This window comes from Bradyrhizobium sp. HKCCYLRH1030 (genome assembly GCF_051168395.1).
In the GTDB taxonomy this organism is placed as follows: Bacteria; Pseudomonadota; Alphaproteobacteria; order Rhizobiales; family Xanthobacteraceae; genus Bradyrhizobium.
Window position 1 is genome coordinate 1 of record NZ_JBNPUY010000012.1, and the last position, 228411, is coordinate 228411.

Sequence of the window (228411 nt, forward strand, 5' to 3'; positions counted from 1 at the left end):
CGCTCCGATGCTGGCGGACCGACTATAACGACGCTCGGCCGCACTCCCAGCTCGGATGGAAGACGCCATCCGAGTTCGCCGCCACCTGCAATCCGCGTCGGGATCTGGCGCTGCGCTATGCCGAGAGCTCCGCGCCAGCTCCCGCCGCTACGACCGCCCAGATGGGCACATCAAACCGCCCGAACGAACTCAGATCTGGATAAAACTTGGGGGCAAGGTCACCGGGGTCGAAGCTCGAGCCCCGCCGAGATCTCGAGGCCAGCGTCCGCCGGCGATGACTCGCGGCGCGACCGAGGGCAGGCTGCGATGCTAGGATGACCACGCCGCATCGGTTCGCCTGTGCGGCCAACGTGATTGAATTGATCGAACGCGGTTGAATCGATCGAGAGGCGCGGATGGAAACGACCTCGGCAGCGCAGCCGCATCGCCTGAGCGCAATTGCGAGCTTTCATGCCCACATCTATTTCGATGATGCCACTCGAGCCGAAGCGGCACAGCTGCGGCAGTGGATGGCCGACCGCTTCCTCGTGACGCTCGGGCGTTGGCATGACGCGCTGGTCGGGCCTCACGAGCGGCCGATGTATCAAGTTGCCTTCGCGGTCGACGTGTTTCCAGCGCTGGTGCCATGGCTGATGCTCAATCATGGCCGCCTCAGCGTGCTCGTGCATCCGAATACGACGGAGCCGTTGGCCGATCACACCGCGCACGCGTTGTGGATCGGACCGCCGCTCGGCATCCGCGGTGAGAATCTTCCTTCGCACGGCGAGGCAGAGCTGCCGCGCGAACCGAACACCACGCCGACGATCGCCGCCTGAGCTCGCGTGCCCACTGGTGACCGCTCCGTCTCGGCACGCTCGGAGCCTTCAGACTTGCCGGACTACAGCGTGCGCGCGAGATCGAACGCGCGGAGAATGACCTCGGCGGCATCGATGTCGAAATTGCTCGGGCCGAGCAGGCGCGGCGCCAGCGGGCGGCGGCCGGGCAGGGCATGTCCGCCACCTTCGACGCGATACAGCGACACGCCGCCGATCACCTGACAATCGCGCCAGCTGAGTTGCGTGACGGAGGTGTCGCCGGCGAGATCCCGATGCGGCAGCGCCACGGCCTGGCGTGCGCTGCAACCGTCGCGCCGCGCAAAGAACTCCGCCGTCTTTTCAGCGCTCCACACCCGGCCGCGCCCGCCGCGCAGCCCGACCTCGCCGCCGCGATAGGGCACCATGGGATCAGCCGTGCCGTTGATCATCACCACCGGCACCGGCCGCGCGGTGCAGGGCTCGATGCCTTCAGGCATGTTGGCGATCACCGTGCCGATGCCGGCAAACAGCTCCGGCGCCTTGCAGGCCAGGGTGAAGCTCATCATGCCGCCATTCGAGATGCCGGCGAGATAGATGCGCCGGGAATCGGCCGTGCCGTCGGCGACGAGCTGCCGGACCAAGTTGCGGATGAAGCCGACATCATCGGGACCGCCGGAGCGGCCGTCGCGGCCGTCATTCCATTGCCGGTCGACGCCGTCGGGAAAGACCGCGGCGAAGCCATGGGCTCTCGCGGCTTCGGCAAAGCCTGTCGTGCGGGCGGTGCCGGCGCCGCTGCCGAGCGCGCCATGGAGCACGATCACGGTCGGCTGTGGCGTCCTGCCCGTGGTCATCACCAGCGCATGACGCGGACCGTCGCTTGTATCGAGGATGATGCCGCGCTCGGCGGCGAGCGCCGTGGTCGACACGAGCAGAGCGGCCGCCATGGCGGCCATGAACGATCGGCGATGTGACATCATGAGCATCCTTCTCGGCTGGCGGGTGACTCCCCGCGGTGGAGCTTCTCTCCGGGCGCAGCGATCAGCACGCGCAGCCGCATCGCCCAGCTCCGGGCTGCCGCGAGATCGCGGGCGATCGCAAGCCATTCGCCAAATGCGATCCGCAACGGATTGACGCTCGGTTCAACGCCGATGAGGCCATAGCGCAAGGTCTCGCCAGCGGGGGCCTCGGCGAAACTACCGAACAGCCGGTCGAAAATGATGAGCATGCCGCCATAATTGCGATCGAGACAGGACGCGTTGGCCGCGTGGTGGACGCGGTGATGTCGCGGCGTGTTCAGCACATATTCGAGCGGACCGAGACGCGGTGCGAGCTCGGTATGGATGAAGAATTGGTAGAGCAGATTGACGCCGAGCACGGCGATGATCGCGAGCGGATGGAAGCCGAGCAGCGCCAGCGGCAGATAGAACAGAAAATGTCCGGAGATCTCGCTTGTCCAGCCGAGACGAATGGCCGCCGTCAGGTTCAGATGCGTCGAAGAGTGATGCACGGCATGCGTGGCCCACAGCCAGCGAACCCGATGCGAGGCGCGATGGTGCCAATAATAGACGAACTCACTGGCGAGAAACAATGCGAGCAGGGCCAGCGGCCGGCTCGGATCGAAATCGAACATCCTGTGGCGATAGGCGATGATGAGGGGAACGGCTGCGACGAGCGCGACCATTGCGCGGATGAGGTGCTGTCCGACCGCGATGGCGAACGAGGCTGCGGTCTCGCGCAGGTCGTGAGTCTCGCGGCCGGCGAGCCGGCCGAGCCCATATTCCAGCGTCATGAAGCCGACCGCCGTCAGCAGCACGATCATGCGCGTCGACGGGGGCAAGGAAGGGAGGATGGGCATGGTGCGTGTCCGGCGTCATCGGATGGAGACGGCGTGCCGGCCCGCTCCGGAACAGCAAGCGGACCGGCGATGTCAAATGCTTCGGGAGGACCACGGCCAGCGGCGCCGCGGCGTCCGTTCAGCGCGTGACGGTGCGGCTGTAGCTGTAGGAATTGCCGCGCGGTCCCGTGCCCTGGCCCTGCCGGGTGCAGCTGCCGTCGCTGCAGCTCGCGGAGCCGGAGCGCGACCAGCTGCGGCCGGCGGGACCCGTGCCGCCACCCTGCCAGGCGCAGGCACCCCCGGAGCAACTGCCGGAGCCGCCAAATGAGGTGGTGCCGCGCGGTCCGGTGACCGAGCCGCTGCGGGTCCAGGCATTCGCGTCGACCGCCGCTGCCGCCGAAAGGACTGCCACGAGCAGAAATGTCGCGATGGATGTCTTCACGTCAGTCTCCCAATTCGTTCGCGCGGGCGATCGTGTCGCCTGCAGAGGGATACTGCGCGTTCGATGTCGCGGCCGGATGCACCGCCGGTGTCGTTTGGTCGCGGCGATTGGCTGGATTGTCACGGCTTGTCACACGACGGCCGTCCGATGCCGCAACCTTGAGCGGGGCGGACTCCGGCCCGCCGCTCCCGTTCAGGCCGCTACCGGCCCGCCGTTGCGCTTCACCACCGGGTCTTCGTCGCCGTGTTGACGTTGATCACCGCGGTGGCCGTGTTGGACGTCGTCGTTGCCGTGTTGTTGATCAGGGTCAGAAGCTTGTAGTAGTCGACCACCTTGGCATTGGCGACGTACATCACGTCCTTGCTGCGCATCTGGAAGCCCGAAGCCAGCAGCATGCCGGAGGGATCGCGCAGGTTGACGTGGTAGATGGTCGGAATGCGGTCGTAGATGAAGCGGCTGGTATCGATGCCGAGCTTCTGCAGTAGCGGGCGCTCCTCGTAGCGATAGAGGAAGACCTCGGCGGGATCCGATTGCTGGTCGTTCAGGCCGCCCGCCTTGCCGATCGCCTGGGCCAGCGTCAGCGTCTCCGTATCGAACGCAATCTCGGAATTGAAGCCGAAGACGTTCTGGTTGAGGGCGCCGAGGGCCGTAAACGTCGGGGATTCCCGCGTGATGTAGATGACGTCGTTCGGGCGGATGAAGATGTTCTCGCGCGGATCCTGCACCACGCGGCTGAGCAGCACGCGCACGCGCTTGCCGTCCCGCTGCAGGGTCACGTAGCTTTCGATCGCCTCGTGCCTCGGGCCGCCCGCACGCGCGATCACCGCCAGCAGGCGTTCACCCACGCTGTTGAGGGCCAGCACGCCCGGCGTGTTGACGTCGCCGAGCACGCTGACCACGCTGGAATGCTGCTGGTTCAGGCTGACCACGACCTGCGGCTCGAGGGCGCGCTTCTGCAGCCGGAGGACGATCTCCTGCTCGATCTGCGGCAGCGTCCGGCCGGCGGCGGCGATCTCGCCCGCATAGGGAACGCGGATATTGCCTTGCTGGTCCACCGCCTGCGCCGGCAGATCCACGAAGTTGCCAGGTCGGGCGCCGGCGGCCGTGGCCGGCGTGAACAGCCCGCCTGGGGCGGCTTCGAAAATGGACACGTTCAGCACGTCACCGATGCCGGCGAGCTGCACCGGCTTCGGCCGCTTGTCGGGAAACACGCCCTGGAACGTGACCATGTTGGGCTGCGACAGGAAGCCGATCGTCTCGGGGCTGACGTCGACCAGCGCATAGGGGAGCGCCGTATTCGACCGCACGCTGGCCGTGGCATTGTCGCTCACTGCGTCGCTGGTCGGCCCCGTCCCGGGAAGCAGGGAGCAGGCTGGCAGAAGCGCCAGGATCGCCAGAGTCAAGAGCGCGCGCGAGCCACGGCGAAGGCCACGAAAGCCCTTCGGGCCCGCTGCGCTCTTGCGCACAGCAGCCCCGCCACCGGTCGACCCGGGCGGCTTGATCAAGGCTTTCAAACGCTTCCCCAAATACAGCAAAAATACGTTCCCCACGCTGCTCCCTCACCAAGAAGGGAGAACGTCCCACTTGTTTCAACCTACCCGGCAGCCATACCGGACGAAAGCGCACCGCCATTCCGGTTGGTCCGCTTTTGCCCGGCCGTGCCAATTAGGCCACAGTCTGACATTACCATATTACCACTCAAGGCTGTCAACGCCGCCAGGAGGGTCCCACGGTGAAGGGATGATCCATTCGACCTAACAGAACCCGAGCAATTTTAAGCACAAAGCCGTTGCGCAACGGTTAGCCTGAGTCGCTTCGCTCGAGCAGGCGCGACGACATCGCAGTCCGCGCAGCGCGTCGGTGAGCCGAGGCAGCCGGACAGCCGAGGGAGGCAAACCCGCGCCGCCCAGGCGCCTCTGTAATCGGCGAGATTCGAAGGCCGTGCGGGCGGCGGGACCGCATGCGGGCGGCCGGTTGTCCTAGGCCGCCGATCAAGTCTATGCTGCTGCGCCAGCCTTTGAGGCTGTTTGCAACGGAGCACGCAATTGTCGAACGTGATCAGGATCGCCGCAGGCGCTTTCGCGATCGCCCTCACGGGCCTATCCGATCCCGCGTCGGCGCGCGGCCTCTATCCGCTGACGGAGTGCGGGCCGGATCTCAGCCGACTCTGCCGGCTGCACGGGGCATTCGAGGCCACTCCGTTTCATTACAATCTCGCGATTCATCCCGGATGCATTCGGCGCGTCGCCGTCGAGACGCCCCGGGGCGTGCTGTACCGCCGCGCGCTGGTGTGCGGGGCGCCGGCGCGGCCCATGTTGTGGTAACCTGGGCCCCTTCCTCGACGTCTCCGAACGGCGCTGGACGCTCCGCTCGGCCGAGTCATGGTCAAGCTCGGCGCAAGATGGCGGCCGCGATGGCCGATAAGGGCGGTGCTCGGCCGGTCCAGCCGCGTTCGGGGAGCGTCGATCATCGCGCAGACGATTAAATGGGCAGCTCCGCACCGTATTCTTACGTAATCTAGAATTAAATTAATTGTGTAGAGACGATTCTGCACGGTCGGAGACATAAAAGGGTAGACTGAACAAACTAAAGCTTCAATTGTACCGGACGAAAGGTACTTAAAAATACCTTTCTGGCAATGCGGTAGCATTTTACTGCAAACCGCAGCGAGAGCTAGAAGTATTTAATGTCTTGATGTCAAATGGTAAATTAACTTGTCGCGAGTGGTTAATTTAATGCCGAAAATCGAATTCGTGCATCGTTGCGATGACGGTTCGGCGGCATTCGGCGAAGAAGCCCTCGAAACTCGCCAACGAGTGGGGTCCGTCCTTGTGTGACGAGCTTGGTGCCGCGTTGATTGAGGATATTGAGATGGGTGGCGGCGGTAGCGCTTTGAAGGCCGTCCTGAAATCGCTGAATAAAATACGCCTTGCCAAATTACGTTTCGGCCGGCCAACGTCGGGCCGTTCGCAGCAATCCGCGCTGCGGTCGCAGATCGAGCTTTGTGATGCCTTGCTCGATGAGATCCAATCCATCAGCAGCAGCCTCGGCAAACGCGCGAAGAAGTCCACGGCTTCCAGGCGTCGCCCGATGGCCACGCGGCACGGCCGCGGGACGGCGCACTTGATCCCGCCCCGGCCGGCGGTGCCGGGTCGAACCAGGCAGCAGAAATAATCGCATCGGAATTTGATCGCCGCGCCGGCCGGCCGTCATGGCCGCGCCGGTTGCCGGCGCGAGGCGACAGCCGCTCGGCATTGACCCCTGATGACGCATCAGGTCGCCCAGTGCGGCTGTCGGTGGCGCTCGACGGCCGGATGTCATCTGGACGTTCTTCAGCCGTCGTGTCCCGCAAGACGGCGCTCCGAGACGGGCCGGAAACCATATCGCGGCGAACCATGCGATGCTGCCGCTTCACCTGGCGCACGGGCCTCTGACGTAGCCCCCACGAGCGATGACTTTGGACAACGGGTGCCGGGATCGGCCGCCGGGTGTCCGCAGCCGTCCTCAACCTCACGGCCGATCGCAGCGGCAGTTAGTTCCGCTGCCGATGGTGTGCCCGTCTGACGCCGCGCGCCCCCCGGATGCTGTCGGCGCGACGTGAGCGAGTCTGATTCGCGCGAACGCTCCTGAAGGGTTCAATATTTGGGGAAGGCGTTTGATTCGCCGGAACAATGTCGGCGGCTTCGCGGCATATTCACGATGGCGTGCTCAATTAAACTCGCTCGCGACATTTTGTGCGCATGCAAAAATATCTCGGTCCGGGTTATCAGGGTGCTCGCTCGAATAGGTTGTAAGTCCGCCGCGGCAGCTTTGAAAACCATGGCGTGGGGAGAATATCAGCTATCAAATACGCGCAAGTTCGATCATCGAAACTACGTCACTTTGACGCGGTCTTGCCGTAATATGCTGCGAATTCGTCGCAGAATCGTGTTGATTCGGCGGCTTCTTCCGGCGTGCAGACGAATGCTGCCGCAATCTCGAAGGCGGCGCGACATCGTTTCGGAAACGGGGTTGCAGGTTGCACTTTATTTGAGTTACAACCATTTGGCTTGGCCGGGGTGGTATAACTCAAATATTCAGTTTTTCCGACCACGAGCCACTTGCGGAACGAAATACCGAATTATATGACGTTAATCCGGCAGGATAGAGATCACAGACAAAGGTCGCTGTATGTCCACCAAGAAGATCGATTTCGAGGCGATGTCCTTCGATGACCTCTGGTCTCTCCACGAGCAGATCAGTCAGATCCTCGCCGTGAGGATCACGTCGGAGAAGCGCGAGCTCGAACGTCGACTGGCGGTTCTCAACCGCAGCCGCGGTGCCATCGAAGGTGCCGGCAGCGAGGGTGGGCAGTCCTACACCACGAGCGGCAAGGCGCGGCGCAAATATCCCCGCGTGCTGCCGAAGTATCGCAATCCGCAGACCTCCGAGACTTGGTCCGGCCGAGGCAAGCAGCCGCGTTGGCTGGTGGCGGCGATCAAGACCGGGCATCGGATCGAGGAGTTTGCGATCAATGGGGCTGCCGCTTCGAAAAGTCGCCGTCAGCGCGCCTGATCGAGGTAGCTTCAGTCAAGCCCGTTCCTAGTTTGAGCGACGTGCCGCGTCGATGCGGCGCCTGATTCGCCCTGTCTGCATTGGGGAGCGACATGTGAGCGGTCTGACGCCCATGTTGCGATCCGCCGGCCAAAACCCTGAAATCGGTCCGATCTGCCCGCACGGCTCCGCCGATGGGCTCGCGATCATCATCCGTTGCGAATGCGCCTAATAGGCATTGTTGCCGCGGATCAGCTCGATCGGCGTCCTCAGCAGGATCGCGATGTCGAGCGACAGGCTCCAATTGTCGATGTACCAGAGATCGAATTCGACGCGCTGTTCGATCGACGCACGCGTGGGCGTCGGGCCGCGGCAGCCATGCACCTGCGCCCAGCCGGTCAGTCCGGGCTTGACGCGGCGACGGAACGCGTAGTTGCGCACGAGCTTGTCGAATTCGTTGTCGTGCGCCAATGCGTGGGGGCGGGGACCGACCAGGGACATGCTGCCGTCCAGGACGTTGAGCAGCTGCGGCAGCTCATCGATGCTGGTCCGGCGCAGCCAGGTCCCGAGCCGGGTGAACCGGCTGTCGCCGATCTGGGCCTGGACGATCGAAGGCCCGTCCTCGAGCACGGACATCGTGCGAAACTTGTAGATCTGAAAAGATCGGCCGTTGAATCCACAGCGCTGCTGCCGGAACAGCACTGGCCCGGCCGAGTCGAGCTTGATGGCGATCGCCACCAGCAGCAGCAGCGGCGACATCAATGCCAGCGCGATGCCCGCCAGCATGACATCCATGAGCCGCTTGGTGGCGTGTTCGAGCGGGCTCAGCAGGCCGCGCTGCAGCTCGATGCAGACCGCATTGCCGAGCTCGCGGCACGGCCGCTTGAAGAGGTCCGACGCCGTTCCGAGCGGCACGAAACTCACTGGAAACGGCAGGACTCTCAGCTCGGCGCCGAGCGTGCGCAGGTCGGACAAGGGTTCGGGATTGGCGCCGACGACGATCTCTTCGATGTCGGAGCCGCGCACATAGTCGATCACGCTGGAGACGATCCGCTGTCGCTGATCCGGATCCGCGTCGGGCTCGGGAAGCAGGAAGTGTCGCTGGACGCGAAAGCCGGTGTCGGTGAGCACCTGGGTCAGTCCAGGGTTGTCCTTGCTGGCTTCATCGGTGATCAGAACGATGTTGCGGCCCGAAAACCGTCTCTCCGCCAGCCCCTTTGCCAGCAGATAGGCGGTGGTCCGGCGATGCAGGATCAGCGCCACGAGCCCGAGCATCGCGAATACGATGCTGCTGCCGCGTGAGAATTCGCTCCCGATCTTGAGCGCGAACAGCGCGCCGGCCAACACGAGGAACGCCGTGACCCAGGTCAGGCAGGCCGCGCGGATCTGGCGCGGCAGGATCAGCAGCTCGGCCGGCCGGTACATCCCGCGGATCTTCATCAGCGAGACGAACAGTGCCGACACGAGGATCGCCAGGCCGAGCGATTTACTGACGTCGTTGGCGCCCGCCGCATCCTGCAGGTGATACAGAAACCCGGACAGGACGCTCGACATGGTGATCGTTGCGATGTCCGCCACGATCGCGAAGGGCTCCACCGAGTCGTAGTGGACGGGCCATTTGCGCCCTTGGAATTGCCGTTCCACGAGGACGGTCGGCATTCCGTTTCGGTCGAGAGTCTCGGGCTGATCCACGTAATGCATGGGATGTCGGTGTTCGAAACTCGGTTAAATAGCGGTTAGCCGTCATTATATGTTTTGGTATTTAATTTAAACAGTTAAAAATTGCCATTGGGATTTATTCGCGCCGCCGGATTATCTCCCGATACCGCGGATCATCTCCCGATACCGCGACGAGGCCGATGACACCGGAATGGCGGTTCTTGAAGCGCGGAAACGATGCCGAGCGCGCGCCCTCCAGGCGGTCCCGGCAAATGCCGGTGTGGCGGATTAATGTTCGTGCGGCGGATATTTCAATGCCGGACGCCAAGAACGGCATTTAAAAATAAATATAATTGGATTATTAATCCGGAGCCGGGAGCCCGCGACGCGGGTGACGTCCGCAGCAGACCGAATGCAGGGGAGGTTTTCCTCGCGCAGTCGGGAGGGCGAAACGAGGGCACGGCGAGCCGTCTCCGAGGCCGGCCGGCGAGATTGGAAGATAATGATGCTCATTTCAACGATCGAGAACCCGAAGGACGTCGCGCCATGAAGGTCGTATTGTTCTGTGGAGGACTCGGGACGCGGATCCGGGAATACTCCGACAGCATTCCGAAGCCGATGATCCCGATCGGCCATCAGCCGATCCTCTGGCATGTCATGCAGTATTACAGCCAGTACGGGCACCGGGATTTCGTTCTGTGCCTGGGCTACAAGGCCAATGTGGTGAAGGAGTATTTCCTGAACTACAATCAGGCGTCCACCACCGACTGTACGATCTCGCAGTTCGGCAGGAAGGTCGAGCTGCTGGGCGATCGCCCACCGGATTGGCGGGTCTCGCTGGTGGACACCGGCATCTGGCGCAACATCGGCCAGCGACTGCGGGCCGTCCGGCACATGGTCGAGGGCGAGGAGTTCTTTCTCGCCAACTACAGCGACGGCCTGACGGACGCGCCGCTGCCGGAGATGATCGATCGTTTCAAGCGCAGCGGGAAGATCGGCTGCTTCATCGCCATCCATCCGCCGATCAGCTTCCACCTCGCCGAATTCGACGCCGACGGCACCGTGGGCCGCATGGCGGCGAGCAATGATTCCAACATCTGGATCAACGGCGGCTACTTCATCTTCCGCAAGGAGATCTTCGACTATATCGAGGAGGGGGATGAGCTGGTCGTGCAGCCGTTCAAGCGGCTGATCGACCGCGGCGAGCTGATGGCCTACCGCTACGAAGGGTTCTGGCGGGCCATGGACACGCTCCGCGACCGCCAGGTGCTCGAGGAGATGATCGAGCGCGGCGACACGCCTTGGCATCTCGGCTCCAGCCTTCCGGCTGTGGTGAACGGATGAGGGCGCTGCAGCTCGCCGGTCGCGGCGACCGGCTGTCGGTCCTGTGCCTCGGTGCGCATTCCGACGACATCGAGATCGGCGCCGGAGGCACGCTGCTGTCCTGGCTCGACCAGGGCATCCGCCTGGATGTTCATTGGTGCGTGCTCAGCGGCAATGGCGAGCGCGGCGTCGAGGCGCGGGCGTCTGCCGACGATTTCCTCGCCGAGGCCGCCGGCCGCAATCTCGAGATCATGCAGTTCCGCGACGGCTTCTTCCCCGAGCAGGGCGAGGAGATCAAGGCCTGGTTCGAGCAGCTCAAGGGCCGCATCAATCCCGACGTCATCCTCGCCCACCGCCGCGACGACGCCCATCAGGACCATCGGCAGGTCAACCGCCTGGTCTGGAACACGTTCCGCGATCATCTCGTCCTGGAGTACGAGATTCCGAAATGGGATGGCGATCTCGGACGGCCCAATGTCTACATGCCCGTCTCCGAGCGGATCATGAAGCGGAAGGTCGCGCTGCTGATGGCGCATTTCGGCAGCCAGCGCTCCAAGCAATGGTTCGACCCGGAAACGTTCATGGGACTGGCGCGACTGCGGGGCATGGAATGCCGCGCCGCCGAGCGCTATGCCGAGGCATTCGTCGCGCGCAAGCTGTCACTGGGGTGAGCGGCGGCCGAAGGCGCTCGCCGCGAAGGGCGCATCGATATCCGATCGGCGAGGAGATGATCGGCGCTCGGCCGCGATGCGTCGCTGCGCCCGGCGGTCAGCCGGCCGCCCGTCGGGGAAGTTCGACGATCTCCTCTGCCGGCGGGCGCTCGATTGCGGTGGCCGGCACCTTCTCCAGCCAGACCTCGCGCCACCACGCATAGATGCCGCGTGGGCAGAACAACCGGTTCTCGCTGTAGCGCGACTGGCAATAGACGCCGTCGAGGATGACGGCCGGCGTCTTCATCCGCCGGATGTAGCCGGTGCGTTCGTCGATGAACTTCTCGACCCGCGTTCGCACCCGGAACACCTTGCCGCAATAGGGCACCATCTCGGCGTCGAAGCCCATGCCGCGGTTGTTGGTCTGTTTGTCGATGGTGGCCAGGATGTCCTGGTGCGGGCGCACGCGGACAAGATCACCGGGCTGCAGCCCGAGATCGGCGATCGGCGCGTCCTTGTCCGTCAGGAGATCGCCGCGCTTGCGCGGAAACGGTACGCCGCCCCACAGCGACTGGACGCGGTCGTAGATCCAGCGCGCGGGCCGGCCGAGCCGGGGACGACGCGCCATGGTGGCGCCGACATAGGCGAAGTAGAGGAAGCCCCGGAACATCTTCGCGAGCGAGACATTGCCGGACGCGATGTCCTCGGCGTATTGCCGGGCGTCCCACCATTTGAGCGGCTGGGTGTAGGTCGGCAGCTCGGTCGCCTGGCAGGCGTAGCGCGGGCCCTTTCCCGGCTGCTGGTCCGGCGACTTGGTCGCATCCCACACCGCGCGCACCGTGCAGCCGCCGGGCGGCGGAAGGGGAGCCGCGCGATCCGGGCCGGCCGACGCTGGTTTGGCCGGATCGACCGGGGTGAGCCACGCCTCCTTCCAGAAGATCAGGCAGGCCGCCTGGCAGCCGCCATAGGCCTCGCCGTCGCAGCGATGCTCGAGATGCACCGCGTTGGGGAGGCGCCGTCCGAGCCACTCTCCGGTGTTGTATCCGGTGACCGTGTCGCAGGTCTTGTGGGCGCGCTTGTAGACCTGGAAGCGCTGGCCGCACCATTTGAACATCTGCGGCATGAACGGCAACCCTTCGAGGCGCCCGTTGGCATCGAGCGTCGCCAGGATCTCTTCCTTGCTGCGCACTTCGACCCAGTCGCCGGCGGATAGTGTCATGCTCTGTCTTTCAATGCTTCAATCAATGCGTCATCGAGGCGGGCGGGGCATCCCGCGCGGGACGCCTCATTTGCAGGGATCGAATTAAAGCTGCCGAGGTCTGCGATCAACATTTGTTCCTTTTGCGGCATTATTTAATTGAGCGAATTAATTAAATCAAGAGGGGGCCTGATGCCGCGCCGGCCGGATGATCGTAACATCAGGCGGGTCGGGGTAAATACACGGGTTTTCCCGGAGTTTTGTGCGCCGTGCCGGAGAAATCGGCGGGCGGCGTCGCTTGCCGACGGATTCACTGGACGCTGGCTAGAATATTAAATTATAATCCACTACAGGATGATTTAAATTCTTGTTTTGGCTTGTGGCATAGAGGGTGCGATTTTGAAGGTACTGATCACCGGAAACATGGGCTATGTGGGTCCGGTCGTCGCGCGGCATCTGCGGGCGCAGCGCCCGGATGCGACGCTGCACGGCTTCGACAACGCCTATTTCGCGCACTGCCTGACCGGAGCGCCGGTTGTTCCGGAGCGATGTCTCGACGAGCAGATCCATGGCGACGTCCGCGACATGTCGCTCGACCTCCGCGGTTATGACGCCGTGGTCCAGTTGGCGGCGATCTCCAACGATCCGATGGGCAATCGCTTCCAGGATGTGACGCTCGACGTCAACCAGAATGCCACCGTATCGCTCGCCAGGAGGGCTGCGGCGGCCGGCGTGAAGAATTTCGTGTTCGCGTCGAGCTGCAGCGTCTACGGCATCGCCGACGGACCGCCGCGCAAGGAGAGCGATCCGCTCAATCCCATCACGGCCTACGCCAAGTCGAAGATCGGATCGGAGCAGGAGCTCGCCGCGATCGACACCGGCATGACCATCACCTGTCTGCGCTTTGCGACGGCCTGCGGCATGTCGGATCGGCTGCGGCTCGACCTCGTCCTCAACGATTTCGTGGCCTGCGCGCTCACCCGTCGCCAGATCAGCGTGCTCTCCGACGGCACCCCGTGGCGTCCTCTGATCGACGTCGCCGACATGGCGCGGGCGATCGACTGGGCCATCGACAGGCCGGCGGCGACGGGCGGCCGTTTCCTCACCGTCAATGCCGGCTCGGACGACCGCAACTACCAGGTCAAGGATCTCGCCAACGCGGTGGCTGCGCGCGTGCCGGGGACCAGCGTGTCGATCAACACCTCCGCGCCGGTGGACAGCCGCTCCTACAAGGTCGATTTCGGCCTGTACCGCTCCCTCGCCCCCGATCATCAGCCGCAGGTCACCCTGGACCAGTCGATCCAGAACCTGGTCGATGGTCTCAAGAGAATGCAGTTCAAGGATGCCGAGTTTCGCTCGTCCGATCTGATCCGTCTCAAGGTCCTGCAGGACCACATGGAGACGGCCAGGATCAACGACAGGTTGCAATGGACGTGATCGCGCCGGGGCGGACGCTTCGCCTCAGCCGGCAAAGACAGTAGTGACGGAGACATCATGGAACTGACCCTTCCCACCGCCGTCGGCGTCGCGCCCAAGTGCCGGCACTGCGGCGACGACCTGACCCTCAAGCTGATCGACCTCGGCGCCTCGCCGGTTGCGAACGACTACATCGATCCGGCCAACTACATGCGCGCGGAGCCGTTCTATCCGCTGGAGACCTTCGTCTGCCGCGAGTGCCGTCTGGCGCAGACACGCGACCTCCTGGCCGCGTCCGAGATCTTCCGCGCCGACTATGCCTATTTCTCCTCGCACTCCACCTCGTGGCTCGAGCACGCGCGGTGCTACGTCGAAGCCATGGCCGATCGCTTCAAGCTCGGTCCGGCCTCGCGGCATGTCGAGATCGCGTCAAATGACGGGTATCTGCTGCAATACTCCCTCCAGAAGGGGATCGACTGCCTCGGCGTCGAACCCTGCGAAAGCGTTGCGCTGGCCGCGCGCGCCAAGGGCATCGAGACCCGGGTCGAGTTCTTCGGCCGCGACTATGCGGCCCGCCTCCGGGAGGAGGGCTGGTCGGCCGATCTCCTCACGGCCAACAACGTGCTCGCGCACGTTCCCGACATCAACGACTTCGTCGGCGGCGTCAAAATCCTGCTGGCCCCCGAGGGCGTCGCGACCTTCGAGGTTCAGCACCTGCTGACCTTGATGCAGCGGCATCAGTTCGACACCATCTATCACGAGCATTTCTCCTATCTGTCGCTGATCGCGGGCCTGCGCATCTTCGCCCAAGCGGGCTTGCGGGTGTTCGACGTCGAGCTCCCGGAAACGCATGGCGGCTCGATCCGGTTCTTCGTCTGCCACGCGGGCGCCGCTCATGCGGAGAGCCCGAACGTCGCCGATGTTCTGGCACGAGAGCGGGCCTATGGGCTGCATGACGACGCGATCTACATGGCCTGGAACGAGCAGGTCAAAGAGACGAAGCGGGCGCTGCTCGAGCTGCTGACGGCGCTGAAGCGCGACAACAAGAAGATCGTCGGCTACGGAGCCCCGGCGAAGGGCGTGACGCTGCTCAATTATTGCGGGATCCGCACCGATTTTCTCGACTTCACGGTCGATCGCGCCCCGTCCAAGCAGGGCCGCTACATGCCGGGCGTGCGCATTCCGATTCTGCCGCCGGAAGCGATCTTCGAAGCCAGGCCCGACTACGTCCTGATCCTGCCGTGGAACATCAAGAGCGAGATCAAGGCGCAGATGGCGGCCATTCGCGATTGGGGCGGCCGCTTCATCGTGCCGGTCCCCAAGGCCACCATCGAGGAGTAGAGCAAGGCATTGCCGCACGATTGCGCGAAGAGTTTTGAGCCATGAGGTTTGTCCAGCTGGGACGTTCGGATGCGCGGCTGATCGAGCTGACCGTTCGCTCCGACGAGCGCGGCAGCTTCACGCGAACCTGGTGCGCGAAGACCTTTGCGGAGCAGGGCATCGCGTTTGTCCCGGTGCAGGGCAACAGCTCGGTGACCCGACGCCGCGGCACCGTCCGCGGAATGCATTTCCAGCGTGCGCCGAAGCCTGACGCCAAGATCGTCCGCTGCAGCGCCGGCTTGATCCACGACGTCATCGTCGACATTAGGCCGGAGTCTGCGACGCGCGGCGAGGTCTATGCCTGTGAGCTCGGTCCCTCGACAGCGCGGATGCTCTACGTCCCCGCGGGCTTTGCCCATGGATTCCAGACGCTGACCGACGACGTGACGGTCGAGTATCTGATGGGCGAGGATTATGTCGAGGAGCTCTCGGACGGTTTCCGGCACGACGATCCGATGATCGGCATCCGATGGCCGCAGCCGGTGACGGTGTTGTCGGCCAAGGATGCTGCCTGGCCCTCGCTTGCCGAACGGGGGCTGTGGTGAAGCAGCATGGCGGCAGCGAGGTGTCTTGGGGGAGGAATCTGGCGGCTCCGGAGCGGCCCGATCGCCTCGAAGGTTCTGACGATTTGTCGAGGAGGATCACGGAATGACGAACATCTTCGTTGATGCCATCATGCCCGATGACGAGCGGCGCCAGAAACTGTACGAGGGTGCGCTGTTCCTGTACTCGCCGACGCCTTCGCTCGATGCGCTGGTGGCGTTCGCCAGGGAGCTGATCGAGGAGGCGTTTCATCCTTACGATCCGCGGACGGCGCAATTCGAGCTTCCTGTCGAGCGCTACGTCGAGATTCTCGTCAGGCTGAAGCCATTCTTCATTCATCACGCCCGGTCGAAGGAGCTGGTGCAGGGAGCGCTCCGCGAGCTTGGCTGCGACCCCGAGCTGACCTATTTCGACGTGCCGCGGCTGCGGTCGGCAACGAGCGACGACTATCTCACCACCGGGATCGCATTCGCATTCCACCCTCATCGCGACACCTGGTACTCGGCGCCGCCGTGCCAGCTCAATTGGTGGCTGCCGGTGTATGACATTGCGCCGGACAACGGCCTTGCATTCCACCCGCGCTATTTCGACGAAGCGATCAAGAACGGCTCCAGAAACTATAACTATTACGAGTGGAACCGGACCTCACGCGCATCGGCGGCGCGGCACATCAAGACTGATACACGGGTGCAGCCGAAGCCGGAGCAGGAGATTGCACTGGATCCGCAGATCCGGGTGATCGCGCCGAGCGGCGGCGTCACGATCTTCTCCGGAGCGCATCTGCATTCGTCGGTGCCGAACACCTCGGGCGTGACGCGGTTCAGCATCGATTTCCGCACCGTGCATTTTGCCGACGTCAGCGGCCGGCGCGGCGCCATCAACGTCGATTCGGAGTCGACGGGCACGAGCCTGCGCGACTTCCTGCGGGTGACCGATCTTGCACGGCTGCCTGAGGAGGTCGTCGCGCCATACGATCAGGTGGAAGCTCCCGCGGAGTATCTGGTCTACCAGCCGACGATCGTGCCGCTGCCGGCCGGCGATCTCCCAGCCCATGCCGCGCAGGCGTCGGCCTGAACGATGATGTAGGGTCGACGCGCCATGTTGGACATCCTCAAATCCACGGCTGGTCCGAGAATGCCGGCGATCGATCTCCACGATCTGGTCGCTGAGCTGTTTCCGATCAATCGCAGCCTCACAGGGGCGGGTGTCCGGCAGACGCTCGGCATTGTCGCGCGTCATGTGGGTCTTACGATTCACGAGGTACCCTCCGGGACGCCCGTCCTGGACTGGCACGTGCCGGCGGAGTGGAACATTCGTCGCGCGACGATCTCGACCCTGTCGGGCCGCGTTCTCGTCGACTTCGCCGACAACAATCTGCACGTGATGGGCTACAGCAAGCCGGTCCAGGCAGTGCTCAGCCGTGCTGAGCTTGCCAAGCACGTCCATAGCTTGCCGGATCAGCCTGATCTCATTCCATACCGGACCGGCTACTATGCCGACGATTGGGGCTTCTGCCTGCCGGACCGTCTGTGGCGGGAAATGACGGAGGACAGCTACCGCGTCGAGATCGAGAGCGAGCTCTCGCAGGGATCGTTGACCTATGGCGAATTCTTCGTCCCTGGACAGACGGACAAGGAAGTCCTGATCACCTGTCACATCTGTCACCCGAGTCTCGCCAACGACAATCTCTCAGGGATTGCCGTCATGACGGCGCTGGCGATGCGGCAGGCGCAGCGGACCCGCCGGCTCGGGTACCGATTTCTGTTCCTGCCGGCAACGATCGGCGCGCTCGCATGGCTCGACCGCAACGAGCGGAATCTCGGCCATGTCGAACACGGCCTCGTCCTCACCTGTCTCGGCGATCCCAGTGGATTTCACTACAAGCAGAGCCGGAGCGGAGCGAGCATCGATCGCGCCGTCGCCCATGTCCTGAAGCACGCCGGCCATCCGCATGAGATTCTGCCATTCAGTCCCTATGGATACGACGAGCGGCAGTTCTGCTCACCGGGATTCGATCTGCCGGTCGGGTGCCTGATGCGCGGCGTGCACGGCACGTTCCCCGAATATCACACCTCGGCCGACAATCTGAATTTCGTCAAGCCGGACTGTCTCGACCAATCCTACGCGGTCATCGAGGAGGTGCTGGATCTGCTCGATCGCGACTGCATCTATGAGCGCGTCGATGGGCGAGGGGAGCCGCAACTGGGACGGCGCGGCCTGTATCGCGCGATTGCCGGCCAGCGCGAGGCAGGCGGTGCGACGCAGATGGACCTCCTGTGGGTCCTCAACCTTGCGGATGGCAAGCACAGCCTGCTCGACATGGCGGTCCGGGCCGACGTTCCGTTCGCGCGCATCGATGCCGCCGCACGGATCGCGCTGGACGCGGGTCTCATCCAAACGCCGGTTTCATCGTCGTGACGTCGCCGCCTTCTCCGCACAGCACCGTGCAAGTGATCCAACAACACCAGAGTGAGGCGTCATGAGTTCGCAGCCGGGCAAGCCCCGCATCGCCGTCTTCTCACTTCGAAACATCTTCGGCAAAGCCCTCAATCGCGGTCCTCACGTCGAGTTCGAGGACATCATCTGCGAGGTCGATTCAGCCGAGATGTTTGCGCCCGTGCTCGACCCGTCGAGCCGACGGGCGAGCTTCGCCACCCGGCTGGGCTACCACGCGCCCGTGCTGTTGAATCCCGGGCTGGCGCGGATCGAGCCGCAACAGCAATACGACGTTCTGTTCGCGATCTGCGGATTCCCGCAGGACCTGATCATGTTCGATGCGATCGAGGATCTGAGAGGCGCGTGCAGGACCTCGGTGTGTCTGCTGGATGAGCTCTGGGTGAAGGAGATCGCCAAGCACCGGCATTTCCTGAAGATCCTCGCCAAGTTCGACGTCGTGATGCCGTTCCAGATCAGTACGGTGAAGCCGCTCAGCGAGGAGATCGGCAAGGCATGCGCGCATCTTCCGCTCGCCATCGATGCGATCCGGTTTTGTCCCTATCCCGATCCGCCCGCAAGGGTCATCGACGTCTTTAGCATGGGACGCCGCTCCCGTGTCACGCACCAATCACTGCTCGCGATGGCGCGGGACAGCGGCCTGTTCTATCTCCACGACACGATCGGCGGCAGCCAGGCCATCGATCTCCGGGAGCACCGGACGCAGATGGCAAACCTCGCCAAGAGGAGCAGGTATTTTCTGGTCAATCCCGGCAAGTTCGACGAGCCGCAGGAGACCGGGCGGCAGGTCGAGTTCGGCTATCGGTATTTCGAGGGCGCGGCGGCGGGAGCCATCATGCTCGGCGAGCGTCCCGACAACGAGCTGTTTCCGCGGCTGTTCGATTGGCCCGAGGTGATGATCGACGTGCCGCATACATCGCCCGACATCGACCGGGTCATCAGGGAACTGGACGACGATCCGGTCCGCCAGGACCGGATGCGGCGAACCGGCATGGTCCAGACGTTGATGCGGCATGACTGGGTGTATCGGTGGGAGACGATCCTGGAGGCCACGGGTCTGCAGCCGATGCCGGGCCTCGCTGCCCGCAAGGATCGGCTGAAGAGGCTGGCCGCGATGGCGGCCGGTCCGGCGATCACGCGCGAGCAGGAGTTAAATCGCAAGCCGGTATTGTTGGCGCAGTGACGTTTCAATCCTTTTCTCCGCCACAAGGAGACGTCATCGCTCCCCGCGGCCTCCGATCTCGGCCGCGAACGATTCTATACCGGCTGCATTTTCGATGGTCGGATTTTCATGGCCCTGGACGGATCTGTTTGGCCCGTGACTGGGAATCGGAAGGTTGGTTACGATGATTGAAAGCGATTGAACGGAGATGTCAGAAGCCGTCGCCGCCTATTTCGAGGAACATCGGGAGTCGAGCGATCTCGGACGCCGCGCGCTGCGCGGCGGCCTGATTTCCATCGTCATCCAATACGGCAATTCCGTGCTTCAGATCGGAGCGGCCATCGTTCTGGCCCGGCTGCTTGCGCCAGAGGATTTCGGGCTCGTCGCCATCGTCACCGTGCTGACGAGCTTCGCGCCGCTGCTGATCGACTTCGGCCTGCTCGATGCCACCGCCCAGCGCAGCAGGATCACTCCGGCCCAGGTCAGCGGTCTGTTCTGGGTCAGCACCGGCATCGGCGTTGCGGTGGCGATCGTCGTCGCGGCATCCAGCCCACTGATTGCCTGGATCTACGGTGATCCGCGACTGGAGCCGATCGCGCTCTGCGTCGCGATCACCTTCGTGCTGTCCGGGCTGACCAACCAGCACATGGCGCTGCTCCGGCGCACGCTGCAGTTCGGCCGCATCGGCCGGATCCAGCTGTTCGGCACGCTGGCAGGGACGGTTGCCGCCGTCGCCATGGCGTTCGAGGGCTACGGCTATTGGGCGCTGGTCATTCGCCCCGTCGTGACATCGATTTGCGTCGTGGTCGCCGCGTGGTCGGCCTGCCGTTGGCGGCCCAGCGCGCCGGTGTTCGACGCCGAGGTGCGATCGATGGTGCGTTTTGGCCTCCACGTCGTCGGATTCACGGTGGCCTATACGTTGTCGCGGGCGGTGGACCGGATCGCGCTCGGTCTGCTCTACCGGCCCGATCAGGTCGGGTACTACCAGAATGCGATGAACCTGTACGACAACTCGATCTATGCGGCGCTCAATCAGACGCATGCGGTGGGAAGCTCGGCGCTGAGCAAGTTCCAGGCAAATCCGGCCGCGCTTCGGCAGAAGTATGAGGCGGCACTGTCGATCCTGGCCTTCTTCCTGATGCCGGCGGCGGCGATCCTCTCCGTCACGGCGGAGGACCTCACCGTCGTGCTGTTGGGGCAGAAGTGGCAGGCTGCGGGAGCGCTGCTCAGCATCATCGCGCTGCGCGGCATTTCGCACGTCGTCGAGGGCTCGCAGGGCTGGCTGCATCTGTCGCTCGGGAGGGCGGACCGCTGGCAGACCTGGGGCATCATCTCTCTGGTCGCGCAGGTCGTCGCGGTGCTGGCCGGGCTGCCGTTTGGTCCGGTCGGCGTGGCCTGGGGCGTCGTGGCCGGATACTCGCTGATCGCTTTGCCGTCGGTGATGTATGCCGGACGTCCGATCGGGATCGGTGCCGAGCTCGTGGTCCGGGCCGTCGGAGCGCAGACCATCGGCGCCGTCGCAACCGCAGCGACCGGCTGGTGGCTGCAAGCGACGTTTCTCGGAGCCTATCCCGCGCTCGTGCGCATGATCCTGTCCGGCTGCTTCTGCGGCTGTCTCTATCTCGCGATCGTTGTCGGCGTGTTCCGAGTCCGCGAGCCGCTCAGGATCGCAGGTACGATCGTCCGGGACTTCATCGGCAAGCGTTGAGAGGGAGCGAAAGGAGCCCGGAACCCCGCCCTCGTGCCGCGATTAACTATCGCAATCGTTAAATGCCACATATAAAATATCCCGTGATTTAAATGTTTTAAATGGTCATGACCAGCGACAACCACCCAGGCTTGGATGTGATGGAGGCGGAGCCTGCGCCGTCGGCGCAGCGCGACCCCGAATGGTCCGCGTACGGTTTCGCCGATCGCCGGCGGCTCAGCATCCTCAGCGTCTCGCACATGCCGGCGAGCCCGCCGCGGTTCGGGGCACAGGCGCGCATGCACGGGCTGATGACCCAGCTCGCGCGCCGCCACGACCTCACGGCGGTGATGATGGTCGATGACGCCTTCGACATCGAGGAGTGCCGGCGGGCCATGCAGGCCTATTGCCGCGACGTGGTGCTGGTGCCGAACCCTTACGGCCGCGACGGTCTTGCGAAGCGGCTGCTGCAACTGCGCTCGCTGGTCTCGGTGCGGAGCTTCGACCGGCTGCGCGTGGCCCTGCCGGAATTGCAGCGGGTGCTGGATCGGGTGCTGCGGACCACGCGGTTCGACGTCGTCAATCTCGAATTTCCCTATCTGGGCCACTGCCTGTTCCGTCAGGCGCCGGCCGGCGCGCCGCCGCCGCGGCTGATCATCGACTCGCATGAGATCGCCTACGATCTGGCGCGGCAGTTCGCCGCCACGGGCGCGAGCCTGGGCCGTCGTCTCTACGCCGGTGCGAACTGGCGCAAGCTGCGCCGCGAGGAGATCGCGGCCTATCGCGAAGCCGATGGCGTCTATCTCTGCAGCGCGGACGACGAGAAGCGTCTGCATGACGACATTCCGAACGCCCGCACTGCGGTCATCCCCAACGCCGCCGATGTCGAGTTCTATCAGCCGCGCAGCACCGACCCCGCGCCCGACGGCCGTACGCTGGTCTATTTCGGCTTGCTGTCGACGGTGCCCAACATCGATGCGGTCACGCATTTCGTGCACGACATCTGGCCTCGTATCGCCGCCCGGCACCCGGATGCGCGCTGCAAGATCATCGGCGGCCGGCCGCCGCCGGCGTTGACGGCGCTGGCCGGGCCGCGGATCGAACTGACCGGCTTCGTGCCGGACCTGCGGCCGCACCTCGCCGCGGCAGCGGCGGTGATCGTCCCGCTGCGGCTCGGTGGCGGCACGCGGCTGAAGATCGTCGAGGCCATGGCGATGGGCAAGGCGATCGTCTCGACCAGCCTGGGTGCCGAGGGCATCGAGGCGATGCCCGGACGCGACATCCTCATCGCAGACGAGCCCGACGCCTTTGCAGATGCGGTCAACGGGCTGCTCGCCGAGCCCGATCTTGCGGTGCGGATCGGCGGCGCGGCGCGGCAGGTCGCGGTCGAGAAATATGCCTGGAGCGCGGCCGCACAGGCGCTCGAAGACTTCTATTGCGAGATCCTGGAGACCCGTTCGTGATGAAGGCCGTGCTCATCGGGGCAGGGCAGATCGCCCGCCAGCATCTCGCCTGCCTCAACACCTTGCCGGGCGTTCAACTGGCCGGCATCTGCGACCTGTCGCCGGCAACGGCGGAGGCCGCGGCCGAGCGTTACGCCATCCCGTCCTGGTTCACCGATCATCGCACGATGCTGCAGACGGTGCGGCCCGATGTGGTGCACGTGACGACGCCACCGACCTCGCATTTTCGGCTCGCGATGGACGCGCTCGAGGCCGGCGCGCATGTGATCGTCGAGAAGCCCGCGACCTCGACCTTCGACGAGCTGCAGACCCTGACCTTGCGCGCCAAGCAGACCGGCCGCCATGTCGTCGAGGACTACAACTACGTCTTCAACCGGGCGCCGCAGGAGATACTCCGTCGCATCGAGACCGGCGAGTTCGGTGCCGTGACCCATGTCGACGTGCTGATCTGCCTCGACATCCTCGGCCCCGACGGCTTTGCCGATCCGAATTCGCCGCATCCGGCGCTCAAATTGGCGGGTGGTGCGATCGCCGACTTCCTGCCGCATCTCGCCTCGCTGTCGCATGCCTTCGTCGGCCCACACCGCAAGGCGGAGACGGTCTGGAGCAAGCGCAAGGCCTCGCCGCTGCCGTTCGACGAGTTTCGCTGTGTGGTCGAGGCCGAGCGCGGCACGGCGACGCTCGGCTTCAGCGCGAGCGCGCAGCCCGATGCGTTCTGGCTGCGGGTCTATGGCGAGCGGATGCAGGCGACCGCCAATCTGTTCGAAACGCGGTTGACCTTCGATGGCCCGCGCAACGTGCCGAAGCCGCTGCGCCCGTTCTTCAGCGGACTGGAGGAGGGCCGCGACATCCGCCGCGCGGCGCTTTCGACCTTGCTGCGCAAGTTCAAGGGCCCAGGTGCCTATGAGGGGCTGTGGGAGTGCCTGGCGCGCACCTATCAGGCGCTCGGCTCGGGAACGGCCTTGCCGATCACGATCGAGGACGTCCTGGCCGTCAATCGGATGGTCGAAGCGATGAAGCCGACGGAGCAGGCGGACATGAGGAAGCTGGCGATATGAAAGCCCTGGTCACTGGCGCCAACGGGTTTCTCGGCCGGCATGTCGTCGATGCGCTGCTGGCCCGCGGCATCGAGGTTCGCGCCATGGTGCGTCCGGCGACGCGCGTTGACGCCCTTGGCTGGCCGTCGTCGGTCGACATCATCAGGGCCGACCTGCGCACCTCGCGCGACCTTGCTCGCGCGTTCGAGAATGTGGATGTGCTGATCCATTTGGCGGCCGTGGTCGCCGGCGGCGAGGACGCGCAATTCGCCGGCACGGTAGGCGGCACCGAGCGGCTGCTCGAGGCGATGGCAGGCAGCGCCTGTCGCAGGCTCGTGCTGTGCAGCAGCTTCTCGGTCTACGACTACACTGCGACCCGCGACGTCCTCGACGAAAGCGCGCCGCTGCAGCAGACGCCCGACGTCTACACCCGTGGCGGCTACACCGTCGCCAAATGGTGGCAGGAGCGGGTGACGCGCCGCTACGTCGAGAAGAACGGCTGGGATCTCACCGTGCTGCGTCCCGGCTTCATCTGGGGACGCGGCCACGGCTATCTCGCCGCGCTCGGCCAGCAGATCGGACGCCACCACGTCGTCATCGGGCCGCTGACCCGCATCCCCATGACCCATGTCGAGAACTGCGCCGACGTCTTCGCGCTGGCGGCGACGGATTCGCGGGCGATCGGCCAGACGCTGAACATCGTCGACGGTCCCGGCGAGCGGGTCTGGACTTATCTGTCGGACTACATGCGCGGCACCGGCGAGCGCGGCCTCCGGTTGCCCATCCCGCATTGGCTCGCCAGCAGCATCGTACGGCTGGCGTTTGCGACCGTGTTCAGGCGGGCGACCAAAGTGCCGGCGATCCTGACGCCCAAGAAGTTCGACGCGATGCTCAAGCCGCTGCGCTTCGACAACCGCAAGCTGAGGGAGACGCTTGGCTGGACGCCGCCGCTCGACTACGAACAATGCTTGGCGCGGACCTACGGTCCGCTGCCGGCTGCGGCGCCAGCGCCGGCGTCCTGGTCGTCCGGAACGGCTGCTTCCATTTGAGGGCCGAGATGGTCCTGCGATGCCCGAGGTCTGGTCGCACGCGATCTCGCGCGCGAGGCCGTTCCGTGTCGTCGGTCATTTTGACGTCGCGCGTCTCAAACGGAATGTTCTGATGTGTGGCATCGCTGGGATCATCGGACGGGTTGACGACGACAACCGCGCCGCGCTGCAGCGGATGAACGATGCCATGCTCCATCGCGGTCCGGATGCCGGGGGAGTCTGGACCTCGCCCGCGGACGAGCGTGGCTGGGGCGCGCTGCTGGCGCACCGCCGGCTCGCGATCCTCGATCTGTCGCCCGCCGGTGTGCAGCCGATGACCGATCCGGTCACCGGGCATGTCATCGTCTTCAACGGCGAGATCTACAATTTTGCCGACCTGCGGCAGCGCCTCGTCGCCGGCGGCCAGCAGTTCAGCTCGACCGGCGATACCGCGGTGATGCTGCGCGCGCTCGGCCTGCATGGGCCGGAGGCGGTGGCGTGGTTGCGCGGCATGTTCGCGTTCGCCTGCTGGGATCCGAAGGAGCGCCGGCTGCTGCTGGCGCGCGATCCCCTCGGTATCAAGCCGCTGTACGTCGCCCGCGCGTCGAAACCCGACGCGGGCTGGTCGGTGGCCTTCGCATCCGAGCTGCGTGCTCTCCTGGCATCCGGCCTTCTGGGGAGGGCCCAGCTCGATCCGCAGGCCGTCGCCAGCGGCGTCTGGAACGGTTTCGTGGTCGGTCCCGGCACGGCGGTGAAGGGCGTCGAACTGCTGCCTCCAGGCCATCTCACGACGTTCGACGGCGTCGGCAACATCATCCGCGATGAGGATTTCTGGTCGATCCCGGAGCGGGCTCCGGACCCGACGATGGACGAGGATCATCTTGCCGAGATCCTCGAGGAGGGGCTGAGGCTGCATCTCGCCAGCGACGTGCCGCTCGCAGTGTTTCTCTCGGGCGGCATCGATTCCTCGGTCATGGCCAATCTGGCGCAGCGCGCGGCCACGGGTCCGATCCACACCTTCACGCTTGCTTTCGAGGAGCAGGAGCTGAACGAGGGGCCGATCGCGCGCCAGATCGCCGCCGCCATCGGCACCGAGCATCACGAGGTGGTGCTGACGGAGCAGCACTTCGTCGACAACCTCGATGCCGCGCTCGACAGCCTGGACCAGCCGACCTTCGACGGCCTGAACTCATACTTCATGTCGCACGCCATCCGCGGCGCAGGCTTCACGGTGGCACTGTCGGGGACCGGCGGCGACGAGCTGTTCGGCGGCTATACGTCGTTTCGCGACCTGCCGATCCTGCAGCGATGGTCGGAGCGCACGGCCTGGGTGCCGGCCGGCGTCAAAGCCGCTGCGGCGAAGCTGGCCGCGCAGATGCTGTCGCCGTCGCGCGGCACGGTGGCGCCGCAGACGCGCTGGGCCAAGCTTCCGGAGATGGTTCGACGCGGCGACGATCTTCTGGCGCTCTACCAGATGGCCTATGCGCTGTTCCTGCCCGGTTTTCAGCGCGAGCTGCTCGCGCCTGATCTCGTCGATACGCTGACAGATGGGCTGCCGGCCGCGATGAGAGCGAAGATCACCGCGGAGACGCGCGCGCGCACTCCGCTGTCGGCGATCAGCGTCATGGAGCAGCGCCTGTTTCTCGGCGAGCGCCTGCTGCGCGACAATGACGTGGCGAGCATGGCGGCCTCGCTGGAGCAGCGGGTGCCGCTGGTCGATCAGGTGCTGTTCGAAAGCGTCGACCGGCTGCCCGATGCGACGCGCTACGCGCCGCTGCGAAGCAAGGCGATGCTCAGGCGGATCGGCCTGCGTGGCCTCGATCCGTCGCTGTTCGACCGGCCGAAGAGCGGCTTCGTGCTGCCGCTCGATCGCTGGATTCGGCGCGGCCTGCAGGATGCAATGGACCGGACCCTGCGGGACCCGCAGGCCGTTGCGCCGGTGGGGCTGGACCCCACGGCCGTGGAGCGCCTCTGGCGCGCCTTCCTCGATGGGGCGCCGGGGATCTATTGGTCGCGCATATGGTCGATCTACGTGTTCGTGCGTTGGTGCCACCGTCATCGCGTCTTCCGCTGACGCGCGATCGACATCACGAGAATCGGCCGCATCGAGGCGCGCGTGCTCAGGCCTCCGGCATGACGACTCCGCCGCACACCGGCACGCGAACGCCGGTCACGAAACCGGCGAGGTCCGAGGCCAGAAACGCGATCATGTTGGCGACGTCCTGATCGTAGCCGCGCCGTCCGAGCGGCACGGACCGCTCGTAGAGCGGCTGCACCTCGTCACGGTCACGACGGTCCTTGTCGGAGACGACCCAGCCCGGGGCGACCTGATTGACCGTGATGCCATGCGGTCCGAGCTCCCGCGCCAGGGACCGCAGCATGCCGTCCATGGCGCATTTGGCCGCCGTGTAGGGCGCGCGATTGGGCAAGGCCAGGCTCGTCATCTCCGTGCCGAGAGAAATCAGGCGTCCCCATTTTCGCTCGATCATCGGGCCGGAAAACACCCGCGCGGTCGCCCAGGCCTGCAGGACCGAGGAGCGAAACACCTTGTCGAACTGGTCGGGCGTCTGCTCGACGACGGGACGTTCGTCGTACCATGTCACCGCATTGTTCACGACGATGTCGACGGGGCCGAGCACACCCTCGGTGACGCGGCGCATGGCCTGCACATCCTCGAGCTCGGCAACGTCACCCGAAATGGTGCAGGCGTGCTGCGGCTGGAGCTCGTTCAGCTCCTCGCACAGCCTCTCCGCAGCAGCGCGCGCCGTCAGATAATGGATGGCGACCTTTGCACCACAGGCCGCCAGTGTCCGGGCGATCGGGCGGCCGAGCTCTCCCGCCGCTCCCGTGACCAGCGCGACCTTGCCCGAGAGATTGATCTGGAGCGGGGACCTCAACGGTCGCAGTGCCGGATCGTCCGGCAGGGGACCGAGCGTATGTCGTCGAATTCGTCGTGCAACTGCGCTCGCGATCCGCATCCACCCGTCCCCGAAAGTATTCATTGGTCGGGGTCGCAGTATTAAATGCGGGACTAATTATTTAAACTGCACAATTTGACGCATTTGTGCAGCAGGCGATGGAGCGGTGAAGGGGTGCCGATGCGCTCAGGATGCGCGCGGCGTCGGACTCTCGGCGAGACGGTTGCCGAGCCGCCAGTCTGCGCCGGACGCGTCCTGCGCTGCTCTCGCAGCAGGCGGCGGCCTGAACTTGCGCCGGAGCTGTCTGAAATACGGCTCGATGAAGCGCTCGATCGCCGCCGCGTAGATGACAGAGATCAGGAGCGCGAGCGGAAACAGCAGATAGGGCTTGGCAGCGATCGCGGGCAGGTTCTTGTCGATCGTCCGGATCACGACGTTGTGGATCAGATAGATCGCATAGGAATAGGTGCCGAGCGTCATCACCCAGGAGCGGTTGAGATGACGAAACAGCGGCGCGTCGGCGAAGCGGACTGCGAAGTAGAACAACGGCATCAGCGCCAGCCCCTGAAGGCTGTAGCGGGCGGTCTCCCGGAACACCGCATCACGGTAGACGAGCGAGACCAGCAGCGCCGCCGCGGCGACGGCCAGCAGCGCCCATTGCGCCGCCGACATCCGCCCCGAGGCAGAGCGCTGCCGCACCGGGTTCATGACCAGCGCCAGAATGCAGCCATAGGCGATCGAGTCGATGCGGGTGTCCGAGGCGTAATAGGTGCGGTCGGAGAAGAACCCAGGGGCATGCACGAGATGGATGCGCCAGGCGAGGACGCCGAGGCAGACGAGCCCGAGCAGCGCGCCGATGGTGCGCGGCCGCAGCGCCGATCCGAGCAGCAGCGTCATCAGCAGGGGATAGACGATGTAGAAGTGCTCCTCGACCGCGAGCGACCAGAGAATGCCGGTGCCGTCGGGCACCGTATTGCCGGGATCGAAGAACAGACCGTAATAGTTGGCGAAATACAGCACCTGGGCCGCCAGGCCCTTGACGGTCATTCCGCCGTCCAGCAGGCCGGCGGCGGTGAGGCCGTAGGCGATCGCCAACGACAGCAGCAGAGGCGGCATCAGCCGGAACACGCGCCGCGCATAGAAGCTGGGAACGTCGAGCGCGCCGGTGCGCTGATGCTCGGCCAGCATCAGCGTGGAGATCAGGAAGCCGCTCAGGAAGAAGAAGATGGTGACGCCGAAGCCGCCGGGGACCATGGCCTGAAGCCCGGAATGGCCCAGGACCACGATCAGCACCGACAGCGCGCGGATGCCGTCGAGTGATGGAATGAGCGGGGATGCGCTGCCATGGGCGTTCGTGCTGCGGGACGCTGCCGGCGCGGTCGCCTCGCCGCCAGGCGCCGTTATCGGCGGCACGGCGGAAGCGGCACGAAAGCGGCTGAGCTCGAGAATCTTGGCCATGTTGTCCAGACGGGGTCGGAGAAACACGTAGCTTCGTCGTCGTCGTGTCAATGCCGCGGCGATCGGCCGCCGAGCGTCATCGCGTGTCGGCCGCGGCGTGGCTGGCGCGCCAGAGTTGGGCCCGCTCCGCGTTGATCCGGGCCGTGGCGGCGCGCTTGCCCAGGCGCAGGCAGGCATGCTGATAGGCGCGGAGGAAGCGGCGGAATTCGAGATCGTCGTAGCGCGGCAGGCCCGTCAGCCAGCTCCGGAAATAGCCCCACAGCATCGCGGTGCTGCCGATCAGGGCGGGATAGGCCGGCAGGTGATAGACCGCCACCGCGAGCTGATACAGCGGCGACGTTCCCATGAAGTACTGGCCGAAACCCTTGCGCAGCCGTCCGGTCCAGATGCCCTTGTGACTGGCGCCCTGCGGCCGCAAATGGATGAAGCGCAGCGCTTCGGTGTCGATGCTCTCGGCGATCCAGCCGAGCATGCGGCAGCGGTGGCAGTCGATGCCGTCCCACATGACCTGGCGCACGAAGCCGCCGATCTCCTGGAAGCAGGCGACGCGGTAGAACTTGGTCATCCCGACCGACATCTCGTCGCCGCAGACCTCCGGCTCCAAGGCGCCGGTCTGCGGGTGGACGAACCACGGCTTGCCCGAGGTGGTCCCGACCCGCGGATCGCTCTCCATCCGCTCCATCAGCAGCTCGAAGTAGCGCGCGGGCAGATCGAGGTCCATGTCGAGCTTGCAGAGATAGTCGAAATCCTCCAGCCGCACGCTCTCCAGGCCGGCATAGAATGCCTCGATCACGCCGGGTCCGACCTTGCGTCCGCCGCGGTCGGCGCGGCGGATCACGCGCAGATAGGGCAGGCGCTGGGCGTACTCGTCGAGAATGGCCGGGGTGTCATCGGTCGATCCGTCATCCACCACGATCCACAGCGCCGGCGGCACCGATTGCGCAGCGACGCTGTCGAGAGTCCGGCGGAGATATTGGGCCTCGTCCCGGCAGGGCGAGATGAGCAGGTAGCGGCGCGATGGCGTCACGTATCAAATCCCTTGCCGAAGGCGGAAGATTGGGACGAAGCTCTGCCGAGCAGGGCGTCGCCGGCCGCCTTTCAATAAATTAAATCGTGAATTAATATTATGTCATGGCGCGTGTCAAAGTCATGGTGTTTTTAAATCGGCGCCCGTTTTGGCTGTGTGACCGGTCCTGCGAGAGGTTCCCATGGATGACATCGGCCTCGTGATCCCCGGCTGCACCCAGGCTTCGTCCCGGCCGGTCGCGCGCGTGACGCGCCGGATCGACGCCGCCTGCATCCGGGCGCTGTTCACGGCAGCGCTTGCCCTGCTGTTCCTTCGCGGCGTTGCCGCGGCCGCCGAGCCGACCGCGTCCACCGGGCCGTCACTGGCCGGCAATCTGCTGCCGGTGGAGCGTCTCGCCGCCTGGAATCCCGGGCTGATGTCAGCCGGCGGTATTCCGAACCGGACCATCATTTACCGCACGCTGTCTCCGAGTGGGAGAGACGACAGCAGCGCGATTCAGGCTGCCTTGACCGCTGCACCCGCCGGCCAGGTGGTGATGCTCGGCCCCGGGACGTTCATCGTCAACGAGCCGCTCCTGATCAGCCGGCCAGTGACGCTGCGCGGCGCCGGCGCAGGCGCGACCAGGCTGGTGAAAACCAACGGTGCGCGGGCACGAACGCCGGTCGTGATTGCCGGCACCAAGGGAATCCTGACGCCGGTCGACCCGAGCTCGTACAGCTACGACGCCAAGCCTGTCATCATCGTCGGACCTTCGCGCTGGAACAATGGCCCCGACAGCAGCGCGTCGCAGGACCTGTTGGCGGACGGCGATCAGGGGACGTCGACCGTCGCCCTCGCCAGTGCCGCGGCCTTGAAGCCGGGCGATTTCGTTCTGCTCGACGAGGTCTCAGGCGCATCGTGGCAGGCGACGCCGGCGGGTTTTCCAGCGGGAGCGAAGGTCTGGCAAGGCGACCGCGTCGCCTGGAACATGCACTATCCGGTTCAGCCGGGCGACGACAATGCCGGTGCCAATGCCGGAGGTCCCTATGACCAGGCTCCCGGCGTGTTGCCGAAGTCGATGTCGTGGTTTGCCCGGACCGACCGGGCGACCGCCGAGATCAAGGAGATCGCCTCGGTGACCGGCAGCACGGTGACATTCACCTCGCCGCTCACGATCAGCTATCGCCGGGATCACCAAGCGCAGCTCACGCCTTATAGCACCGACCCGAACAGCGGTCGCCACGCCGCCAACAATCGCGACATCCACGTTGCCAAGGTGGGCGTCGAAGATCTGAGCATCGTCGGCGGGGCGGACGGCGCGTTGCGGTTCGAAGCCGCTGCTTATTCCTGGGCCAGATCCGTCGAGGTGACGCAATGGCTCGGCGAGGGCGTGGCGATCGACAATTCGTTCCGGGTCGAGCTCCGCGACTCCTACATCCACGCCGGCTCGTGGCCGCAGCCGGGCGGCGCCGGATACGCGATCAGCCTGGCGACGGGCTCCTCGGAGGTCCTGATCGAGAACAACATCCTCGTCGACGTCTGCAAGAACATGGTGTTCCGGTCGTCCGGCGCCGGCAGCGTCGTCGGCTATAACTATGCCGACGACTCGTTCGATTTCGACAATCCCGGCTGGGTCGAGGTCGGCATCAACGCGTCGCACATGGCCGGCGCCCATCACGTCCTGTTCGAAGGCAATCTGTCCCACAATGCCGACAGCGACTACACCCATGGCAACGCGATCTATCTGACCTTTTTCCGCAACCATCTCACCGGCCAGCGCCAGCGCTTCGTCGATCGTTCGGGCGTTCGAGCCGTCGGTCTCGCCTATGGCTCGTGGTGGGATTCGTTCGCCGGCAATGTGCTGGGCCGACCTGGACGCATGAGCGGTTGGAGCTACGACGATCCATCGATGCGGGCCGGAACGGCGGTTTGGGGGCAGGGCGGTGTCGGCAACGTCTGGGTGCTTGGCTACGACCCGGAGCGATGGACCATGGCGCCTGATCCGAAGACGCTGGCCACGGTGATCCGCGGCGGCAATTTCGACTATCTCACCGGCAAGGTGGTCTGGACGGACGCTCTCGCGGCGCAGCCGCTGCCGGCGTCGCTGTATCTGAGAGCCAAGCCCGGCTTTTTCGGCAGTCATCCGTGGCCCTGGGTGGACCCAACCGGGGATACCAAGCTGCATACGTTACCGGCCAAGGCGAGATTCGATGCGGGCGCGCCATTCGCGGCGGCGCCGGGATCAACGCAATAGCGCTGGCGTGACGCTTCAACGGGCCTCCCGTCAGGTGCGGACGCCGAGCCGTGGCCGCCAAGCCGGCCGTGTACGGCTCCAACGAGCCGACCGCCTGTTCGCCGGCTGAGCGGCGGGCATGCTCTGTTGCGACCTCCGCCAGTATCTTGCGGCCTCGACCGTGACGAGCACGAATACCACCCAGGTCACGTCGAACGCGCGCAGCCACAGGGTTTCGAGCAGGTTATAGAGCATGACGAACAGCGCGACGGACAGCAGGATCCACGCCCGCTTGTAGTCGTGCTTCATCACGCGGCCGATGACGTGAACGGTGGCCGCCAGAAACACGAGGAGAAAGGCAAAACCGACATAGCCCAGTTCCAGCATCGCATCGTAGTAGCCGTTGTGGGAGTTCGGCATGGCCTTCACCCAGCCGGGTGCATCGGTGATGCTTGGTGCGTCGGCACCGACCAGCCAGAAGCTCTGATAGCCCCATCCCAGGAGCGGCCTCTTCGCGATCTCCAAGTTAGAGAAGGCCCATATGGTGGTTCGGCCGGTGAAGCTGGAATCACCCGTCAGCAGATAGGCGATGCGGCTGGTCGTGAAGCCCGCGAGCTCGCCGACCACGAAGTAGCCGAGGATGATCGCCACCAGGATCAGAAGCGGTGCAACCCGCAGCGTTCTCGCAAGCGCCAGCGTCAGGATGGCCAGGATCGGGGCGACCAGAGCGAGGCCGAGCGCGGTCTTCGAGCTCGAGAAGAAGATCAGGACGATGGCACCGACGGCAACGACGATCCCGAGCGCGCGGCGCGTTCCGGGATAGAGCAACTCGTGAACCGAGAGCAGGAACGCAATGGCGGCAAACTCGCCCAGCAGGTTCTTGCCCGAGAAGTAGCCCTGGTAACCGATGTCGACCAGCGCGTTGCCGTACTGCGCGTAGGTCGCGTAACCGCCGGGGATCAGCAGAACATTGAGGATCACCCCTGCTGCAAAGCAGAGGAACACGCCGCGCAGGATGTCGGCGCTCGGCCTCGATAGCAGGGCGGGCAGCACGATGGCGGTGAGGACCATCGCTTCCTGGACGAAACGGACGAAGGCGAATTCGGGTTTGAATGCCCACGCGATGCTGGCGCCGGCCAATCCAAAATAGACGCAGAGACTGATGATGTTGGGCGCAGCGGCAAGCCGCTCGCCGCGGGCGAGGCGTTGCATCGCAACGACGATGGCGATGGCCGCGAGGACAGGCCAGAAGATCCGGTTCTCGATCCGGCTCTCGAGCAGGCCCTGGAGCCCGGGCGATGGCGGGAAGCCAAAATAGATCAGCGGCTGAATGAGGGACGAGTAGGCGAAGGCGAGGACCGGAATCAGCGCACAGACATCGAACGTCCCCGCGGAGGCGCGCGGCCCGGCCGACATCGACGTCGTCGCTGAAATTCTCGGCATCGATCTCACCCGGATATTCGAACGGCGTGGCCCCGGCAGCCGCCGGGAATACCGTCCGTGAACATTATCCGGAGATGCAATTAAATAAAAGGACTTCGACGTGCGCCGGGAAGGTATTGCTGCAGCCGCGCCGCAAATCTGCCCTGGCATTTACAAATAAACCGTATTAAATAAATGGTATGATTTAAAATTAAATAGTGGCTTTTGGGTCGCACGTTATTCGGTCGGGGAGGTGCGGCAGGGATCCGCAACCCGGAATCCTCGTGCGGCGGGCAGATTGAGGGAGAGCGGCGGATGCTGACCACGCATGAATTGCAGGAGCCGGGATCCCCCCTTTATCGCGTGGGGCGCTCCGGGGCGGGTCGCGATCGGCCGGAGGTCGATGCTGCCGCCCTGGCCGACGCCGCGATTCCCGACGACCTCGCGCGCGACGTCTATTGCGTCCTCGGAATACCGGTCGATGCCATCGGCATGCGCGGCGTACTGCGCCGCATCCGCGACGCTGCCCGACGCAGGACCCGGCTTCTCATCTCGACTCCCAATCTCAACTTCCTGGTCGCCAGCCAGTCGAACAGGAGCTTCAGGGAGTCGCTGATCCTGAGCGATCTTTGCACGGTGGACGGCATGCCGGTGGTCTGGATCGCTAGGCTGCTTGGGATTCCGATCAAGAGCCGGACGGCCGGCGCCGATATCTTCGACGCGCTGAAGTCGGAGGCCGCGCCGGCAAACGCGCTGAAGCTCTTTCTTTTCGGTGGCCCGGAGGGGGCCGCCGAACGGGCCGCCCGGACGCTGAACGGCCAGTCGGCGGGATTGCAGTGCGTGGGCTGGTTGAACCCCGGCTATTTGTCGGCCGAGGAGTTGAGCCGGGATCACATCATCGACGAGATCAATGCCAGCGGGGCGGACTTCCTGGTTGCCTCGCTCAGCAGCGTGAAGGGACAATCATGGCTGCAGCGCAATCATGAGTGCCTCGAGATTCCAGTTCGCGCCCACCTCGGCGCCGCGCTCAACTTCCAGGCCGGCACGGTGAAGCGCGCACCGGCGATCCTGCGCCAATCAGGCTTCGAGTGGCTGTGGCGCATCAAGGAGGAGCCCTATCTCTGGCGCCGCTATTGGAACGATGGCACGGCGATGCTCGGCCTCATGCTCACCCACGTGTTGCCGTTCGTGGTGTGGACCTGGTGGATGCGCCGCACGCATGAGCGGGGTGAGGCGCTGACCATCACGCAGGACTATGGGACGCGCGCGGTCACGCTCAGCCTGTCGGGGCCCGCCGATGCGCGCCACGTAGACCGGGCCATTCCTGTGTTCCGCGCCGCTTCGGCGTCCCGCAAGCCGGTCACGATCGATTTCTCGAACGTCTGCGCCATGGATGCGCGCTTCCTCGGATTGCTGCTGATGCTGAGGAAGCAATTGGAAGCCCAGGGCTGTACCGCGACCTTCGTGGGCGTTTCGCCGCTGATGGCCCGCATCTTCCGCTTCGGCGGTCTGGACCAGCAATGAGAGGGGGAGGCCTGTCATCGGTCGCATCACGGCTTCAGCAGTCGGTGGTTCGATGATCGCCGCCGCGACGCTTGCCCGCGTTGCGAAGGATTGCCTGAGCCGTCAGTCCGACCGGCGCCCATCGGCTGACTGTCGCCCATGGAGCGACGTGTGTTCGGAGATTGAGCGGTGAGCGCAGCAGGCCAGAAGAGGCGCGAGCTTCTGATCGACTTCTATCGAAGCTGCGCGATGTTGTTCGTGTTCTATCATCACACGGCCAACGTCTTTCCGGACTCCGTCGATCTGTTCACGAAATTCAACCCCTTCGCCGAGCTGTTCGTCGTGATCTCGGGGTTCATGGTCGGGTACGTCTATCTGCACAAGGAGAGGCACGGAGAGCTCCTCGCCCGCGGCTTGAAGGTGCTCGCCGCCTATTTCGTCATCTCGGTGCCGGTCGCGGTCGGCATGGCTGTTCTGGGGAACAAGCGAGAGCCGGTGGGGCAGGCGATTTTCGACGTGCTGACGTTTCAGTCCGAGCCGACCGCCATCACAATCCTCAAGTTCTACGGGCTGATGTTCCTGCTGCTGCCGGTGATCCTGCCGATGTTCAAGCGCGGCAGGCTCCTGGTGCTCGCGTCGTCGGCTGCGATCTTCGTGGCCTCCACCTGGTTCAGCAACACGAGCACGGCAGCCAAGCTCGAGAGTCCCGCCATCATTCTGTTGCTGTTCTCGCTCCAGGCGCAGATGTTCTTCGTGATCGGTATCTGGCTCGGAGATCTCCATCGGTCCAACCGCTTGATCGGACCCGCGTTCTATACGGCGCTGGCGGGGATCTTCACCTTCGGGCTGCTGCTCGATTACAGCCTCGGCTTTCCCAGCAACGGCGAAAAATACCCCTATCGGTTCGACAAGCTCCTCAACCTGCTTTGGACATTGCCGCTGCTGTTGGCGCTGCTGTGGGCGGTGTTCGCGCGCACCCGGCGATCGCCGGCGGTCGCGCTCATCCTCAACGTCGGCCAGAATTCGCTGATCGCGTTCCTCGGGTCGGAGGTGGTGCGGCAATCGGTCAAGCTCGCGCTCCTCCTGGGCGGCGTCCACCCGCAGGTTTACGGCCAGACCGTGATGGGCCTGTTCGATGTCGTCCTGGTCACCGCGGTGCTTTGGCTCTACCGGGCGCACTGGCTGAACCGCCAGACAATGCTGCACCCGCTCAGCGGGCCGTAGCCGCATCTTTCGCCTGAAAGTGTTGCCCTGATGCGCTTGTTCGAATCCTCCCGGGCGGCTTAGCTCATCGCTAACCAATGGCCGCTAGCCTCTCGAAACGCCCGAGGAGGCATGAACTGATGTGGGTGATCGCGCTTCATTTTACAGCCGGGGTGGTTGCCGGGACGATGTTCACGGTTCGCACGCTGCTGGCGCTCGCCGCGATCGTCTTCATGGAGTGCATCGCGGCGTCGATCATCAGCGGGCTGCCGGCCGCGCTCTATGCCGGCGCCGGTCTGATTGCAGTCCAGGTGGGCTATCTCTCGGGCGTCTATGTCCGCAGCGCTCTGGAGCGTGCCGGCATCGCCCATCCCTCCATTCGCCCCGAGCACCAGCGCTGACCGTCGATCGATTTCCGTTGCCGGCCGCGGCCTATGGCGCGCACCGGCCGGCGCGCGCTGATCGACCTACTCGGCCATCACGCTCCCGTAACGGGCGTAATATTTGTGGTTGTAGTAGTCGCCGAAATGATTGGCGTAGCGCTTCAGCGCCTTCATGTTCGTCTTGTTGAGCACGACGCCGAACAGAGCATCGTAGACGTTGGGAGCCGTGTTCAGCGCGTGCTCGACCACCTCGGCCGGCGTGCGCCCCCATTCCACGACGAGGACGAAGCTGTCGAGCAGCGCGGAGATGGCGCGCGCGTCGACAACGGGCGCGAGCGGCGGAAGATCGACGATGACGTAGTCATAGGCTGCCCGCAGCTGCTCGAACAGCTTGCGCATCTGCTCGTTGCCGAGGATGTCGCTGGTGTCGCGCTGCATGGCACCCGTTCCCGGCAGGAAATCCAGGCGCGTCAGCGGGTCGGTCCAGACTGCGTCTGCGAGCTGGCATCCTCCCAGGACGATGTCGGCGATCCCAGTGCTGGCATCGGGGGCCAGCATGGCGGAAAGCGACGGATTCCTGAGGTCGCAATCGACCACGATCACACGCTTGCCTGAATTTGCGATGAGCTGAGCCAGCGACGCGGCGATGATCGACTTGCCTTCGTTGGGCAGGGCGGACGTCAGTCCGAAGACCTTCCGCGACGTCGGGCTTGGATCCTGGTCGATGGCGACTTTCAACGAGCGGATGGATTCGGCGAAGCGCGATGTGGGCATGGCGGATGCGGCCCAGCAGGTTCCGGGGCCTCTCGTCACCATTCGCGGGCTGGAATCGGGTTCGACCTTGGAAACGGCGTTGACTGTCGCCTTCTTGGTGAACCGGTCGACCTCGCCTCGTTTGAGCAGAGGGACGACCGAGAGGCAGGGCAGGCGCAGGCGATCCTCGACCTGGTCGGTCGTCCGAAAGCTGCGGTCCTTGACTTCTGCGAGCAGGCCGAGGCCGCCGCCGAGCGCCAGGCCCCCGAACAGGCCGAGCGCCATCAGCACGATGGACTTCGGCTTGATCTTCTTCTTCGGCGGCGTGGCCGCTGAGATCACCCGCGCCTTCGCAATCGGGAAGGAGCCCTGCTGGACTGAGCCCATGTAGCGCTGAAGAAAGGTGTCGTAGAGCGTGCGATAGCTCTTGGCGCTGGTCTCCAGCTCGCGGAGGCTGAGCTCGGCCGCCCTGGTATCCTGCGACCGGACAACGGCCTGTGCAAGCTGCTTCTCGATCTCCTGCTGCTGCTGCTTGGACTCCTCGTAATCGTGCTTGGCGACGTCGGCAAGGCGCCGCACCTCGTCGACGATAGCCTGGCGGATGCTCTTCATCGTCGCGCGAATATTGACGACCGCGATATGATCCTTGCCATATTTGGCGGAATACTCGTACTCGCGCTTGGCGTTATCGAGGTATTGCTGACGCAAGCTGTTGATGATGAGCGTGCTGTTCGAATTGCTCAAGGAGAGACCGTCGGGCGGATTGACATTGCCGCTGAGCTCTGCCGGGGAGAAGTCGGAGACCGCGGCTACGCGGTCGATCGTCATATCGGCACTGCTCGTCGCGAGCATGTCGTCGAACCGATTGAGCCGGGTCATCAGCGAGGCGGTACGCGTGCGCACTGCCACCAGACGGTTGGTGAGCTCGGTGACCTGCTGCTGGTCCATGAACCTGCCGTCGGCCGAGACGATGTTGTACCGGCTTTTCAGCTCGTTCACGGAACGTTCGGTCGCGGTCGCGTCGTTGCCGAGATCCTGCAGGCGGTCGTGAAGCCAGGCGGTGATTGTGCGGTGCTCGTTCGCGTCTGCCTTCAACTGCTGATCGAAATACTCCTTGACGATGGCGTTGGCGATCATCGCCGCCCGATTGGGGTCGCTGGCGCTGAAATCGACCTCGACGACCGTGCTCGTGCCAATTCTGAAGGCGTTCATTCTGCGCTGGAATTCGTCGAGGAGATCGTCCATCGAGGGCGCGTTCGGCTGCGGCGCCGAACCCACGAGACGGCGAACCGCATCAACCGCACCATGCAGCGGGCTGGCTTTGCCGTTGAAGTCGGGATCGTCCGCCAGATTGAGCTTGTCGATGACCGCTGTCGCGATCGACTTCGATTTGAGAATCTCGATCTGCGATTCCATGTCGAGCGGCGGCTCGTCCTGAACGGGCGGTTGCGGCTGGACGACTGCGGCCTTCGAGGTGGTGCCCAGCATGATCTTGACGTCGGCCGAGTAGGTGGGCGGCAGGATTTTCAGCAGGGCGAAGCTCGCCAGGAGCGAAAGCACGGTGGTGATCGCAATCACCAGATAGTGCCGGCGCAGGAATCCCAGCGCCATGTCGAACGGTCCGGGTCCGCTACGTTCCCAACCTTGCTCCTGTGGGGAGGGGTAGGTAACCGTGCTCGCGTTGGGATTGTGCAGCATGTTTGTGGGGCTTTTCAGTTGCGCTTCGGACGTCAGAGCCGCCCGGTTTGCCTGCGAGAACGAGGATCTTGTTTTATAACCATTAAATGATCTGGGAGTGCCGCGCGATTTAATTTATATTAAATCTGATTTTGCTCAGCAAGTGGCTCTGCAAAATTAAATGTCGCCGGCGTGCAGGACATGCCTTGCGCCTGCGGCGGCCTTCTCGGCCGGCCAATGCCGGCGTCGCGGTCGGCCGCATACCGGTATTTGGCTGCCGCGTAACGGCTTGTAACAGTCGCTCCCGGCCCATTGCCAAGCTACGGGTTTTGGGCATCAGTCCTGGCGATGAGCATGCCTGCGGCCACGCTTTTGATGGTGGAGGACGACCCGGAGATCAGCCGGCTCGTCAGCGATTTCATGCGCCGGGAAGGGTTCGAGATCGAGGTCGCCGCCACGGCGCCGGCGATGGATGCCGTGCTGCGGCGGCTGCGGCCCGATCTCATCATTCTCGACCTGATGCTGCCGGGAGAGGACGGGCTTTCGATCTGCCGCCGGCTGCGGCAGAGCGACGACATTCCCATCCTGATGCTGTCGGCCAAGAGCGACGAGATCGATCGCGTGGTCGGGCTGGAGCTCGGCGCCGATGACTACATGGTCAAGCCGTTCGGGCCCCGGGAGCTTCTGGCCCGCGTTCGGGCGCTGCTGCGGCGCACCCAGGCGAGCCCACCGCGTGACGCGAGCCGGCGTTTCGGTTTCGACCGGTTCGTACTCGACGTCGATGCCCGCAGCATCGAGATCGTGGATGCGCAGGCCGCGCCGATCCAGCTGACCTCGGCGGAGTTCGACCTGCTCGCCTGCTTCGTGCAGCGGCCACGGCGGGTGTTGAGCCGCGACCAGATCCTGGACTGGACGCGCGGCCGCTCCGCCGAGCCGTTCGACCGCACCGTCGACATGCTGATCTCGCGGCTGCGGCGCAAGCTCGATGCCGCAAGCCCGGGAACGAACCTGATCACCACCGTCCGCAACGGCGGATACCTGTTCACGGCGACGGTGAGGCCGGTGGCGTGATGATGCGGCTGACGCTTGCGATGCGTATCGGCCTCATCGTCATCATTGGTCTGCTCGCGATCTGGATCGTCACCCTGGCGCGATTCTACCGCGCCCGGACCGCGGACCTCGAAGGCGCGACGCCGCCGCCGACGCGGCTGGCCGCGCTCGCCGAACTGATCGAACGAACACCCGGGGCTGAGCGGGGCAGGGTCGTCGATGCCGTGTCCTCTGACCGCTTCGAGGTCCGGCTGGTCGGACCCGACGCGGCGGTCCGCCTTCCGCGCACCGAGCCCGCGCCGGTCCGGTCCGGATTGCGCGACGCCTATGCCGGTGCGCTCGGTGCGCGCCCGCTGACAATCACCTTCGTGCCGGAGCCGGAGGGACGGTGGTTGCCCAGGCTCGCGCGGACGCCGCAGAATGCCCTGGAGTTTCGCATTGGCCTGAACGGCGGCGATGTTCTCGTCGTGGACTCGCGCGCGTCGCTGGTGCTGACCCAGCAGGGGCTGCCGATCGGCTTCGGCGCGGGCCTGTTCGGTACGCTGGTCGCGCTGTTTGCGCTCCTGATCATGCAGCGTGAGACGCGGCCGCTGGCGCGCTTGGCGGCCGCCGTCGACCGGGTCGACCCCGGCGGGGCGGCGGTGCCGCTGCCGGACGTTCGCCGCAATGCGCCCGAGGTTCGCGCCGTGGTGACGGCGTTCGGGCGACTGCAGGACCGGCTTGCCGATCTGATGCAGGCGCGCATGGCGCTGGTCGGCGGCATTGCTCACGACGTTCGCACCTTTGCCACGCGGCTGCGGCTGCGCGTCGACCAGATCCCGGATGACGCCGAGCGGCAGCGTGCCGTGACCGATATCTCCGACATGATCCGCCTGCTCGACGACGCGCTGCTTGCGAGCCGGGCGGGTGTCGGCGAACTGCCGCAGGAGCTCGTTGCCTTCGACGAACTGGTGCGCGCGGAGGTCGAGGATCGCCGCGCGCATCAGGCGCGGGTGCGCTTCGACCATGCAGGCGACGGGCGCGAGCAGCTGATGCTGGGCGACCGCGTCGCGCTGCGTCGTATCGTCGCCAACATCATCGACAACGCGCTCAAATATGGCGAGGCGGCGCATGTCTCGCTGCAACGCCAGCCGGAGCACGCCGTGCTGACGGTCGACGACGAAGGGCCGGGGATTCCCCGCGACCAGCGCAAGGCCATGCTGGAGCCGTTCACGCGCCTGGACACGTCGCGCAATCGCGGCACCGGCGGAGCCGGGCTTGGACTGGCGGTGGTGCGGACGCTGGTGGAGGCCCATCGCGGCAGCATCGCGATCACCGACGCGCCGCGCGGCGCCCGCATCGTCGTGCGGCTGCCGCTGTTTCTCGACGGGCCCGGCGACGTGCATTCCGATCTGACGTGATCGACGGCAGCGTCGCGATCGGGGCGCTGTCCTTAAGTGGTGGCAGCCCGTCATTCTTCTCGTAAAGGTTGAGATGACGACGTAGCCGGCGGGAACGATGCGGCGGCCTCGTCTTCCTTACGCGATGTCGATGATGCGCCCGCTTGATGATCGCGTGGAGATTGTGATAGGTATTCGATGCATCCTCATTGCATCGCCACGCGGATTGAACTGGGCGTGGCGCCGATTTTGTAAACCCATAGTACCGAATGTCATTCAACCGCACGGGCCGCGCGGACCGCGGACCTGTGCGCCGATGGACGACGTCGTTCCGGCTCGCCCGGGCGAGAACGTCCGAGGTCAGGGCAGGATCATCGACATGGCAGCAACAAAGACCCGCGTGGCGATATTGGGCGGCGGCATCGGCGCGTTGAGCGCGGCCTTCGCCTTGAGCGAGATCGATCCGCGCGGCGAGCGCTACGAGATCACTCTCTATCAGCTCGGTTGGCGTCTCGGGGGCAAGACCGCCAGCGGACGCAACGCCAAGCAGGGCCAGCGCATCGAGGAGCACGGACTGCATATCTGGGCCGGCTTCTACGAGAATGCCTTCACCATCCTGCGTGCCGCGCTGAAGGCACTCGATGCACCGCCGAGCGATCCGATCAGGACGATCGATGATGCGTTCAAGCGGCAGAACGAGATCTTCTACGCCGAGTATACCGACGGCCAATGGCTGCCCTGGCCGTTCTGGTTTCAGCCGGATGTCGATGAATCGGTCTATCCCGGCAGGGATAGCCTGTGGGCGCCCGCCGACAACATCGTGCCACCGCTCTCGACCCTGCTGCTGCGGACCATCGCGAGCATCATCTTCAACCTGAACTACTATATCGAGGACTGGCCGGGCGACCAGAATGCCGAGCTGGCGAAGGCGATCGCCGCCATGCCCGCCGAGCGGCGGGCCCGGCTGGCGGCCGTCTCGCCTGATGGCAAGGGCCATCCGCTGCTGCTGCTGGCCCACCGCGTCGGCGAGAAGCTGCACAGTGACGTCGAAGCGATCCGCCGCGATGCCCAGGGCGACATGGCGGCGCTGCTCCATGCGTTTCGCGGCATCGCCAAGGAGCACCAGACGATCGACGGCCTCGAGGAAGGCCTGCGCCGGCTGTTGATCCTCGCCAATCTCGGCATCTGCATGCTGCTCGGCATCATCGAGAACGACTGCCTGACGGACGGGCTGGAGGTTCTCGACAGATACGAATTCCGCAGCTTTCTGGCGCAGCAGGATGAAGAGGCCGCCAACAACGCCATCGTGACCGCTCTCTACGAATACATCTTCGCCTTTCGCAACGGCTCCCGCGAGCCGTCGCAGCAGCAGGTGTCGGCCTGCTCGGCCGTTCAGGGACTGCTGCGGCTGTTCTTCACCTACAAGGGGGCGTTCTTCTATAAATCCGTCGTCGGAATGGGGGATACGATCTGCACGCCGATCTACCAGCTCCTGGCGCGGCGCGGCGTGAACTTCAAGTTCTTTCACAAGGTCACGAGTCTCGAGCCGACCAAGGACGGCAACAAAATCGCGACCATCCACATCGACAAGCAGGTCGAGTTCGTCGATGGCAGATATGATCCGCTGGTCCTGGTGAAGGACTACTGGTGCTGGCCGTCCGAGCCCAAATGGCAGGAGATCGAGAATGGCGAGTACTACGCGCTGAAGGGCTACAATTTCGAGAACGCCTATGGTCCCCCCAACCCGCCGCAGCCGCCCCCGGCGGCCCGGCTCAGCCTGCAGCTCGGCGAGGATTTCGACCAGGTGGTCCTCGGCATCTCGGTCGGCGCGCTCGATGAGATCTGCCGGCCATTGACGCAGCAGAAGCCGGCCTGGGCCGACATGGTCGGCAATCTCCCAACCGTGCGCACGATGGCGCTGCAACTCTGGCTCGATTGCGCGGTCGGAGATCTCGGAGGTCCCTATGTGGCGCCTGGACCGTCGCTCGAGACGATGGGACCGATCGTCACCACCTGCAAGCCGCCGCTCGACACCTATTCCGACATGTCGCAATTGCTGCCGGCCGAGGACTGGCCGGCGCCGGGGCCACGCTCGATCGCTTATTACTGCGCCATCATGAGTGACGACAGCGCGCCGAACGACGAGCAGCTTGCCGCGGACTATGTGAAGAACGCATCCAAGGACTGGATGACGTCCTGGCTCGATACGCTGTGGACCAACATCGGCAGCGGCAGCACGTTCCGCTGGGATCTCCTGCACGCGCCGAGCGACATCAGCGGATCGGCGCGGCTCGACTTCCAGTTCTGGCGTGCCAACATCAATCCGAGCGAGCGCTATGTGCTGAGCCTGCCGGGCACGCTGCGGCATCGCATGGAGCCCGGCAAGTCCGGCTACGACAATCTCTTCCTCGCCGGCGACTGGACCCGTGTGCCCGAGATCAACGCCGGATGCGTGGAGGTCGCGGCGATGTCCGGCCTTGCCGCCGCCTCGGCGCTGTCCGGCGTCTACATTCCGATCGTCTCGACCAGTCCGGAACCCTACATCACCAACGCCTACGTCAACTACGCCGGATGGATCACGCTTCCGCCGGCGCCCTATATCTGCAACGACTCGACCTTCTACGGCTTCGCCGTACCGGCCGACCTCGGCGCCTGCCAGCGGTTCCTCGACCGCTCCTTCAACCGCGTCGCGGGCCGCGACCAGTTCCGCGTGATGCTGGACATGGCCTTCGTCAACGTCATCCAGGTGCGCAAGAGCCAGGCGGCCACGCCGCCGTTCGCGGAGCAGGGCACCATGTCCGAGACCGATGTCGGGCTGTGGCTCCTGGTCGGCAGCTATGAGCGCGGCGCGGTGCTGCCGAAAACGATCGGCTTCGTGCCGGCCTATCTGTTCGTCGACAATGCCTGGTCGGTCGTTGCGGGGCAGGAGGTCTGGGGCTTTCCCAAATATCACGCGACCATCGTTCAGCCGATCAGCGCACCATCGAACGATCCGTTCGACGTCTCGGGACTGGCGATTGCCAGCTACGGGCCGGAGGCCCATGCCTCCCAGCAGCGCATCATCCGAATCGAAGGCACGGCGGGATCGACCCCGACCGCGGCGGGCTCTCCGGCGGATGCATTCCGGCAGCTCTGTGCCGGGGCCGACCAAGAGCGAATGAAGCAGCTCACGACCGGGCCGGGCATGGCGTCGTTCCTGGGCGGCGTCTGGGGCCTGCCGATCCCCGTGTTCTATCTCAAGCAGGCGCGGTCGGCGGACAGTCTCACCGCGGCGAGCTACAAGACGCTGTTGAACGGCGCGCTCGACCTGACGGGGCTGCGCAGCTGGCAATTGCAGTCGGGCAACTGGTCGATCGAGATGAGCGCGCTCGATAGCCTGCCGTTCATTCGCGATCTCGGGCTCGGCACGCCCGTCGACGGCAAGCTCGTCCTGACCGCGACCACGCGCATCTGGGCCGAGATCGATTTCACCGTCGCCAGGGCCAGCCCCATGGCCTGAGCAGGTCGTCACGCCGATTGTCGCCTCGGCGCGTCATCGTCGATGGCGGCGAGCCGCGCCGCCGCGCGGCGCAGGAACGCCGACGCGCCCTGCGCCTCGGCGACCGCGACGGCCTCGCGTAGCGCGGCCGTCACCTGGCCGGGTGCGGTGTCGGGGAGGGCCGCCAGGATCTCGGCGCGCCGCCGATGCAGCGGCGACAGGAAATAGCCGTCGCCATAGCGCCGCGCGGCGTCGATCGCCGCGTCGATCGTCTGCATCGCCTCGGCCGTCTTGCCGACGATCAGTTGCAGACCGGCGACCTCGCCGAGATAGAAGCAGGAGAAATGCATCATGCCGAGCGTCTGGAACGCCGGCAACGCCTCGGATGCCGCCGCCAGCGCCTCGTCTGGAGTCCTGCCGAGATGGCCGCGGGCATGCGCCTGCAGGCTGCCCGCCACCAGCTGATAGAGCGGATAGCCATGGTCACGGCAGATGCGCAGGGCCTCCTCGGTGGCGAGGAGGACATCCTCGTAGTCGCCGCGTGCGAGCTGATAGAAGGCGAGCCACGACAGCGCCCAGGCGAGGTCGAACGGACGTCCGAGCCGGCGCGCATGCGCGATGAGATCGCTGGCGACGGCGGCCGCGCCGGCATCGTCGCCCATCGCATGCAGCACCTGCAGCAGCGAGGCCTGGCCGGCGACCAGCGGATCCTGAGAGGACAGCTGCGGCAGCCGCGCGCCGTCCGATGCCTGATAGAGCTGCACCGCGGCGGCCAGCAGCCGGCGCGCGGCGGGGAGGTCGCCTCTGGCGAAGAGAATGTAGCCCAACGCAACGCCGCTCTCGATGCGATGCTCGGGAAGGCCGGTCTGCTCGCCGATTCCCAGGCACAGATGCGCCATCTCCTCGGCACCATCGAGATCGCCCGCGATGATCAGGAAACTGCAGATGCCGCGCAGCACGGCGAACAGGCCGGCGGTGTTGCCGAGTGCGTCGCAAATCGCCCGTGCCTCGGACAGCGCCTTGCCGACCTCGGGCACGGTGTAGCCGCGCGAGGCGGCGAGGCTGACGGCAAGCCCGATCAGGAGCTCGAGCTCCAAGTCGGCGCGCTCGCCGTCGGCGGATTGATGACGCAGCAGGTCGAGCGCCGTTTGCAGATGTCGCGCCGCTTCGACATGCGCGGCGCGCGAGGCGGCGCGCCGGCCCGCGTCCGCCCATAGCGGGATGGCTTCGGCGATCGCGCCACTCTCGGTGAAATGGTAGGCCAGCAACTCCGGCTCGGTGTCCCGCGTCTCGGGAAAGCGATCGCGCAGCACCGCGGCGATCCTGCCGTGCAATGTCTGGCGTTCGCGCCGGAGCAGGGACTCGTAGGCGGCGTCGCGGATCAACGCGTGCTTGAACGTGTAGAGGCTGTCCGGCGGCGCGCCGCTGCTCTCCACGAGGCCGGACTTGACGAGCTGATCCAGGCTCTCGCCGAGCCTGGCTTCGGGCTCCGCCACGATGGCCGACAACAGATCGTAGCTGAAGCGGCGGCCGATGGCGGCACCGAGATTGGCAATCCGGCGCGCCGGCCCCAATCGGTCGAGCCGCGCAACCAGGGAGTCCTGCAGCGAGGCGGGAATGGCCACGCTCGCATGGCCGTCCCGTGCGGGCGCCGCGGAGGCTTCGACGACGTACTTCGCCAGCTCCTCCAGGAACAGCGGAATGCCTTCGCCACGGTTGACGATCTGGCGTAGCGTCGCTGCCGGCAGCGCGGCCGAAGCGGCCACATGGGTGCAGATCCGCTCGGCGTCGCCCTGACTCAATCGCCCGAGCGGGAGCCGCGTGACCTTCGGGCTCGCGGCCCAGGGCGGCTCATATTCGAGCCGGGCCGTGACCACGATCAGCCAGCGGCGTTGTGCGGCGCGCTGGATCGCCCGATCGAGCAGCTCGAGCGTGGTCGTGTCGCTCCAATGCGCGTCTTCCAGCACCAGCAGCGCGGGCCCGGTCGGCACCATCATGTCGATCAGCCGGAGCAGCGTCTCCCGCGTGACCTCCGAGCGCTTCTCGACGGTCATCGTCTGCAGCGGATTGTCCGGTTCGGGCGCGACGCCAAGGACGTCGGCGAGCACGGCGCGCGCGGTGGTGTCGGTGACGCCGTGCGCGTTCATGAAGCGATCGAGCTTGTCGCGGCGCGTCGCTGCGCCGTCGGTGCGGTCGAAGCCGGCGATGAGCGCGAGCTGTTCCGAGATCGGATACAGCACGCTGTCACAACGGGTGGGGCTGCAGTGCCAGATCATCTGCAGCTGGGAGACGTCGGCCACGCGCCGCCGCAGCTCCTCGACCAGCCGCGACTTGCCGATGCCCGGCTCGCCATGGAGCAGCACCACCTGTCCGCTGCCGAACCGCGCCGCCGCCCAGCAATCGAACAGACGCGCCAGCTCCTGGTCGCGCCCGACCAGGGGGGAGCTTTCGCCGCGAATGCGGGCGTGGAAACGGCTCGCGACGGCGGCTTCTTCCAGCACCTCGAACGCCTCGACCGGTGCGGCGAATCCCTTCAGCGCGAACGTGCCGAGATCGCGGAAGTCGAACATGCCGCGCGCGATGCGCTCGGTCGTCCGGGCCACGACGATGCTGTCGGGGGCGGCGATCGATTGCAGCCGCGCCGCGAGATTCGGCGTCTCGCCGACGATGTCGACCGGGCGGCCGTCGGCGCGGGGCATGAGGTCGCTGACCACGACGAGGCCGGTGGCAATGCCGATGCGCAGACGCAGTGGCTGGCCTTGCGGGGCATCGAGCCGGCCGACGGCGTCGCGCAGCGCGATGGCGGCGCGGATCGTGGTGGCCGCATCGTCTTCCCCCGCACGCGGATAGCCGAAATAAGCGAGCACGCCGTCGCCGGCATATTGCGTGATGGCGCCGCCATGGCGGCCGATGACGTTTTCGCAGGTCGTCAGGAAGGCGTCGATGACGCTGGTCATATCTTCCGGATCGAGCCTGACGGTGAGCGAGACGGAGCCGACGAGATCGCAGATCAGCGCCGTCACCTGCCGCCGCTCGGCGCGATGCATGCCGAGCAGGCGCGAACTCGTCGTCGTATCGGATGACGGCTGTCGCAACACCCCGCCACACCCGCCGCAGACATCCGAGCCCGGTGGATTGGGCCGGCCACAGGTTTCACAATCCATCTGCGTTCGGGCTCCCGGACACGGCTACGGAATGCGAATGAGCGCGAAGCGCGGAGCTGGCGATATGGGCGCGATCGCGGCGCCCGTATCGACCGACGTCGCGCGCCGAGCGCGAAGCATCGGTTTGCGGTACTGGCATTTCGCGTGCGACCAGGACCGGCTGATCATGTTCAACTCATAGCGCATTCGTGGCAGGGTAGCAACGGTGCCGCCATACTCGCGATGGCTCCGGGGAGCGGGGACGATATCGGACGGCTCCCCCGGGTGTCCTCGATGCTGGCGGGACCGTTCAAGCCTGCGACGATTTGACATCAATGTGAAACATCAGGTCGTCTCCCTTGCGGACAGGCGCGCGTGATCGCGCCATCCCGCGGCGGGCGACCCGTCCGGGTGATGCATCGTGAAGCCCTCGCGAAGCGTGAGGGCGCAGGGAAGGCCGGACCTCGACTGAGGCCCGTGGCCCGCCTGCGAAAAAAATGCAGGCGGCAGGTACCACAGGTCAGCCGGAAACCCGGCCCTCCCTGCGCGATGGCTGAACGGCTGCTTCGCGTTCTCCCTGGTGCGCCGGGCTTTCTGGCCACCATCCCCACGCGAAGCGAAGCCTCAACGTGAGTTGACATCAGCATCGGGATATCAGGACCGCGCGACTTGACCGTGCGTGGCGAATTGTTCGTCGGCGCGGGCAACCCGCGCTGCAATCCACCACGCCCATCGCTCCCCGCCTCGCGTCTCGTGACGACCGCGATACGCCCCTCATCTCGAGACGGGATGTGGGAATAGAACCATGATTTCCGAAAAAACGAAATAGGAATATTTTCGGCGCGGGGACTGGACAGGCCAAATCAGCTTGATCGCGCAGCGGAAATCAGTTTCCCGGCGCATTGAGCATCCAGGGTTGCGCCGCCCGTGCGAACTCGGGATTTGCTGGTCCGACGCTGACACGTCGTCCTGGACTGTCAAAGAGGACGACCGAGGCGCTTGGCTGCGCCGCGCCGTCACGGCCAGTCGGCGAAGTTGAGCATGGTCCGTGACTGGCCTTTGGTCCGCTGCGACGAAACACCCTTGCGCCAGGCGCCCGGTGATTGACCGGTGTGCCTGACGAAGAAACGGTTGAAATAGGCGCTGTCCTTGAAGCCGAGCGCGAAGGCGATCTGCTTGATCGTCGCGGTGGTGGTTTCGAGCCGGGTCGCCGCCTCCTGAATGACGCGCTGCTGAATCAGCGCGCTCGGTGACCGCTGCAGCACCCGGGTGCACAGCGCGTGCAGGCGATCCGGCGTGACGCCGAGCAACGCAGCATAGTCGGCGACCCGCAACTGCTGATGAAAGCGTTCCTCGACGAGCCGGCGAAAGCGGCTCAGGATCTCGGCGCTGGAGCCTTGCGCCTCGCCGGCGCTCTCGTCGGCAAACAGCCGCCAGAAGCGCAGCACGCACAGGGTCAGCTCCGATGACATGATCGAGGCCGCGCCGCGCCGTGAGGGATTTTCGATCTCGGCTGCAATCGCCGCCATCGAGCGCGCTATGACCGCGGCGAACTCAGCCGTGACGGAGAAGGCCAGGACGGCCTCGGTGCCTGCGAGGTCGAGATAGGCGGGCTCGGCCGAGGAGGGCAGGTGGCGGTGCCAGAGCCCGGAGCGCAGCCGCAGGAGATGCCCGGCGGAACCTGCCGCGACGTCGAGATGCTCGGCCCCTCCCGCCGGTACCCAGACCAGCGCCGCACCGGCCCAGATCTGGATTTCTTCTTCGGCGAAGCGCACCGAGGCCGTTCCGGCGGTCAGGCAGAGCAGGTGGACGAACGGCCGCGCGGCATCCGAGCGCAGGGCCCAGCGCCGTGCCTCGAAATGCGAGGGAATGGCTTCGGCCCCGAGCGCTGCCGGGGTGCCACGGGCCGCCGGCGGCAGCGTCCGAGGCGCGGCATTACGCGCGGTCGTCACCCCAGAAAAGTGCACTCTTTTACCGGAACTGTCCATTGCGCCACCCAAGCCTGCGGTGTTTCCCTCGTCAAGTCCCGACGACCGCAAACAAAAAACCGCGGACGACGCCGGGGCAGAGGAACGTCACCGATTCACCCGCGCGGTCCGCGCGCGTGAACATGGGAGGAGGACAGAGAGATGACTTCGACCAACCGTCGTCAGGTGTTGCGGATCGCGGGGGCGGCGATCGCAGCCGGCTTTGCCGTATCGGCCGCCCAGGCCCAGCAGGACAAGATCCGCATCGGTTATGCGATCTCGAAGACCGGCCCCTATGCCGGCGGCGCCGGCATCACGACGCTGCCCAACTATCAGCTCTGGGTGAAGGACGTGAACGCGGCCGGTGGCATCAAGCTCGGCGACAAGCGGCTGCCGATCGAGATCGTCGAATATGACGACCGCAGCTCGTCGGAAGAGGCGGTGAAGGCGATCGAGCGCCTCGCCAACCAGGACAAGGTCGACTTCATCCTGCCGCCCTGGGGCACCGGTCTCAACCTTGCGGTCGGTCCGACCTTGAACCGGCTCGGCTATCCGCATCTCGCGGTGACGTCGGTGACCGACAAGGCGCCAGAACTCGCCAAGCGCTGGGCCAATGCCACCTTCTGGCTCGGCACGTCGGCGCAGATCTCCAATGGGCTCGCCGAACTGCTCGGCAAGCTGAAGAGCGAGGGCAAGATCGGCGGCACCGTCGCGATGGTCAGCGTGGCCGACCAGTTCGGCATCGAGCTGGCCGCCGCCGGGCGCGAGGCCTTCAAGAAGGCCGGACTGACCGTCGCCTACGACAAGACCTATCCGATGGGCTCGCAGGATCTGCAGCCGCTGCTCAAGGATGCGATCGCGAGCAAAGCCGATGCCTTCGTCGCCTTCAGCTATCCGCCGGATACGATCGGGCTGACCGAGCAGGCGCAACTGCTCAAGTACAATCCGAAGGTCTTCTATGTCGGCGTCGGCACGGCGTTCCCGCTGTTCAAAGGCAAGTTCGGCGCAGGCAGCGACGGCGTGATGGGCATCGGCGGCTGGAACGCCGACTCGCCCGCGCTCAAGGACTATCTCGCCCGCCACAAGGCGGCGACCGGGCAGGAGCCGGATCGCTGGGCGAGCCCGATCACCTATGCCAGCCTGCAGGTGCTGCAGCAGGCGATCGAGAAGGTCGGCAAGGTCGACCGTGCCGCGGTCGCCAAGGAGATCCGCGAGGGCTCTTTCGACACCATCATCGGCAAGGTGAAGCTGAAGGACGGCCTGCTGCAGGAGGTCTGGAGCGTCGGCCAGTGGCAGAACGGCGAGTTCTACGCCGTGGCGCCGGCCTCGCTGCCCGGCGCACGCGCCGCGGTCGTGCCGAAGCCCGAGTGGAAATAGCCGGAACGAGGTCGTGAGCTTGCGGACGCGCGTCAAGGCGCGCGCGTCCGCGGGCCTCGCGCAAGAGGCACCATCCCATGCTGCTGTTCGACATCCTGCTGCCCGGTCTGGTGCTGGGGGGCATGTATGCCCTGATCGCGCTCGGCCTGACGCTGCAATATGGCGTGGCGCGCATCATGAACCTGTCCTATGGCGAGTCGCTTGTCGCGGCCGCGTTCGGCACGCTGTCGCTCTATTCCGGGCTGCAACTGAGTCCGCTGCTGGCGCTGCTGCTGGCGATGCCCGCCGCGGGACTGCTGAACTGGCTGCTCTACAGGCTGTTGCTGCAGCGCCTGATCCGCCGCGGCAAGGACGCCGGCGCCCAGGAGGTCGACAGCATCCTCGTCACCTTCGGCGTGCTGTTCGTGATCCAGGGCATCATGCTGGTCGCTTTCGGCGGGCAGTATTACAGCTACAGCTATCTCTCCATTCCCGTGACAGTGCTCGGCTCGACGCTCGCGGTGAACCGGCTGGTCGCGCTTGGTTTCGCCGCACTGATCGGCACCGGCGTCTATCTCGCGCTGACGCGGACAAGGATCGGCACGGCCGTGCGCGCCGTCGCGGTCGATGCCAATGCCGCGCGGCTGGTCGGCATCGATGTCGCTTGGCTCGCAGGATTGGCGTTTGCGTTCGGCGGTGGCCTGGTCGCGGCCGGCGGCGTGCTGGTCAGCATGTTCCTCACCTTCAACGCCTCGATGGGCGTCGTATTCACGATGAAGGCGCTGGTGGTCGTGATCATGGGGGGCGTCGGCAACGTCATGGGCGCGCTGGCCGCAGGGCTGCTGCTCGGCGTCGTCGAGACCGCGGTGGCGCGGCTGGTCGATCCCGGGCTGACCTTGGCCGCGACGTTTGCGATGTTTCTCGCCGTGCTGCTGATCCGGCCGACCGGACTGTTCGGAAAGGCGGCGTCGTGATCAGCCCCGGCAAGATTCTGGCCTGGTGCATCGGGCTCGTCGGCGTTGCCGCCGCGGTGACGCTGCCGCTCTATGCCAACGGCTACTATCTCGCGCTCGGCATCAGCATTCTCTATTTCACCGTGCTGGCAACCGCATGGGCCATGTTCTCCGGGCCGACCCGCTACGTCTCGCTGGCGACGGCTGCGTTCTTCGGCATCGGCGCCTATACGGCGGCGGTGACGGGCGAGACGCTGAGCTGGCCGCTGCAACTGATGACCGCTGCGGGTGTCGGCGCTGTCGTCGCGGCCATCACCGGCCTGTCGACGCTGCGGCTGTCCGGCATCTACTTCATCATCTTCTCGTTCGGCCTGGCCGAGCTGATCCGCCAGCTCGTGATCTGGTACGAGGTCAACATCCACAAATCGGTCGGCCGCTATCTGTTCAGCGACATCACCCAGGAGATGCTATACTGGCAACTCTGCGCGCTGACGGCGCTGGTCTTCCTCGCCGGCTTTCTGCTGACGCGCTCGCGCTATGGCCTCGCGCTGCGCGCGATCGGCGCCGACGAGACCGCCGCGCGCCATTCCGGCATCGATGCGACCGCGGTGAAGCTCGGGGTCTTCATCCTCAGCGCGGTGTTCATGTCGGTGACCGGCGCGATCATGGCGCCGCGCTGGACCTATATCGATCCGGCGATCGCGTTCAACCCGATGATCTCGTTCCAGGTCGTGATCATGGCGCTGCTCGGCGGTGCCGGCTCGCTGATCGGCCCGGTGCTCGGCGTCATCCCGCTTGTGCTGCTGTTCGAGGTGCTGACAGCCGCGCTGCCCAACCATTTCAGCATCGTGCTCGGCCTCATCTTCATCGGCATCGTGATGGTGCTCCCGAGGGGCGTGATCGGGTTGGTCGATCGGGTCGGGCGGCGCGAGTCCAAGGTGGTCGGCGCCAAACCGGAGCAGGGCGGAACCCTGCTCACGGCCGAGACTGTCGGCAAATCCTTCGGCGGCCTGCGCGCCGTCGACAAGGTCAGCCTGGACGTCCGCGCCGGCGAGATCCTCGGCGTCATCGGCCCCAACGGCTCCGGCAAGACGACGCTGCTCAACATGCTCTCGGGCGCGCTCGTGCCCTCGGCCGGCACGATCCGCTTCGGCGGCACCGTCATCAGCGGCCTCGCGGCGCACCGGATCGCGCGGCTCGGGCTTGCCCGCACCTTCCAGTTGGTGCGGGTGATGCCGGACCTGACGGTCGCCGAGAATGTCGCGGCGGCGGCGTTGTTCCGCACGCGCCAGACCGGTGCGGCCGCAGAATCGATCCATGAGCTGCTCGCCCTGGTCGGCCTCGATGGCATGGCGGAGATGCCGGCGGGCGATCTCACTTACATCGACCAGAAGCGGCTGGAGCTCGCCCGCGCGCTGGCGCTGCACCCGCGTCTTGTGCTGCTCGACGAATGGCTGGCTGGGCTCAATCCGACCGAGCTGGAGACCGGCATCAGGCTGATCGCCTCGCTGCGCGACCGCGGCATCACCATCGTGATGGTCGAGCATGTGATGGATGCGATCCGCGCGCTGTGCGACCGCTGCGTGGTCATGAGCGCGGGCGTCGTGATCGCGCGCGGCACGCCGGACGAGGTGCTCGCCGATCCCGCGGTGATCACAGCCTATCTCGGAGAGCCCGATGCTTGAGATCAAGCGGCTGTCGCACGCCTATGGCAAGCACCAGGCGCTCACCGATGTCGCGCTCGAGGTCGCGCGCGGCGAGATCGTCGCCATCCTCGGCGCCAATGGCGCCGGCAAGTCGACGTTGCTGAAGGCGATCGCGGGACTGATCCAGCCGTCGCCCGGAGCCGTGATCCGGCTCGGCGGGACGGACATCGGCTCGCTCGCGCCGCATCTGATCGTCGAGCGCGGCATCGCGCTGGTGCCGGAAGGCCGCGGCGTGTTCGGCGATCTCACCGTCGCCGAGAACCTCCAGCTCGGCGCCTATCCTTCGCGCGCCCGCGACGGCGAGGCCGCGCGGCTGGCGCACGTGCTCGCGCTGTTTCCGCGTCTCACCGAGCGCATGGGGCAGGCGGTGCGCACCATGAGCGGCGGCGAGCAGCAGATGGTCGCGATCGGCCGCGCGCTGATGTCGCGGCCCGACCTGCTGCTGCTCGACGAGCCGTCGCTCGGCCTGTCGCCGCTCTTGAGCCGCGAGGTGTTCCGGGCGCTGAGAACGATACGCGGCGACGGCGTCGGCATCCTGATGGTCGAGCAGAACGCCCGCGCCAGCCTCGACATCGCCGACCGCGTCTACCTGATCGAGCAGGGACGCAATGCCGGCGAGGGGCCGGCGCCCGAGATGAAGAACAATCCCGACATCCAGCGCGCCTATCTCGGCCAGTCGCGCGCGCCGGCTTCCGCAACCGCAACAACCCCATCGACCTAGGAGCGCCCCATGAACGCGATCAATCTCCTGATTGGCGGCAAGGACCAGTCCGCCACCAATCAGCGCACCTTCCAGCGGCTCAATCCGATCAGCGGCGAGATCGCAACCATCGTTGCGGCGGCGTCGATCGATGACGCGCTGCGCGCCGCCGATGCCGCCGCGGCGGCGTTTCCGGCGTGGTCCCGGCTCGGCCCGGGCGAGCGCCGCAAGCGGCTCAATGCGGCTGCGGATGCGCTGGCGCGCAACGCCCCGGAGTTCATCGCGCTGATGATGGCCGAGACCGGCGCCACGGCGGGCTGGGCCGGCTTCAACGTGCATCTCGCCGAGGGCATGCTGCGCGAGGCCGCGGCGATGACGACGCAGATCGCGGGCGAGGTGATCCCGACCGACGTGCCCGACAACATTGCACTGGCGCATCGCCAGCCGGTCGGCGTCGTGCTCGGCATCGCGCCGTGGAATGCGCCGGTCATCCTCGGTGTCCGCTCGGTGGCGATGCCGCTCGCCTGCGGCAACACCGTGGTGCTGAAGGCCTCGGAGATGAGCCCTGGGGTGCACCGGCTGATCGGCGCGTGCCTGGCCGAAGGCGGTCTCGGTGACGGCGTCGTCAATGTCGTGACCAACGCGCCCGAGGATGCGCAGGCCGTGGTCGAGGCGCTGATCGCCCATCCCGCGATCCGGCGCGTCAACTTCACCGGCTCGACCCGCGTCGGCCGTCTCATCGCCATGGCCTGTGCCAGGCAATTGAAGCGCGCGCTGCTCGAGCTCGGCGGCAAGGCGCCGCTGGTCATTCTCGACGATGCCGATCTCGACGCCGCGGTGAATGCCGCCGCGTTCGGCGCCTTCATGAACCAGGGCCAGATCTGCATGTCGACCGAGCGCATCGTGGTCGACGACAAGGTGGCGGATGAATTCGTCGCAAAGTTCGCGGCCAAGGCCAACAGCCTGCCTTACGGAGATCCGCGCAAGGGCGATGTGGTGCTGGGCTCGCTGGTCAGCGCCGCCGCCTGCGACCGTGTCGGCGGCCTGATCGAGGACGCGGTGGCCAAGGGTGCCGTGTTGGCCGCCGGCGGCCGCGGCAGCGGGACGATCATGCCCGCGACCATCGTCGATCACGTCACGCCGGCGATGCGCATCTATGGCGAGGAGAGCTTCGGTCCCGTCGTCACCATCGTGCGCGTCAGCGGCGTCGACGAGGCCGTGCGCGTCGCCAACGACACCGAATATGGCCTGTCGTCGGCGGTGTTCGGCCGCGACATCGCCCGCGCGCTCGCTGTCGCCAAGCGAATCGAGTCCGGCATCTGCCACGTCAACGCGCCGACGGTGCATGATGAGCCGCAGATGCCGTTCGGCGGCGTCAAGGCCTCGGGCTATGGCCGCTTCGGCGGCAAGGCCGCGATCGACGAGTTCACCGAGCTGCGCTGGATCACGGTGCAGACCGGCGAACGGCACTATCCATTCTGAGACGGCGTTTGCGTCCCGGCCCTGGCGCATCGTCGGATGCAGCCAGAGCCGGTCGTATTCCGCGCGGCCACGCGGAAGCGATTCCATATGTATCCGGGCATCGCGCAAGGGCGACTTCGGCGCACGCCCTCACGGCAGCGACACGCGCCGTCCGTGAGCACCGACGGTGCGAGGTGCGATCGAAATTCACGTTGCAGCTCCGCTGGTTGCGGCGGACAGGCGCGCTACCTTAAAGAAATTCCAACGGCTTTAGATCGATTCAGTTTGCTGCGGCCCTTCTCTTGCCGGACGTTCGGCTCATCACGTGCAACGTCGATGACGAAGGATGGGTTCGGGCGCATGCGGCTGTGGGTTCAGGTTCACACGTGGACGTCGCTGATCAGCATGATCTTTCTGCTGATGCTGTGCCTGACCGGGCTTCCGCTGATCTTCCATGAGGAGATCGATCATCTCTTCGAGGATGAGATCGTCGCGCCGGCGATGCCGGCCGACACGCCGCTGTTGCCGCTCGACCGCCTGATCGCGGCGGCCAAGCAGCAGTTGCCGGAGCAGCATGCGCTGTTCGTGAGCCTGAAGCAGGCGGAGCCGCTGATCGTGGTCGCGATGTCGCCGACCGCCATTCCGGTGCCTGGGCAGTTTCATCGGCTCACCGTGGATGCGCGCACCGGCGTCGTTCTCGGCGAGGAAGCGCCGCATCAGGACGTCATGGACGTGATCCTGCGCATCCACCGCGACATGTTCACCGGCCTGCCGGGCGAGCTCTTTCTCGGACTGATGGGACTGGTGTTCTCAGCGTCCATCGTCTCGGGCGTCGTCGTATACTGGCCGTTCATGCGTCGCCTGCAGTTCGGCACGGTGCGGGATCGCTCGGCGCGGCTCAAATGGCTCGACCTGCACAATCTGCTCGGTATCGTCACGGTGAGCTGGGCGCTCGCGGTCGGCTTGACCGGCACCATCAACACGCTGGCGGTGCCGCTGTTCGACCTCTGGCGCGCGAAGACCATGCCGGCACTGCTCGCGCCCTATCAGGGCAAGCCGCTGGCGGAAGCGAAATCGGTCGAGGCCGCCGTTGGCGCCGTCCGCACCGCGTTTCCGGACCGGCTGGTGACGTCCATCACCTTGCCGACGACGACGCGGTTCGGCAGCCCGCAGCATCTGATGATCTGGACCAAGGGCCGCACGCCGTTTACTGCGCGCATGTTCAAGCCGGTCCTGGTCGATGCCCAGGACAGCAGCAAGATGGTCGCGCCCGAGCTCGCCTGGTATCTCACCGCGTTGCAGGTATCGCGGCCGCTGCATTTCGGTGACTACGGCGGGTTGCCGCTGAAGATCATCTGGGCCGTTCTCGATCTCATCACGATCGTCGTGCTGTGCAGCGGACTCTATCTGTGGGCCGCCAAGCGGCGGGGCTTCCGCAGGAAGGTGTCCGGCGTCGTGACATCGGCAGCGCCTGCGGTGGTGTCGCCATGAGCTCCTCCGCGGCATCGGCGAGGCCATCTGCCCGCGCCGCGCAACTCTCGACCTGGCAGGTGTTTCGTGCGCCGCTGCTGATCGGTCTGGTTGCCGCAGCCGGGCTCGCCTTCGGACTGTTCGGCGACGGGCTCTGGGACGGCCTGTGCTGGCTCGGGCTGTCGATTCCGATTCTGCTGTCGCTCGCCTACGGGACGAGACGGAGCCGCGGCGCGAAGGCCGAAGCGCAAGGCGCTCGGGCCGGGACGCAGGATAGGCCGCTCTGAGCGCTGACGTCCGCCGCCGGTCGGCGGAAGATAGCCCGCATCATTGATCTCGATCCGCGCTGCTGGACTACGCGCTCGGCCAGCCAACGATCCCACGCATCTCTTGTCTTACGTGTCTTCTCTCGCGCGACGCGTCATCGCGATGGCAGCACGCTGCGTCGGCTGCGCGCGATCGATCTCGCGCAGCGAGCGCCGACGCGAGCGGCGTCGCTCCGGCCTGGAAACAAGCAGATACAAATGTCTCGATGCCTTCTCCGATCTGCGCGTGGCGCGGCGGAGATGTGGCGCATTTGAAAGCAAAGATTGATTCAAAAGTGGCAATGTGATTAGTTATCATCGTACGATTGATCGAAATTATTTCGATGAGTTCGAGACGATCGGTGTCGTGGGTTGTATCAGCCGACGCGATCGCATCGCTCTTCCCCGCGACATGCGCTTCTTTTGAAGGCTTCAAAGAAGCGGAGGGAAAAGAATCTCGTAGTAGCGACAACCTATTGAGCTGATCGATTCGGCGAAGCTGTCGCTCGTTAGACGAGTTCTACGTCGCGCGACGCCGTCCTCAAATACCTGTGTGTTAGGACCACCGACGAGCCGAGTTGGAACTTGGAATGATCGGGGTGTCAGGATGGTCTGTCGCATTTGGGATAAAGACATTGGATTGACGATGTCGTTGGGACTTGTGAGCTCATTGGCGCTCACGCTGAATGTCGGAGGCGTTCAATCGGCCTCTGCGCAGACCAAGCTCCCCGATGTGACCGTCGACGCGCCGAAGCCGAAAGTCCGGCAGACCGCCTCGAGACCGCAGACGACCGCGACGCGGACCGCTCAGCAGCGCCGCGTCGCTCCGCGCAACCTGCCGCCGACCGCCCCGGTGGCCTACGTGACGCCGTCGACGGGAACGGTCGGCGCGCCGCCGTCGCCCTATGCCGGCGGCCAGGTCGCGAGCGGCGGCGGCCTCGGGCTGCTGGGTAACCGCGGCGTCATGAACACGCCCTTCAACCAGACGAGCTTCACCTCGCAGTTGATCCAGAACCAGCAGGCGCGCACGATCCGCGACGTGCTGATCAATGATCCCTCGGTGCGAACGATCCAAGCCGCCGGCGGCGGCGCCGACAGCCTGTTCATCCGCGGCTTCTACTACGACAGCGGCGACTACGCGCTGAATGGCCTCGCCGGCATCGCGCCGTATTATTCGACGGGCGCCAACTTCATCGAACGGGTCGAATTGCTGAAGGGGCCGGCGGCTCTGCTCAACGGCATGACGGTCGGCGGCACTGGCGCCTCAAGCGGCGGCGCGGTCGGCGGTAGCGTCAATCTCGTCACCAAGCACGCGCTCGACACCGACATCACGCAGCTAACGGCGACCTATGCGTCCAAGACGCAATTCGGCGAGCAGATCGACGTCGGCCGCCGCTATGGCGAGCACAAGGAGTGGGGCGTACGGCTGAACAGCAAGTATTCGAACGGCGATACCCCCTGGAACCGGCAGACCGACGAGTTCGGCAACGCCCACCTCGCCGTCGACTATCATGGCGAGAATGTCCGAATCGATGCCGATGTCGGCTATCAGGCGGACAAGCTGAATCCGCCGCTGCGATTCTTCGGCGTGGGTACTGCTGTCACCAGCATTCCGTCGCCACCGTCGTCCGGCACCAATTTCCAGGTGCCGTGGGCGTATTATGCGCCGACCGATTTCTTCTCGACGGTGAAAGGCGAAGTCGATCTCAACGATCGTATCACCGCCTATGCCGGATTCGGCTATCACGACAGCAACATCAACTACCGTTATCCGTCGCCGGTCCTCTCGAGCAACGCTGGCCTGTTGTCCGGGACTCCTGGAACGGGAAGCGAGACGTACAAGACGTACGCCGGGGAGGCTGGCCTGCGCATGACCGCCGATACCGGCCCGATCAACCATGCCGTCAATGTCGGCTACTCCATCACCGACCGCACCTATACCCAGCAGGTGGTCTCCGGCAAGATGCCCAACTGGAGCCTTTACAGCGAGCCGACCAACATCGCGTTGCCAAGCTTTCCGACGCTCCAGGCCAATCAGACCGTCGGCGCAAATCTCTGGAGCATCGGCGTCTCCGACACGATGTCGCTGCTGAACAAGCGGATTCAACTGACCGTCGGTGTGCGCAGACAAACGGCGGGAACGGAAGTCACGAATCTCGTTACTCCAGCATCGAGCCGCCCGTTCGAGGACACCTCGGTGTGGACGCCAGCCTATGCGCTCGTGGTCAAGCCCGTCGAGTTTGTGTCGCTGTATGCCAACTACATCGAGGGCCTGCAGACCCCGACCGTCGTTGCCGCCGGCTATGCCAACAGCGGCACGGTCTTCCCGCCAGGGCAGACCAAGCAGGTCGAGACCGGCATCAAGGTCGACTTCGGCCGAATCACGACCACGGTCAGCGCATTCGATATCTCACGCCCGAGCGTGATTACCACGAGTTCAGGGGGAGTGCTGACTCAAGAGCTGAATGGCCGGCAGCGAAATACGGGCGCCGAGTTCAACGTATTCGGCGAGGTCACGCCGACGCTGCGGCTGTTGGGGGGCGTGGCGTATATTCACGGCGTGCAGGAGAAGACTTCGGGCGGCCTGACGGACGGCAAGCGGGCGATCGGCGTGCCCGAGCTCACCGTGAATCTCGGCGCCGAGTGGGATACACCGTTCGTGCGGGATCTGACGCTGACGGGGCGAGTCGTCTACACCGGTGCACAATATGTCGACGCGGCCAACAAACTCTCGCTGCCGGATTGGACACGCGTCGACCTGGGCGCCCGCTACACCTTCACCTCGCCCTGGAACGGCAAGCCGATCGTTCTGCGGGCGAGCGTCGAGAATGTATTCGACAAGGCGTATTGGGCGTCGGCCTATAGCGGTGTGATCACCCTGGGGGCGCCGCGCACCTATCTCGTTTCCACGACGTTCAATTTCTAGGACGTCGATACGCGTTGGCGATGATGAGGCCGCCGCATGACCATTGTGCGGCGGCCTTGTTAGTCTGAGCGATGCGGACGGCGTTCAATTCCAATCTGATAAAGATTTGCGTAACTCATCGATCGCGTTGAGGCGTGATCATATCCGCGGTTACAACGCGATCGGGTCAGCAAATCATCTCGTTGGAGCCGATGCATCCTGATGTTGAATCGTCACCTACGTGTCACCTTGGAGAGATTAAAAACTTCGATCGGCGGTATCCTTTTGACTGTCATTATCAACTGCATTACTCGTAGTTCATCAACGTCGTTTGTTAGTAGGAGTAGCCGGGCATGATGGTCTTCGACAGAGATGACGTCACCTTCACCGTCGTCGTGAATCACGAAGAGCAATATTCGATCTGGCCAACGTTCAAGGACATCCCGAACGGGTGGACGGCCGTCGGCGTGACCGGGAGCAAGAAGGAGTGTCTGGACCATATCGAACAGGTGTGGACCGACATGCGGCCGCTCTCGCTGCGGAAATTCATGCAGGAGAACGCCCAGGCCTCTGCCGAATCCTGAAGCGAAGGAGGCTGGATGCCATGCGGCTGATCTGTTTGCCCTATGCCGGCGGCAGCGCCATGGTCTATGCGCGCTGGAGGAGAGCTCTTCCGTCCTGGATCGAAATCGTGCCGCTGGAGCTGCCCGGACGGGGCGCGCGGATGGACGAGCCGCTGCAAACGGACGCGGCAGCATTGGCCGATCAGCTCGCGTCCGAACTGATCGGGACGCCGTTGGCGGAGCCTTACGTCCTGTTCGGGCACAGCCTCGGCGGCTTGCTCGCCTTCGAGCTGGCGCACAGGCTGCTCGCGCTCGGCGCGCCAAAGCCGCAGATGCTGCTCGTGTCCGGAACGGAGGCGCCGGCCGTGCGCGACGGCAGCCGCTGGCGCGAGCCGCTCGGTGACGACGCATTGCGCGAAGAGCTTCTCAGGCTGAACGGCACGCCGCCGGAGGCGTTGCAGAGCATGGAGATCATGCGCGGCACGCTGCCGATCCTGCGGGCCGATTTCCTGATGTGCGGGAACTACGTCTATCGGCGGCGTCGGCCCTTGCCGTGTCCGCTGCACGTGTTTGGCGGAGATTTCGACGAGACGCGTGCCGAGGCACTGGAGGCGTGGCGGGCCGAGACCTCCGGCGCGTTCGGTCGCGACATGCTGCCGGGCGACCACTTCTTCATCCATAGCCGACAGGCGGATCTGCTGAAGCTCGTTGCCGCATTGCTGGCACGTCGGGCATGGCCGGGACTCGCCGTTGCTCGCGCGGGGCCTTGAGCGGCGTGCCGAAAGCACGACCCAGCCGGAAAAGCCGGCCGGTGAAGAAACTTCGATGCTGAAATCGACGGGAGACGGGGAGAAGTCATGTTCGCAATACAATCTAAAATAGAACAAGAATCGCTACCGTTCCTTCTGCGGGCCAGCCGCAGGCAGCAGCCGCTGATGGAGGCCGTCAGCGAGGTCCGCGACATGATCGAGCGCCAGCTCTATGCGTGCGGCGGAATTCTCTTCCGTGGCTTCCATCTCGACGGCGCCGAGGCGTTCAGGAGCTTCGCCGCGAGCTTCGGCCATCCGCTGCTGTCCTATGATTTCGGCTCGACGCCCCGATCGCAGGTCAGCGCCGGCGTCTACACCTCGACCGAATATCCGCCGCACCAGAGCATCCCGCTGCACAACGAGCAGGCCTATACGCGCGACTGGCCGATGAAGATCTGGTTCTATTGCGAGCAGGCGGCACAGCAGGGCGGTGAGACGCCGGTCGCCGACAGCCGGTCGATCCATCGCGACATGCCGGCCGCGATCCGTAACCGCTTCGCCGAGCGGGGCGTCATGTATGTCCGCAACTACGGCAGTGGACTCGATGTCGACTGGCGACAGGTGTTCGGCACGGAGTCGAAGGCCGAGGTCGAGGCCTATTGCGCCTCCCATGCAATCGCCTGCGAATGGAAGGATGGCGACGAGCTACGGACGCGGCAGGTCTGCCAGGGGACGGCGGTGCATCCCGTGACCGGGGACATGGTGTGGTTCAATCAGGCGCATCTGTTCCACGTCTCCAGCCTCGCGCCCGAGGTTCGGGAAAGTCTTCTCGACATCGTCGGCGATCCGCTCGAGCTGCCGCGCAATGCGTTCTACGGCGACGGCGCGCCGATCGAGGACGAGACGCTGGCCACGGTCAGAGCCGTGCTCGACCGGCACAAGATCGTCTTTCCCTGGCAGACCGGCGACGTCGTCATGCTCGACAACATGCTGACGGCGCACGCGCGCGAGCCATTCAAGGGGCCGCGCAGGGTGATCGTCGCGATGGCGCAAGCCCATCGCGTCAATTGAGCCTGCGGCATCGATCCTCACGTTGTCATCGGACCTTTGGAAAATGCCGACACAGACCCTCGTCGAACGACTCCGCGAGCATGCCGCCTCGCGTGCTGACCATCCGGCGCTGCGCTTCATCGAAGGCGACGATGTCGTCCACGAGCTGAAATTCGCTGCGCTGGACCGGCGCATCCGCGCGCTTGCGGCGCATCTGCAGGAGCTCGCGCGTGCCGGCGAGCGCGCCGTGATTCTGCTGCCGAACGGTCCGGATTATGCCGTCGCATTCTACGCCTGCCTCTATGCCGGGGTCATTGCCGTGCCGGCCTATCCGCCGGAGACCGGCAAGGAGCGCTACGCCAGCCGCCTCGATGGCATCCTGCGCGATGCGGCGCCACGACTCATTCTCACCCAGGCGCGGCTTCGCGACGTCGTCGTCGCTTCGGTCGGCGAGACCGATGCTCATGTTGTTGCCGTCGACGAGGTGCCGGTCGATGCCGCCGCATCCTGGCGCGAGACGGACTTGCACGGCGATGCGATCGCCTTCCTCCAATATACGTCGGGTTCGACGTCGCAGCCGAAGGGAGTCTGCGTCACTCACCGGAACCTGGTCGCCAATGAGATCGCAATCGAAGCGGCGCTCGGCGGGACCAGGGACGACGTCTTCGTCAGCTGGCTGCCGCTCTATCACGACATGGGATTGATGGGCGGGTTGCTGAATCCGCTGTTCACGGGCTTCACGGCGGTGCTGATGTCGCCGCGCAATTTCCTCGAGCAGCCGCGACGCTGGCTCGACGCCATCCACCGCCACGGCGGCACCTGCAGCGGCGGGCCGGACTTCGCGTTCGCGCTCTGTGCGGACCGGATCTCGGACGAAGCGATCGCGCGCCTGGACCTCAGCCGATGGCGGTTCGCGTTCTCCGGCTCGGAGTTCGTGCGCCGCGCGACGCTGGATCGATTTGCCGCGCGCTTCCGGCCGGCGGGCCTCGATCCTCGCGCGCTGACGCCGTGCTACGGCCTGGCCGAGGCGACCTTGTTGGTGACGGCGGGCGACCGCGCGAGCCGGGCGGTTTGTCACACGCTCGATCCCGCGGCGCTCGCGGGTGGCCGCGTTGCGGAGGCCGGCGAGGGCACGGACCTGATGGCGTGCGGCGCCGTGGCGGACGGCCATGCCGTGCGCATCATGAGGGTCGATGCGTCCGCCGACGCCGGGACGAATGAGGTCGGCGAAATCTGGGTCGCAGGTCCGAGCGTCGCGCAGGGCTATTGGAACAATCCCGAGGCGACGCAGCAGACATTCGTCCTTCGCGATGGCGCGCGCTGGCTGCGGACGGGCGACCTCGGCTTCGTCCGCGACGGCGATCTCGTCGTCACCGGCAGGCTCAAGGATCTGCTGATCGTCCGCGGCCAGAACATCTATCCGTTCGATCTGGAGCAGGCCGTCGAGACCGAGGTGGCCTCGGTGCGGAAGGGACGTGTCGCGGCCTTCCCGGTCGAGATCGATGGCGTCGAAGGCATCGGCGTCGCCGTCGAGTTCGGCAGGGCGGTACTGCGGCGAACGCCGGCCGACGTGCTGATCAAGGCGATCGGCGATTCGGTCATGCGGCAGACGCAGGAATATCCGGCGGTGGTCGTGCTGCTGAACCCGCAAGGCATGCCGCTGACCACCAGCGGCAAGCTGCAGCGGTCCGCCTGCCGCGCCAGGTGGGCGCAGGGCACGCTCGACAGCTTCATGGTGTTCGAACGGCGACGCGAGGCGACGGACCCCTCGCCGTCACCGGAGCTTGCGACGGCGACCGAACGCCGTCTTGCGCTGATCTGGCGGGATGTGCTGCGGCGCGCGACCGTCGACCGCAACGACGACTTTTTCATGCTCGGCGGCAATTCGGTCGCGGCCGCTCAGATCGCGGCGATGGTGCGCGAGCAGTTCGGGGTCGAGCTCGCGCTGCGCGGCTTCTTCGATGCGCCGACGCTCGTCGCGCTCGCAGCGCTCATCGATGCGGCCGGCGCGGACGCGACAATGCTCCCGCCGCTGCAGCCCGCACCGGCGGGGCTGCGCGAGCTACTGTCACCCGCGCAGGAGCGGCTGTGGTTTCTCTGGAGCATGGATCCGGCCGGCACGGCCTACACCATCGCTTGCACGGTTCATTTCGACGGCCCGCTCGATCAAGCACGGCTGGTGCAGGCGCTGACCGAAATCGTCGCCCGCCACGAGACGCTGCGCACCACCTTCTCTGCCCCGGATGGCCGCGTCGTGCAGGTCATCCATGCGTCGCCGGACATTCCCGTCGCGGTCGAGGATCTGCGGCGCAGCCCGGCGGCGGAGCGCGCGTCGCGCGTCGCGGCGCGGACACGCGAGGAGCTGGCGCGGCCGTTCGATCTCGTCAATGGCCCGCTGCTGCGCGCCGTGCTGATGCAGCTCGCGGACGACCGCCACGAACTGCTGCTGTCGGCGCATCACATCGTCGCCGACGGGCTCTCGCTCGACGTGCTGCTGGCCGAGATCGCCGCGCTCTATGACGGGCTCCGGCGCGGGGCAGGGGCGCTGCCGCCGCCGTCCGCGATCCAATATGCCGACTACGCCGCATGGCAGCGGGATTGGCTCTCCGGCCCCGAGGCCGCGCAGCAGCTCTCCTACTGGCGCGAGCGGCTCGGTGATGCGGATACGCCGCTTGCATTGCCGTTCGACCGGCCGCGGCCGCCCGTACAGAGCTATCGCGGCGACACCATCCACGTGGAGATCGCGCCAGATCTGGTGCTGAGGCTCCGCGCGCTCGCCAGGGAGCATCGCGTCAGCATGTTCATGCTGCTGCTCGCCGCCTATCAGCTGCTGCTGTTCCGCTACTCCGGCCGCTCCGACCTGCGCGTCGGTGTGCCCGTCGCCGGGCGCCGCCAGGCCGAGCTGGCGTCGCTGATCGGCTGCTTCGTCAATACGCTGGTGCTGCGGGCCGACGTGACCGACGGCATGAGCTTCGCCGAGCTGCTGGCGCGGGCGAAGGAGGAGGTGATTTCCGGGCTGGCGCATCAGGATCTGCCGTTCGACCGTCTCGTCGACGCGCTGAAGCCGACTCGCTCCGGCGGCCACAATCCGCTGTTCCAGGTCAAGTTCAACTACATGGCCGCGCCTGACGGACTTGCGCTCGGCGATGGCCTGCACGCCCAGCCACGCATCGTCGATCTCGCCGGCTCGCATTTTGATCTCGCGCTCGACATCGTCGACGGCCCGACGGGCATGAATGCGAGCCTGAATTTCGCAACCGATCTGTTCGACGTGACGACGGTCGAGCGGATCGGGAACCAGCTCGTCGATTTCCTGCGGCAGATCGCGGCCGCCACCGACCGGCCGCTGCGCGACTTCGCGATCGCGCGCGGCGTCGAGCAGACCGTCGTGGCGGAGGCGACGAGCTTCCCCGCGACCGACATCCTCGATCTGATCGGTGTTGCGCTCGCGCGCCGCGATGATCGGATCGCGCTGCGCCAGGGACGGGACACCGTCAGCGCAGCCGAGCTCGTGCGCTGGTCGGACCACATCGCGGGTGTGCTCGTCGCGGCCGGCATCACGCGCGAGGCGCCGGTGGCGCTGTGGATCGAGCGGTCGCCGGCCTTCGTCGCGGCGCTGCTCGGCGTCCTCAAGGCGGGCGGCTCCGCAGTGCCGCTCGATCCGGCATGGCCGGTGGCGCGCGTCGATCGCATCCTTCGTGGCGGCGGCATCGGCACGCTGGTCGCAACCGGCGAGCACTTGGCTGCGGCGAGGGCGCTGGAGTGTCATACGCTCGACGGTGAACTGCGCGGCGATGCGTCCTCCGGCGCGTTCGATGCCCCGCGGCCGCATCCAGCGCAGACCGCCTACATCATCTACACGTCGGGCTCGACCGGTGCGCCCAAGGGCGTCGCCGTGTCGCACGGCGCGCTCGCCAACTACGTTCAGGCGCTGTTGTCCCGGCTGCAGCCGCGCGCCGGCGCCGGCATGGCGATGGTCTCGACGGTCGCCGCCGATCTCGGCCATACCGTGCTGTTTGGCGCGCTTGCGAGCGGCGTGACCTTGAATCTGCTGCCGGCCGATGCCGCCTTCGATGCGGATGCGTTTGCGCAAGCGATGCGCGACGGCGAGGTCGGCGTCCTCAAGATCGTGCCGAGCCATCTGCGCGGCCTGTTGCGGGCACGGCGCTCGGCCGACGTTCTGCCGCGCGACGTGCTGATCCTTGGCGGCGAGGCCTGCGATCCCGGCTTGATCGAAGAGGTCCGCCGGCTGCGGCCGCACTGCCGGATCGTCAATCACTACGGCCCGACCGAGACGACGGTCGGCGTGACGACCCATGAGTGGACGGACGCCGAAGCCAAAGGTGTGCTGCCGGTCGGATTGCCGCTTGCGAACCTGCGCGCCTACGTTCTCGACGATGCGTTGAATATCGTCCCGGCCGGAGTCGCCGGTGAACTCTATCTGGGCGGCGCCGGGCTGGCGCGCGGCTATCGCGGTGCGCCTGGACAGACGGCCGAGCGCTTCATTCCCGATCCGTTCGGACCTGCAGGCGAACGCCTCTACCGGACCGGCGATTTGGTGCGCTGTGATCGAGCGGGCCGGATCGTGTTCCTGGGCCGGCGCGATGATCAGGTGAAGCTGCGCGGCTACCGCGTCGAACCCGCCGAGATCAGCCGCGCCGTCTCCTCGTTGAACGGCGTCGCCGATGCCGCCGTCGTGGCGCGCGCCGTCGACGCCGAGCAGGAACGCCAGGAGCTCGTGGCTTATTGCGTCGCCGCGGCCGGCGTCGTGTTGCAGCCGGAGGCGCTGCGGCAGCAACTCTCGGCGATGCTGCCGGACTACATGGTGCCGTCGCGCATCGTCGTGCTCGAGCGGCTGCCGCTGACCGCCAATGGCAAGCTCGACCGCGCGGCGCTGCCGCAGCCGGACGATGACGCCGTGCTGTCGTATGTCGCCCCGGTCGGCGCGGTGGAGCAGGCCATCGCCGCTGTCTGGCAGGACGTGCTGGGCCGCGAGCGGATCGGCCGCAATGACAATTTCTTCGAGCTCGGCGGCGACTCCATCCTCAGCCTGCAGATCATTGCACGGCTGCGCAAGCGCGGCGTCATGCTGACGCCGAAGCAGATGTTCGCGCAGCAGACGATAGCGGCGCTGGCCGGTGTGGTTGCGACCACCTCCGCGCCGGCCATGACGCCGCCGGCAGCAGCACGCAACGCAATGAACGCCTGCGCTGCGGAGCTGCTGCCGATCCAATTGCGCTTCTTTGCCGAGGCAATCTCCAACCGCGATCACTTCAACCAGGCGGTGCTGCTGATCCCGCGGGACCGGATCGACTGGAGCGTGCTGCAGCGGGCGCTCGCTGCCGTCGTGAGGCATCACGATGCGCTTCGCATGACGTATCGGCGGATCGCGGGTGAATGGCAGGCGGTGCCGTCCGACCTGCCTGCTGCGCCTGAGCTGCTTTGGCTCCGCACGGCAGTCGAGCCGTCCGACGTCAGCGCGATCGCGTCGGGGGCGCAGGCGAGCCTGTCATTGGCATCGGGATCTCTGCTGCGCGCCGTCGGATTCGACATGCGCGACGGCAGCCAGCGGCTGCTGGTCGCCATCCATCATCTCGCCGTCGATGGCGTGTCATGGCGGATCCTGCTCGAGGACATCGCGTCGGCCTACGAACAGGCGGCGGGGCAGGAGGCCGCCGTCAGCCTGCCGCCCACGAGCTCCGCGCCGTCTTCCTGGGCGCAGCGACTGCGCGCGCATGCGGCCTCCGATCGGCTCGCAGGCGAACTGCCGTTCTGGCTCGCGTCCTCCCGCGGCAGCGAGTTGCCCTGTGACGACGCTCATGGTGGCACCGACGTCGAGGCCGACGCCGAGGAGGTCGTGCTGAACCTCGAGGCGGAGCTGACCGAACGGCTGCTCGATGCCGCGCCTGCGGCCTATCGCACGCAGGTCAACGACCTGCTGCTGGCCGCGCTGGCACGCGCGCTCTGGAGCTGGAGCGGGATCGAAGGCGTCGTGATCGAGCTGGAGGGCCACGGCCGCGAGGATGTCTTCGCGGACGTCGATCTCACGCGGACGGTGGGCTGGTTCACGAGCGCATTCCCGGTGCGTCTCGACGGCGGCAGCGAGACCGATCGTGCGCTCATCACCCGCGTCAAGGAGACGCTGCGCGCCATGCCCGATCGCGGGCTCGGCTATGGCGTCCTGCGTTATCTCGGCGCGAAAGAGCATCGCGACGCGCTGGCGGCGACGCCGAACCCGCGTATCGTCTTCAACTATCTCGGCCGCTTCGACGGCCAGCTCGGTGCGGCCGCGCCGTACCGGATCGCGGCGGAGAATCCGGGATCGATGCGGGCCGCCGACACGCCGTTGCGGGCCTGGCTCAGCATCAACGGCGAGGTGCGTGACGGGCGGCTGCGGCTCGGCTTCCGCTATGGAAGCCGGCGGTATCGGCGCGCGACCGTGGAACGGCTCGCCGAGCTCTATCGCGCGGCGCTGCATGGTCTCGTCGATCATTGCCTCCGCGGCGCCGGCGGTCTCACGCCGTCCGACGTTCCGCTCGCGGGGCTCGATCAGGCGGCGCTCGACCGGCTCTGCGCGACCGTTGACTGTCGCTCCGTCGAGGACATCTACCCGCTGTCGCCGATGCAGCAGGGCTTGCTGTTCCATGCGCTGCGCGACGGCGCTGATGACGTCTATGTCAACCAGCTCTCGATCGAGCTTCGAGGTGTGACGCCGGCGCGGTTGCGTGCGGCATGGCAGACGGCGAGTGCGCGGCATGCGGTGCTGCGGACCGGGTTCGCCTGGCAACAATTGTCCGGAGCAGCCCAGCAGATCGTCTACCGGCAGCTCGACGTGCCCGTCGTCGACGAGGATTGGCGCAGCCGTATCACGGGCGGGGCTGCGGCGGCGGAGATCGATGCGGCGCTTGCGGAGGCGGCACGGCGCGAGCGCGAACTCGGCTTCGACATTACCCGGCCGCCGCTGCAGCGGCTGCGGCTGATCCGGCTCGGCGAAGACAGGCTGTGGCTGATCTGGACGCATCATCACATCGTGATCGACGGCTGGAGCTCGGCGCGGCTGCTCGCCGATGTGCTGCAGCAGATCGGCGGCGCCGCGCCGTCGGCGGCGCAAGGCGGCTACCGCGACTACATCGCCTGGCTGCAGACGCGCGACCAGGCGGCAGCCGCTGATTTCTGGCGCGAGACGCTGCGCGATTTCGAGCCCACGCCGCTCGCCGACGCCTTGCGCGCGAGCCGCGCGATCGACGCTGCGAGCGGCCATGGCCGGCTGACGCTGCGCGTGGACGGTGATCTCGCGGCTCGCCTGCGGCGGTTCGCGACGCAGCAGCGCATCACGATGAATACGCTGCTACAGGGGACCTGGGCCCAATTGCTGCGGCAATATACCGGGCAAAGCGCGGTCTGCTTTGGCGTCACGGTCTCGGGCCGTCCGGCCGAGCTTGCCGGCGCCGAGAACATGGTCGGCCTCTTCATCAACACGCTGCCGCTGATCGATCGCGCGCATCCGCAGACCGCGACCGGCGACTGGCTGCGCACCCTTCAGGCGCAGAGCGTCGCGGCGCGCGACTATGAGTGGCTGCCGCTGCACGAGATCCAGCGTCTGGCCGGCAGGGCCGGGCAGCCGCTGTTCGACAGCCTGATGGTATTCGAGAACTATCCGATCGATCAGTCGCTCACCGCGCGCGACGGTGCCGGGCCGCAGATCGGGCGGGTCGAACACGTGACGCCGACCAACTATCCGATCGCGGTCATCGTGTTCGATGGACCCGAGGGCCTGCGCCTCGACTTCAACTACGATCGCGCGCAACTGGACGACCATGCGGTTCGCCGGGTGAGCGCGTCGTTGCGAGACTGGCTGACGCGGATTTCGGCGGATGCCACCCGTCCGACCGGCAGCCTTCGCACGGTCGACGGAGAGGCGCTGGCGTGCGTCCTGCGCTGGAGCGGAGCTGCGATCGGCGAGACGTCACCCCGACCGTTGTCGATCGGCGCGGCGCCTGGCCTCGTGGCGCAGATCGAGGCGCGGGCGAAGGCCGTCCCGGACGCGGTTGCGATCGTCTGCGGCGACCGCCGGATCAGCTACGGCGAACTGAACGCGCAGGCAAACCGGCTGGCGCGGCGACTGCGCGCGCGCGGGATCGGCGCCGATGTCGTGGTTGGACTGGCGCTGGAGCGCGATGCCGAGATGATTGTGGCGCTGCTCGCCGTGCTGAAGGCCGGCGCCGCCTACCTGCCGCTCGATCCGGACTATCCGGCCGAGCGTCTTGCCCACATGCTCGGCGACAGCGGCGCAAGACTGCTGCTCACGCAAGCCGAGCTGCAAGATCGGTTCACGCCCGCGCTGGCCGACAGCGGAGCCGAAGCCTGGCTGCTCGATCGCATCGACGATGGAGGCGACGCCGGCAACCTCGACCTCGCCATTCATCCGGAGAGCCTCGCCTACGTCATCTATACCTCGGGCTCGACCGGCCTGCCCAAGGGCGTGATGGTGCGTCACGGCGCAGTGACGAATTTTCTGGCGACGATGGCCGAGCAGCCGGGGATCGCATCGGACGACCGCGTGCTGGCATTGACCTCGCTGTCGTTCGACATCGCGGTGCTGGAGCTGTGGCTGCCGCTGACCCGGGGAGGCCGGATCGTGCTGGCCGACCGCGCCTCCGCGCACGATCCGACGGCGCTGAAGGCGATCGTGGCCAGGCACGGCGTGACCTTGATCCAGGCGACACCGTCGAGCTGGCGCATGCTGCTCGATCATGACGAGGCCGCCGCGCTGCCTCGTCGCTGTCGCGTGCTCAGCGGCGGCGAGGCGCTGGCTCCCGATCTGGCACGGCGGCTCGTCGCGCTGAGCGGCGAGGCCTGGAACATGTATGGGCCGACCGAGACCACGGTGTGGTCTGCGCGCCACCGGCTCGATGCCAATGATCCCATGCCGGTGCTCGGCGGTCCGATCGGCAATACCACGCTCTACGTGCTCGACGCCAATCTCAATCTGGCGCCGCCCGGCGTGGCCGGCGAACTGTTCATCGGCGGCGAGGGACTGGCGCGCGGCTATTGGAAGCGGCCCGGGCTCAGCGCGGAACGGTTCATCCCGGATCCGTTCGGCGGCCCCGGTGCACGGCTGTACCGGACCGGCGACCTGGCGCGCTGGCGTGCCGATGGCGCGCTCGACTATGTCGGCCGCGCCGATCACCAGGTCAAGATACGGGGGCATCGCATCGAGCTCGGCGAGATCGAGGCGCGGCTGCGCGCGCTGCCCGGCGTCCGCGACAGCGTCGTGGTCGCGCAGGATGTCGGTGGCGGTAGCAACCTGATCGGCTATGTCGGCAGTGAGTGCGCGCTCGATGGCGGCGAGCTGCGCGCGGCGCTCGCGACGGCGCTGCCGGACTACATGGTGCCGTTGCGCGTCATCGTGCTGCCGCGGCTGCCGCTGACGCCGAACGGCAAGGTCGACCGCAAGGCGCTGCCGCTGGCCTCACAAGGCGAAGCGGGGGCCGACTATCAAGCTCCGGTCGGCGAGATCGAGATCACGCTGGCCGGCATCTGGGCGGAGCTGCTCGGCCTCGACCGCGTCGGGCGGGGCGATCACTTCTTCAATCTCGGCGGCCACTCTCTGCTGGCGGTACGGCTGCTCAGCCGTGTCGCGCAGGAGTTCGGCACATCGATGCGATTGTCCGAGCTGTTCGCTCATCCGGAATTGGCGGAGTTCGCGCGCGTCCTCTCCATCAGACTGATCGAGCAGCAGTTCGCCGAAGGTGAACTTGAGGACCTGATGACAGCGGAGCTATCATGAGCGGACAATCAGGACAGCCTCTTCTGCACAACCTCGATCCGGAGGCGCTGCGCCGGTTGGCATCGCGCGCGCGACAGCGCGGCCGCAATGTCCCCAGACGCGATACAAACACGATCCCGATCGCCGATCGCGGGGGCTCGCTGCCGCTCTCCTTCGCGCAGCAGCAGCTCTGGCTGCTGGCCCAGCTCGAGAATGGAAGTACCAACTATCACATCGATGTGGCGCTGCGGCTGCGCGGCCGGCTCGACATCGGCGCATGGCGCCGCAGCCTCGACCGGCTGTTCTCCCGCCACGAGGCGCTGCGGACGGTCTTCGTCGCCGAGCAGGGCGAGCCGCGGGTCGCGCTGTTGCCGCCGGACACCAGCCTGCCGCTGGAGGTGCACGATCTTCGCGGGCGGCCGGACCGCGAAACGCGGCTGGCCGATCTGCTGAATGAGTGTACGCGCGCGCCGTTCGATCTTGCGCGGGGTCCATTGATCCGCAGCCATTTGATCGACCTGGGCGATGATGATCATGTCCTTCTGCTCAGCCAGCATCACATCATCTCCGACGGATGGTCGATGGGCGTCATCGTCCGCGAGCTCTCGGCGCTGTATGCCGCCTTCGTTGCAGGCGGCAATGATCCGTTGCCGCCGCTGGCGATTCAGTATCCGGACTATGCAGCATGGCAGCGCCATTCGCTGACGGCAGATCGGCTGCAGCGGCAGCTCGATCATTGGACCGCCGTGCTGCGCGACGCGCCGTCCTTGCTGGCACTGCCGACGGACCGGGCGCGATCTGCACCGCGATCCAACGCCGGCGCCGCGGTGCCTGTCGAGATCGACGACGGTCTTTCGGCCGATATCAGGCAATTGAGCATCGCGCTCGGCGCCACCCCGTTCGTCATCGTGCTGGCCGCCTGGGCCCTCGTGCTGTCGCGGCTGGCCGGCCAGCAGGATCTCGTCATCGGCACGCCGACCGCCAATCGGATGCGTTCGGAGCTCGAAGGCCTGGCCGGCTTCTTCGTCAACATGCTGGCGCTGCGGCTCGACCTCTCGGGCGGTCCTGCTGTGGCCGAGCTGATCGAGCGGGTGAAGACGGCCGTCCTTGCGGCGCAGGATCATCAGGACCTGCCGTTCGAGCATCTTGTCGAGGCGCTCCAGCCCCCGCGGCATCCGGAATACACGCCCGTGTTCCAGGTGGTGTTCGCATGGCAGAGCAATGATATCGGCTCATTGGCGCTGCCCGGCCTGGCGGTCGAGCGCCTTGCGACCGAGCAGCACAAGATCAAGTTCGATCTCGAGCTCGATCTCAGTGAGAGCGGTGGACGCATCTCCGGCAAGATCAACTACGCGACGGCGCTGTTCGACGCCGAGACCGTGCAGCGCTATCGCACCTATCTGCTGGCGGTGCTGCGCGCCATGGTCGCCGACACCAGCCAGCCGGTCGATCGCATCGAGCTGCTGCCAGCCGAGGAACGTGCGCTGCTGCTGGATGACTGGAATCGCACGCGCTCGTTCACGCCGCCTGACTGCTGCATTCAGGATCTCGTTGCCGAGCAGGCGCGCCGCCGGCCGTCGGCGGTGGCGCTGGTCCATGACGAGCTCAACCTGACCTATCGCGAGCTCGAGCTGCGCGCCAATCGCCTCGCGCATCATCTCGTCGCGCTGGGCGCTGGTCCGGACCGGCTGATCGCGATCTGTCAGCAGCGCGGCATCGATGCGATCGTCAGCGTGCTCGCGGTCCTCAAAGCGGGAGCGGCCTATCTGCCGCTGGACCCCACCTATCCGCCGCAGCGGCTGCGCGAGACCGTGACCGATGCCCGGCCGACGCTGCTGCTCTGTGACGGCGCGAGCGCCAGTACGCTCGGCAGCGTGGCATGTCCGGTCGTGGATGTGGAGAGCGATGCGCCGGCCTGGAGCGGGCTGCCGGAGGGCGCACCGGATGTTGTTGCCCGTGGCCTGACGCCGCGCAGCCTCGCCTATGTCATCTATACCTCGGGCTCGACCGGACAGCCGAAGGGCGTGATGATCGAGCACCACGGCCTGGTCAATCTCGCGCAGGCCCAGATCGGGCTGTTCGACACCGGTCCGCACAGCCGGATCGCGCAATTCGCCTCCTTCAGCTTCGACGCGAGCGTGTGGGACATCGTCATGGCGCTTTGCGCCGGCGCCGAACTGCATCTGCTCGGAAGCCGCGAGCACCGCGATGCGGCGGAGCTGGTGAACTATCTCGCCGAACATCGCATCACCCATGCCACGTTGCCGCCGGCGATGCTGCAGGGCCGCTCGGACCTCGCGCGGCTCTCCGGGCTCGACGTGCTCGTTCTCGCTGGCGAGTTGCCAAAGCCGGAGCTGTTCGAGGCCCTGCCGTCGGAGATCGCGGTCTTCAACGCCTACGGCCCGACGGAAATAACCGTCTGCGCCACCGCATGGCGCCGTCCGCCCGGCTTCGCCGGCGGTGTCGTCCCAATCGGTCGCCCGATCGCCAACGCGCGGATCTATCTGCTCGACGCCCAGGGCATGCCGGTGCCGCGCGGTGCCGTCGGCGAGATCTGGATCGGCGGGGCAGGGGTTGCCCGCGGCTATCTCAACCGTCCCGATTTGTCGGCGCAGCGTTTTGCCGTGGATCCGTTCGGGCTGTCGTCCGACGCGCGGATGTATCGAACCGGTGACCTCGGCCGCCATCTCGCCGACGGCAATATCGAATTCCTGGGCCGCAACGACCACCAGGTGAAGATCCGCGGCTTCCGCATCGAGCTCGGGGAGATCGAGCATCGGCTGAATGCGCAGGCCGGAGTGCGGGACTCGGCGGTGCTGGCGCGGCGCGATGCGCAGGGCGATCTCAGGCTGATCGCCTATGTGGTGCCGGCGGACGATGCAGGTGATCCCAGCGCATGGGCTGCGCGCCTGCGCACGCAATTGCAGACGTGCCTGCCGGACTACATGGTTCCCTCGGCGATCGTTCGCCTCGATGCGTTTCCGCTGACACCCAACGGCAAGGTCGACCGGCAGGCACTGCCGGCGCCGGACGACGAGGCGTTCGGCCGTGGCGCCTATGATCCGCCCCACGGCGAAATCGAGCAGGCCCTCGCTGCTATCTGGCGCGAGCTGCTGGGCATTGAGCGCGTCGGTCGCAACGATCATTTCTTCGAGCTCGGCGGCCATTCGCTGCTCGTCGTCCGCATGATGGACCGGCTGAAGCGCCATGCGCTGACGATCGATGCGCAGATGGTGTTCGCCAAGCCAGTGCTGCGCGATCTCGCGGCCAGCCTGCGGCAAAGCGAGGAGACCGCAATTCCTGACAACCCGATCACGGCGCAGAGCCCGGTCATCACGCCGGACATGCTGCCGCTGATCGCGCTGGGCCAGGACGAGATCGACCGCGTGGTGGGCCGTGCGCCGGGCGGCGTCGCCAACGTCCAGGACATCTACGCGCTGTCGCCGTTGCAGGAGGGAATCCTATTCCATCATCTGCTCGCGACCGAGGGCGACCCCTACGTGCTGGTCGCGCAGATGGCATTTGCGGGCCGTGATCTGCTGGATCGCTATCTTGCGGCCGTTCAGGACGTGATCGACCGGCATGACGTCCTGCGGACGTCGTTCCTCTGGGATGGGCTGTCGGTGCCGGCGCAGGTGGTCTGGCGCCAGGCACCGCTAAGCGTCACCGAAGTTGAGCTCGAAGGCAACGAGCCGGCCCAGGTCGAACTGGCGCGCCGCTTCGATCCGAGGTCCTGCCGGCTCGACCTGACCCAGGCGCCATTGCTGCGTCTCATTGTCGCCCGCGACCCACGAAATGATCGCCTGCTGCTGCTGGTCCTGCTGCATCACATGGTCGGCGACCATACCACTCTGCAGGCGCTGCACGAGGAAGTGCAACTGATCCTGGCGGGCCGCCGCAGCGCTCTCCCTCCACCGATTCCGTTCCGCAACCTCGTGGCCGAGACCCGCAAGGCCGGAGGGCAGGATGCGCAGCAGCGCTTCTTCCGCAGCATGCTCGGCGACATCGATGCGCCGACGGCACCATTCGGATTGATGGAGGTCCGCAGCAACGGCGACGGCGCGCGCGAGGCAAGGCTGCCCGTGCCGGCTACGCTCGACGCGCGGCTGCGCGCGCAGGCGCGGCGCCTTGGCGCGAGCCTCGCCAGCCTCTGTCATGTCGCCTGGGGCCAGGTGCTGGCGCGCAGCAGCGGACGTGATCAGGTCGTGTTCGGCACCGTGCTGCTCGGCCGCATGCAGGCCGGCCACGATACCGGCCGCAGCCTGGGCCTGTTCATCAACACGCTGCCGTTGCGGCTCGATCTCGACGGCACGTCCGTTGAGGAAAGCGTTCGCGCAGCGCACGGGCGGCTGGCGGAGCTGATGGCGCATGAGCATGCCTCGCTGGCAATGGCCCAGCGCTGCAGCGGCGTCGCGCCGCCGACGCCGCTGTTCTCTGCGATCCTGAACTATCGGCACGGCAGGAGACAGGATGCGCGGACAGATGCAGAGTCCCTGCAAGGCGTCGAATGGCTCGGTGGCGAGGAGCGTACCAATTATCCGCTGATGCTGGCGGTAGACGACGACGGCCATGGGCTTCACCTGACGGTCCAGGCCGTGGCGCCGGTCGCGCCCGAGCGGGTCGGCGCGATGATGCAGCACTCGCTCGAGCAGCTGGCGCTTGCGCTGGAAGCGGCGCCGCACACGCCGGTGCGCCGGATCGACGTCGTTCCAGTGGATGATCGCGCGAGGCTGCTGCGGGCCTGGAACGCGACGGCGACCAACGATGCAAATGTGCTCTGCGTGCACCGGCAGTTCGAGGCCCATGTGGCGCGAGCTCCCGATGCGGTCGCACTGGTGCATGGGCAGGAGATGATCAGCTACGGCGCGCTGAATGCACGGGCGAACCGGCTGGCGCGGCGGCTCCGGGATCGTGGTGTCGGGCCGGACGTGGTGGTCGGGCTGGCGCTGGAGCGCGGCGTCACGATGATGGTGGCGCTGCTCGCGGTGCTCAAGGCGGGCGCGGCCTATCTGCCGCTCGATCCGGACTATCCGTCCGAGCGTCTCACGCACATGCTGAACGACAGCGGCGCCAAACTGCTGCTGACACAGGCCACGCTGCATGACCGGTTCGCGCCGGTGCTGGCCCGGAGCGATGCCGAGGCCTGGCTGCTCGACGTGGCGGCCGGCGATGGCCTCGGCCAGACCGATGATCTTTCCGTCGATGGGCATGCGGAGAGCCTCGCCTACGTCATCTACACTTCCGGCTCGACCGGGCTGCCCAAGGGCGTGATGGTGCGCCACGCTGCGGTGACGAACTTCCTGGCGACGATGGCCGAACAGCCGGGCATCGCGGCCGACGACCGCGTGCTGGCGCTGACCTCGTTGTCCTTCGACATCGCCGTGCTGGAGCTGTGGCTGCCGCTGACCCATGGCGCCCGGATCGTGCTCGCCGACCGCGCCGCGGCCCATGATCCGGCGGCGCTCAAGGCGCTGGTCGCACGGCACGGCGTGACCATGATCCAGGCGACGCCGTCGAGCTGGCGCATGCTGCTCGAGCACGATGCGGCCAATACCAGCGAAACCGCTCCATGGCTGCCGAAAGGCTGCCGCCTGCTGAGCGGCGGGGAGGCGCTGGCCTCGGATCTGGCGCGGCGGCTCAGCGCGCTGAGCAGCGACGTCTGGAACCTGTATGGGCCGACCGAGACGACGGTATGGTCGGCGCGTCACCGCCTCGATGCGACGAATCCGGTGCCGTTGCTCGGCAGCCCGATCGGCAACACCCGGCTGTACGTCCTCGACGGCGAACTCAACCTTGCGCCGGTGGGCGTCACCGGCGAGCTCTTCATCGGCGGTGACGGACTCGCGCGCGGCTATTGGAAACGCGCTGCGCTGAGTGCCGAGCGCTTCATTCCGGATCCGTTCGGCAGCGACGGCGCGCGGCTGTACCGGACCGGCGACCTCGCGCGCTGGCGAGCCGACGGTGTGCTCGACTATGTCGGCCGCGCCGATCATCAGGTGAAGATCCGCGGACATCGGATCGAGCTCGGCGAGATCGAGGTGCGGCTGCGGGAGCTGCCGGGCGTGCGCGACAGCGTCGTCGTCGCGCAGGAGCTCGGCGGCGGCCGTCAATTGGTCGGTTATGTCAGCAGCGAGGCCTCGCTCGATGGCAGTGACCTCCGCGCCGCGCTAGCAACGGCGCTGCCGGACTACATGGTGCCGTCGCGCGTGATCGTGCTGCCGGAGCTGCCGCTGACCCCGAACGGCAAGATCGACCGCAAGGCGCTGCCGCGGCCGGATGCGACGCTGCCGCGTGCGCGGCGCGTCGGCCCGCGCAATCCGACCGAGGCGGCGCTCGCGACGATCTGGGCCGAGCTGCTGCACAGGCCGGAGGTCGGCGTCACCGACAACTTCTTCGAGCTCGGCGGCGACTCGCTGGTGGCCGTCCAGCTCGTTGGCCGCATCAAGCGCGATCTTGCGCGGGAGCTGCCGCTGAAGCGGTTGTTCGAGCTGACCACGGTCGAGGCCATGGCGTCCGCGCTCGCCGCGGAACCGCCGACGAGCAGGCGCAGCGACGACATCGCCGCCATGTTCGATCTGCTTGAGGAAGTCGAGTTCGCCAATGAATGATCAATCCGGACTTCAGACCCAGCAGCTCAGCGAGATCGCGCGCCGGTTGGCGCGGCTCGATGCGCCGAAGCAGCGCGCCTTCCTGACGCAGTTGGCGGCCAAGGGCATCGATCTGTCGATTTTGCCGATCGCGCGCCAGCATCTGCAGCGCGCGCCGTTGTCGTTCGCGCAGGCCCGCCTCTGGTTCCTGTGGCGGATGGATCCGGACGCCTCCGCCTACAACATGCCGGTCGCGATCCGCTTGCGGGGCCGTCTCGACGCCGCTGCGCTTCAGAAGGCGCTCGACGGACTCGTCATGCGCCATGCCGCGCTCCGCACCACGTTCCGGCAGGACGGCGGCGAGCCGGAGCAGATCGTAGGCCAGCCGGCGCCGGTCGCGCTTCGCCGTATCGAGATTGCGGGCGACGATCGCGAGCAGCAGGCGCGCCGGCTGCTGTGTGAGCAAGCGGCGCTGCCGTTCGATCTCGAATCCGGGCCGCTGCTGCGCGCGGCGCTGCTCGGACTCGGCGAGCACGAGCATATCCTCTCGGTCACGCTGCACCACATCGTCGCCGATGGCTGGTCGATGCAGGTCCTTACCGAGGAGTTCTGGCAGCTCTATCGCGCTGCCGTCCGCGGCGAGACCGCCTCACTGCCGGCGCTCGAGATCGACTACGCCGATTTCGCCGCCTGGCAGCGACTGTGGCTCGGTGCCGTGGAGGAAGAGCGGCAGCTCCGGTACTGGACCGACCGGCTGCACGACACGGCCATGCTGCAACTGCCGTTCGATCGCCCCCGATCGGCCCAGACCGACCAATCCGGCGATGCCATACGCCTGTCGCTCGGCGCCGAGCTTTCCGATCGTCTGCGCGGGCTGGCCCGACAGCATCACACAACGCTGTTCGTCGTGCTGCTCGCGGCGCTGAAGCTGGTGCTCTATCGCTACAGTGGGCAGGGCGACATCTGCGTCGGCGTTCCGCTCGCCAATCGCGACCGGTCGGAAACGCGGCGGCTGATCGGGCTGCTGGTCAACATCCAGGTGCTGCGCACGCGCATCGACAGCCGGAGCACGATCGCCGACGTCATTCACGCCCTGCGCGAGGCCTCGCTCGAGGCCAGGGATCATCAGGATCTTCCGTTCGAGCGGCTGCTGGACGTGCTGCAGCCGCAGCGCAGCCAGAGCCAGACGCCCCTGTTCCAGGTGCTCTACAACCATCAGCATCGGCGCGAGCCGGCACATGCGCCGGCTGCGTCCGAATTGCAGATCGAGACGATCGCGGCAGAGATCGAGACGGTGAAATTCGATCTCGCTCTCGACAGCGAGGAAGCGCCGTCGGGAGACGTCTCGGCGCTGTTCTCCTTTGCCACCGCGCTGTTCGACCGGTCGACCATCGCACGGCTCGCCGGGCATTGGCTGACGATCCTGCGGGCAACGGTTGCGGATCCCATGCAGCGGATCGCGGCGCTGGAGCTGTTGTCGGACCGGCAGTGCGACGACGTCAGGCAGTGGAATGCCTGCGCGCCCGCACTCGCGGGGTTCCAGCCGGTGCACCGGATGCTCGCGCGGCACGCAAAGGAGAGGCCGGGCGCGACAGCTCTGGTATTCGGGACCGAGACGATCACCTATCAGGCGCTCGATCGCCACGCCAACGCGATCGCGCAGCATCTGTTGGCGCTCGGCGTTCGTCCCGGCAATCTCGTCGGACTCTCGATGCAGCGCTCGCCCGATCTCGTCGCAAGTCTTATTGCCGTCCTGAAGGCCGGCGCGGCCTATCTGCCGCTCGATCCCGATCATCCGCCGGCGCGGCTCGCCGCCACCGTTCGGGATGCCGGCGCGCGCGTCGTGCTTGTCGATGCGGCGGGACGATCGCAATGGCCGCCGATGCCGGGCATCGCGGTCGTCGATCTCACCGCGATGCCGGCCGAGACGACGGCGACCGACCCGACGGTCGATGTCCATCCGCAGAGCCTTGCCTATGTGATTTATACGTCCGGCTCCACCGGCGTGCCGAAGGGCGTCGCGGTCGCGCACGGACCGTTCGCGATGCATTGCGACGCCACCGCAGGTCTCTACGAGATGGACCGGCAGTCGCGCGAGCTGCACTTCCTCTCCTTCACCTTCGACGGCGCGCATGAGCGGTTGTGGACCGCGCTGAGCTGCGGCGCGACCTTGGTGATGCGTGACGCCGATCTCTGGTCGGCGGAGAAGACGCTCGACGTGATGGGCGCGGAGCGCGTGACCAATGCCGGCTTTCCGCCGGCCTATCTGCAGCAACTCGCCGACTTCGCGGCGTGGCGCGGCGATCCGCCGCCCGTGTCGCTGTATTCGTTCGGCGGCGAGGCCATGCCCAAATCGGGCTTCGACAAGGTCAGGCAGGCGCTGCGGCCGCGCAAGCTGATCAACGGCTATGGTCCGACGGAGACAGTGGTCACGCCGCTGGTCTGGAAGGTCGACGTCGATGCCGAGATCGACTGCGCCTATGCGCCGATCGGCCGTCCGGTCGGCCGGCGCTCGGCCTATGTTCTCGACGGCGATCTCAACATCGTTCCGGTCGGCGTCACCGGCGAGCTTCACATCGGCGGCGAGGGGCTCGCGGCCGGCTATTGGAATCGGCCGGCGTTGACGGCGGAGCGCTTCATCCCCGATCCGTTCGGCGCACCGGGCACGCGGCTGTATCGCACCGGCGATCTGGCGCGCTGGCGCGCCGATGGCGTCATCGACTATGTCGGCCGGTCCGACCACCAGCTCAAGATCCGCGGCTTCCGCATCGAGCCGGGCGAGGTCGAGGCGCGGCTGACGCGGCAGGCGGGTGTTCAGTCGGCGGTGGTGGTGGCACGCGAGATCGGCGGACGCCAGCAGCTCATCGGCTACGCCTGCGGCGAGGATGGCCTCGACGAGACCGGGCTGCGCGCGGCGTTGTCCGAGGAACTGCCGGACTACATGGTTCCGGCGCGCATCGTACTGATGTCGCGGATGCCGCTCACGGCGCATGGCAAGGTCGATCGCGACGCCTTGCCGGCGCCCGAGCAGTTGTCTGCTGAGGCCGACTACGTCGCACCGCAATCCCCGGCTGAGCTGGAGCTGGCGGCGATCTGGGCTGAATTGCTCGGCCATTCGCGGGTCGGGCTGACCGATAACTTCTTTGAGCTCGGCGGCGATTCCATCATTTCATTGCAGGTGGTCGGACGTGCGCGCCAGCGCGGGCTTGCCATCGAGCCGCGCGACCTGTTCCGGCATCAGACGCTGCAAGGGCTGGCGCAGGTCGCGCGCCGCGATCGGGCGGCGGTCGTCTTCGCCGAGCCGCTCGCGCGCGATGGTGATCCGGTGCCGCTGTTGCCGATCCAGCGCCGCTTCTTTGCCGAGGACGCTGGCGAACGGCATCACTGGAATCAGGCGTTGATGCTGGTGCCGTCGGCACGGCTCGACTGGCGGGTGTTGGCGCCGGCGGTCGAGGCCGTGGTGGCGCATCACGAGTCCCTGCGACTGCAATTCCTCCAGAGCGACGGCGCTTGGCAGGCGAGATATGGCGCGATGCCGGCGAGCGCCGATCTGCTCTGGACCCGCGCTGTTCAGGATGCGGCGGAGATCACCTCGGTTGCCGCCGCCGCGCAGGCAAGCCTGTCCCTGCAGGGGCCGTTGCTGCGCTTCGTCGGCATGGACGTCGCGGACGGCAGCCAGAGGCTTCTCATCGTCGTGCATCACCTCGTCGTCGACGGCGTATCCTGGCGTGTGCTGCTCGAAGACATCATGTCGGCGCATCGACAGGCGGCGCAGGGCGCGGTTGCGATTGCGTTGCCCCCCAAGAGCCAGTCCATGGCGTCGTGGAGCAGGAGGCTTGAAGACTACGCGGCGAGCGAGGAGCTGGCCGATCAGCTCGACTATTGGAGACAGCGCAGTGCCGCCGGCGGCCTGCCATGCGACGACGATCACGGTGAGACCGATCGTGTCGCCGATGGCGAAGACGTCGTCGTGTCGTTCGATGCCGACATGACCGGGCAACTGCTCAAGCAGGCGCCCGCTGCCTACAGGACCCAGGTCAATGATCTGCTGTTGGCGGCGCTGGCCCGCGCCGTCAACCGCTGGTGCGGACTCGATGAATGCCTGGTCGAGCTCGAAGGCCATGGCCGTGAGGATCTGTTCGAAGGCATCGACCTGTCGCGCACGGTCGGCTGGTTCACGACTGCATTTCCGCTTCGCCTCTCCGGTGGCGCGGGCGACGATGCCACGCTCATCAAGTCGATCAAGGAGGAATTACGGACCATCCCGGCGCGTGGGCTCGGCTATGGCGTGCTGCGCTACTGCGGCAGCCCTGAGCAGCGCGCCGCCCTGGCGGGCGGAGCCGAGCCGCGGATCGTCTTCAACTATCTCGGCCAGTTCGGCGCCGGCCCTGACCCTGCCTTCGCGCTCGCGCCGGAAGGCGCGGGGCCGTCACGCAGCGCCAGCGCGCCGCTCGGGCGCTGGCTCAGCATCAACGGCCAGGTGCTCGACGGCCAGCTGAGGCTGACATTCAGCTTCGGCCGCCGACGCTATCGCCGCGCGAGGATCGAGCGGCTGGCCGCGTGCTATTCCGCGGCGCTGCGCGAACTCCTCGCGCATTGCACGAGCGGCGTACATGGCCTCACGCCGTCGGACGTTCCGCTGTCGGGCCTCAGCCAGCCGGAGCTCGACCTGCTCGGAGCCTCGCGCGATTGGCGCGATATCGAGGACATCTATCCGCTGTCGCCGATGCAGCAGGGCATGCTGTTCCACGCGCTGCGCGATGGTGACAGCGGCAACTATGTCAGTCAGATCGCCGTCGACGTCAGCGGCGCCGATGCGGCGCGTTTACGCGCGGCGTGGCAGGCGGTGACGGCGAGACACGCGGTGCTGCGGACCGCGTTCGTGTGGAAAGAATTGTCGGGCGCACCGCAGCAGGTCGTCCATCGGCAGGCTCCTGTTCCCTTCGTCGAGGAGGATTGGCGCGACCGTGTGGACTCGATGGATCAGGCCGCGCGTGACGCGGCGCTGGCCGAGGTGGCGGCAGCCGAATGGCGCGCCGGTTTCGACCTGTCACGGCTGCCGCTGCAGCGGGTCCGTCTCATCGATCTCGACGGCGGCGTTTTCCGCCTGATCTGGACCCATCATCACATCCTGCTCGACGGCTGGAGCGCAGCAAGGCTCATCGGCGAGATCATGCAGCATGTCGGCGGCGCGTCGCTGGGCGCACCGCGCGGCCGCTATCGTGATTACATTGCCTGGCTGCAGCGACAGGATCGCGAGGCGTCGGGCATGTTCTGGTCGCGCTCGCTCTCGACGCTCGGCGAGCCGAGCCTGCTGGCCGATGCGCTGGGCGGGCCGGCCGCACCTGCCGACGGCCATGCCTCGATCGATCTCGTGATCGATGCGGTGGAGACCGAGCGGCTGCAGGTCGCGGCACGGCGCGAGCGGGTGACGTTGAACACGCTTCTGCAGGGGGCGTGGGGCCAGTTGCTGCGGCGCTTGACCGGCCAGGATGTCGTCTGCTTCGGCGCCACGATCTCCGGCCGGCCGCCCGAGATCGCGGGCGTGGAAGAGGCGGTCGGCCTGTTCATCAACACCGTGCCCGTGCTCGAGGACGCGAGACCTCAAACGCCGGTTGGCGAGTGGCTGCGCAGCTTGCAGGATCGCAACGTCGACCTGCGTGAGCACGGCTGGATGCCGCTCCACGAGATCCAGCGCCTTGCCGGGCGCGGCGGCAGGCCGCTGTTCGACACCATCTTCGTGTTCGAGAACTATCCGGTCGACGCGGCGCTGCGCGATCAGGCCGGCGGGGGGCCGCGCGCCAGCCGCGCCGAGCAGATCTCGATCACCAACTATGCGCTGACGGTCGCGGTGTTCGTGACCGACGCCGGCATCCGGCTCGGCTTCCGTTACGATCGCAGCCGGTTCGACCAGGTGCAGATCGAGCGGATACAGGCGGCGTTCGCCTGTCTGCTCGGGCGCATCGCCGACGACAGCAGCCGCCCGGTCGCGGAGCTGCATGGCTTGGATGCCGCCGCTTTGCAACGGGTGCTCGGCTGGAGCTCGGGACCCACCGCGCCGACGGTGAAGGACGGCTTCGTCGACGTCGTGACGCAGATCGAACAGCAGGTCGCACGGTCGCCTGCGGCCATGGCCGTGATCTCCGATCAGGAGAGGATCAGCTACGCCGAACTGAATGCGCGGGCGAACCGACTGGCGCGACAGATCACGCAGGCCGGCGTCGCTCTGGATGCCCCGGTCGGCTTGGCATTCGAGCGCAGCGCCGACCTGGTCGTGGCTGTGTTGGCCGCTCTGAAGGCCGGGGCCGGCTACCTGCCGCTCGATCCGGATTATCCCAGCCAGCGGCTCGCGGCGATGCTGGGCGACAGCGGCGCGCGGCTGGTGCTGACGCAGCCGCAGTTGCGTGATCGGCTGATGGAGATCACGGCAGGGGCGGGCGCCGAGTTGATCGCCGTCGGCGACAGACGCGCCTCGCAGGACACGGGCACCGGCAGCTTGGATCTCCAGAGTCCGACCCACGCCGAGAGCCTCGCCTATGTGATCTACACGTCCGGCTCGACCGGCGTGCCTAAGGGCGTGGCCTGCACGCGTGGCGCGCTGGCAGCGCGGCTCGCCTGGATGCAGCGGGAGTACGGGCTCGATCCCGGCGAAACGCTGTTGCAGAAGACGCCGTTCAGCTTCGACGTCGCGGTGTGGGAAATCCTGTGGCCGTTGACGGTCGGTGCGCGGCTTGCGATCGCGGCGCCGGGGGCCCATCGCGAGCCGAAGCGGCTGGTCGATGCGGTCACTGCGCATGGCGTGACCACGCTGCATTTCGTGCCGCAGATGCTCGCGCAATTCGTGGCTGAGCCGGAGGCTCAGCGATGCGTGACGTTGAAGCGCCTGTTCTCCGGTGGCGAGGCCCTGCCGGTCCCGCTGAAGGACCAAGTCTACGCGGTATTCCCAGCAATCCGGTTCGACAACCGCTATGGGCCGACCGAAGCGCTGATCAATGCCAGCTTCTGGAACTGCCGCACGGCGAGTGGGGCGCGCGTGCCGATCGGCTTTCCGATTCCAGGCACGATCCTGCGCATTCTCGACACCGACCTCAATCCGGTCGCCGAGGGTACGACGGGCGAACTCCATATCGGCGGGGACGGGCTGGCGCGCGGCTATCTCGGGCGCGCCGGGCTGACGGCCGAGCGCTTCATCCCCGATCCGTTCGGACCTCCCGGTGCCCGGCTGTACCGGAGCGGCGACCTGGCGCGCTGGCGCAGCGACGGCGCCATCGACTATGTCGGCCGGGCCGATCACCAGGTGAAGGTTCGCGGCTTCCGCATCGAGCTCGGCGAGATCGAGGCGCGGCTGCTGCAGCAGCCATCGGTCACTGCGGCCGTCGTCATCGCGAGGGAGTTCGGGGCTGGCCGGCAACTGGTCGGCTATGTCTGCGGTGACGGCACGCTCGATGGCGAGGTGCTGCGCGACGCGTTGTCCGCGACGTTGCCGGACTACATGGTGCCGGCGCGGATCGTGGTCCTCGACCGCCTGCCGCTGATGGTGAATGGCAAGGTCGATCGCAACGCGCTGCCGGCGCCGGAGGCGCCCGCTGCAACGATGCGGATTGCGCCGCGGACGACGGCCGAGGCTGCGTTGGCAACCATCTGGGCCGAGCTGCTGCATCAGCCCGATGTCGGCATGACCGACAATTTCTTCGAGCTCGGCGGCGATTCCATCATCTCGCTGCAGATGGTCAGTCGTGCGCGGCGGGCCGGCCTTCTGATCGAGCCACGAGATGTGTTCAAGCATCAGACGCTGGAAGCCCTGGCGCGCGACGCGCGGCAGGTCGTCCGGCTGGAGACGACGGCGGAGCAGGGTCTCCTCTCCGGGCCACTCCCGTTGCTGCCGATTCAGCTCCGTTTCTTCGAGCAGGAGCTGGAGGCGCCCGATCACTGGAACCAGGCCTTGCTGCTGCGGCCGCAGCAGCGGCTCGACTGGGACGTGCTGCGGCGCGCGGCAGTGGCCGTCGTCACTCATCACGATGCGCTGAGACTGCGCTTCGAACGCATCGACGGCATCTGGCGCGCCGAGCACGGGCCGGCGCCGGCGGTCTCCGACCTGTTTCGGTCGTGCGAGCTGGCCGATGGCGAGGCGGTCACCGCGCTCGCCGCTGAGGTCCAGGCGAGCCTTTCGCTCGCGGAGGGACGTCTGGTGCGGCTGGTCGGCATCGATCTGCCGGAGGGCGGGCAGCGCCTCCTGATCGTGATTCATCACCTCGTGACCGACGGCGTGTCGTGGCGTGTGCTGCTGGAGGATCTCGCGGCTGCCTATGAGCAGCTCATGCGTAGACAAGAGGCGACGCTGCCGCCCAAGACGCACGCCTATGCCCAATGGGGCGCAGCGCTGCGCGCGCACGCGGCCTCGGATGTGCCGGCTGCAGAGTGGGATCATTGGTCCGGTCTCCGGCAGACGGAGGACGTGCCGTGCGATTTCGATCATGCGGATCGGGATACGATTGCGGACGCCGACGACGTACCGCTCGCGATCGACGCCGAGCTGACCGCGCGTCTGCTGGGCACGGCGCACGGGGCGTACAGAACCCAGGTCAATGATCTGCTGCTGTCGGCGCTCGCGCGTGCGCTGTGGCTGTGGTCGGGCCGGGAGATCATGGCAATCGAACTCGAGGGTCACGGCCGCGAGGATCTCGGTGGCGGGCTCGACCTGTCGCGAACCATCGGCTGGTTCACGACCGCGTTTCCGGTACGACTGGCGGCTGGATCGCAGCCGCCTGCGGTGCTGATCAAGACGACCAAGGAGATGCTGCGGTCCGTCCCCAGCCGGGGACTTGGCTACGGTGTCCTGCGCTACCTGGGGTCTGATGCCCAGCGCGCGGCGCTGACGACGGGCGTGCAGCCGCGCATCGGGTTCAATTATCTCGGACAGGTCGATGGCAGCGCGGACGAGACGGCGCTGTTCTCGATCGCGCCCGAGAGCGCCGGCCTGTCGCGCGCCGCATCGAGCCCGTTGCGCCACCATATCGCGATCAATGCGAGGGTGCTCGACGGTCGTCTGGAGCTGTCGTTCGGCTTCAGCGGGAAGCGTCAGCGTCGCGAAACGATTGCGCGCCTGGCGGACTGTTTTGAGGCGGCGCTGCGTGAGCTGGTCGATCACTGCACGAGCGGCGTCCATGGCGTGACGCCGTCCGATGTGCCGTTGTCGAAGCTGAGCCAGGCCGAGCTCGATGCGCTGGCGCTGGATTGGCGCGGGGTCGAGGACATCTATCCGTTGTCGCCGATGCAGCAGGGCATGCTGTTCCACGCGTTGCACGACGACGGCACCGGGGTCTACGTCAACCAGGTTGCCGCCGAGACCCGCGGTCTCGACGCCGGCAAGCTGCAAGCCGCGTGGCAGGCGGTCAGCAATCGCCATACCGTGCTTCGCACCGGTTTCCTGTGGCGTGAATTGCCGGGACCACCGCAGCAGGTCGTCCATCGCAGTGCCGACGTTCCCTTCGTCGCGGAAGATTGGCGGGAACGTGCGGCGCAGCTCGCTCCGGCCGCTTTGGATGCTGCGCTCATGGCGGCGGCAGACCGCGAGCGCGCCGACGGCTTCGATCTCTCGCGGCCGCCGCTGCAGCGCGTAAGGCTGATCCGGATCGCCGACGACCGGCATTGGCTGATCTGGACTCATCATCACATTCTGATGGACGGCTGGAGCTCGGCCCGATTCATCGCCGAGGTGATGCAGCACGAGGGGCAGGGGGCGCTGCAAGGACAGCCGCCGCGCTACCGCGACTACATCGCATGGCTGCAGGCGCAGGACCACGGTGCTGCGGCCGAGTTCTGGCGAGCGGCGTTGGCCCGCCTCGACGAGCCGAGCCTGCTGTCGCGGCCTGCGGTCGACGCTCGCGTCGGCCATGGCTCGCTCACCATGGCGGTGGACGCCGATCTCAGCGAGCGGCTGCAACGCTTCGCGACCCGCGAACGGGTCACGCTGAATACGGTGGTGCAGGCGGCATGGGCGCAATTGCTCCGTCGGTTCACCGGGCAGGATACGGTCAGCTTCGGCGTGACGGTGTCGGACCGGCCCGCTGGGCTCGCTGGCGCCGAGGAGATGGTCGGCCTGTTCATCAACACCTTGCCCGTGGTCGATGCCGAGGATCCGCAGCGGCGGGTTGGTGCGTGGCTGCGCGACCTGCAGGATCGCAATCTCGCCTTGCGGGATCATGGCTGGATGCCGCTGGCCGACATTCAGCGGATCGCGGGCCAGGCAGGGCGTCCGCTGTTCGACAGCATCCTGGTGTTCGAGAACTATCCGGTGGACGAGGCCTTGAAGACCCGAGACGGCCGCGTGAGCGTCGGCCGGACGAGGATCCTCGAAACGAGCAACTACCCGCTGTTCGTGAGCGTCGGTCTCGAAGCAGAGCTGCGGCTGGTATTCAATTTCCAGCGGCAACATTTCGACGAGGCCCAGATTCGCCGGCTGCACAAGGCGTTCGTGCAACTGCTCGCGGCCATCACTGGCGATGCCGAGCAGGCGGTCGGCTGCCTTGCGGCTGATGATCCCACGGACATCGCGCTGCTGGCGCGGGTCAACGCAACGGCCGGGGCCGTGATAGCGCCGGGTGTCGTCGCTCAGTTCGAGGCCCAGGCAGGGCGCGCGCCCGATGCGATTGCGCTCGTGCACAATGAGGAGACGATCAGTTACGGAGCGCTGAATGCGCGCGCGAACCGGCTGGGCCATAGGCTCAGGGAGCACGGCGTCGGTCCCGATGTGGTGGTGGGACTGGCGCTGGAGCGCAGTGTGACGATGATGGTGGCGCTGCTCGCGGTGCTCAAGGCGGGCGGAGCCTATCTGCCGCTCGATCCGGACTATCCGGCCGAGCGTCTCGCGCACATGCTGTCCGACAGCGGCGCGAAGCTGCTGCTGACGCAGGCGACGCTCCACGACCAGCTCGCGCCTGTGCTGGCGGACGGCCACGCCCAGGCCTGGCTGCTGGACGAGGAGTTTAGAGAAGATTCGGTCGGCGTCGGCGATCTCGACGTCGCCATCCATCCAGACAACCTGGCTTACGTCATCTACACCTCCGGCTCGACCGGCCTGCCCAAGGGCGTGATGGTGCGCCATGGCGCCGTGACGAATTTCCTGGCGACGATGGCTGAGCAACCGGGCATCGCGCGCGATGACCGTGTGCTTGGCTTGACCTCGCTATCGTTCGACATCGCGGTGCTCGAGCTCTGGCTGCCGCTCATTCATGGCGCGCGGATCGTGCTGGCGGATCACGCCTCGGCCCATGATCCGGCGAGGCTGAAGGCGATCGTCGCCGATCATGGCGTGACCCTGATCCAGGCCACGCCGTCGAGCTGGCGCATGCTGCTCGATCATGACGATGGTGCGCGCGGTTGGCTGCCTCAAGGCTGCCGCTTGCTGAGCGGCGGCGAGGCGCTGGCGCCCGACCTGGCGCTTCGGCTGCTCGCGCTCGGAGGCGAGGCCTGGAACCTGTTCGGGCCGACCGAAACCACGGTGTGGTCGGCGCGCCATCGGCTCGACGCACGCGATCCCGCACCCGTCCTGGGCGGCCCGATCGGCAGCACCACGCTGCATGTGCTCGACGGCAATCTCAAACCCGCCCCCGTCGGCGTGACAGGCGAGCTCTTCATCGGCGGCGAGGGCCTGGCCCGCGGCTATTGGCGGCGAGCGGCGCTCAGCGCCGAGCGCTTCATTCCCGATCCATTCGGCGATCCCGGTGCGCGGCTGTACCGCACCGGCGATCTGGCGCGGTGGCGCGCCGACGGTTTGCTCGACTATGTCGGCCGTGCCGACCATCAGGTGAAGATCCGCGGCCACCGCATCGAGCTCGGCGAGATCGAGGCGCGGCTGCGCACGCAGACCGGCGTGCGCGACAGCGTCGTGGTGGCGCAAGAGCTCGGCGGCGGCCGGCAGCTCGTCGGCTATGTCAGCGGCGACGATGCGCTCGACGGAGCCGAGCTGCGCGCGACTCTCGCGTCAACGCTGCCGGACTACATGGTGCCGTCGCGCGTGATGGTGCTGCCGCGGCTGCCGCTGACACCGAACGGCAAGATCGATCGCAAGGCGTTGCCGTTGCCCGATACGCGGCTTGGGCAGGGACAGCGCGTCGCGCCACGCAATCCGACCGAGGCCGCACTTGCTGCGATCTGGGCCGAGCTGCTGCACCAGCCGGACGTCGGCGTCACCGACAATTTCTTCGAGCTCGGCGGCGACTCGATCATCTCGCTGCAGATGGTCAGTCGCGCACGCCGGGCTGGTCTCGAGCTGGAGCCGAGAGACGTGTTCCGGCTGCAGACGATCGAGCTGCTCGCGCCGGCCTGCGTGGCGGCGCGGAACGACCAGCCCGCAATCACTCGCGCGCGCGGCGCATTGTCCGGGCTGACGAGCGAGGAGCTCGCGCGGCTCGGTGTCGACTGGGACCGCATCGAGGACGTCTACCCGCTCTCGCCGATGCAGCAGGGCATGCTGTTCCATAGCCTGCGCGATGCCGGAAGTGGCGTCTATGTCAACCAAGTCAGCGTCGAGATCCGCGGGCTGGACGTCGAGCGGCTGCGCACCGCGTGGCAGGAGGTCTCTGCCTGTCATCCGATGCTGCGTACCGGATTTCTCTGGCGCGAGCTGTCCGGCGCACCGCTGCAGGCCGTCCATCGCGCGGCCAGTGTGCCGTTCGCAACGGAAGACTGGCGTGGGCAAGCTGTCGATGAGGCGCGGCTGTCGTCAGCGCTGGCCGCGGAGCGCGGCGCCGAGTTCGATCTCGCGGTGCCGCCACTGCAGCGTGTCCGCTTGTTGCAGCTCGACCACGATCGTCATCGCCTGATCTGGACCTACCATCATATCCTGATGGATGGCTGGAGCTCGGCCCGCTTCATCGGCGAAATCCTAGGGTGCTATGCCGGGCGGGCGCTCCCGGCTCTTTCGGCGCACTATCGCGATTATGTTGCCTGGCTGCTGGCCCAGGACGCGCAGGCCGCCGAGCGCTTCTGGCGAGGACAACTCACGGCCTTCGACCAGCCGACGCAACTGGCCGATGCCTTCGGCGCGCGGCGCTACGACGCGCACGGACACCGGCGCTGCTACACCCGGCTCGACAAGGATGCGACCGCGGCATTGAAGGCGTTCGCCCGGCACGAGCGCATCACCCTGAACACGCTCATCCAGGGCGTCTGGGCGCTGCTGCTGCAACGCTACACCGGCCAGCAGACCGTTACATTTGGAGTCACCGTCGCCGGCCGTCCGGCTGGTCTCGACGGGGCCGAGCAGATGATCGGCCTGTTCATCAATACGCTGCCCGTGATCGAGACGCCTTCGCCGGCCGCAACGGTCGGTGACTGGCTGCGCGCCATGCAGGACCGCAACGCGGCGATGCGCAACTTCGAGCAGACGCCGCTCTACGACATCCAGAGCTGGGCCGGACGTGCCGGCGAGACCATGTTCGACAGCATCATCGTGTTCGAGAACTATCCCGTCGACCGAGGCCTGCTGCAGGGGGACGGCTCGCTTCAATTCGGCGAGCTGCGCAACGTCGACGTCACGAACTATCCGATGGACCTGTCCGTCATGGTCGAGGATACGCTGCAGGTCGAATTCACCTATATGCCGAGCCACTTCACGCCGGAACAGGCGGAGCAGGTGAGGGCGCAATTCGAACATCTGCTCGCGGCCATGCTACGAGGTCCGGAAGCCAGGCTTGGCGCGATCGATGCGTCCACCGCTCAGGATGTGCAGCGCGCAGATGCCTGCAATGGCCGGGCGGCGTCTGCCGCGATGCGTCCATTCGTCCACGAGATGATCCGCGATCATGCACAGCGCGATCCGGAACGTGTCGCCCTGACGATCGGCGGCCGGAACCTGTCCTACGGTGAGCTCGATCGTCGCGCCAACCGGATCGCGCTCCACCTCGTCGAGGCCGGGCTCGGGCCCGACCAGCGCGTCGGCGTCGTCGTCGAGCGCAACGAAGCGACGATGGCCGCGCTGCTTGCCGTGCTGAAGGCCGGCGGAGCCTATGTCCCGCTCGATCCCGAGCTGCCGCCGGACCGCGTTGCTCATGTGATGCGCGACTCCGGGATGAGGATGCTGCTGTCCGGCGCGCGTGACATCTCCGTTATCGAAGGCGTCCAGGCGATCGATCTGGCCTCGTTCGATTCTGCCAGCGGTCCGAACCATGCGCCGGATCCACGCCTGCATCCGGAGAGTCTCGCTTACGTGATCTACACGTCCGGCTCGACCGGGCGGCCGAAAGGCGTCGCCGTCGCGCATGGACCGCTGGCGATGCATTGCCGAGCGACCGCTGCGCTCTACGAGCTCGACGAGCACGCAAGCGAGCTGCATTTCCTGTCGCTGGCCTTCGACGGCGCGCATGAACGGTGGCTCACGGTGCTGTCGCAGGGCGCTCGGCTGGTCATGCGCGATGCGGAGCTGTGGACGCCCGAACAGACCGTCGCTGAGCTTCATGCGCAGCGGATCACGCATATCGGCCTGCCGCCGGCCTATCTGCAGCAGGTCGCAGAGTGGGTGGAGCAGGCCGGCAATCCGCCGCCCGTTAGGCTGTATTCGTTCGGCGGCGAGGCGATGCCCAAGGCCGGCTTCGACAAGGTCAGGCGGACGCTGAAGCCGCAAATCCTGATCAACGGCTATGGACCGACCGAGACCGTCGTGACACCGCTCGTGTGGAAGGTCGACGGCAACACGGCGTGCGACAAGGCCTATGCGCCGATCGGGATTCCCGTCGGCCGCCGCACCGCCTACATCCTCGATGGCTCGCTGAATCTCGTTCCGGCAGGCGCAGCCGGCGAGCTCTACATCGGCGGGTTCGGGCTCGCGCGCGGGTACCACGCCAAGCCAGGCATGACGGCGGAACGCTTCGTGCCGGATCCATTTTCGGCGGACGAGGGCGCACGCCTCTACCGCACCGGCGACCTTGCGCGATGGGATGCGAGCGGCACGATCGAATATCTCGGACGCAGCGACGATCAGGTCAAGGTCAGCGGCTTCCGGATCGAGCTTGGCGAAATCCAATCGGCTCTGCTGAGCGACCCAGCGGTCGCGCAGGCTGCCGTGCTCGCCGTGGTGGGTGCGGGAGGAAATCAGCTCGTGGCCTATGTGGCGCCACGGGCGCCAGGCGACGCCGCCGCGGCTGCGGCCGAGCGGCTGTCTGCAACGCTGACTGCCGCGCTGCGCCGGACTTTGCCGGCCTACATGATTCCATCCCGCATCATCGTGCTCGAGCGTCTGCCGACGCTGTCGAGCGGCAAGGTCGATCGCAAGGCGTTGCCCGCGCCTGATATCGCAGCCGGGCGCGCGTTCATCGCCCCGGAAAGTCCCGCCGAGGTCGCGATGGCGAAGCTGTGGGCGGAGATCCTCGGTGTTGCGCAAGTCGGCGTCACCGACAACTTCTTCGAGCTCGGCGGCAACTCGATCCTGAGCCTCAATGTGATCGCGCGCCTTCGCCGTGCCCCGATCCTCGATGGCGAGATCAAGCTGCGGGATCTTCTCCAGAAGCCGACCATTCGCGCCTTGCTCGGCACGCCCGCAGCATCATCCATGCGGCCGTCGGCGCTGCTGCCCCTGAGTTCGCCGATCGATGGCACGCCGCCGGTGTTCTGTCTTCACGGCGGCTTCGGCACGGTGTTCGACTACGCGCCGCTGGCGCGGCGCCTGGAGGGACGGAGGCAACTGATCGGACTGCAGTGCCGGACGCTGATCGAACCGTCCTTCACCGACGAGTCGCTGACGGCAATGGCCGTGGACTATGTCGATGAGATCGCGCGGAAGCAGAGCAAGGGACCCTATCATCTGATCGGCTGGTCGCTTGGCGGACTGGTCGCGTGCCTGGTTGCTGCCGAACTCGAGCGGCGCGGCGAGCGAGTCGAGCGCCTGGCGCTGATCGACAGCTTCGTTCCGCATGGTGACGAGCAGCCGTCGCCCGGGCGGCATTGGACCGACGACTTGCTGACGCTGCTGTCGGTCGCGGCGCCGGGCGTGCAGCCTCCAGCCATTGCGTCGCAGGTGACGGCGATTCGTTCCGGCGATGCGCCGGTGACGGACGAGGTGATCCGGCGCCTGGCCGTCGATGCAATCGGCACGGCGCCGCTGCAGCCGCGCGACGGTCTTCTCGGCGCCGACGACATCGTCTCGGCCTTCAGGGTCGGGCGCCACCTCGCGCAACTGGCTCGGGCGGCCGAATGGCCGGCCGATCTCGTTGCAGCGCCCGGCTGCTGGTGGACCTCCGGCCGGCTTCGACAGCGCGATCGGCTCGCGGCGGGACTGCCGCAGGCGGCAGATTTGGGCGTGGTCGGCGACGACCACTTCTCGATCCTTGGCAACGAATCCTTCCTGGCGGCGCTCGGCGCGTGGCTGGAGCCGGACCAGGCGGCGCAGACATCACCGGCTCTGCAGCCGGAACCGGCTGAATGAGGTGACCATGGGCCTTCATCCTGATATCGCGGCACTGCTCGAGATGATCCAGCTCGGAACGGAATCGGGCGCGCGCATTCCGTTTCCGCAACTGACGCCAGCGCAGGCGCGTGCCGATTTCGACGCCTCCTCGCCGCTGCTGGATGTCGATCCGCCGCCGCTCGCCTTCGAGAGGCAGCTTGCGCTGCCGATGCGCGACGCGACGGAGATTGCCGGGCGCCTCTATGCAGCGCGGCCGTTGGACGTCGCCGATCCGATGCCCGTGCTGCTCTACATGCATGGCGGCGGCTTCGTCGTCGGCAGCCTCGACTCGCACCAGCCGTTGTGCCGGGGCCTTGCCGATGACAGCGGCGCGGCAGTGCTGTCGATCGCCTACCGGCTGGCGCCGGAGCACCGCTTTCCGACGGCATTCGAGGACTGCGTCGATGCCCTCGCCTGGATCGGGCGCGAGGGGCCTGCACTTGGCCTCGACCCGCGGCGGGTCGCGATCGGCGGCGACAGTGCGGGGGGCACGCTGGCCGCGGCGCTGGCGATCGCCGCGCGCGACGACCGGGCCTTACCGCAGCCTGTCCTTCAGGTCCTCGCCTATCCCGGGCTCAGCCCGCAGCAGGTCTCGGACTCCTACGAGAAATATGGTTCGGGTTATCTGCTTGAGCGCGAGACCGTGGACTGGTTCTTCGACCACTATCTCCGCCATGACGCCGATCGCCACGACTGGCGATTTGCGCCGCTGGCCGCGTCCGATCTCACGCGCGTCGCGCCCGCGCTGATCGTGCTCCCCGAGTTCGATCCGCTGGCGGACGAGGGAAGGGCCTATGCCGCACGCTTGCGCGCGGCCGGCGCCGCCGTGGATCTGAAGGTCTATCCCGGCATGATCCACGAGTTCCTGCGCATGGGCAACGTGGTTCCGGACGCTTTGCACGCCCGCGCCGACATCGGCGCCAAGCTCGCCGCTGTCTTCGCCACGCGAATGGGAGCCGGCAATCCATGATGACGCCATCCAATCCAGGCGTTGCCAGCGTCGGAAGCCTGCTGCGGCCCTATTGGCTGCTGCTCGCCGCAGCCATTCTGCTCGGTCTCCTCGGCGGCGCCAGCGTTGCGGGCCTGCTCGCCGTGGTGAACCGCGGCCTCTACGCAGGGGCAGGCGACGTCGGTGGCCTCGTCGCCTCGTTCGCGGGTCTCTGCATTCTGATCGTGATCGGGTCGGTCGGCTCTGACATCAGCGCGAATGTCGTCGGCCAGCGGATCGTGGCCTCGTTGCGCAAGTCGCTGGCCGCCAAGATACTGATGGCGCCGATCGACCAGCTCGAATCCTATCGGTCGCACCGCCTCATCCCGGTCTTGACCAAGGATGTCGACGCCATCAGCGATTTCGCGTTCTTCTTTCCGGCCTTCCTGGTGTCGGGCGTCATCGTCGCCGGCTGCCTGATCTACTTGGCGGTGCTATCGTGGCCGCTGTTCCTGGTCACGGCAGCCTTGATCGCGCTCGGGTCGTTCGTCCATTATCTCGCCCGCAAGCGCGGAATGATGGGCTTCACTCTCGCGCGCCAATACGAAGACGACCTGCAGAAGCATTACCGCGCGATCTCCGAAGGCGCCAAGGAGTTGCGCCTGCATCGCCCGCGCCGGCACCACGTCCATGTCGATCTGATCGGGCGGACGGTCGACCGGATCGGCAACGTGCAGATCAAGGCCATCAATCTGCTCGTGACGGCGCGTGCGCTCGGGACGGTTCTCCTGTTCCTGGTGATCGGGACCGCTCTGGTGCTGCGTCCACTGCTGTGGCCCGACAGCCCGGCCTCGGTGTCCAGCGGCTTCGTTCTGGTGCTGCTGTTCATGCGCGGACCGATCGACCAGTTGATCGGCATGCTGCCGTCGCTCGGCCGCGCGCAGGTCGCGATGCGCCGGATCGCCGAGCTGTCGGACCGTTTCACCGCCGCAGAGGCGGAACTGCTCGATGATCCGCAGGATGGAACCGCCGACCAGATCGAATCGATCGAACTGCGCGGCGTCTCCTACGCCTTCCCCGCGCTGTCGTCCGAGCGCCCCTTCACCATCGGACCGATCGACCTTCGCATTCGCCGCGGCGAGATCGTCTTCATCGTCGGTGAAAACGGCAGCGGCAAGACGACGCTGATCAAGCTGCTGCTCGGACTCTATGTGCCCGACCGCGGCGTGCTGCTGCGCGACGGCAGCCCGGTCGTCAACGAGACCCGCGACGATTATCGGCAGCTCTTCACCACAATATTCTCGGACTATTTCCTGTTCGACACCTTGGCGCAGCAGAGCAGTCAGCGGCCGGAGCTCGCGCAGCGCTATCTCGACCGTCTCGAGCTCGCCCACAAGGTCTCGATCGATGGCGGCGCATTCTCCACCACCGACCTGTCGACGGGCCAGCGCAAGCGGCTCGCCCTGATCAATGCCTGGATCGAGGGACGGCCGGTGCTGGTGTTCGACGAATGGGCGGCCGATCAGGACCCGGCGTTCCGTCAAATCTTCTACACCGAGCTGCTCGCCGACCTAAAACGTCTGGGCAAGACGATCATCGTGATCTCACACGACGATCGCTACTTCCAGTGCGCCGATCGGATCGTTCGCCTGCGCGACGGTCGGATTGACGCCAGCGACGCCGCTGAACGCCGCGAGCCGGCACAAAGGCAACGCACGCTCACGACCGTTATGCAGGAGCCCGCTCCGTCGCTTGGAGCATCGAATCCGTGAGCCGCATCTTTGTAGTTAATCTAAAGACAGCGCTACAGACTTTGTTGTCTTCTTCGTGCCGGCCGATCTACATCCCGAGCGGGAGTGGACTGAGATGGCGCCCGTGCAGATCAATGAGAGGGAGGGAGTTCGCATGAGCGCGACTGCGAGCGCTAGGGGTAGTGTCCGGACATTCCCCGTCGCAACCGATGCGACAATGTCGGTCGTTCGCGACGATGACGGGCTCCGGGTGATCGCGGACGGCGCGCCATTGCTGTCGCTTCGGCCGGATGGCGAACTGACGCGTCTGATCGTGCACGACGGGATCGATGATTGGCGCCGGGTGTCGCGCGGAGTGGCGGCAATGGCCGAAGCGGTCTTCGGCTGGGCGCCGTCGCTCGAGAGGCTCGTCATCACGCTTGACGACAAACCGGCGGCAGCATCGGCCTTGGCGAAAGACGGCGTTGCGGTCGTGACCGACGGCAGGCTGGCGTTGTATCCGGACATGGTGATGCAGCTTCGCGAGAACTGGCTGACGGACGCCGCACGCCCGGCGTTTCCACTGTCCTACGCGATGACCGACGGCAGGCGCCATCCGCGGCGGCCGCCCAAGCCGGTCGGCACCGTCTACGCCCGCTTCATTCCCTGGCTGTCCGACGTCGTCAGTTTTCGCGTCGTCGACATCGCTCACGATCTCCCGCTGGTCCACCGCTGGCTCAACGATCCGCGGGTGGACTCGTTCTGGAACGAAGCGGGGGATATCGACAAGCACCGACAGTATCTGTCGCGGATCATGTCGGACCCGCACATGGTGCCGCTGATCGGCTCCTTCGGTGATCAGCCGTTCGGCTATTTCGAGCTCTATTGGGCGAAGGAAAATCGCATCGCGCCGTTCTACGATGCGGCGGACTATGATCGCGGCTGGCACGTGATCGTTGGCGAGGACGGCTTCCGGGGCCGCCGCTTCATCACGGCCTGGCTTCCCTCGCTCATGCACTACATGTTCCTCGACGATTGCCGCACCGAGCGCATCGTCGGCGAGCCGGCGGCGGCGCATTCGCAGCAGCTGCGCAACCTGGATCTGGCTGGGTTTGCCCGGCTCAAGAACTTCGATTTCCCACACAAGCGGGCAACCCTGGTCATGTTGCTGCGCGAGCGCTTCTTCGGCGACCGGCTGTGGCAGCCGGCGATCAATGAAGCACCCACAGAAGCCTAGCGCGGACGGAGCATCACCATGTCGTATCATCCTGCCCCTGACTATGATGTCGTCGGCATTGGCTTCGGGCCATCGAACCTCGCACTGGCGATCGCGCTCGACGATTGCGCGAGACAGCAGCGCTTGAAATGCCGGTCCCTGTTCCTGGAGAAGCAACAGGACTTCAAGTGGCATGGCGGCATGCTGCTGCCCGGCAGCAACATGCAGATCTCCTTCCTCAAGGACCTCGTATCGCTTCGCGATCCGACCAGTCCGTTCACCTTCGTCAACTACCTGCACAAATCCGGGCGGCTGCTCGACTTCACCAACTGCAAGACGTTCTATCCGAGCCGGATCGAGTTCAACGACTACCTCCGTTGGGTCGCCGGTCAGTTCAGCGGCATGGTTGCGTATGGAGAGACGGTCGAGGCTGTCGAGCCCGTGCACGCCGGCCAGTCCGTCACCGCGCTTCGCGTGCTCACGCGCATGGCTGACGGGAAAGAACGGTCACGCGTCACGCGGCACCTCGTGGCCGCCGTCGGCGGCGTGCCGCACATCCCGTCGGTATTTCGAGCGATCGCGATGGATCCGCGCGTCGTGCACACCAGCGGCTATCTCGGCTCGTTGCTTGCGGCAGGATCGGACGGCCGGTCGCCGCGGGTGGCGGTCGTCGGCGGCGGGCAAAGTGCGGCTGAAGTCACGCTCGATCTCAGCGAACGGTTTCCCGACGCCCACATCGATCTGGTCTTCCGCGGGCACGCCCTCAAGCCGGCCGATAGCAGCCCGTTCGTGAACGAGATCTTCAACCCGGACTACACCGATTATTTCCATTCGCGGTCCGACAGCCAGCGCGATAAAATCGTCCGCAGCTTCCGCAATACCAATTATGCGGTGGTCGACCCCGACCTGCTCGATCAGCTCTACCGGATGACGTACCAACAGCGTGTCGCCGGGGCTCGGAAGCTGACGCTCCATCCGCGCAGCGAGATCGTCGCAGCTCATGCCGTCCCGGAGGGGATGGAGCTCGAGTTCGTCAACAAGGACGAGGAGGTCCGCCGCCGGGCAGTGTACGATGCCGTCGTGCTCGCCACCGGCTACGAGCGATCTCCGGTCCCGGCGTGTCTCGATCCGATCAGCCGCTACATCGAGTCGGCGTCGCTCGATCGCGACTATCGTCTGCAGACAAGCCCGGCGTTTTGTCCACAAGTCTATGTCCAAGGCTGCGCCGAAACCTCGCACGGCCTGAGCGACACGCTGCTCTCGGTGTTGCCGATGCGGGCTCAGGAGATCACGAAGTCGCTCGTGTCGACAACGGGGAGAGACCAGGATGCAGCGCCGTCTCACGACCGGGCGGAGCGCGTGTACTCGTGATGGAAAGTCGAGTGCAGAGCGACGATGAGCGCGCCGCGCGCGGCGTCGTGGAATGAGGCGAAAGGATATCGTCGCGGCGACCGGGCCGTCCCTGGCGTGTCACGGTCGAATTGTCATCGGGGGGCGCCGTGCCTGCATTTGCCGGATTGCCGACCTTTCGGGTCGGCCGGTGGGCACGGTGGAGTGCAGGATTGGAAATGGGTGAGCCGCATCTGCCTGAGCGGGTCGTAACCTTGCTGGTATCGAGTGAGTACGCGCGGCTCGTCGGCCGGACCATGTCGGAGCGGCTCGACTACATCGTCGACATCGCCTCGCTGCATACGCGTGAAGAGCTGGTGCGGCGGCTGGACCTCGGCCGCGTGGTCGTGCGGCAGGTCGAGAAATGGCTCGCGTTCCACGGGCGCCGCGTGCGGCACCCGAATGAAAGCATCGATATCGTCATGTGCGGATTGGAATTCCGGAAGCGGCGCATTCGTCGCTCCCGGGTGACGGTACGATCGCGGCGACTGAACGCCAAGACGATCCCGAGGGAGCCGGGCCGAGGCAGTTGAGTTGCTCGGGCTCTGCAGCGCGGCGAGGCCGCCGACCACGCTTGCCGGGGACTGACGGGACCGCGACGTACGCGGAATGCGTTACGCCCTTATCGCGTCGCATCATGGAAAATGAGACTCGTCGTCAAGGTCGAGGCCAGGCGGGTTGCACGCGCGCTCGGCTCATCCGGTAGCCTCCGCGGTCGATGGGGACTGACCGTCGCTCGTCAGAGATGACGCGAGGCGCCGGGAAGGTCCGCTGCCAACATGGCCAGAGAAACAGTGGCCGGCACACGCTCGTGTGCCCCAGCAATGGGCGACAAGGGAGGAGTTCGATGCACATGCGAAGTGTAGGTATCGCCGTGTTCACGGCGCTTTTGCTGTCCGGCACGGCATTCGCGCAGGAAAAGATCAAGGTCGGCGTCACGGCGACGCTGGAGGGCACCTATACCGTGCTCGGTGAGGACGGGATGCGCGGACATGTCACCGCGTTGAACGTGCTCGGCAAGAAGGTCGGCGACAAGGAGCTGGAATTCGTCGTCGCGTCGACCGACGCCACGCCGGACTCGGCCGTCCGTGCCGTGCGCAAGCTGATCGAGCAGGACAAGGTACAGATTCTGCTGTCGCCGCTGTCGGGCGACGAGGGCATCGCCGTCAAGAACTTCGCCAAGACGCACCCTGAGCTGACCTTCGTGAACGCCGCGTCCGGCGCACAGGAGACGACCTATGTCGATCCCGCGCCGAACTTCTTCCGCTTCAACATGGACGGCGCCCAATGGCAGGTCGGCCTCGGCAAATATGCCTACGAGACCAAGGGCTATCGCAAGATCGCGACCGTCGGCGAAGACTATTCCTTCATCTACACCCAGGTGTTCGGCCTGGCGCTGGAGTTCTGCGGCCTGGGCGGCAAGATCACCAGCCGGCAATGGGTCCCGCTCGGCACCAAGGATTTCGCGTCGGTGATTGCGGCGCTGCCCGATGACGTCGATGCGATCTATCTCGGTCTCGGCGGCGCCGATGCCGTCAACTTCCTCAACCAGTATCAGCAGGCCGGCGGCAAGGCGCACCTGATGGGCGGCTCGATCATGATCGACCAGACCATCCTGTCGTCCAAGGGAAATGCCAAGAACGCCCTGATCGGTACGATTGCGGCGTCGGGTCAGGCCGATACCTGGGAGGATCCGCGCTGGCAGAAGTTCGTGAAGGCCTATCAGGACTCGTTCCCGCCGGAGAAGCGCTTCCCGAGCCCGTCGCTGCTTGCCACCAACTACTATGGTTCGACCATGGCGTTGATCCTGGCGCTGCGCGAGGTCAATGGCGATCTGTCGAACAACCAGGCCAAGCTCAAGGCGGCGCTGGCGAAGATCGAGATCGATGCTCCCAACGGCAAGATCAAGCTCGACGCCAACCGCCAAGCCATCGGCACCAACTTCGTCACCGAGGTCGTCGACGACGGCAAGGGCGCGCTGTTCAGCAAGGTGGTGAAGGTGATTCCCGACGTCAACCAGACGCTGGGATATGATGCCGCCACCTTCGCCAAGATCGGCCTGCCGAGCCGCACCGTGCCTGAATGTAAGAAGTACTGACCTTTCTGCAGAGGGCGACGCGGCTCGAGCGGGCTCGGGCCGCGTCGTCGCGTCCCTTGCTTTCTGCCAAGCGATGATCGACGCTGACGAACAATAAGAACCATTTCGGTGAGGAAGTGATGAGTAGGGCGCTCGCCGTCTTTCATGCTCGCTTCGGCCGTGCGACGGTTTATCAGCTCAATCGGCCATTCAATGTGCATGCCCATCGCGAGGGACATCTGATCTTTCACGTTGGCGGGACGCCGGCCGATATTGACGTCTGCGATCAGCATTATCAGATCGGCGAGAACTGGATCGTCGCGGTCAATCCGTGGGAACCGCATAATTTCCTGCCGAACGATGTCGGCAACGGCGCCATCTTCTTCGTGCTCTACGTCAATGCGGAGTGGTTCACGCCATCGGCCGCGCGCGAGCAGGGCTTGCGGTTTGGTCGTACCTGCTTCCGGCGGACCGCCGCGCTCGATCGCTGCATTCGCCGCGCCGCAGCGTTGGTATGTGGCGCGCCATCGCTCGGTTGCCTCGACGGCGAGCTGCGGCAGCTGATCGACAGTTGCTACGAGGAAAGCTGGCGCGTTTCGGAGCAGATGCCCGAACGGCCATGCGCGGAAGTGACGGATTTTCGTGTTCGCAAGTGCATCAAGCTGATGTCGGACAGTCCATGCGCCGAGATCGAGCTCGATCAGATCGCCCGCGAATCCGGACTATCGCGGCCGCATTTCTATCGGCTGTTCCGCAGCCAGACCGGAGTGACGCCCAATCTCTATCTGAATACGCTGCTGATGGAGCGGGCGCTCGATGCCGTCGTGGCAACGGAAGCACCGATTGCCGACATTGGGTTCGATCTCGGATTCACCTCCCAGAGCGGCTTCACGCGCTTCTTCGCCGGCAATGTCGGCATGGCGCCGACCGACTATCGCCGCGCTGCAAAGGTGCTGCGCGCCTGATGTGCTGCTGCGCGTCGCGCGAAAAGAGACTGTCGATCAAGTGCGCACTCTCGTCTGCCGCTACACTCTGGGCAACGTGATCCGCAAAAGGATCCGACGAGGGAGGACGAGCGATGGCCGGCAGACCCGGCGATCTTCGGCTGAATGCGCCTTTCCGCTGTGACGACGGATCCGTCCCTCTTGTCGTGAGGGCGGGCTGATGAGCCGCTTCATCGAGCGTCACCCGATCTGGTCCCTCATTCTTCTTCTCGCCTTGGCGCTGCTGGCGTGGCTGATCTTCGCCGTCTGGCCGCCGGGGCTCGAGGAGGCGATCGGCCGCAAGAAGGTGTTCCTGAGTGCGGTGTTCAATGGCATCACGCTGGGCGGACTGTATTTCCTGGTCGCGAGCGGCTTCACGTTGATCTTCGGCCTGATGCGAAACGTCAACCTTGCGCACGGCTCGCTCTATCTGCTCGGCGGCTATGTGGGCTACGGCGTGTCCGCCGCGACCGGGTCATGGATCCTCGCCTTCGTCGCCGCCTTCATCCTCGTCGCGGCCATCGGCGTTCTCCTGCAGCTGCTCGTCTTTCGTCGCATGGAGGGCCAGGACCTGCGCCAGACCATGGTGACGATCGGCCTCTCGATCGTGTTCGCCGATCTGATGCTGTGGGCGTTCGGCGGCGACTTCTATCAGATCCAGACGCCAGCCTGGCTGATCGGGCCGGTACAGCTGCCGCTGATGACGGCGATGAAATCGTCGGGCGAGGCCGTGTTCCTGCAGTATCCGCTGGTGCGGCTGGTGATCTTCTGCGGCTCCGTCGTGATCGGCGTCGCGATGTGGCTCGCGCTCAACCGCACCCGCGTCGGCATGATCGTGCGCGCCGGCGTGGATGATCGCGAGATCCTGGCGGCGACCGGTGTGCAGATTCAGCTCGTCTTCGTGCTGGTGTTCGCACTGGGCGCGGGGCTGGCCGGCATTGCCGGCGTGGTCGGCGGAACCTTCCAGTCGATCTCACCCGGCGAGGACACGCGCTTTTTGCTGGCCTCGCTGGTCGTCGTCATCGTCGGCGGCATGGGATCGATCCCGGGAGCCGCGCTCGGCGCGCTGATCATTGGGCTCGCCGAGCAGCTCGGCTCGGTCTACATCCCGACCTATGCGATCGTCGTGACCTTCCTGATCATGGTGCTGGTGCTCGCGCTGCGGCCCCAGGGCCTCCTGGCGAGGCGATGAGATGTCGCTGATCCAGGAGGCAAGTGCGCGGGAGAGCATGCTGGCAGGCGGCGCCGCACGGCAGCCGGCCGCATGGTCGGCCACCGAGCAGCCCTGGGCCTGGGCGGTCTCCGCGCTGCTGCTGATCATGCCGCTGATCGCCAACGGCTTCTTCCTGATCGAGATCTTCGGCACGACCCTGATCCTCGGCACCATCGCGCTGAGCCTGATGTTCCTCGCCGGCTATGGCGGCATGGTCAGCCTGATGCAGCTGACGATCGCGGGCTTTGCCGGGTACATGGTCGCCGTGTTCGGCGTCAGCGGCAACGCCAATATCAGCCTGGGATGGCCGTGGTGGTTGGCGACGCCGATGGCCCTGGTGCTCGCGGTGCTGTTCGGCACGCTGGGCGGCGCGCTGGCGGTACGCACCGAGGGCATCTACACCATCATGATCACGCTCGCGATCGGCGCGGCGTTCTATTATTTCACCAATCAGAACTGGGCGATATTCAACGGCCACACCGGCATCAACACGATCGCCACGCCGCATTTTCTCGGCGTCGATTGGCGCATGGACGTCGCGTTCTATTACCTGACGCTGGCGGTGGCCGCACTGGGCTATTTCGCTGTGCTCTATCTGTCGCGCGCGCCGTTCGGCCTGGCGCTGCAGGGTGTGCGCGACAATCCCAGACGCATGGCCGCGCTCGGCTTCAACGTCAATGCACATCGCATCGCCGCCTATGCGTTCGCGGCCCTGATCGCCGGCATGGGTGGCGTGCTGCAGGTCTGGAACTATCGGCAGATCTCGCCCGGATCTGTCGCGGTCGAGCGCTGCATCGACATTCTCATCGTCGCCGTCGTCGGCGGCATTACCCGGCCGGTTGGGCCCTATATCGGCGCCTTCATCTTCGTCATCCTGCGCACCTTCGCGCTCGACTTCCTGGTGAAGGTCGGGCTCGACGGCAACCGGTTCCGGCTGCTGATCGGGCTCGGCTTTCTCGCTATCGTGTTCTGGTCCTCCGACGGCGTCATCGGGCTCTATGAGCGGTGGCGCCGTCGCAGCGGGGCATCGGAGCCGAGGTCGCGCCCCGGAGGTCACGGCCATGGATAGGGTCGCTGACCGGCTCTCGGCGCTCGGCTCGACTGCAGCCCTCGAATTGCGCGGTGTCACGCGGATGTTCGGTGCGCTCGCCGCGCTGACCGACATCACGATCACGGTGCGGCCCGGCGAGCGGCGCGCGGTGCTCGGCTCGAACGGCGCCGGCAAGACCACCCTGTTCAACTGCGTGACCGGCGACTTCCTGCCGACCTCAGGCACGATCCGCTTCTTCGGCGAGGACATCACCGCCTTTCCGCCCTACGAGCGGATCCGCCGCGGGCTGCGCCGCACCTACCAGATCTCGGCGCTGTTCCTCGGCCTGTCGGTGCGCGACAATGTCTATCTGGCATGCCGTGGCGTCTCGCGCGCGCGCTTCTCGATGCTGCGTCCCAGCGCCAATGACGCCCTGATGCAGGCGGCCGAGCGCCTGATCGAGGCCGTGCATCTGACGTCCGTGCGTGATCAACTGGTTTCGGAGCTCGCCCATGGCCAGCAGCGGCAGCTCGAGATCGCGCTGGCGCTGGCCGGCGCGCCCCGATTCATCCTGTTCGACGAGCCGGCGGCGGGTCTGTCGCCGACCGAGCGGCGCGAGCTGGTCGAGATCCTGACGTCGCTGCCGCCGCACATCGGTTACATCATCATCGAGCACGACATGGACGTGGCGCTGCGCGTCGTCGAGAGCGTGACGATGATGCACAACGGCCGCATCTTCAAGGAAGGCGCACCGCAGGAGATCGAATCCGATCCGGAGGTGCAGGAGCTCTATCTCGGAGGCGGCCATGAATGACGTCCGCCGCTCCGCGCCTGCGCTCGAGGTCCGCGGCCTCGACGTGTACTACGGCCATTCGCATGCGCTGCAGGGCGTCGATCTCCGGCTCGACAGCGGCGTCTTCTCGCTGGTCGGCCGCAACGGCATGGGCAAGACGACGCTGTGCAAGGGCATCATGGGCCTGCTGCGGCCGTCCGCCGGCACGGTGCGTCTGCGCGGCAATGATATCACCGGGCTCAATCCGGCGCGCATCGCGCGGCTCGGCGTCGGCTATGTGCCGCAGGGGCGGCGTCTGTGGCGCTCGCTCAGCGTCGACGAGCATCTGCGACTCGCCGCCGGCCTGCGCCGCGGCGCCTGGACCGTCGAGCGCGTCTACGAAACATTTCCGCGGCTCGCCGAGCGCCGCAACAATGGCGGCGGCCAGTTGTCGGGCGGCGAGCAGCAGATGCTGGCGATCTCGCGCGCGCTGCTGACCAATCCGCAGCTCCTGATCATGGATGAGCCGACAGAGGGCTTGGCGCCGGTCATCGTCGCCCAGGTCGAGGAGATGCTGATCCGGCTCAGCCAGGACGGCGACATGGCGGTGCTCGTGATCGAGCAGAACATCGGCGTTGCGACCGCGATCTCGTCCCGCGTCGCGATCATGGTCAATGGCCGCATCAACCGTATCATCGACTCGGCCCGGCTCGCCGCCGACCGCGAACTGCAGCAGCGCCTGCTCGGTGTCGGCCAGCATGCCGGCGACGAGACCGATCTCGGGACGGGCGAAGTTCAGGAGAGGCCCGCCGCACGTGCGGCGGTATCAACGACGCCGAAAGCTGCGCCCGTAAAGGTTTACGTCTCTAATCCCGTGCTGCCGACGCGCTGGTCGCAGCCGGTGCCGATCGCGCAGATCGAGGCCAAGGCGCGCACGCTCTCCACCAGCGTCAGCCGACTTGACGAGGCCGCGCGCCAGGGCCGTGAGCGCGCCGCGCCGATCACGTCAGGTCCGCCCGCGGTGATCGTCGCCGGCACGCTCGACACCAAGGGTGACGAACTGCGCTTCATCCGCGATCTCGTCGCGAGCCACGGGCTGCGCACCCGGCTGGTCGACGTCTCCACCAGCGGACGCCATACGAGCTGCGACGTCTCGGCCCAGGAGATCGCACTCAATCATCCGCGCGGCGGTCCCGCCGTGTTCGGTGCCGATCGCGGCGCATCCGTCACCGCGATGGCGGATGCGTTCGGGCGCTGGCTGCGCCGGCAGGACAATGTCGCAGGTATCATCTCGGCGGGCGGCTCCGGCGGAACGTCGCTGGTCGCGCCGGGCATGCGCGAGCTCCCCGTCGGTGTGCCCAAGCTGATCATCTCCTCTGTCGCATCCGGTGACGTCGGCGCCTATGTCGGGCCGGCCGACATCGCGATGATGTACTCGGTCACCGACGTTCAGGGTCTCAATTCGATTTCGCGCGCGGTGCTGAGCAATGGCGCGCATGCGCTAGCCGGCATGGTGATGGCCCGCCAGCGGAAGCCCGCTATCGCTGACAGCACCCGACCGCAACGTCCCGCGATCGGCATCACCATGTTCGGCGTGACCACGCCGGCGGTGCAGAAGCTCACGGCCGAGCTGCGCGACGACTACGAGTGCCTCGTCTTCCACGCCACCGGCGTCGGCGGCCGCTCGATGGAGAAGCTGGTCGATTCCGGCATGCTCGCCGGCGTGATCGATCTCACCACGACCGAGGTCTGCGACCTGCTGATGGGCGGTGTGTTTCCGGCAACCGAGGATCGCTTCGGCGCGATCATCCGCAGCCGCGTGCCCTATGTCGGCTCGGTCGGCGCGCTCGACATGGTGAATTTCGGCGCGCCCGAGACCATTCCCGAGCGCTACCGCGGCCGCAAATTCCACGTGCACAATCCGCAGGTCACGCTGATGCGGACGACGGCCGCGGAGAACGCGCAGATGGGGCGCTGGATCGGCGAGCGGCTCAATCGCATGGATGGATCGGTCCGGTTTCTCCTGCCGGAAAAGGGCGTCTCCGCGCTCGATGCGCCCGGGCAGCCGTTCTTCGATCGCGAGGCGGATGAGGCGCTGTTCCGCAGTCTCGAGCAGACCGTACGGCAGACCTCGAGCCGGCGCCTGATCCGCGTGCCGCATCACATCAACGACAATGAGTTCGCAGCAGTGGTCGTCGGCGCCATCCGGCCGATGCTTGGGCGGCTGCCGGCGCGGCGCAGACAGGCGAGGTGATGGTCATGCCGAGATATGAGCGCGCACCGCTGCTGAAGAAGTTTCGCGACATGGTGCGCCGTGGCGTGCCGATCATCGGCGGCGGCGCCGGCACCGGCCTGTCGGCCAAATGCGAGGAGGCCGGCGGCATCGACCTGATCGTGATCTACAATTCCGGCCGTTATCGCATGGCCGGCCGCGGCTCGCTCGCCGGACTGATGGCCTATGGCGACGCCAATGCCATCGTGGTCGAGATGGCCAGCGAGGTGCTGCCGGTGGTGAAGTCGACCCCGGTGCTCGCGGGCGTCAACGGCACCGACCCGTTCCGCGACATGGATGTGTTCCTCGATGAGCTGAAGGCGCTCGGCTTCTCCGGTGTGCAGAACTTCCCGACCGTCGGCCTGATCGACGGCACTTTCCGCGCCAATCTCGAGGAGACGGGCATTTCCTACGCGCTGGAGATCGACATGATCGGGCGCGCGCATGACAAGGACCTGCTGACGACGCCTTACGTCTTCAATGAAGCCCAGGCCGCGGGCATGGCGATCGCGGGTGCGGACGTCATCGTCTGCCATCTCGGTCTGACAACCGGCGGCTCGATCGGCGCGCAGACCGCGCCCAAGCTCGAAGACTGTCCCGGCCTGATCGACAGCTGGGCCTCGGCCGCGCTCAGTGTCAACCCCGAGATTCTAGTTCTGGCGCATGGCGGCCCGATCGCGGAGCCTTCCGACGCCGACTTCATCATGAAGCACACCAAGAACTGCCATGGCTTCTACGGCGCCTCCTCGATGGAGCGGCTGCCGGTGGAGCGCGCACTGACGGAGCAGGTACGACATTTCAAGGCAATCAGCGCGCGGCCACGCCGCGTCTGAGGCGACAACACGAGATCCGGCAGCAGCGGCGCTGAGGCGCCGCATTCGCCGGACGAGAGACTGAGGGAGAAATGAGATGTCCGGGGCTCTGATCGGTGAGCTGATTCTTTGGCTGATCATTGCGATCATCGTCATCGTGGTCGCGGTCTACATCGTCAACTGGCTGTATCACCGCTCCTCGAAGGAGGTGTCCTTCGTCCGCACGGGCTTCCTCGGGGAGCGCGTCGTGATCAATGGCGGCGCCTTCGTGCTGCCCTTCATTCACGACTATACGCCGGTGAACATGAACGTGCTGCCGATGGGTATCACGCGCGCGCGGCAGGACGCCGTCATCACGCGCGACCGCATGCGGGTCGACGTCGAGGCCGACTTCTACGTTCGTGTCCAGCCGACGCGCGAGGCGGTGTCGATCGCGGCGGCGACGCTCGGCCGTCGCACCCTCGAGCCGGAGCGGCTGCATGCGCTGCTGTCCGGCAAGTTCATCTCGGCCATGCGCTCGGTTGCCGCTGAAATGACCATGGAGCAGATGCACGAGCAGCGCGGTGACTACGTGTCCCGTCTCAAGGCGGCCGCGGCCGAGGCGCTGGCCCAGAACGGCCTGGAGCTGGAATCGGTGGCGATCACCGATTTGGACCAGACAGATCTCGAATTTTTCAACCCCTCGAACCGGTTCGATGCCGAGGGCCTGACGCGGCTGATGGAGGACATCGAGAGCAAGCGCAAGCTGCGCAACGACATCGAGCAGGACTCGATGATCAAGATTCGCACCCGCAACCTCGAAGCTGAGCGCGAGGCGCTCGATATCGAGCGCGAGAGCGAGACGGCGCGGCTGGAGCAGGAGCGCGACATCGAGATGCGCCGCGCCCTGCAGCGGACGGAGGTGGCGCGCGAGCGGGCGCTGCGCGAGACCGAGGCCGAGCAGGCACAGATCATGGCGCGCGAGGCGATCGAGAAGGCGCGGATCGCGAACGAACTGACGATTGCCGAGGCCCGAATCGCTGCCGAGCGCGACACGCGGCAGCGCGAGATCGAGCGGACGCGTGCCGTCGAAGAGAGGGAGCTGCTGGCGCGCGAGGACATCGAGAAGGCGCGGATCGCCAACCAGCGCGCGATCGACGCCGCGCGCATCGAATCTGAGCGCGAGGTGCGCCAACGCGATATCGAGCGGACCCGCACCATCGAGGAAGCCGAGATCGCCGCGCGCGAGGCGGTGGAGAAGGCCAGGATTCAGCAGGACCGCGTCGTCTCCGATGCGCGCATCGCCAATGACGAGGAGACACGCCGCCGCGAGATCGAACGCACCCGCGCGATCGAGCAGGCGGAGATCGCCGCGCGCGAGGCGACAGAGAAGGCGCGCATCGCGCAGACCATGATCGTCAATCTGGAGCGCATCAGCTCCGACGAGCGCACCCGCGCCACCGAGATTGCCCAAGTGCGCAACATCCAGGAGGCTGAGATCGAGGCGCAGAAAGCGGTCGAGGCCGCCCGGATCGCGCGCGAGCAGGCATTGTCTGCGGAACGGATCGCCGCCGAGCACGCCACGCGCAGGCTGGAGATCGAGCGCAACCAGGGCATCGAGATCGCCGGCATCGCCGCGCGCGAGGCGACGGAGGCCAGCCGTATCGCGCAGGAGGAGCGGGTGCGTGCGCTGGAGATCGCGCGCGTCAGGACCATCGAGGAGGCCGACATCGCCTCGCGCGAGGCGATCGAAGCGGCCCGCATCGCCCAGGAGCTGGCTGTAACAGCCAAGCGGATCCAGTCGGAGAAGGAGACGCGCAGCCTGGAGATCGAGCGCACGGAGGCCGTCGAGGCCGCCGATCTCAAGCGTCGGGAGGCGGTCGAGCGGCGTCGCATCGAAGTCGAGCTGGCGCTGGAGGCCGAGCGCATTGCCTCGTCGCGGACGCGCGAGGTGCTCAACATCGACCAGAAGAAGGCGATCGAGCTCGCCGACGAAACCCGCGTCATCGAGCTCGCCGCCAAGCGAGCCGAGCGCATCGATGCGGATCGCCAGGTCAAGGAAGCCGAGATCGTCGCGCGCAGGCAGGTCGAGACCGCCGATGTCTCGCGCGAGCAGGCGCTGGAGGCCGTCCGGTTGGAGCGTCGCCGGGCGATCGAGCAGCTCGAGGTCGCGCGCGTCCAGTCGCTGCAGGAGGCCGAGATCGCGGCCCGTGAGGAGGTCGAACGCGCCCGCATCGCCTCGGATCGTGGTCTCGACGAGGCCCGCATCGGCCGCGAGCGCGAGCTGCGCAAGCTCGAAGTGAACCGCGAGAAGGACGTCGAGACGGCGCTGATGGAGAAGGCCATCGCGCTGTATCAAAAATCGCTGGAGGAATCCGCGGCCAAGGTCGCGGCCGAAGAGGCGCGCTCGCGTGCAACGGAAGCGGCGGAGAAAGTCGTCACGGCGCGCGAGAGCGAGATTGCCCGCCGCCGTAAGACGGTCGAGGTGCTGCTGGCCGAGAAGCAGGCCGAGGAGACGCGGATCGCCGCAGAGGCCGAGCGGGTTCGTGCCGCGGTCGAAGCGGAGGCGCAGAAGCTGCTCAACGAGGCCGAGAACGTCCTGACCGACCAGGCACGCTACTCGCTGTTCCGGCGCAAGCTGCTCGACCGCATCGAGGGCATCGTGCGCGAGAGCGTCAAGCCGATGGAGAAGATCGAGGGCATCCGCATCCTGCAGGTCGACGGCTTGAACGGAAATGGCGGCAACGGCAATGGCGGCCGCAGCGCGACCGACGAGGTGATCGATTCCGCGCTGCGCTACCGCGTCCAGGCGCCGCTGATCGACTCGATCCTCTCCGATATCGGCGTCGAGGGCGGCAGCCTTGCCAAGATGCCGGGCCTGATCCGCGAGGCCCGGGACATGCAGGGCATCCGGAAAGAAACCTCAGCGCGCAAGGAGACAGGCGGCGGCGCCGGATCGGGCGAGGGCAGCCCGTCCGAGCCGCCGACCGATCGCGGTCCGCGCAAGAAGGGTTGATGCGAGATGGCGAGGGTTTACGTCTCCACCGTCGTGAGTGCCCGCAACGATCGGGTGTGGGCGCGCGTCCGCGACTTCAACGGCCTGCCGAACTGGCATCCGGCGATCGCCGAAAGCCGGATCGAGGGCGGCGAGCCCGCCGACAAGATCGGCTGCGTCAGGGATTTCCGGCTTCGCAACGGCGACCGCATTCGCGAGAAGCTGCTCGGCCTGTCGGACTACGACATGTTCTGCACCTACTCGATCCTGGAATCGCCGATGGGCGTATCGAACTACGTCGCGACCCTCAGGCTGACACCGGTCACGGACGGCGACAAGACGTTTCTGGAGTGGACCGCCGAGTTCGACTGCGCGCCGGAGCGCGAGGCTGATCTGGTGGCTTCGATCGGCGGCGGCGTGTTCCAGGGCGGCTTCGATGCGCTCAAGCGCGCGTTCGGGGGCTGACGCCGTGCCGCACGTGGTCAAGAGCACCATCATCGATGCGCCGACCGAGGCCGTGTGGGAGGTGCTGCGCGACTTCAACGGTCATGATCGCTGGCACCCGGCGGTGGCGACCTCTGCGATCGAGCGTTCGCAGACGTCCGACAAGATCGGCTGTGTCAGGCGCTTTCGTCTGAAGGACGGCTCCGAGCTGCGCGAGCAGTTGCTGGCGCTGTCCGATCTCGAGCAGAGCCTCAGCTACTGTCTGCTCGATACGCCGGTCCAGCTGTTCAACTACGTCGCCCATGTCCGGCTGCTGCCGGTCACCGATGGTGATCGCACCTTCTGGCACTGGGAGAGCCGCTTCACGACGCGGCCCGAGCTGGCCGAGGCGCTGTCGCGCATGGTGGCAGAAGACATCTACCAGGCCGGCTTTGAGGCGATCCGATCGCATCTGAAGCAGGCGGCATGAGGACGAGGTGAACCGATGCCGGTCACGGTGAAGACGTTTCAGGCCGCGAGCGAAGCAGCGTCTGCGCTGTCGTCGGACCGCGCCGCGCGCTACCTGGGCGGCGGCACGCTGGTCATGCGCGATCTCAACGAGGGCGACGTCTCGATTGCGACGGTCATCCGCGCCACCGACCGGACCTTGCAGGGCATCGATGCGGCAGGCGCACGCATCAGGATCGGCGCCGGCGTCACCTTCGCCCGCGTGCTGGCCGAACGCGATCTCGCCTTCCTGCATCCGGCGGCGCGCTCGATCGGCGGCCCGGCGGTGCGCAACATGGGGACCGTCGGTGGCAATCTGTTCGCGCCGGCGCCGTTCGGCGACTTCACGGTGGCGCTGCTGGCGCTCGACGGCATCGTCTCGCTGCAGGGCGGCTTCGGCGTCAGGGACATGCCGATCGAGGAGTTCCTGCAATCGCGCGACCGCCAGGCCGGTGCGCTGGTGGTCGGCGTGTCGTGCATCCGTCCTGCGTCGGCGGATGCGTTCCGCTATCGCAAGATCGCCCGCATCAAGCCGAAGGGCGGATCGGTGATCACGCTTGCGGCGCATCTTCCACAGAGTGGCGGCCGCGTGACCGGCGCGCGGATCGCGCTGGGATCGATGGCCCCGACCGCCATCCGCGCCAAGGCGGCCGAGCGCGCGCTCGAAGGGCGGCCGTTCGACGCCGGCGCGATCAGTGCCGCCGCTGCTGCGGCAGCCGAGGGAACGGCACCCACCGACAATTCGCTTGCCAGCGCGTGGTATCGCCGCGAAGTGGTCGGCGTCCATCTGCGGCGGCTGTTGTCGGGACAGGAGAGCTAGAGCATGGCTAAGACCCCACTTCAGTTCCGGCACAATGGTCGCGATGTCGCGCTGTTCGTTGACGGCGGCACCAATCTGCTGGTCGTGCTGCGCGAGATGATCGGCGACCTCACGCCGAAATTCGGTTGCGGCCAGGGCGGCTGCGGCGCCTGCACGGTCCTCATCGATGGCGACGCGCACCTGTCTTGTCTGACGCTCGCCGAAGCCGTCGAGGGCCGCGCGGTCGAGACCCTCGACGGCATCAAGAGCGGTCCGAATTTGCATCCGCTGCAGCGCGCCTTCGCCGAGGGTTTTGCCGCGCAATGCGGCTATTGCACGCCGGGCATGCTGATGGCGGCGAAGGCGCTGCTCGACAAGATCCCGCAGCCAAGCCGCGAGCAGGTGGTAGAGGCGATTTCGGGCAACATCTGCCGGTGTACCGGCTACGAGCCGATCATCAATGCGGTGCTGGCGGCGGCCGCGTCGCTGCGCGCGAGTGCGTGAGGAGAGATCGCCATGCTGGAACTGCGCAAGGACATCTTCGCCGACGAGCGCGACGACAATCTCAACGAGGTCGGCAAGGGCACCCAACGCCAGGACATGCTCGGCCATGTCACGGGGACCTCGACCTATTTCAACGATCACAAGCTGCAGGGCATGCTGCATCTGAAGGTCGTCAGATCCACGCAGCCGCATGCGCGGCTGCGCCGCATCGAGACCAGCGAGGCCGAACGGAGCGAGGGCGTGCGGCGGATCATCCGCGGCAGCGACGTGCCGCGCAATCTCAACACGCTGCTCAGCCTGATCAATTTTGGCAAGGACGATGAGCCGACGCTTGCCGTCGACAAGGTCCGCTACAAGGGGGAGCCGATCGTTGCCGTGGTCGCGGATACGCCGCGCGCGGCGTACGAGGCGGCCGCCAAGGTGCGCGTGGACTACGAGACGTTGCCGGCGGTGTTCGACGTCGAGGAGGCGCTGAAGCCGGGCGCGCCTGTTGTCAACGAGACCTATCCGAAGAATACGTTCACCTATCACGACCGCTACGACCACCAGAAGTTGCGCTTTGGCGACGTCGAGCGCGGCTTTGCCGGCGCCGATCACGTGCTGGAGCAGCGCTACCAGATGTCGCCGATCGAGCACGCGCCGGTCGAGACCAACGGCTCGATCGCCGCGCCCGACACCAACGGCCGCTACGTGGTCTATACCTCGACCCAGGCGCTGTTCTTCTCGCTCGACACCTGCGCCAAGATCCTCGATCTGCCGTCGAACACATTCCACTTCATCGGCGGCACGGTCGGTGGCGGCTTCGGCGGCAAGGTCGACACGCTGACCGAGCCGCTCGCCATTCTCGCTGCGATGTTGACGGGGCGCCCGGTGCGCTATGTGCTCGGGCGAGAGGAGGAGATGCAGTTCGGGCCGCCCCGCGGCGCCGAGTGCATCTACATCAAGGACGGGGTCATGCGCGACGGCCGCATCGTGGCGCGCCAGATCCGCGGCTATTTCGACTCTGGTGCTTATACGCGGCTGTCGAGCTACGCGGTGGTCAAATGTGCCGCGCACCTGCCGGGGCCCTACACGATCCCGAACGTCCATGGCGACATCTACTGCATCTTCACCAACCGCACGCCGGCCACCGCAATGCGCGGCTTCGGCATCACCGGCATGGACTTCGCGCTCGAATGCCAGATGGACAAGCTCGCGCATCTGATCGGCATGGACCCGATGGAGTTTCGTATCCTCAACGCCTATCGCGACGGCGACATGAAGGCGCATCGCCGCGAGGCCAAGAACACCGCGCTGATCGAATGCGTCCAGGTCGCGGCGGAGAAAGCGAAATGGCCGATCCGCGAGGAGTTCCGCCGGATGTCGTCGCGCAGGGATGGCGGTGGCGCGCGGGCCGCGGTGCCGTCGACGCCGCGCGAGCCCTCACAGCCGCGCTCGGCGCCGGCGCAGCAACGCACCAGCTACGATCGTGGTCTCTCGGCGCCGCCACAGCCCGAGCCGCCACCACCTCCGCCAACGAGCCCGGCGCCTTCGCCGGGGCACGGCGCGACGCGGTTCTCGTCGGTGTTCGGCACGAGGAGGCGCTGAGATGACGAGGCACCGCGGCCGCGGCATGGCGGCGATCAACTATCCCATCGGCATGAATCTCGGCGGCGATCCGAGCCAGGCGCTGGTGCATTCCAATCCCAGCGGCAAGTTCACGGTGGCGCTGTCGTCGATCGATCTCGGCCAGGGCATGAAGTCGGTGACGCGGCAGATCTGCGCCGAGACGCTCGGCGTGCCGGTCGAGGACGTCTATGTCGACACCGCCGATTCCGACACCGGCCCGCATTGCATGGGCTCGTTCGCTTCGCGCGGCACGCATCGCGTCGGCAATGCCGTGATGGCGGCGGCCAAGGAGGCGCGTGGCGTCATGATGGAGGCCGCGGCCGAGGAGCTCGAGGTCAACGCCAGCGATCTCGAGACCGATGGTCGCGGCAACATTCACGTCAAGGGCGCGCCGCAGCGCTCGATCTCGGTGAAGGACGTCGCCATCGCCGCGCAGTTCCGCCAGGGCAAGACCATCTCCGGCCGTGGCATCTTCCTGGTGCCGCTGTCGGAGGTGGATCCCGAGACTGGCGAAATGTCCCCGGCGACCTGCTACGCGCATGCCTGTCTCGTCGCCGAGGTCGAGGTCGATGACGAGACCGGCGAGGTCGGCGTGGTCAGGATGGACAGCGCCTATGAGCTGGGACGCGCGCTCAATCCCCGCCTCGTCGAGCAGCAGCTGGTCGGCGGCGCCTGGATGGGCATGAGCCACGCGCTCTACGAGACGACGGAGCCGTACTACCCGGACCCGAAGCAAGGACCGCGCGACTTCGTGGAATACCTGATGCCGGGACCTGGCGACATCTGTCCGCACGACATCGCCGTGCTGGAGCGGCCGGCGCCAGACGGACCGTTCGGCGGCAAGGGCCCTGGCGAGATGTGCGCCAATCCCGTGCTTCCTGCCATCGCGAATGCGATTTTCAACGCCGTCGGCGTGCGCCTCGACGAACTGCCGATCACGCCAGAGAAAGTGCTGCGCGCGATCAAGGCCCAGGGCGGCGCCCGGCCGCAGACGCGGCGGTGACGCAGCATGGTGGTCCGCAGCAACATCGTCGGCATCGACTCGCCGCAGGCGCTGGAAAAGGCACTGCGCGCGGCGTACTATCTCGCCGATGACGGGCTCTCCACCGCGGCCTATCTCGCGCTCGCGCTGGGCAAGCCATTGCTCTTGGAAGGCGCGCCCGGCGTCGGAAAAACCGAGGCGGCGAAGGCAATCGCCGCGGTGCTCGGCCGCAAGCTGATCCGCCTGCAATGCTACGAAGGTATCGACGCTGCTGCGGCGCTCTACGAGTGGAACTATCCGCGCCAGATGCTCGCGATCCGCCAAGCCGGCGAGGAGAGCATCGACATCTATGGCGAGAGCTTTCTGATCGAGCGGCCGATGCTGGCCTGCCTGCGCGCGCCCGATGCGACCGTGCTGCTGATCGACGAGATCGATCGGGCCGACCAGGAGTTCGAGGCGTTCCTGCTCGAATTTCTCTCCGATTTCCAGATATCGATCCCCGAGCGCGGCACGGTGCGCGCCGCGGAGCGGCCGATCGTGGTGCTGACCTCGAATCGGACCCGTGACCTGCACGAAGCGCTGCGCCGACGCTGTGTCTATCATTGGATCGACTATCCCGATGCGGAGCGCGAGGCGCGCATCGTGATGATGCGGGCCTCCAGTGTTGCCGAAGCGACCGCGCGGGCCGTGGTGGCTGCAGTGGCGAAGCTGCGGCGCGAGCCGCTGAGCAAGGCGCCCGGGATTGCCGAGGCGGTCGATTGGGCGGAGGCGGCGACGCTGCTCAACCAGACCGGCGCGCGCTGGCCCGATGCGTTCAAGCGCGCGATTGGCGTCGCGCTGAAGGATGAGGAGGATCTGTCCTTCATCGCGCCGCGGCTCGACGCGCTGCTCGCGGAGGCGATGACATGAGCGAGCCCCGCCTGCCGCAGGCGACCGAGATCTTCGTGACATTCGCTGCGCTGTTGCGGCGAAACGGCTTCGCAATTGCGCCGGAGCAGACCACCGCCTTCCTCGCTGCGATCGAACTGCTGGGGCCTGTCAGCATCGAGGATATCCGTCGTGCCGGGACGGCGACCCTCGCGCCGCCTCCGGAGCGGCTCGCGACCTACAATCTGCTGTTCGACGTCCATTTTGGTGTCGCCGAGGCAACGGCCTTCAGCGAGAGCGACAGGCAGGACGATGTCGTGCGTCTCCAGGAGGAAGGGGACGGCGCTGTCGGTCCCGATCTCGCCGAGGAGCAGAACGAGTCAGGTCTGGCTGCGACGCGCGTTGAAGCGCTGGTCGCCCGCCGCTTGGCTGCGACGACGGGCGGCCATGCCCTGCAGCGCCTCGCGCGTCAGGCGCGTGCAAAACTGCCGAAACGGCGTGGCCACCGGCGCATGCGCGCGCGGCGCGGCAGCTTCGTGGACCTGCGCCGGACCCTGCGCGAGAGCATAAGGCGCGACGGTGAGGTGCTGTCGCTGCGGCGGCTGAAGCGGCGACCTCGATTGCGACGATTGCTGCTGCTGATCGACGTCTCCGGCTCGATGAAGGCGCGGACCGAGGATAACATGCGGCTCGCCCACGTGCTGGTGCAGGCCGTACCCCAGGCCGAGGTGTTCACGCTTGGCACACGGCTGACACGCGTGACGCGGCCCTTGCGGCTGAAGCGGCGCGAACAGGCGCTGCTCGCTGCCTCGCATCTCGTCAGCGACTGGGACGGTGGCACGCGCATCGGCGAGGCGCTGCAGGCCTTCCTCGCGGTGCCGCGGTTCTCGACCTACGCGCGGGGCGCCGTCGTGCTGGTCATCTCGGATGGGCTCGAGCGTGGTGACCATCATGTGCTCCGTGACGCCGTGTGGAGGCTGTCGCTGCGCGCCTGGCGCCTGAGCTGGCTGACGCCGCTCGCGACGGGGCCCGGCTTCAAGCCGCAGACCGAGGCGTTGCAGGCGATCGCGCCATTCGTCGACGACATCGCAGCCGGCGGGTCGGACGAGACCATCGTCGCGCATGTTCTGTCGCTGGCACAGAGGAGGGCGGCATGACCGGTTATGTCGATGCGCATCACCACATCTGGCGTCAGGCCGATCTGCCCTGGCTGGTCGGGCCGATGCAGCCGCGGATTTTCGGCCCCTATGAGCCGATCAGGCGCGACTACACGATCGAGGAGTATCTCGACGACATCGCCGGCAGCGGCGTCACGCAATCGGTCTACGTCCAGACCAACTGGGCCAAGGACGGCTTCGAGGACGAAGCCGCCTGGGTGCAGCGAACTTCTGAGCAGCACGGCTTTCCGCACGCGATCGTCGCCTATGCCGATCTGAGCGTCGAAGATGCGCGGCCGCAGTTCAACCGGCTGGCGCGCTATCCCCTGCTGCGCGGGGTCCGGATGCAGCTGCACTGGCATGAGAACCCGCTCTATCGTTTCGCTTCGTCCCCAGACCTTTGCAGAGATACCCATATCCGCGCCAACATCGCGCGGCTCGCCGACTACGGCTGGTCCTTCGACCTGCAGGTCTTCGGGCCGCAGATGGCGGGCGCCGCAGCGCTCGCCGAGAGCTGTCCGTCCGTGACCTTCATCCTCCAGCATGCCGGCATGCTGGAGGATCTGTCCACGCGCGGTCGCGATCGATGGCGAGCCGGCATGCAGCGGCTGGCGAGCTGCAGCAATGTCGTCAGCAAGCTCTCGGGCCTCGGCACCTTCATTCGCCGCAACGATCCGGCGCATGTCGCCGACGTGGTGCGGGAGACGGTCGGAATGTTCGGCCCCGAGCGCTGCCTGTTCGGCTCGAACTTTCCGATCGAGAAGCTCTGGACCGACTACCGCGTACTGGTGGGGGCCTATGAGGCTGCCATCCGGGACCTCGACGAGCATGCGCGCGCGCAGGTCATGGGAGGGACGGCGCAGCGCGTCTATCGGCTGGGATGATACCGCCTGCAACGACAACAAAAGCAACAGGGAACGCTCATGGCGCTGGAAATCAAGGTTCTCGACTATGGTGACATCGAATTGGAATCGAGCTTCCTTGTGCTCGGCCGTGATTGCGGCCGCACCCGCCGGGTGCTGACGCTCGGCTTCCTGATCCTGGGCGGGCCGTATCCGGTCGTGGTCGATACCGGCTACCGCTCCAACCAGATCATGGAGACGCTGGGCATGCGCGGGCTGCAGTACCATGAGAACATGATCGAGAACCAATTGGCGCGGCACGGCGTGCGCATGGGCGATGTCCGCTACGTCTGCCACACCCATCTGCACATCGATCACGCCGGGAAGGACGATCTGTTCCCGATGAACACGACGGTCGTGCTCAACCGCCGCGAGCTCGAATACTCGGTTTCCGGGCTGATGCATCCGCAATATCCGGCGCCCGACATCAAGCATCTGATCGACCGGCTGCACACCAAGAGTGCGCTGCGTTTCCTCGACCTCGAGCTCACCGGCCCGGTCGAGCTGATGCCGGGCGTCTATTGCGACGCTGCGAATGCCCATACCGAAGGCTCGATGAACATCCACGTCCACACTGCCGATGGCATCGCTACCATCTGCGGCGACGTCATCTACGACTTCAACGACCAGATCGTGACGCCGTTCAACGAGATTCAGGATGGCGAGCCGCGCACCACCGGCAATCACGGCACGACAAAACGCGCCGAGAAGGCAGCGATCAAGAAGCTGCTGTCGAGTTCGCGCTATCTGCTGCCGGTGCACGATCGTCCCGCCAAGATCGAAGGCGGTGTGGTGGTGGGACGGCTGCACGACCAAGTGCCGGGGCCGCTGGTGCAGTCGCTGCCGCAGCGGCACTGGTTTCCGGCGTGAGCAGCACAAGGTGCCCCCATGACCCACGTGACGTTGCGCACTGAGTTCGAAACTCTGATCGATCCGTATGCGCCGGTGGCGCAGGTCGCGACCGGCTTCGAGTTCACCGAGGGGCCGATCTGGCATCCCGTCGAGCAGTTCCTGCTGTTCTCCGACATGCCGGCTGATGTCCGCCGCCGCTGGGACGCGAAGCGCGGCGTGGTGGAGATGCGGCGGCCGTCGAACAAGTGCAACGGCATGACCTATGATGCCGAGCTCAATCTGATCGTCTGCGAACACGCGACGTCGTCGCTGGTGCGCGAGCGTCCCGACGGCCGCCGCGAGATCCTGGCATCGCATTTCGAGAACCAGGAGCTGAACAGCCCCAACGACGTGTGCGTCCACTCCAGCGGGGCGATCTACTTCTCCGACCCGTGGTATGGCCGCATGCCGGTCTATGGCGTGGAGCGGCCGCGCCAGCTCGGCTTCCAGGGCGTGTACCGGGTGCCGCCGGGCGGCGGTCCGCCGCGGCTGCTGGTTGACCGCCATCTGTTCGACCAGCCCAACGGGCTGTGCTTTTCCCCGGACGAGAAGCTGCTTTACGTCAACGATACGGTGCAGGCGGTGATCCGCGTGTTCGACGTCGGCGGCGATGGTGCGCTGGCGAACGGGCGCGTCTTTGCCAGCGGCATCCGCTCCGAGCTCGAGCCAGGCGTGCCCGACGGCATGAAATGCGACCAGCGCGGCAATGTCTGGGTCACCGCACCCGGCGGCGTCTGGGTCTATGCGCCTACGGGCGAACTGCTCGGCAAGGTGCGCGTGCCGGAGCTCGTCGCCAATCTCGCCTGGGGCGGTCCCGAGTTTCGCACGCTCTATCTCACCGCGACCCATTCGGTCTATGCGATCGCGACCAAGGTCGGTCCGCGCCACGAGCCGTATATGAGCGCGCGAAGTCGAGGGGCGTCAACGGCAGGTCTGGCGATGTCCAGCGCGACGTCCGCGCCATCGGCGCCGCAGCTGGCATCTGGCGACATGCAGCTCGATCCGCGCCGCTGCGCGATGATCATCCAGGATCTGCAGAACGACGTCATCATGGACGGTGGCGCCTTCGCGGATTCCGGCGCGCCCGGTCATGCCAAGCAGCAGCGCGTGGTCGACAATGTCCGGCGGCTCGCCGAGGTCGCGCGTGCGCGCGGCGTCGTCATCATTCATGTCTGGTTCGTGGTCGAGCCGGGTGCGCCCGGCGTGACCTTGAACGCACCGCTGTTCGAGGGGCTGGTCGACAGCAAGGCGATGGTGCGCGGCAGCTGGGGCGCGGCGCCTGTCGCCGGCCTGGAGCCGCGCAGCGGCGACTTCGTGGTCGAGAAGATGCGCATGAGCGCGTGGGAAGGCACGCGGCTCGAGACGATTCTCAAGGCCACCGGGCGCGACGTCCTCATCAATACCGGCGCCTGGACGAACATGTCGGTGGAGCACACCGCGCGCACCGGGGCCGACAAGGGCTATTTCATCGTGGTGCCGGAGGATTGCTGCTCGACCATGAACGCGGACTGGCACAATGCGTCGATCAACTTCGCCATGCAGAATGTTGCTGTCGTGACCACGGCCGACGCGGTGATCAGGGCGCTGGGGTGAGGCATGCCAAAGCTGCTGCATCTCGTCGCCTCGCCGCGGGCAGATTCGGAATCCAGCGCCGGCGCGCGCGCCTTCCTGGACCGCTTCAGGCAGGCGCGGCCGGGCTGGGACGTCGACGAGATGAATCTGTGGCGCGAGAGTCTGCCCGAGTTCGACGGCGAGATCCTGCAGGCGAAATATGCCCGCATGGGCGGCCGCGCCTTCACCGACGGCCAGCGCCGGGCGTTCGCTGTGGCCGAGCGCATGGCGGTGCGGCTCGATCTGGCCGAGCGCGTCGTGATCTCGACGCCGATGTGGAATTTCGGCATTCCCTACAAACTCAAGCACTGGCTCGACATCATCAATCAGCCGGGCCTCACCTTTCGCTTCGATCCGTCGCGTGGCTACCTGCCGCTTCTGAAGGATCGTCCGACGCTGGTGATCCTCGCCAGCGGCGGCGACTTCACCACCGGCATCAGCCGGGGGCGTACCGACCTCGCGACGCCCTATCTGCGCGAGGCGCTGCGCTTCATGGGCCTTCGCGACCTGCACTTCGTGGCGATCGGGCCGACCAGCGGGCCGGCGGCGCACACCGGCGTGGCGCGTGAGCGGGCGCACAGGCGGCTCGTCGAGATGGCCGCGCGATTTTGACGAGGCAGCCGCGCGGCGCGCATCAGGTCCTAGCAGCAAGCGGTGCGGCCTTCGACCGGCGACCGTTATCCTCTAGCCGCGCTCTCGACTGATTCGGCCGCGAATTCAAGCGACAAGCTCGACTGTCGCTCCGGTCGCGTCGATCAGGTGGACACGTTCGATCTCGGTGCGGGGCAGCAGGGCGCGAATCTCAGGCTCCGACATCAGGCTGAAGGCGGTCGAGAGCGCGTCTGCCGCCGTTGCATTGCCGGCGACCGTGGTCACGCTGCGATAGCGCTGCGCACAGCCGCCGTCGTGCGGATCGAACAGATGATTGAAGCGGCCTCGCGGATCGAAGCGGAAGCCATAGGCGCCCGATGTCGATACGGCGCGATCGATGATCGGAAGCAGTGCAGCGGTCCGGTCGGGAATGTCCGGATCGGCGATTGCGATCTCCCAGGGCCGTGCATCCGGCCGTGCGCCGATGGCGCGGGCTTCGCCCATGTCGACCAGGCTGTGCTGCACGCCCTCGCTGCGCAGGAGCTCGACGATCCGGTCCGTGACATAGCCCTGCGCGATGCCATTGAGGGTGAGCGCCATGCCGCGCGGCATGACGATGCGATCGCGGCTGACGCTCAGCCGCTGATGGCCGACCCGCGCCAGCGCCTCTTGCACGGCCGCTTGCGGCGGCCCGTCGGGATTGGCATGCGGGCGCGAAAAATGATCGGCATAGAGCGTCCACAGCGGTTGCACCGTCGGGTCGAAGCGGCCGTCGGTCATCGCGGCGTAGCGCTGCGAGCGTGTGAGGATGTCGACCAGCTCGGGCGCGGGGTCCACCAGCACGCCGGTGCGGTTCAGCGTCACCAGCGCCGATTGCTCCAGATACAGGCTGAACAGGCGCTCGAGCCGCCGGGCTTCGCCGATCGACACCGTGATCAGCCGTTCGGCTTCCTGCCGGTCGCGGTGATGAAGCTTGATCGTGGCGACGGCGCCGAGCAGCGTGCCGCGCCATTCGACCGACCCGCTTGTGCTGTCGGCCGCCTGCGCCCAGGAAGGAGCAACCGCGAGGCCCGCCAATGCGGCGCTGATGCGGATGAAGCGCCGGCGCGAGAGGTGAAGTGTCATCGCTGGACTCCCGTGGTTTGCTTCGAACCCGGCTCGGCCAGACCGGCGTTGTCGTCGGCGGAGCTCAGCACGTAGTCGCGGGGCACCTCGGTGAAGCCGACGATGCGGCCGCCGTGCTCGGCAGCGAACCGCTCGGCCGCGGTCCGATCCGAGAACGGCACCGCCTCGTCGCTGCCCATGCCGCTCCTGACCCGGCTGCCGATCACGAACACCGCCTTGCGCGCCTCGACCCAATTGTCGGCGCCCGGATTGTCCCAGCTCGCGGCTTTGCCCATGTCGGAGACGTAGATCGCCTGGATGTCCTTGGGCTCGTCGGGCAGCATCGTGAAGGCGATGGCGTCACGCGCGGAGGAGAACCACACCGGTTCGATCAGGCTGGCGGCGAAGATCTGTCCCTTGGGGCCAGAATGCTCGAGCAGATTCATGCCGCAATAATGCCCGATCGCCTCCGCCGTCAGCTTGATCGGCGGCGGCGGCGCGGCCGCCTGCCTGTCGTTGCAGGCGGCAAGCGCAAAGGCGGCGATGAGCAAGCCGGCGAAAGCGAGGCGTTTCATAGCTCCCTCCGGGAGAAGGCCAGCGCGGCGCCGGCGAGCGGCACCAACGTCCAAAGCACCAGCGCTGTGAGCAACACCTGCACCGACAGCGTGCTGCTGCCGGCGAGCCCGGCCATGCCGGAGAACAGGCTGACATTGGCGAAGCCGGTCAGGTTGAACAGCCGGTAGGCGTCGGTCGGGTTGAGCAGCAGCAGCGCGCTGAGCACGCCGCTGGAAACGTTGCGGCCCTGATCGATCACGAGAAGGCCGAGCAGCGCCATGTCGTAGATCAGGACGAGCACGAGCCACAGACCGATGCTGACCCCCGCTGCGGTGCCGCGGTCGCGCACCACTGCGCTGACGAGATAGCCGATCGCGACGAACACCGCGCCAAGCAGAACGGAGGAGCCGATCATCGCGGCGAAGGCCGCGAGCCCGTCACTGTCGAAGTGACTGCCGGCGATCAGCAGCGCTACGGCAGCGGCGCCATAGCCGAGGCAGGTCGCGAAGGCGAGCACCGCGAGATGACCGAGGAACTTGCCGAGCAGCACCTGCCAGCGCGCCACGGGATAGCTGAGCAGCAGCAGCATGGTGCCGCGCTCCATGTCTCCGACGATGGCGTCGTGCGAGATCAGAAGCGCGATCAGCGGGATCAGGAAGATCGTCAGGCTCGACAGGCTGACGATGACGACGTCGAGCGCGCGCGCGCCCACGGTGCCGGTCGGTGCGCTGCCGAGAAAGGTCAGCGACAGCGCGAGCCCTGCCAGCAGCAGGGTCGACGCCAGCACCCAGCGGTTGCGGATCGCCTGCTGGATTTCCTTCGCGGCGATGGTGATCACGGCATTCATTGCGAACGCTCCGCGTGGCGCAGGAAATGCGCGTAGAGCTCGTCGAGACTGGGTGGAATGAGCTCGAGATCCTGCACGGCGGTGCCGTCGGCCGTCGCACGGCGCAGCAGAGCGATCTTCTCGTCCGGCGCTGCGTCGATCTCGACGATGTGGCCATTGACCCGACGATAGGAGGTCGCCTCCGGCAGCCAGGAGGGCCGGCCGGATGGCGGCAGCTCAGCGACCTTGACCCGGATCCGGGTCGGCAGTCGCGCGAGGCGGCGCAACTCGTCGAGCGTGCCGTCGGCGACCTTGAGTCCCTTGTTCATGATGATGACACGGCCGGCCCGCTCCTCCAGCTCGGTCAGCGCATGCGATGACAGCAGCACCGTCGTGCCCTCGGCGGCGAGCTTCTGGATCACCTCGTAGAACGTCTGGCGCAGCTCGGGATCGAGACCGGTGGTCGGCTCGTCCAGCAGCAGCACGCGTGGCCGGCCGATCAGCGCCTGTGCCAAGCCGAGGCGCTGGCGCATGCCCTTCGAGTAGGTATTGACGCGGCGTCCGGCAGCGTCGCCCAGCCCGACGACATCGAGCAGCGCCAGCGCGCCCTTCACAGGCTCGCGCTTGAGGCGGGCGTAGAAGCTCTGCGTCTCGCGGCCGGTGAGCGCGGCATCGAAGGCGACGTTCTCCGGCAGATAGCCGAGCCGACGCCGCGAGGAGAACTCGCCCGCGGCCGGGTTTTCGCCGAGCAGCGCGATCGCGCCCTTGGTCGGTCGGATCAGGCCGAGCATCATCTTCATCAGCGTGGTCTTGCCGGCGCCGTTGTGGCCGATCAGGGCCACCATCTCCCCGGCCGCGAGATCGAACGACACGCCCTTGACGGCTTCGACCTTGCCGTAGTGCTTGATCACGTCGGCGATATGGACGGTCGCGCTCATCGGGCGCTGCTCCTAGCGGCAGTGCGGCGCGCCGGCGGTGGCGACATCAGCGGATGGCTGTCGACCACGCCGCCGGGCAGGATCGCCGGGAACTGCGCCTGCGCCCAGCGGATCACCTGCACGGCCGGGCTGTTGATCAGGACCTTGGCGGCCGGCGCGGTCCACAATACGCGGTCGATCAGATCATTCGGCCGATAGGCGGTGTCGGCAATGCCGTCGCCGTTGAGGTCGAAGCCCGGGTTGTCGCTCCAATAATTGCCGCGGCCGTCTTTCGACCAGTCGAGATGGCGGGTGCCGACATACTTGATCTGGCTAGCATTGTTGACGAAGGCATTGCCCCTGATGTCGTTGCCCTCGGAGCCGGCGGTAAAGTGAACGCCGATCTCGCACCCTTCGAACCAGTTGTCGGTGATATGGTTGTTGTTGGTGTTGTAGATGAACACGCATTTCTCGGGACCGGGACGGGCGCCGGCGGTCGGCGTGGCCGTGCTCGCATCGGCCTGCGGCACGCCTTCGTCGGTGCCGCGGTTCTCCGCGGTGGCCCAGCGCTCCGCCGGCTGCAACCCGCCGATCACGCTGTTGCCGGCGATCTGCGAGCCGTTGGCCGCGTTGAACAGCAAGCCGCGGTCGCGGTCGTGATCCGAGACGTTATCCCTCACGACGAGCGCCTTGGAGAACATCATCGCATAGCCGATGATGTTGCGGGTCGAGACGTTTCCGGAGATTTCGCTGTCGTTGGTGTACATGAAGTGGACCGCGAAGCGCAGGTCGCTGAAGCGATTGCCGCTGAAGACGTTGTTGCGGCTGGTGATGGCGAACACGCCATCGCGGCCGTACCGGAATTGGTTGTCGATCACCTTGGCGCCCGGCGCGTTCCAGACCGAGACGCCGTTGCCGGTGACGCCGCCGCGCGTCGCGCGCAGGCCGATGATGCTGTTGTGACGGACCATGGCGTTGGCTGATCCGTGCAGATAGACGCCGAACAGATTGCCCTCGATGCGGTTGTTCTCGATCACTGCGTCGTGCGCGGCCTGCTCGACGAAGATGCCGGAATCCATCTTCTCCAGCGCGCGGCCGGATCCGTCGATGGCGAGGCCGCGAATGACGGTGCCCGGCGCCGCCACGGTGATGACGCTGCCCTCGCCACCACCGCTGATCACGGCGCCCGGAGCCCCAGCCAGCGTCAAGCGGTGGCTGATCCGTAGCGGTCCGCGATAGGTGCCGGTGGCGAGCGCGATCTCGTCGCCGTCGGCGGCGCGGTCGAGCAGGGCCTGCAGGTCGGTGGTGTCAGTTCCGACCTGCAGAGTCGCCGCCTGGGCGCGGAAGGGCAGGCCGGCGACGACGAGCGCCGCCAGCCCCAGAGTCTTGATATGGCGCATGCGCCGCATCGCTCACGCGTTCCGCGGCGAGACCAGCATGCGTCCGCGCATTTCCATGTGCATGGCGTGGCAGAACCATGTGCAGAAATACCAGTACACGCCGGGCTTGTCGGCGATGAACGTCACCGACGAGGTCTGCTGCGGATCGATCTCCATGTTGACGCCGTAGTTGACGATGCAGAAGCCGTGCACCAGATCCTCGACGTCGTCGATGTTGGTGACATAGACCGTCACCTCGTCGCCCTGCTTGACCTCGAACTTTTCGAGCGCGTAGGCGGGCGCGCTGGACCACATGTAGACGCGCACCTTGTTGCCATCGCGGATCACCTTGGCGTCGCTCTCCAGCGTGACGCCGTCGGCTGCGGCCTGCTTGCGGGCGTCGGCGAAGAACGGGTCGTCGCGTTTCCAGATCGAGGTCACGCGGCCCTCGAGCTTGGAGCGGTGCACGATCACGGCGTCATGCGGCTCAGCGAAGCTCGGGCCGTCATGCACCAGCTCCATCTTGTCGCCGGAGATGTCGATCAGCTGGTCGTTCTCCGGCTTGAGCGGGCCGACATTCAGGAAGCGATCCTTGGAGAACTTGTTCAGCGACAGCAGCCATTTGCCGTCGGCTTCCTTGGTCTCGCCCATCGAGGCGTGGTTGTGGCCCGGCTGATAGTGGACGTCGAGCTTCTGGATGATGGGGTTGACCTTCTCGCCCTTGAAGGCGCGCTTGGCGAGATCGAGGCTCCATTTGCAGACCTGGCTGTCAAGGAACAGCGTAGTGTAGGCGTTGCCCCGGCCGTCGAAGGCGGTGTGCAGCGGCCCGAGGCCGAGCTCCGGCTCGGCCACGACGACGTCGCGCGGCTTGATCTTGTCGTCGAACAGGTTGTCGATCAGGCGGACGTCGATCACCGTGACCGTCGGCGCCAGCTTGCCATTGGCGACGACGTGGATGCCATCGGGGGCCGTGTTGAGGCCATGCGGACTGTTGGAGACCGGCACGTAGCGCGTGTAAGGCGATCCTTTGCGGCCGTCGATCACGGGAACGCCGTTCATCTCCTTGAAGTCGCCCTTCTTGACGGCCTCCTCGATGCGCTTGATGTTGAAGATCGTGACCCAGTCCTGTTCGCTTGCCGTCATCTCGGCCAAGGTGACGCCCTTCTCCGAGTTGTAGCAGGTCGAGAACGCATATTTGCCCTGGTAGTCGCAGTCGGTGTTGTCGAGATTGCCGTCGACGATCACCTGCCAGGCGACCTTCATGGTGTCGCCGTCGACGGCCGAGAACATCGACCAGTATTTCGACTTGTCGTCGAGCACCTTGCCGTCGTTCGGCAGCGGCACCTCATATTCGCCGTTGCAGAAAACGTAACCGGTGCGCGGGAACTTCTGCGGACGCATGCCGTGGATGGTGTACTGGTTCGGCAGCTCGATGATCTTGTCGCATTTCATCACGTCGGTGCGAATGCGGGCGAGGCGGGTGTTGGCCTTGTCGTTGATGAAGATGTAGCGGCCGTCATATGTGCCGTTGGTGAACGACATGTGCGGATGGTGGCAGTCGCCGTTCATCCAGATGCCGAGCCGGTCCTTGAGCCGTTCGCGCGTCTCGGGCAGCAGCCCCTCGGTCATGATCTTGCGGCTCTCGTTGGTTTGGCCCCAGCCGGTGGCGCTGCACCGGTTGAAGACCGGAATGCGCATGAGCTCGCGCATCGAGGGCATGCCCACGATCCGCAACTCGCCGGTCTGGCCGCTGGAGAAGAAGACATAGTACTCGTCGAGCTGGCCGGGCGCGACCTCCGCCTTGCCGGCGCCTTGCGCCGGTCGCGACTGTGCGGCGGCCGGCGTGGTCTCGACGCTCTTGCCGAGGCCGATGCTGCCGGCCACGCCGGCCGCGCCGAGCGCGGCGGTGCCGACGATTTGTCGGCGGCTGAGTTTCGTCTGGTCGTCGTCGTGCGCCATCGTCGTCTCCTTATGATGGATGAGTGAGATCGTTGGATTGAGCCGGCGCCGTCGTCGGCCGACCGGCATGGGTGATCACGGTCTTCGGACCGGATTTGGCGGCGCGCATCGACGGCGATGACATCGCCTCGAACTTCTCGCGCTTGAGCCGGACCTGGATCATGTGCGGACAGCGCTGATCGTCGTAGTAGAGCTCCTGGCAATGCATGCAGTAGATGCATTCATTGACATTGATGTGTCCTTCGGGATGGATCGACTGCACCGGACATTCCTTGGCACAGCGCTGGCAGGGCGAGCCGCACTCCTTCCAGCGACGCAGCCATTCGAAGGTGCGGATGCGTCCGGGAATCGCCAGCGCGGCGCCCAGCGGGCAGAGATAGCGGCAGAAGAAGCGTTCGATGAACAGGCCGATGCCGAGCAGCGCCGCGGCATACAGCACGAACGGCCAGCTGCGCGAGAATTTCAGGATGATCGCGGTCTTGAACGGCTCGACCTCCGCGACCTGCTCGGCGAGCGCGACCGAATAGAGCGACAGGCCGAACAGGCCGAGGAAGATGATGTATTTGATCGGCCACAGCCGCTCATGCAGCCCCCAGGGCACCGTGATCTGCGGCACCTTGAGCCATTTTGCCACTGTGTTGGTCAGCTCCTGCAGCGCGCCGAACGGACAGAGCCAGCCGCAGAACGGCCCGCGGCCCCAGAACAGCAGTCCAGCCGCCGTTGCCGCCCACAGGATGAAGATCAAGGGCGCCGCGAGGAAGAACTCCCAATGGAAGCCGGTCAGCAGCGCGTTGACGAAGGTGACGACGTTGACGACCGAAAGCTGGGCGTTGGCGTACCAGCCGAGCCAGACCAGCACGAACAGCAGATAGGCGCGGCGCACCCAGGTGTAGAGCCGGGGACGGCGCACCAGAACGTTCTGGAAGAAGAAGATCCCTGTGAGCGCGGCCAGCGCCAGCGCGGTGATGCCGATGGAGATCGTCTGCGAGCGCCAGATGCGCATCCATAACGGCTCCTCGGTGTCGTCGGCGACCGGTTGCGCCGTGGTCGGGGCGGGACGCGCGGACGTCGCCTTCGCTGCCGACACAGCGGGGCGCGTCTGCTGCTTCAAGTAGGCGTCGGGCACCGTGTAGTCGACATCGAATGTCAGGAACGCCTTGTCGTGGCTGCCTGTGCTTCGTTGCACCAGGAGCTGGAGCTGCCATGGCTCGGTCGGGTCGAGCGTGAATTCGGGCGGCGTGATGAACAGTCCGATCTCGCGCAGGGCAGGGGCGCCGGCGGCGGTCAGCGCACCGAGTCGCATGTGGTTCTTGTCGCGGAACCGTGTGCTTCCGCCCTCCTGCAGCACCTCGATACGGTCGAAGATGCCGCCTCGGACATAAGCGGAGCCCTTGAACGAGTAGACGCCGTCGCCGGCGACGACGATCGCCTGCTGTCCGGGCTGCAATCGCTGCTTGAGTCGCTGATAGCCCTCGTCGCCGAGCAGGCTGCGGCCGATCGTGGGCACGCTGGCCATGGCCACATAGAGATCGATGAAGGTGTCGCCGGCATCGCCGGGCTCCGGATTTTGCGCGGCCGCCTCATTGCCCGACTTGGCGAAAGCGTCGTTGACGTCGCCGATGCTGAGATGCAGGCGCCGCACCGAGCCGTCGCCGAGCAGGCTGCTCCAGTCGCGGATCTCGCTCTTGTCGGGATCGACCGTCTTGGTCTCGCTCGGCTGCGCTGTGGCGGCGCTCGCCGCTGAGCCGGCGCCGATGCGGCCGCTGCGGATCAGGCGCGTGGCGGCGCGCACGATGCTGTCGTGCATCACCAGCACGGTGACCGTGGCACCTGAGACGATGTCGGCCTGCGGCGCATGTTCCGCGCCTTGCGCAATCGGCATCATGTCCTTGCCGAGCAGGCCGTTGAGTGCGGCAACGATGCGTGGCTGGGGAATGCCGATCAGCACGATCGGCTCTTTGTGATCGACCAGCTTCAGCCCGGTGATGACGCCCTTGGGATCGATGCCGACGAGGATGTGGATCGGCTTGCCCGAATAGCCGACGGAATTGGCGAAATCGGAGTTGAGATAGACGTAACCCTTGAGCTGATCGCCGCGATACACCGGCATGATCGGCGGCTCGCCTTGCGGCACGCCGAAACGATCCGCATCCGGGAACAGCTCACCCGGCGTGATCTTCGAGAGGTAGGTTGCGAGATCGCCGGCCGCATGTGCTGCGCGCGGGGCCGCGATCGCGCAGAGCCCGATGAGGATTGCTACCAGGATAGCAGGCATGCGCCACCGATGGGTGGCGACATCACTCGCAACCATGATCACCTCAAGCGGAACGGACGGCCCGCGAAGGGGCCGTATTCCAGTCAGGACTGTTTCGGGGAAGGAAGGATCGTCGCCATTGACAATCCCTGAGCAAATAGAGCCAGGCTAAATTGACTCCTTATCGTGCCGGTTGTCTAGTGGGTCGCAATCCGACGGACGTTGCGCTGGATCAAACAAGCCAGGACAATCAGGCGGACCATCATATGTTGTTGACACGCACGCTCTCGCTCAAGTCGGAACCGGCCGGGAACCTGCATTCGATCGACGAGCTGTTCGCGCTCGCCAATGCGATGGAGCAGGAGGCGGCCGATCGCTACGACGAGCTGTCCGGAGAGATGCAGCGTCAAGGCCGGCTCGATCTGGCCGCTGTCTTCGCGAGGCTGGCCGCGGCCGAGCGCGAGCATGTCGACAGTGTCGCGCAATGGTCGCAAGCGCGAACGGGGCGTGCCCCCGATGCGTCGCTGGTGCGCTGGCAACCACCGGAGACCTTTGAGCCCGGCGTGGCACGCGAAATCCAGGACTCGCGGCTGATGACGCCGTACCGCGCGCTGTCGATGGCGGTGCGCAACGAGGAGCGGGCCTTTGCGTTCTGGTCCTATCTTGCGGCATTTGCCGATGATCCCGAGGTCAAGAGGGCGTCCGAGGCGATGGCGCGAGAGGAACTCGGTCATGTCGCGACGCTGCGCAAGGAGCGGCGCCGTGCCTATCATCTTGAGACCGACGCCAGGCGCGCGGCGTCGGTGGCGTCGGACGCCGGCACGATCGACGCCGGCCGGCTGGAGCGTCGACTCGCCGAGTTGCTCGACGCGATGGCTGTGCGCGCCGCTGGCCGCCCGGCGGATCGCGTGCGCGAGCTTGCGCAGGAAGCCGCGGCAATGGCATCGGAGGTTGCGGACCTGTTGCGCCTGCCGGCTGGGCTCGCGCAAGCCGATGCGGCCGTGCTGGCGGAGGCGCTCGCGGACGCGTATCTGGAGCATGCGGAGCGAGCGACCGAACCGGACCGGCTCGATCTGATGCAGCGGCTGGCGTCGCAGGCGATCGCCCGGCTGGCCTGGCTGCGGTCGCTCGGTTGAGTCCGACTCCAGAACTCCGCGAAAGAGGCGAAAGACAAGGGTCGCCCAGCCAAGCTGGACGACCCGATCATCATGAGGCTCAGTTGCGGGTCGGCGCCGGCACGGCGGTGCGGTTCGCTGGCACCGTGACGGGCTGGAAGGAGAACACGTCGCGACTGCGCGGATCGACGGTCACCTTGAGCCAGCGGACGTCATTGTTGCCGTTACCCTGATTGTCGCCGAACGTTTCGACGCGAACGAAGTTCTCGAGCCGCTGGCCGGTACTGTTGAGGAACGGCTGGTCGACCCGGAAGTAATGGGAATCGCCGTGGACGTAGGCGACCGGCTTGCGGAACGCCTCGACTTCGGTGCGCAAGGCGGTCAGAAAGCTGACGAAGCCATCGGGCTGCCCGTCGGTTTCGGCGAGCGTCCTCGGATCGCGCAGCGGCGCGCGCGTCGGGTCGGCCTGGTCCCAGCCCGGGTTGCCCTGGGTGATGAACATCACCGCGGCGGAGTTGCGCCTCTTGGCTTCCGCGAAGGTCTGTTGCATCCACAGAATCACGGCCGCGTTGCGCGCGTTGTATTCGTCCGGATCGGGATTTGTGTCGCAGAGATTGTTGCAGGATCCCTGGATGTTGAGGGTCGCGTAGGTGACCCGGCCAACGGTCCAGCGGCGATTCTCGACGCAGCCGACCTTGGTGCCGTTGGCGCTCAGACACAGCGGATCGGTCTGCACCTCCTGGCGCAGCTTGCGCTGGCCGAGCGAAAACGGCGTCGAGAAGAACACCTTGCGCTCGTAATCGAGCCGGTCGCGCGAGTTGAAGCCGCCATTCGAGGGGCGATCGCAATCGACCCAGTCATTGTCGCCCGGGGTGAACATCGCGGGCGCCTCGAGGCTGTTGAAGAAGGCGAGCGCCTGGGCGTAGAGGCCGGCGTCGCAGGCGGAATTGGAGCCCTGCTTCAGGTCGCCATCGTGCGCCGTGAATTTCAGCCGATGGGCGTTCATGTCGGCGATCAGGTTGGGGACGCCGACGGTGGCCTGCAGCGTGGAGTAGGGCAGGTCGCCCCACAGGCCGATGGCGTAGCTGTCGTCATCGTCGTCGAAGCCATGGTCGTGCGCAAGGCTCGGCGCGGCAGCGGAAAACGCCAGCAAAGACACCGTGACGGACAATGCGAGCAATTCATGAAAGGCAGATTTGAAAGATGATCGAAGTGACATTCTGCAAGATCCCCCAAGACCTCGGTTGCAACGCGCCGCTTCGTTCAAGCGGCGGCGGGACGATGCGGAGGCTCGATAACGGGGGCGTGACGATCGGCTGACAATCCGCTGACGGCGTCACGATGTTGCAAATCGGTGCACCATCAATCTCGTCGCCGCGCACAATGCGCAGATGGCCCGCCGCAACGTGTGCGGCGGGCTGTTCCTGACAGCGGCAGACTCCCGGTCGATCAGCGGTCGTCGCCGTATCCGTGCTCACCGTGGTCGTGATGATGCCAGCCGCCGTCGTGATCGTGATCGCCATCGTTATCGCCGAAGGCGAACAGATTCATCAGGTCGCCGATCGCAGGACGGTTCTTCGGCACATAGCGGTTGTCGTCCCGGTCATGGATCGGATTGGGGAGTCGGTCGCGGCTGACGGCAGAGATCGTGGGCAGCCGCCAGTTGCGCTCGATGAACTTCAGCAGCGAGACGTGATCGTAATAGGTGTGGTCGACATGACCCTTCTTGGCCAGCGGCGAGACCAGGACGAAGGGAATGCGGGTGCCGTCGCCGAGGAAGTCGACCGGCTGGACATAGCCGGAGTCGTAGTAGCCACCGCCTTCGTCCGTCGTGATGAAGATCGCAGTCTTGGCCCAGAGCTGGGGGTTGGCCTTGACGCGATTGATCAGGGCCTCGAGGAATTTTTCGTAGAGGTCGGTGGTCGAATCGGCGGGATGCCCGGCGAGCGCCTCGAACGGACGCACGAATGACACTGCGGGCAGCGTGTTGTTCTGCACGTCCTTCACGAAGGCGCCGTAGTTCTGCAGCTTGGCTTCCTCGGCGGGGTTCTTCATGATGTTGTTGAAGCCGGTGAGCGGGTCGCAGATGCCGCAATAGGAGTGGAACAGCAGCGGCACGCCGTCGACGCTCTTGGCGAAGGTGGTGGCATCGTCACCGCGGTCGGCGCTGTAGTATTTCCAGGACACGCCTTTTGCGGTCATCACGTCGGCGATGGTCGGCGCGCTCTGCGGCGGCAGCACGAATTTGTCCGAGCCGAGGGCATTCGGCTTGGCGCTGGTCTGGTTCCAGAACATGCTGTAGTTGTTGACGAGATAATAGTGGTTCGGCGCGCAGTTGTTGCTATAGACGCCGTTCTTGAAAAGCTGCTCGTTGACGGCGGCGACGCCGGGCGCGCTGGGGTCCGAGCAATTGACGTAGGAGCCGCCGCTGTAACCGTCCTGCTTGTAGTAGTTGTTGGTGCCGGGAACCGGATCCGGATTCTCGATCTGGTTGGCGTAGGGCACGGCGGGGGCGCCGTTCAGCGTCTCGGGATTGGTGAAGAACGCGGCGTGGCCGGTCACGAGCGCCTGGAAGTTGGCTCCGGTGCCGCCCATGATCGCCTGATGATAGTTGTCGCTGATCGCATACTCGTCGGCGAGCTGCTTGAAGAACGCTGCGTCACCGGGCTGGGCCTTGCCGGCGGCGTCGGTGAACGGGTTCATATTGTAGAAGCCCATCGAGATGGCGCCTTCCATCGGGTTGAACCCGCCGGCCGGATAGGGCTGACCGTTCGAGCCGGTGCCGATGGTCTGCTCGACCCATACGAATTTGTCGTGCTTGCCGCCGTCGATGTCCTGCCACATCTGGAAGAAGCGGTGCACCGGATCTCCGGTGTAGGCGGCATAGGAGACGTATTTCGAAATCTGGTACGGGCCGTTGGGAAGATTGGCCGGGAAGCGGGTGTCGAGGACGTTCTGCGGCAGGCCGATCCCGTAGGTGGTGTAGGGCTGCGGCAGTGTCGCATAGGCGCCGGTGGACGCGGTCTCGGCAGTGTAGCGAACCTCGTCGCGGCCGATCCGTTGCTCCGCCTTCTTGAAATGCCGGCCCGGCGTGCCGTCTTCGTTGACGATGCCCTTGCTGAGCAGATTGTCGATCGTCTGACCCGCCTTCGGCTTGTAGGTGCCGAACAGATTGTCGAAGGTGTGGTTCTCGCCGACGATGATGATGACGTGCTTGATCGGTGTGCTCGTCGCCGGTTCGGCGAAGGCTGGCGCGACGCTGGTCGCGGTGAAGACGGCGGTGGTCGCAAGGGCGAGCGCCTTGGACCGTGTGACTGTTCTGGTCATGAGATCTCCGGACGGAGGAGGGTGGTGGCGCGCGCATGCTGATGGCCGCTTGCCTGCGACGATCTATCGCGGCAACAAATTGCAACGTGGTGTCGGTCTTGCTTCGGTTTTGTGAAATGCGCCGAGCAGCGCGGATACTGGACACGCACGTCACAGCACCAGCTTGGCAGCGCGTGTGCCGCCAGGAGCTTGACTCCATTGCTGTCGGGAGCCAGCGCTCGCCGGGCTATGGACCGGTGATACTGGTCAGAGCTGGCCGGGCACCCAGCTCAGCGCGAGGGCTTGGCCTTGCGCGATCTGGCTGGCCGACATTTTGGATGCGACGGCGTTGCGAAGCCGCAGGAAGTAGCTGCGCTGGGTCGACTTGGCATGTCCGGCAGCAAGGTTCAGCCATTTGTAGGCGAGCACGACGTCCTGTGGAACGCCATGACCCTTGTCGTACATCAGGCCGAGCATCGCTTGGCCGAACGGATTGCCGGCTGCGGCGGCCTGACAATAGAGATCGCTCGCGACCTCGTAGGCCTGCGGGGTTCCAAAGCCGTTTTCATACATGAAGCCGAGCATCGCCTGAGCGCGTGGATCGCCGCGCAGGGCAGGCGGGGTCAGCACGCGCACGGCGCGGACGAAGTCGCCGCGCGCATAGGCGATGCGTGCGGTGCTGACCGAATCGGCGCGAACGGGCGAGGCGAGTGCTCCGAGCAGCAGGATGGCTGCGGTGCAGGCGATGGTGAGGCGCCCCATTGTCGGCCGGATCACTTGGCTGGGGTCAACGGGTGGTGCGGACACGCAAATCATCCGTGATGCTCGCTCCGACTGATCCGCGGAGCTTGGAACGGAGTTCTTCTGCCACCTGATGCGCATCGCTGCCGTCGCGAATGATCTGCGGCCGGATGAAGATGATGAGCTCGGTGCGCGTACCCTTCTTGCCCTGATGCGAGAACGCGTCGCCAAGAACCGGAAGCTCGTCGAAGGCCGGAATGCCGTTGCGATTGCCGGTCTGCTGCTCGCTGATCAGGCCCGCCAGCAGCACGGTCTGGCCGTTGGCGACGGAGATGGCGCTCTTGACCTTGCGCTGCGACACCGTCGGCGTGAGACTCGCGGCGGTCTGGGCCGCGACGTTGCTGATCTCCTGCTCGACCTCGAGCCGCACATTGCCGTTGGCGGCGATGCGCGGCACGACGCGCAGGATGATGCCGGTGTTGCGATAGTCGATGGTGTTGACGACAGTATTGCTCGACGACAGTACGGTCGCGCTGCCGGTCGATACCGGCACGACGTCGCCGACCTGCAGGGTGGCGGTCTGGTTGTTGATCACGACCAGCGAGGGATTGGAGAGCACCTTGACGCTGGTGACGGTATGGAGTGCGTCGAGGATCATGTTGGGCGAGGCGTCGTGTCCGATCAGGAAGTTGAAGCCGGGCAGAGCGCGGTTGATCAAGGCCGTCGTCGCCGCGGATGTCGTCGCTGTGGCGACCGACGTGGCTTGCGTATTGGTGATCGATCCTTTGTCGGTCCCGAGGCCGAGCACCTTGCTCGAAAGATAGGCCTGCACGCCGTAGGACAGCTCGTTGGTGAGCGTCACTTCGGCAATCGTGGCGTCGATCCCGACCTGCAGCACCGGCTGGTCGAGCTGCTGCAGCGTGCTGGAGATGATGCGGTAGTTCTCGCGGTCGGCATAGATGAGCAGCGAGTTGTTCACCGTGTCCGGGGTGATCCGGACATTCGGCATGATGGCCTGGCCTCCGCCAGCACCACTGCTGCGTGGCTCCAGCCCGGTCGAGGACGGCGTACTGCTGGAGGACGACGTGCTCGAAGATGACATGCTCGGGAGACCACCGCCCTGGGACCTGCTCGTCGGATTGGCGCTCGAACTCGATGAGCCGGCTGCATTGGTGTTGAAGGACAGCCGGTCCGCGACGGACGTCGTGGTGCCGTCGGACCCCGGCGCGGTCTGGCCGTCGGCGCCGTCGGTGGAGGACGAGCCGGCGCCGCCGAACATGTCGGTGAGCACCTTGGCGAGCTGGCGCGCGTCGCCGTAGCGGACCCGGTAGACGTGGACGCTGGTGCGCCCGGAGTCGGCCTGATCGAGCCGGCGGATCCAGGTTGCCGCGCTCTGCAGCAGCGCTGGCTTGCGCGTCACGACCATGATCGCGTTCAGGCGATTGACGACCTGCAGCTTGACGAGATTCTGGCTCAATCCGTTCTCACCGGAGTCCATGATCTTCTCCAGCTCCGCCATCAAAGGCTCTGGCGCCGAATTGCTGACCGGGAAGATGCCGACGGACTGGCCGCGCATCCAGTCGACGTCGAAGCTCATCACCGTTTCGATCGCGGAGCGTCGCTCGGCTCCTGTGCCCTGGATCAGAAGCAAGTTCCGGGTAGTGTCGGCGCGCACGCTGCCGGCGCGAGTCGCGAAGCTGTCCATAAGCTTGAGGATCGTCTGCGCACCGACATATTGCAGCGGCACGACGGAGACGCCGTAGCCGGGCTCGGCGCGGCCGGCCTCGCCGTCGACGCGTCCGGCGCCGATGGCGTCGCCGAGCGGGGTCAGCTTGTAGCCGCCGCCTTCGCGGACCAGCACCACGCCGGACAGGCGCAGCGCGCTCTCCAGCACAAACAGGATGTCGGATTTCGGCACCGGCCGCGCCGACACCAGGCTGACGCTGCCCTGCACGCGGGGATCGATCGAGTAGCCCGCGCCGAGGATGTCGCCGATCACGACCTTCGCGACCACTGCGATCGGCGTGTTCTCGAAATTGAGGTCATAGCCCTTGCCATCGGCCGCCGGAAGCGGCCTGACCTCGGCGACCTCCTGAACCGTGGTCCCCTGATATGTCCGCGCGCTCGCGCGCTCGACCTCGGGGCGTCCCTGGATCGATGCGACCGGTCCACTGTCGCGCGGCAGGATATCGAGCGAGCGCACCTTGTCGATGACGTCGACATCGGCCGGCGCGCTGGCCTGGGAATTAAGCGTTGCCATGTTGCAGGAGGCGAGCAGCACCGCAATCGCCAGCAGCGAGGCAGGTCTGACAACCGCAGCGGACTGGCTTCGATTGCCGATACGAAACATGGACTTACCGATCTACTCGTGTTGACCGGCCGAAACGCAGCAGCGCCTCGTTTAGACCGCGCAGCCTGCATAGCGGTCCAATATGACACTTATGTATAATTGGCGGCTGCCGCCCGACCTTTGCGCCGCATGTGTGTCGGAAATGTCGGCGCCTCCGGCATTCGTACAGCCGTCATGTTCGCGATCAATAACGAGGGTCACCAGTAGCGGCGTGCCGAGACGTTGGGGCCGGCACGGGCGCCACCCGGATCACGCCATGAGCGGTACACTGTCGACCCAATTTCATGCCTATCTTCGCGAGCGCCATCCCCAGGCGGCGGGCGAAGGCGGAGCTGCGGGCGAAACGCAGATCGCGCTCTGGGACAGGTTCGGCCTGACCGCCGACGTTTTCGCGGAGGAGGTCGCCGGCTTCACGGGACTGCAGCGCGTCGCGCTGCGCGAACTGATGGCGGCACTGCCCGCGGTGAGCGAGTTCTCCGACCGCTTCCTCCGCGAGGTGCTCGGCTATCCATACAAAGATTCTGACGGCGCCGCCGTGTTCGCGATGGCCGATCCGACCGATCAGGCCGTGCGCCGGGCCGCCGAACTGGTACTCGGCCCGCAGACTCTCTTCAAGGTCGCCTCGCACGAGGATATCGCCGTCGTCCTCGACCAGCGGCTTGGCGATTCCGACGACGCCGAGATCTCGCCGGCGCAGGAGATCCGTGACGACGACATCGAAAGTCTGCGCGATCTCGCCAGCGGCGCGCCGGTCGTCCGCGCGGTGAACGATCTGATCGAGAAGGCGGTAGAGATGCGCGCCAGCGACATCCACATCGAGCCGTTCTCGACCGGCCTCGTGGTCAGGCTGCGTGTCGACGGCCTGTTGCGTCCGATCGCGGCGCCGGCCGGCGTGCTGCCGCAGGCAGTGATCTCGCGCATCAAGATCGTCGCCGGTCTGAACATCGCCGAGCGGCGCCTGCCGCAGGACGGCGCGGCGCGCATTCGCGCCGGCCGGGCCGAAATCGACGTCCGCGTCGCGGTCATGCCGACCCAGCACGGGGAATCGGCGGTGCTGCGCATCCTGCCGAAGGATCGCTCCCAGCTGGTTGCGAGCCGCCTCGGCCTCGCGACCCGCGACGACGCTGCACTCCGGCGCCTGATCACGCTGCCGCACGGCATGATCGTGATCACGGGGCCCACCGGCAGCGGCAAGACCACGACCCTGGCGACGATCCTGTCCATGCTCAACACGCCGGAGCGCAAGATCCTCACTGTCGAGGATCCGGTGGAATATGAGATCCCCGGCATCAATCAGTCTCAGATCAAGCCGGCGATCGGGCTGACATTTGCGAGCGCGCTGCGCTCCTTCGTGCGTCAGGATCCCGACGTCATCATGGTCGGCGAAATCAGAGACAGCGAGACGGCGCATGTCGCCGTCCATGCTGCGCTGACCGGCCATCTGGTGCTGACGACGCTGCACACGGAAACCGCCGCGGCGGCGGTGCCGCGCCTGCTCGACCTCGGCGTCGAAGGCTTCTTGTTGCGGTCGACCCTGCGCGCGGTGATCGCGCAGCGGTTGGTGCGCCAGCTCTGCGATCACTGCAAGACGCCGAAGCCGCTCGATGAGGACACCTGTCGCCAGGACCCACGCCTCGGTCATCTTGGCCTCGTCCCCGGCGACATCACCTGGCACCCTAGGGGATGCGAGCGATGCGGCCAGAGCGGCTATCGAGGCCGGGTTGGTGTGTTCGAACTGCTCGAGCTGAGCAGCGGTCTGCGCGAGCTGATCGCGGATCGTGCCGACGGCCTCGCGATCGATCGGCTGGCGATCCGGGAAGGCATGACGACTATGCTCGATGACGGTGTCGCCAAGTGCCGTGCGGGTGTCACGTCGGCCTCCGAGCTGCTTCGTGTCCTCGTGGCGCGGTGAGGTGGATCGTGCCGAGCTATCGCTATCGCGCGTTGACGCAGTCCGGTGAAATCGTCGTGGGATCTCTCGTCGCGCCGTCGCGCAGCGAGGTCGAACGGCGCATCTCGTATCTGCAACTGCTGCCGATCGAAACCGTGGAGGAAAAGAAGGAGCGGACGGGGGCTGCGTCCGGGTTCTCGTTCGGCGCTCCGTCCGCGGCTGAAGTGACCACTTTCACGCGCGACCTGGCCCTGCTGCTCAAGGCCGGCGCGCGGCTCGACGACGCGCTCGACCTGCTGTCCGGCGACTCCGACATCGGCCGCCTCCGTCCCGTGGTGGCGCGGCTGCGCGCGGCGATCATGGCCGGCGAAAGCTTCGCCGACGCGGCGGCTGCCCAGCCGCAGCTGTTCTCGCCGATGTATGTCGCGCTGATGCGCGTCGGCGAAGCGTCGGGAACGCTCGACCACGTGCTGACTGCGCTGGCCGGCGAACGCGAGCGTTCCGAGGCGACGCGACGCAAACTGACCGACGCGATGCAATATCCCGCCTTCGTCTTCCTCGCGGCGATCGGCGTGATGCTGTTCTTTCTCGTGGCCGTGCTGCCGAACTTCTCCGCCGTGCTGCGCGACTTCGGCGGCCGTGCCGATACCGCGCTCGGCTTCTTCATGACGATGTCGGATCTGCTGCGCGCCAATGCAGTTGCGATCACGCTCGGCTGTGCGGCGCTGCTTGCGGCAGGCTGGTGGCTGTTGCGTCAGCCCGCGGTTCGCGCCGGCCTGACCAGTGTGCTGGCGGTGACGCCCGGCATCGGCAGCCTCCTGCTGTTCTATCGGACCAGCCTGTTCTGCCGCAATCTCGGCCTGCTGCTCGGCTGCGGCGTCAATCTGAGCGCCGCCCTGCGCATCCTCGTTGACGTGATGGCGGTGACGTCGTCGCGCGCGCCATGGTCGGCGGCGGCGGATCGCGTCCGTCACGGCGGCAAGCTGTCCCAGGCGCTGTCGGCCGACAACATGCTGCCGCCGATGGCGCTGCGCATGCTGCGGCTCGGCGAGGAGACCGGCCAGTTGCCGACGCTGTCGACTCGGATCGCCGAATTCTACGAAGCCAAGCTGCAGCGGGGACTCGACCGTGTCGTCGGCATCGTCGGTCCCGCCGCCATTCTGCTGATCAGCGTGGTCGTCGGGGGCCTGATCGTCTCGATCATGACGGCCCTGCTTTCGGTGACGCAACTGGTCGGCTGACCGACATCAAGGAGAACGATATGAGATCAGATACGCAGATCGAGCCGGCCACGAGGGCCGGGCGCGAGCAGGAGCGCGGCTTCACGCTGGTCGAGATGCTGGTCGTGATCACGATCATCGGACTGATCATGGGGCTGATCGGTCCGCGCGTTCTGAACTATCTCAGTGAATCCAAGACCAAGGCGGCGCGGATCCAACTGCAGAGCTTCTCGGCGGCGCTCGATCTGTTCTATCTCGATGCCGGCCGCTACCCCTCGACCTCGGAAGGTCTCGGTGCGCTGGCGCAACGGCCGGCCGGACTGAGCGCCTGGAACGGCCCCTATCTCAAGGGCGGTGCCGTGCCGAAGGATCCGTGGAATACGGCCTATGTCTACCGCGCGCCGGGCGACCACGGCCCGTATGACATCCTGTCCTACGGTGCCGATGGCCAGGAGGGCGGCAGCGGAACGGCGGCGGACATCGTCCTGGGAACGCCGACGCAGACGAGCGCGCGCAGTGAGTGACGACGGCCAGCGCGGTTTCACGCTGCTCGAGATGGTCTGCGTGCTCGCGATCGTCGCGCTGCTGGCGTCGGTCGCGCTGCCTTATCTGCCGCGGCAGACGTCGCGACCGCGGCTGCAGGCCTATGCGCTGCAGGCGGCGACGCTGTTGAAGTCGGATCGTGCCTCATCGATGCGGACGGGTACGCGCGTCGACACTGAGGTCGACACGTCGCGCCGCTTGATCCGCTCCGGCAGCGGCGCGGCTGCGTTGAAGCTGCCCGACGACGTCGCGTTCCTGGCGACGTTGCCGCGCAGCTGCCAGCATCGGCCGGTGCTGGCGACGATCAGCTTCTTTCCTGACGGCCTGTCCTGCGGCGGCGCGATCACCCTGTCGCGCGCCGATCTGAGCCTGGAGATCAGGGTGAACTGGCTGACGGGGAGGATCGACATTGTCTCGCGCGCGCTTGCCAATGGTTGATATAGGCGACCGGAGTGACGCAGGCTTCACGCTGATCGAGGTGCTCGTCGCGCTTGCCATCGTCAGCGTGTCGATCATCGCCATCGGCGCCGTGGTGTCGCGCAACGCGGCCAGTGTTCGCAAGCTCGAACAGCATGTCACCCTGGTCACCGACATGAGGCTGGCATTGGCAACGATGCTGGCCGATCGCGGCCGGCTGCAGCCGGGCAGGATCGATCAGCGCTCCGGCTCCGGGGCGGTGGTGCTGCAGGTCAGGCCGCTCGGTGGTGATTGGAATGAGCCGGCCGGGCAGACCGGGTGGATTCCGGAGGCAGTGACCTTGCGTGTGAAGACCGGCTCGGGCGCCGTCGCCGATGTGCAGACGGTTCGCCTCGCGCGAGGAGCGCGCTGATGCGCGTCCCACCCGATCGACCGAAACAGCAGGGCTTTGCGCTGATCGAGGCGCTGGGCGCGCTCGCGATTGCCGGAATCGTGTTGTCGGCGCTGGCTGCGGTGACGTCGCAATGGCTGCCGGCATGGAAGCGCGGATTGGATCGCGTGCAGCGCGCCGAGATGGTGGCCGCCGCGCTGCGGCGGGTCGGCGATGATTTCGCTGCCGTGCAGTTTGTTTCAGCCAATCGCGAGCAGAAGGGACCGCTGTTCGTGGGCGACGAGGTCTCGGCGGTGTTCGTGCGCGCCGAGTTTGGTCCGAATGCGGGACATGGCCTCGATATCGTGCGCATCGGCGAGGAAGGGGGCAGGGGCGAGCGCGCTCTGCGGCGATCGCGTGCCGCGTTCGAGCCCGTGTCGGTCGGCCAGCCCGTGGCCGAGCATTTCAAATTCGTCGATCCCGTGGTGCTGCTGTCGGCGCCGTTCCGGATGTCGTTCGCCTATGCCGACAGGACGATGGCCTGGACGACGGAATGGCGCGATGCGACCAAGCTGCCGTCCGCCGTCCGCATGACGATCTACGACGACAGCCGTGGCGGCGCGGCCGTACTCGTCAGCGCAGTCCGTATTCAGGTCGATGCGCCCGGGGGCGGTTTTGCCGATACGGGAGCGGGCGGCACCGCGAACCAGCCAGCCGTGGCCGAGCCGGCCCAACCGAACACGAGCGAGCCGGTCGACTGATGCCCGTTCGCTTCTTCAGCAATGGCTCTGCCGACCGGCGCGGCGCGCAGGATGGCTTCATCCTGATCGCGGCGCTGTGGATGCTCGCGGCGCTGGCGGCCCTCGTCGTGGTCGTCTCGCAGCAGCTGGGCAGCTCGGCGCGGTTGCTGCGGCTCGAAGATGAGGCGGTCGAGGCCGATGCGCTGATCTCGGCGGCCATCGAACTGTCGGCCTATCGCCTGCTGCTGTCCAAGGATGAGGAGCGGCCGCGGCAGGGCGGTTTCCGCCTGGCCCTTGCAGGCAACGACATTGCGGTCTCGTTCGTCAACGAAGCGGCGCGGATCGATCTCAATACGACCTCGAAGGACATGCTCGAAAACCTCTTCGTCACGCTGGGCGTCGACCGGGATGCCGCCAAGGATCTTGCCGAGCGGGTGGTTGCGTGGCGCTCCAAGCCATCCGATGCAGCCAAGGCGCAGGCGGAGGAGGCGCGCTATGCGGCGGCCGGTCTCAAGCGTGTGCCGCGCCTGGCGCCGTTCGCGCATGTCGGTGAGCTGTCGCTCGTCCTCGGCATTCCCGCATCGCTCGTCGATCGGGCCCTTCCGTTGGTGACCGTCTTCAACGGCTCTCCTGGAATCGATCCGACGATCGCTGCACCGGAGGTCGTTGCAGCGTTGCCGGGAATGACGCCGCTGATCTTGAAGGATTTCCTCAACGCAAGGGCGTCGCTGTCACAGGATGCCGATACGCTGGCCAAGACGCTCGGTCCTGTTGCGAAGGATGCCGCCAAGGGCAAGAGCAAGGCCTATCGGCTGCGCATCGTCGTCGGTCCGGCGGGCGGGCTTCGTCATGCGGCGACGGCGGTGATCGTTCCCGGCGAAGGCGAGGAGCCTTATCGGCTGCTGGCGCGCCAGGACGAGGGGCCGCAACCGAGGGGAGCGCTTCAGGCGCGGGGAATGCCATGAAGCTGACCGAAGCGATCGAGCGCGGACTGACGGTGTGGACGGCGAGCGTCGCGACGGCGATCGAAGCCGTGGCCGATCGGCTGCTCAGACGTCCGCAGGTGCTGGTCCGCCATGACCGAACAGAAAGCGTCGTCTTGACGATTCAGGCGCAACCGAAGGCGAAGGCGAAGGTGAAGCCGATGCCGGCGCCGGCAAGGGTGAATCCGGCGGCCGGCGCTGCGCAGGCCGGGCTCTCGCCGGATTGGCTGCGAACGTTGCGCGGCGCCGCGCTGGAAATCCATCTGGCCGCCGAGAGCGTCCTGGTCCGCCCGCTCGACTTTCCGAAGCAGGCCGAGCCGTTTCTCGACGGCATGATCCGGACGCAGATCGGCAGGTTGACGCCGTGGAATCTCGATCAGGTCCTCTACGGTTGCAGCGCCCCGCGCGCAGTCGGGGATCGGATCGCGCTGACGCTCGCGGCGACGCCGCGCGCTCTGGTCCAGCCCTTGCTTGCCTTGGCCGATCAGGTCGGCGCCGCCAGGCTCGTCATCACCGCCGATGTCGGCTCAGCCGATGGCGGCCAGATCCAGATCTTCAAGACGTCGCTGCGCTCGTCGCTTGCCGGCGGGCGCGATCTCGGGCGCGTGCTCAAGCTCGGCTGGCTGTCGGTTGCTGCGACCACGGCCGTGCTGCTGATCGCGACAACATTGATCGGCGGATATCTCGATGGCGAGCTCGAAGATGCGCAGGCGCAGGTCACGCGGCTGCGCGCGGCGCTGCGGCCCGCGATGGGCGCCACCGCCGCCGACGGGCTGCTCGCCAAGCGCAAGCAGACCAGTCCCGCCAGCGTCATCGTGCTCGACACGCTGTCGAAGATTCTGCCCGACGGGACGTATGTCGTCGAGATGCATGTCGAGAACGATCGGCTGCAGATCTCCGGCCTGACCCAGGACGCCCCCGCGCTGATCCGGCTGATCGAGCAGTCGCCGCAGTTCAGCCGCGCCACCTTCTATGCGCCGACGACGCGCACCGCCGGGGAAGCGGGCGAGCGTTTCCATATCGAGGCGCGCATCAACGCCTATTTCGGGGACCGGGCATGAACTGGTCGACATCGCTGCGCCGGATCTTCGTGAACTCGCCGGCCGCTTCTGCGATCCTCTATGCGGCGACCATCGTCGCACTGCTCTGGCTTGGTGCTGCAGCGGTCGCCGATCTCGTCGCCAAGCGCGACCAGCTCAATGACACCAACGCGCAACTGGCGCAGTTTTCCGGACGCAAACGGCCGGACAGCAGTTCCTCCTCGGACAGCGTGACGGCTCCGGGCGGATCGGTGTTCGTCGAGGGACGAACGGTCACCATCGCGGGCGCGGCGCTGGTGCAGCGCCTCACGGAGGCGATCAGCAAGGCCGGCGGCAGCGTGCTGTCGACCCAGGTCGAGCTACCGGCGGCGCGCGGCAACGAGAACCTGATCAGCGTCGTCGCCAGCTGCGAGCTCGAACAGCCGGCGCTGCAGCAGTTGCTCTATGATCTCGAAGCGGGATTGCCGTTTCTCTTCGTCGATCAGCTGCACGTGCAGCAACCGCTGGCGGCCGCGACCGGCGGTGTGGGGCGGCTGACGGTGCTGGTCACCGTGTCGGGCCAATGGCAGGGAAAGATGTGATGCGATCGTTCGTCGGTTCAGGTCTCGTCACCGTTGCGACCGTATGCGTGCTTGCAGCTTCGCTCGGCCGTGCCTGGGGTGAGACGGCGGATGGTCTCGAGTCCGCTGCGCCCGTGCAGGCCGCGCCCGGCGCCTCCGACCCGCCGGCCGTTTCCGAGGCGCCCAGCGCGCAAGTCCCGGGGCGCAGGAGTGCCAACCCGCTGTGGGATGTTCCGATCAGTGCTCTCTCGGCGACGCGCGACCGTCCGATCTTCTCGGCCTCGCGCCGGCCGCCACCGGTTGCCGCACCCGTCATGGTCATGCGAGCGCCGCCGCCCCCGCCGCCGCAAGAGCCGGAACGACCAAACCTGCAGCTCGTCGGCACGGTGATCGGCGACGAGGAGAGCTTCGGCATCTTCGTCGATGCCTCGTCGCAGGCTTCGCTGCGCTTGCGGGTCGGCGCCTCGCATGAGGGATGGGTGCTGCAGTCGCTGCGACCGCGTGAGGCCTCGCTGCTGAAGGCGCCGGAGACCGTCACTCTGCAAATGCCGCAGCTCGGCACAGCCGGCAGCGGCGACGTGCAGGCGGGACCGATGACCCCGCCTGCGCCGCCGGGCGGACGCGAGCGGATGGCGCGGCGGGCGCGTTGAAGTCACGGCTTACCGCATTCAGAAGGTCACGAGCAATTCGCTCGCGGTGGCCTGCAGAGCGAGTACGGCAAGCAGGCCGAGGACGAGGAACGGGCCGAACGGCAGCGCCGTTTGGCCTGTCAGCCGGCGGCCCATGATGAAGAGGACGAGCGCTGCGGCGAGTGCCGTCGTCGCGGCGATGAGCAGCAGGATCGGCATATTTGGCAGGCCGGCCCAAAGCGTCGCAGCCATCAGAAACTTGACGTCGCCGAGGCCCAATCCTTGGCGGCCGCGGGCCATTGCGTAGAGCAGCCGCAGCAGCAGCAGCGCCGAGCCGAGGGCGAGGGCTGCGGCGCAATTCCACAGTGCCTCGGGGAGATCGACAAGCGTCGCCAGTCTTGCGAAGCCGCTGGCGGCGACCAGCGCATTCATCCAGTCCGGCAGCAGCCCGCTGCGCAGATCTGTCCAGATCAGTCCGGCGCAGGTCAGGAGCAGCGCGACGATCGTAACGATGTTGATGGCGTCGGTCACGCAGCCCTGGAATTCGCGGGGTCGGATCGCCCGAGCATAGGCCAGCTCAGGCTGCGAGCGATAGTCCCGCCATCATCAGGCCGATTGCGGCGACCCAGCCACCGACTGCGCGCACCGCGATCCCGCGCCAGCTCGATACCGGCTCGGTCTCAGGACGCCTGAAGGTGACCGCCAGCGCCATCACGAGGGTGATGGTGACGTAGCCCGCACTGGCGAGACCGGCGGCGTAGAGGAGGCGGTCGGTCTGCGGCACGAGCTCGCCGGCATTGGCGGCGCCGCGCATCACGCCGAGCACGAATGCAATCATGCTCAGCAGGACCACGGGAATGCGCAAGGCCGCCGCCAGCAGCAGCCCGAGAATCAGAATGGTCGCGGCATCGCCGAGTGGAGACACCGCCGTTGCGCCAGAGCCGGCGGCGAGTGCAAGCCCCGTGCACAAGCCGAGCGGGAACACCACGACGAGCCAGCGTCCGCTCGCCGTACCGAGCGAGCCGGCCAGCAACCCGAGGGCGACCCAGACCACGACGTCCTGCAGCGCGAGCAGCGGGTGCAGGGCGCCGGCGTAGAAGTCGCCGAGCCGGGCCGACACGATATGGGCATCAGCGAGCTGCGCTTGCGTCAGCAGCAGCGCCGATGCGAGCAGGGCGGTCCGGCGGTACGTGCTCATGCCGCGACTCCGAGGCTCGCGACCAGGAAGTAGCCGCCGAGCGCGGCGATGGCTGCTCCGACGCCTTGGATGATGCGCTCGCCGCCGGGCCAGCGCGCGAGCGCGCCGATGGTGATGCCGCAGGCGTGGAGAAGACCGGTCGCGACCACGAAGCCGCAGCCATAGGCCAGGGGATTTGCCGCCGTCGGAAGCTCGACGCCGTGCGCGTGGCCGTGAAAGATGGCGAAGATCGCAACGATGATGGCCGCAACTGCAAACGGGACACGGATGCGGATCGCGACCGCGAGCCCGAGCACCAGCGCCGACAGCGCGATGATGAGCTCCGGGACGGGCAATCCGACCTTGAGGATTCCCAGGATGGCCCCGAACGCCATCACCAGCGGGAAGACGACCGGCAGGATCCAGATCGCCGCGCCGCCGAGCTGCGCGCCCCAGATGCCGACTGCAACCATCGCGACCAGATGATCCAGCCCCGTCAAGGGATGCAGCAGGCCGCTGGCCAGCCCGCCGCCGACGCCCGTCTGCTCGTGGGCAAGGCTCGGATTCGCTGTCAGCAGCGAGAGCAGCGCCGCACCCAACACGGCGTGCAGGAGTTTGCGCGCGATCATGTTCGTCCCATTCGTCATCATGCGGCCGCCAGAACCCGCACCAGGCGGCCCAGGAACCAGAACATCGATACCGAGCCGATTGCATAGGCCGGCAGCTCGGCGCCCCAGCGCGGCAGCGCCGCGCCGAGGCGGCGATGTGCCCAGATCAGCGCCAGCACCAGCAGCACGAACAGGACCTGTCCGATCTCGACGCCGACATTGAAGAAGAGCAATGCCGCAGGCAGGATCCGTCGTTCGAGCCCGAGGCCTGCGAGCGCACTGGCGAAGCCGATGCCGTGCACCAGACCGAAGCTGAAAGCGACGGCCCATGGGTAGCGGGCGGTCAGCCCGATCTCGCCGCGCTGCTGTTTGACGATCTCGACGCCGACAAACACGATGCTGAGCGCGATGCAGGCGTTGAGCGGCCCTTCGGCGACACCGATCCATCCGAACGCTGTTGCGGCCAGCGAGGCGCTATGGCCGATCGTGAAAGCCGTGATCGTCTTGAGCAGGCGCCAGCCGCCCTGGACGATCCAGATCAGCCCGAGCACGAACAGCAGGTGGTCGGCGCCGAGCAGGATGTGGTCAATGCCGAGATTGACGTATGTCTTGGCCAGCTCGAGCCAGGTGTCGAGCGTCGGCGCATCGGTGCCCAGCACGGTCACGACCGGATTGGCCGCAGAGATCGTATAGCTGCGCGTCTCTCCAGCGAGCGACGTCACGCGGATGATGGCAGCCGACATGTCCTCGCCGAGATTGGCGATCGTCATCTGCCCGACGAGGCCCTTGTCGCCGCAATTGAGCTCCGGCAGGCGCAGGTAGCAATGCGGGGGCATCTTGAGATCGATGCGGTTGACGCCATCCTTCGGCAAGGTCGTCCATCGCCCGATATAGGCGCCGGGACGCATCTCGCGAAACTCGAGCACGGCGATCGTCGCCTGATGCGCGACCGCCGGCCGCCCAAGCAGCAGTCCGGCGAGCGCCAGCGCGATGGCGAGGAGGGCACGTGCGCAGGTCACGGCTCGTACCTGATCGTGTAGTTGGCCTTGAGCCGGCTCACCGCCTCCCAGGCCCGTTTCCGTGTCTCTTCGGTGTGCCAGATCTTGGCCGCCTCGGCGCTGACGTCCTCGAGCTTCGCCGGAGCGCCCGGCTTCCGGGCGTCGAGACGAACCACGTGCCACCCGTCCTTCGACTGCAGCAAGGTCCATTCCTGGAGGGGCGCCTTGAGCAGGCCGTCGCTGAAGCCGTCGCCGAAGCCGGCGGCCAGGCTCGGCACCGGTCGGTCGAGAATCGCGCGCGTCTGATCGCGCAGCTCCTCGGATTCGCGCTGCTCGCGAATGTCGTCCAGATAGCGCCGCGCCGTCGCTTCGTCGCTGGGTGGCGTCATGAAGAAGCTGACACGCTCGGGCTCGTCGAACCGGGCATGATTGTCGGCGAACCAGGCGCGCAACTGCTCCTCGCTCGGCTGTGGCACGCGCACCTGATCGAAGATCAGATATTGCAGCTTGAACGCGACACGGTCGCGGATCATCTCGTCGCCGCGGTCGACGCCGAGCGTCTTGCCTTCCCGATAGAGGATTTCGCTGGCGACCCAGGCCTCGACCATCTTCTGCAGCTCGGCCTCGCTCGGGGTCCGCTGCTTGTCCTCGTCGAACGTGTCGATGAAGGACTGGCGCAGGGCCTTGGTCACGGTGATGACCTTCTCGTCCTTCGCCGGCGGGTGGATGATGGCATCGGCCGCGAAGATCAGGCCACCGAGAACGAGGAAGTGCAGGAGCGGCTCCCTGCTGAGCCCGCGCAGGGCGGTCACGGATGATGATCGCGCAGGGGAAGAGCTGTTGCCATCTTGCTGATTGGAGCGTGCAGGGGCGCTCTCGAAGGTCTGCGCCGCATTCGACATGGCAGGGGCTGACATACGTTCTTTACAACTCGGACCGCGCTCGTTGCGCGGCGCGTATATGCAACGGCACACTTGCCGTTGTCACCGGGCAAACGTCGGTGTCACAAAAATTTCGCAACGACTGCGGACCGCGATGTTCGTGGGGAAGGCACCGGCAAAAATAAATCCTTCAACAAACTGTCTCCGAGTTTTGGTTTGGTCGCGCCGCGAATGACGACGGCGCATCGGTCGCGTTGTCATCTCGTTTGGAGATCGATCGAATTCTTTAGGGGCGACGATAATGGTTCCATCTACCAAGACAATCCTGCTGACAGCGGCCTCGGTCTCGCTGGCCCTGTCACAGAGCGCCGACGCTGGGGAGCGTTGGGGGGAAACGACCAAGAACAATCCGTATGTCGCGGGCGACATGCACAACCACAACACCTGTACCGACGGTTCGGTTGCTGCCGGCTATGCGATCGACCGCTCGGTCGGCAAGGGCACCGCGGCGGCTGGCGGCAACAATTTCGATCTCGACTGGTTCACGCTCGGCAACCACGGCGGTTCGGGCAACCGCGATTGCCGCTTCAGCGATGCGAGCGCCAACATCCCGGGCGACAATACGACGACGTATTGGAGCCAGACGCTCGGGAAGACCATCGACGGCATTACGATCACCAGTCTGAAGGGCACGCCGAACGGCACCGATACCGGCGCCAAGATGTGGCGCTGGCAGTCGATCAAGGAGATCGAGTACCCAACCATCGTCAATCGCACCGCGACCTACAACAAGGTGCTGGTCGAGGGCCTGGAGTGGATCCTGCCCGGTCACGAGCATGGCGACGTCGCCGTGATCGCCGGCCAGAACCCGCGCGGTTACGGCAATGCCGACAAGATGGCCGAGTTCGAATATCGCTTCGACCGCGCCGACACCGACGCCATCGGTCCGGTCGATGCCAGCAACAACCCGGTCTGGGCCGGCAAGGACAATGTCAACAATTCCGGCACGGCCGGTCACCAGAAGGCCGTCGCCGGCATCGCCTGGCTGCAGGCGAACCACCCGCTGCAATCCTATGCTGTGCCGACCCATACCGAGCGGCAGGGACCGTTCAATCCGAACGGCTCGGCCGGCTACAACATCGAGCACTTCCGTGACTTCAACAACGCCGGCCCGACGGTCGCGTTCGGCATCGAAGCCCCGGGTCATATGGCCGAGGGCGGCGTGAACGGCGGCTCGGGCTCCTATGGCTCGGGCGCAGTCGGCGGCGGCACCTACGGCATGCAGGGCGTCTACACCGCCAAGGTCGGCGGGCTGTGGGACGGTCTGCTCGGCGAAGGCCGCAACTTCTTCCTGTTCCAGAGTTCGGACTGGCACAGCCGCGGCGTCTATGGCGCGCGCGATCCCGGCACGACGGCGGACTTCATCCCCGGCGAGTACACCAGGCTGTACGTGCCGAACGAGCGGCGCTTCTCCCAGCAGTCGATCATCGACGGCATGCGCTCGGGTAATTCCTACTCGGTCAACGCCGACATCATCGGCTCCGACATGGAGTTCCGTGCGAAGGGTGAGTGGGACGACGACTGGAAGACGATGGGCGAGACGCTCGTCGTGCGCCCGGGCGAGAAGGTCACGCTCGAGATGGAGATGACCGTTCCGGCCTCCAACAACAGCCCGTACGGCTTCAACAACCCGCTGCTGCTGCCGGTCGGCATCAAGCAGCCGTTGAACAAGCCCTATCTCGACCACGTCGATCTGATTACCGGTGACATCACCGGTCCGATCGCGCCGGGCGCCCCTGGCTATGCGGTGGCCAATGCCAAGGGTGTCGATGGTGCGGCCATCGTCTACAACCCGTCGGCCAAGATCGCGAAGCAGATCCAGGCGACCAAGATGCGGAGCCACAAGCTGCGCGACGGTTCGACCCGCCTCAGCTTCACGACCACCTTCATCGCCGGCCAGACACCGTTCTACATCCGCGCCCGCGGCACCAACATCCCGCCGGCGACTCCGAACGTGTCCGACAGCGCCGGCAATCCGCTGCTCGATGCCAACAACGCCACCGTCAGTTGCACAGATCCGGCATGTCCCTCGCACCTCGGCACGGTCGGCGGCGTCAAGAAGGTGACCAACGACGTGCAGGCTTGGTCGAACGTCTGGTTCTACGCGAACCCGATCTTCGTCCGAACCTACAGCACGCCCAAGCTGCTGGTCGAAAAGAATCAGGAGCTGGCCCGCAAGCTGGCTCACGAGCATCACCACTGGCACGATTGGGACCACTGGGGTCACTGGGGCCACTGGGGTCGCTGGGCGTTCAACCGCGACTGATTGATCGGCACCAATCCGGCGGGACATATCGTCCCGTCGGATCCTGCTCACTCCGAGCGCCAGTTTGCGAACCGGCGCTTCGTCTTTGAAACCTGCTTTTCCCTGGGGTTCGTCGAGGTGATGTCGCGTTTGTCCGCCGTGAGTCTCGCCGTTCTAGTCCTCACGATCGCAGTCGCATCGGCGCATGACGAGGAGCCGACGCAGGAGGTCTGCGACGCCGCAGTGGCGGAGGCCCGCGCACAGGCGGCGACCCTGCCGACGGACGACGTGTCGCGCTATTTCGCCGAGCGGGACATTCAGCAGGCGCTGGTCGAGGCCGGCAATGGCGAGTTCGATGATTGTGTCGAGAAGGCCGAGAGGGCCGTGCTGGAAGTGCGCGACCGGCCCCACAGCCTGAAGCCCGGCGAGCGGCTCAACATTCTCAGTGCCGACGAAATGCCGACGCGCTGACGGGCGCGCGCCGCGTCTCCACTCTCGTCATCCGGTTGTCATGCAAGTCGGCAAATTGTCGGTCCCATTGCGGCGCGTGCAAGGCCTTGAGACATGGACCAGATCGAAGCTCTTTTTCCGATACCGTTGTTGCGTTCGCCCAGGCTGCTGAGTGCCGAGCTCAAGGACGCGGCGGTGGCAGCCATCCGCAATTCGAAGATCGAGAACAACCTGCGGTCCGGACAACTGTTCCACACCGAGGTCGCCGATCCCCGCGCCAACAATCTGTTTCAGACCATCGCCGAGCTCGCCGTGCCCAAGCTGATCGATTTCGGCGAGCTGCTGTTCGGCGAGAAGCTGCGCTGGACGGTCAAGGAGATGTGGACGAACATGCTGGAGACCGGCGGCAACCAGACCCTGCACGCCCATGCCAACAGCTTCATCTCCGGCATCTTCTATCTGACGCCGTCTCACCCCGGCAGCCGCACCGTGTTCGTTCGGCCGCCCGGCGGCAGCGACTTCTCGTTCCGTCATCATACGCGCAGCGCCGCGGTCGGCCCGTTCAATGCCGGCAAATACGTGCTGCCCGAGGCGGAGCCGGGCGATCTCGTGCTGTTCCCGAGCTATCTCTACCACGAGGTGCCGCGCAATCAGGGCGACCAACGTATCACGATCGCGTTCAACGCGATTCCTGATCATCTGGATTGCTGGGGCTACCGCGTCAGCTTCGCGTCCTGACGCTCTATGGTTCGAACTCGCGCGACAGCAGGTCGCGCGCTTCGCGTCGCGACGGCGCGGCGGAGTCGATTGCCTGAAGCAGGCGTTCAGCAGCCGCGCGATCCGATGCAAGCAGCGCTTTTGCCATGCTCATCAGCGGCGCATAGGCCGGCTCGAACTCGGCGCTGGCGCGAATGGAATCGAGGAGGCCGGGTGCGGCGGCTGCGATGAGCGCCGGTCCGCGCGGTTCGCCGGTCAGCGCCGCGCCGACCTGGATGAATTGGTTGCGAGCCCGCCAATAGGCGCCGAGCCGTTGCTCCCACATTCCGCGTTTCGAGTCTTCCAGCAAATCGGCCGCGTCGGTCTTTGTCTGGCTCAGGACCGTCAGCAGCAATTGCCATGGGGCCGCCGAGAGAGCGTGGACGTTGCTGCGCGCGTCGAACGTGACGAACTGGAAATCGTCGGTGTTGCGCGGTCCCGGACCGGCGAAGCTCGTGAGCGCTTTCGCGCCGGCGATATACTGGCCCAGAAGGTCGATCGGCTGATCGAAGCCGAGCGGTTGAATGATCGGGTGAAGCTTCCGGTCGGAGAACCGTGCGGCGACGAGTTCGGGGTCGATCGGGCTCGGGGTGCCTGATCCGATCAGAGCCAGCATCGGCGTGCGCACGCTGTAATGGTTCAGCCAGGCGGACCCTTGTGGAAAGACTGCGAGAAAGCTCCTGACGATCGCACGCAGCGACGGCGCATCGAGCTGATAGAGCGGCAGCCACTGGCAAAACACGCCCTCGGCAGCCAGTCGCCGCTTGACGGCCGCGAAATGTTCGACCGTGTACAGCGCGCCGCTGCCATCGAGCGCCGGGTGGAACAGGTCGGCCACGATCACGTCGTAGCGTCCGTCATCGGCGATGATGAAGCGCCGGGCATCGGCAACGGAGATCGGCGGCCTTTCCTTCTCGGCCCCGGGGTTGTCGAACCAGGGCAGCAGCGCGACGACTTCGGAAGAGAGTTCGACCGCGCGCACGTCGAGATCCGGCATCTGCGCGGCGCCGAGCACGGTCGCGCCGGTGCCGACACCGAGGAAGAGGGCCTTGCGCGGCGCTGGGTGCAAGAGCAACGGCAGCATGGCCTGGCGGAAATCGGATCGCACCGAACTGGTGCCGCCCATGCGGAAGTGGCCGTTCACCTCGAGATAGCGTGCTCCTGAGGCGTCGTCGACGACGCTCGCGGTCGCCATCGGTCCCTCGCGCACGGCCAGAAGCTTGCCGCCCGGCGGGACCCTGATGAGCAGCGGGGCGGGAAGCCACAACAGCGCGAGTGCAAGCAGAGCGGGCGCCGCCGCCCAGCGCAGCGCAGCGCGTCGGGGCTGCAGCAGCAGAAGATATCCGACGGCAACGAGGACCAATGCTCTCCAAGTGCCGAAAGCGGGAATCAGCAGCTGTGCCGCGACCAGCGGCGCAATGGCTGCGCCGAGGCTGTTGATGCCGACGGCCCAGCCGACCGATCCTCTGACGTCGCGGACATCCTGCATGAGCTGGCCGAACAAGGCGCCCATCGCCATCGCAGGCAACAGGAACAGCGCCAGCGCAATGCCGAGCTCGCCGACGACGCCGAGGCTCGCAGCGCTGTCAGCGAGGCCGCCCAGCAAGGGCGTCACGAGCGCCGTGCCGAGGCAGACGAGCGCGGTGCCGCTGATCAACGCGGTTCTGCCGCGCGCAACCGTGTGCCCCACGCGCTGCCAGATCATGCCGCCCATCGCAGTGCCCAGCAGGTAGGCGGCCAACAGACAGGCGAAGCTATAGACCGTGTCCTGCATCATCTGCGCGGCCAGGCGCACGACCAGCACTTCGAACACGATGCCGAGCAGGCCGGTGACGAACAGGGTTCCTGTCAGGCGGAGGCCGGCGACAGCACGCCTGCGATCGTCGCGCGCGCGAGCGTCGACCTGCGGGGCTCGGCCGAGGCGAAGCGCTGCGAGCGCGCAGGCCGCGTTGACGGCTGCCAGGCAAAGCAGCGTCGCCGACAATCCGAGCGCGGGGATCAGCACGAAGGTGGACAGCAGCGTGCCGGCGACGGCGCCGGCGGTGTTCGCGGCGTAGACGCCGGCGCTGACGGGCCGCGTGCCATGCGCCGCGGACGTCATGCGTTCCAGCGCGGTCAGCGTGCCGCCCATCGCCACCGTCGCCGGCAACAGCACCAGCGTCGGCAGCAGGAAGCTCGCGCTCCACAACAACACGGGGGAAGGCGCCGTGCCGAGCAGCGGCGCGAGGGCGCGCGCGCACGCGGGAAGCAGCCAGACCGCACACAGCCCCCACAGGCCGATGACCGTTTCGAGGACGGCATACACCCGGTGCGGATTGGCGGCGCGGCGGATCCGGCCATCGAGGACGAAGGCGCCCACCGCCAGCCCGGCGAAGAATCCTGCGATGGCGCCGAGCACGGCCATCATCTCCGTGCCCAAGGCGAGGGCGAGCTGGCGCGTCCAGACGATCTCATAGCCCAGCCCGGCGAGGCCGGATGCTGCAATCAGCAGCTTCAGCGTTCTCAGCTGAGCCATGCTCTGGCGGGCGACGAGATCGACGCCGGAAGACCGGGCGCCTTGCTTCTCCGCGACCAGATCATTGTCGCGCGGGTCTGCGTGGCGTGCCTCGGTCAAGATTTGGTACCTGCAATTCCCGTGATCGGTCTTCGGATGCAGCGCGCCGTGCGGGATACTGCTCCGGGCGCGGGATCAAGCTCGGCTGCATGGGCCGCCAAGGTCGAGATCGTTTCCTTGTGTTCGTGTTTCGTGACGGTGGTTTGACAGAAGCTGTGGGAGCACGCGGCTCGGCGCAGATGGTTGTATCGCATGAGACCCGTCAGGGAGCGATGACCAGACGCAGCCGCGATCTGCGGAACGTTGTGGTTGAATTCGGTAAACCATCGATCCTCTCCGATCCGACATTGTTGTGCTGCGCACGAAAAACGGGTCGAAATCGGTGGAAACCGGTGTAAATGCGCGGTGATCGGGTGGCTCTGGTACACTTCCAATGGCTGATGTCTGGAATAAAACAGTGGAATCAACGACTTGGCGCTTCTCCGTGGCGCCGATGATGGATTGGACCGACCGGCATTGCCGGGTGTTCCATCGGCTGCTGTCGCGCCGGGCGCTGCTCTATACCGAGATGGTCACGACCGGTGCCGTGATACATGGCGACCGCCAGCGGCTGCTCGGCTTCGATCGAAGCGAGCATCCGGTGGCGCTGCAGCTCGGCGGCTCCGATCCCGGCGATCTCGCGACGTCAGCCAAGATCGGCGAGGAGTTCGGCTACGATGAGATCAACCTCAATGTCGGCTGCCCGTCGGACCGGGTGAAGGACGGCCGCTTCGGGGCCTGTTTGATGGCCGAGCCTGCGCTCGTCGGCGCCTGCGTCGCCGCGATGAAGCACGCCGTTCGCATTCCCGTCACGGTGAAGTGCCGCATCGGCATCGACGATCAGGATCCGGAAATCGCACTCGATATGCTGGCGGACGCGGTCGTCGACAGCGGCGCAGACGCGCTGATCGTGCACGCGCGCAAGGCGTGGCTGGACGGCTTGTCGCCGAAGGAGAACCGTGACGTCCCGCCGCTCGACTACGACAGGGTGTACCGGCTGAAGGCGAGGCTGCCGCACGTGCCCGTCATCATCAATGGTGGCATCGGCAGCATCGAAGCTGCGCAAGGTCATCTCGCGCATGTCGATGGCGTGATGCTCGGGCGAGCGGCCTATCAGGAGCCGTGGCGGCTGCTCGATGTCGATCCCGTCCTGTTCGGCGACGTCGCGCCGCATCGAACCATGAAGGGCGCATTGGCGGCGTTCGAGCCGTACATCGCGCGCCAGCTCGGGCAGGGCACGCGGCTGCACGCGATCACGCGGCATCTCGTCGGCGCCTATCACGCGGTGCCCGGCGCACGCGCGTTCCGCCGCCATCTCGCCGAGCGCGGCGTCAAGCCGGGCGCCGGCATCGAGGTGCTGCGCGAGGCGGTCGCGATGGTCGAGGAGCGCCCTGCGGTTGCTGCGCTGGCCTGAGCGGCTCAGGCCAGCGGCGGCAGTTCGACAACGGCCTGTCGCGCAACCGGATTGCAGGCTGCCACGAGGCTCAGCCCCTCAGCTGCGATCGGGAAAGCCGTGCAGCATCAGCCGGTCGGAGCGCACTTCCCAGCGCTCCAGCCGGTCGAGGAAGCTCATGCCGAGCAAGTTGGTCTTCATCTGGCCGTGCGGTACCACCAGCGCCGGAACCGAGCGTTCCACCAGTTTGCCGATCGCGAGCCGGTCCAAAGTCAATCGCGCCGCCTTGGTGTGGCCGCCAGCGGTCTCGACGTCGACGTCGTAGGCGAGCAGTTCGAGCGGCAGGCCTGCGGCCTTGGCGGTCTCGTAGGTCAGAACCACCGATGTGGCGCCGGTGTCGACCACCATCGGCGCGGTGACGCCGTTGATCTTGGCGCGCAACGCGAACTCGCCGCCTCTGGTGCGCTCGATCTCGACCGCGCTGGTCGGAGGACTCGCCTTGGCCCTGAGCGCGCGGCTGCGCAGAACCTCCGACACTGTGTCGCTCGCGAGCGCCGCCTGCTCGGGATCCTTGTAGACGATCACGGCGCCCGCGGTGAGCACCATGGTGACGAAAACGAGCACGACCTTGTTCATGCCGCGCCTCCCGTCGGCACGGAGGCGCTCAGTCGCGCCGACGCGCCAGCGCGGGCAGACCGGCGTCGTGCATGCGGGACGGCAGCCCGTCCATCAGCGCGAGCCGCTCGTCGGTCGACATGCGGCCCCAGCGGGCGATCTCCGGCAGCGTGCGTCCGCAGCCGAAGCAGAGCTTTGTCTTGGGGTCGATCATGCAGACGGCGATGCAGGGCGTATCCTGGCTCATGGCGCGAGTTTGAAAGGTTCTGACACTGTCGTGCAAGTGCAATCATCTCACAGTCCCGTTCCGGCATTCATGATCGGCTTGCGCACCCGGCGCTTCTCCTGAGCGGGGGCGATCGCATGCTCCGGCTGCAATGGCGGTGCCTCGTCCGACAGCGGAGCGAGCGCCGACATCACCCGCTCCGGCGGGAAGGTGACGATCACCTCGGTGCCGATGCGGACCTTCGATTTCAGCGTGAACGTGCCACCATGCATCTCGATCAGATTCTTGGCGATGGGCAAGCCTAATCCCGCGCCCTGTTCGGCCGACTTGATCGAGTTGGAGCCCTGGCCGAACGACGCGAGCACGATCGGAATCTCGTTCTCGGGGATGCCCGAGCCGGTGTCCTTGACGCTGAGATATTGTCCGCCCGAGGCCGTCCAGCCAGCCTTCAGCCAGATGTCGCCACCCTGCGGCGTGAACTTGATGGCGTTGGAGAGCAGGTTGAGCACGACCTGGCGGATCGCGCGCTCGTCGGCCCACAGCCGCGGCATCTTCTGCTCGAACACCTCGTGAATGGTGATGCCGCGGCTCGTTGCGCGCAGCTTCAGCAAATGGTGGCAGTCGGCGATCACGTGCACCAGCGCCACGGCTTCCTCGTTCAGCTCGTAGCGGCCGGCCTCGATGCGCGAGAGATCGAGGATCTCGTTGATGAGGTTGAGCAGGTGGACGCCCGAATTGTGGATGTCGGCCGAATATTCCTTGTAGACCGGCACCGCATGGACGCCGAAGATCTCGCTCTTCATCACCTCGGAAAAGCCGAGGATGGCGTTCAGCGGCGTCCGCAGCTCATGGCTCATCTGCGCAAGGAAGCGCGACTTGGCGACGTTGGCGGCCTCCGCGCGGTAGCGTGCCTCGTCGGAGATCGCCTTGGCCTGCTCGAGTTCGCCGATCAAGGCGTCCTTCTCGGCGCGCGCTTCGAGCGTGGCCAGCGTCGTCGCATGCAGCTGATGGGCGAGCAGCACGAAGTAGCCTTCGGCGGCGACGGCGAACCCGGCGAGCAGGTAGTTGTCGAACGTGCCCGACAGCGCGAGGCTGAGGGTGATGGCGACCGTCATCGGTGCGGTGACGGCGACGGCGGCGACGGGCAGGTTGGCGGCGAGCATGCTCGAGACCGCGATCACCAGCAGCATCAGGAACATCATCAGCGTGCCCGACACCGCCGCGAGCGCCGGATGGATCAAGATCGCCATCCAGCAAACGCCGTAGAGCAAGTCGAGCAGCACGAAGCGCGTGCGCCAGCGCCGCGTAGCCGCCAGCGACGGCTGGTCGGCGAGGAAGTTCGAGCAGTTGCGCACGATCGCGGCATGAATGCAGAGCACGCCGAGCGTCCATGCGCCAGCCGCGATCGTATGCAGCCAGACGCTGAGCATCAGGCCGGTTGCGACCACCAGCAGCACGACGATGTAGGAGGCGGAGATGCGGGTCTGTGCGTATTGGCGCAGCAGCTCGCGATCGAAGGCCGGACGTGTTCCCGACGTCGACGTTAACCGGTCGCGCGCCTCGCGCACCCGCTGCTGCGCGGCCCGGCGCTGGCTTGCTGGTGCAAGCGCCGGCGGATCTGCCGGAAGCTCGACGACCTCAGGCTTTTCAGCGGGTTTACTCATCAAACAACACAAATCCTGCCCGCGAGGTACGGGCTGCTTTCTGCATTGTCTATAACTGGGCCCAAATCCTTAAGACGGATTATAGACAACGAAAAATTTGCGTTAACCGCGCGTTAAATTAACGATTGTGGCGAGGCTCAGCGGAGCTGCATTCGCAGGCGGCGCCAGCCGATCACCACGCCCGTGATGCTGAAGACGAGGCCGATCGCGCAGAGGCCGACGATGAGAACCGTGCGCAGCGCCGCATGGGCGAGCAGGGCCGGAAAGTCGAGCGTGTGCAGCGCCTGATAGAGCCACCGATAGGCGCGTCGGGACGGATCGAGCTTCTCGAGCACCGCGCCGGAGGCGGCGTCGACATGATACCAGGTGTCGCCGCAGATCACGCGATGGACCGGCGCGCCCGGCACATCGGAGACGAACGGATAGTCGTCGCCCGGCTCGACTTCGGTCGAGCGCGCGCAATCGCCGCGCAGGCGCGACACCGCGGTATTGACGTCGGCCGGCTGCAGGAAACGGCCGACGATGCGTGCTGATGCGCCGTCCAGCACCGAAATCTGCTGCTGGCTCGGCGCGCGCCGGATGCGCTGATAGAGGCGGCCGCCGAAGGCGAACCACTCGATCTCGCGGACCTCGCCATGCACCGCCGCGAGCGCCGCCGTCGTCAAGCCGGTCCAATCCGGTGCGCCGACGAGAATGGCTTGCTCGGACGGCGTCAGATGGCCGGTCGCAAACAGCCTGCCATGGTCCATCGACAGCCAGCCGCTGACCATCCAGGTCAGCACGAACTGCATGCAGATCAGGCCGGCCCAATGATGCCAGAGGTGCCAGCCGTGGTAGCGCGAGCACAGCCGCGCCTTCCGATATCTCAGCCCCATCGGGCCGAGCAGCGCGCCGCTCACGGCGGCGATGACCGCCGCGAGCGACAGCCACCACACGACGGCGTTCCAGGCCGCCCAGTCCTTGCGCAGGACGGTCGGATAGATCCAATGGACGACGCTGCCGACGTAGTTCCAGGCGCGTTCGGACCGTGTCGTGTCGAGCACGACCTCGCCGGTGATCGAGGACACGTAGAGTTCGGTGCCATTGGGATCGTTGAGCGCGATCCGGTGCAGCGGACGATGCACGTCGAAACGGTTTGGCACCGTCCATTGGTCGTAGTGCTCCAGTGAGGCGATGGTGGCGCCATCGGCCTCGAGCCCGCGCCGCCGGGCTGCCGTGCGCGCGATCGACAGCACGAGGTCGGGGGCGCTCACATCGGCCGCGGCCAGCGTGTCTGCACGAATGGCCGCGCTGCGGCCGGCGGCCGAGATGACATAGACCGGACCATCCACGCGCTGCATCAGCCGGATGCGGTCGGGATGATCGATGCCACCTGCGACGAGGGCCTCCGCGGGACCGTGCAGCGACAGGGCGGTGTCGAGCACGGGCAGCGCGGCGAAGCGCTCGCTCTCGGTCTGCGCCGGGAACGGCACGTAGTGCATCACGATCCCGGTCGCGAACCACAGCACGAACAGCGGACCCAGCGGGATGCTCAGCCAGCGGTGCGTGAGGATCAGCGCCCGGATCATGCGGCCATCAGAACTTGAACGAGGCTTCGACCTCGTAGGTGCGGGGCGCGCCGAGGAAGATCTGGTCGGGATAGAACGGATCGCTCCAAGCCGCATAACGTTTGTCGGCAACGTTGCGGACGCGGAAGGCGAGCCGCGTGCTGGTCGCGGTGGCGAACAGCGGTACCCTCGGCAGGTCGACGAACGCGAACAGATCGGCGGTGGTGTAGGCGAGCAGTTTCACCGTGTTGGCATCGGTGCTCCAGCGATCGCCCACGTGGCGCACGGAGAAACCAAGCTCGACCGGCCACCAGCCGGGATTGAGGAAGCGGTAGGAGCCGCCGCCATTGACGATGACGGCGGGAATGTTGGGCGGCGTGTTGCCCGAGAACGAGCCGCCGCCGGCGAGATCATAATCGGCATAGCGGGCGCGGACATAGGCGACGTTGCCCCAGAGCCTGCTCTCGGGTGTCGGCCGCACGGCGGCTGCGACCTCGATGCCCTGAGATTTCACCTTGCCGGCCAGGTTGAGCTGCTGGCCGGCCTGGGCGCTGTAGACGTTGTTGCGTTCGATATCGAAGGCGGAGAAGGTCCACTCCGCACGGCCGTTCCACGCGAGCTGCTTGACGCCGGTCTCATAGCTGCGGGAGTCCGAGAGCGTGAGGTTCTGGGTCGGACTCAGCAGGAAGATGCTGTCAGCGGAGATGTCGGTGGCGGTCGCATATTGGCTGTAGAAGGTGGTGCCCGGGAGCACTTCCCAGGTGTAGCCGATGCGGCCTGTGACTGGCTGCCAGCTCTTGGAATAGGGGAAGCCGCTCTTCACGACGCCGTTCTTGTCGATCGAGTTGCGGTCGAGCGAGAACGGGTTGTAGCGCAGGCCGCCGACCAGCGCGAAATTGTTGGTGAGCTTCAGCCGGTCTTCGAGATTGAGTGCCACGCTGTCGATGGTGGCGGTCTGCAACTGCGTTCCGAGCGGGCCGTAGACGCCTCGGTCGAAGCCGGTCAGCGGAATGCTGTCACCCGGGAAGATCGCCGCGCCAGGCCGCGTGAAGTCGGTATGCGAGCTTTCCACCGCTGTCACGAGCCGGTTGGCCAGACCGAACAGGTTGGCGTTCCAGGTGAGGTCGGTGGTGTTGCCGACCATGTTGTGGTTGTGGTGGACGAAGAACCGCTCGCGATCGACGGTGTTGGTGGTCGCGTTGAACGCCGAGACCTCGTTGTTGTACCAGTCGCGGCTGGCGTTGTAGTTGTAGACTTGGCTCTGCAGCCTGACGTCGTTGCTCAGGTCCCATTCGAACCCGCTGCGGACCCACGATTCCTTGATCGTCTTGTGGCCGTCGACCACGTTGTAGTTGGTCGACAGCGTGCGGCCGTCGATCGTGACGGCGCCGAGATCGGTGCCGTTGTAGGCCGACACCTTGGTGCCTGAGACGATGCCGCTGGTCGCGTTGGCGCCGCTGAAGGTGACCGGCACCAGCGGCGTGCCCTCATAGGGCTTGGCCTTGTAGTCCTTGAACTCGGCAGCAAAGAAGGTCTTGAAGCTGTCGGACAGCCGGTAGTCGAGCTGGCCTGAGACATGGATATTCTTGAACTCGGTGTCGTCGATGAAGCCGACCTCCCTGGTCCGGCTGATGTCGAAGCGATAGTCCAGGCCCTTGACGGTCGTGCTGCCGCCCGAGCCGAAGCCGCTGCGGAACGTGCCGCGCTGGTCGAAGCCGACGAAGGCTTCGCTCTCGATCGGGCCGGTGTGCGGGGTCTTGGTCACGAAATTGACGGTGCCGCCGACCGCGCCCTGGCCCGAGATCAGCGAGGAGGGGCCCTTGAGAAACTCGACCCGGTCGAGGTTGAACGTCTCCATCGTCAGCGCGGTGAAGCCGGTCGGGCCGATGTTGATGCCGTTGTAGAGCACGTTGACCTGATTGCCCTGGAAGCCGCGCATCGCGAAGCCGACATCGTTCGGGGCATCACCCGCGCTGACGCCGGCGGCGCCTTTCACCGCGTCGACGGTCGTGTGGTAGCCCTGCTCACGCAGCGTCTCGGCGCCGACCACCTCGATCGAGGCCGGCAGCTCGCGTACGGTGAGGCCGAGCCGGCTGCCGCTCGCGGGCGTCGCATTGCCGTTGAGCGGCGTGGTGGCCGCCGTGTTGGACGAAGGCCGCGTCGGCGCTGCTGCGGGCGTGGGCGCGGCCATGCGCCGGGACGCCGGAGGTGTGGTCCGACGGGCGGCTTGGGTCGAGGAGGGCGCGCGGCCGGCCGCCGGGCGCTGCCGCGGCGCATCGACCGTCACGTCCGGCAGCAGGGTGTCTGCGGCGGCCTGCCTCCCGTCCGGAGGGGAGGTCTGTTGGGCATAAGCCGCCGGCACCGCCGACCAGCCTGCCACCAGCAGCCCCGCAAGCGATATCGAACCCCAGACGTCGCGCACGCTCATTCCGCTCCCCATCGCAGCAGCCGGCTTCCCGGCCATCTGCGCCCCCAGCCAACGTTCATGATCACCACGACGAGAGTTAGCCCAGCCCAACGGATATGTAATGTTATAACATTACATATCCATCTTTCTCTGAGTGGGTGTCTCGATCGGGCAACACATGCGAACGATTAGCGATTGCAAGGGGTATCAGCGAGTCGCAGATGGCGCAATGGCGCCCGTCCGCGGCGGACGTATCCCGCCGCGTGTCTGCGGCAATACATGGGGGAAGGCAGATGAGCCGGGGCCTGCCAAGGTCCCGGATCGGAAATCTGCCGCCGCAGCACACGCGCAGCGGCAGATCGATCAGTCGGAGAGCGGCGGAATCACTTCTCCAGCCGGGCCAGCAGGCTCGACGTGTCCCAGCGCTTGCCGCCGAGCTTCTCGACCTCGGAATAGAACTGGTCGACCAGCGCGGTCACCGGCAGATGGGCGCCGTTGCGGCGCGCTTCGCTGAGGCAGATCGACAGGTCCTTGCGCATCCATTCCACCGCAAAACCAAAGTCGTATTTGCCGTCGTTCATGGTCTTGTAGCGGTTCTCCATCTGCCAGGACTGGGCGGCGCCCTTGGAGATGGTCTCGATGACAGCGGGAACGTCGAGGCCGGACTTCTTCGCGAAATGGATACCCTCGGACAGGCCCTGCACGAGGCCGGCGATGCAGATCTGGTTGACCATCTTGGTCAGCTGGCCGCTGCCGGCCGGTCCCAGCAGCTTGCACATCCGGGCATAGGCCGCGATCACCGGCTCGGCGCCGGCATAGGCGTCGGCGGTGCCGCCGCACATCACCGTCAGCACGCCGTTCTCGGCGCCGGCCTGGCCGCCGGACACTGGCGCGTCGATGAATTTGAAGCCGGCCTTGGTGGCTGCGGCGTCGAGCTCACGTGCCACTTCAGCCGAGGCGGTGGTGTGGTCGACGAAGGTCGCGCCCTTCGCCATGCCGGCAAATGCGCCGTCCGGGCCGATCGTGACCGCGCGCAGGTCGTTGTCGTTGCCGACGCAGCACATCACGAAGTCCTGGCCTTCCGCGGCCTGCTTCGGCGTGGGGGCTGCCTTGCCGCCGAACTTGTCGGCCCATTCCTTCGCCTTGGCCGCGGTACGGTTGTAGACCGTGACCTCGTGACCGCCCTTCTTCACGAGATGTCCTGCCATGGGGAAACCCATGACGCCGAGACCGATGAAAGCGACTTTAGCCATATGAGCTACCTTGACCTTGGGGTTCTGCCGACAGCCTTGAGAGGGCCGGGCTGTTCTTGAAAGGAACACATCAGCATCCGGCGCGGGTCGCGGCGGTGCTGGACGCCGCACCATAACGGCTTGAGAGGCGGGGGCAACGGCTTCGTGACGGATGCGAAAGCGGCGCCGCGTGCTAAAGAGGCATCATCATGACGGCTTGCAAAGCCGTCATCGCGCAACGAAATCCAGTCAACCAACGAACCAGCCAGGGGAGTGTCTCGCATGGGCGTCAGCGTCGGCGTGCTCGATCATTTCAACATCCGGACCCGCAACCTCGCCGAGACGGTCCGCTTCTATGAAGACGTGCTCGGGCTGGAGAACGGCGCCCGGCCGAACTTCGCCTTTCCTGGCGCCTGGATGTACAGCGAGGGCCGCCCGGTGGTGCACCTCGTCGACATCTCGCCGACCTCAGAGGCACAGAAGCCGGACTCCGGCGTCGTCCACCACGTCGCCTTCGTCAGCCGCGGCTTCGCCGGCATGAAGGCGCGGCTCGCCGCCAAGGGCATGCCGTTCGAGGCGCGGCAGGTGCCGGGCGGGGAGCTGTGGCAGATCTTCGTGCGCGACCCCAACGGCGTGATGATCGAGCTCAATTACGAGGCAGCGAAGGAGCGGGCCGAGGATGCGCCGGTCGAGACCGCCTCCGACATCGGAACCATGGTGGCGTTTTGAGCCGGTCGGCCTTATGAAGCAGCGCAACGCAGGGCCGGAGCGGTACCGTCGCAGACGACGGAAGATCATGTCCGGCCAACGGGATAGGGCGCGACGATGTGGCGCGTTCTGAACTTCTTCAGGAGACGCGCCGTGAGCGTGACGCAGCAGCAGGTTATCGAGGCACTCAAGCGGGTCCGCTCGCCACGTGGCGTGGCGCTGCCGGACGCCGGCGTGCTGTCGCCGATCACGGCCAATGACGGCAAGGTGTTCTTCTCGATCAATGTCGAGGCCAGCGAGGCCCGCGCCTGGGAAGACACCCGCGCGAAAGCCGAAGCCGCCGTGCGCGCCATACCCGGCGTGACCATGGCGATGATCGCGCTGACCGCGGAGCGCAAGGCGGGCGCTGCCGCCCCGCCGCCGCGACAGGGCGGCGTGCAGCCGGTCGCGGCGCATCGTCCGCATCAGCACCAGCATCCGGCGGACTCGCCGATGTCCCGGCAGGCCGCGATCCCGGGTATCGCGGCCGTCATCGCGGTGGCCTCGGGCAAGGGCGGTGTCGGCAAGTCGACCACCGCGATCAATCTCGCGCTGGGCTTGCGCGATCTCGGCCTCAAGGTCGGGCTGCTCGACGCCGACATCTACGGCCCGTCGGTGCCGCGGCTGACCGGGCTGCAGGAAAAGCCCAAGCTCACCGACGACAAGAAGATGATTCCGCTGTCGCGGTTCGGCCTGTCGATCATGTCCATCGGCTTTCTCGTCGACGAGGACAGCCCGATGATCTGGCGCGGCCCGATGGTGATGTCGGCGATCAACCAGATGCTGCGCGACGTCGCGTGGGGCACGCTCGACGTGCTCGTCGTCGACATGCCGCCGGGCACCGGCGACGCCCAGCTGACCCTGGCGCAGAACGTGCCGCTGAAGGGCGCCGTGATCGTGTCGACGCCGCAGGACCTGTCGCTGATCGACGCCCGCCGCGGGCTTGCGATGTTCCGCAAGGTCAACGTGCCCGTGCTCGGCATCATCGAGAACATGAGCTACTTCCAGTGCCCGCAATGCGGCACCCGCTCCGACATCTTCGGCCATGGCGGCGCGCGCCACGAGGCCGAGCGGCTCGGCGTGCCGTTCCTTGGTGAAATCCCGCTGCACATGGACATCCGCTCGACGTCGGACGCCGGCAACCCGGTGGTCGAGAGCGAGCCGAAGGGTCCGCATGCCGCGATCTACCGGGCCATCGCCGCGTCGGTGCGGGATCAGCTCAAGGACGCGATCGCCGCTGCTTGATGCACTGCAGCGAAGCGTGTGCGACTATTGGACCGTTTGTCATTCCAACGTCGCGTTTTCGCTTAACCGGTTCCGTGCTAAAGCCCGGCCCGGATCGCCTTCGACCGTGTGCGGCCAATCGCATCGGCGGATAAATGCTTTTTCAACGGGAAAACGCCCCCAACAAGGAGATGCCTTAATATGAAGCGTCGTGATTTTCTGAAGGTCTCGGCCGCCGGTGCCGCCGCGTCGGCAGCGGTGGCCTCGCCTGCGATCGCGCAGTCGATGCCCGAGATCAAATGGCGGTTGACCTCCAGCTTCCCGAAGTCGCTCGACACGATCTATGGCGGCGCCGAATATATGGCGAAGCAGGTTGCCGAGATGACGGACAACAAGTTCCAGATCCAGGTCTTCCAGGCTGGTGAGCTGGTGCCGGGCCTGCAGGCGCTCGACGCGACCTCCAAGAACACCGTCGAGATGTGCCATACGGTGTCGTATTATTACGTCGGCAAGGACCCGACCTTCGCGATCTTCGCCTCGGTGCCGTTCGGCCTGAACGCCCGGCAGCAGAACTCCTGGCTGTATCAGGGCGGCGGCAACGAGCTCGCCAACGAGTTCTTCAAGAAGGCCGCCAACGTCATTGGCTTCCCCTGCGGCAACACCGGCACCCAGATGGGCGGCTGGTTCCGCAAGGAGATCAAGACCGTCGCCGACCTTTCGGGCTTGAAGTTCCGCATCGGTGGCATCGCCGGCCAGGTGCTGCAGAAGCTCGGCGTCGTGCCGCAGCAGCTCGCGGGCGGCGACATCTACCCGTCGCTCGAGAAGGGCACCATCGACGCCGCCGAGTGGGTCGGTCCGTATGACGACGAGAAGCTCGGCTTCCAGAAGGTGGCGAAGTACTACTACTACCCGGGCTTCTGGGAGGGCGGTCCGACCGTCCACGCCTTCGCCAATCTCGACAAGTGGAACGAGCTGCCGAAGCACTATCAGTCGATCCTCGCCAACGCGACGGTCAATGCCAACACCTGGATGGCCGCGCGCTACGACCAGGTGAACCCGGCGGCGCTGAAGCGCCTGGTCGCCGGCGGCACGCAGCTGCGGCCGTTCACCAACGAGGTGCTCGAGGCCTGCCTCAAGGCGACCAACGAGCTGTGGGGCGAGATCTCGGCCAAGAACGCCGACTTCAAGAAGGTCATCGACGCGATGCAGGCCTACCGCTCGGATGAATATCTGTGGTGGCAGGTTGCCGAGTATACCTACGACAGCTTCATGATCCGCTCGCGTACCCGCGGCTGATCGCAAACTTCAGATCGGCGGATCGACGTCAGCCCGGCCTCGCGAGAGGCCGGGCTTTTGCGTTGCGACAACGTTTCGCAATGGCACTCCGACGCACTTTGATCCACACTGGAACTGAAGCCTCACAAAGAAGGCTGCTCAGGAAACGAACACAATGACCCCCAGGGAGGGAAGAACTATGAAGCGGAGAGACTTCATCAAGGTGACCGGGCTTGGCGCCGCTGGCGCGGCCGCGATCGCAGCGCCGGCCATCGCACAATCGATGCCGGAGCTGAAATGGCGCATGCCGACGAGCTGGCCGAAATCGCTCGACACCTTGTATGGCGGCGCCGAGATCATGGCCAAGGTGGTCGGTGAGGCCACCGACAACAAATTCCAGATCCAGCCCTTCGCCGCCGGCGAAATCGTGCCCGGCCTGCAGGTCCTCGACGCCGTGCAGAACGGCACCGTCGAAATCGGCCACACTGCGTCGTACTACTATTTCGGCAAGGACCCGACGTTCACCTTCGGCTCGTCGGTCCCGTTCGGGCCGAACATGCGCATCAACCAGGCCTGGTACATGCTCGGCGGAGGACGTGAGATCCTCAACGAGTTCTACGCGAAGTACAATGTCGTCTCGCTGCTTGCCGGCAACACCGGTTGCCAGATGGGCGGCTGGTTCCGCAAGGAGCTCACCGGCGTCAACGATCTCAAGGGGCTGAAATTCCGCGTCGGTGGCTTTGCCGGCCGCGTGCTGCAGAAGCTCGGCGCGGTGCCGCAGCAGATCGCCGGCGGCGACATCTATCCGGCGCTGGAGAAGGGCACGATCGATGCGGCCGAGTGGGTCGGACCGTACGACGACGAGAAGCTCGGCTTCGTCAAGGTCGCGCCCCACTACTACTATCCGGGTTGGTGGGAGGGCGGACCGATACTGCTTTCCTTCGTCAACCAGGATCGTTGGAATGCGCTGCCCAAGAACTATCAGAAGATCCTCGAGCATGCCGGCCATTATGCCAACAACTGGATGATGGCGAAGTACGACCAGAGCAATCCGGCGGCGCTGCGCCGGCTGCTCGCCGCCGGTGCCAAGCTGCATGCGTTCTCGCCGGAGATCATGCAGGCCTGCCTGAAGGCTGCCCGCGAGCTGCACAACGAGGTCGCGGCCACCAACCCCGACTTCAAGAAGACCTATGAGTCGCTGTCGGCCTTCGCCGGCAATGGCTACTCCTGGTTCCAGGTCGCCGAGATCGGCTACGACGCCTTCATGGCGCGCAATCCGCTGAGCTGAGACCGGCGCCGTATCGCGTCAGGAGCCAGCGACAAAACAAAACCCCGGCGCGTTGCGCCGGGGTTTTTCGTGGGCGGAGCGATTGCGCGTCGCGGCCATCACTGCTTCGGCGGTCCGACATCGATCTGAGGCGGGCCGAAATCGAGCGGCGGCGCGTCGATCTGCGGGATCTCGATCTTGATCGAGTTCGGATCAACGGTGGAGAGCGAGCCCTTGTAGTGCATGACCATCGAGGGGAACAGGATCACCAGCATCACCATGATCAACTGGATCACCACGAACGGCACCGCGCCCCAGTAGATCTGTCCCGTGGTCACCGGCTCCATCCTCTTGCCGGTGACACGGTCGAGATAGGACTCCTTCGGTGCCACTGATCGCAAATAGAACAAGGCAAAGCCGAACGGCGGATGCATGAACGAGGTCTGCATGTTGACGCCGAGGATGACGCCGAACCAGATCAGGTCGATGCCGAGCTTTTCGGCCGCGGGTCCGAGCAGCGGGATGATGATGAAGGCGAGCTCGAAGAAGTCGAGGAAGAACGCCAGCACGAACACGAAGGCGTTGACGAAGATCAGGAAGCCGACCTGACCGCCGGGCAGCGAAGTCAGCAGGTGCTCGACCCAGACATGGCCGTTGACGCCGTAGAAGGTCAGCGAGAACACGCGCGCGCCGACCAGGATGAAGACCACGAAGGCCGACAGCTTGGCAGTGGATTCCACCGCCTGGCGGACCAGGTCGAAGCTGAGCCGCCGCTTGATCGCACCAAGGATGATCGCGCCGGCGGCGCCCATCGCGCCGCCTTCCGTCGGCGTCGCGAGCCCGATGAAGATCGTACCGAGCACCAGGAAGATCAGGAACAGCGGCGGCACCATCACGAAGGTGGTCTGCTGCGCCATGCGGGACAGGAAGCGGTATCCGGTGGTGCGCTCCAGCACCCAGTTCACGACGGCGACGGCGAAGGCGAACACGATGCCGTAGAACATGCTCAGCACGACGAAGTCGGCGCCGTGATATTCCGAGCCGCGCATCATGAACCAGCCGAACACACAGCTCGCCAGAAACAGCACGCCCAGCGATTTCAGGCCGCGGTCGCCTGAGTCCTCCCGAAAGCCGATCGCATCGGCCGGCAGGCCGGGGGCCGATTTCGGGAAGATCATGCTGGTGAGGAAGGCATAGGCTGCATAGATCGCCGACAGCACGAGGCCAGGGATGAAGGCGCCTTCGTACATGTCGCCGACGGACTTGCCGAGCTGGTCGGCCATGACGATCAGGACCAGCGACGGCGGGATGATCTGCGCAAGCGTGCCGGAGGCGGCGATGATGCCCGAGGCAAGCCGGCGGTCGTAGCCGTAGCGCAGCATGATCGGCAGAGAGATCAGGCCCATCGAGATCACCGAGGCGGCGACCACGCCGGTGGTGGCCGCGAGCAGCGCGCCGACGAACACGACCGCATAAGCGAGGCCGCCGCGGATGGTGCCGAACAGCTGTCCGATGGTGTCGAGCAGATCCTCGGCCATGCCGGATCGTTCCAGCACCAGGCCCATGAAGGTGAAGAACGGAATCGCCAGCAGCGTGTCGTTGTTCATCACGCCGTAGACACGTTCCGGTAGCGCCTGCAGGAAGTCCGGCCGGAATTCGCCGAGCCCGATGCCGACGAGGGCGTAGAACAGGCCGACGGCGCCGAGCGAGAACGCTGCCGGATAGCCGAGCAGCAGCATCACGACCAGCGACCCGAACATGATCGGCGCCATATTGGCGATCAGAAACGCTTCCATTGGATGATCCCCCAGCCCGCCGCTTACTTCTTCTCGATCGCTTCGACGAGGTGCTCGACCTCGGCCTCGATGCCGTGGGGCTTCGAAGCGTGGGGATCCGGGATCAGCCCGCGCATGACCGCGATGCGCTTGATCAGCTCGGACACGCCCTGCGCCAGCAGGAAGGCGAAGCCGAGCATGATGAGGGACTTCGCCGGCCATTGCGGCAGGCCGCCAGCGTTGCTCGATTGCTCGTTGATCTCGATGGAGCGCAGGAAGAAGGGCACGCTGGTGATGATCATCACGATGCAGAGCGGGATGAGGAAGAGCACGTGACCGACGACGTCGATGGTGTCACGCAGCCATTTGGGCATCATGGCGTTGACGATGTCGATGCGGATGTGCTCGTTGTCGAGCAGGGTCCAGGGGGAGCACAGCAGGAAGACGGCTGAGAACAGCACCCATTGCAGCTCGAGCCAGGAATTCGACGAGGTGTCGAGCGTCTTGCGGACGATGGCGTTGATCGTCGAGATGATGACGGCGAGCAGGATCAGCCACGCCAGCCGCTTGCCGGTCCAGGTCGTGAACGCATCGATCCCACGGCTCAATTTCAGCAACGCTTGCAACGCAATCCTCCCCCAAATGTCTTGCGACGTCCCATGGCCCGTTCTGGCTGCGCAGCACATGGCGCAACGGCCTATCCGGCCCGGCAGGCTCAAAAACGGGGGCACCATTTCAGCGCCTCGTGTTGCCGTCAATCGGAAAAATGGGCAAAAATGAGCGTTGCCGCAACATGTTGCAGCAGTGGCGACGCCGCGCCACAGCTGTCGCAGGTCGCCGGGGCCTGGCGATCGCCGGCCGGCGAATGAAGGTCAACGGGCCGAGCGTGAGGGCGGGGGACTCTCGGGTGCGGCCGACGGACCACGTCCGGTGCGCAGCGGTCTTACAGCACCACCACGCCGGAATGCTTGGCCTTGTTTTCGGGTTCGACGTGGATGGTGATCCAGCTGTGCTCGTCGTCCTCGCGCAAGGCTGCCTCGATCCGGTCGCAGATTTCGTGCGCCTGGTTGACCGACATCTCGCCAGGCACCACGAGGTGGAACTCGATGAAGGTCAGCTTGCCGGCATGGCGGGTCCGGACATCATGCGCCTCCAGCGCGCCGCCGGCATGCTGACTGATGATCAGGCGAATGCGCGCCAGCGTGGCGTCCGGGACCGCTTCATCCATCAGCCCGCTGGTGGATTCCTTCAGCACCTGCCATCCCGACCACAGGATGTTCACGGCGACCAGCACGGCCAGTGCCGGATCGAGGATCGGCAGCTGCAACATCACCGCGAGGCCGAGGCCGACCACGACGCCGCCCGAGGACACGACGTCCGTCAGCAGGTGCCGGCCGTCTGCCACCAGCGCCGGCGACCGCAACCGCTTGCCCCGCGTGATCAACAGCCAGCACCAGACCGCATTGATCGCGCTCGCCAGCGCATTCACCGCGAGCCCCTCGACGGGTGCGGAAAACGCCCGCGGATCGAAGAAATTCCCGTAGGCCTCATGGATGATGAGCAGCGCCGCCACGACGATCATGACGCCCTCGATCACCGCGCTGAAATACTCGACCTTGTGGTGACCGAACGGATGGTTGGCATCCGCGGGCTTGGCGGCGATGCGCACCGCGACGAGCGCGACCACGGCGGTGACGACGTTGACGATGCTCTCGACGGCATCGGAGTAGAGCGCGACCGAGCCGGTGATCCAATAGGCGAGATACTTCAGGCCGAGCACGATCGTTCCGACCACGAGGCTGCCGATGGCGAGCTTGAGCGATTGCGAGGCCATGATGTCCTGATCCGATCCCGCGCTGGGGTACCCAACGCTGCGGCGGAACGCAACCAGGGTGGACGCGGTTCGGTGTCGGGAAGGGACTGATAACCCCGGTTTTCTGTGGCCGCCGCGACTGCGTCTATCGGCGGCGCGGCCCCGATCGAAAACTGATCTGTGGACAACAGAAAGTCGCGCCCACGGACATGGGCGCGACCGTGTCGCGGCAAACGCCGATCGCAATGACGCCGCCGACTACTTCTCTTTGATGACCGTGGTGGTGCTGGTCGAGCTGCCGACCGTGCCTTCGTCCTCACAGACCTTGGTCTGGCGGATGCGGTCCTCGGCTTCCACGCGGCTGGTGAACGCCATCGGTCCGATTTGCGTGACGACCTCGCGGTCGGCGGGGCGCGTGGTGGTGATGGTGCAGCGATGGCTCGGTCCCTGCACGATGTAGTATTCGTCAGCGAGCACTGGCGCGACCGATCCGATGATCACTGCGCCGGCAAGAAGAAGGGGTGCTTTCATCGTCGCCTCTCTTTTCAAGAACAGCCAAAAGGGGAGCGGGATTGATGAGGAGTTTTCTGCCTCGTCGTTCGATGCTCCGTGTTTGCAACTCGGCCGGCTGGTCGCAGTTCCGGCGGTTCAAGCGGAGCCTGTATTGACGCGGTGCAGTGTCGGCAGCGATGGACGCGAGATCTCGTCAGGGCGCAGCGACACGCGCGCGGTGGCGCGCTTGCCACGGCCCCAAGCGGTCGCGCCGCGGTTGGCAGGCGAACCGCCGATCATGACCTCGTCTCCGCCTGGTGGCGTCGGCGGTTCAGAGCAGCCTGACGGTCACCTTCGCCTTGCCGGTGTTGTTCGGATAGAATGCATCGTACACCCAGGGCAGCCCGATCACCGCGTCATTGACATAGAGGAACAGCTCACCGCCGCGCTCGGCCTTGAAGCGCGCTTTGTAGGCTTGAGGTGTCGTGTTGGGGGCGGGAACGGGGTCGAGGAAATATTCGTCGACGCCGGTCTCGCCGACCCTGGCGATCAGCCGATACCAGGGACGGAAGAGAACGCGGCGCAGCAGGATGCCTGCGCGGAACGTCCAGCGGGCGTAGCCCCGGACCGTCGAGGTGCGATAGCCGGCGGGGGTGACCGGACGCCCGGCATCCTCCCACGGGTCGGTCATGGTGACGACGATCTCGTAGGAGAAGCCGGGACGGACGCTCAACCCGGTGGGAGCGCAAACCGCATCGGTCGAGAAATCCCTGGCATCCTGCGGAATGCCCTTGTCGACTGCGACGAGCTCGCGGGCAGGGGTGCCATGGCAAAAGGCGCCCATCGAATCCGCGGCGTTGAACAGGAAATGGCTGATCAGCGTGGCTGCGAGCCAGACGGTGCCGATAGCGAGCAAGAACGGGCCGACATGCCGCTTGCCGTTCCTGATGGCAAACTGATAGGCGCGATTGGTCCGGAGCGCGTAGATGGCCCGATGCAGCGGGCCGGACGGCATCGGGGGCGATGCCCGTTCGCGCCAGATCACGCGCATCCGGTCGCCGATGCGGTCGCTGAGGAATGTCCCGAGCGCGGTCAGCATGACAAGGATGATGATCCCGCCGGCGAACCATTCGGGGTTGGCGGCGTACCAGTCCGTCCACCAGTGCAGCGATGTCGGCAGGAACGATTCGATCAGCCTGACTGCTTCGGAGACCATCCTGATGCGCGAGTCGTATTCGTGCGTGCGATCGAGGTCGTGGAACAGCCAGAAGGCCGCGAGGTGCAGCGAGGCCGCCAGGGTTGCGAAATAGGCGAGGCGCCTGAACCACACCAGATTCCACAGCTTCTCCTGGGCCGCGAACCGGGCGGCCGCGCCGGCCGGCGTTTCGAACGTGGTCGGCCCGAGCGGCGTCAGCGTGCCGTCGTAGCGGACGATCATGTAGTTGTCGGGCAGCCCGATGGGCGCATAGGCATTGCAGCCGCTGTCGATGCGGTCGAAGACGCTTTCGTGGATCTTCGGCATCGACACCTGGACGCCTGCGGCCTGGTCGTTGCAGAGCTCCGACACCTTGCGCGGGCCGTATCGATAATAGGAGCCGAGCCCGGAGCGCGAGTTGTAGAGGCGTCCGTCCTTGTCCTGCGACGTGACGATCGACTTGATCGCATCCGGATCGGCCTCGGGCGCGGTCTTGAAGATCAAGCCCCGTTTGACGGCCTCGCCCACGAGCCAGGTCAGGGGAACATAGGAGACTGAATCGTCCGGATAGCCGCCGCCGACATTGGCGTGCATGCCGACGAACCAGACCTGCACCAGTCTTTCGTCATCGATCGTCCTGGCATCCTGCGGCTTGGTCTCGCCCCCCTCGGTCCAGAGCACCGGGTGGAAGGTCGTCCTCTCGTCGTCGAGCGCGAGCGCGTGGCGCGCGCATGTCACCCGCGGACTGAGCACGCGATTGGGAAGCTCGAGCGGCCACACCCAGTTGGAGATGCCCCGCGTCATCTCGTCGATCGGTAGCCCATAGGCTGCGACGGTGTCCCACAGCCCGATGAACTCGATCGCCGGGAGGCTTTTTCGCTCGATGAGGTCGAGAGATTTACGGCCCATGATGCGGTCGATCACCGGCACCAGCACATGATCGCGAATCCAGCGGAGCGGCACTTCGATCCGCCAGATCGAATGGTACCCCTTGGCGCGATAGGCGCGATAGGCCTTCACGGCGCCGTCGTGCAGCTCAGCCTCGGTGTCGGCAACGATCAGCCCCTGATCGAGCATCAGCGCGGCGAGCACCCGCACGGTGAACGCGCCGCGGCTGAAGCCGAACAGATAGATCTTCGAGCCGTTCGCGTGGTCGTAGTTGCGGCAGACGAACTTGTAGGCATCCAGGATGTTGCGCTTGAGGCCGAAGCCGAACGCGCCGCCGAGCAGGGCGAGCGGAACGAACGACGATGTGCCGACGCCGTCGTCATACTTGGCCGCCTGGGCGTTGCCCTGCAGGTCGAGCGCCTGGAACATGCGCCAGACGTTGGTTCGCCACACGCTCGAGGCGGCGTTGCCGGTCCCGTCGGACAGGATGATGATCTTGGGACTCGCCATGCAAAGGACCCCGCTCGACATTGAGAGCCGAGGAGCGGAAGGGTAAACTGAAGGAGAGAGAAATCAACCTGAGATGGTGTGAGGCTTTCGGCGGCGTGGCCGGAGGATGCGGAGGGCGCCCCTGCAGCGACGCGGCGACCCGAGGACGAGAAATGCACTGCCCTGCTACCGAAATGCCGCCGTCACCGAAATGCGGTTGCCGTGGCCGTTCGTCGCCCTTCAGGCCGAGTTGATGCGCTCGACGAGATGCGCGCGCGAGGGCGCCGGGTCGAAGCGATCGCCGAAATATTGGGTCTCGTGCGCTACTCCGCCGTCCCGGAATTCCATGACGCTCACCACGTAAGACGGCACGCCATCATAGGTCAGGACCAGTTCGGTCACCCACAGATCGCCGCTCCCGATGATTCGGCGCACTGCGAAGCGCTTCCTGCTGGGCTGCACGAAGCGGCTCTCCTGAATGTTGCGCCGGCCGTGGATACGTTCGCCCGATTGCGGATAATCCAGCACGGCATCGTCGCGATAGATGTCGTGCTCGGCTTCGAAATCATTCACGTCCGATGCATCCCAATGGTGCTGCAAGGCAGCGCGCTTCGCTCTGTCATCCATGGCAATTCTCCCATTCAGGGGCGCGCCCTCATTGCATAGCGTGCCCCTGGCCACTGCGGTCTACAAGCCGGAGAATGGAGCATCCCTCGTCGCCGCCGACGTATCATAGGACGATGTCCGACGCGTCACTACGCTGATCCAAACGGGCGTGGAGAATATCAGCGCTGGTAGTACAGCCGGTGGAGAAAGTTCTCAGGACAGAGAACTCCGCGCGCGACGAGGCGCAATCACGCCGGCCGCGTCGCGATCCAGATCACGTGACGGGCGCCGCCGCCGCGGCCGGTGGCGCGGATGTTGATCTCCTCGGCGGCGAAGCCTGCCTTGCGCAGGCGCGGGGCAAAGCGATCGTCGGGGTGGGACGACCATACCGCCAGCACGCCGCCGGGGCGCAGGGCGGTGAAGGCGGTGCGCAAACCCGAGGGGTCATACAGCGCGTCGTTGGATTGCCGCGTCAGTCCCTGCGGGCCGTTGTCGACGTCGAGCAGGATCGCATCATAGGTGCCGCGCGCCGCGGCGATCAGCTTCACCACGTCGCCCTCGCGGACGTCGACGCGCGGATCGGCAAGGCTGGCGCCGGACAATTCGGCCATCGGCCCGCGCGCCCAGGCGATCACCGCCGGCACCAGCTCGGCGACGGTGATGCGGGCCTGCGAACCCAGCACCTTCAGCGCCGCCCGCAAGGTGAAGCCCATGCCGAGGCCGCCGATCAGCAGCCGCGGAGCCGGCTCGGCCTTGATGCGGGCGCAGCTCAGGGTCGCCAGCGCCTCTTCGGATCCGTGCAGCCGGCTGTTCATCAGCTCGTTCGAACCGAGCTTGATCGAAAACTCCTTGCCGCGCTGCATCAGCCGCAGCGGTTCACCGCCGCCGGGCACGTCTGCGGTGTCGATCAGCTTCCAGGGAATCACGGGCGTCTCGCGTCAGTTCGGTTGCGGCATTCCAGGCGACGGAGTCGCCACGCTGGAGCCTGCTTACCATGTTGCCCGCATCCCATGCCAAGGGGCAGCCGCCACTCTCGCGACGACCTGCATCGCGTCGTTGCGCGTCATTGCGGTAGGGACACCAGCATCCAGGCGCCCGCGGCACTGCAAGCAATGCCGGCCGAGCGCGCGACCCATCGTCCGACCGGAGTCAGTTTCTCAAACAGCACGAGCAGGGTCAGAATGGCAATCCACATCACGCTCATCACCCCGCCGACGAACAGCAGCGCCATCAGAGCCCAGCAGCAGCCCACGCAATAGCCGCCGTGTCGAAGCCCCAGCAGCACGCAGCCCTGCAGGTCGCCGCGAAAGCCGCCGTGACGCATCAGGAACAGAAGCGGCGACTGGCATTGGGCAAGGCAGGCGCTCTTCAGCGGCGTCCACTGATAGATGCCTGCCGCGATCAGCACGATGGCGCCGAGCAGATGGTTGTCGATCGCCATCCGCGAATCCAGCAGCGCAGTCCGCTCCACACCCCATTGCAGGCCGGTCGCCACGAGCGAAAAGCCGCTCCAGGCGAGCAGATAGCCGGCCGCAAACCAGCCGGTCGCCGCGAACGGCTGGCCCTGCGCGCGGCCGTGTCGACCCACACGGGCGTACATCAGGACCATGGGCGCGGCCGAAGGCGCCATCATCCCGACCATCATCACCGCCCACATCAGGAACACATAGGCGAACTCGATCGCGCGCCACGGCTCGCTGGCCGGCAACATGATTCCGATGCCGGCCGGGATCATGCGGAAGCCGGTCATGTCCATGCCGCCCATGTCCATGTCGTTGGCAAGCCAGAGAACATAGGCCCACGACAGGGCGACCATGATCGCGATCGCGCCGCCGACGATCCAGCGATCGCGCCGCAGCACGGCTTCCAGGGCGCTGCCGGTCATCTGCAAGGCGGGTTGCCGGCCTTGCGCCACGTCGAATTAGGCCTGGTTGGACCAACTGATCGACGCGTACAGGCCGTTCTTGCCGGAATTGTCCCAACGCATGCCGTGATCGTTGTAGGTGTTGCCCGCCGCGCCGACGGCGAGCGCCATCCTGTCCGGGCTGACGGGATGGCCGATGTTTACCCACATCTCTCCGCTCGGGTGCATGGTCGGCAGCGGCTCGACGGACATGTGCAGAATGTCGGTGATGTCGGCGGATCGCGTCTTGCCGTCGATCCGGAAGTTGATGGCGACCTTGCGCACGCCGAGATTGGTGCTGATCAGCGGCGTGAACGCAGCCATCGGGCCGCCGGCAGCCCCGGTGAAGATCGCGGCCATCGCCTCAGTCTGCGGATCGTCGGCGCGCTGATCGACATAGGCGGCGATCGACCAGTCTCCATCCGCCATCACGCCGGGCGCATGCAGCATCACCGCCGCGTTGAGGCCATCGAGCGCGACATCGCCATAGCGGCCGGTTTCGATGTGGAACAGCAATGGTACGTTGCAGAACCCCTCGGTCGGTTGCGCGGTCAGGGGAGGGGCGGCCGACATGAGGCACGGACACAGCAGGCTGCAGCTGCAATTCTCGAAATAGTCACCGGACAGGTGCCATGCGACTGGGTCTGCCATCGCTGTCTCCCGCTAGGCCGAACCGACAAATTGCTTTCGAATGCGCGATCTGCAGCTGAAAGCTATGCCGCATGGGGACGTGCCGCAAGCCGATAAATGATCAGTCTCCGCGTCGTGACTGCGCCTCGGGCCGATCCGCTCATACGGTATGCGTGATCGTCGGCTGAATGGCCGGCCAACAGCCCGGCTCCGATTGCGATTGATCGCAGGGCCCGATGGTTATGGACTCCGACTACCCGCCCGTCACGCTCATGTGCCGGCTGACGCTCGGACGGTTGTGGCGGCGGTCGATGATGAAGTCGTGGCCCTTCGGCTTGAGGCCGATGGCGCGGTCGATCGCGGCGCTGAGCTCCTCGTCGCTGGCCGAGGCACGCAGCGGCTTGCGCAGGTCGGAGGCGTCCTCGTGGCCGAGGCAGGTGTGCAGGGTGCCGGTGCAGGTGACGCGGACGCGATTGCAGCTCTCGCAGAAATTATGCGTCATCGGCGTGATGAAGCCGATCGTGCCGCCGGTCTCGGCGACGCGGACGTAGCGGGCCGGGCCGCCGGTGGTCTCGTCGAGGTCGGTCATGGTGTAGGTCTGCGCCAGACGCGCGCGCAGCAGCGACAACGGCAGATACTGGTCGATGCGGCCCTCGCCGATCTCGCCCATCGGCATCACCTCGATCAAGGTCAACGCCATGCCCTTGCCGTGCGCCCAGTCGATCAGCGAGGGGATCTCGTCCTCGTTCATGTTCTTCAGCGCGACGGCGTTGATCTTCACGGCGAGACCTGCGGCGCGCGCCGCCTCGATGCCGGCCAGCACGCGCTCGAGATCGCCCCAGCGGGTGATGGCGCGGAACTTGTCCGGGTCGAGCGTGTCGAGCGAGACGTTGATGCGACGGACGCCGCAATCGGCGAGCTCGGCGGCATATTTGGCGAGCTGCGTCGCGTTGGTCGTCATCGTCAGCTCGTTGAGCGCGCCGCTCTTCAGATGTCGCGACAGCGAGCGGACCAGGCCCATCACGTTGCGCCGGACCAGCGGCTCCCCGCCGGTGAGCCTGAGCTTCTTGACGCCCTTGTGGATGAACGCCGAGCACAGCCGGTCGAGCTCTTCGAGCGTCAACAGGTCGGCCTTCGGCAGGAAGGTCATGTCCTCGGACATGCAATAGAAGCAGCGCAAGTCGCAGCGGTCGGTCACCGAGACGCGCAGATAGCTGATGCGGCGACCGAACGGGTCGGTCATCGGGCGCGTCAGGGCGGTGTCACTCAACGTCTCTGCGGTCATGGAAAGCCTTGGCTGGTGGCGGCCCAGGTGGCGGCGATGCCACGGGGCGGCCGCGCAAGCGCGGCCGGATGTCGGTCTCACGACAATCTAATCATGATCGCCGCGCCCCACAATCATCGACGTGGATCCGTCGTTGCTGCAATGCAGCTTCGCCTTGGCAAGGGGACGCGCGGGACGACGGTCCGCTATTGGCGTCCCGGCGCGGGGGCGGGGAAGGCGGACCCGGTGGCCGCCGGTGCGTCCGGCGCAGCGGCGGACTTCTGCGGCTTCGGCTTCTTCGGCCGCATGCGCTTGACGGCCTTCGGCGGCGCGCCGGGCATCGGCTGCAGCTCGGCGACGACCGGGCTCGGGTCCATCACCACCGGCGGCGAGGTGTTGAAATCGCCGGAGTTGCGGATCACCTGCACCGGGATGGTCGCGGGCTGGTACTTGTCCATCGTGAAGGTGACGCTGAAGCCCGCATCGGGCGCCGGCACCGAGACGGTGCACGGCGTCTTGCAGCCCGGTCCGAGCGAGGTCTTGGCGTCGGCGCCCGGCGGCACGGAGTCGAGCTGCACCGGAACCTCGGGCGCTGCCATCTTGAAGCTGTCCATGGAGAAGGACGAGCAACCGGCCAAGCCGGCTCCCGCAACCGCAATTGCGATGACACGCCGCATCATGATGTCCGCCCCACAACCCTGCGGCCATCGGCCGCAATCCCAGGGCGACCATAGGAGCGTCAGAACAGCGGCGCAACTGCGGTCAACCCTATTCTCAACAGAACGTTAACGCACCGCAAGGTGCGGATTCAGGTCGACAGGGCAGTGGGTTAGGGTGCGATGCGACAGTGGAATCGCAAGTTGGCTCAGGCGATCCTGAGCGATGGGCTGAGGGCCGCGACGGCGGCTGGCAGCTCGCGCATGTGGTCGATCAGGTGGTCCGGATTGAGCTCCGCGATCGGTACGTCGGTATAGCCGAAGGTGCAGCCGATCACCGGCACGCCGGCGCGGCGGGCGGCGCCGACGTCGGTGCCGGCATCGCCGACCATGATCGCGGCCCCGACCTCGCCGCCGGCCTGCGCGATGGTCTGGCGCAGGATCGCCGGATCCGGCTTGGCGACCCCGAACGTGTCGGCACCGCAGATCGCGGCGAAGCGGGAGGACAGGCCGAGCTGGTCGAGCAGCCGCTTCGACAGCCATTCCAGCTTGTTGGTGCACACCGCGAACTGGCAGCCGCGGCCGGCGAGCTCGTCGAGCGCCGCCTCCAGCCCCTCGAAGGGGCGCGATTCGATGGCGATGTTCTCAGCGTAGAAATCGATGAAATCGGTGGTCAGGCGGCCGATGTCATCGGTGCTGGCGAAGCGACCCTCCGCCTCCAGACCGCGCTCGATCAGCTTGCGGGCGCCGTGGCCGATCATCTTGCGGGCCGAGGCCAGCGGCACCGGACGCAGACCCTCGCGCTGCAGGACGTGGTTGAGCGCGCTGATGAGATCCGGCGCCGTGTCGACCAGGGTGCCGTCGAGATCGAAGACGATGGTGCTGGAGATGGGCATCGGTATCCGCTAGCGGCCGGCTTACGTCCTTGCAAGAGGCCCGCAATGGCTTTTTGTCCGATTTCGTTGCCGGCGAGAGCTAGGCCCCGCGTCAAAACATCGCTAGATATGCGCCGGTTTTCGGCCCCCGCCCGTGGGGGCCCTGGGTGCGAAGGGCGGGTTCCTTGGTCGACATGGATGCATTGAAGCGGCAGGCAGCGGCGCGTGCGCTGGAGGAGGTCGAGAGCGGCATGAAGCTCGGTCTCGGCACCGGATCGACTGCCAAGCATTTCGTCGATCTGCTCGGAGAAAAGGTGCGCGCCGGGCTCAAGATCGTGGGCGTGCCGACCTCGGAGGCGACAAGGGCGCAGGCGCAAGCGTGCGGCGTGCCGCTGACCACGCTCGATGAGATCGACCGGCTCGACATCACCATCGACGGCGCCGACGAGATCAATCCGGCGCTCGACCTGATCAAGGGCGGCGGCGGCGCGCTGCTGCGCGAGAAGATCGTCGCCAGCGCCTCGGATCGCATGATCGTGATCGCCGACGACAGCAAATGGGTGGCGCAGCTCGGCCGCTATCCGCTGCCGGTCGAGGTGGTTCCGTTCGGCCTCGCCGCGACTCAGCGCGAGATGAGTGACGCCTTCGCCACGGCCGGCGTGTCCGGGCCGATGAGCCTGCGCAAGTCCGCAGACGGCCACGTTTTCGTCACCGATGGCGGCCACTGGATTATCGACGTCCGCCTTGGGGAGATCGTGGATCCCCCGCGCCTGGCGGGTCTTTTGAGCGCAATTCCGGGCGTGGTCGAGCATGGGCTGTTCATCGGCCTCGGCAGCACGGCGATCCTGGCAGGCGCACAGGGAATTCGCGTTATCCAGCGGCCCTGAGCGCGGCACGAGGCTGCGCTCACGGCGGCAACTCACAGGAGACTTGGAATGAAGAGCGTGTTCAGAATCTTGCCGGCCGCCGGAATCGTGCTGGCCTTGGCCTCGGCAAGCCCGGTTGCGGCGCAGGGCCAGGCACCGGCGCTGAAGCCGGCCTCGCCCGCCTGCATGGCCGGCGCGCGCGAGATTCTGGGAATGAAGAACGCGGCTGCGATGTACGCCAATGCCGTCCCCGGCATCGTGCAGCAGACCAAGCAGGCGCTGCTGCAGTCCAATCTCAACTACCAGAAGGACCTCGACGAGGTCGCCGTGGTGGTCGCGCAGACCTATGCCGGCAAGGAGAAGGAGATCGGCGAGAAGATGGCGCAGATCTACTGCAACGAGTTCTCCGACCAGGAGATCGCCAACCTCGTCGCTTTCTACAAGTCTGCCATCGGCCAGAAGCTGCTTGCGGCCGAGCCGAAGGCGATCCAGATGAGCATGCAGGCAATGAACCTGTGGGCGGCGGAGTTTTCCGACACCGTCACCGCGCAGTTCCGCGCCGAGATGCGCAAGCGCAACAAGCCGATCTGAGGCTTGCGGCCGAAAGGCCAGGTCGACGGAGATGGGTCGGGGGAGAGATGGCTGAATTCGACGTCGACCTGTTCGTGATCGGTGGCGGCTCGGGCGGCGTGCGCGCCGCCCGCATCGCGGCCGGCTATGGCGCCCGCGTGATGGTCGCCGAGGAATACCGCATGGGTGGCACCTGCGTGATCCGCGGCTGTGTCCCCAAAAAGCTGTTCGTGATCGGCTCGCATGTCCGCCAGGAGATCGCCGATGCCGCCGGCTTCGGCTGGACCATCCCGACCGCGACCTTCGACTGGCCGACGCTGATCAGGAACAAGGACAAGGAGATCGCCCGGCTCGAGGCGGCCTACACCAGCAACGTCGAGAAGTCTGGCGCCAGGATCGTCAAGACCCGCGCGGTGCTCGAGGACGCCCACACCGTGCGGCTGACGACCGGCGAGACCGTCCGCGCCAAATACATTCTCATCGCGACCGGCGGCGCGCCCAACCACGGCACGCCGATTCCCGGCATCGAGCACGTCATCTCCTCCAACGAGGCGTTCCATCTCGACGAGCTGCCGCGCCGGATCGTGATCCAGGGCGGCGGCTACATCGCGCTCGAATTCGCCTGCATCTTCGCCAATTTCGGCTCCGACGTGACCGTCGTCTATCGCGGCGACAACATCCTGCGCGGCTTCGACGAGGACGTCCGCCGCCACGTCCGCGCCGAGATGGAGAAGGAAGGCATCACCATCCTGACCGGCTGCACGGTCACCAGCGTCGACAGGCACGGCAAGGACTACACCACGCATCTGTCGAATGGCTCCAGCATCGCCTCCGACAAGGTGATGTTCGCGATCGGCCGCCATCCGGCGGTGGCCAATCTCGGCCTGGAGAAGGCCGGGGTCGCCATCAATCCAAGGAACGGCGGCATCGCGGTGGACGCGTTCTCGCAGAGCTCGGTGCCGAGCATCTACGCGATCGGCGACGTCACCCATCGCTTCAACCTGACGCCGGTCGCGATCCGCGAGGGCCACGCCTTTGCCGACACCGTGTTCGGCGGCAAGACCGTGCGCGTCGACCACGCGGACATTCCGACGGCCGTGTTCTGCCAGCCTGAAGTGGGCACCGTCGGTCTCACCGAGACGCAGGCGCGCGAGCTGTACGACCGCGTCGACATCTACAAGACGAATTTCCGCCCGATCAAGGCGACGATGTCCGGCCGCGACACCCGGGTGCTGATGAAGCTCGTCGTCGATGGCGCCAGCGATCGCGTCCTCGGCTGCCACATCGTCGGCGACATGGCCGCCGAAATCACCCAGGCCGTGGCGATCGCCATCAAGATGAAGGCGACCAAGGCTGATTTCGACGCCACCATCGCGCTGCATCCCTCCGCCGCCGAGGAGCTGGTGACGATGCGCACGGTGACCGAGCGCCACGTGCGGCAGGCGGCGGAGTAGGGGCGCCATCTGCGTCTTGGCGCTCGTGCGCGGCTGGCGTCCGTAGCGACTGCGGTGGGCCAGTGCTCACGGTCTGACGACGGTCCACACCGTGGCCGATCGGACTTGCTGCCGTTGAAACCGTTCAGCGGTTGGAGAGCGACCAGCATGTCCCAAGATGATTGCCTTGCGACCTATCCGCCGCTCAACACCCTGAAGCCCGTTGCCGAGAACATCTGGATCGTCGACGGGCCCGTGATCCGCTTCGGCATTCCCGGGCTGAAATTTCCGTTTCCCACCCGCATGACCGTGGTGCGCTGCGCTTCCGGCGATCTGTTCATCCACTCGCCCACGCCGTTGACGCCGGCGCTGCGGGCCGAGATCGACCGGGAAGGCCGCGTCCGCGACATCATCGGTCCGAATCGTATCCATTATTGGTGGATCCCCGACTGGCAGGCGGCCTTTCCCGACGCGGCGATCTATCTGGCGCCGGGCATTCGCGCGCGGGCGAAGGGCCGCATCGAGTTCGAGGGCAGGCCACTGGATCGCAGCGGTGGTTATCCCTGGGATGATGAGATCGCGACCCTGCCTGTCCTCGGCAGCTATATGACGGAGGTCGTGTTCTTCCATCGCCCTTCGCGCACGCTGATCCTGACCGATCTGATGGAGAATTTCGAGCCGGCCAAGATCGGTGCCGGCTTGGCGCGCTACCTGAGTTGGATCGGGGGCGTCGGTCCGCCGCATGGCGGCCTGCCGCGCGATCTCCGGCTGACATTTACCTGGCGGCACCGACCCGAGTTGCGGGCCGCGGTCGAGACCATGCTGGCGTGGCATCCCGAGCGGATCGTGATCGCCCATGGCGCCTGGCACCGGACGAACGGCACCGAGATCCTGCGCGAGGCATTCTGCTGGTTGCTGCGGCCTTGAACCGCCGGCTGGGCTTCACGAGACCGGCCTTCGTGATGCCGTGCTTTTCTCTTCCCGCGACGGACGTATAAGCTCGTGCGATTGAGGTTGGCGCCAGGCATCCCTCGGCCGCGGAGGAGCTGGTGACGATGCGCACGGTGACCGAGCGCCACATGCGGCGGTCGGCGGAGTAGGTGGACGACCGCGACGCGCGGCCGGGTCAGGGGCCGGCTCGCCGGTAAAGCGCAAGGGCGCCGGCAAGGCTCAGCAGCGCGCCGCCGCAGATGCGATCGAGCCAGAGGGCACCGGAGCGCTTGAGGAAACGCATCGCTTGCGAGCCCGCGCTCGCGTAGGCGAGCATGATCAGGACATCGAGCATCGCGAAGGTGAGGGCCAGCGTGAGATATTGCGGCAGCTGCGGCGCGGACGGCACCACGAACTGCGGCAGGAATGCCGAGAAGAACAGATAGCCCTTTGGATTGGTGATCGCGACGAGGAAGCTTTTCAGAAACAGCGCGTGCGGCTGTCGTGACCCGTCCTTGCCGTCTGCGGACGCCGCAAGGTCGATCGACCCGCTGGACCGCAGCAGCATCAGCCCGAGATAGGCGAGGTAGGCCACGCCGGTCCACTTCACGACCGAGAACCAGAATTCGGAAGCGGCCAGCAGCGCGCCCAGGCCGACCGCGACGGCGCCGATGAGGATGAAGTCCGAAGCCACCGCGCCGGCGATGCCGGCCCAGGCGCGGCGTACACCGACACGCGAGCCGTTGGTGAGGGCCAGCAGCACCGTCGGACCGGGGGTCGCGATCCCGATGAAGGCGACGATGGCGAAGCTGAAGAGCGTAAGAGCGTTCACGTCAGAATAGCCTCGTTGGCGGAAGACGCGCCAGTAGGGCGCGGTTCGGCCGCGAACGCAAGACGGTCCTTGGAGGCGGCCAGCGATCGTCTTCGCTGACGCACGCTCGACCTGCCGGATCGCCAAGAGGCTTGACTCCCTCCCGGAAAACGCCGCTGGGCGCGATTGCCCGTTCAGCGCTCCACCCGCGAGGCGGTCAACTTCGTCGCGACGTAGGGCAGCGCGAACAGATACAGCCCCGTGCCGAGCAGCACGATGAGCGGAATCAGCGCCAGCAGGCCGACCCACAGTGGGGCTTGCGTCTGCGTCATCGCGGCGATGTTGATGATGACGGCGACCGTGAAGGCGATCGATACCCAGCGATGGACCTGCCGGACGGTGTTGTTCCAGTTCAAGTGCTTCTCCCCTGATGACGTCGTGATGCGCACGCCTCAGCCGAGGCGCGCGACGCTCTGTTCGAGCGCATCGAAGAATTTCGGCCAGCCGTAGCGTGCGCCCTGATAGGCGCGGGTCTGGTCGGCTGCGAAGCCGGTCTGCTCCATGCGCAGGTGCGTGCCCAAGGCGGTCGGCGTCAGCGTCCAGGTCACGACGCTGTCGAGGCCGGCCGCCGCCCAGGTGTAGGACAACGTCTTGTGCGGCTCGATGGTCACGACCTGGCAGTCGACGACGCCCCAGTCGGCCTTCAGCTTGAAGCGATGATCGACCGACGGCGCAAAGTCGTTGGTCATCAGCCACTCCGCGATCAGATGCGGCTGCGTCAGCGCGCGCCAGAGTTTTTCGGGCGGATGCGCGAATTCGCGCTCGACGACGACGGTGCGGGTTTCTGGCGCGGGTGAGCTCATTGATCCATCCTGTTGAGCAGAGTGTCGAGCTGGTCGAACCGGCTCTCCCAGAACGCAGCCATCCGGCTCGTCCAGTCGAGCAGCGGCGCCAGCGCCTTGGGTTGCGCGCGGTAATGCGTCTGGCGGCCTTCGTGACGCTCCCGCACGAGGCCCGCCTGCTTGAGCAGGCCGAGATGCTTCGACACCGCCGGCTGCGATACGCCGGCCTTGGCCGTCAGCGCCCCGACGGTCTGCTCGCCATGCCGGCACAGGCCTTCGAAGATGGCGCGCCGCGTCGGGTCGGCAAGCGTTCGGAACAGCATGTCGGGAGAGCGCGGCATTCGATCCATAACTCGTTGGTTATGGATAAACGCATAACCGGTTGGTTATGGGTTGGTCAAGCGGAATCCTTCGCCGGTCAGGCGCGATGGCGTAGCGCCTCGCACATAACCGCGAAGGCGGGCGTGCTCTGCCCGACGAGCTCGCTTTCGATCGTCTCGGACCGCGGCCCGATCCGGTGCAGCAGACGCTCGCCGGCCTCGGTGGGAGCGACCGATCGCGTCGTGCGCGACAGCAGCCGCACGGCGAGCAAACGAGACTCCGCCGCCGAACACGCCTTCGTGACGAACTCGGGGATCACGGCCACAAGGGACGGCCAGGGGACGTCGCGGTGCTACCAGCCTGATAGCAGTAGCTGGAGGTGACGGAGATGCAGGCCAACGAGACCCCGCCGCAGCGCAAGCTGCCGATCACGCCGCAGGCGGCGCTGGCGGCGAGCGTCCTTGCCATCTTCCTGCTCCTGCACGTTGTCGCCGGTGCGATCCTGCGAGGTGCTGCCATGCGGGACGGCGCGCAGGCGAAGCCGGTTACGACGCTCCCATCCCACGATTGAAGCTCGCTCATGTCAGCCCTCATCAGCCGGAGATATTCATGCCCGGGCTTGCCTCTTTCTTGCTGCTCAGCGCCGCTGTGTTCTCTGGCGCCTTCGTGTCCGGATTGGCCGGATTTGCCTTCTCAGCCGTGGCCGGCGCGATCCTGCTGCATAGTCTGCAGCCGTTGGAGGCGGTGCCGCTGATGATGGCGTGCAGCGTCGGCGTGCAGGCGACGAATCTGTGGGCGTTGCGCAACAGCATCCGATGGAAGGAAAGCCTGGTCCTGATCCTGGGCGGGCTGCTCGGCGTGCCCTTGGCGCTCTGGCTGCTGCGCAACGCCGACGCCCGGCTGTTCCAACAGATGTTCGGACTGACGATCGCGGTCTACGCCGCCACCATGCTGTTCAAGCCCGGCCTCGGCAGCGTTCGACGCATGAGCAGACATCGCACGGCGATCGTCGGATTCGGCGGTGGTCTGATCGGTGGCCTGACCGCGATGCCCGGAGCACTGCCGACCATTTGGTGCGAGATGCACGGCCTGCCGAAAACCGACCAGCGCGGCCTGGTGCAGCCCTTCATTGCCGTGATGCAGATCGCCTCGCTGGGGATGATGCTGGCCCGGCAGGACCTGTCGTCGAGGGTGATCGTCGATCTCGCGCTGAGCATTCCGGCTCTGCTCGCCGGCACGGCGCTCGGCATCTTCGCCTTCCGCAGGGTCAACGACACCTTGTTCAGGAGGCTCATCCTGAGCATTCTGCTGCTGTCCGGTGTGCTGCTTGTTGTCTGACCCCCGGCCGGCTGAATCGCGCCGGCGCCGACACGCCCTGCGATGAGGGCCGGCGACGGCCGTCACCCGACCCAGCCGGTCGCGATGGCATTCGCCCAGTCGTGCATGCCCTTGCGTCGTGCGAGTGCCGCCATCGGCGCGGGATCGTACGGCACATAGCGGATTGTCAGCGACCACCGTCCAAGCCGTTGCTCCGCGATCGCATAGCAGGCATCGGGCGTCCCGGTCTCGACGTGGTAGCCGTGCGGAGGGCGGCCGCGATAGCCGGGTAGCCCGACGCTGCCGGGATTGACGACGAGCCGGCCATCGCTGAGCCGGACAATGCGCGGAATGTGGCTGTGTCCGCACAGGATCAGCGAGGCATCGATGCCGGCGGCCCGTGCTTCGATACGCGCAAGGGGGCTCTGACGCAGCGTGCCATAGGCGGTGACCTCATCGAGCCAGAACACGGCGTCGTCGTCCGGCGCGGCATGGCACAGGAAGACGTCGTCGTGATAGATCAGCGTCGCCGGCTGCGCCGCCAACCAGCCGACATGCACCTGATCGAGGGCGCGGACGTCGCTGCGCCCCGTGTCTCCCGCACGATAGAGATCGATCATGTGCCGGTCCTGATCGCCCCGGATCGACGGAAAGTCGCGCGCCATCAGCATCTCCGCCGTTCGAACCGGTTCGAGCGGGCCGCTGAGATGATCACCGAGATTGACGACCTCATCGATGCCGAGCGCCGCAATGTCCTTCAGGACCGCGGCCAGCGCGTCGGAATTTCCGTGAATGTCGGCAATGGCCGCAAACCGCATGGGAGCCTCCGTTCAGAGAACGGCCGGCAGGGATTTTCCATGCGGGACCCGTTCGCTTTAGCTGCATTTTGAGACGCGCCCGCAAGCTGATGGTCAAATCGGCGCTTGACGGTGTTGATAGCACGGGCCGTCGGGGGCGAACAACCTGTAGGCAGCAGGCGTGCAGCTCGAGCCGTGTTGCCGCTGATCTCTGAAACGCTATTCTCCGGCGCCGCCCTTGTTGTCGTCCGGTAGCGACCGCAGAGCGGTTTGGAATATCTCGGCTGCTTCGTTGGAGCGGTTCAGCAAGCACCATTCCAGCCCAAAGATTTCTCTTTACGAATATCAGAAATCGTGCTCTATTGTGCGCATCCCGCCTCGGTACGGAGGGGCGTAGCGCGCGATCGTCACGACACGCGGGGCGGGGAGCGATGGCCGTGGTTTTGCCGCAGCGTGTCCCTGGATGCGCGGACGAACGGCGAGGCCGCGGACGCGAAGTCGCAGCGTGCTGGCACCCCGACGCTGGTGCTACGTTCGCGACGGCGCTTGCGCGTCGCGCGGGCAATGGTGGCCAACAAGCCCGGCGCACCAGGCAGACTGCGTATAAGCGTGAAGACCATCGCGCAGGGAAGGCCGAGCGTTCTCGGCTGCACCTGTGGTACCTGCCGCCTGCATTTTTTCTCGCAGGCGGGCCGCAGGCGTCAGCCGACGCCTGGCCTTCCCTGCGCCCTCCGACTTGATGAGGGTGAACGAGATGAGCATGACCCGGGCAGTGTCTGTCGCGGGAATGCGATGGTGTGGCTTGTGCGAGAATCCCACCAAGCACTCCGCTGTCAACGCCCGGCTTGAACGGGCGATCGAGTACGCCGCGGCGTCTCGATTCAATCGTTGCGATCCCTGGACGACTGGACGTCCGGTCAGCCGGACGATGACCGCGTGGGCGCTGTCGCGTGCAACATCGAAATATGTCGCTCGGGTGCGACCATCTCCACCCTGCGGAATATTTTCCACGCTTGCCAAGCTCTATCCAACGGTCCAAAAAATCTCCAACCACCCGGGACGAAACGACAGGAAGCGGAGACGGAGTTGACCATCAAGGGCAAGGCCTACATTGCCGGGATCTATGAGCATCCGACCCGGCATGCACCCGACAAATCCACCGCGCAGCTGCATGCCGAGGTCGCCAAGGGCGCGCTCGAGGATGCGGGTCTCAGCGCGAAGGATGTCGACGGCTATTTCTGCGCCGGCGACGCGCCGGGCGGCGCGTGGCCGATGGTCGACTATCTCGGGCTGAAGGTCCGGCACATCGACTCCACCGAGACCGGCGGCTGCTCCTATCTCATCCATGTTGGCCATGCCGCCGAGGCCATCGCCGCCGGTAAATGCTCGATCGCGCTGATCACCTTGGCCGGCAAGCCGCGCACCGGGCCGATGCCGCCGCGTGCCGCTGGCGCCGAGGCCGATTTCGAGATGGCCTATGGCGCCACCACCCACAACGCCTATGGCATGTGCGCGATGCGCCACATGCACGATTACGGCACCACGTCGGAGCAGCTCGCCTGGATCAAGGTCGCGGCCTCGCATCATGCGCAGTACAATCCGCATGCGATGCTGAAGGAGGTCGTCACGGTCGAGGACGTGATCAACTCGCCGATGATCTCCGATCCGCTGCACCGCATGGATTGCTGCGTCGTCACCGACGGCGGCGGCGCGCTGATCGTGACCACGCCGGAGATCGCCAGGAGTCTGAAGAAGCCGCTGGTGCGTCTCATCGGCCATGGCGAGGCGATGAAGGGGCCGCGCGGCGGCAAGGACCTCGATCTCACTTATTCCGCCGGTGTGTGGTCCGGCCCGCGCGCCTTCGCGGAAGCGGGCGTGACCCCCAAGGACATCAAATACGCCTCGATCTATGACAGCTTCACCATCACCGTGCTGATGCAGCTCGAGGATCTCGGCTTCTGCAAGAAGGGTGAGGGCGGCAAGTTCGTCGCCGACGGCAATCTCATCTCCGGTGTCGGCAAGCTGCCGTTCAACACCGATGGCGGCGGCCTCTGCAGCAACCATCCCGTCAACCGCGGCGGCATGACCAAGGTGATCGAGGCCGTGCGCCAGCTGCGCGGCGAAGCCCATCCCAAGGTGCAGGTGCAAAACTGCGATCTCGCCATCGCCCATGGCACCGGCGGCCTGCTCGGCGTGCGCCACGCCGCCTCGACCTGCATTCTGGAGCGCGTCTGATGTCCGAAGCGAAGAGACTGCCGGCCCCCATCACCAATCCCGAGACCAAGGCGTTCTGGGATGCCGCCGCCGAGGGCAAGTTCATGATCAAGCGCTGCACGGCGTGTGGCGAGGCGCATTATTTTCCGCGCTCGATCTGCCCGTTCTGCTTCTCGGACCAGACGGTGTGGGAGCAGAGCGCGGGCGAGGGGGAAATCTACACGTTCTCGATCATGCGGAAGTCGCCGACCGGCCCTTACGCGATCGGCTACGTCACCTTGAATGAGGGCCCGTCGCTGCAGACCAATTTCGTCGATTGCGATTTCGACGCGTTGAAGATCGGCCAGAAGGTGAAGGTTGTGTTCAAGCCGACCGACGGCGCCCCGCTGCCGTTCTTCACGCCGGTTTAGGAGAGGGAGCAAAGATGCATCCACGCGTCATTGCGAGGAGCGAAGCGACGAAGCAATCCAGAGTCCTTGCGCAGCCCTGGATTGCTTCGCTCCGCTCGCAATGACGGATGCGGAACGAGCGGTGTGCTCCACGACGAGTGCGTAGGGTGGGCAAAGGTGCAGAGCGCCGTGCCCACCGTTCTACCAAGAAAGGCGGTGGGCACGCTTCGCTTTTCCCACCCTACAAAGAACGAGGTTTGGGGAGGCAACATGCCGATCAACTACGATGAGCTGATGGCGATGAAGGCGATCGGGCAGAACTACGCCTACACCGATCGCGAGGTGATGCTCTACGCCTACGGCATCGGCATGGGGGCCGATCCGATGGACGAGAAGGAGCTTGCCTTCGTCAACGAGGCCACGGCCGAGCCGCGTCCACTGAAGGTGGTGCCAACCTTTGCCTCCGTCGCCGCCTGGGGCGCGGGCCCCGGCGACATGAAGCTGAACCGCGTGCTGGTCGTCGACGGCGAGCGCGACATCACCTTTCACAAGCCGCTGGCGACCGCGGCGAAGATCACGGCCGACTCCTCCGTGCTCGCGGTGTCCGACAAGGGCAAGGACAAGGGCGCGGTCATCCGCCATCAGACGATCTTGCGCGACGAGGGCGGCGCTCCGCTGGCGACCCTGGTGGCCTCGCGCTTCGCCCGCGGCGATGGCGGCTTCGGCGGTCCCTCGGGCGGCATCCCCGAACCGCATCCGGTGCCGTCGCGTGCACCCGACCGCAGCGTCGAGATTTCGACGCGGCCCGACCAGGCGCTGATCTACCGCCTGTGCGGCGACCGCAACCCGCTACACTCGGATCCCGAATTCGCGCGCCGCGCGGGCTTCCCGCGGCCGATTCTGCACGGCATGTGCACCTACGGCCTGACCTGCCGCGCCGTGCTGCAGACCTACGCCGACTACGATGCGTCAGCCTTCCGCCAGCACGCCGCGCGATTCTCCTCGCCGGTGTTTCCCGGCGAGACCGTGACGGTCGATCTGTGGAAGGACGGCGACGTGATCTCGTTCGAGGCGCGGGTGAAGGAGCGGAACGTCACCGTGATCAAGAACGGCAAGACGGTGCTGGGTTGATTATTGCCATGTGAGGCACGTCTGTTAGTTGCCGTCATGGCCGGGCTTGACCCGGGCATCCATCCTCTTCCGAAGATGGATGGCCGGGTCAAGCCCGGCCATGACGGGCAACAAAAGACACGGCGCAGGAGGAGACACCCATGGGACTGCTCGACGGCAAGGTGGCGCTGATCACCGGCGCAGGTGGCGGGCTCGGAGAGGCCTACGCAAAACTGTTTGCACGCGAGGGCGCGGCTGTGGTGGTCAACGACCTCGGTGGCCCGCGCGACGGCTCCGGCTCGGACCTGTCGATGGCCGAGCAGGTGGTGGCGGCCATCACCGCTGAAGGCGGCCGCGCCGTCGCCAACGGCGCCGACATCTCGACCATGGCCGGCGGCCAGTCGGTGTTCGACGATGCCATCCGCCATTTCGGTCGCGCCGACATCCTGGTCAACAATGCCGGCATCCTGCGCGACCAGACCTTCGCCAAGTCGAGCGAGGCCGACTGGGACAAGGTGGTCCAGGTGCACCTCAAGGGCACCTTCTGCTGCACGCTTCCCGTGTTCCGCTGGATGCGCGACAATGGCGGCGGCGTCATCGTCAACACCTCCTCGACCTCGGGCCTCATCGGCAATTTCGGCCAGTCCAATTACGGCGCCGCGAAGGGCGGTATCTGGGGCCTGTCGAACGTGCTGGCGATCGAGGGACGCAAGTACAACATCCGGGTGTGGACCTTGGCGCCGGGCGCACTGACCCGCATGACCGCGGACCTGCCGCGCTACAAGGAAAACCCGGGCGCGGCGCTGACGCCCGAGGGCATCGCGCCGGCCGTGCTCTACATGGTCAGCAGACTCTCGGGGGATCAGACCGGCAAGGTGCTCGGCGTGTCCGGTCCACGCGGCGTGCGCGAGTTGCGTATGATGGAAATGGACGGCTGGAAACCGCCGTCGTCGGCGTGGAAAGCGGAGGACATCGCCGCCCATGCAGAGGAGATATTCTTTTCGGAGGCCGATATAGCCAAGTCCGCACGGCGGTTTTGATGTATTCAGGTCGTCATTTCGGGCCTGCGCCTGGCGCGTCCGGAATGACAGAGAGGTTGGAGACCAGACCAGATGAAGCTCACCGCCGCCGCCAAAGGCACCTTCGCGATCGCGCCGACGCCGTTCCATGATGACGGTCGCATCGACGAGGCCTCGATCGACCGGCTGGTCGATTTCTATGCCGAGGCCGGCTGCGACGGCATCACCGTGCTGGGCATCATGGGCGAGGCGCCGAAGCTGGACGCCGCTGAATCCGAGCAGGTTGCAGTGCGCTTTGCCAAGCGGGCCAAGAACCTGCAGATCATCGTCGGTGTCTCCGCGCCGGGTTTTGCCACCATGCGCGCGCTGGCGCGCGCCTCGATGGATGCGGGCGCTGCCGGCGTGATGATCGCGCCGCCGCCGAGCCTGCGCACCGATGATCAGATCACGGGCTATTTCAAGCAGGCCCAGGAGGCCATCGGCGAGGACATTCCGTGGGTGCTGCAGGACTACCCGCTGACGCTGAGCGTCCAGTTCACGCCGGCCGTCATCCGCAAGATCGTCATGGACAGCCCCTCCTGCGTGATGCTCAAGCATGAGGACTGGCCGGGCCTGGAGAAGATCTCGACGCTGCGCGCGTTCCAGAAGGACGGCTCGCTGCGGCCGCTGTCGATCCTGTGCGGCAATGGCGGCCTGTTCCTCGACTTCGAGATGGAGCGCGGCGCCGACGGTGCCATGACCGGCTACGCCTTCCCTGAAATGCTGGTCGACGTGGTCAAGCTGTCGCAGGCGGGCAAGCGCGACGCCGCGCATGACCTGTTCGACGCGCATCTGCCGCTGGTGCGCTACGAGCAGCAGCCGGGGGCAGGGCTGGCCGTGCGCAAATACGTGCTGCAGAAGCGCGGCGCGATCGCCTCCAGCGCGCAGCGCAAGCCGGCCTCCGCGATCACGGCCGCGGCCAGGGCCGAGGTCGACTATCTCTTGTCGCGCGTGGCGCGTTACGACGCGCGTGCCAATCTGCAACCTCGTGCCACCGCCGCGGAGTGACCATGGCTGACGCTGCCGCCGTCCGTCCCGCCTCGACCGTGCTGCTGCTGCGCGACAGCGCAGTCGCGCGCGAGATCGAGGTGTTCATGATGGTGCGTCACCATCAGATCGAGTTCAACTCGGGCGCCCTGGTGTTTCCCGGCGGTAGCGTCGACAGAGGCGATCAGGAGATCGCCGGCAGGCCGGAGCTCTATGCCGGCGACGAGGGTCTTGAAGCCGAGGCGCTCGGCTTCCGCATCGCCGGGGTGCGCGAGACCTTCGAGGAGAGCGGCATCCTGCTGGCGCGGCTGCGCCGATCGGACGCGCTGATCGATGCCGCTGCCGCTCGCGACATCGAGGCGGCGCATCGTCTGGCACTGTGCGAGGGCAAGATCAGCTTTCTCCAGGTTCTGGAAGCTCACGGTCTGGTGCTGGCGCTCGATGCGCTCGTTCCCTACGCCCATTGGATCACGCCCGAGGGCATGCCGAAACGCTTCGACACCTGGTTCTTTCTGGCGGCGGCGCCGCCGGACCAACTCGGCGCCCATGACGGCCGGGAATCGACCGACTCCGTCTGGGTCTCGCCGCGCGAGGCGCTGGCCGGCGGCGAGGACGGCCGGTTCAAGCTGCCGTTCCCGACCACGCGCAACCTGATCCGGCTCGGCAAGCAGCCCGCGGTGGCCGACGCCCTGGCGGCGGCGCGGGACATGGACATCGTCACCGTGATGCCGGTCATGACCAAGACCGCCGAGGGCGGTCGCCAGCTGCGCATTCCGCGCGAGGCGGGCTATGATGGGGAGGTGTTCGAGTTCGGTGCGGCCGGTTAACCGCACAGGCTATTTTTCGTCCGGCGGATGATGCGCGGACGAAAATTGTTCTCTATATGTTCATTTGGCCGCCCGGCGGCTCGTATATAGTGCGGTTCCGACCATCGGATCCCATGAGTAGATTACCGGACCTCGACACGGCCTGCAGCAGCCTCCGATCGATGACGATCGGGCGGATGATCTTTGGCAGCTTTTTGCTGCTGCTTGCCGTCATCACCGCGACCAGCATGGCGAGCGTGATCGCCATTCGGCATATCGATTCGACCTTTGCCGAGTTGCAGCGGTTGCAGGGCGTCGGCGATCTCGCCGAGGAGATCGACCAGCGCATGAACGAGCTGCGGCTCGCGGCGCGCGATTTCGTCACCGATCCCGGCTCGCGCTCCGACCGTGCCATGGAGGCGGCGACCGAGCTCAGCGCGCTCCTGAAGAAGACGCGCCTGCAGCTCGCACCGGAGCAGCAGGCGACCATCGACGGCGTTGCCCAGCGGCTCGCCAATTACCGCGAAGGCATCGACCGCATCAGCGCGCTGATCGCGCGGCGTGCCGAGCTGCTATCGGGTTTGCCGGCGGCGCGCGAGAGCTTCGAGGACGCCATCGCCGGCCTGACTGATCGCGCCACGGCGCGGGCCTTGTTCCAGGTGCAGAATCAGGTCGGCGCGGCGCTGCTGGCGCGCGACCCGGCTGGCGCCGAGCAGGCCGCCCGCAGCATGCGCGCAATGCCGATCGAGGACAGCGCGCTTCGTGCGGCCGCCGACCGCTATGCCGAGGCGATCATCGCCATTGCCGGCACCGAGGACGAGATCGCGCGCCTCGACAAGGAGGTGCTGGGCATCGAGGGGCGGCTGATCGGCCGGGTCACCGAGTTGCTGCGCGCCCTGAGCGCAAGCCAGGGCAAGGTGCTGTCGCGCGACTTCGCCCGCACCTTGGCGGAGACGAAATGGCAAAGCATCATCTTCGGCACGGCGGGCGTTCTGATCGGCATATTCGCTGCGTCCTTCGTGGTCCGGCGCACCGTGCGGCCGCTGGCGTCGATCGCGCGCTCGATCAGGGCGCTGGCGGCGGGCGAAAAGGCGGCGTCGATCCCGCAGACCGACGTTCAGAACGAGATCGGCGACATCGCGCGGGCGGCGGAAGTCTTCCGGCAGACTTTGCAGGATGCCGACGCGGCGCGTGAGGCGGCGGTCCGCGCGCTGGCCGAGCAGCGGCTGGCCGAAGAGAGCTATCGCAAGCTGTTCGAAGCTTCGATCGACGGCATCTATGTGACCACACCGAGTGGTCTCGTGCTCAATGCCAATCCGGCGCTCGCGCGCATCATGGGCTACGAATCCGCGAGCGAGCTGATCCAGAGCGTCAACGACATCGCGGATACGATCTATGTCCATCCCCTGGCGCGCGAACGCTATCAGCGGCTGATGCGGCGCGACGGCATGGTGCGCGAGTTCGAATACCAGGTGCGGCGGCGCACCGGCGAGATCCGCTGGCTTTCCGACAGCGGCACGGTGGTGCGGGATGAGAACGGCGAGGTGGTTCGCTACGAAGGCGTGGTCCGCGACATCACGGATCAGAAGCGCGCCGAGGACGCGATCGCCGAAGGCCGGCGATTGCTGCAGCAGGTCATCGACACGGTGCCGGCGGTGATCAACGTCAAGGATCGCGAGCTGCGCTATGTCCTGATGAACCGCTACATGGCCGGCATCTTCAACGTCGAGCCCGAGGATGCGCTCGGCCGCACCACGGGCGAGCTGATGTCGCGCTACGGCGCGAACAAGACGGACTCGAACGACAAGCGCGTGCTGGCGACGAAGGCCGGCCTCGGGTTCTACGAGGAGGAATACCTCGATTCATGCAACGTCATGCGGCAATGGCTGGTCAACAAGCTGCCGCTTCTCGACGCCGACGGCGAGGTCGACAAGATCGTCACGGTGGCGCTCGACATCGGCGAGCGCAAGAAGAGCGAACTGGAGATGCGCAAGGCCAAGGAGGCCGCCGAGACGGCGCTCCGGAACCTGCGCGACACCCAGGCCTCGCTGATCGAAGCCGAGAAGCTCGCGGCGCTCGGGCGCATGGTCGCCGGCGTTGCCCACGAGGTCAACAACCCCGTCGGCATCAGCCTGACGGTCGCCTCCGCGCTCGAGCGCAAGACCGAGCGCTTCGGCGAGGCGGTCACGCGGGGTGAGCTGCGGCGGTCGAGCCTCAACGAGTTCATCGAGATGAGCCGTAGCGCCGCGGGGCAGCTCGTCGCCAATCTCAATCGCGCGGCCGAACTGATTCAGTCGTTCAAGCAGGTCGCAGCGGACCGCAACTACTCCGATCAGCGCACCTTCGATCTCGCCGATCTCACCGAGCAGGTGGTGATGAGCCTGCGCCCGGGTGTGCGCAGACAGAACCTGACGGTGAACGTGGATTGCCAGCCCGATCTGGTGATGAACAGCTACCCCGGGCCTTACGGGCAGGTCCTGACCAATCTGTTCCTCAATGCGGTCGCGCACGCGTTTCCGGACGGCAGGAGCGGTGTGATCGAAATCAGGGCGCGGGAGTCCGGCCGCGACAATGTCGAGATCGTCTTTTCCGACAATGGCTGCGGCATGTCGCTCGACGTCCGCCGCCGCGCCTTCGATCCTTTCTTCACGACGCGCCGCGACCAGGGCGGCACCGGCCTGGGCCTTCACATCGTCTACAGCATCGTGACCAGCCGGCTCGGCGGCCGGCTCGATCTGGACTCCGAGCCTGGCGCGGGCACGCGCATCCAGATCATTCTGCCGCGGGTCGCACCTCTCGAGCAGGCGGCCGAGTAGGGAGATCTGCGTAACCCCCCGGATTGACTCTCACGAAGCCGAGATCGAATCGAAATCTGGCCCGGTTGATGCATTTCCATCCCGCGCACCCTGGGGTGGTGCAGGAGCCAGATGGACCAGATGGAAATGAGCAAATGGATCGTGTCCCGCGGCCATGGGCCGCATCGCGCTGATCGTGCCGACATCAGCAACACGGGTTCGAGGCGGCAGGCGGTCGCGCGATGGAAGCCGCCTGTCCAAGTCAGCAGTGCGGCGCTGTTGATCGCACTCGCCGCGCCACCGTCACTGGCGCGTGATCGCGGCCAGTATGCGAACTCGTCGCCGGAGATCAAGGCATGGTTCGACGGTCTGCGCAGCGGCAAGGGCCCATGCTGCTCTGACGCCGACGGCAGCGCCGTCAGCGATGTCGACTGGGAGAGCAGGGGCGGTCACTACCGCGTCCGTATCGAGGGGGAATGGCTCGATGTTCCCGACGACGCAGTCATCACCGAGCCCAACCGTGTCGGCCGCACCATGGTATGGCCGATGCGCGGCTATCAGGGCCTTCAGATTCGCTGCTTCATGCCGGGCAGCATGACGTAGCCGTGCGGGGCGGCGGTCAGACGTATTTCTTGTCGCGCTCCAGGAGCTCGATGGAAATGCCCTGCGGCCCGCGGATGAAGCAGATGCGAACACCGGGGCGGATCGTGGTCGGCTCGGTCGTGAAGGTGACGCCTTTGGCCTTGAGCTCGGCGGCCGCGGCGTCGATGTCCTTCACGGTGAGGCCGAAATGATCGAGGCCCTGGTGCGGCGTCATAGGCGGCGCGTTGACGCCGTCGCCCGGCTCGACCTTGGCGATGAACACGCTGGCACCGCCGAGCCTGACGTCGATGCGGCCGGGATTGCGGATGATCTCGCCGCCGAGAATGTCGTGAAGCCAGCTGGCGGTGGCTTCCGGGTCCGGGCTGCGGAGATGGATGTGGTCCCACGTGACATTCAACATCGTCGAGATCTTTCGAAAGAGTGAACCGCCCGCGGCGGGGCGGCGTTTCTTGAGGTGTCGGCAACTGCGCGGATGTCTACCGGTCTGTCAGCGGCCGCGCCAGCCCGGCCGACCGACCGGTATCCGGGCCTGCCCTCCAATTGTCGGCTTTGCATGCAACCCTATCGATGTTTGCCGATTGAAGCTTCCAGATGCCCCCGCCGGGCAGCCGATGGTGCAGACATGAGCGCGGGTCTCTCTCGTTTGCTGGGGCGCAAGCCCGATGCCGCGGCGTCGCTGGCCATGCGCCGAAGCGACGGAGCGTCCATCCCTTTGGGAGCCGCCGTGTCGGGGTTGGCCATCTTCGCGCTGGTCATGTTCAGCACAGTCGGGTGGCTGATCATATCGGTCGAAGAGGAGGAGGTGGCCGACCCCAGCCTCACGCGGGTCGGATCGGCCCCCCCGAGCAGCGGCTACGAAGGAGACGAAGACGGGACTGAGACGTCGCGTCGGCTCTCGCCCGTGGTGCCCGGTCTGGCGGATGCATCCAATCCGCACCCCGATTCGTCCCCCGTGGTCGGCTCCGGCCGGAACGTCATGGACGCGAATGCCAGCCTGTCGCCGACGATGCCGCCTGCGTCATCCCCTGCGCTCGACCCGGCGGCTCTGTCCGGCCTGCGGATCAGTTCCCAGTCCTGGCGGCGCGGCGGTCTTGGAGCGAAGGCGCTGGTGACCTTCACGCTACGGAATGCCAACAGTTTCGCAATCAAGGACATCGAAATCACCTGCGCCTTCAGCCGGCGGGACGGTGGTCACGTCACCGACCGCCGACGGATCGTGCCCGGCCAAGTCGGGTCGCGCAGCCGGAAGACCTTCGTGGCGGTCCATGTCGGATTCGTCAACGTTAACGTCAGCGCGGCCAAATGCGCGCTGGTTGCAGCGACGAAAATCTAATTATGTCGCGCTAGTCTCCCGCGGTCTTTGAACCCGAGCGTTCGACGCGGGAACATACTGTCATGATCCTCCGTTAGGTGGATGTCGGCGCAGGTGCCGACGGAGCGGTAAATTATGCCCATTCTGCGTTACTTTATGTTCGTCGGTGGAACTCTGCTGGCGCTGCTCGTCCTGGCGGATGCCGTGCTTCCCAGCGTGCCATTGCCTGCAAGCCTGTCGTCTGCGTCGGATCTTCCCCCGGTGCGCATTCAGTCCACGAGAAAGTGGCCGGAGCGGATCGTGATGGACACCTCGATCGCCACGCCAGCTCCGGTGAAGCTCGCGAAGGCGGAGCAGCCTGCAGCAGAAGTCGCCAAGAGCAGTCCCCGAGACGCCTTCGCGCAGATGAGCGCCGTCGAGGCCAACCCGCAGGTTGCGGCAGTGAAGGCCGCCGAGAAGCCTCGCGCGACCCGGATTGCCGACACAGGCAAGCCGGCTGCAGAGGTGAAGAAGCGAAGGATCGCAAGAGCTCATCCGGGCAGACCGATGATCCTGGTCGCGCAGCAGCCGCGTGTCGGCTCTTTCGATTGGACCTGGTAGTATCGATCGTCCGCAGTCCCTGGTCGATCCAAGCAGTCCCGCTGCAATCGCGCCGCGGGGCGGTTGAACTCGCGCGGGCTGTTGCGCCGCTTTTTCACGCCGCCACACTGCCTTGATCTTGCGCAAAGTGCGCTCCTTCCGGAACGCCTAGCGTCTCTGCATGGGACCTGGGAGCGTTTGCCCGGGGACCCAGGAGACGCTGAATGACGACTACCACGCCCACCCTCTCAATCTCGCCGGAGAAGGTCGCCTTCGTCGTGACCAAAATCCACAAGCACGAAATGGAAGCGACCGAACCCGAATTGCTGGCAGATTTGGCAGATGACGACGCGGCGCCCGGTACCGCTGGGCGAGGCCTGAACACTGACAGGTCGGAGCTCGTCAGCTTCATCAGGGGCCTCAATGTCGACGAACAGATCGATCTGGTCACGCTGATGTGGCTGGGCCGGGGCGACGGCTCGCTGGACAATTGGGATGAGCTTCGTGCGCAGGCCGCTCAGGCACACAACAATCGCACCGCGACGTACCTGATCGAAACTCCGATGCTCGGCGACTATCTGGAGGAGGCTCTCTCGGAGTTCGGCCTTTCCTTGGAAGATTTCGAAGAAGGCATATAGCTGGGGGCAGTTTCTCCCGATGGGCTCGCCAGCACATTCTTCGCTGCAATTCGGATGATGGAGTAATCTCATGGACAAGATGAAGGTCGGAACCGGTGATTGGATCGTCGTGTGCGACGGGCGCAAGGCGCTGATCCTCGAGAACGTCGGTGACAGCATGTTTCCGAACCTGCACACCAAAGAGGTCCGTGAGCAGGAGAACGACCGCACGAGCGCTCAGGGCACCGACGCTCCCGGCTCGGTGCAGCAGTCATTCGGCAATGCTCGGAGTTCAGTGGATCAGACGGATTGGCATGATCAGGCTGAGCGCGCCTTTCTCAAGCAGCTTGCTGATCGCCTGCATCATGCTGTCATTTCAGGCGAAACCAAAGCCGTCACGATGGTGGCGTCGCCGCGCGCGCTCGGGATCATCCGCGCCGACTATTCCGACGCGGTACGAAAGGCGCTGCATGGCGAGATCCACAAGGATCTGGTCAAGCTTCCGGTCTACGAAATCGAAAAACAACTGCTCGCCTGAGTCGGGCTTTCTCATGCCAATGACTGTCCGGAGACCCTGTTCGCGGTGACCGCGACGGGATCAATGTGTGCTTTCATGCGACGGTGTCGATACCGGCGCAGCAGGCACCAAGCTTGCGCCCAGGTGCGCAGCTCCTTTTTCGACGATCTCGTAACCGCAATCATCCAGCCAGGCGATCAGGCGATCGGCCATGGCGTAATCCCAGGTCGGGTAGGAGCGTGCGATGACCTGGCGTGGTGTGAGCTTGCGAGACATTGGTAATCCTTCCCTGATCTCATGCTGCTCGATGAAACGTCGAGCGTTGGTCTTGTCATCTTGAACCCCAGAACGGGATGCGCAGTTCCTGCGCCGCCCGAGCGCTGCCACTTGAGGAGCGCTGATCGTTCACAGCGCCCCGGCGGAAGGGGCTCCATTCATCGAGCGCCGATCAGGTGTGGCCGCGCGTCATCGGTCACGAGAGCCGCGGTGCGCTCCGGCTTCTTCTCCACGATCTCGTAACCGCAATGATCGAGCCATGCGATCAACCGGTCCGCCATGGCATAGTCCCAACTGGGATAGGATCTGGCGATGACTTCGCGGACTGAAAGCTTTCGTGTCATGATGTCGATCTATCGCTCCCTGCATTCGCTACGGGCCCGTCCGGCACGCATCCGGACGATCCAAGGCTGGCCGGCAGTTCGTGCCGCCGGCTCCTGATTTTGTTTGGCTCGTCACGTTTCTAAGCGCGCGCGCCCCAACGCCTTGATCAACTGGCGTGGAGAGGTGACTTTTTCGCTTCCGGCTCGCCCAGGCTGCGCAATCATCGCCCAACATGGTGAAAACCTTCTCGCTACGATGGTTTCCCATTCCCGTGCACGGATATGGCGCAGTCGTGCGCGTAGTAGGGCTGGAGTGTGGTGGCGGCGCGGTGTTTCGTCACAGGCTGGCGGCGACGATCTCCGACGAAATCTCAGCCCGAGCAGGCGGGGACAGACGGAGGAACGGTTTGGCACCTTCATGGTTTCCGCTGGGGCGCGGTCGCAGGGGCTCGTCGCCTCAGAGCCAATGGAGCGAAGCGATGAGGCTGATGTTTTGGGTTGTGCTGCTGACCGGCCTTGCGGCAGGGGCGGGCCGGTTGGTCGCCAATGAGTCCTGCGGCCCTGGGTGCCACGTCGCGCCGAATGGCGGCTGCGTCGTGAATGGCTGGGAGGTAGGAGCGCCGGTGTGGAACGAATGCCCTGCGGGCGCTCGGCCAAGGCCGCCGTGCGGAACCGCGTTCAAATGGAGCAAACAGGCGAAGGCCTGTGTCAGCAGGTGAACATACGATGGCTGATCATCGGCGCGGGAGCGTGGATCGGACTGCCGGCTGCCGCGAGCCTTGCCGTGCCTTGTATCAGGAGGCAGACGAAGCTGCTGCCGTTGGCGACACGGGCGAGACGTCCAAAGTGAACAGGCGCTGATCCCCAGCGGTCTCCGAATGCGCCAGCACCTGTTCGAGCAAGGCGATGACCGCGACCGCCCGCGCCCGTTCGTTGGTATCGTCGTAGCTCGTTGTCGCAAGGACGGTCCCGTTGGCTTCGCACATCGCCTTGATCTCAACAATCATCGTTGCATCCCTTGCCGTTCCGGAGGCCTGAGATTGGCGGCAATCATGTTAAATTCGTGCAAAATGGTCCGAATAAACCGCTGGTAGAAGGGCACCGCGAAGCACGGGCCGACCGATGACCCGGCGCGCTCAGACCGGGCTATGGATCACGTCGCGCGGTGCGCTGGTGCCGAAGGTTCTCCGTAACCATGTTCGCGAGGGCGCCTCGATGAGCATGTAGGTGAACCAGGCCATCGCCGTCGCAATCGCAACGAACAGACCGAGCCGCAGCGCGAGCTCAAGAGCGCCAGGAGCATCTGACTTTCCGATCATCGCAAGCCGAATGAGAAAGGGATGCAGCAGATAGATCGAATAGCTGCATTCGCCACCAATGATCAGGGCTCTGGACGACAGCCAAGCGGCATGACCGTACCGACTTGCTGCGACGAAGACGATCGAAAATCCCGAGATCTCGATGAGACGTACGGCAAGTTCGATCGCGAACGACCAGCCGGGCAGACGAGGCTGCAGAAACAGCAGCACAGGCGCACAGACGAGGCTCGCCAGCGAAAGCCAGAACAGGAGCCTCACGCAGCGTCGCTCCCGATCACCGACGCCGGCATCCGCGCGGTTCCTGTAGATCATGGCGGCAAGGCAGCCGGCCAGGAACTGAGCGATGTGAAGATAGGGAGAGTAGTAGGTCAGCCACTGCATCCCGTTTTGCGTAAGGCTCGGCGCGGCGGCCCGTAGCAACGCATCGCCGAAGGTGAAGGCGGCTGCGATCGTCAGCGCGAACGTCACGATGTTCGCCAGCGCGATCCAGATGATCGTGGGCAGCCGGACGACGGCTGCAAACAGCAGGCAGACGAATGGAAACAGCAGGTAGAAGAACAGCTCCACGCTGATGGACCAGAGGTGCTGCAGCGACGGCACGACTGCGACCAGCATGGTGCCGTTCTGCACGGGAAACCAGGCTTGCGTCATCGTGAGGATGAAGCCGAGCGACGGGGCCGAGAGACCTCGCGCGATCACGACGTATGCGACGACTGCGAGCGTAATCACGGCGTACATGGGGTAGAGCCGGGCGAAGCGCGCGATGGCAAATTCGCGAAGAGCGCTTCCGAGCGGTTGCGACTGGAAGCGCGCGGCATAGTTGAGCCACAGGACGAATCCGCTCAGCACGAAGAACATTGTCATTCCGATGCTGCTGACTTGTGCGATGAGCTCGGGCAGCAGGCCTTGCGCCAACGACGGGGCGCCATGGCCGACGGCGACCGTTGCGGCCGCGACGAAGCGTAAGCCGGTCAGCGAGCCGATGAAGCGTTGCTCGTTCACTTTGAGGGATGGTCCTGATGCTTGGGAGGCGCTCCGGCTGTTGTAGAAACAGCAGGGCCTGGAGGCAACCCGACGCCGGCCGGAGACGGGGATTGCCGCCCGCTCGAGCGACGATCTGGCGTTCAGGCCAGAGATGACTCTGCACCGTGATCGCTCCGACGTCCGCCGTGGCGGCGTTGCACGTTGCTGTCAACGAACTGAAAAATATAGAAAAATTAGCCTTGGCATCGGCGGTCAACGGTCGAGCGATTTCCCGGCGCGGCAGACGATCGGCGGGAAGGTCGGGCAACAGGCCGACAGAGTTTGAAGAAATCCGGGTAGAGCAGCTCCTGCAGCGGATCGTGCCCGTTGCGAAAAGCCGCCGGGACTCCTCGATCCGCGGGAGGTGACGGCCAGGGCCATGGTCGCACCTGCGTGGGATGCGGAGCCCCGTCCGGACGGGTGCCGGGGCCGGATTGCAAATGGACTCGCAAACCGGCGGCGGCTAGTTATTTGTCACCCTCCGGCTGGTCATTTTGCATGACGCTGAGCGCTTGAACGAGGACGGAAGCCGCCTTGCCCGCTGCGCCATCTCAGCTCACCGATCAAACCGTCAACACCCAGCTGACGACGAATTGCAATGCGCAGGTGGCTGCAACGTTCGACACGAATGACAGCACCTGGGTGACCTTCTTTTTCAACGGTACGATCCCGTGCTGGAGAGCGCTGGTGTCGATTGGCGAAGTAGAGGTCGAACTGACCGAGGACATTGCAATTGCAGGCATTGTCCTGCGCAAGGGGCTGACGGTGACCATGCACCCGATGGGTCGCTACTACACGGTCACGATGAGCGGGGAGATTGTCGATTCCGGAAAGGAGAGCAGCTTTACCGGATTCGTGCTCGGCTCGTTCATCCGGTCCGCAGCGATGAAGCGTGCGATGCAGATGCTTCGGAAACAAGTCAGCCGCTGAGCGGCGCCCGGCTTCGCCTGAAATGTAAACACCAGAATGTGACCGGGCGTTGGGGGAAGACTGTGATCTGGCCCGATTGACCACCGTCGCGAACCCTGTTACACGCCACAACCTCTGATAGATTTCAATCATTGGTAGCTTAGTCGATTTTCCATTCGTTTCAGCCGCGCCGGCAGTTGTGTACTGCGGGTTTTGATCTGTGTTTTATAAAAGGAGATAGCCATGGCTCATCATGAAGGCGTTCGTTTTTCGGCTCCTGCTGTCGTTACCACTCCCACAAGCCCCAACACCGAGGTCGTCGCGACGCCGACGGGCGATCAAAACAACACGACGCAGCTCGTGTTCGAGTATCAGGGGCGCATTCCGGTCTGGACGCCGGTGGTCTCGCAGGCACAACCTCAGGTCGTTTTGGCGGCTGACATCACGATCGGCGCAACGACTTGGCGCAAGGGCATTACGATCCAGTATGCGGCGCTGGGATCGACCCAGTACACCGTGACCATCATCTCGGGCGAGATCGTGGACGATCGTGGGCTCTACTTGCTCCAGGGCGTGACGCTCGGCATCTTCCCGATCGGTTTGGACGTCAAGGCAGCGCCATCCGCGACCGCACGGACCGAGGAATATCCGCGCGCGGCCTTCACGGCGCTGCCGACGGTGAACACCCCGACCAGCCCGAACAGCAACGTGGTGACGACGCCGAGCGGCGACACCAACAACACGACCTACGTCTCATTCCAGTACCAGGGACGAATTCCGGTCTGGACGCCGATCGTCTCGCAGTCCCAGATCACTGCGGTCCTCGCCGCTGATATCACGATCGGCGCGACGACGTGGAAGGCGGGCATCACGGTGCAATATGCTGCGCTGGGCTCGGCGCAATATACGGTGACCATCATCAAGGGCGATATCATCGACGATCGCGCCCTCTATTCACTGGCGGGCACCTTGCTCGGCATCTTCCCGATCGGGTGATACGAGCATGGACGCGTCCGCGTCAGCGCAGTTCGAGCAGGTCGACTCCTCTGCGATTTACGAGACCAGGGTTGCCGGCTCGGTTGGCTGGGCCGGCTACCTTCTCGGCACGGGCTCGTCTCTGCCACCGTTCATCAATTACGACGACTCGCTGAAGAAGTACGGTGGCAGTTATTTGTTTGCGACACAGCGGCCCGCCGATCTCGATCGGGATCCCGGCGGGTTCGCCGAGCGTGTCCGGGCCTATATCAGCAAGGCGACGCGCAATCGTGCTGTCGTCTGGCTCGCGTCGGCCAACCCGGTCGCGTTCGGCGACTTCGAGCGCTATGGCGTCTCCTTCATCAATCTGCCGCCGGTCTACCAGGTCTCGGGCAACCTGAACCTGTGGTTTGCCAGCAACGCCAAGTTCTACATCCTCGATCAGAGCCGGATCGATATCGAGGGTGGGGCGCTGCGCCTGTCGGGCTCGGCGCTGAGTTCACCTCCGTTCATCGGCTTTTCGGGCAAGGGCGACAACCCGCTGGGCATTCGGCTTGCGCCGACCTCCAACAATCGCATCTACGCCTATGTGCCGTTCGGCGGCGCCAACACCGGTTGCGTAACCTTCGATGGGCTGCTCGATTCGAAGCAGGCGTTCGTCAGCCAGGGCTTGGAGCAGGGCATCCGCTACGTCATCAACAACAGCGCGACGACGTCGCTGCAAGCTGCGCAATATGCAGCCATGACGGTGGCGGCGTTGCCGTCGCAGCTTTCGATCGCAGGTGCCTTCGACCTCGGCGATCCGGCCAACCGCGTGATCGGCCGAGAGCAGCTCGAGCAGGGGTATCTGCGTTCGGGGTTCGCCATCAAGGGGGCGCCTGCGCTGACGAGCGAATTCCGCACGACCGGCGGGCGTGTCGTGCAACTGACGCCGCTCGGGGCTAGCAGCACGGATACGGCGCCGGCGCTCGGAGCAGGGGGCTTCGCCTTTGCGACCAGCGCCGCGAAGACGGCCGCGGTCGACACTGGCACGACCTATCTCAGCCTGGCCGGCCACTATGCGCTCGGCGCCGATGGCAGTTCGGCGGGGCAGCTTGCGAAGCTGATGGGTGGACTATTCGGATCGGAGGCGCTCAGCTTCAAGGCGTACGACGCCAGCCAGCCCGCAGCGCAGAACGATCGTCTCAACGCCGTTCCCTCGAAGCCCGGCTACGCGCCGGTGTTCCCATTCGAGACGGCGGATCTCAACCGTCCCGCGAGCGGTGCCGTTGCGCCGCGCCTGACCGACGACCACCAGACCTCCTGGGTGACCATCGTCGCCGGTAGCGGGACCGTCGACTATCTGGCCGAGCCCGAGGGCAGCGCGATCTACGGTGCGGCCGCGGCCGGCGCCGCGAATGCGGAGATACTCCAATCCGCGCCGCCGTTCATGCCGCTCGCCCAGGGCAGCGACAAGACGTTCCCGCTGGCGCCTTATGGAGCTGCTGCGAGTAGCGGCCTCGATGGCGCGACGCTCGTCCAGTTCGAGAGCCAGATCGTGGCCGCAACCCGCAAGTCGCTGATCTCGAGCTATGGCAGCAAGACGTGGTCGGCGCGCGTGCAGGCGGCGCGGGCTCACGCGTTGCGCGGCACGCTGCCGGACGGCCCGAGCACCGATGGGACGACGCCGCAGGGCTTCATCATCGAGCGAGATCCGACGACGGGGGCCTATCTGAAGGTCAGCATGGCGCAGTCGATCGACCGCGACGGCAACACCCTGCCATTCGCGCTATCCGCTCCCTCCCAGGCGATGCAGGACGCCTTGCAGACCAACCAGCTCTTTCTGGTCGCCGTCAATCCGGAGCCGTTCGGCACAGGCGCCCAGTTCGCCAACACCGTCAATATTGCGGGCTGGACCATGACCGCGGCGGTCGGCGCCGGCGCCTCGGCCACCGCCTACCGCAACGTGATGATCATGAAGTTCTGCTCCGGCTCGTTGCTGGAGCGGGTCACGAATGCCAATCGCTGGACGTCCGCGGAGCAGTTCTCTTTGTTGCCCGGCACACCGCCGGTGACCGCTGCGCTGTCCTACACCGGCCTGTCGCAATGGCTACAGGACTACATCGCGGACGCCATCGCACGCTCGAAGGGACCGTCCGGCCCATTCTACGAGAATTTCGCGCGCATCGCCCAGGACCCGAACTGGACCGGCGTCATCGTGCTCGCGGCCGACCTCGGCCAGCGCGACATGCCGCCGGAGATTGCGGGGCTTGCCGCCGGCATCGACTTCACCCGCTTCAACGCTCATCATTTCGGCTTCACCGTCAGCCGCGTCACGGTCGACGGCCGGAGCGGTCGGATCACGATGCCCCAGGGCAATTCGAGCCTGTTCGGGCTGATCGACTACGAAGATCCGCGCTATGCGATGAACATCTCCAACGGCGTTGCGCCTGACGTGCCGGTGGCGGTGCAGATGAGCGGCGAGTTCGATTTCACCGTGCTGCAGCTGCAGTCGTTGTTCGAGAACGCCAGGCTGACGCGGTTCGACAGCCACGTCCAGCTCTCGGTCGCGGCGCTGTTCGGCGCGCCGGTGTCGCGGCTGTACTCGCGCGGCAAGCCGCAGCCCTTCACGGGAATCGTGCTCAAGGGCAGCTATGTCGATCAGGGCGGCCGCGGCGCCTATGTCTTCGAGCAGAACACGACCAACGTGCTGACCAGCCCGTCGAACGTGCTGCCGGCCGTGGCCTTCGACCGGGTGCAGTTCAACACGATTGGCACCCAGGACCAGGGCGCCACGGTGGCGAGCAACTTCCTCGTCTGGGGGCAGCTCGATTTCACGGCGCTTCAGAGCACCATCGGAGAGACGCTCGACCTGCTGTCGTTCGGCAGTCCGCCGGATACGCCCGAGGAGGCGCTCGGTGTCGGGCTCGCCTTCTCCGGCCTCGTCATCGGCATGACCTATCCGCAGGCGACGCCCGGAGCCAAGAGGTTTGGGGTCGCGACCGGCAACCTGGCCTGGAATCTCAACGGCTCGACGATGCGCGACACCAGCCTGTTCCGCGGCTTCGCGCTGCAACTGAAGAGCTTCGTCAACGCGACCGGTGATCAGAAGCCGTCCGATCTCGGCTTCCTGCCGGTGACGTCGCAGCTCAACCTCACCGAACTCGAGGGGCCCTGGTTCGGGGTGGTCTACGACATCACGCTGGGCGGTCCGGGGGCGCTCGCCTCTGGCGTCGGCTTCCAGTCGCAGCTGCTCGCGGCATGGTCACCGGTCACCACCGGGTCGGATGCGCAGCACGCGGTCTTCATCGGCATGAGCCTGCCGGGCGCGGCGCCCGGCGCCAGCCTGTTCAGCATCCAGGGCGTCATCAAGGTTGCGGTCGGTGCGATCTCGATCCTGCGCCAGCCGGTCCCGACCGTAAAAGGGCGCATGCTGGCCGAGGACGGTCCGAAGTGGTTCTACTGCCTGCGGATCGACGATATCGCCATCAAGATATTCGGCATCGCCAAGCTGCCGCCGTCCGCCAACATCCAGTTCTTCCTGTTCGGCGATCCCGACAACACCGGCAGCCTCGGCTGGTACGCCGCCTATGTCGCCGACGACAATCCGGGCTGCGAGCAGTCGCTCGCATTCGCCGCACGCAAGCCCGAGCTACAGGAGCCGTCATCATGACGCGGATCCTGTTCTGGAATATCGAGAAATTCTCGGTCAACAAGATCTTTTCGGCCTCGATCAAGCGGCAACGCGGGCATGGCGGTCTCAACGACATGCAGAGCGCGATCCAGCGCCGCGCGGTGATCAATGCCGTGCTGGCGGCCGTGCAGCCGGACATCATCGTCATCATCGAGGTGAGCTCGGGCGACAATGCGCCCAACGCGCTGGCGAGCCAGACCGGCGGCATCAATGCGCTCGCCATGGTGCAGTTCGGGCTCAACAACCCGGCCACGATGGTGGCGGGCGGATGGAACGCCGTGCCGCCGCTCTACACCGGGGTCGGTGGGCGCTCAGAGACCGTTGGCATTCTCTATCGCCGCACCAACACCGCTGGCACCCTCAACCGCTACTTCACCGGGCCCAACATCTGGACTGGCGGGCATGGCGGCGTGTCGGTGCCGCCGGGCGGCGGCGTCGCCACGCCGTACAATGGCATGGTGGTGCCCCTCGGTGCCGTCAACGTCAATGGAATGCTGGTGCCTCCGGGCCTGGGCGGGGTGCGCCAGATCCCTGCGGGTGCCCAGCACAATGGCGGCCTCAACGAGGATGTCGTCGCGGCGCGGATCGCCTTCACGACCACGCTCGGCGCTCCTGTTGCCTTTGCCGGACTGCGCGAGCCGTTCATGGCGACGTTCACCGAGGCCGATAATCTCGGCGTCGTGCAGCGAGACCTCACCATCTTCGGCATCCATTCCCCGCCGAACAATCCGGCGGCGGCGAACTACATCACCACGCTGTCGACGATCAACGACGTCGTCGGCGCTCTGGGCGTGAACGAGACGCGGGTGATCGGCGGCGATTTCAACGTCAACCTGTTCGCCGTCAATGGTACCGCCTCGGGCCTCTATAATCCGCTCACCGGCGGTCCCGGTGCCTACACGCTGCTCGTCAGTCCGACGGCGGTGGGCGTTCCTGTCAATCTCGACCAGTACAAGGGTTATTTCTCCACCCATATTCGCGGCAAGGACAAGACGGCGGCGTCCAAGTTTCTCTGGTCCAACGGCGGCGGGCCGGGGCAGAGCTTTTATCCCGGCTACGGCTATGTCGGCTCGAACTTCGTCGCCGCGCCGTTCTACTCGATCGACAACGTCCTGGTCTGGCCGCACAACGGCATGCACAACTATCAGACCACGATCATGAACACGGTGACCGGCACGCCGATGAACGGGGTCATGGCGCCGCCGGACAATCCTCCCCCCGGTGCGATCGCTTTGGCCAACCAGTTCACCGCGCCGCCGATGGGGTGGCCGGGCGCACCGACGGCGGCGAACTATCCGGGGATCGGCGGTGCCGGAAATCTGACCGGCTGGAGCAATTACGGGCGCGTTCGCAACACCAGCGATCACTTCGGCATCTCTGCCGACATCTGAGGGAGCGCCGGCTGATGAGCGCTATCGACAATCTCCGCGCCGCTGTCGAAGCCGCCGCCGGCGACACCGCCTTCGCGCTCGATGCCGCCTTTCTGACGGCGGGCCTCGCCGATCCCGCCGTGAAGGTCCCCGCCGACTACGACGCCTGGCTGAGCCAGGCCTTCTTCCTCAAGGCCGCGGCCGACTTCAAGGTGACGGTGGCAAAATCCGATGTCGGGCCCGTCGAAGGGACGGCGTTCACGGTGCAGTCGGCGACGATCCCGTTCATCGGCGCCTCGGCTCCGCTGGCTGCGAAGGCCACGCTTGTCTTCACCGTGGACGGCGACCAACTGATCGTGCAGGCCGAGGCGACGCCATCGAACTGGACCTGGACCAGCAGCTTCGCCTTCATGGGCGGCTTTCCGTTCAATCAGTTCGGCACCCTGAAGAACGTCAGCTTCGTGTTCTCGACGGCGACCGGCACGTATCCGTATGGCGACTCCGCGGGGCGTGCCGTGAGCGGCGGCGCGGTGCAGAATTTCGTTGCCAAGGTCGCTCTGCCGGATGTCGCCAAGCCGTTCCTGCTGCTGTTTCCAGGCCTCACCGCGCCGACCGGCGATCTGCTGCTGAGCGGCGCGCTCAATATGGGCATCTTCAACGGCGAGACCGTGCTGTTCCCGCCGGGGCAGTTGCGGGCCGCGATCCAGGACGGCACGTTCAAGCTCGCGTCGCAGTTCACGGTCAGGGATCCGAGCCTCGCTCTGACCATTCCAGCGCCCGATGGCGCCGATGAGGTCGACGGCGTGCTGGTGCTGGCCGATCCCGCCGATCCGGATGCCGGCGATCAGGCGCCGACGCTCGCGATCTCCTCGCAGTTCGACGTCGGCAGCACCGGCTCCTATCAGCTCGACGTCGAGATCACACCCGGCGCCGATGCCAACTATTCGGTGGCACTTGCCGTCGTCGAAGGCGGCGCGCCGCTGACGCCGGCCACGGTGATCGAGGTGATGGGCGGCAATGGCGGCTATCTTGCCGCGACTCCGGACGTGCTGCAGCAGTTCCTCGCCTTTGTCGGTCTCAACGGCTTCTCGATCGCCGGCACGCTCGGCCGCTCGCCGACGATCACGGCGGTCTCGATCGAGATCGGCAGCTCGAAGGATACGAGCTGGCAGATCCTGCCGCCGACTGGGGTGCTCGACTTCAAGATCACGAGCTTCGCGCTGCAATGGTCGATGGCCTATCCGTTCGACGGCACCAAGCGGCAGCAGACCTACGACTTCACGACCGAGTTCGTACTGGCGCCGAGCGTCTTCAAGGGGCCGGACGGCGAGGGTGACGGTGTGTTCACCGTCCAGTTCACCTCCGCGAAGCAGTTCTTCGCGTCCTTCGCCGGCACCGCCAAGCTGAGCGACTTCCTGACGGCACTGTCCGGCGGTGCGGTCGTGCTCGACGTCGAGAATGTCGGCGATTTCGAGCTTGGCGACATCGCGGTCGCGGTCGACTACGGCGCGCAGAGCTTTCAGTTCGACGCCGGCTTCAGCCTCACGCTCAATCTGCTCAAGATCAACAACCAGCCGATCCTTGCCGTGCGAGAGGGGACGGTCTCGATCGCGGCGCAGACTCCGACGCAGACGCCAGACGGGGGCAATGCGACGACGCTGCTGCGGGCGGCGCCGCTGCCGATGCTGCGGACCTCGCGAGGGGGCGCGCTGCAAGCCGCCTCGCAGACGCAATGGAAGTCGAGCGTCGGAGGCTTCCTCGATGTCGGCCCGTTGCACACCAAGGTCAGCGTGACCTATGACGGGTTCGAAACGCCGAAGCGGTGGGACCTCGCCGCCTCGCTGGAGGAACCGCTCGAGGTCTCGGACCTGATCAACCAGTTCTTTTCGCCCGGCAGCGCCTACGGTTTCCCGAGCTTCCTGCCCGGCGACCTCATCATCTCCGAATTCGCAATCACCGCGACCATTCCGGCCGAGCAGGGCGAGCTGAAGACGAGCTACGACATCACCGTCGGCTTCAGCTGGACGTTCGCCTTCGGCGATCAGACCGTCGGCATCGATCCGGCGCGGCTCGGCGTCAGCTATGACGGCCAGAAGCCGGCCCAGCAGCAGTTCTCCGGCTTCGCGCAAGGCACCTGGATCTACTCGGCGATCAACCTCAAGCTCACGATGGGCTATGAGTTCGAGACGACGGAGGCGGGCTCCAACAACATTCTGTTCGTCGAGTGGGAGGGTTTTCGAGCGGATTGGGAGAGCGGCAAGGAGCTGGTCACGTTCAGCCTCAAGGGCTGGAGCATCGGCTCGCTGGTGCAGGCGCTGGTGCGTACGCTCGGCAATCCTTACTTCACGCTGGATTCGCCATGGGACCTGCTCAACCAGATCTCGCTCGATGCGCTGCGTGTCAACGTCTCGCTCAAGAGCGGCGAGAGCTTCTCGCAGCGCCTGTCGGCCAGCTACGAGCTGTCGAGCCCGATCAATCTCGGCTTCATCAGCATCACCGCGCTGACCTTCCGTCGCGGCACCGACGGCAAGGTGACGCTCGCCATCGAGGGCTCGAGCCCGCTCGTCGCGGATGATCCGGCGTTCAAGAATCTGCTCGATCCGGCCAAGGGGCAGGATGTGCAGAACCTGCCGTCGGTGCCCGGCCGGGGCGAGGACTGGTTCAAGCTGTTCCTGCTGGTGCTTGGGCAGCGCATCGGCATCACCGGCCATTCCAGCTTCAACAGCACCAAGGAGGTGATCTGCGCACTGCAGTCTGTCCCCAGCACGACGGGCAAGATGAATCCGGTCGATCCCAATGCGGACGACGGCGGGACGCCCGGACTGCCCTATTACGACCAGTCCAACAACTGGCTGATTGCCGGGCATCTCGGTTTGATGAAGGTGGCCGGCGCCTGGTCGATCGATGCCATGCTGGTGTTCAATGACCCGAATCTCTACGGCCTGCGGCTGGCACTCGCCGGCGAGAAGATGGGCGGGCTCGCCAACCTCGTCGTCGACATTCTCTACAAGAAGATCACCGACGACATCGGCGTCTACCAGATCGACTTCACCTTCCCGGACATCATCCGCAACCTCAATTTCGGCGCGGTGTCGATCACGCTGCCGCAGCTCGGGATCAAGGTCTACACCAACGGCGATTTCTTCATCGACATCGGCTTCCCGTACAATCTCGATTTCCGCCGCTCCTTCTCGATCTCGGTGATCGTGTACGGCGTGCCGGTGCTGGGCGCCGGTGGCTTCTACATCGGCAAGCTCTCCAACGCGACCTCGACCAAGATCCCGAAGACCAACCTCGGCACTTTCGATCCGGTCATCGAGTTCGGTATCGGGTTGCAGCTCGGCCTGGGCTACAATTTCGAGAAGGGGCCGCTGAAGGCGGGCTTTGCGCTCACCGTCTTCGGCATCGTCGAAGGTGTCGTGGCGCCGTGGCATCCCTATGACCCCGCGCGCACGCTGGCATCGCGCGCCAGCAGCGGTGCGCTGCAGAGCGACTATTATTTCAAGCTGTCGGGAACGGTCGGCATCATCGGCCTGCTGTATGGCAGCGTCGACTTCGCGATCATTTCAGCCTCGGTCAATGTCAAGATCGTGCTGTCGATCCAGCTCACCTATGAGAGCTATCGCGAGATTCCGGTGGTCGCCAACGCGAGCGTGACGATCAGCCTCAAGGTCAAGATCAATCTGGGCCTGTTCTCGATCTCCATCAGCCTGTCGTTCTCGGCCCAGGTGTCTGCGACCTTCGTGATCGGACAGACCAGCACGGCGCCATGGGAGGTTCAGGGGGCACGCGCCGACGCGCTGCTGATGCAGCGGGCTCACGCGCGCGGACCGGACGCGGCCATGCGGCTGGCGCGCAGCTTGAAGCCGCGACCGAAGCGGCTCGGGCCCGCTACCGCTCGCCGGATGGGCCTTGCCGCCGCAGATGGCAACAAGCCGAAGCTGTCGCTGATGGCGGGCGCGCAGTACACCGTGCTTGCTCCGGAGGCAGCCACCGACGCAGCCTCGAACCAGGGGGCATTTGTGCTCCTGCTCGCAATGGACGCGCCGGATGCCGCGGCGAGCGTGCCGTCCGCCACCAAGACGTCCTTCGACGTGCTGGCCGAGGTCTACTTCCCCTGGATCATCGACGCACTGGGGAACGAGAGCGGGGATGCGGCCGAGCTCGCCGAGACGCTGACCATGTCGGTGACGCTCACCCAGCTCGAGGCCTATGTCGCGCGTCTCGCCGACACGGCCGATCCGTTCCTGTCGATCAAGGGCCTGCTGCAGTTCCTGGCCGACGGATTCACGCTCGACATCTTCAATCCGGCGACGGCGCAATCGTCGGGGCTGAAGACCAAGCTCGATGCCGGTTCGGTGCTGTTTCCGGTGTTCGACGGATTGAAGCTGCAGGTCCCCGGCATGTCCGGTGGCGAGACCTCGCCGATCGCGTTCGAGACCTACACCACGGCCACGCCCGGCTACGCGACGGCGGTCAGCAAGATATTCGCGCAGGTCGCCGCGAACATCGAGGCCCAGAACAAGGAAACGCGCCGGCTTGCCGCGGAGACCGATACGAGCTCGGCGGAGTCGATGGCGGCCCTGGTGTTCGTCGATACCTTCACGCTGATCGCGCGCCAACTGCTCCAGGCCGCGGCCGACGCGCTGCAGAGCTATGCCTATCCGCTGACCCCGACGAGCAGCATCGGTGCCATTCTCGATGAGCTCAACGGGATCGCCGGCAATGCCTTGACGATTGCGGATATCGTACAGCCCAACGTCGACCATGCCTTGGGGGCCGGGCTGTCGCTGCATATCGACGGCCTCGAATATGTGGTGCAGAGCGGGGACACCCTGCAAGGCATCGCCGGCCGCTATTCCGATGCGGCGTTGCCGCCGCGCTGGACCACGACGCCAGACCGCCTGATCGTGGCCAACCGGTCCCGCCACATGCTGCAGGGCGGCGTCGTCCTGCTGCTCACCAACAGCCGTGGCCAGGAGCAGATCTGTGTGACGCGGCAGGGCGACAGCTTCGACGACATCGCGCTGCAGCTCGGCGCGATCTCGATCGATGCGCTCGCTGCACAGAGCGTGCTCTACGGCGTCGCCGGCCTGCTGCAGCCGACCTTGCCGCTCGCGATCTGGCCGATCGCCTTCAGGACCGCAGGGACCTCCGGCCCGTCATCCGATACCTTGTCGACGGTCGCGAGCCTGTTCCAGACCACTGCGGTTGCGGTGGCGGACGCCAATCGCGGCGTCGCCGGCCTGTTCTCGGTGCAGGCGGAGCGCGGCCTGCTCACGGTCGGCAATCTTCAGGCCCTGTCGGTCGGCGCGTTGTGGTCGGCCATCGCGGCCACGGGCCAGGTCGGGCAGACCGCCGGCATGGCCTCGCGCTTCCTGGTCTATGGGTTGCGGCTGCCGGTCCGGGACGGACTGACCCTGTCGCCTGCGTTCCTCTATCCGAGGACGCAATCGGGCTACGGCGTCTATCAGCTCACCGGCCAGCAATTCCCGACGCCCAGTTCTGCCACGAGTTACAAGGTCGGCTTCGCACGCGAGACTCAGAGCCACGGCGTCCCGCTCGATTTCATCTTGCTGAACGACACCACCGACCTCAGCATGGACGTCGATCTGAGCCAGGCCTATGCCGCGCTGAACGTCGTCGTCAGCTGGGTCAGGGCGCCGGGCAATTTCGTCCCGAGCCCGACGTTTGCGGCGCTGCCGCTCGCCGAGCGTCAGCCGCGGCCGTTTACCGCCAGCGGCTACGCGCGCTGGTCGAGCGGATCCGTCGCGAGCCTGTTGGCCCTGACGAACCGCAGCGGCGTGGCCGCGGCGGCCGATGCCGGCGCGCAGGTGCAGCCGACGCTGTGGAGCCTGCCGCCGGCGCAGACCAATCTGGTCGCCACGCGGGAGCAGTCGATCGGCGCCGTCATGCCGGATCTCCGCTCGACCTTCGCGCTGCTGCCGAAGTTCCAGCCGCAGACCGGGCGCAGCAATCCCGCGACCGGACGCACCGACTATGCGGACCTGGGGCGCTGGGCCTGGTGCACGCGGCTCGATATTGAGATCAAGCGTCTGCCGGACGCAACGGCGCTGGCTGCTCAGGGTACCGGCGCAGGCGATCTGCCGAGCGGTCCGGCATCGGCGCCGTCGCTGCCGTTCGTCTATGAGCTCGTCGGACCCAGCTCGGAGGACGCGGTGCGGCTGCAGCGCATCCTGACCGCGATGGATGCGCTGGGCGAAGGCATCGCCTCCGCCGTCTTCCTGCTCTACAACCAGTCCGGACCCGGTGCGCCGATGCTGGTGACGCCTGCGGACGCCGACTTCCTCGCCTTTATCACCCAGACCAACCTGTCGACCGAGACCAATCCTGCGGCGGCGCTGCGGCTGATGCTGAGCGCCGAGGACGCTCCGCCGCGCGGCATTGCCAATTCCCCGGCGCAGTTCATCCGCCTGATGTGGGAGCTCAGCACGGTCCGCAGCGGCGGCTACTATCTCTACTACGAGAACGTCGAAAGCGAGGAAGGCCTGCCGGCGGCCGTCTTCGATTCCTCCGGCTCTGGCATCGTGACAATGGTCGTGACGTTCGCGGCGCAGGGCAGCGAGTCCTTCGGCACCACGCTTCCCGATTTCGTCAACGCCTTCGTGACGACCGACACTGTCGATCCGCAGAGCGATCTGGTACAGACGGTGTCGCTCGCCTCGACCGCCCAGACGGCACCGGTTGCGGCGGGAGCATCGCTCGATGCGCTCGCGGCGATCTATGGCCCTGGGCCCGGGCGGATCGCCGAGGTCAACGCGACCAAGCCGCTCGCCGCGGGCGCGCTGGTGCCGATCGTGGGCGCGGTGCGCCAACTGACCGACGCGGATCTGGTTCGCGGCACCGGGGGGGCCATCGACGCGCAGGCCACGCTCGACAAGCTCGCCAGACTGTTCTCAGCCGGTGCAGTCCATCCGATCACCGGCCAGGATATCGCCGCATTCAACCCACAAGTCGCTGTTGCGCTGGCCGCCGTGTTCTACATCCCGCCGCTGGCCTATCAGGTCAGTTCCTCGGCCGCGCCCGGGATGAGCTTTGCCAGCATGGCCTCCTATTACGGGTTGGATGTCGACCTGATCGCCCGTGGCGCCAGCGCAGCGCCCGGGCTGTTCCCGGTCAATGCCGTGCTCGATCTCGACCCGCAGCTGTTCTCCTTGCGCGACCAGTTGCCACCGCAGAACATCGGGTTCTCGTTGACGCGCGACAATCTCGGCCTGCCGCCGGACGATCCAGCGGCGCCGGACTTTGCCAAGAAGACGATGTATCAGCTCTACACCTCGCTGGCCGCGGGACTCGCGGGCAACGTCTTCTACAAGGCTAGTCCGCTGGGCATGCCGTTCGGTCCCCAGGACCATGACGACGATGAGTCCAGCGCGTTCGAGAGCCATGCGCGCTCGGCGCGGACGCGCGGCGGCCGCCTGGCGCAGGTCGCGATCGCCGATCTCGACTATCGCCAGTCCATCGGCATTGGTGCGCAATTCGCGCTGGTCAACGCCGCGCCGGACCCGTCTGATCCGGATCTGCCGCCGAAGGCGGCCAATCCCTATCTCGGCGTCGGCACCATGGCGCAGGTCGCGCTGCAATGGCGCGATATCTTCGGCAACACCACGGTGACACCGTTCGAGGCGCCGCAGCAAGGGTACCGCGGCGCGCTCAACGGGGCTGCGGTGTCGATGCTGTACCGCGATGAGCTGATCGGGCTGGGGTCCTGGATCAATACCAATGCCAGCTACAGCTATGACGCGGCGGGCGGTGCCGCGTTCAAGCTTGCATTGTCCCTCAACGCCGCCGCCTATGCCGGGCCGGACGGTGCGGCGCGGGCCGCCGACGATCTCTCGCTCTACACCCGGATCTACTATCAGCTGCATCAGGATTATTCCGCCGATGTCGCCGTTCCCGTGCCGGGTGTCTCCGGTAACGCGGTGGCGATGCGGCTGTCGAATTCGCTGATGGCAAAGCCCGATGTGGATCTTGGCGATGCGCAGGCGGACATCATTCGCGGCTATGTGCGCGCGTGCGTGCTGTATCTGAAGCTCGTGACGCGCGGCCAGGCGCCCGCAGCCCCGGCTGTGACCTTGTCGCTTCCGGTCGACGTCAATGCGATCGCCGCCGGCAACATCCTCGAGCTCGATGTCACGCTCACGTTCAGCCGCAATCCGCTGCTGGTCGACCCGGCGGTGGCGGCGTTGCAGGGCGGCACCGGCGTGGCCGCGGCGATCCTGCCGCGTGCCGACGGCGACGGCAATGTATCCTACACGGAGTTCAGCAAGGTCGTCGAAACGGTCTTCGTCACCGCCGACTGGTATCTCAAGGTCGGGCAGGGCCTGTCCCGCGACGGCGAGGATGCGGCCGACGGCGCTCAGCAGCTCTGGGCCGTCCGCTTCGGCAAGGCGGCCGGGCAGGGTATCCATTTCAAGCTGGGCACGTCACCGAGCTATTTCGCGCCGAAGCCGATCGCCAAGGCGCTTGCCAGCGGCGATGCGACGATCACGCGCTATGACAGCGGCGACACCGACACGCTGCATCTCGACGGTGTCGATCTGAACCAGTGGTTCCAGAGCGCGCTGGATGCCATCGATCAGTTCCTGTCGGCCGACTACGCGCCGCACGCGTTCATCCTCGACCGGATCGACGGGGTGACCGATCCGCTCAAGGACGGTTCGCTGGGAAGCGTGCTGTCGACCAAGGAATCGCTGGCCGATACGATCAGCCTGAAGACGCTGCCGGTGCTGTCGACCAGCGCGGGCGATCCTTCAACCGGATTCGCCGCCAGCGAGAAGCTGCGCCAGCAGCTGCTCAATCAGCTTGGCGCAGCCTATCGGGCCGGTGCGGCCGTCGTGTTCGGATTGACCGAGGTGACCGGCGGAGGCGATAGCAACCCGGCCGGTCCGCCGAACCTCTACGGTCAGCCGGGCGGCAGCATCAAGGGCGCCGCGGACAATCAGAATTTCACGCTGACGCCGACGCGCGTCCCGCTCGGCGAAGTCTACGATCCCGCCAGCAAGACCTGGTACGATTCGCGGCTGGCCTTCGTGTTCGCCACCAAGAACGTCGTCGACCAGGCCTATGTGCCGCTCGAGCTCACGCTCTCGCTCACTCATCTCGAATTCGAGCGGCGTACCGTCCCCGGAATCGACGGCTATGTCGATTCGCGATGGCTCGCCTTCGTCAACGGGCCGTTCAGCTATCCGCTGGGGACGCAGGTCACCAACATTCCCGTGGTCAACCGCGATCTGCCGACGCCGCCGACGGTCTCCGCGCAGCAGGCGCGGCAGCTCACCGGCGAGGGCACGACCGATCCATCGAAGCTGAATGCCTGGGGTTATTCGTTCGACTACCTCTATCAGCAGGCGGCAGCCGACGCAGTGTCCTGCACGATGGAGTTCAACCGGCCGACCGAGCCGACGCTGCGCGGCTCGGCCAGGTTGAGCGGCGAGCCCGACCTGTTCACCGCGCTCGCTCAATTCGTCACCAACTATCCGGCGATCCTGCGCGACCTCAACCAGTATCTGGTCGGCATCGATGGCGCTGAGCCGGATCCGGCGACACTGGCCGCCGCGCGCAAGGCGACCGCCGCCTTTGCGCTGGAGACCAGGCAGATCGCGGATGCCTATGTGCGGGAGACGGTTGGAGCCGCCAAGCTCGCGACGGCGCCCGCGCATGTGATCGTGAAGTTTCTGTCGACGCTCGACAGCACCAGCGACGGGCACGCGCGCACCAATCTCGTCAACATCACCATCGATGGAACGGCGGCGAGCTGGAATGCGGCGGCCAACACGATCTCGAACGGCACCACCACGCTTCCGGCGCCTGCGATCGCGATTGCACCCGAGCTCTATACGCCCCAGGCCGTGCCTCCGGCAGAGCTGCCCGTCGGCGTGCAGATCGCCTACGTCTATGCGCGTCAGGTCGACGGCAAGACGGTTTATCTTGGCGAAGAGGAGGCACGTGGGTTGCCGGCCCGAACCGTTTCGATCGCTCCGCTCGACGTGCTGCTATACCAGAGCGGCTGGGCGTCGGTGTTCGTGCAGCGCAATCTCGCGCTGTTCCCGCTGGCAGATCTCAAGACCACCAGCACCAACCCGGCGTTCCTGTTCCAGACGCCGGAGGTGCGGTTTGCGTCCACGGTGGTTCCGCAGCTGAACTACACGGCGTTCTCGCTCGACGCGATGTCGGGGGCGACCGGTGACCTCGATGCGCGCCTGACGACGTTCTTCGCGGGGCTCTATGCCGGCGGCAATGGCGGCACCAGCGACGAGGTCGCGATGCAGGGCATGTACAGCTATGAGATCGTGGCCGGCCAGCCGTCGATCCCGCGCGTACGGCTGCCGATCAACCTGCTGACGCCGACCCCGTCAGCGGTCGATCCGGGCGTGAAGCCGCCCTTCGTGGCCCCGTTCGCGCAGATGATCGATACGTGGCGGGCGACGACGAAGCCAACGACGTCGGGCCGTGCCCGCGTCGAGATCGAGCTGAAGGTCTTCGGTGGCGTCGGCGATGCGACGCAGCCGTTGATCCAGGTCGGCCGGCTCACTCACGAGGTCACAACCGCTTGAGGCCGTGTCGGTCCCGGCATCGCAACTGCGGCCGCCGTGGGAGGTCATCTGGACAGGCCCAGCCCGCAGAGTCGGATCGCACCGGCTCAGGGCGCCGGAGTTGGGCTGGTCAAAGGCTCTGGCGCGCTCGGAGAGATTCGAAATCTATTCCTAATAGATTGATTATTTTACAGTATTTTGCGCCGTTGTAATGAGGGGGACGGATCAAGGGACAGGTCACTAGTCGCGCGGTTATCAACAAGTTCTTACCTCGACTCCGTACGCCGAGGTGCATCGAATACAGTGAATTGAACCATGCGAGGGGCATAGGCCAGAAGCCTGCAACTTATGGCAGATCAGCCTGAGCCTGAAGGAGGGCTCCGCCTGCATCAATCATTGCAAAGGAACCACGACCACGGAGCGTCTGTTCCTCACCAACCGCTATCAGATTTGCTTTTCGGAGCCCACCCGACTGGATTTGAGATCCACCGGTTGATCTCGGACTGATGCCACCCGGTCCCGTTGCTGCTGATCTTGAGCTGAGCCGGGAATGTCCCCTCGGCGATCTTGCGGTAGACGGTGGAGCGGGGCAGTTCCGTCCGGGTGAGGACGGTCTTTAAGCGAATGATCCGATCTAGTTCGCGCACGGCCGCGCCGCCTCCTGCTGACTGTTGGGCGGCGGCAGCGGTCTTGCCACTCTCAGCAGTATCGATTGCTCGGCAATCGAATATTGACTAACCCGTAATTATTCTACTCAAACGTTCGAACAGCAGCGGAGCAATCCGCGTGCGCCCAGCCGTTGTGTACCGCTCAAGAACCCGGCTGTCGGGAGCCGAATGTGCAGTGGCGATTTCCAGTCCGACCCGAAACGGAGCGTCGATCGTCTTGCGCATGATGACGTGAATGTTGAGCGCAGGGACCCGGTTGTTCTCGCCAAGTGGTCCGGGTGGCTTGAGGATTGTCTCGCCTGCGAGCGAGCAAATCTTGAGATCATCTATCCGGCTTTCGCCGGCGTGGGTCACGACGAGATATTTGATCTCGTACCCGTTAGCACGCGCGAGGTCGTTGAAGAACAGGGGCGTGTAGCAGAAATAGCCGTGGTCCATGTAGCCGCTGGCCGGAAGTTGGTGATAGGCGACGCCGCCGACCTTGAGAGCATCGTGGATCAACTCGAAACAACGCCATTGATTGAAGATGTGCTCAGTCGTGCCGAAGTTGAGAACGACGTCGAAAGTTCTTCTGGCTGATCTCGGCAAATTGTCGAAGTTGAGGTCCAGAATATGTGTGTTCTTGAGACCGGGACAGACGTCGATCGCCTCGTACCGAATGTTGGTCAGGTCGGCAATCTCCGAGAGCATCGTGGTTCGCTCTTCTGGGCGTGGATGCGAAAAATAAACAAGCCGTTCGACCACCGAGATGTCAGGCGGCGGGCAGTCCTGGCGTTCAACAATTTCCCGGATCTGGTCTGTCCTGGCGTTGTAGATCGTCTGCGGCCCGATATCGAGCACCCTGTTCTTGGCCGAAGACAAGAACTCACTCCGCTGCAGATAGATAATCGCATCCAAGTTCATTCCCATATCAGCCCTCCCATTGCGGGTAGTGATCTTACACCGCAACCTCAAGCCGAACAAGGAAGTCCATGACCGATCTCGCATGGGCGGCGCTCGACGCCGCTGTGCTCTCTTCGTTTGCGTCCGATCGCTGGTTGTGACCTGCCACGGAAGTTTCATCCAGCGGCGCTTAGAGTCCGAGTGGCGTTGCAGTGAGACCGAACTTTGGACCACCCATAACTAGAGTTTTGCGCCTGTTTCACGGTGGTGGGCTGGATGCGCCA

167 protein-coding genes and 1 pseudogene are annotated in these 228411 nt (G+C 66.0%); 107 read left to right on the top strand and 61 right to left on the bottom strand.

Annotated features, from left to right (window positions below; all coding sequences use genetic code 11):
• Together ACQR1E_RS28775 and ACQR1E_RS28780 are read left to right on the top strand one after the other, a co-directional pair.
• The coding region (locus ACQR1E_RS28775; protein WP_316208044.1) for an integrase core domain-containing protein at window positions 1-203 on the top strand (203 nt) is incomplete at its 5' end.
• 192 nt (window positions 204-395) lie between these two features.
• Window positions 396-815 (top strand): DOPA 4,5-dioxygenase family protein, encoded by a 420-nt coding sequence (locus ACQR1E_RS28780; RefSeq protein WP_315717378.1) that lies wholly within the window; start codon window positions 396-398, stop codon window positions 813-815.
• Window positions 816-877: 62 nt separating this feature from the next.
• Here the strand turns inward: ACQR1E_RS28780 and ACQR1E_RS28785 are convergent, their stop codons facing one another.
• From ACQR1E_RS28785 to ACQR1E_RS28800, 4 genes are all read right to left on the bottom strand, one after another.
• Window positions 878-1768: an alpha/beta hydrolase family esterase gene (locus tag ACQR1E_RS28785; RefSeq protein WP_315717379.1), complete on the bottom strand. Its 891-nt coding sequence runs from the start codon at window positions 1766-1768 to the stop codon at window positions 878-880.
• On the bottom strand, window positions 1768-2649 hold the full coding sequence (locus tag ACQR1E_RS28790; RefSeq protein WP_434897875.1) for a sterol desaturase family protein: 882 nt from the start codon (window positions 2647-2649) through the stop codon (window positions 1768-1770). Before ACQR1E_RS28790 ends, ACQR1E_RS28785 begins: the two co-directional genes overlap by 1 nt.
• Window positions 2650-2767: 118 nt before the next feature.
• Entirely contained in the window at window positions 2768-3070 is a 303-nt protein-coding gene (locus tag ACQR1E_RS28795; RefSeq protein WP_315717381.1) for a hypothetical protein, read from the bottom strand.
• A gap of 221 nt (window positions 3071-3291) precedes the next feature.
• Window positions 3292-4401, bottom strand: coding sequence for a polysaccharide biosynthesis/export family protein (locus tag ACQR1E_RS28800; protein ID WP_315717382.1), 1110 nt, complete (start codon window positions 4399-4401; stop codon window positions 3292-3294).
• 723 nt (window positions 4402-5124) lie between these two features.
• On the opposite strand from ACQR1E_RS28800, the gene ACQR1E_RS28805 reads away from it, so the two are divergent.
• The 3 genes from ACQR1E_RS28805 to ACQR1E_RS28815 all read left to right on the top strand — a co-directional run bounded on the left by ACQR1E_RS28805 (window position 5125) and on the right by ACQR1E_RS28815 (window position 7624).
• Complete coding sequence (locus ACQR1E_RS28805; RefSeq protein ID WP_409977967.1) at window positions 5125-5394, top strand: hypothetical protein; 270 nt, start codon at window positions 5125-5127, stop codon at window positions 5392-5394.
• Between the two features lie 442 nt (window positions 5395-5836).
• Window positions 5837-6244: a hypothetical protein gene (locus ACQR1E_RS28810; RefSeq protein ID WP_315717384.1), complete on the top strand. Its 408-nt coding sequence runs from the start codon at window positions 5837-5839 to the stop codon at window positions 6242-6244.
• A 996-nt stretch (window positions 6245-7240) separates the two neighbouring features.
• Window positions 7241-7624 carry an H-NS histone family protein gene (locus ACQR1E_RS28815; protein ID WP_316170943.1) on the top strand — a complete coding sequence of 128 codons (384 nt, stop codon included), beginning with the start codon at window positions 7241-7243 and terminating at the stop codon, window positions 7622-7624.
• A 207-nt stretch (window positions 7625-7831) separates the two neighbouring features.
• On the opposite strand, the gene ACQR1E_RS28820 is transcribed toward ACQR1E_RS28815, so the two are convergent.
• The gene (locus ACQR1E_RS28820; RefSeq protein ID WP_315752488.1) at window positions 7832-9304 is read right to left on the bottom strand and encodes an undecaprenyl-phosphate glucose phosphotransferase; all 1473 of its coding nucleotides are present in this window, start codon (window positions 9302-9304) and stop codon (window positions 7832-7834) included.
• Between the two features lie 504 nt (window positions 9305-9808).
• Here ACQR1E_RS28820 and ACQR1E_RS28825 point away from each other — a divergent pair.
• Both ACQR1E_RS28825 and ACQR1E_RS28830 read left to right on the top strand, forming a co-directional pair.
• On the top strand, window positions 9809-10606 hold the full coding sequence (locus ACQR1E_RS28825) for a glucose-1-phosphate cytidylyltransferase (RefSeq protein WP_315752489.1): 798 nt from the start codon (window positions 9809-9811) through the stop codon (window positions 10604-10606).
• Window positions 10603-11256 (top strand): PIG-L deacetylase family protein, encoded by a 654-nt coding sequence (locus tag ACQR1E_RS28830; protein ID WP_315717389.1) that lies wholly within the window; start codon window positions 10603-10605, stop codon window positions 11254-11256. The genes ACQR1E_RS28825 and ACQR1E_RS28830 overlap by 4 nt, the downstream gene beginning before the upstream one ends.
• A gap of 97 nt (window positions 11257-11353) precedes the next feature.
• Here ACQR1E_RS28830 and ACQR1E_RS28835 read toward each other — a convergent pair whose 3' ends face one another.
• Window positions 11354-12454, bottom strand: coding sequence for a hypothetical protein (locus tag ACQR1E_RS28835; RefSeq protein WP_315717390.1), 1101 nt, complete (start codon window positions 12452-12454; stop codon window positions 11354-11356).
• A 378-nt stretch (window positions 12455-12832) separates the two neighbouring features.
• Here ACQR1E_RS28835 and ACQR1E_RS28840 point away from each other — a divergent pair, with 378 nt between their 5' ends.
• From ACQR1E_RS28840 to asnB, 11 genes are all read left to right on the top strand, one after another.
• On the top strand, window positions 12833-13870 hold the full coding sequence (locus ACQR1E_RS28840) for an NAD-dependent epimerase/dehydratase family protein (RefSeq protein WP_315717391.1): 1038 nt from the start codon (window positions 12833-12835) through the stop codon (window positions 13868-13870).
• 57 nt (window positions 13871-13927) lie between these two features.
• Window positions 13928-15190, top strand: coding sequence for a class I SAM-dependent methyltransferase (locus ACQR1E_RS28845; protein WP_315752492.1), 1263 nt, complete (start codon window positions 13928-13930; stop codon window positions 15188-15190).
• Window positions 15191-15231: 41 nt separating this feature from the next.
• Entirely contained in the window at window positions 15232-15774 is a 543-nt protein-coding gene (locus ACQR1E_RS28850; protein WP_315752493.1) for a dTDP-4-dehydrorhamnose 3,5-epimerase family protein, read from the top strand.
• Window positions 15775-15877: 103 nt separating this feature from the next.
• The gene (locus tag ACQR1E_RS28855) at window positions 15878-16846 is read left to right on the top strand and encodes a phytanoyl-CoA dioxygenase family protein (RefSeq protein ID WP_316170942.1); all 969 of its coding nucleotides are present in this window, start codon (window positions 15878-15880) and stop codon (window positions 16844-16846) included.
• Window positions 16847-16870: 24 nt separating this feature from the next.
• Window positions 16871-18190: a DUF4910 domain-containing protein gene (locus ACQR1E_RS28860; protein WP_316164860.1), complete on the top strand. Its 1320-nt coding sequence runs from the start codon at window positions 16871-16873 to the stop codon at window positions 18188-18190.
• Window positions 18191-18251: 61 nt separating this feature from the next.
• Window positions 18252-19409, top strand: coding sequence for a glycosyltransferase (locus ACQR1E_RS28865; RefSeq protein WP_316164861.1), 1158 nt, complete (start codon window positions 18252-18254; stop codon window positions 19407-19409).
• A gap of 187 nt (window positions 19410-19596) precedes the next feature.
• On the top strand, window positions 19597-21096 hold the full coding sequence (locus ACQR1E_RS28870) for a lipopolysaccharide biosynthesis protein (protein ID WP_315752497.1): 1500 nt from the start codon (window positions 19597-19599) through the stop codon (window positions 21094-21096).
• Between the two features lie 101 nt (window positions 21097-21197).
• Complete coding sequence (locus tag ACQR1E_RS28875) at window positions 21198-22538, top strand: glycosyltransferase family 4 protein (RefSeq protein ID WP_316170941.1); 1341 nt, start codon at window positions 21198-21200, stop codon at window positions 22536-22538.
• Entirely contained in the window at window positions 22538-23596 is a 1059-nt protein-coding gene (locus tag ACQR1E_RS28880) for a Gfo/Idh/MocA family protein (protein WP_315717398.1), read from the top strand. The genes ACQR1E_RS28875 and ACQR1E_RS28880 overlap by 1 nt, the downstream gene beginning before the upstream one ends.
• Window positions 23593-24624, top strand: a complete 1032-nt coding sequence (locus ACQR1E_RS28885; protein WP_434897876.1) for an NAD-dependent epimerase/dehydratase family protein — start codon at window positions 23593-23595, stop codon at window positions 24622-24624. The genes ACQR1E_RS28880 and ACQR1E_RS28885 overlap by 4 nt, the downstream gene beginning before the upstream one ends.
• 112 nt (window positions 24625-24736) lie before the next feature.
• Window positions 24737-26677 carry an asparagine synthase (glutamine-hydrolyzing) gene (gene asnB / locus ACQR1E_RS28890; protein ID WP_434897877.1) on the top strand — a complete coding sequence of 647 codons (1941 nt, stop codon included), beginning with the start codon at window positions 24737-24739 and terminating at the stop codon, window positions 26675-26677.
• A gap of 46 nt (window positions 26678-26723) precedes the next feature.
• Here asnB and ACQR1E_RS28895 read toward each other — a convergent pair whose 3' ends face one another.
• The 3 genes from ACQR1E_RS28895 to ACQR1E_RS28905 form a co-directional block, all read right to left on the bottom strand.
• On the bottom strand, window positions 26724-27500 hold the full coding sequence (locus ACQR1E_RS28895) for an SDR family NAD(P)-dependent oxidoreductase (RefSeq protein ID WP_315717401.1): 777 nt from the start codon (window positions 27498-27500) through the stop codon (window positions 26724-26726).
• Window positions 27501-27707: 207 nt separating this feature from the next.
• A complete protein-coding gene (locus ACQR1E_RS28900) occupies window positions 27708-28979 on the bottom strand; it encodes an acyltransferase family protein (protein WP_434897878.1) in 1272 nt (423 codons plus the stop codon).
• Window positions 28980-29055: 76 nt separating this feature from the next.
• The gene (locus ACQR1E_RS28905) at window positions 29056-30006 is read right to left on the bottom strand and encodes a glycosyltransferase (RefSeq protein ID WP_315717403.1); all 951 of its coding nucleotides are present in this window, start codon (window positions 30004-30006) and stop codon (window positions 29056-29058) included.
• 181 nt (window positions 30007-30187) lie between these two features.
• On the opposite strand from ACQR1E_RS28905, the gene ACQR1E_RS28910 reads away from it, so the two are divergent.
• Window positions 30188-32239, top strand: coding sequence for a right-handed parallel beta-helix repeat-containing protein (locus ACQR1E_RS28910; RefSeq protein WP_315717404.1), 2052 nt, complete (start codon window positions 30188-30190; stop codon window positions 32237-32239).
• A 30-nt stretch (window positions 32240-32269) separates the two neighbouring features.
• On the opposite strand, the gene ACQR1E_RS28915 is transcribed toward ACQR1E_RS28910, so the two are convergent.
• Window positions 32270-33661, bottom strand: coding sequence for an O-antigen ligase family protein (locus ACQR1E_RS28915; RefSeq protein ID WP_315729371.1), 1392 nt, complete (start codon window positions 33659-33661; stop codon window positions 32270-32272).
• 294 nt (window positions 33662-33955) lie between these two features.
• Here ACQR1E_RS28915 and ACQR1E_RS28920 point away from each other — a divergent pair, with 294 nt between their 5' ends.
• The 3 genes from ACQR1E_RS28920 (at window position 33956) to ACQR1E_RS28930 (ending at window position 36747) form a co-directional block, all read left to right on the top strand.
• A complete protein-coding gene (locus ACQR1E_RS28920) occupies window positions 33956-35164 on the top strand; it encodes a WecB/TagA/CpsF family glycosyltransferase (RefSeq protein WP_315752503.1) in 1209 nt (402 codons plus the stop codon).
• Between the two features lie 168 nt (window positions 35165-35332).
• Window positions 35333-36367 carry an OpgC domain-containing protein gene (gene opgC / locus ACQR1E_RS28925; RefSeq protein WP_316226559.1) on the top strand — a complete coding sequence of 345 codons (1035 nt, stop codon included), beginning with the start codon at window positions 35333-35335 and terminating at the stop codon, window positions 36365-36367.
• A gap of 119 nt (window positions 36368-36486) precedes the next feature.
• A complete protein-coding gene (locus tag ACQR1E_RS28930) occupies window positions 36487-36747 on the top strand; it encodes a hypothetical protein (RefSeq protein ID WP_315827765.1) in 261 nt (86 codons plus the stop codon).
• Between the two features lie 66 nt (window positions 36748-36813).
• On the opposite strand, the gene ACQR1E_RS28935 is transcribed toward ACQR1E_RS28930, so the two are convergent.
• Window positions 36814-39093 (bottom strand): polysaccharide biosynthesis tyrosine autokinase, encoded by a 2280-nt coding sequence (locus tag ACQR1E_RS28935; protein WP_315717409.1) that lies wholly within the window; start codon window positions 39091-39093, stop codon window positions 36814-36816.
• Window positions 39094-39507: 414 nt separating this feature from the next.
• Between ACQR1E_RS28935 and ACQR1E_RS28940 the strand changes: the two genes are divergently transcribed.
• The 3 genes from ACQR1E_RS28940 (at window position 39508) to ACQR1E_RS28950 (ending at window position 45087) form a co-directional block, all read left to right on the top strand.
• Window positions 39508-40230, top strand: coding sequence for a response regulator transcription factor (locus ACQR1E_RS28940; RefSeq protein WP_315752505.1), 723 nt, complete (start codon window positions 39508-39510; stop codon window positions 40228-40230).
• The gene (locus tag ACQR1E_RS28945; protein ID WP_434897879.1) at window positions 40230-41609 is read left to right on the top strand and encodes an ATP-binding protein; all 1380 of its coding nucleotides are present in this window, start codon (window positions 40230-40232) and stop codon (window positions 41607-41609) included. Before ACQR1E_RS28940 ends, ACQR1E_RS28945 begins: the two co-directional genes overlap by 1 nt.
• A gap of 358 nt (window positions 41610-41967) precedes the next feature.
• The gene (locus ACQR1E_RS28950) at window positions 41968-45087 is read left to right on the top strand and encodes an NAD(P)-binding protein (protein WP_434897880.1); all 3120 of its coding nucleotides are present in this window, start codon (window positions 41968-41970) and stop codon (window positions 45085-45087) included.
• Window positions 45088-45095: 8 nt separating this feature from the next.
• Here ACQR1E_RS28950 and ACQR1E_RS28955 read toward each other — a convergent pair whose 3' ends face one another.
• Both ACQR1E_RS28955 and ACQR1E_RS28960 read right to left on the bottom strand, forming a co-directional pair.
• Entirely contained in the window at window positions 45096-48164 is a 3069-nt protein-coding gene (locus ACQR1E_RS28955) for an ATP-binding protein (RefSeq protein ID WP_434897881.1), read from the bottom strand.
• A gap of 1061 nt (window positions 48165-49225) precedes the next feature.
• Window positions 49226-50161 (bottom strand): helix-turn-helix domain-containing protein, encoded by a 936-nt coding sequence (locus tag ACQR1E_RS28960; RefSeq protein WP_316195252.1) that lies wholly within the window; start codon window positions 50159-50161, stop codon window positions 49226-49228.
• 177 nt (window positions 50162-50338) lie between these two features.
• Here ACQR1E_RS28960 and ACQR1E_RS28965 point away from each other — a divergent pair, with 177 nt between their 5' ends.
• From ACQR1E_RS28965 to ACQR1E_RS29155, 39 genes are all read left to right on the top strand, one after another.
• Window positions 50339-51553, top strand: coding sequence for an amino acid ABC transporter substrate-binding protein (locus ACQR1E_RS28965; RefSeq protein ID WP_315752510.1), 1215 nt, complete (start codon window positions 50339-50341; stop codon window positions 51551-51553).
• Between the two features lie 77 nt (window positions 51554-51630).
• Window positions 51631-52506 (top strand): branched-chain amino acid ABC transporter permease, encoded by an 876-nt coding sequence (locus ACQR1E_RS28970; protein ID WP_315752511.1) that lies wholly within the window; start codon window positions 51631-51633, stop codon window positions 52504-52506.
• Entirely contained in the window at window positions 52503-54170 is a 1668-nt protein-coding gene (locus tag ACQR1E_RS28975; protein WP_316195250.1) for a branched-chain amino acid ABC transporter ATP-binding protein/permease, read from the top strand. The genes ACQR1E_RS28970 and ACQR1E_RS28975 overlap by 4 nt, the downstream gene beginning before the upstream one ends.
• Window positions 54163-54912, top strand: a complete 750-nt coding sequence (locus tag ACQR1E_RS28980; protein ID WP_315717418.1) for an ABC transporter ATP-binding protein — start codon at window positions 54163-54165, stop codon at window positions 54910-54912. The genes ACQR1E_RS28975 and ACQR1E_RS28980 overlap by 8 nt, the downstream gene beginning before the upstream one ends.
• A 9-nt stretch (window positions 54913-54921) precedes the next feature.
• Entirely contained in the window at window positions 54922-56373 is a 1452-nt protein-coding gene (locus tag ACQR1E_RS28985) for an aldehyde dehydrogenase (RefSeq protein WP_316164874.1), read from the top strand.
• A 339-nt stretch (window positions 56374-56712) separates the two neighbouring features.
• Complete coding sequence (locus ACQR1E_RS28990) at window positions 56713-57843, top strand: PepSY-associated TM helix domain-containing protein (protein WP_316165433.1); 1131 nt, start codon at window positions 56713-56715, stop codon at window positions 57841-57843.
• Entirely contained in the window at window positions 57840-58109 is a 270-nt protein-coding gene (locus ACQR1E_RS28995) for a hypothetical protein (protein WP_316195248.1), read from the top strand. The genes ACQR1E_RS28990 and ACQR1E_RS28995 overlap by 4 nt, the downstream gene beginning before the upstream one ends.
• Window positions 58110-58773: 664 nt before the next feature.
• A complete protein-coding gene (locus ACQR1E_RS29000; protein ID WP_316195245.1) occupies window positions 58774-61053 on the top strand; it encodes a TonB-dependent receptor in 2280 nt (759 codons plus the stop codon).
• 332 nt (window positions 61054-61385) lie between these two features.
• Entirely contained in the window at window positions 61386-61616 is a 231-nt protein-coding gene (locus ACQR1E_RS29005; RefSeq protein WP_315717422.1) for an MbtH family protein, read from the top strand.
• A gap of 20 nt (window positions 61617-61636) precedes the next feature.
• Window positions 61637-62365, top strand: coding sequence for a thioesterase II family protein (locus ACQR1E_RS29010; RefSeq protein ID WP_316195243.1), 729 nt, complete (start codon window positions 61637-61639; stop codon window positions 62363-62365).
• 165 nt (window positions 62366-62530) lie between these two features.
• Window positions 62531-63415, top strand: a complete 885-nt coding sequence (locus ACQR1E_RS29015) for a TauD/TfdA family dioxygenase (protein WP_316195241.1) — start codon at window positions 62531-62533, stop codon at window positions 63413-63415.
• A gap of 43 nt (window positions 63416-63458) precedes the next feature.
• A complete protein-coding gene (locus ACQR1E_RS29020) occupies window positions 63459-73184 on the top strand; it encodes an amino acid adenylation domain-containing protein (RefSeq protein WP_434897882.1) in 9726 nt (3241 codons plus the stop codon).
• Complete coding sequence (locus ACQR1E_RS29025; protein ID WP_434897883.1) at window positions 73181-79771, top strand: amino acid adenylation domain-containing protein; 6591 nt, start codon at window positions 73181-73183, stop codon at window positions 79769-79771. Before ACQR1E_RS29020 ends, ACQR1E_RS29025 begins: the two co-directional genes overlap by 4 nt.
• The gene (locus ACQR1E_RS29030; protein ID WP_434897884.1) at window positions 79764-96170 is read left to right on the top strand and encodes a non-ribosomal peptide synthase/polyketide synthase; all 16407 of its coding nucleotides are present in this window, start codon (window positions 79764-79766) and stop codon (window positions 96168-96170) included. The genes ACQR1E_RS29025 and ACQR1E_RS29030 overlap by 8 nt, the downstream gene beginning before the upstream one ends.
• A gap of 7 nt (window positions 96171-96177) precedes the next feature.
• Window positions 96178-97161 carry an alpha/beta hydrolase gene (locus ACQR1E_RS29035; protein ID WP_316164880.1) on the top strand — a complete coding sequence of 328 codons (984 nt, stop codon included), beginning with the start codon at window positions 96178-96180 and terminating at the stop codon, window positions 97159-97161.
• Window positions 97158-98891 carry a cyclic peptide export ABC transporter gene (locus ACQR1E_RS29040; protein ID WP_316187156.1) on the top strand — a complete coding sequence of 578 codons (1734 nt, stop codon included), beginning with the start codon at window positions 97158-97160 and terminating at the stop codon, window positions 98889-98891. Before ACQR1E_RS29035 ends, ACQR1E_RS29040 begins: the two co-directional genes overlap by 4 nt.
• A gap of 133 nt (window positions 98892-99024) precedes the next feature.
• Window positions 99025-100086, top strand: coding sequence for a GNAT family N-acetyltransferase (locus ACQR1E_RS29045; protein ID WP_410051247.1), 1062 nt, complete (start codon window positions 99025-99027; stop codon window positions 100084-100086).
• An 18-nt stretch (window positions 100087-100104) separates the two neighbouring features.
• On the top strand, window positions 100105-101436 hold the full coding sequence (locus tag ACQR1E_RS29050) for a lysine N(6)-hydroxylase/L-ornithine N(5)-oxygenase family protein (RefSeq protein ID WP_315827783.1): 1332 nt from the start codon (window positions 100105-100107) through the stop codon (window positions 101434-101436).
• Window positions 101437-101633: 197 nt separating this feature from the next.
• On the top strand, window positions 101634-101987 hold the full coding sequence (locus tag ACQR1E_RS29055; RefSeq protein WP_316170919.1) for a hypothetical protein: 354 nt from the start codon (window positions 101634-101636) through the stop codon (window positions 101985-101987).
• 314 nt (window positions 101988-102301) lie between these two features.
• Window positions 102302-103552, top strand: coding sequence for an ABC transporter substrate-binding protein (locus tag ACQR1E_RS29060; protein WP_315752524.1), 1251 nt, complete (start codon window positions 102302-102304; stop codon window positions 103550-103552).
• Between the two features lie 119 nt (window positions 103553-103671).
• Complete coding sequence (locus ACQR1E_RS29065; protein WP_315827785.1) at window positions 103672-104496, top strand: AraC family transcriptional regulator; 825 nt, start codon at window positions 103672-103674, stop codon at window positions 104494-104496.
• Between the two features lie 199 nt (window positions 104497-104695).
• Window positions 104696-105706, top strand: a complete 1011-nt coding sequence (locus ACQR1E_RS29070; RefSeq protein ID WP_316226547.1) for a branched-chain amino acid ABC transporter permease — start codon at window positions 104696-104698, stop codon at window positions 105704-105706.
• A 1-nt stretch (window position 105707) separates the two neighbouring features.
• A complete protein-coding gene (locus ACQR1E_RS29075; RefSeq protein WP_434843877.1) occupies window positions 105708-106796 on the top strand; it encodes a branched-chain amino acid ABC transporter permease in 1089 nt (362 codons plus the stop codon).
• Complete coding sequence (locus tag ACQR1E_RS29080; protein WP_315717437.1) at window positions 106789-107571, top strand: ABC transporter ATP-binding protein; 783 nt, start codon at window positions 106789-106791, stop codon at window positions 107569-107571. The genes ACQR1E_RS29075 and ACQR1E_RS29080 overlap by 8 nt, the downstream gene beginning before the upstream one ends.
• The gene (locus ACQR1E_RS29085) at window positions 107564-109783 is read left to right on the top strand and encodes an ABC transporter permease (RefSeq protein WP_434897885.1); all 2220 of its coding nucleotides are present in this window, start codon (window positions 107564-107566) and stop codon (window positions 109781-109783) included. The genes ACQR1E_RS29080 and ACQR1E_RS29085 overlap by 8 nt, the downstream gene beginning before the upstream one ends.
• Before the next feature lie 5 nt (window positions 109784-109788).
• Window positions 109789-110634: a phosphoenolpyruvate hydrolase family protein gene (locus ACQR1E_RS29090; RefSeq protein WP_434872249.1), complete on the top strand. Its 846-nt coding sequence runs from the start codon at window positions 109789-109791 to the stop codon at window positions 110632-110634.
• Between the two features lie 76 nt (window positions 110635-110710).
• Window positions 110711-113608, top strand: a complete 2898-nt coding sequence (locus ACQR1E_RS29095) for a flotillin domain-containing protein (RefSeq protein WP_434897886.1) — start codon at window positions 110711-110713, stop codon at window positions 113606-113608.
• A gap of 6 nt (window positions 113609-113614) precedes the next feature.
• Window positions 113615-114052, top strand: coding sequence for an SRPBCC family protein (locus tag ACQR1E_RS29100; RefSeq protein ID WP_315717441.1), 438 nt, complete (start codon window positions 113615-113617; stop codon window positions 114050-114052).
• Window positions 114053-114056: 4 nt separating this feature from the next.
• Window positions 114057-114500, top strand: a complete 444-nt coding sequence (locus ACQR1E_RS29105; RefSeq protein WP_434897887.1) for an SRPBCC family protein — start codon at window positions 114057-114059, stop codon at window positions 114498-114500.
• A 15-nt stretch (window positions 114501-114515) separates the two neighbouring features.
• Window positions 114516-115337 carry an FAD binding domain-containing protein gene (locus tag ACQR1E_RS29110; RefSeq protein WP_316170915.1) on the top strand — a complete coding sequence of 274 codons (822 nt, stop codon included), beginning with the start codon at window positions 114516-114518 and terminating at the stop codon, window positions 115335-115337.
• Between the two features lie 3 nt (window positions 115338-115340).
• Complete coding sequence (locus tag ACQR1E_RS29115; protein ID WP_315717444.1) at window positions 115341-115820, top strand: (2Fe-2S)-binding protein; 480 nt, start codon at window positions 115341-115343, stop codon at window positions 115818-115820.
• Between the two features lie 12 nt (window positions 115821-115832).
• Window positions 115833-117407, top strand: a complete 1575-nt coding sequence (locus ACQR1E_RS29120; RefSeq protein ID WP_434897888.1) for a xanthine dehydrogenase family protein molybdopterin-binding subunit — start codon at window positions 115833-115835, stop codon at window positions 117405-117407.
• A 1-nt stretch (window position 117408) separates the two neighbouring features.
• On the top strand, window positions 117409-118431 hold the full coding sequence (locus ACQR1E_RS29125; protein ID WP_434863402.1) for a xanthine dehydrogenase family protein molybdopterin-binding subunit: 1023 nt from the start codon (window positions 117409-117411) through the stop codon (window positions 118429-118431).
• 6 nt (window positions 118432-118437) lie between these two features.
• Window positions 118438-119319 carry an AAA family ATPase gene (locus ACQR1E_RS29130; protein ID WP_315717447.1) on the top strand — a complete coding sequence of 294 codons (882 nt, stop codon included), beginning with the start codon at window positions 118438-118440 and terminating at the stop codon, window positions 119317-119319.
• The gene (locus ACQR1E_RS29135; RefSeq protein ID WP_315717448.1) at window positions 119316-120434 is read left to right on the top strand and encodes a VWA domain-containing protein; all 1119 of its coding nucleotides are present in this window, start codon (window positions 119316-119318) and stop codon (window positions 120432-120434) included. Before ACQR1E_RS29130 ends, ACQR1E_RS29135 begins: the two co-directional genes overlap by 4 nt.
• Complete coding sequence (locus ACQR1E_RS29140; RefSeq protein ID WP_315827794.1) at window positions 120431-121318, top strand: amidohydrolase family protein; 888 nt, start codon at window positions 120431-120433, stop codon at window positions 121316-121318. The genes ACQR1E_RS29135 and ACQR1E_RS29140 overlap by 4 nt, the downstream gene beginning before the upstream one ends.
• Before the next feature lie 39 nt (window positions 121319-121357).
• Complete coding sequence (locus ACQR1E_RS29145) at window positions 121358-122206, top strand: MBL fold metallo-hydrolase (protein ID WP_315717450.1); 849 nt, start codon at window positions 121358-121360, stop codon at window positions 122204-122206.
• A gap of 18 nt (window positions 122207-122224) precedes the next feature.
• Window positions 122225-123820, top strand: coding sequence for an isochorismatase family protein (locus tag ACQR1E_RS29150; protein ID WP_434863401.1), 1596 nt, complete (start codon window positions 122225-122227; stop codon window positions 123818-123820).
• Window positions 123821-123823: 3 nt separating this feature from the next.
• Entirely contained in the window at window positions 123824-124450 is a 627-nt protein-coding gene (locus tag ACQR1E_RS29155; RefSeq protein ID WP_315752539.1) for an FMN-dependent NADH-azoreductase, read from the top strand.
• A gap of 105 nt (window positions 124451-124555) precedes the next feature.
• On the opposite strand, the gene ACQR1E_RS29160 is transcribed toward ACQR1E_RS29155, so the two are convergent.
• From ACQR1E_RS29160 to ACQR1E_RS29190, 7 genes are read right to left on the bottom strand one after another with little or no spacing between them, the layout of a single operon-like run.
• On the bottom strand, window positions 124556-125554 hold the full coding sequence (locus ACQR1E_RS29160; protein ID WP_316170909.1) for an FAD:protein FMN transferase: 999 nt from the start codon (window positions 125552-125554) through the stop codon (window positions 124556-124558).
• On the bottom strand, window positions 125551-126108 hold the full coding sequence (locus tag ACQR1E_RS29165; protein WP_315717454.1) for a nitrous oxide reductase accessory protein NosL: 558 nt from the start codon (window positions 126106-126108) through the stop codon (window positions 125551-125553). The genes ACQR1E_RS29160 and ACQR1E_RS29165 overlap by 4 nt, the downstream gene beginning before the upstream one ends.
• The gene (locus tag ACQR1E_RS29170; RefSeq protein ID WP_316170908.1) at window positions 126105-126935 is read right to left on the bottom strand and encodes an ABC transporter permease; all 831 of its coding nucleotides are present in this window, start codon (window positions 126933-126935) and stop codon (window positions 126105-126107) included. Before ACQR1E_RS29170 ends, ACQR1E_RS29165 begins: the two co-directional genes overlap by 4 nt.
• Window positions 126932-127852, bottom strand: coding sequence for an ABC transporter ATP-binding protein (locus tag ACQR1E_RS29175; protein ID WP_315827796.1), 921 nt, complete (start codon window positions 127850-127852; stop codon window positions 126932-126934). The genes ACQR1E_RS29170 and ACQR1E_RS29175 overlap by 4 nt, the downstream gene beginning before the upstream one ends.
• A complete protein-coding gene (locus ACQR1E_RS29180; protein ID WP_434841987.1) occupies window positions 127849-129240 on the bottom strand; it encodes a nitrous oxide reductase family maturation protein NosD in 1392 nt (463 codons plus the stop codon). Before ACQR1E_RS29180 ends, ACQR1E_RS29175 begins: the two co-directional genes overlap by 4 nt.
• A gap of 3 nt (window positions 129241-129243) precedes the next feature.
• Window positions 129244-131169: a TAT-dependent nitrous-oxide reductase gene (nosZ, locus tag ACQR1E_RS29185; protein WP_315717460.1), complete on the bottom strand. Its 1926-nt coding sequence runs from the start codon at window positions 131167-131169 to the stop codon at window positions 129244-129246.
• 10 nt (window positions 131170-131179) lie between these two features.
• Window positions 131180-133480 (bottom strand): 4Fe-4S binding protein, encoded by a 2301-nt coding sequence (locus ACQR1E_RS29190; protein ID WP_434841986.1) that lies wholly within the window; start codon window positions 133478-133480, stop codon window positions 131180-131182.
• A gap of 209 nt (window positions 133481-133689) precedes the next feature.
• On the opposite strand from ACQR1E_RS29190, the gene ACQR1E_RS29195 reads away from it, so the two are divergent.
• Entirely contained in the window at window positions 133690-134559 is an 870-nt protein-coding gene (locus tag ACQR1E_RS29195; RefSeq protein ID WP_315717461.1) for a ferritin family protein, read from the top strand.
• A gap of 79 nt (window positions 134560-134638) precedes the next feature.
• Here ACQR1E_RS29195 and ACQR1E_RS29200 read toward each other — a convergent pair whose 3' ends face one another.
• The 4 genes from ACQR1E_RS29200 to gspD form a co-directional block, all read right to left on the bottom strand.
• Entirely contained in the window at window positions 134639-135757 is a 1119-nt protein-coding gene (locus tag ACQR1E_RS29200) for a hypothetical protein (protein WP_434897889.1), read from the bottom strand.
• 230 nt (window positions 135758-135987) lie between these two features.
• Window positions 135988-137865, bottom strand: a complete 1878-nt coding sequence (locus ACQR1E_RS29205) for an alkaline phosphatase family protein (RefSeq protein ID WP_434897890.1) — start codon at window positions 137863-137865, stop codon at window positions 135988-135990.
• Window positions 137866-138111: 246 nt separating this feature from the next.
• Window positions 138112-138606, bottom strand: coding sequence for a tetratricopeptide repeat protein (locus ACQR1E_RS29210; protein ID WP_434897891.1), 495 nt, complete (start codon window positions 138604-138606; stop codon window positions 138112-138114).
• Between the two features lie 25 nt (window positions 138607-138631).
• Window positions 138632-140935 carry a type II secretion system secretin GspD gene (gspD, locus tag ACQR1E_RS29215; RefSeq protein WP_434897892.1) on the bottom strand — a complete coding sequence of 768 codons (2304 nt, stop codon included), beginning with the start codon at window positions 140933-140935 and terminating at the stop codon, window positions 138632-138634.
• A gap of 256 nt (window positions 140936-141191) precedes the next feature.
• On the opposite strand from gspD, the gene ACQR1E_RS29220 reads away from it, so the two are divergent.
• The 10 genes from ACQR1E_RS29220 to ACQR1E_RS29265 are packed head-to-tail and all read left to right on the top strand — an operon-like array spanning window position 141192 to window position 149349.
• Entirely contained in the window at window positions 141192-142847 is a 1656-nt protein-coding gene (locus tag ACQR1E_RS29220) for a GspE/PulE family protein (protein ID WP_434841983.1), read from the top strand.
• A gap of 8 nt (window positions 142848-142855) precedes the next feature.
• On the top strand, window positions 142856-144067 hold the full coding sequence (locus ACQR1E_RS29225) for a type II secretion system F family protein (protein ID WP_315827804.1): 1212 nt from the start codon (window positions 142856-142858) through the stop codon (window positions 144065-144067).
• A gap of 20 nt (window positions 144068-144087) precedes the next feature.
• A complete protein-coding gene (gspG, locus tag ACQR1E_RS29230; protein WP_315717468.1) occupies window positions 144088-144570 on the top strand; it encodes a type II secretion system major pseudopilin GspG in 483 nt (160 codons plus the stop codon).
• The gene (locus ACQR1E_RS29235) at window positions 144563-145027 is read left to right on the top strand and encodes a prepilin-type N-terminal cleavage/methylation domain-containing protein (RefSeq protein WP_434897893.1); all 465 of its coding nucleotides are present in this window, start codon (window positions 144563-144565) and stop codon (window positions 145025-145027) included. Before gspG ends, ACQR1E_RS29235 begins: the two co-directional genes overlap by 8 nt.
• Window positions 145020-145418 (top strand): PulJ/GspJ family protein, encoded by a 399-nt coding sequence (locus ACQR1E_RS29240; protein ID WP_434897894.1) that lies wholly within the window; start codon window positions 145020-145022, stop codon window positions 145416-145418. Before ACQR1E_RS29235 ends, ACQR1E_RS29240 begins: the two co-directional genes overlap by 8 nt.
• Window positions 145418-146137 carry a PulJ/GspJ family protein gene (locus tag ACQR1E_RS29245; protein WP_434897895.1) on the top strand — a complete coding sequence of 240 codons (720 nt, stop codon included), beginning with the start codon at window positions 145418-145420 and terminating at the stop codon, window positions 146135-146137. The genes ACQR1E_RS29240 and ACQR1E_RS29245 overlap by 1 nt, the downstream gene beginning before the upstream one ends.
• Entirely contained in the window at window positions 146137-147081 is a 945-nt protein-coding gene (locus ACQR1E_RS29250) for a general secretion pathway protein GspK (protein ID WP_434897896.1), read from the top strand. The genes ACQR1E_RS29245 and ACQR1E_RS29250 overlap by 1 nt, the downstream gene beginning before the upstream one ends.
• Window positions 147078-148160 carry a PilN domain-containing protein gene (locus ACQR1E_RS29255; protein WP_434897897.1) on the top strand — a complete coding sequence of 361 codons (1083 nt, stop codon included), beginning with the start codon at window positions 147078-147080 and terminating at the stop codon, window positions 148158-148160. The genes ACQR1E_RS29250 and ACQR1E_RS29255 overlap by 4 nt, the downstream gene beginning before the upstream one ends.
• Window positions 148157-148720 (top strand): type II secretion system protein GspM, encoded by a 564-nt coding sequence (gspM, locus tag ACQR1E_RS29260; RefSeq protein WP_434897898.1) that lies wholly within the window; start codon window positions 148157-148159, stop codon window positions 148718-148720. Before ACQR1E_RS29255 ends, gspM begins: the two co-directional genes overlap by 4 nt.
• Window positions 148720-149349: a hypothetical protein gene (locus ACQR1E_RS29265; RefSeq protein WP_434897899.1), complete on the top strand. Its 630-nt coding sequence runs from the start codon at window positions 148720-148722 to the stop codon at window positions 149347-149349. Before gspM ends, ACQR1E_RS29265 begins: the two co-directional genes overlap by 1 nt.
• Before the next feature lie 18 nt (window positions 149350-149367).
• Here ACQR1E_RS29265 and ACQR1E_RS29270 read toward each other — a convergent pair whose 3' ends face one another.
• Genes ACQR1E_RS29270 through ACQR1E_RS29290 form a run of 5 tightly spaced genes read right to left on the bottom strand, consistent with a single transcriptional unit; the run spans window position 149368 to window position 153013 of the window.
• On the bottom strand, window positions 149368-149859 hold the full coding sequence (locus tag ACQR1E_RS29270) for a prepilin peptidase (RefSeq protein WP_315768965.1): 492 nt from the start codon (window positions 149857-149859) through the stop codon (window positions 149368-149370).
• Between the two features lie 46 nt (window positions 149860-149905).
• Complete coding sequence (locus ACQR1E_RS29275) at window positions 149906-150526, bottom strand: HupE/UreJ family protein (RefSeq protein ID WP_315717477.1); 621 nt, start codon at window positions 150524-150526, stop codon at window positions 149906-149908.
• A complete protein-coding gene (locus tag ACQR1E_RS29280; RefSeq protein WP_315752557.1) occupies window positions 150523-151134 on the bottom strand; it encodes a HupE/UreJ family protein in 612 nt (203 codons plus the stop codon). Before ACQR1E_RS29280 ends, ACQR1E_RS29275 begins: the two co-directional genes overlap by 4 nt.
• Window positions 151135-151151: 17 nt before the next feature.
• Complete coding sequence (locus ACQR1E_RS29285) at window positions 151152-152132, bottom strand: HupE/UreJ family protein (RefSeq protein WP_315768969.1); 981 nt, start codon at window positions 152130-152132, stop codon at window positions 151152-151154.
• Window positions 152129-153013, bottom strand: a complete 885-nt coding sequence (locus ACQR1E_RS29290) for a peptidylprolyl isomerase (RefSeq protein WP_316165434.1) — start codon at window positions 153011-153013, stop codon at window positions 152129-152131. The genes ACQR1E_RS29285 and ACQR1E_RS29290 overlap by 4 nt, the downstream gene beginning before the upstream one ends.
• 280 nt (window positions 153014-153293) lie before the next feature.
• On the opposite strand from ACQR1E_RS29290, the gene ACQR1E_RS29295 reads away from it, so the two are divergent.
• The 3 genes from ACQR1E_RS29295 to ACQR1E_RS29305 all read left to right on the top strand — a co-directional run bounded on the left by ACQR1E_RS29295 (window position 153294) and on the right by ACQR1E_RS29305 (window position 156485).
• Window positions 153294-155318: a hypothetical protein gene (locus ACQR1E_RS29295; RefSeq protein ID WP_315717480.1), complete on the top strand. Its 2025-nt coding sequence runs from the start codon at window positions 153294-153296 to the stop codon at window positions 155316-155318.
• A 120-nt stretch (window positions 155319-155438) separates the two neighbouring features.
• Window positions 155439-155768: a hypothetical protein gene (locus tag ACQR1E_RS29300; RefSeq protein WP_316184731.1), complete on the top strand. Its 330-nt coding sequence runs from the start codon at window positions 155439-155441 to the stop codon at window positions 155766-155768.
• A 93-nt stretch (window positions 155769-155861) separates the two neighbouring features.
• On the top strand, window positions 155862-156485 hold the full coding sequence (locus tag ACQR1E_RS29305) for a 2OG-Fe(II) oxygenase family protein (protein ID WP_316235507.1): 624 nt from the start codon (window positions 155862-155864) through the stop codon (window positions 156483-156485).
• A 4-nt stretch (window positions 156486-156489) separates the two neighbouring features.
• On the opposite strand, the gene ACQR1E_RS29310 is transcribed toward ACQR1E_RS29305, so the two are convergent.
• Entirely contained in the window at window positions 156490-159117 is a 2628-nt protein-coding gene (locus tag ACQR1E_RS29310; protein WP_434897900.1) for a spermidine synthase, read from the bottom strand.
• 397 nt (window positions 159118-159514) lie between these two features.
• Here ACQR1E_RS29310 and dusA point away from each other — a divergent pair, with 397 nt between their 5' ends.
• On the top strand, window positions 159515-160510 hold the full coding sequence (gene dusA, locus ACQR1E_RS29315) for a tRNA dihydrouridine(20/20a) synthase DusA (protein ID WP_434897901.1): 996 nt from the start codon (window positions 159515-159517) through the stop codon (window positions 160508-160510).
• Window positions 160511-160588: 78 nt separating this feature from the next.
• On the opposite strand, the gene ACQR1E_RS29320 is transcribed toward dusA, so the two are convergent.
• The 6 genes from ACQR1E_RS29320 to ACQR1E_RS29345 all read right to left on the bottom strand — a co-directional run bounded on the left by ACQR1E_RS29320 (window position 160589) and on the right by ACQR1E_RS29345 (window position 168201).
• Window positions 160589-161125: a TIGR02281 family clan AA aspartic protease gene (locus tag ACQR1E_RS29320; RefSeq protein WP_316164993.1), complete on the bottom strand. Its 537-nt coding sequence runs from the start codon at window positions 161123-161125 to the stop codon at window positions 160589-160591.
• Window positions 161126-161153: 28 nt separating this feature from the next.
• Window positions 161154-161351, bottom strand: a complete 198-nt coding sequence (locus ACQR1E_RS29325) for a DUF1289 domain-containing protein (protein ID WP_315717626.1) — start codon at window positions 161349-161351, stop codon at window positions 161154-161156.
• A 47-nt stretch (window positions 161352-161398) separates the two neighbouring features.
• A complete protein-coding gene (locus ACQR1E_RS29330; protein WP_315717627.1) occupies window positions 161399-162994 on the bottom strand; it encodes a sensor histidine kinase in 1596 nt (531 codons plus the stop codon).
• Between the two features lie 137 nt (window positions 162995-163131).
• Window positions 163132-164562 (bottom strand): PepSY domain-containing protein, encoded by a 1431-nt coding sequence (locus ACQR1E_RS29335; protein WP_316203739.1) that lies wholly within the window; start codon window positions 164560-164562, stop codon window positions 163132-163134.
• A 7-nt stretch (window positions 164563-164569) separates the two neighbouring features.
• Window positions 164570-166969 carry a TonB-dependent receptor domain-containing protein gene (locus tag ACQR1E_RS29340; protein ID WP_434897902.1) on the bottom strand — a complete coding sequence of 800 codons (2400 nt, stop codon included), beginning with the start codon at window positions 166967-166969 and terminating at the stop codon, window positions 164570-164572.
• A 362-nt stretch (window positions 166970-167331) separates the two neighbouring features.
• Complete coding sequence (locus ACQR1E_RS29345) at window positions 167332-168201, bottom strand: NAD(P)-dependent oxidoreductase (RefSeq protein WP_315717630.1); 870 nt, start codon at window positions 168199-168201, stop codon at window positions 167332-167334.
• Between the two features lie 261 nt (window positions 168202-168462).
• Between ACQR1E_RS29345 and ACQR1E_RS29350 the strand changes: the two genes are divergently transcribed.
• The 4 genes from ACQR1E_RS29350 to ACQR1E_RS29365 all read left to right on the top strand — a co-directional run bounded on the left by ACQR1E_RS29350 (window position 168463) and on the right by ACQR1E_RS29365 (window position 172714).
• Window positions 168463-168909 carry a VOC family protein gene (locus tag ACQR1E_RS29350; protein ID WP_315827817.1) on the top strand — a complete coding sequence of 149 codons (447 nt, stop codon included), beginning with the start codon at window positions 168463-168465 and terminating at the stop codon, window positions 168907-168909.
• Between the two features lie 132 nt (window positions 168910-169041).
• The gene (locus tag ACQR1E_RS29355) at window positions 169042-170172 is read left to right on the top strand and encodes an Mrp/NBP35 family ATP-binding protein (protein WP_315752566.1); all 1131 of its coding nucleotides are present in this window, start codon (window positions 169042-169044) and stop codon (window positions 170170-170172) included.
• A 180-nt stretch (window positions 170173-170352) separates the two neighbouring features.
• Window positions 170353-171447, top strand: coding sequence for a TRAP transporter substrate-binding protein (locus tag ACQR1E_RS29360; protein ID WP_316165001.1), 1095 nt, complete (start codon window positions 170353-170355; stop codon window positions 171445-171447).
• Between the two features lie 178 nt (window positions 171448-171625).
• Complete coding sequence (locus ACQR1E_RS29365; RefSeq protein ID WP_315752568.1) at window positions 171626-172714, top strand: TRAP transporter substrate-binding protein; 1089 nt, start codon at window positions 171626-171628, stop codon at window positions 172712-172714.
• A 98-nt stretch (window positions 172715-172812) separates the two neighbouring features.
• Here ACQR1E_RS29365 and ACQR1E_RS29370 read toward each other — a convergent pair whose 3' ends face one another.
• The 12 genes from ACQR1E_RS29370 to ACQR1E_RS29425 all read right to left on the bottom strand — a co-directional run bounded on the left by ACQR1E_RS29370 (window position 172813) and on the right by ACQR1E_RS29425 (window position 185300).
• A complete protein-coding gene (locus ACQR1E_RS29370; protein ID WP_315752569.1) occupies window positions 172813-174489 on the bottom strand; it encodes a TRAP transporter large permease in 1677 nt (558 codons plus the stop codon).
• A gap of 23 nt (window positions 174490-174512) precedes the next feature.
• Window positions 174513-175094 carry a TRAP transporter small permease subunit gene (locus tag ACQR1E_RS29375; RefSeq protein WP_315752570.1) on the bottom strand — a complete coding sequence of 194 codons (582 nt, stop codon included), beginning with the start codon at window positions 175092-175094 and terminating at the stop codon, window positions 174513-174515.
• Window positions 175095-175411: 317 nt separating this feature from the next.
• The gene (locus tag ACQR1E_RS29380; protein ID WP_315752571.1) at window positions 175412-176302 is read right to left on the bottom strand and encodes a cation diffusion facilitator family transporter; all 891 of its coding nucleotides are present in this window, start codon (window positions 176300-176302) and stop codon (window positions 175412-175414) included.
• 237 nt (window positions 176303-176539) lie between these two features.
• Window positions 176540-176812 (bottom strand): hypothetical protein, encoded by a 273-nt coding sequence (locus tag ACQR1E_RS29385; RefSeq protein WP_315717640.1) that lies wholly within the window; start codon window positions 176810-176812, stop codon window positions 176540-176542.
• A gap of 292 nt (window positions 176813-177104) precedes the next feature.
• A complete protein-coding gene (locus ACQR1E_RS29390) occupies window positions 177105-179366 on the bottom strand; it encodes a DUF2235 domain-containing protein (RefSeq protein WP_434897903.1) in 2262 nt (753 codons plus the stop codon).
• Between the two features lie 219 nt (window positions 179367-179585).
• A complete protein-coding gene (locus ACQR1E_RS29395; RefSeq protein WP_315752573.1) occupies window positions 179586-179972 on the bottom strand; it encodes a nuclear transport factor 2 family protein in 387 nt (128 codons plus the stop codon).
• A 227-nt stretch (window positions 179973-180199) separates the two neighbouring features.
• On the bottom strand, window positions 180200-180877 hold the full coding sequence (locus ACQR1E_RS29400; RefSeq protein WP_315752574.1) for a spermidine synthase: 678 nt from the start codon (window positions 180875-180877) through the stop codon (window positions 180200-180202).
• Between the two features lie 137 nt (window positions 180878-181014).
• Entirely contained in the window at window positions 181015-181836 is an 822-nt protein-coding gene (locus tag ACQR1E_RS29405; RefSeq protein ID WP_434897904.1) for a DUF2182 domain-containing protein, read from the bottom strand.
• Window positions 181837-181872: 36 nt separating this feature from the next.
• Window positions 181873-182505: a DUF1326 domain-containing protein gene (locus ACQR1E_RS29410; protein WP_316165013.1), complete on the bottom strand. Its 633-nt coding sequence runs from the start codon at window positions 182503-182505 to the stop codon at window positions 181873-181875.
• Between the two features lie 232 nt (window positions 182506-182737).
• Window positions 182738-183769 carry a GTP 3',8-cyclase MoaA gene (gene moaA / locus ACQR1E_RS29415; RefSeq protein ID WP_315717648.1) on the bottom strand — a complete coding sequence of 344 codons (1032 nt, stop codon included), beginning with the start codon at window positions 183767-183769 and terminating at the stop codon, window positions 182738-182740.
• 185 nt (window positions 183770-183954) lie between these two features.
• Complete coding sequence (locus ACQR1E_RS29420; RefSeq protein WP_315717649.1) at window positions 183955-184347, bottom strand: hypothetical protein; 393 nt, start codon at window positions 184345-184347, stop codon at window positions 183955-183957.
• 266 nt (window positions 184348-184613) lie between these two features.
• Window positions 184614-185300 (bottom strand): HAD family hydrolase, encoded by a 687-nt coding sequence (locus ACQR1E_RS29425; RefSeq protein ID WP_315717650.1) that lies wholly within the window; start codon window positions 185298-185300, stop codon window positions 184614-184616.
• 173 nt (window positions 185301-185473) lie between these two features.
• Between ACQR1E_RS29425 and rpiA the strand changes: the two genes are divergently transcribed.
• From rpiA to ACQR1E_RS29445, 4 genes are all read left to right on the top strand, one after another.
• The gene (gene rpiA / locus ACQR1E_RS29430) at window positions 185474-186166 is read left to right on the top strand and encodes a ribose-5-phosphate isomerase RpiA (protein ID WP_315739723.1); all 693 of its coding nucleotides are present in this window, start codon (window positions 185474-185476) and stop codon (window positions 186164-186166) included.
• Window positions 186167-186214: 48 nt separating this feature from the next.
• Window positions 186215-186736: a DUF2059 domain-containing protein gene (locus ACQR1E_RS29435; protein WP_315717652.1), complete on the top strand. Its 522-nt coding sequence runs from the start codon at window positions 186215-186217 to the stop codon at window positions 186734-186736.
• Window positions 186737-186783: 47 nt separating this feature from the next.
• Window positions 186784-188169 carry a glutathione-disulfide reductase gene (gene gor, locus ACQR1E_RS29440; RefSeq protein ID WP_434897905.1) on the top strand — a complete coding sequence of 462 codons (1386 nt, stop codon included), beginning with the start codon at window positions 186784-186786 and terminating at the stop codon, window positions 188167-188169.
• Between the two features lie 147 nt (window positions 188170-188316).
• Complete coding sequence (locus ACQR1E_RS29445) at window positions 188317-189075, top strand: DUF4336 domain-containing protein (RefSeq protein ID WP_434897906.1); 759 nt, start codon at window positions 188317-188319, stop codon at window positions 189073-189075.
• A 199-nt stretch (window positions 189076-189274) separates the two neighbouring features.
• On the opposite strand, the gene ACQR1E_RS29450 is transcribed toward ACQR1E_RS29445, so the two are convergent.
• From ACQR1E_RS29450 to ACQR1E_RS29470, 5 genes and pseudogenes are all read right to left on the bottom strand, one after another.
• On the bottom strand, window positions 189275-189910 hold the full coding sequence (locus ACQR1E_RS29450; RefSeq protein WP_315717655.1) for a LysE family translocator: 636 nt from the start codon (window positions 189908-189910) through the stop codon (window positions 189275-189277).
• 173 nt (window positions 189911-190083) lie between these two features.
• Window positions 190084-190305: a hypothetical protein gene (locus ACQR1E_RS29455; protein WP_315717656.1), complete on the bottom strand. Its 222-nt coding sequence runs from the start codon at window positions 190303-190305 to the stop codon at window positions 190084-190086.
• Window positions 190306-190341: 36 nt separating this feature from the next.
• Complete coding sequence (locus ACQR1E_RS29460) at window positions 190342-190752, bottom strand: SRPBCC family protein (RefSeq protein WP_315717657.1); 411 nt, start codon at window positions 190750-190752, stop codon at window positions 190342-190344.
• Window positions 190749-191072, bottom strand: coding sequence for an ArsR/SmtB family transcription factor (locus tag ACQR1E_RS29465; RefSeq protein WP_315717658.1), 324 nt, complete (start codon window positions 191070-191072; stop codon window positions 190749-190751). The genes ACQR1E_RS29460 and ACQR1E_RS29465 overlap by 4 nt, the downstream gene beginning before the upstream one ends.
• A gap of 80 nt (window positions 191073-191152) precedes the next feature.
• Window positions 191153-191320, bottom strand: a pseudogene (locus ACQR1E_RS29470) (LysR family transcriptional regulator); the annotation flags it as partial.
• A gap of 120 nt (window positions 191321-191440) precedes the next feature.
• Between ACQR1E_RS29470 and ACQR1E_RS29475 the strand changes: the two are divergent.
• Together ACQR1E_RS29475 and ACQR1E_RS29480 are read left to right on the top strand one after the other, a co-directional pair.
• Window positions 191441-191623, top strand: a complete 183-nt coding sequence (locus ACQR1E_RS29475) for a hypothetical protein (RefSeq protein WP_315717659.1) — start codon at window positions 191441-191443, stop codon at window positions 191621-191623.
• A 38-nt stretch (window positions 191624-191661) separates the two neighbouring features.
• On the top strand, window positions 191662-192390 hold the full coding sequence (locus ACQR1E_RS29480) for a sulfite exporter TauE/SafE family protein (RefSeq protein WP_315717660.1): 729 nt from the start codon (window positions 191662-191664) through the stop codon (window positions 192388-192390).
• Between the two features lie 62 nt (window positions 192391-192452).
• Here ACQR1E_RS29480 and ACQR1E_RS29485 read toward each other — a convergent pair whose 3' ends face one another.
• Entirely contained in the window at window positions 192453-193187 is a 735-nt protein-coding gene (locus ACQR1E_RS29485; RefSeq protein ID WP_315717661.1) for a metallophosphoesterase family protein, read from the bottom strand.
• Window positions 193188-194252: 1065 nt separating this feature from the next.
• On the opposite strand from ACQR1E_RS29485, the gene ACQR1E_RS29490 reads away from it, so the two are divergent.
• From ACQR1E_RS29490 to ACQR1E_RS29525, 8 genes are all read left to right on the top strand, one after another.
• Entirely contained in the window at window positions 194253-195401 is a 1149-nt protein-coding gene (locus ACQR1E_RS29490) for a thiolase domain-containing protein (RefSeq protein WP_315717662.1), read from the top strand.
• Window positions 195401-195790: a Zn-ribbon domain-containing OB-fold protein gene (locus ACQR1E_RS29495; protein WP_315717663.1), complete on the top strand. Its 390-nt coding sequence runs from the start codon at window positions 195401-195403 to the stop codon at window positions 195788-195790. The genes ACQR1E_RS29490 and ACQR1E_RS29495 overlap by 1 nt, the downstream gene beginning before the upstream one ends.
• A 249-nt stretch (window positions 195791-196039) precedes the next feature.
• A complete protein-coding gene (locus ACQR1E_RS29500; RefSeq protein ID WP_315717664.1) occupies window positions 196040-196900 on the top strand; it encodes a MaoC family dehydratase in 861 nt (286 codons plus the stop codon).
• A 140-nt stretch (window positions 196901-197040) separates the two neighbouring features.
• Window positions 197041-197919 (top strand): SDR family oxidoreductase, encoded by an 879-nt coding sequence (locus ACQR1E_RS29505; RefSeq protein ID WP_315717665.1) that lies wholly within the window; start codon window positions 197041-197043, stop codon window positions 197917-197919.
• 72 nt (window positions 197920-197991) lie between these two features.
• Window positions 197992-198945 carry a dihydrodipicolinate synthase family protein gene (locus ACQR1E_RS29510; protein ID WP_315717666.1) on the top strand — a complete coding sequence of 318 codons (954 nt, stop codon included), beginning with the start codon at window positions 197992-197994 and terminating at the stop codon, window positions 198943-198945.
• Window positions 198946-198947: 2 nt separating this feature from the next.
• On the top strand, window positions 198948-199751 hold the full coding sequence (locus tag ACQR1E_RS29515; RefSeq protein WP_315717667.1) for an NUDIX hydrolase: 804 nt from the start codon (window positions 198948-198950) through the stop codon (window positions 199749-199751).
• A gap of 113 nt (window positions 199752-199864) precedes the next feature.
• Window positions 199865-202546, top strand: coding sequence for a PAS domain S-box protein (locus tag ACQR1E_RS29520; RefSeq protein ID WP_315827826.1), 2682 nt, complete (start codon window positions 199865-199867; stop codon window positions 202544-202546).
• A gap of 120 nt (window positions 202547-202666) precedes the next feature.
• Entirely contained in the window at window positions 202667-203128 is a 462-nt protein-coding gene (locus ACQR1E_RS29525; RefSeq protein ID WP_315752605.1) for a hypothetical protein, read from the top strand.
• Window positions 203129-203144: 16 nt separating this feature from the next.
• On the opposite strand, the gene ACQR1E_RS29530 is transcribed toward ACQR1E_RS29525, so the two are convergent.
• Window positions 203145-203528: a VOC family protein gene (locus ACQR1E_RS29530; RefSeq protein WP_315717669.1), complete on the bottom strand. Its 384-nt coding sequence runs from the start codon at window positions 203526-203528 to the stop codon at window positions 203145-203147.
• Window positions 203529-203750: 222 nt separating this feature from the next.
• On the opposite strand from ACQR1E_RS29530, the gene ACQR1E_RS29535 reads away from it, so the two are divergent.
• The 4 genes from ACQR1E_RS29535 to ACQR1E_RS29550 all read left to right on the top strand — a co-directional run bounded on the left by ACQR1E_RS29535 (window position 203751) and on the right by ACQR1E_RS29550 (window position 206174).
• Complete coding sequence (locus tag ACQR1E_RS29535) at window positions 203751-204461, top strand: hypothetical protein (protein WP_434897907.1); 711 nt, start codon at window positions 203751-203753, stop codon at window positions 204459-204461.
• Window positions 204462-204575: 114 nt separating this feature from the next.
• Window positions 204576-205040 (top strand): hypothetical protein, encoded by a 465-nt coding sequence (locus ACQR1E_RS29540; protein WP_315827829.1) that lies wholly within the window; start codon window positions 204576-204578, stop codon window positions 205038-205040.
• Window positions 205041-205243: 203 nt separating this feature from the next.
• Entirely contained in the window at window positions 205244-205657 is a 414-nt protein-coding gene (locus tag ACQR1E_RS29545; RefSeq protein WP_315752592.1) for a DUF3775 domain-containing protein, read from the top strand.
• Window positions 205658-205727: 70 nt separating this feature from the next.
• Window positions 205728-206174 (top strand): host attachment protein, encoded by a 447-nt coding sequence (locus ACQR1E_RS29550; RefSeq protein ID WP_316165035.1) that lies wholly within the window; start codon window positions 205728-205730, stop codon window positions 206172-206174.
• 60 nt (window positions 206175-206234) lie between these two features.
• On the opposite strand, the gene ACQR1E_RS29555 is transcribed toward ACQR1E_RS29550, so the two are convergent.
• Window positions 206235-206429 (bottom strand): hypothetical protein, encoded by a 195-nt coding sequence (locus ACQR1E_RS29555; protein WP_316165036.1) that lies wholly within the window; start codon window positions 206427-206429, stop codon window positions 206235-206237.
• A gap of 158 nt (window positions 206430-206587) precedes the next feature.
• Window positions 206588-206773 (bottom strand): hypothetical protein, encoded by a 186-nt coding sequence (locus tag ACQR1E_RS29560; protein ID WP_315752594.1) that lies wholly within the window; start codon window positions 206771-206773, stop codon window positions 206588-206590.
• A 458-nt stretch (window positions 206774-207231) separates the two neighbouring features.
• Here ACQR1E_RS29560 and ACQR1E_RS29565 point away from each other — a divergent pair, with 458 nt between their 5' ends.
• Window positions 207232-207471, top strand: coding sequence for a hypothetical protein (locus ACQR1E_RS29565; RefSeq protein ID WP_409999270.1), 240 nt, complete (start codon window positions 207232-207234; stop codon window positions 207469-207471).
• A gap of 75 nt (window positions 207472-207546) precedes the next feature.
• Here ACQR1E_RS29565 and ACQR1E_RS29570 read toward each other — a convergent pair whose 3' ends face one another.
• Both ACQR1E_RS29570 and ACQR1E_RS29575 read right to left on the bottom strand, forming a co-directional pair.
• Complete coding sequence (locus ACQR1E_RS29570; protein WP_315717677.1) at window positions 207547-207759, bottom strand: hypothetical protein; 213 nt, start codon at window positions 207757-207759, stop codon at window positions 207547-207549.
• 129 nt (window positions 207760-207888) lie between these two features.
• Window positions 207889-209073: an acyltransferase family protein gene (locus tag ACQR1E_RS29575; protein WP_316165038.1), complete on the bottom strand. Its 1185-nt coding sequence runs from the start codon at window positions 209071-209073 to the stop codon at window positions 207889-207891.
• 555 nt (window positions 209074-209628) lie between these two features.
• Here ACQR1E_RS29575 and ACQR1E_RS29580 point away from each other — a divergent pair.
• The 5 genes from ACQR1E_RS29580 to ACQR1E_RS29600 all read left to right on the top strand — a co-directional run bounded on the left by ACQR1E_RS29580 (window position 209629) and on the right by ACQR1E_RS29600 (window position 226598).
• Window positions 209629-210024 carry a hypothetical protein gene (locus tag ACQR1E_RS29580; protein WP_315717679.1) on the top strand — a complete coding sequence of 132 codons (396 nt, stop codon included), beginning with the start codon at window positions 209629-209631 and terminating at the stop codon, window positions 210022-210024.
• Between the two features lie 222 nt (window positions 210025-210246).
• Window positions 210247-210999 carry a hypothetical protein gene (locus ACQR1E_RS29585; protein ID WP_315717680.1) on the top strand — a complete coding sequence of 251 codons (753 nt, stop codon included), beginning with the start codon at window positions 210247-210249 and terminating at the stop codon, window positions 210997-210999.
• A gap of 7 nt (window positions 211000-211006) precedes the next feature.
• A complete protein-coding gene (locus ACQR1E_RS29590; protein WP_434897908.1) occupies window positions 211007-214630 on the top strand; it encodes a hypothetical protein in 3624 nt (1207 codons plus the stop codon).
• Entirely contained in the window at window positions 214627-216042 is a 1416-nt protein-coding gene (locus ACQR1E_RS29595) for a hypothetical protein (RefSeq protein ID WP_434897909.1), read from the top strand. The genes ACQR1E_RS29590 and ACQR1E_RS29595 overlap by 4 nt, the downstream gene beginning before the upstream one ends.
• Before the next feature lie 14 nt (window positions 216043-216056).
• The gene (locus ACQR1E_RS29600) at window positions 216057-226598 is read left to right on the top strand and encodes a LysM peptidoglycan-binding domain-containing protein (RefSeq protein WP_434897910.1); all 10542 of its coding nucleotides are present in this window, start codon (window positions 216057-216059) and stop codon (window positions 226596-226598) included.
• A gap of 410 nt (window positions 226599-227008) precedes the next feature.
• Here ACQR1E_RS29600 and ACQR1E_RS29605 read toward each other — a convergent pair whose 3' ends face one another.
• Window positions 227009-227224 (bottom strand): helix-turn-helix transcriptional regulator, encoded by a 216-nt coding sequence (locus ACQR1E_RS29605; RefSeq protein WP_315771189.1) that lies wholly within the window; start codon window positions 227222-227224, stop codon window positions 227009-227011.
• 87 nt (window positions 227225-227311) lie between these two features.
• The gene (locus ACQR1E_RS29610; RefSeq protein WP_434897911.1) at window positions 227312-228154 is read right to left on the bottom strand and encodes a hypothetical protein; all 843 of its coding nucleotides are present in this window, start codon (window positions 228152-228154) and stop codon (window positions 227312-227314) included.
• Between the last annotated feature and the right edge of the window lie 257 nt (window positions 228155-228411).

Bases quoted from the DNA above. Each gene is read 5' to 3' on its own strand.
- ACQR1E_RS29175 (WP_315827796.1), bottom strand. From the start codon at position 127,852: ATGAGCGCGACCGTCCATATCGCCGACGTGATCAAGCACTACGGCAAG.
- ACQR1E_RS29555 (WP_316165036.1), bottom strand. From the start codon at position 206,429: ATGTCTCGCAAGCTCACACCACGCCAGGTCATCGCACGCTCCTACCCG.
- ACQR1E_RS29245 (WP_434897895.1), top strand. From the start codon at position 145,418: ATGCGCGTCCCACCCGATCGACCGAAACAGCAGGGCTTTGCGCTGATC.
- ACQR1E_RS29070 (WP_316226547.1), top strand. From the start codon at position 104,696: ATGAGCCGCTTCATCGAGCGTCACCCGATCTGGTCCCTCATTCTTCTT.
- ACQR1E_RS29115 (WP_315717444.1), top strand. From the start codon at position 115,341: ATGGCTAAGACCCCACTTCAGTTCCGGCACAATGGTCGCGATGTCGCG.
- ACQR1E_RS29530 (WP_315717669.1), bottom strand. From the start codon at position 203,528: ATGTTGAATGTCACGTGGGACCACATCCATCTCCGCAGCCCGGACCCG.
- ACQR1E_RS29360 (WP_316165001.1), top strand. From the start codon at position 170,353: ATGAAGCGTCGTGATTTTCTGAAGGTCTCGGCCGCCGGTGCCGCCGCG.
- ACQR1E_RS29345 (WP_315717630.1), bottom strand. From the start codon at position 168,201: ATGGCTAAAGTCGCTTTCATCGGTCTCGGCGTCATGGGTTTCCCCATG.
- ACQR1E_RS29195 (WP_315717461.1), top strand. From the start codon at position 133,690: ATGTTGTTGACACGCACGCTCTCGCTCAAGTCGGAACCGGCCGGGAAC.
- ACQR1E_RS29335 (WP_316203739.1), bottom strand. From the start codon at position 164,562: ATGATCCGGGCGCTGATCCTCACGCACCGCTGGCTGAGCATCCCGCTG.
- ACQR1E_RS29030 (WP_434897884.1), top strand. From the start codon at position 79,764: ATGAATGATCAATCCGGACTTCAGACCCAGCAGCTCAGCGAGATCGCG.
- ACQR1E_RS28965 (WP_315752510.1), top strand. From the start codon at position 50,339: ATGACTTCGACCAACCGTCGTCAGGTGTTGCGGATCGCGGGGGCGGCG.
- ACQR1E_RS29595 (WP_434897909.1), top strand. From the start codon at position 214,627: ATGACGCGGATCCTGTTCTGGAATATCGAGAAATTCTCGGTCAACAAG.
- ACQR1E_RS29015 (WP_316195241.1), top strand. From the start codon at position 62,531: ATGGAGGCCGTCAGCGAGGTCCGCGACATGATCGAGCGCCAGCTCTAT.
- ACQR1E_RS28785 (WP_315717379.1), bottom strand. From the start codon at position 1,768: ATGTCACATCGCCGATCGTTCATGGCCGCCATGGCGGCCGCTCTGCTC.
- asnB (WP_434897877.1), top strand. From the start codon at position 24,737: ATGTGTGGCATCGCTGGGATCATCGGACGGGTTGACGACGACAACCGC.
- ACQR1E_RS29005 (WP_315717422.1), top strand. From the start codon at position 61,386: ATGATGGTCTTCGACAGAGATGACGTCACCTTCACCGTCGTCGTGAAT.
- ACQR1E_RS28985 (WP_316164874.1), top strand. From the start codon at position 54,922: ATGAACGCGATCAATCTCCTGATTGGCGGCAAGGACCAGTCCGCCACC.
- ACQR1E_RS29435 (WP_315717652.1), top strand. From the start codon at position 186,215: ATGAAGAGCGTGTTCAGAATCTTGCCGGCCGCCGGAATCGTGCTGGCC.
- ACQR1E_RS29110 (WP_316170915.1), top strand. From the start codon at position 114,516: ATGCCGGTCACGGTGAAGACGTTTCAGGCCGCGAGCGAAGCAGCGTCT.
- ACQR1E_RS29090 (WP_434872249.1), top strand. From the start codon at position 109,789: ATGCCGAGATATGAGCGCGCACCGCTGCTGAAGAAGTTTCGCGACATG.
- ACQR1E_RS29460 (WP_315717657.1), bottom strand. From the start codon at position 190,752: ATGAGCTCACCCGCGCCAGAAACCCGCACCGTCGTCGTCGAGCGCGAA.
- ACQR1E_RS29520 (WP_315827826.1), top strand. From the start codon at position 199,865: ATGAGTAGATTACCGGACCTCGACACGGCCTGCAGCAGCCTCCGATCG.
- ACQR1E_RS29560 (WP_315752594.1), bottom strand. From the start codon at position 206,773: ATGACACGAAAGCTTTCAGTCCGCGAAGTCATCGCCAGATCCTATCCC.
- ACQR1E_RS29350 (WP_315827817.1), top strand. From the start codon at position 168,463: ATGGGCGTCAGCGTCGGCGTGCTCGATCATTTCAACATCCGGACCCGC.
- ACQR1E_RS29130 (WP_315717447.1), top strand. From the start codon at position 118,438: ATGGTGGTCCGCAGCAACATCGTCGGCATCGACTCGCCGCAGGCGCTG.
- ACQR1E_RS29445 (WP_434897906.1), top strand. From the start codon at position 188,317: ATGTCCCAAGATGATTGCCTTGCGACCTATCCGCCGCTCAACACCCTG.
- ACQR1E_RS29280 (WP_315752557.1), bottom strand. From the start codon at position 151,134: ATGATCGCGCGCAAACTCCTGCACGCCGTGTTGGGTGCGGCGCTGCTC.
- ACQR1E_RS29325 (WP_315717626.1), bottom strand. From the start codon at position 161,351: ATGAGCCAGGATACGCCCTGCATCGCCGTCTGCATGATCGACCCCAAG.
- ACQR1E_RS29545 (WP_315752592.1), top strand. From the start codon at position 205,244: ATGACGACTACCACGCCCACCCTCTCAATCTCGCCGGAGAAGGTCGCC.
- ACQR1E_RS29220 (WP_434841983.1), top strand. From the start codon at position 141,192: ATGAGCGGTACACTGTCGACCCAATTTCATGCCTATCTTCGCGAGCGC.
- ACQR1E_RS29135 (WP_315717448.1), top strand. From the start codon at position 119,316: ATGAGCGAGCCCCGCCTGCCGCAGGCGACCGAGATCTTCGTGACATTC.
- ACQR1E_RS29370 (WP_315752569.1), bottom strand. From the start codon at position 174,489: ATGGAAGCGTTTCTGATCGCCAATATGGCGCCGATCATGTTCGGGTCG.
- ACQR1E_RS28820 (WP_315752488.1), bottom strand. From the start codon at position 9,304: ATGCATTACGTGGATCAGCCCGAGACTCTCGACCGAAACGGAATGCCG.
- ACQR1E_RS29385 (WP_315717640.1), bottom strand. From the start codon at position 176,812: ATGAAAGCACCCCTTCTTCTTGCCGGCGCAGTGATCATCGGATCGGTC.
- ACQR1E_RS29365 (WP_315752568.1), top strand. From the start codon at position 171,626: ATGAAGCGGAGAGACTTCATCAAGGTGACCGGGCTTGGCGCCGCTGGC.
- ACQR1E_RS29200 (WP_434897889.1), bottom strand. From the start codon at position 135,757: ATGTCACTTCGATCATCTTTCAAATCTGCCTTTCATGAATTGCTCGCA.
- ACQR1E_RS29000 (WP_316195245.1), top strand. From the start codon at position 58,774: ATGTCGTTGGGACTTGTGAGCTCATTGGCGCTCACGCTGAATGTCGGA.
- ACQR1E_RS29180 (WP_434841987.1), bottom strand. From the start codon at position 129,240: ATGCGGCGCATGCGCCATATCAAGACTCTGGGGCTGGCGGCGCTCGTC.
- ACQR1E_RS29055 (WP_316170919.1), top strand. From the start codon at position 101,634: ATGGGTGAGCCGCATCTGCCTGAGCGGGTCGTAACCTTGCTGGTATCG.
- ACQR1E_RS28835 (WP_315717390.1), bottom strand. From the start codon at position 12,454: ATGACACTATCCGCCGGCGACTGGGTCGAAGTGCGCAGCAAGGAAGAG.
- ACQR1E_RS29075 (WP_434843877.1), top strand. From the start codon at position 105,708: ATGTCGCTGATCCAGGAGGCAAGTGCGCGGGAGAGCATGCTGGCAGGC.
- ACQR1E_RS29255 (WP_434897897.1), top strand. From the start codon at position 147,078: ATGAAGCTGACCGAAGCGATCGAGCGCGGACTGACGGTGTGGACGGCG.
- ACQR1E_RS28855 (WP_316170942.1), top strand. From the start codon at position 15,878: ATGACGAACATCTTCGTTGATGCCATCATGCCCGATGACGAGCGGCGC.
- ACQR1E_RS29585 (WP_315717680.1), top strand. From the start codon at position 210,247: ATGGCTCATCATGAAGGCGTTCGTTTTTCGGCTCCTGCTGTCGTTACC.
- ACQR1E_RS29210 (WP_434897891.1), bottom strand. From the start codon at position 138,606: ATGGGGCGCCTCACCATCGCCTGCACCGCAGCCATCCTGCTGCTCGGA.
- ACQR1E_RS29305 (WP_316235507.1), top strand. From the start codon at position 155,862: ATGGACCAGATCGAAGCTCTTTTTCCGATACCGTTGTTGCGTTCGCCC.
- ACQR1E_RS29510 (WP_315717666.1), top strand. From the start codon at position 197,992: ATGAAGCTCACCGCCGCCGCCAAAGGCACCTTCGCGATCGCGCCGACG.
- ACQR1E_RS29025 (WP_434897883.1), top strand. From the start codon at position 73,181: ATGAGCGGACAATCAGGACAGCCTCTTCTGCACAACCTCGATCCGGAG.
- ACQR1E_RS29165 (WP_315717454.1), bottom strand. From the start codon at position 126,108: ATGAAACGCCTCGCTTTCGCCGGCTTGCTCATCGCCGCCTTTGCGCTT.
- ACQR1E_RS29140 (WP_315827794.1), top strand. From the start codon at position 120,431: ATGACCGGTTATGTCGATGCGCATCACCACATCTGGCGTCAGGCCGAT.
- gor (WP_434897905.1), top strand. From the start codon at position 186,784: ATGGCTGAATTCGACGTCGACCTGTTCGTGATCGGTGGCGGCTCGGGC.
- ACQR1E_RS29550 (WP_316165035.1), top strand. From the start codon at position 205,728: ATGGACAAGATGAAGGTCGGAACCGGTGATTGGATCGTCGTGTGCGAC.
- ACQR1E_RS28990 (WP_316165433.1), top strand. From the start codon at position 56,713: ATGCGGCTGTGGGTTCAGGTTCACACGTGGACGTCGCTGATCAGCATG.
- ACQR1E_RS29475 (WP_315717659.1), top strand. From the start codon at position 191,441: ATGCAGGCCAACGAGACCCCGCCGCAGCGCAAGCTGCCGATCACGCCG.
- ACQR1E_RS28790 (WP_434897875.1), bottom strand. From the start codon at position 2,649: ATGCCCATCCTCCCTTCCTTGCCCCCGTCGACGCGCATGATCGTGCTG.
- ACQR1E_RS28870 (WP_315752497.1), top strand. From the start codon at position 19,597: ATGTCAGAAGCCGTCGCCGCCTATTTCGAGGAACATCGGGAGTCGAGC.
- ACQR1E_RS29240 (WP_434897894.1), top strand. From the start codon at position 145,020: ATGGTTGATATAGGCGACCGGAGTGACGCAGGCTTCACGCTGATCGAG.
- ACQR1E_RS29035 (WP_316164880.1), top strand. From the start codon at position 96,178: ATGGGCCTTCATCCTGATATCGCGGCACTGCTCGAGATGATCCAGCTC.
- ACQR1E_RS29145 (WP_315717450.1), top strand. From the start codon at position 121,358: ATGGCGCTGGAAATCAAGGTTCTCGACTATGGTGACATCGAATTGGAA.
- ACQR1E_RS28945 (WP_434897879.1), top strand. From the start codon at position 40,230: ATGATGCGGCTGACGCTTGCGATGCGTATCGGCCTCATCGTCATCATT.
- ACQR1E_RS28900 (WP_434897878.1), bottom strand. From the start codon at position 28,979: ATGGCCAAGATTCTCGAGCTCAGCCGCTTTCGTGCCGCTTCCGCCGTG.
- ACQR1E_RS28845 (WP_315752492.1), top strand. From the start codon at position 13,928: ATGGAACTGACCCTTCCCACCGCCGTCGGCGTCGCGCCCAAGTGCCGG.
- ACQR1E_RS29340 (WP_434897902.1), bottom strand. From the start codon at position 166,969: ATGAGCGTGCGCGACGTCTGGGGTTCGATATCGCTTGCGGGGCTGCTG.
- ACQR1E_RS28970 (WP_315752511.1), top strand. From the start codon at position 51,631: ATGCTGCTGTTCGACATCCTGCTGCCCGGTCTGGTGCTGGGGGGCATG.
- ACQR1E_RS28930 (WP_315827765.1), top strand. From the start codon at position 36,487: ATGTGGGTGATCGCGCTTCATTTTACAGCCGGGGTGGTTGCCGGGACG.
- moaA (WP_315717648.1), bottom strand. From the start codon at position 183,769: ATGACCGCAGAGACGTTGAGTGACACCGCCCTGACGCGCCCGATGACC.
- gspG (WP_315717468.1), top strand. From the start codon at position 144,088: ATGAGATCAGATACGCAGATCGAGCCGGCCACGAGGGCCGGGCGCGAG.
- ACQR1E_RS29160 (WP_316170909.1), bottom strand. From the start codon at position 125,554: ATGACACTTCACCTCTCGCGCCGGCGCTTCATCCGCATCAGCGCCGCA.
- ACQR1E_RS29080 (WP_315717437.1), top strand. From the start codon at position 106,789: ATGGATAGGGTCGCTGACCGGCTCTCGGCGCTCGGCTCGACTGCAGCC.
- ACQR1E_RS29010 (WP_316195243.1), top strand. From the start codon at position 61,637: ATGCGGCTGATCTGTTTGCCCTATGCCGGCGGCAGCGCCATGGTCTAT.
- ACQR1E_RS28920 (WP_315752503.1), top strand. From the start codon at position 33,956: ATGCTGACCACGCATGAATTGCAGGAGCCGGGATCCCCCCTTTATCGC.
- ACQR1E_RS29495 (WP_315717663.1), top strand. From the start codon at position 195,401: ATGTCCGAAGCGAAGAGACTGCCGGCCCCCATCACCAATCCCGAGACC.
- ACQR1E_RS29060 (WP_315752524.1), top strand. From the start codon at position 102,302: ATGCACATGCGAAGTGTAGGTATCGCCGTGTTCACGGCGCTTTTGCTG.
- ACQR1E_RS29120 (WP_434897888.1), top strand. From the start codon at position 115,833: ATGCTGGAACTGCGCAAGGACATCTTCGCCGACGAGCGCGACGACAAT.
- ACQR1E_RS28815 (WP_316170943.1), top strand. From the start codon at position 7,241: ATGTCCACCAAGAAGATCGATTTCGAGGCGATGTCCTTCGATGACCTC.
- ACQR1E_RS29250 (WP_434897896.1), top strand. From the start codon at position 146,137: ATGCCCGTTCGCTTCTTCAGCAATGGCTCTGCCGACCGGCGCGGCGCG.
- ACQR1E_RS28860 (WP_316164860.1), top strand. From the start codon at position 16,871: ATGTTGGACATCCTCAAATCCACGGCTGGTCCGAGAATGCCGGCGATC.
- ACQR1E_RS29275 (WP_315717477.1), bottom strand. From the start codon at position 150,526: ATGAGCACGTACCGCCGGACCGCCCTGCTCGCATCGGCGCTGCTGCTG.
- ACQR1E_RS29420 (WP_315717649.1), bottom strand. From the start codon at position 184,347: ATGGCAGCGCCCGAGGTTCCGGTGCAGCTCGACTCCGTGCCGCCGGGC.
- ACQR1E_RS29610 (WP_434897911.1), bottom strand. From the start codon at position 228,154: ATGGGAATGAACTTGGATGCGATTATCTATCTGCAGCGGAGTGAGTTC.
- nosZ (WP_315717460.1), bottom strand. From the start codon at position 131,169: ATGGCGCACGACGACGACCAGACGAAACTCAGCCGCCGACAAATCGTC.
- ACQR1E_RS28810 (WP_315717384.1), top strand. From the start codon at position 5,837: ATGACGGTTCGGCGGCATTCGGCGAAGAAGCCCTCGAAACTCGCCAAC.
- ACQR1E_RS29095 (WP_434897886.1), top strand. From the start codon at position 110,711: ATGTCCGGGGCTCTGATCGGTGAGCTGATTCTTTGGCTGATCATTGCG.
- ACQR1E_RS29155 (WP_315752539.1), top strand. From the start codon at position 123,824: ATGCCAAAGCTGCTGCATCTCGTCGCCTCGCCGCGGGCAGATTCGGAA.
- ACQR1E_RS29320 (WP_316164993.1), bottom strand. From the start codon at position 161,125: ATGAACAAGGTCGTGCTCGTTTTCGTCACCATGGTGCTCACCGCGGGC.
- ACQR1E_RS28950 (WP_434897880.1), top strand. From the start codon at position 41,968: ATGGCAGCAACAAAGACCCGCGTGGCGATATTGGGCGGCGGCATCGGC.
- ACQR1E_RS29065 (WP_315827785.1), top strand. From the start codon at position 103,672: ATGAGTAGGGCGCTCGCCGTCTTTCATGCTCGCTTCGGCCGTGCGACG.
- ACQR1E_RS29410 (WP_316165013.1), bottom strand. From the start codon at position 182,505: ATGGCAGACCCAGTCGCATGGCACCTGTCCGGTGACTATTTCGAGAAT.
- ACQR1E_RS29265 (WP_434897899.1), top strand. From the start codon at position 148,720: ATGCGATCGTTCGTCGGTTCAGGTCTCGTCACCGTTGCGACCGTATGC.
- ACQR1E_RS29515 (WP_315717667.1), top strand. From the start codon at position 198,948: ATGGCTGACGCTGCCGCCGTCCGTCCCGCCTCGACCGTGCTGCTGCTG.
- ACQR1E_RS28830 (WP_315717389.1), top strand. From the start codon at position 10,603: ATGAGGGCGCTGCAGCTCGCCGGTCGCGGCGACCGGCTGTCGGTCCTG.
- ACQR1E_RS29300 (WP_316184731.1), top strand. From the start codon at position 155,439: ATGTCGCGTTTGTCCGCCGTGAGTCTCGCCGTTCTAGTCCTCACGATC.
- gspM (WP_434897898.1), top strand. From the start codon at position 148,157: ATGAACTGGTCGACATCGCTGCGCCGGATCTTCGTGAACTCGCCGGCC.
- gspD (WP_434897892.1), bottom strand. From the start codon at position 140,935: ATGTTTCGTATCGGCAATCGAAGCCAGTCCGCTGCGGTTGTCAGACCT.
- ACQR1E_RS29290 (WP_316165434.1), bottom strand. From the start codon at position 153,013: ATGTCGAATGCGGCGCAGACCTTCGAGAGCGCCCCTGCACGCTCCAAT.
- ACQR1E_RS29480 (WP_315717660.1), top strand. From the start codon at position 191,662: ATGCCCGGGCTTGCCTCTTTCTTGCTGCTCAGCGCCGCTGTGTTCTCT.
- rpiA (WP_315739723.1), top strand. From the start codon at position 185,474: ATGGATGCATTGAAGCGGCAGGCAGCGGCGCGTGCGCTGGAGGAGGTC.
- ACQR1E_RS28880 (WP_315717398.1), top strand. From the start codon at position 22,538: ATGAAGGCCGTGCTCATCGGGGCAGGGCAGATCGCCCGCCAGCATCTC.
- ACQR1E_RS28850 (WP_315752493.1), top strand. From the start codon at position 15,232: ATGAGGTTTGTCCAGCTGGGACGTTCGGATGCGCGGCTGATCGAGCTG.
- ACQR1E_RS28825 (WP_315752489.1), top strand. From the start codon at position 9,809: ATGAAGGTCGTATTGTTCTGTGGAGGACTCGGGACGCGGATCCGGGAA.
- ACQR1E_RS29170 (WP_316170908.1), bottom strand. From the start codon at position 126,935: ATGAATGCCGTGATCACCATCGCCGCGAAGGAAATCCAGCAGGCGATC.
- ACQR1E_RS28995 (WP_316195248.1), top strand. From the start codon at position 57,840: ATGAGCTCCTCCGCGGCATCGGCGAGGCCATCTGCCCGCGCCGCGCAA.
- ACQR1E_RS29535 (WP_434897907.1), top strand. From the start codon at position 203,751: ATGAGCGCGGGTCTCTCTCGTTTGCTGGGGCGCAAGCCCGATGCCGCG.
- ACQR1E_RS29020 (WP_434897882.1), top strand. From the start codon at position 63,459: ATGCCGACACAGACCCTCGTCGAACGACTCCGCGAGCATGCCGCCTCG.
- ACQR1E_RS28780 (WP_315717378.1), top strand. From the start codon at position 396: ATGGAAACGACCTCGGCAGCGCAGCCGCATCGCCTGAGCGCAATTGCG.
- ACQR1E_RS29525 (WP_315752605.1), top strand. From the start codon at position 202,667: ATGGAAATGAGCAAATGGATCGTGTCCCGCGGCCATGGGCCGCATCGC.
- ACQR1E_RS29390 (WP_434897903.1), bottom strand. From the start codon at position 179,366: ATGGCGAGTCCCAAGATCATCATCCTGTCCGACGGGACCGGCAACGCC.
- ACQR1E_RS28885 (WP_434897876.1), top strand. From the start codon at position 23,593: ATGAAAGCCCTGGTCACTGGCGCCAACGGGTTTCTCGGCCGGCATGTC.
- ACQR1E_RS29395 (WP_315752573.1), bottom strand. From the start codon at position 179,972: ATGGATGACAGAGCGAAGCGCGCTGCCTTGCAGCACCATTGGGATGCA.
- ACQR1E_RS29050 (WP_315827783.1), top strand. From the start codon at position 100,105: ATGTCGTATCATCCTGCCCCTGACTATGATGTCGTCGGCATTGGCTTC.
- ACQR1E_RS29205 (WP_434897890.1), bottom strand. From the start codon at position 137,865: ATGACCAGAACAGTCACACGGTCCAAGGCGCTCGCCCTTGCGACCACC.
- ACQR1E_RS28875 (WP_316170941.1), top strand. From the start codon at position 21,198: ATGGTCATGACCAGCGACAACCACCCAGGCTTGGATGTGATGGAGGCG.
- ACQR1E_RS29040 (WP_316187156.1), top strand. From the start codon at position 97,158: ATGATGACGCCATCCAATCCAGGCGTTGCCAGCGTCGGAAGCCTGCTG.
- ACQR1E_RS28915 (WP_315729371.1), bottom strand. From the start codon at position 33,661: ATGCCGAGAATTTCAGCGACGACGTCGATGTCGGCCGGGCCGCGCGCC.
- ACQR1E_RS29330 (WP_315717627.1), bottom strand. From the start codon at position 162,994: ATGAGTAAACCCGCTGAAAAGCCTGAGGTCGTCGAGCTTCCGGCAGAT.
- ACQR1E_RS29425 (WP_315717650.1), bottom strand. From the start codon at position 185,300: ATGCCCATCTCCAGCACCATCGTCTTCGATCTCGACGGCACCCTGGTC.
- ACQR1E_RS29570 (WP_315717677.1), bottom strand. From the start codon at position 207,759: ATGATTGTTGAGATCAAGGCGATGTGCGAAGCCAACGGGACCGTCCTT.
- ACQR1E_RS29600 (WP_434897910.1), top strand. From the start codon at position 216,057: ATGAGCGCTATCGACAATCTCCGCGCCGCTGTCGAAGCCGCCGCCGGC.
- ACQR1E_RS29150 (WP_434863401.1), top strand. From the start codon at position 122,225: ATGACCCACGTGACGTTGCGCACTGAGTTCGAAACTCTGATCGATCCG.
- ACQR1E_RS29100 (WP_315717441.1), top strand. From the start codon at position 113,615: ATGGCGAGGGTTTACGTCTCCACCGTCGTGAGTGCCCGCAACGATCGG.
- ACQR1E_RS28935 (WP_315717409.1), bottom strand. From the start codon at position 39,093: ATGGCGCTGGGATTCCTGCGCCGGCACTATCTGGTGATTGCGATCACC.
- ACQR1E_RS29045 (WP_410051247.1), top strand. From the start codon at position 99,025: ATGAGCGCGACTGCGAGCGCTAGGGGTAGTGTCCGGACATTCCCCGTC.
- ACQR1E_RS29085 (WP_434897885.1), top strand. From the start codon at position 107,564: ATGAATGACGTCCGCCGCTCCGCGCCTGCGCTCGAGGTCCGCGGCCTC.
- ACQR1E_RS29540 (WP_315827829.1), top strand. From the start codon at position 204,576: ATGCCCATTCTGCGTTACTTTATGTTCGTCGGTGGAACTCTGCTGGCG.
- ACQR1E_RS28940 (WP_315752505.1), top strand. From the start codon at position 39,508: ATGAGCATGCCTGCGGCCACGCTTTTGATGGTGGAGGACGACCCGGAG.
- ACQR1E_RS29565 (WP_409999270.1), top strand. From the start codon at position 207,232: ATGAGGCTGATGTTTTGGGTTGTGCTGCTGACCGGCCTTGCGGCAGGG.
- ACQR1E_RS29505 (WP_315717665.1), top strand. From the start codon at position 197,041: ATGGGACTGCTCGACGGCAAGGTGGCGCTGATCACCGGCGCAGGTGGC.
- ACQR1E_RS29590 (WP_434897908.1), top strand. From the start codon at position 211,007: ATGGACGCGTCCGCGTCAGCGCAGTTCGAGCAGGTCGACTCCTCTGCG.
- ACQR1E_RS28980 (WP_315717418.1), top strand. From the start codon at position 54,163: ATGCTTGAGATCAAGCGGCTGTCGCACGCCTATGGCAAGCACCAGGCG.
- ACQR1E_RS29125 (WP_434863402.1), top strand. From the start codon at position 117,409: ATGACGAGGCACCGCGGCCGCGGCATGGCGGCGATCAACTATCCCATC.
- ACQR1E_RS28910 (WP_315717404.1), top strand. From the start codon at position 30,188: ATGGATGACATCGGCCTCGTGATCCCCGGCTGCACCCAGGCTTCGTCC.
- ACQR1E_RS29190 (WP_434841986.1), bottom strand. From the start codon at position 133,480: ATGGTTGCGAGTGATGTCGCCACCCATCGGTGGCGCATGCCTGCTATC.
- ACQR1E_RS29485 (WP_315717661.1), bottom strand. From the start codon at position 193,187: ATGCGGTTTGCGGCCATTGCCGACATTCACGGAAATTCCGACGCGCTG.
- ACQR1E_RS29500 (WP_315717664.1), top strand. From the start codon at position 196,040: ATGCCGATCAACTACGATGAGCTGATGGCGATGAAGGCGATCGGGCAG.
- ACQR1E_RS28865 (WP_316164861.1), top strand. From the start codon at position 18,252: ATGAGTTCGCAGCCGGGCAAGCCCCGCATCGCCGTCTTCTCACTTCGA.
- ACQR1E_RS29405 (WP_434897904.1), bottom strand. From the start codon at position 181,836: ATGACCGGCAGCGCCCTGGAAGCCGTGCTGCGGCGCGATCGCTGGATC.
- ACQR1E_RS29380 (WP_315752571.1), bottom strand. From the start codon at position 176,302: ATGGCCTCGCAATCGCTCAAGCTCGCCATCGGCAGCCTCGTGGTCGGA.
- ACQR1E_RS29295 (WP_315717480.1), top strand. From the start codon at position 153,294: ATGGTTCCATCTACCAAGACAATCCTGCTGACAGCGGCCTCGGTCTCG.
- ACQR1E_RS29465 (WP_315717658.1), bottom strand. From the start codon at position 191,072: ATGCCGCGCTCTCCCGACATGCTGTTCCGAACGCTTGCCGACCCGACG.